This window comes from Clostridium sp. AF12-41, from assembly GCF_003461685.1.
Lineage (GTDB): Bacteria > Bacillota > Clostridia > Lachnospirales > Lachnospiraceae > Otoolea > Otoolea fessa.
This window is the reverse complement of record NZ_QTXO01000001.1, coordinates 173,015-403,700: the sequence shown is the minus strand read 5'-3', so window position 1 is coordinate 403,700 and position 230,686 is coordinate 173,015. Positions and strand designations below refer to the sequence as shown.

General features: G+C 49.3%; 191 protein-coding genes, 7 tRNA genes, 1 other RNA gene, 1 pseudogene and 1 riboswitch (1 of these 201 only partly in view). Of the genes and pseudogenes, 21 read left to right on the top strand and 179 right to left on the bottom strand.

Translation table 11 applies throughout. From position 1 onward, the window contains the following. Positions 1–25: 25 nt before the first annotated feature. From spoIVA to DWV73_RS01665, 10 genes are all read right to left on the bottom strand, one after another. On the bottom strand, positions 26–1,501 hold the full coding sequence (gene spoIVA / locus DWV73_RS01710) for a stage IV sporulation protein A (protein ID WP_106999830.1): 1,476 nt from the start codon (positions 1,499–1,501) through the stop codon (positions 26–28). A 94-nt stretch (positions 1,502–1,595) separates the two neighbouring features. After that, the gene (locus DWV73_RS01705) at positions 1,596–2,306 is read right to left on the bottom strand and encodes an ABC transporter ATP-binding protein (RefSeq protein WP_022359704.1); all 711 of its coding nucleotides are present in this window, start codon (positions 2,304–2,306) and stop codon (positions 1,596–1,598) included. A gap of 13 nt (positions 2,307–2,319) precedes the next feature. Further along, positions 2,320–3,078: an ABC transporter ATP-binding protein gene (locus tag DWV73_RS01700; protein WP_022359705.1), complete on the bottom strand. Its 759-nt coding sequence runs from the start codon at positions 3,076–3,078 to the stop codon at positions 2,320–2,322. A gap of 3 nt (positions 3,079–3,081) precedes the next feature. Then, a complete protein-coding gene (locus DWV73_RS01695) occupies positions 3,082–4,146 on the bottom strand; it encodes a branched-chain amino acid ABC transporter permease (protein WP_117795315.1) in 1,065 nt (354 codons plus the stop codon). A gap of 112 nt (positions 4,147–4,258) precedes the next feature. Then, positions 4,259–5,140, bottom strand: a complete 882-nt coding sequence (locus tag DWV73_RS01690) for a branched-chain amino acid ABC transporter permease (RefSeq protein ID WP_117795313.1) — start codon at positions 5,138–5,140, stop codon at positions 4,259–4,261. Between the two features lie 290 nt (positions 5,141–5,430). Next, a complete protein-coding gene (locus DWV73_RS01685) occupies positions 5,431–6,624 on the bottom strand; it encodes an ABC transporter substrate-binding protein (RefSeq protein ID WP_117795311.1) in 1,194 nt (397 codons plus the stop codon). Positions 6,625–6,946: 322 nt separating this feature from the next. Continuing rightward, positions 6,947–7,957 carry an NAD(P)H-dependent glycerol-3-phosphate dehydrogenase gene (locus DWV73_RS01680; RefSeq protein ID WP_106999827.1) on the bottom strand — a complete coding sequence of 337 codons (1,011 nt, stop codon included), beginning with the start codon at positions 7,955–7,957 and terminating at the stop codon, positions 6,947–6,949. A gap of 37 nt (positions 7,958–7,994) precedes the next feature. Continuing rightward, positions 7,995–8,627, bottom strand: a complete 633-nt coding sequence (gene plsY, locus DWV73_RS01675; RefSeq protein WP_117795309.1) for a glycerol-3-phosphate 1-O-acyltransferase PlsY — start codon at positions 8,625–8,627, stop codon at positions 7,995–7,997. Further along, a complete protein-coding gene (gene der, locus DWV73_RS01670) occupies positions 8,627–9,958 on the bottom strand; it encodes a ribosome biogenesis GTPase Der (RefSeq protein WP_117795307.1) in 1,332 nt (443 codons plus the stop codon). The genes plsY and der overlap by 1 nt, the downstream gene beginning before the upstream one ends. Before the next feature lie 160 nt (positions 9,959–10,118). Beyond that, positions 10,119–11,642: a DUF512 domain-containing protein gene (locus tag DWV73_RS01665; RefSeq protein ID WP_117795305.1), complete on the bottom strand. Its 1,524-nt coding sequence runs from the start codon at positions 11,640–11,642 to the stop codon at positions 10,119–10,121. Between the two features lie 279 nt (positions 11,643–11,921). Between DWV73_RS01665 and DWV73_RS01660 the strand changes: the two genes are divergently transcribed. After that, positions 11,922–13,109 (top strand): ribose-phosphate pyrophosphokinase, encoded by a 1,188-nt coding sequence (locus tag DWV73_RS01660; protein ID WP_117795303.1) that lies wholly within the window; start codon positions 11,922–11,924, stop codon positions 13,107–13,109. A gap of 136 nt (positions 13,110–13,245) precedes the next feature. Here DWV73_RS01660 and recG read toward each other — a convergent pair whose 3' ends face one another. From recG to DWV73_RS01645, 3 genes are all read right to left on the bottom strand, one after another. Next, on the bottom strand, positions 13,246–15,303 hold the full coding sequence (gene recG / locus DWV73_RS01655) for an ATP-dependent DNA helicase RecG (protein ID WP_117795301.1): 2,058 nt from the start codon (positions 15,301–15,303) through the stop codon (positions 13,246–13,248). Between the two features lie 278 nt (positions 15,304–15,581). Beyond that, positions 15,582–17,276, bottom strand: a complete 1,695-nt coding sequence (locus DWV73_RS01650) for a DAK2 domain-containing protein (protein WP_117795298.1) — start codon at positions 17,274–17,276, stop codon at positions 15,582–15,584. 15 nt (positions 17,277–17,291) lie between these two features. Continuing rightward, positions 17,292–17,648, bottom strand: coding sequence for an Asp23/Gls24 family envelope stress response protein (locus DWV73_RS01645; protein ID WP_106999821.1), 357 nt, complete (start codon positions 17,646–17,648; stop codon positions 17,292–17,294). Positions 17,649–17,839: 191 nt separating this feature from the next. On the opposite strand from DWV73_RS01645, the gene DWV73_RS12825 reads away from it, so the two are divergent. Together DWV73_RS12825 and rpmB are read left to right on the top strand one after the other, a co-directional pair. Then, positions 17,840–18,085, top strand: a complete 246-nt coding sequence (locus DWV73_RS12825; protein ID WP_147341918.1) for a hypothetical protein — start codon at positions 17,840–17,842, stop codon at positions 18,083–18,085. Between the two features lie 182 nt (positions 18,086–18,267). Then, positions 18,268–18,453 (top strand): 50S ribosomal protein L28, encoded by a 186-nt coding sequence (gene rpmB, locus DWV73_RS01640; RefSeq protein ID WP_003504147.1) that lies wholly within the window; start codon positions 18,268–18,270, stop codon positions 18,451–18,453. A 136-nt stretch (positions 18,454–18,589) separates the two neighbouring features. Here the strand turns inward: rpmB and DWV73_RS01635 are convergent, their stop codons facing one another. From DWV73_RS01635 to pyrH, 13 genes are all read right to left on the bottom strand, one after another. Then, entirely contained in the window at positions 18,590–20,041 is a 1,452-nt protein-coding gene (locus tag DWV73_RS01635; protein ID WP_117795296.1) for an AAA family ATPase, read from the bottom strand. 39 nt (positions 20,042–20,080) lie between these two features. Continuing rightward, a complete protein-coding gene (locus DWV73_RS01630; RefSeq protein ID WP_117795294.1) occupies positions 20,081–23,260 on the bottom strand; it encodes an ATP-binding protein in 3,180 nt (1,059 codons plus the stop codon). Between the two features lie 62 nt (positions 23,261–23,322). Further along, positions 23,323–23,883, bottom strand: a complete 561-nt coding sequence (locus DWV73_RS01625; protein ID WP_117795292.1) for a DNA-3-methyladenine glycosylase I — start codon at positions 23,881–23,883, stop codon at positions 23,323–23,325. 106 nt (positions 23,884–23,989) lie between these two features. Further along, positions 23,990–25,552, bottom strand: a complete 1,563-nt coding sequence (cls, locus tag DWV73_RS01620) for a cardiolipin synthase (RefSeq protein WP_117795290.1) — start codon at positions 25,550–25,552, stop codon at positions 23,990–23,992. Positions 25,553–25,793: 241 nt separating this feature from the next. After that, the gene (locus DWV73_RS01615) at positions 25,794–27,068 is read right to left on the bottom strand and encodes an aminotransferase class I/II-fold pyridoxal phosphate-dependent enzyme (RefSeq protein WP_117795288.1); all 1,275 of its coding nucleotides are present in this window, start codon (positions 27,066–27,068) and stop codon (positions 25,794–25,796) included. 72 nt (positions 27,069–27,140) lie between these two features. Continuing rightward, the gene (locus DWV73_RS01610) at positions 27,141–31,649 is read right to left on the bottom strand and encodes a PolC-type DNA polymerase III (protein WP_117795286.1); all 4,509 of its coding nucleotides are present in this window, start codon (positions 31,647–31,649) and stop codon (positions 27,141–27,143) included. Positions 31,650–31,653: 4 nt separating this feature from the next. Next, on the bottom strand, positions 31,654–32,730 hold the full coding sequence (ispG, locus tag DWV73_RS01605; RefSeq protein WP_117795284.1) for a flavodoxin-dependent (E)-4-hydroxy-3-methylbut-2-enyl-diphosphate synthase: 1,077 nt from the start codon (positions 32,728–32,730) through the stop codon (positions 31,654–31,656). 228 nt (positions 32,731–32,958) lie between these two features. Continuing rightward, complete coding sequence (gene rseP / locus DWV73_RS01600) at positions 32,959–34,086, bottom strand: RIP metalloprotease RseP (RefSeq protein WP_117795282.1); 1,128 nt, start codon at positions 34,084–34,086, stop codon at positions 32,959–32,961. A 1-nt stretch (position 34,087) separates the two neighbouring features. Continuing rightward, entirely contained in the window at positions 34,088–35,230 is a 1,143-nt protein-coding gene (locus DWV73_RS01595; RefSeq protein ID WP_117795280.1) for a 1-deoxy-D-xylulose-5-phosphate reductoisomerase, read from the bottom strand. A gap of 42 nt (positions 35,231–35,272) precedes the next feature. Continuing rightward, a complete protein-coding gene (locus DWV73_RS01590) occupies positions 35,273–36,073 on the bottom strand; it encodes a phosphatidate cytidylyltransferase (RefSeq protein WP_106999776.1) in 801 nt (266 codons plus the stop codon). Positions 36,074–36,085: 12 nt separating this feature from the next. Then, a complete protein-coding gene (locus tag DWV73_RS01585; RefSeq protein WP_117795278.1) occupies positions 36,086–36,811 on the bottom strand; it encodes an isoprenyl transferase in 726 nt (241 codons plus the stop codon). A gap of 125 nt (positions 36,812–36,936) precedes the next feature. Further along, positions 36,937–37,491, bottom strand: coding sequence for a ribosome recycling factor (gene frr, locus DWV73_RS01580; protein WP_022360460.1), 555 nt, complete (start codon positions 37,489–37,491; stop codon positions 36,937–36,939). Between the two features lie 13 nt (positions 37,492–37,504). Beyond that, positions 37,505–38,206 carry a UMP kinase gene (gene pyrH, locus DWV73_RS01575; protein WP_106999774.1) on the bottom strand — a complete coding sequence of 234 codons (702 nt, stop codon included), beginning with the start codon at positions 38,204–38,206 and terminating at the stop codon, positions 37,505–37,507. A gap of 527 nt (positions 38,207–38,733) precedes the next feature. Here pyrH and DWV73_RS01570 point away from each other — a divergent pair. Next, positions 38,734–39,027: a helix-turn-helix transcriptional regulator gene (locus DWV73_RS01570; RefSeq protein WP_022360458.1), complete on the top strand. Its 294-nt coding sequence runs from the start codon at positions 38,734–38,736 to the stop codon at positions 39,025–39,027. A gap of 128 nt (positions 39,028–39,155) precedes the next feature. Here DWV73_RS01570 and DWV73_RS01565 read toward each other — a convergent pair whose 3' ends face one another. From DWV73_RS01565 to pta, 15 genes are all read right to left on the bottom strand, one after another. Next, complete coding sequence (locus DWV73_RS01565; protein ID WP_117795276.1) at positions 39,156–40,409, bottom strand: chloride channel protein; 1,254 nt, start codon at positions 40,407–40,409, stop codon at positions 39,156–39,158. 48 nt (positions 40,410–40,457) lie between these two features. Then, positions 40,458–41,735 (bottom strand): threonine ammonia-lyase, encoded by a 1,278-nt coding sequence (ilvA, locus tag DWV73_RS01560; protein ID WP_022360456.1) that lies wholly within the window; start codon positions 41,733–41,735, stop codon positions 40,458–40,460. A gap of 166 nt (positions 41,736–41,901) precedes the next feature. Further along, a complete protein-coding gene (gene ftsY, locus DWV73_RS01555) occupies positions 41,902–42,852 on the bottom strand; it encodes a signal recognition particle-docking protein FtsY (RefSeq protein WP_117795274.1) in 951 nt (316 codons plus the stop codon). Positions 42,853–42,892: 40 nt separating this feature from the next. Then, positions 42,893–46,474, bottom strand: a complete 3,582-nt coding sequence (smc, locus tag DWV73_RS01550) for a chromosome segregation protein SMC (protein ID WP_117795272.1) — start codon at positions 46,472–46,474, stop codon at positions 42,893–42,895. A gap of 2 nt (positions 46,475–46,476) precedes the next feature. Beyond that, positions 46,477–47,169 (bottom strand): ribonuclease III, encoded by a 693-nt coding sequence (rnc, locus tag DWV73_RS01545; RefSeq protein ID WP_117795762.1) that lies wholly within the window; start codon positions 47,167–47,169, stop codon positions 46,477–46,479. A 185-nt stretch (positions 47,170–47,354) separates the two neighbouring features. Then, positions 47,355–47,585, bottom strand: coding sequence for an acyl carrier protein (acpP, locus tag DWV73_RS01540; protein ID WP_106999769.1), 231 nt, complete (start codon positions 47,583–47,585; stop codon positions 47,355–47,357). A gap of 101 nt (positions 47,586–47,686) precedes the next feature. Further along, positions 47,687–48,676, bottom strand: coding sequence for a phosphate acyltransferase PlsX (gene plsX, locus DWV73_RS01535; protein WP_117795269.1), 990 nt, complete (start codon positions 48,674–48,676; stop codon positions 47,687–47,689). 176 nt (positions 48,677–48,852) lie between these two features. Further along, positions 48,853–49,719, bottom strand: a complete 867-nt coding sequence (locus tag DWV73_RS01530; RefSeq protein WP_117795267.1) for a patatin family protein — start codon at positions 49,717–49,719, stop codon at positions 48,853–48,855. A 326-nt stretch (positions 49,720–50,045) separates the two neighbouring features. Continuing rightward, the gene (locus DWV73_RS01525; protein WP_117795265.1) at positions 50,046–50,660 is read right to left on the bottom strand and encodes a cytidylate kinase-like family protein; all 615 of its coding nucleotides are present in this window, start codon (positions 50,658–50,660) and stop codon (positions 50,046–50,048) included. A gap of 12 nt (positions 50,661–50,672) precedes the next feature. Further along, positions 50,673–52,025 (bottom strand): SLC13 family permease, encoded by a 1,353-nt coding sequence (locus tag DWV73_RS01520; RefSeq protein WP_117795263.1) that lies wholly within the window; start codon positions 52,023–52,025, stop codon positions 50,673–50,675. Between the two features lie 409 nt (positions 52,026–52,434). Continuing rightward, the gene (locus DWV73_RS01515) at positions 52,435–53,436 is read right to left on the bottom strand and encodes a hypothetical protein (protein WP_117795261.1); all 1,002 of its coding nucleotides are present in this window, start codon (positions 53,434–53,436) and stop codon (positions 52,435–52,437) included. A 775-nt stretch (positions 53,437–54,211) separates the two neighbouring features. Further along, on the bottom strand, positions 54,212–54,394 hold the full coding sequence (rpmF, locus tag DWV73_RS01510; protein WP_003499726.1) for a 50S ribosomal protein L32: 183 nt from the start codon (positions 54,392–54,394) through the stop codon (positions 54,212–54,214). A 2-nt stretch (positions 54,395–54,396) separates the two neighbouring features. Then, a complete protein-coding gene (locus DWV73_RS01505; RefSeq protein WP_022360443.1) occupies positions 54,397–54,915 on the bottom strand; it encodes a DUF177 domain-containing protein in 519 nt (172 codons plus the stop codon). 98 nt (positions 54,916–55,013) lie between these two features. After that, positions 55,014–56,204: an acetate kinase gene (locus tag DWV73_RS01500; protein ID WP_022360442.1), complete on the bottom strand. Its 1,191-nt coding sequence runs from the start codon at positions 56,202–56,204 to the stop codon at positions 55,014–55,016. A gap of 233 nt (positions 56,205–56,437) precedes the next feature. Beyond that, a complete protein-coding gene (gene pta, locus DWV73_RS01495; RefSeq protein WP_117795259.1) occupies positions 56,438–57,433 on the bottom strand; it encodes a phosphate acetyltransferase in 996 nt (331 codons plus the stop codon). Between the two features lie 297 nt (positions 57,434–57,730). Here pta and DWV73_RS01490 point away from each other — a divergent pair, with 297 nt between their 5' ends. Together DWV73_RS01490 and udk are read left to right on the top strand one after the other, a co-directional pair. Then, on the top strand, positions 57,731–59,149 hold the full coding sequence (locus DWV73_RS01490) for a nucleotidyltransferase family protein (protein WP_117795257.1): 1,419 nt from the start codon (positions 57,731–57,733) through the stop codon (positions 59,147–59,149). 218 nt (positions 59,150–59,367) lie between these two features. Beyond that, positions 59,368–59,997: a uridine kinase gene (gene udk, locus DWV73_RS01485; protein ID WP_242995694.1), complete on the top strand. Its 630-nt coding sequence runs from the start codon at positions 59,368–59,370 to the stop codon at positions 59,995–59,997. A 223-nt stretch (positions 59,998–60,220) separates the two neighbouring features. Here the strand turns inward: udk and DWV73_RS01480 are convergent, their stop codons facing one another. The 3 genes from DWV73_RS01480 to yedE are packed head-to-tail and all read right to left on the bottom strand — an operon-like array spanning position 60,221 to position 61,879. Next, the gene (locus DWV73_RS01480; RefSeq protein ID WP_242995693.1) at positions 60,221–60,460 is read right to left on the bottom strand and encodes a DUF3343 domain-containing protein; all 240 of its coding nucleotides are present in this window, start codon (positions 60,458–60,460) and stop codon (positions 60,221–60,223) included. A 29-nt stretch (positions 60,461–60,489) separates the two neighbouring features. Beyond that, complete coding sequence (locus DWV73_RS01475; protein WP_106999760.1) at positions 60,490–60,711, bottom strand: sulfurtransferase TusA family protein; 222 nt, start codon at positions 60,709–60,711, stop codon at positions 60,490–60,492. Positions 60,712–60,730: 19 nt separating this feature from the next. Continuing rightward, entirely contained in the window at positions 60,731–61,879 is a 1,149-nt protein-coding gene (gene yedE / locus DWV73_RS01470) for a YedE family putative selenium transporter (protein WP_117795250.1), read from the bottom strand. A gap of 341 nt (positions 61,880–62,220) precedes the next feature. Between yedE and DWV73_RS01465 the strand changes: the two genes are divergently transcribed. Continuing rightward, positions 62,221–63,114, top strand: a complete 894-nt coding sequence (locus DWV73_RS01465; protein WP_147341917.1) for a selenium metabolism-associated LysR family transcriptional regulator — start codon at positions 62,221–62,223, stop codon at positions 63,112–63,114. 44 nt (positions 63,115–63,158) lie between these two features. Here the strand turns inward: DWV73_RS01465 and DWV73_RS01460 are convergent, their stop codons facing one another. From DWV73_RS01460 to DWV73_RS01430, 7 genes are all read right to left on the bottom strand, one after another. Then, positions 63,159–64,571 carry an SAM-dependent methyltransferase gene (locus DWV73_RS01460; protein ID WP_242995692.1) on the bottom strand — a complete coding sequence of 471 codons (1,413 nt, stop codon included), beginning with the start codon at positions 64,569–64,571 and terminating at the stop codon, positions 63,159–63,161. Between the two features lie 12 nt (positions 64,572–64,583). Next, entirely contained in the window at positions 64,584–65,948 is a 1,365-nt protein-coding gene (locus DWV73_RS01455; RefSeq protein ID WP_106999746.1) for a PFL family protein, read from the bottom strand. A 30-nt stretch (positions 65,949–65,978) separates the two neighbouring features. Further along, positions 65,979–66,251 carry an ACT domain-containing protein gene (locus DWV73_RS01450; RefSeq protein ID WP_022360436.1) on the bottom strand — a complete coding sequence of 91 codons (273 nt, stop codon included), beginning with the start codon at positions 66,249–66,251 and terminating at the stop codon, positions 65,979–65,981. 364 nt (positions 66,252–66,615) lie between these two features. Beyond that, positions 66,616–67,413: an MBL fold metallo-hydrolase gene (locus tag DWV73_RS01445; RefSeq protein ID WP_022360435.1), complete on the bottom strand. Its 798-nt coding sequence runs from the start codon at positions 67,411–67,413 to the stop codon at positions 66,616–66,618. A gap of 7 nt (positions 67,414–67,420) precedes the next feature. Beyond that, the gene (gene coaE / locus DWV73_RS01440; protein WP_107000385.1) at positions 67,421–68,002 is read right to left on the bottom strand and encodes a dephospho-CoA kinase; all 582 of its coding nucleotides are present in this window, start codon (positions 68,000–68,002) and stop codon (positions 67,421–67,423) included. A gap of 19 nt (positions 68,003–68,021) precedes the next feature. Continuing rightward, on the bottom strand, positions 68,022–70,694 hold the full coding sequence (gene polA, locus DWV73_RS01435; RefSeq protein WP_117795246.1) for a DNA polymerase I: 2,673 nt from the start codon (positions 70,692–70,694) through the stop codon (positions 68,022–68,024). Positions 70,695–70,732: 38 nt separating this feature from the next. Continuing rightward, positions 70,733–71,071 (bottom strand): zf-HC2 domain-containing protein, encoded by a 339-nt coding sequence (locus tag DWV73_RS01430; RefSeq protein WP_022360432.1) that lies wholly within the window; start codon positions 71,069–71,071, stop codon positions 70,733–70,735. A 207-nt stretch (positions 71,072–71,278) separates the two neighbouring features. On the opposite strand from DWV73_RS01430, the gene DWV73_RS01425 reads away from it, so the two are divergent. Further along, a tRNA-Leu gene (locus tag DWV73_RS01425) sits at positions 71,279–71,361 on the top strand. 68 nt (positions 71,362–71,429) lie between these two features. Here the strand turns inward: DWV73_RS01425 and DWV73_RS01420 are convergent. From DWV73_RS01420 to DWV73_RS01355, 14 genes are all read right to left on the bottom strand, one after another. Continuing rightward, a complete protein-coding gene (locus DWV73_RS01420) occupies positions 71,430–71,627 on the bottom strand; it encodes a small, acid-soluble spore protein, alpha/beta type (RefSeq protein WP_117795244.1) in 198 nt (65 codons plus the stop codon). Between the two features lie 57 nt (positions 71,628–71,684). Then, on the bottom strand, positions 71,685–71,945 hold the full coding sequence (locus DWV73_RS01415; protein ID WP_117795242.1) for a hypothetical protein: 261 nt from the start codon (positions 71,943–71,945) through the stop codon (positions 71,685–71,687). A 12-nt stretch (positions 71,946–71,957) separates the two neighbouring features. Further along, a complete protein-coding gene (locus DWV73_RS01410; protein ID WP_117795240.1) occupies positions 71,958–72,779 on the bottom strand; it encodes a DUF1700 domain-containing protein in 822 nt (273 codons plus the stop codon). A gap of 13 nt (positions 72,780–72,792) precedes the next feature. Next, the gene (locus DWV73_RS01405) at positions 72,793–73,107 is read right to left on the bottom strand and encodes a PadR family transcriptional regulator (protein ID WP_022360428.1); all 315 of its coding nucleotides are present in this window, start codon (positions 73,105–73,107) and stop codon (positions 72,793–72,795) included. A 285-nt stretch (positions 73,108–73,392) separates the two neighbouring features. Further along, positions 73,393–73,542, bottom strand: a complete 150-nt coding sequence (locus tag DWV73_RS13115) for a hypothetical protein (RefSeq protein ID WP_333549851.1) — start codon at positions 73,540–73,542, stop codon at positions 73,393–73,395. A gap of 52 nt (positions 73,543–73,594) precedes the next feature. Continuing rightward, complete coding sequence (gene rpsA, locus DWV73_RS01395; RefSeq protein ID WP_022360427.1) at positions 73,595–74,677, bottom strand: 30S ribosomal protein S1; 1,083 nt, start codon at positions 74,675–74,677, stop codon at positions 73,595–73,597. Then, positions 74,658–75,509, bottom strand: a complete 852-nt coding sequence (gene ispH, locus DWV73_RS01390; protein WP_106999741.1) for a 4-hydroxy-3-methylbut-2-enyl diphosphate reductase — start codon at positions 75,507–75,509, stop codon at positions 74,658–74,660. The genes rpsA and ispH overlap by 20 nt, the downstream gene beginning before the upstream one ends. Before the next feature lie 300 nt (positions 75,510–75,809). Continuing rightward, a complete protein-coding gene (locus tag DWV73_RS01385; protein ID WP_106999740.1) occupies positions 75,810–76,796 on the bottom strand; it encodes a LysR family transcriptional regulator in 987 nt (328 codons plus the stop codon). A 518-nt stretch (positions 76,797–77,314) separates the two neighbouring features. Beyond that, a complete protein-coding gene (locus DWV73_RS01380; RefSeq protein ID WP_106999739.1) occupies positions 77,315–78,331 on the bottom strand; it encodes an aminopeptidase in 1,017 nt (338 codons plus the stop codon). A 250-nt stretch (positions 78,332–78,581) separates the two neighbouring features. After that, positions 78,582–79,880, bottom strand: coding sequence for a dicarboxylate/amino acid:cation symporter (locus DWV73_RS01375; protein ID WP_106999738.1), 1,299 nt, complete (start codon positions 79,878–79,880; stop codon positions 78,582–78,584). 357 nt (positions 79,881–80,237) lie between these two features. Then, complete coding sequence (locus DWV73_RS01370) at positions 80,238–81,230, bottom strand: FAD-binding protein (protein WP_117795238.1); 993 nt, start codon at positions 81,228–81,230, stop codon at positions 80,238–80,240. Between the two features lie 154 nt (positions 81,231–81,384). After that, positions 81,385–82,788, bottom strand: coding sequence for a dipeptidase PepV (pepV, locus tag DWV73_RS01365; RefSeq protein ID WP_117795236.1), 1,404 nt, complete (start codon positions 82,786–82,788; stop codon positions 81,385–81,387). A gap of 32 nt (positions 82,789–82,820) precedes the next feature. Then, complete coding sequence (locus DWV73_RS01360; RefSeq protein WP_022360228.1) at positions 82,821–83,270, bottom strand: GatB/YqeY domain-containing protein; 450 nt, start codon at positions 83,268–83,270, stop codon at positions 82,821–82,823. A gap of 247 nt (positions 83,271–83,517) precedes the next feature. Then, positions 83,518–85,107, bottom strand: a complete 1,590-nt coding sequence (locus DWV73_RS01355) for a peptide chain release factor 3 (RefSeq protein ID WP_106999734.1) — start codon at positions 85,105–85,107, stop codon at positions 83,518–83,520. Between the two features lie 309 nt (positions 85,108–85,416). Here DWV73_RS01355 and DWV73_RS01350 point away from each other — a divergent pair, with 309 nt between their 5' ends. Continuing rightward, positions 85,417–86,190 (top strand): type III pantothenate kinase, encoded by a 774-nt coding sequence (locus DWV73_RS01350; protein ID WP_106999733.1) that lies wholly within the window; start codon positions 85,417–85,419, stop codon positions 86,188–86,190. A gap of 119 nt (positions 86,191–86,309) precedes the next feature. On the opposite strand, the gene DWV73_RS01345 is transcribed toward DWV73_RS01350, so the two are convergent. Both DWV73_RS01345 and sigG read right to left on the bottom strand, forming a co-directional pair. Continuing rightward, the gene (locus tag DWV73_RS01345) at positions 86,310–87,098 is read right to left on the bottom strand and encodes an SseB family protein (protein WP_022360225.1); all 789 of its coding nucleotides are present in this window, start codon (positions 87,096–87,098) and stop codon (positions 86,310–86,312) included. 440 nt (positions 87,099–87,538) lie between these two features. Then, positions 87,539–88,315, bottom strand: coding sequence for an RNA polymerase sporulation sigma factor SigG (gene sigG, locus DWV73_RS01335; RefSeq protein ID WP_117795234.1), 777 nt, complete (start codon positions 88,313–88,315; stop codon positions 87,539–87,541). Between the two features lie 242 nt (positions 88,316–88,557). Between sigG and DWV73_RS01330 the strand changes: the two genes are divergently transcribed. Then, positions 88,558–89,625 (top strand): acyltransferase family protein, encoded by a 1,068-nt coding sequence (locus DWV73_RS01330; RefSeq protein WP_106999730.1) that lies wholly within the window; start codon positions 88,558–88,560, stop codon positions 89,623–89,625. Here the strand turns inward: DWV73_RS01330 and sigE are convergent. From sigE to DWV73_RS01200, 26 genes are all read right to left on the bottom strand, one after another. Continuing rightward, positions 89,579–90,337 (bottom strand): RNA polymerase sporulation sigma factor SigE, encoded by a 759-nt coding sequence (gene sigE, locus DWV73_RS01325; protein ID WP_106999729.1) that lies wholly within the window; start codon positions 90,335–90,337, stop codon positions 89,579–89,581. The two genes, DWV73_RS01330 and sigE, sit on opposite strands and share 47 nt — an antisense overlap. A 55-nt stretch (positions 90,338–90,392) precedes the next feature. Next, entirely contained in the window at positions 90,393–91,181 is a 789-nt protein-coding gene (locus tag DWV73_RS01320) for a sigma-E processing peptidase SpoIIGA (RefSeq protein ID WP_181986190.1), read from the bottom strand. A 337-nt stretch (positions 91,182–91,518) separates the two neighbouring features. Beyond that, positions 91,519–92,745 carry a cell division protein FtsZ gene (ftsZ, locus tag DWV73_RS01315; RefSeq protein ID WP_022360220.1) on the bottom strand — a complete coding sequence of 409 codons (1,227 nt, stop codon included), beginning with the start codon at positions 92,743–92,745 and terminating at the stop codon, positions 91,519–91,521. A 200-nt stretch (positions 92,746–92,945) separates the two neighbouring features. Next, positions 92,946–93,719, bottom strand: a complete 774-nt coding sequence (locus DWV73_RS01310; protein WP_242995691.1) for a cell division protein FtsQ — start codon at positions 93,717–93,719, stop codon at positions 92,946–92,948. Beyond that, positions 93,691–94,974 carry a UDP-N-acetylglucosamine 1-carboxyvinyltransferase gene (gene murA / locus DWV73_RS01305; protein WP_117795230.1) on the bottom strand — a complete coding sequence of 428 codons (1,284 nt, stop codon included), beginning with the start codon at positions 94,972–94,974 and terminating at the stop codon, positions 93,691–93,693. Before murA ends, DWV73_RS01310 begins: the two co-directional genes overlap by 29 nt. 106 nt (positions 94,975–95,080) lie before the next feature. Beyond that, positions 95,081–96,235 carry a putative peptidoglycan glycosyltransferase FtsW gene (locus DWV73_RS01300; protein ID WP_117795227.1) on the bottom strand — a complete coding sequence of 385 codons (1,155 nt, stop codon included), beginning with the start codon at positions 96,233–96,235 and terminating at the stop codon, positions 95,081–95,083. A gap of 277 nt (positions 96,236–96,512) precedes the next feature. Continuing rightward, positions 96,513–97,862 carry a UDP-N-acetylmuramoyl-L-alanine--D-glutamate ligase gene (gene murD / locus DWV73_RS01295; protein ID WP_106999726.1) on the bottom strand — a complete coding sequence of 450 codons (1,350 nt, stop codon included), beginning with the start codon at positions 97,860–97,862 and terminating at the stop codon, positions 96,513–96,515. A 10-nt stretch (positions 97,863–97,872) separates the two neighbouring features. After that, complete coding sequence (gene mraY, locus DWV73_RS01290; RefSeq protein ID WP_022360215.1) at positions 97,873–98,829, bottom strand: phospho-N-acetylmuramoyl-pentapeptide-transferase; 957 nt, start codon at positions 98,827–98,829, stop codon at positions 97,873–97,875. A gap of 88 nt (positions 98,830–98,917) precedes the next feature. Further along, complete coding sequence (locus DWV73_RS01285; RefSeq protein ID WP_117795225.1) at positions 98,918–100,699, bottom strand: penicillin-binding transpeptidase domain-containing protein; 1,782 nt, start codon at positions 100,697–100,699, stop codon at positions 98,918–98,920. Between the two features lie 195 nt (positions 100,700–100,894). Further along, positions 100,895–103,024, bottom strand: a complete 2,130-nt coding sequence (locus DWV73_RS01280) for a penicillin-binding protein 2 (protein ID WP_242995690.1) — start codon at positions 103,022–103,024, stop codon at positions 100,895–100,897. Then, a complete protein-coding gene (locus DWV73_RS01275) occupies positions 103,002–103,403 on the bottom strand; it encodes a cell division protein FtsL (protein ID WP_337496620.1) in 402 nt (133 codons plus the stop codon). The genes DWV73_RS01280 and DWV73_RS01275 overlap by 23 nt, the downstream gene beginning before the upstream one ends. 169 nt (positions 103,404–103,572) lie before the next feature. Continuing rightward, on the bottom strand, positions 103,573–104,511 hold the full coding sequence (rsmH, locus tag DWV73_RS01270; protein WP_022360211.1) for a 16S rRNA (cytosine(1402)-N(4))-methyltransferase RsmH: 939 nt from the start codon (positions 104,509–104,511) through the stop codon (positions 103,573–103,575). Then, complete coding sequence (gene mraZ, locus DWV73_RS01265; protein ID WP_022360210.1) at positions 104,508–104,933, bottom strand: division/cell wall cluster transcriptional repressor MraZ; 426 nt, start codon at positions 104,931–104,933, stop codon at positions 104,508–104,510. Before mraZ ends, rsmH begins: the two co-directional genes overlap by 4 nt. A gap of 230 nt (positions 104,934–105,163) precedes the next feature. Then, entirely contained in the window at positions 105,164–105,349 is a 186-nt protein-coding gene (locus DWV73_RS01260) for an aspartyl-phosphate phosphatase Spo0E family protein (protein WP_022360209.1), read from the bottom strand. Positions 105,350–105,691: 342 nt separating this feature from the next. Further along, the gene (locus DWV73_RS01255) at positions 105,692–106,843 is read right to left on the bottom strand and encodes a sodium ion-translocating decarboxylase subunit beta (RefSeq protein WP_022360208.1); all 1,152 of its coding nucleotides are present in this window, start codon (positions 106,841–106,843) and stop codon (positions 105,692–105,694) included. A gap of 63 nt (positions 106,844–106,906) precedes the next feature. Further along, positions 106,907–107,263, bottom strand: coding sequence for a biotin/lipoyl-containing protein (locus DWV73_RS01250; RefSeq protein WP_106999722.1), 357 nt, complete (start codon positions 107,261–107,263; stop codon positions 106,907–106,909). 28 nt (positions 107,264–107,291) lie between these two features. Continuing rightward, entirely contained in the window at positions 107,292–108,092 is an 801-nt protein-coding gene (locus DWV73_RS01245; protein WP_022360206.1) for an OadG family transporter subunit, read from the bottom strand. A gap of 310 nt (positions 108,093–108,402) precedes the next feature. Next, positions 108,403–108,585: a hypothetical protein gene (locus tag DWV73_RS12820; RefSeq protein WP_106999720.1), complete on the bottom strand. Its 183-nt coding sequence runs from the start codon at positions 108,583–108,585 to the stop codon at positions 108,403–108,405. A 470-nt stretch (positions 108,586–109,055) separates the two neighbouring features. Beyond that, positions 109,056–110,654 (bottom strand): GH25 family lysozyme, encoded by a 1,599-nt coding sequence (locus DWV73_RS01235; RefSeq protein WP_242995689.1) that lies wholly within the window; start codon positions 110,652–110,654, stop codon positions 109,056–109,058. Between the two features lie 415 nt (positions 110,655–111,069). Continuing rightward, a complete protein-coding gene (locus DWV73_RS01230; RefSeq protein WP_107000382.1) occupies positions 111,070–111,780 on the bottom strand; it encodes a Bax inhibitor-1/YccA family protein in 711 nt (236 codons plus the stop codon). Between the two features lie 199 nt (positions 111,781–111,979). After that, positions 111,980–113,410, bottom strand: coding sequence for an MATE family efflux transporter (locus DWV73_RS01225; protein ID WP_117795221.1), 1,431 nt, complete (start codon positions 113,408–113,410; stop codon positions 111,980–111,982). A 123-nt stretch (positions 113,411–113,533) separates the two neighbouring features. Beyond that, positions 113,534–114,811: a peptidoglycan-binding protein gene (locus tag DWV73_RS01220; RefSeq protein WP_117795219.1), complete on the bottom strand. Its 1,278-nt coding sequence runs from the start codon at positions 114,809–114,811 to the stop codon at positions 113,534–113,536. Between the two features lie 121 nt (positions 114,812–114,932). Further along, on the bottom strand, positions 114,933–116,729 hold the full coding sequence (locus tag DWV73_RS01215; protein ID WP_117795217.1) for an aminopeptidase P family N-terminal domain-containing protein: 1,797 nt from the start codon (positions 116,727–116,729) through the stop codon (positions 114,933–114,935). 25 nt (positions 116,730–116,754) lie between these two features. Continuing rightward, on the bottom strand, positions 116,755–118,176 hold the full coding sequence (gene lpdA, locus DWV73_RS01210) for a dihydrolipoyl dehydrogenase (RefSeq protein ID WP_117795214.1): 1,422 nt from the start codon (positions 118,174–118,176) through the stop codon (positions 116,755–116,757). A gap of 151 nt (positions 118,177–118,327) precedes the next feature. Continuing rightward, positions 118,328–119,338: an aspartate--ammonia ligase gene (asnA, locus tag DWV73_RS01205; RefSeq protein ID WP_022360200.1), complete on the bottom strand. Its 1,011-nt coding sequence runs from the start codon at positions 119,336–119,338 to the stop codon at positions 118,328–118,330. A gap of 242 nt (positions 119,339–119,580) precedes the next feature. After that, positions 119,581–120,357, bottom strand: a complete 777-nt coding sequence (locus DWV73_RS01200) for an HAD family hydrolase (protein ID WP_022360199.1) — start codon at positions 120,355–120,357, stop codon at positions 119,581–119,583. Positions 120,358–120,689: 332 nt separating this feature from the next. Here DWV73_RS01200 and DWV73_RS01195 point away from each other — a divergent pair. Continuing rightward, positions 120,690–120,763: transfer RNA gene (locus tag DWV73_RS01195), tRNA-Pro, on the top strand. Between the two features lie 113 nt (positions 120,764–120,876). Here the strand turns inward: DWV73_RS01195 and DWV73_RS01190 are convergent. The 4 genes from DWV73_RS01190 to trkA all read right to left on the bottom strand — a co-directional run bounded on the left by DWV73_RS01190 (position 120,877) and on the right by trkA (position 124,409). Continuing rightward, positions 120,877–121,101, bottom strand: coding sequence for a hypothetical protein (locus tag DWV73_RS01190; RefSeq protein ID WP_106999714.1), 225 nt, complete (start codon positions 121,099–121,101; stop codon positions 120,877–120,879). 194 nt (positions 121,102–121,295) lie between these two features. Further along, positions 121,296–121,586, bottom strand: a complete 291-nt coding sequence (locus DWV73_RS01185; protein WP_022359095.1) for a hypothetical protein — start codon at positions 121,584–121,586, stop codon at positions 121,296–121,298. A gap of 15 nt (positions 121,587–121,601) precedes the next feature. Continuing rightward, on the bottom strand, positions 121,602–123,041 hold the full coding sequence (locus DWV73_RS01180; protein WP_117795212.1) for a TrkH family potassium uptake protein: 1,440 nt from the start codon (positions 123,039–123,041) through the stop codon (positions 121,602–121,604). 9 nt (positions 123,042–123,050) lie between these two features. Continuing rightward, positions 123,051–124,409 (bottom strand): Trk system potassium transporter TrkA, encoded by a 1,359-nt coding sequence (trkA, locus tag DWV73_RS01175; protein ID WP_117795754.1) that lies wholly within the window; start codon positions 124,407–124,409, stop codon positions 123,051–123,053. Between the two features lie 328 nt (positions 124,410–124,737). Here trkA and DWV73_RS01170 point away from each other — a divergent pair. Beyond that, positions 124,738–124,808: transfer RNA gene (locus tag DWV73_RS01170), tRNA-Gly, on the top strand. Positions 124,809–125,036: 228 nt separating this feature from the next. Here DWV73_RS01170 and DWV73_RS01165 read toward each other — a convergent pair. The 13 genes from DWV73_RS01165 to ileS form a co-directional block, all read right to left on the bottom strand. After that, the gene (locus DWV73_RS01165; protein WP_117795210.1) at positions 125,037–125,906 is read right to left on the bottom strand and encodes a M15 family metallopeptidase; all 870 of its coding nucleotides are present in this window, start codon (positions 125,904–125,906) and stop codon (positions 125,037–125,039) included. 269 nt (positions 125,907–126,175) lie between these two features. After that, positions 126,176–126,466, bottom strand: a complete 291-nt coding sequence (locus DWV73_RS01160; RefSeq protein WP_022359091.1) for a phage holin family protein — start codon at positions 126,464–126,466, stop codon at positions 126,176–126,178. A gap of 3 nt (positions 126,467–126,469) precedes the next feature. After that, positions 126,470–127,081, bottom strand: a complete 612-nt coding sequence (locus tag DWV73_RS12685; protein WP_181986206.1) for a hypothetical protein — start codon at positions 127,079–127,081, stop codon at positions 126,470–126,472. Between the two features lie 20 nt (positions 127,082–127,101). Further along, positions 127,102–127,713, bottom strand: coding sequence for a manganese catalase family protein (locus DWV73_RS01150; protein WP_117795208.1), 612 nt, complete (start codon positions 127,711–127,713; stop codon positions 127,102–127,104). Between the two features lie 3 nt (positions 127,714–127,716). Next, positions 127,717–127,971, bottom strand: a complete 255-nt coding sequence (locus DWV73_RS01145; RefSeq protein ID WP_022360123.1) for a spore coat protein CotJB — start codon at positions 127,969–127,971, stop codon at positions 127,717–127,719. Beyond that, on the bottom strand, positions 127,971–128,369 hold the full coding sequence (locus tag DWV73_RS01140; protein ID WP_227589710.1) for a spore coat associated protein CotJA: 399 nt from the start codon (positions 128,367–128,369) through the stop codon (positions 127,971–127,973). Before DWV73_RS01140 ends, DWV73_RS01145 begins: the two co-directional genes overlap by 1 nt. Positions 128,370–128,461: 92 nt before the next feature. After that, on the bottom strand, positions 128,462–128,857 hold the full coding sequence (locus DWV73_RS01135) for a CBS domain-containing protein (protein ID WP_022360124.1): 396 nt from the start codon (positions 128,855–128,857) through the stop codon (positions 128,462–128,464). 204 nt (positions 128,858–129,061) lie between these two features. Continuing rightward, positions 129,062–129,652, bottom strand: a complete 591-nt coding sequence (locus tag DWV73_RS01130) for a lactate utilization protein (RefSeq protein ID WP_117795206.1) — start codon at positions 129,650–129,652, stop codon at positions 129,062–129,064. A 450-nt stretch (positions 129,653–130,102) separates the two neighbouring features. Then, positions 130,103–130,870: a M23 family metallopeptidase gene (locus DWV73_RS01125; RefSeq protein WP_117795203.1), complete on the bottom strand. Its 768-nt coding sequence runs from the start codon at positions 130,868–130,870 to the stop codon at positions 130,103–130,105. Between the two features lie 40 nt (positions 130,871–130,910). Next, on the bottom strand, positions 130,911–131,903 hold the full coding sequence (locus DWV73_RS01120) for a SpoIID/LytB domain-containing protein (RefSeq protein ID WP_117795201.1): 993 nt from the start codon (positions 131,901–131,903) through the stop codon (positions 130,911–130,913). A gap of 214 nt (positions 131,904–132,117) precedes the next feature. Further along, positions 132,118–132,642 (bottom strand): hypothetical protein, encoded by a 525-nt coding sequence (locus DWV73_RS01115; RefSeq protein WP_106999704.1) that lies wholly within the window; start codon positions 132,640–132,642, stop codon positions 132,118–132,120. Between the two features lie 27 nt (positions 132,643–132,669). Further along, positions 132,670–135,138: a glycogen/starch/alpha-glucan phosphorylase gene (locus DWV73_RS01110; RefSeq protein WP_117795199.1), complete on the bottom strand. Its 2,469-nt coding sequence runs from the start codon at positions 135,136–135,138 to the stop codon at positions 132,670–132,672. A 46-nt stretch (positions 135,139–135,184) separates the two neighbouring features. Further along, positions 135,185–138,373, bottom strand: a complete 3,189-nt coding sequence (gene ileS, locus DWV73_RS01105) for an isoleucine--tRNA ligase (protein WP_117795197.1) — start codon at positions 138,371–138,373, stop codon at positions 135,185–135,187. A gap of 572 nt (positions 138,374–138,945) precedes the next feature. Between ileS and DWV73_RS01100 the strand changes: the two genes are divergently transcribed. After that, the gene (locus DWV73_RS01100; RefSeq protein WP_106999701.1) at positions 138,946–140,409 is read left to right on the top strand and encodes a nicotinate phosphoribosyltransferase; all 1,464 of its coding nucleotides are present in this window, start codon (positions 138,946–138,948) and stop codon (positions 140,407–140,409) included. A 264-nt stretch (positions 140,410–140,673) separates the two neighbouring features. Here the strand turns inward: DWV73_RS01100 and DWV73_RS01095 are convergent, their stop codons facing one another. The 6 genes from DWV73_RS01095 to DWV73_RS01070 form a co-directional block, all read right to left on the bottom strand. Beyond that, positions 140,674–141,402, bottom strand: a complete 729-nt coding sequence (locus tag DWV73_RS01095; RefSeq protein ID WP_022360132.1) for a YebC/PmpR family DNA-binding transcriptional regulator — start codon at positions 141,400–141,402, stop codon at positions 140,674–140,676. 143 nt (positions 141,403–141,545) lie between these two features. Continuing rightward, entirely contained in the window at positions 141,546–141,893 is a 348-nt protein-coding gene (locus DWV73_RS01090) for a type II toxin-antitoxin system PemK/MazF family toxin (RefSeq protein WP_022360133.1), read from the bottom strand. 215 nt (positions 141,894–142,108) lie between these two features. Then, on the bottom strand, positions 142,109–143,314 hold the full coding sequence (alr, locus tag DWV73_RS01085; protein ID WP_227589711.1) for an alanine racemase: 1,206 nt from the start codon (positions 143,312–143,314) through the stop codon (positions 142,109–142,111). Between the two features lie 22 nt (positions 143,315–143,336). Beyond that, positions 143,337–144,851: an NAD(P)H-hydrate dehydratase gene (locus DWV73_RS01080; protein WP_117795195.1), complete on the bottom strand. Its 1,515-nt coding sequence runs from the start codon at positions 144,849–144,851 to the stop codon at positions 143,337–143,339. Continuing rightward, a complete protein-coding gene (gene acpS, locus DWV73_RS01075; RefSeq protein WP_117795193.1) occupies positions 144,848–145,216 on the bottom strand; it encodes a holo-ACP synthase in 369 nt (122 codons plus the stop codon). The genes DWV73_RS01080 and acpS overlap by 4 nt, the downstream gene beginning before the upstream one ends. Beyond that, positions 145,213–145,908, bottom strand: coding sequence for a redox-sensing transcriptional repressor Rex (locus DWV73_RS01070; RefSeq protein WP_117795191.1), 696 nt, complete (start codon positions 145,906–145,908; stop codon positions 145,213–145,215). Before DWV73_RS01070 ends, acpS begins: the two co-directional genes overlap by 4 nt. 272 nt (positions 145,909–146,180) lie before the next feature. Here DWV73_RS01070 and abc-f point away from each other — a divergent pair, with 272 nt between their 5' ends. Further along, positions 146,181–148,241, top strand: a complete 2,061-nt coding sequence (gene abc-f / locus DWV73_RS01065) for a ribosomal protection-like ABC-F family protein (RefSeq protein WP_117795189.1) — start codon at positions 146,181–146,183, stop codon at positions 148,239–148,241. A 90-nt stretch (positions 148,242–148,331) separates the two neighbouring features. On the opposite strand, the gene DWV73_RS01060 is transcribed toward abc-f, so the two are convergent. Then, a complete protein-coding gene (locus tag DWV73_RS01060; RefSeq protein ID WP_117795187.1) occupies positions 148,332–149,624 on the bottom strand; it encodes an N-acetylmuramoyl-L-alanine amidase family protein in 1,293 nt (430 codons plus the stop codon). Positions 149,625–149,871: 247 nt separating this feature from the next. Between DWV73_RS01060 and DWV73_RS01055 the strand changes: the two genes are divergently transcribed. Continuing rightward, positions 149,872–150,069 carry a hypothetical protein gene (locus DWV73_RS01055; protein ID WP_106999694.1) on the top strand — a complete coding sequence of 66 codons (198 nt, stop codon included), beginning with the start codon at positions 149,872–149,874 and terminating at the stop codon, positions 150,067–150,069. A gap of 104 nt (positions 150,070–150,173) precedes the next feature. Here the strand turns inward: DWV73_RS01055 and DWV73_RS12680 are convergent, their stop codons facing one another. Together DWV73_RS12680 and DWV73_RS01050 are read right to left on the bottom strand one after the other, a co-directional pair. Next, positions 150,174–150,383: a type I restriction-modification enzyme R subunit C-terminal domain-containing protein gene (locus DWV73_RS12680; protein WP_267895288.1), complete on the bottom strand. Its 210-nt coding sequence runs from the start codon at positions 150,381–150,383 to the stop codon at positions 150,174–150,176. A gap of 157 nt (positions 150,384–150,540) precedes the next feature. Continuing rightward, complete coding sequence (locus tag DWV73_RS01050; protein WP_117795185.1) at positions 150,541–151,866, bottom strand: IS200/IS605 family accessory protein TnpB-related protein; 1,326 nt, start codon at positions 151,864–151,866, stop codon at positions 150,541–150,543. A 481-nt stretch (positions 151,867–152,347) separates the two neighbouring features. Here DWV73_RS01050 and DWV73_RS01045 point away from each other — a divergent pair. Next, positions 152,348–153,161, top strand: a pseudogene (locus DWV73_RS01045) (transposase). A gap of 76 nt (positions 153,162–153,237) precedes the next feature. Here the strand turns inward: DWV73_RS01045 and DWV73_RS01040 are convergent. From DWV73_RS01040 to DWV73_RS00960, 16 genes are all read right to left on the bottom strand, one after another. After that, the gene (locus tag DWV73_RS01040; protein ID WP_333549852.1) at positions 153,238–155,787 is read right to left on the bottom strand and encodes a DEAD/DEAH box helicase family protein; all 2,550 of its coding nucleotides are present in this window, start codon (positions 155,785–155,787) and stop codon (positions 153,238–153,240) included. A gap of 252 nt (positions 155,788–156,039) precedes the next feature. Further along, positions 156,040–156,414 carry an MmcQ/YjbR family DNA-binding protein gene (locus DWV73_RS01035; protein WP_117795183.1) on the bottom strand — a complete coding sequence of 125 codons (375 nt, stop codon included), beginning with the start codon at positions 156,412–156,414 and terminating at the stop codon, positions 156,040–156,042. A 124-nt stretch (positions 156,415–156,538) separates the two neighbouring features. After that, positions 156,539–157,813, bottom strand: coding sequence for a PD-(D/E)XK nuclease family protein (locus DWV73_RS01030; RefSeq protein WP_117795181.1), 1,275 nt, complete (start codon positions 157,811–157,813; stop codon positions 156,539–156,541). A gap of 396 nt (positions 157,814–158,209) precedes the next feature. Beyond that, entirely contained in the window at positions 158,210–159,490 is a 1,281-nt protein-coding gene (locus DWV73_RS01020) for an adenylosuccinate synthase (protein ID WP_107001526.1), read from the bottom strand. A gap of 210 nt (positions 159,491–159,700) precedes the next feature. Continuing rightward, positions 159,701–160,618: a LysR family transcriptional regulator gene (locus DWV73_RS01015; protein WP_107001527.1), complete on the bottom strand. Its 918-nt coding sequence runs from the start codon at positions 160,616–160,618 to the stop codon at positions 159,701–159,703. Then, complete coding sequence (purB, locus tag DWV73_RS01010; protein WP_107001528.1) at positions 160,611–162,041, bottom strand: adenylosuccinate lyase; 1,431 nt, start codon at positions 162,039–162,041, stop codon at positions 160,611–160,613. The genes DWV73_RS01015 and purB overlap by 8 nt, the downstream gene beginning before the upstream one ends. Positions 162,042–162,319: 278 nt before the next feature. After that, the gene (locus tag DWV73_RS01005) at positions 162,320–162,754 is read right to left on the bottom strand and encodes a hypothetical protein (protein ID WP_117795179.1); all 435 of its coding nucleotides are present in this window, start codon (positions 162,752–162,754) and stop codon (positions 162,320–162,322) included. Between the two features lie 120 nt (positions 162,755–162,874). Continuing rightward, complete coding sequence (locus tag DWV73_RS01000) at positions 162,875–163,234, bottom strand: hypothetical protein (protein ID WP_107001530.1); 360 nt, start codon at positions 163,232–163,234, stop codon at positions 162,875–162,877. Then, on the bottom strand, positions 163,231–165,693 hold the full coding sequence (locus DWV73_RS00995) for a phospholipid carrier-dependent glycosyltransferase (protein WP_117795177.1): 2,463 nt from the start codon (positions 165,691–165,693) through the stop codon (positions 163,231–163,233). The genes DWV73_RS01000 and DWV73_RS00995 overlap by 4 nt, the downstream gene beginning before the upstream one ends. A 267-nt stretch (positions 165,694–165,960) precedes the next feature. Next, positions 165,961–166,662: a hypothetical protein gene (locus DWV73_RS00990; RefSeq protein WP_181986188.1), complete on the bottom strand. Its 702-nt coding sequence runs from the start codon at positions 166,660–166,662 to the stop codon at positions 165,961–165,963. 336 nt (positions 166,663–166,998) lie between these two features. Next, positions 166,999–167,754: a 4-hydroxy-tetrahydrodipicolinate reductase gene (dapB, locus tag DWV73_RS00985; protein ID WP_107001533.1), complete on the bottom strand. Its 756-nt coding sequence runs from the start codon at positions 167,752–167,754 to the stop codon at positions 166,999–167,001. Positions 167,755–167,802: 48 nt separating this feature from the next. After that, positions 167,803–168,696, bottom strand: a complete 894-nt coding sequence (gene dapA, locus DWV73_RS00980; RefSeq protein ID WP_107001534.1) for a 4-hydroxy-tetrahydrodipicolinate synthase — start codon at positions 168,694–168,696, stop codon at positions 167,803–167,805. A 152-nt stretch (positions 168,697–168,848) separates the two neighbouring features. Further along, positions 168,849–169,021, bottom strand: a riboswitch (Lysine riboswitch). 167 nt (positions 169,022–169,188) lie between these two features. After that, the gene (locus DWV73_RS00975) at positions 169,189–169,710 is read right to left on the bottom strand and encodes a cob(I)yrinic acid a,c-diamide adenosyltransferase (RefSeq protein WP_117795172.1); all 522 of its coding nucleotides are present in this window, start codon (positions 169,708–169,710) and stop codon (positions 169,189–169,191) included. A 245-nt stretch (positions 169,711–169,955) separates the two neighbouring features. After that, positions 169,956–170,585, bottom strand: coding sequence for a single-stranded DNA-binding protein (locus DWV73_RS00970; protein WP_022359532.1), 630 nt, complete (start codon positions 170,583–170,585; stop codon positions 169,956–169,958). Between the two features lie 285 nt (positions 170,586–170,870). Further along, positions 170,871–172,709, bottom strand: a complete 1,839-nt coding sequence (typA, locus tag DWV73_RS00965) for a translational GTPase TypA (protein WP_117795171.1) — start codon at positions 172,707–172,709, stop codon at positions 170,871–170,873. A gap of 165 nt (positions 172,710–172,874) precedes the next feature. After that, entirely contained in the window at positions 172,875–173,537 is a 663-nt protein-coding gene (locus tag DWV73_RS00960) for a YigZ family protein (protein ID WP_333549853.1), read from the bottom strand. Positions 173,538–173,762: 225 nt separating this feature from the next. Between DWV73_RS00960 and DWV73_RS00955 the strand changes: the two genes are divergently transcribed. After that, on the top strand, positions 173,763–176,474 hold the full coding sequence (locus DWV73_RS00955) for a transglycosylase domain-containing protein (protein WP_117795169.1): 2,712 nt from the start codon (positions 173,763–173,765) through the stop codon (positions 176,472–176,474). Positions 176,475–176,600: 126 nt separating this feature from the next. Here DWV73_RS00955 and DWV73_RS00950 read toward each other — a convergent pair whose 3' ends face one another. The 9 genes from DWV73_RS00950 to DWV73_RS00910 form a co-directional block, all read right to left on the bottom strand. Beyond that, positions 176,601–176,957 carry a SpoVA/SpoVAEb family sporulation membrane protein gene (locus tag DWV73_RS00950; RefSeq protein WP_117795167.1) on the bottom strand — a complete coding sequence of 119 codons (357 nt, stop codon included), beginning with the start codon at positions 176,955–176,957 and terminating at the stop codon, positions 176,601–176,603. Positions 176,958–176,995: 38 nt separating this feature from the next. Next, positions 176,996–178,102 carry a stage V sporulation protein AD gene (locus DWV73_RS00945; RefSeq protein ID WP_117795165.1) on the bottom strand — a complete coding sequence of 369 codons (1,107 nt, stop codon included), beginning with the start codon at positions 178,100–178,102 and terminating at the stop codon, positions 176,996–176,998. A gap of 148 nt (positions 178,103–178,250) precedes the next feature. Then, the gene (locus DWV73_RS00940; RefSeq protein ID WP_107001539.1) at positions 178,251–179,312 is read right to left on the bottom strand and encodes a type IV pilus twitching motility protein PilT; all 1,062 of its coding nucleotides are present in this window, start codon (positions 179,310–179,312) and stop codon (positions 178,251–178,253) included. Positions 179,313–179,344: 32 nt separating this feature from the next. Then, positions 179,345–181,036, bottom strand: coding sequence for a GspE/PulE family protein (locus DWV73_RS00935; RefSeq protein ID WP_117795163.1), 1,692 nt, complete (start codon positions 181,034–181,036; stop codon positions 179,345–179,347). 31 nt (positions 181,037–181,067) lie between these two features. Then, complete coding sequence (locus tag DWV73_RS00930) at positions 181,068–184,145, bottom strand: insulinase family protein (protein ID WP_181986187.1); 3,078 nt, start codon at positions 184,143–184,145, stop codon at positions 181,068–181,070. A gap of 143 nt (positions 184,146–184,288) precedes the next feature. Further along, positions 184,289–184,798 carry an SEC-C metal-binding domain-containing protein gene (locus DWV73_RS00925; RefSeq protein WP_022359524.1) on the bottom strand — a complete coding sequence of 170 codons (510 nt, stop codon included), beginning with the start codon at positions 184,796–184,798 and terminating at the stop codon, positions 184,289–184,291. Positions 184,799–184,927: 129 nt separating this feature from the next. Then, the gene (locus tag DWV73_RS00920; RefSeq protein WP_117795159.1) at positions 184,928–186,289 is read right to left on the bottom strand and encodes an ABC transporter permease; all 1,362 of its coding nucleotides are present in this window, start codon (positions 186,287–186,289) and stop codon (positions 184,928–184,930) included. Positions 186,290–186,304: 15 nt separating this feature from the next. Beyond that, the gene (locus DWV73_RS00915; RefSeq protein WP_242995688.1) at positions 186,305–188,296 is read right to left on the bottom strand and encodes a CARDB domain-containing protein; all 1,992 of its coding nucleotides are present in this window, start codon (positions 188,294–188,296) and stop codon (positions 186,305–186,307) included. 155 nt (positions 188,297–188,451) lie between these two features. Next, positions 188,452–189,219 (bottom strand): ABC transporter ATP-binding protein, encoded by a 768-nt coding sequence (locus DWV73_RS00910; RefSeq protein WP_107001543.1) that lies wholly within the window; start codon positions 189,217–189,219, stop codon positions 188,452–188,454. Between the two features lie 419 nt (positions 189,220–189,638). Here DWV73_RS00910 and pyrB point away from each other — a divergent pair, with 419 nt between their 5' ends. Both pyrB and DWV73_RS00900 read left to right on the top strand, forming a co-directional pair. Then, entirely contained in the window at positions 189,639–190,562 is a 924-nt protein-coding gene (gene pyrB / locus DWV73_RS00905) for an aspartate carbamoyltransferase (RefSeq protein WP_117795157.1), read from the top strand. After that, entirely contained in the window at positions 190,556–190,981 is a 426-nt protein-coding gene (locus DWV73_RS00900) for an aspartate carbamoyltransferase regulatory subunit (protein ID WP_022359701.1), read from the top strand. The genes pyrB and DWV73_RS00900 overlap by 7 nt, the downstream gene beginning before the upstream one ends. A gap of 136 nt (positions 190,982–191,117) precedes the next feature. Here DWV73_RS00900 and DWV73_RS00895 read toward each other — a convergent pair whose 3' ends face one another. The 14 genes from DWV73_RS00895 to DWV73_RS00830 all read right to left on the bottom strand — a co-directional run bounded on the left by DWV73_RS00895 (position 191,118) and on the right by DWV73_RS00830 (position 205,184). Then, positions 191,118–192,545: an alanine/glycine:cation symporter family protein gene (locus DWV73_RS00895; protein ID WP_117795155.1), complete on the bottom strand. Its 1,428-nt coding sequence runs from the start codon at positions 192,543–192,545 to the stop codon at positions 191,118–191,120. Between the two features lie 100 nt (positions 192,546–192,645). Next, positions 192,646–192,993: RNase P RNA component class A (rnpB, locus tag DWV73_RS00890), an RNA gene on the bottom strand. A gap of 44 nt (positions 192,994–193,037) precedes the next feature. Further along, positions 193,038–194,690, bottom strand: a complete 1,653-nt coding sequence (locus DWV73_RS00885; protein ID WP_117795153.1) for a nucleoside kinase — start codon at positions 194,688–194,690, stop codon at positions 193,038–193,040. A gap of 12 nt (positions 194,691–194,702) precedes the next feature. Next, entirely contained in the window at positions 194,703–195,503 is an 801-nt protein-coding gene (locus DWV73_RS00880; RefSeq protein ID WP_117795151.1) for a Nif3-like dinuclear metal center hexameric protein, read from the bottom strand. Further along, positions 195,490–196,257: a class I SAM-dependent methyltransferase gene (locus DWV73_RS00875; RefSeq protein ID WP_117795149.1), complete on the bottom strand. Its 768-nt coding sequence runs from the start codon at positions 196,255–196,257 to the stop codon at positions 195,490–195,492. The genes DWV73_RS00880 and DWV73_RS00875 overlap by 14 nt, the downstream gene beginning before the upstream one ends. A gap of 43 nt (positions 196,258–196,300) precedes the next feature. Then, positions 196,301–197,416, bottom strand: a complete 1,116-nt coding sequence (rpoD, locus tag DWV73_RS00870; RefSeq protein WP_022359694.1) for an RNA polymerase sigma factor RpoD — start codon at positions 197,414–197,416, stop codon at positions 196,301–196,303. A gap of 204 nt (positions 197,417–197,620) precedes the next feature. Beyond that, positions 197,621–199,534, bottom strand: coding sequence for a DNA primase (gene dnaG / locus DWV73_RS00865; protein ID WP_117795147.1), 1,914 nt, complete (start codon positions 199,532–199,534; stop codon positions 197,621–197,623). A 10-nt stretch (positions 199,535–199,544) separates the two neighbouring features. Continuing rightward, positions 199,545–200,552 carry a deoxyguanosinetriphosphate triphosphohydrolase gene (locus DWV73_RS00860; protein WP_117795145.1) on the bottom strand — a complete coding sequence of 336 codons (1,008 nt, stop codon included), beginning with the start codon at positions 200,550–200,552 and terminating at the stop codon, positions 199,545–199,547. Positions 200,553–200,876: 324 nt separating this feature from the next. Beyond that, positions 200,877–202,559: a carbon starvation protein A gene (locus DWV73_RS00855; RefSeq protein WP_022359691.1), complete on the bottom strand. Its 1,683-nt coding sequence runs from the start codon at positions 202,557–202,559 to the stop codon at positions 200,877–200,879. A 258-nt stretch (positions 202,560–202,817) separates the two neighbouring features. Next, positions 202,818–204,575, bottom strand: a complete 1,758-nt coding sequence (locus DWV73_RS00850) for a S8 family peptidase (protein ID WP_117795143.1) — start codon at positions 204,573–204,575, stop codon at positions 202,818–202,820. Between the two features lie 99 nt (positions 204,576–204,674). Next, positions 204,675–204,758 (bottom strand) — tRNA-Leu (locus DWV73_RS00845). Positions 204,759–204,762: 4 nt separating this feature from the next. After that, positions 204,763–204,846 (bottom strand) — tRNA-Leu (locus DWV73_RS00840). A gap of 166 nt (positions 204,847–205,012) precedes the next feature. Next, positions 205,013–205,096 (bottom strand) — tRNA-Leu (locus tag DWV73_RS00835). 4 nt (positions 205,097–205,100) lie between these two features. After that, positions 205,101–205,184 (bottom strand) — tRNA-Leu (locus DWV73_RS00830). A gap of 592 nt (positions 205,185–205,776) precedes the next feature. On the opposite strand from DWV73_RS00830, the gene ychF reads away from it, so the two are divergent. Then, on the top strand, positions 205,777–206,874 hold the full coding sequence (gene ychF / locus DWV73_RS00825; protein ID WP_117795141.1) for a redox-regulated ATPase YchF: 1,098 nt from the start codon (positions 205,777–205,779) through the stop codon (positions 206,872–206,874). A gap of 373 nt (positions 206,875–207,247) precedes the next feature. Here the strand turns inward: ychF and DWV73_RS00820 are convergent, their stop codons facing one another. Both DWV73_RS00820 and DWV73_RS00815 read right to left on the bottom strand, forming a co-directional pair. Then, positions 207,248–207,859: a class I SAM-dependent methyltransferase gene (locus DWV73_RS00820; protein ID WP_117795139.1), complete on the bottom strand. Its 612-nt coding sequence runs from the start codon at positions 207,857–207,859 to the stop codon at positions 207,248–207,250. Positions 207,860–207,915: 56 nt separating this feature from the next. Then, complete coding sequence (locus tag DWV73_RS00815) at positions 207,916–208,137, bottom strand: peptidase M50 (RefSeq protein ID WP_107001555.1); 222 nt, start codon at positions 208,135–208,137, stop codon at positions 207,916–207,918. Between the two features lie 293 nt (positions 208,138–208,430). Here DWV73_RS00815 and DWV73_RS00810 point away from each other — a divergent pair, with 293 nt between their 5' ends. Beyond that, the gene (locus tag DWV73_RS00810) at positions 208,431–208,874 is read left to right on the top strand and encodes a hypothetical protein (RefSeq protein WP_117795137.1); all 444 of its coding nucleotides are present in this window, start codon (positions 208,431–208,433) and stop codon (positions 208,872–208,874) included. 139 nt (positions 208,875–209,013) lie between these two features. Here DWV73_RS00810 and DWV73_RS00805 read toward each other — a convergent pair whose 3' ends face one another. The 19 genes from DWV73_RS00805 to DWV73_RS00715 form a co-directional block, all read right to left on the bottom strand. Beyond that, positions 209,014–209,805: an RnfABCDGE type electron transport complex subunit B gene (locus tag DWV73_RS00805; RefSeq protein ID WP_022359780.1), complete on the bottom strand. Its 792-nt coding sequence runs from the start codon at positions 209,803–209,805 to the stop codon at positions 209,014–209,016. Between the two features lie 15 nt (positions 209,806–209,820). Further along, positions 209,821–210,396 carry an RnfABCDGE type electron transport complex subunit A gene (locus tag DWV73_RS00800; RefSeq protein WP_107001556.1) on the bottom strand — a complete coding sequence of 192 codons (576 nt, stop codon included), beginning with the start codon at positions 210,394–210,396 and terminating at the stop codon, positions 209,821–209,823. After that, complete coding sequence (locus DWV73_RS00795; RefSeq protein WP_022359778.1) at positions 210,396–211,097, bottom strand: electron transport complex subunit E; 702 nt, start codon at positions 211,095–211,097, stop codon at positions 210,396–210,398. The genes DWV73_RS00800 and DWV73_RS00795 overlap by 1 nt, the downstream gene beginning before the upstream one ends. A 14-nt stretch (positions 211,098–211,111) precedes the next feature. Continuing rightward, positions 211,112–211,720, bottom strand: a complete 609-nt coding sequence (locus DWV73_RS00790) for an RnfABCDGE type electron transport complex subunit G (protein ID WP_022359777.1) — start codon at positions 211,718–211,720, stop codon at positions 211,112–211,114. Beyond that, the gene (locus DWV73_RS00785; protein WP_107001558.1) at positions 211,720–212,661 is read right to left on the bottom strand and encodes an RnfABCDGE type electron transport complex subunit D; all 942 of its coding nucleotides are present in this window, start codon (positions 212,659–212,661) and stop codon (positions 211,720–211,722) included. The genes DWV73_RS00790 and DWV73_RS00785 overlap by 1 nt, the downstream gene beginning before the upstream one ends. A 13-nt stretch (positions 212,662–212,674) precedes the next feature. Continuing rightward, a complete protein-coding gene (rsxC, locus tag DWV73_RS00780) occupies positions 212,675–214,000 on the bottom strand; it encodes an electron transport complex subunit RsxC (protein WP_117795135.1) in 1,326 nt (441 codons plus the stop codon). A 375-nt stretch (positions 214,001–214,375) separates the two neighbouring features. Beyond that, complete coding sequence (locus DWV73_RS00775) at positions 214,376–215,746, bottom strand: sodium-dependent transporter (protein ID WP_107001560.1); 1,371 nt, start codon at positions 215,744–215,746, stop codon at positions 214,376–214,378. Positions 215,747–215,915: 169 nt separating this feature from the next. Beyond that, positions 215,916–216,812 (bottom strand): ribokinase, encoded by an 897-nt coding sequence (locus DWV73_RS00770; protein ID WP_107001561.1) that lies wholly within the window; start codon positions 216,810–216,812, stop codon positions 215,916–215,918. Between the two features lie 60 nt (positions 216,813–216,872). Further along, positions 216,873–217,898: a LacI family DNA-binding transcriptional regulator gene (locus tag DWV73_RS00765; protein ID WP_117795132.1), complete on the bottom strand. Its 1,026-nt coding sequence runs from the start codon at positions 217,896–217,898 to the stop codon at positions 216,873–216,875. Beyond that, positions 217,895–219,040: a M20 family metallopeptidase gene (locus DWV73_RS00760; RefSeq protein ID WP_107001563.1), complete on the bottom strand. Its 1,146-nt coding sequence runs from the start codon at positions 219,038–219,040 to the stop codon at positions 217,895–217,897. Before DWV73_RS00760 ends, DWV73_RS00765 begins: the two co-directional genes overlap by 4 nt. Before the next feature lie 25 nt (positions 219,041–219,065). Beyond that, entirely contained in the window at positions 219,066–219,812 is a 747-nt protein-coding gene (locus DWV73_RS00755; RefSeq protein ID WP_107001564.1) for a glutamine amidotransferase, read from the bottom strand. Between the two features lie 17 nt (positions 219,813–219,829). Then, positions 219,830–221,104, bottom strand: coding sequence for an ArgE/DapE family deacylase (locus DWV73_RS00750; RefSeq protein WP_117795130.1), 1,275 nt, complete (start codon positions 221,102–221,104; stop codon positions 219,830–219,832). 32 nt (positions 221,105–221,136) lie between these two features. Beyond that, entirely contained in the window at positions 221,137–222,075 is a 939-nt protein-coding gene (locus DWV73_RS00745; protein WP_107001566.1) for a nucleoside hydrolase, read from the bottom strand. A gap of 41 nt (positions 222,076–222,116) precedes the next feature. Further along, positions 222,117–223,067: an ABC transporter permease gene (locus DWV73_RS00740; RefSeq protein WP_242995687.1), complete on the bottom strand. Its 951-nt coding sequence runs from the start codon at positions 223,065–223,067 to the stop codon at positions 222,117–222,119. After that, complete coding sequence (locus tag DWV73_RS00735) at positions 223,064–224,110, bottom strand: ABC transporter permease (protein WP_117795128.1); 1,047 nt, start codon at positions 224,108–224,110, stop codon at positions 223,064–223,066. Before DWV73_RS00735 ends, DWV73_RS00740 begins: the two co-directional genes overlap by 4 nt. Beyond that, on the bottom strand, positions 224,107–225,645 hold the full coding sequence (locus DWV73_RS00730; protein WP_117795126.1) for an ABC transporter ATP-binding protein: 1,539 nt from the start codon (positions 225,643–225,645) through the stop codon (positions 224,107–224,109). Before DWV73_RS00730 ends, DWV73_RS00735 begins: the two co-directional genes overlap by 4 nt. A gap of 139 nt (positions 225,646–225,784) precedes the next feature. Continuing rightward, positions 225,785–226,891 (bottom strand): BMP family ABC transporter substrate-binding protein, encoded by a 1,107-nt coding sequence (locus tag DWV73_RS00725; RefSeq protein WP_107001569.1) that lies wholly within the window; start codon positions 226,889–226,891, stop codon positions 225,785–225,787. Between the two features lie 441 nt (positions 226,892–227,332). Continuing rightward, the gene (gene eno, locus DWV73_RS00720) at positions 227,333–228,625 is read right to left on the bottom strand and encodes a phosphopyruvate hydratase (protein ID WP_117795124.1); all 1,293 of its coding nucleotides are present in this window, start codon (positions 228,623–228,625) and stop codon (positions 227,333–227,335) included. Positions 228,626–228,683: 58 nt separating this feature from the next. Further along, positions 228,684–230,686, bottom strand: partial view of an acyl-CoA dehydratase activase gene (locus DWV73_RS00715; RefSeq protein WP_117795122.1) — the 3' portion only. It continues 2,695 nt past the right edge of the window; the window shows 2,003 of its 4,698 coding nt (coding positions 2,696–4,698); its start codon lies beyond the right edge, outside the window — the gene reads right to left on this strand; it ends in the stop codon at positions 228,684–228,686.

The window sequence follows — 230,686 nt, the reverse complement described above, 5'->3', positions numbered from 1 at the left end:
CCCAACAAGAGCCAGACCTATTCTATTATATAATAATACAGATCATCCCCCCATTGCTGTCATTGATGATTTTCTGCAGCGTATCCTGCAGCTTCACCTGGCAGTCCTCAGTGAGCTGGGAGATCTTCGCCTGAATCCCATCATCGACGATCTGGGCGATTGATTTTCCAAAAATATTGGTTTCCCAGATGCCTTCCTCACCTTTTCCAGCATTCTCCCGGATGTATCGGATCAAATCCTCTGCCTGCTGTTCATTTCCCACAATCGGCGCGATCTCAGTCTCAATCTGCGCCTTGATGAGATTGATGGACGGCGCCTGCGCTTTCATTTTGACTCCATATTTATTGCCGTGGCGCACCACCTGCGGCTCATCGAGAACGATCTCCCCGCGTTCCGGCGTGACAACCCCATAGCCCTTCTTGCGTGCCTGCGTGAGCGCCACGGATGCCTTTTCATACTCGCTCTGCATCGACGCCAACCGCTTCAAGGTCTGCATCAGCTGGTACTCGCCCTCGATCGGCATTCCCACATACTCGCTGAGGATCTGATAATAATGTCCGTCGTCCAGCTCGACCACCGCCTGAACGCTGCCATCATCCATTTTCATTGATACAATCCGGATCCGGCGGATCGCTTCCCCGGTTTCCTCCGGCAGCGCCAACGCCACATCGCGCATATGTACCGTCCGATCCATCATCCCCCGAACTGCCTGTATGACCTCCGATTTAAGCCAATGGCTGTTTGGCAGAATCTCCAGCCATTTCGGAATCGAAAAATCGATCTCCGTGACCGGAAATTCCAGAAGCACCTGCCCCAGAATCTCCCGGATATCCTCGGCGCGCAGCTGCTCACAGTTGACTGGGAGCACCTGCACCTCATATTTTTCGGTCATCCGGGCTGCCAGCGCCCGCGTCTCCTCCGAATATGGTTTCTGCGAGTTTAAAAGCACCAGAAACGGCTTTCCCAGTTTTTTCAGTTCCTGCACGGTCTTCTCTTCCGCCGGAACATAATTCTCCCGTTTCAACTCCCCGAAACTGCCGTCCGCCGTAACCACAAGCCCGATCGTCGAATGATCCGTGATGACCTTGCGCGTTCCCAGCTCGGCTGCCGCTGTAAATGGGATCTCCTCCTCATACCACGGCGTCCGCACCATGCGTTCTTTCTCGTTTTCAATATGACCGGCAGCGCCCTCCACCATGAAACCGACGCAGTCGATCAGGCGGACCCGCACCTCCACACCGTCCCCAAGCGAGAGCTTTGCCGCCTCTTTAGGGATAAATTTCGGTTCCGTTGTCATGATCGTTTTCCCCGCCGAAGACTGGGGAAGTTCATCCCGGGCGCGCTCGCGGGCATGGACATCTTCCAGCCCCGGAAGGACGAGAAGTTCCATAAAGCGCTTAATAAAGGTCGATTTCCCTGTCCGAACCGGACCAACCACCCCAATATAGATCTCGCCGCCGGTTCGCGCCTGGATATCGCTGTATACATTAAAATGATCCATAAAAATACCCCCTTGGTCTGCTGATACAATGTATTCAGACCATAAGGGGGTTATGAATATTCCCATTTGGAAAGCTCCGGCTCACAGAACATTTTTATTCGCTCAGATAAGCCTTCTTCACTCTCTCATTATTCATCAGTTCTTTCGCATCACCGCTCAGAACGATATTGCCCGTCTCAAGCACATATGCTTTGTTGGAAATGGAGAGCGCTTTTTTCGCATTCTGCTCGACCAGAAGAACGGTCACTCCGTCCTTGTTGATTTCCTGGATAATATCGAAAATCTCATTAACATAGAGTGGGGACAGACCCATCGACGGCTCGTCGAGAACGATCAGGCGCGGGTGGCTCATGAGGGCGCGTCCCATCGCAAGCATCTGCTGCTCGCCGCCGGACAAAGTTCCGGCAAGCTGGTTCTTGCGCTCTTTCAGACGCGGGAAACGCTTGTAAATCATTTCGATCGTATCTTCAATTTCCTTCTTGTCATTTCTTGTATACGCACCCATTTTCAGGTTCTGGAGAACCGTCAGGGAAGCGAACACACGGCGCCCCTCCGGCACGTGGGCGATTCCCATTGATACCAGCTTATAGCCCGGTACATGGGTAATATCCGTTCCCTCAAATGTGATATTGCCTGCCTTGGACGGCAGCAGACCCGTGATCGTGTGAAGCGTCGTCGTCTTTCCGGCTCCGTTGGCACCGATCAGCGCTACCACATCGCCCTGTTCTACCTCAAAGGAAATTCCCTTGAGTGCCTGTATCACACCATAATATACCTGTAAATCTTTTACTTCCAGCATTGACATACGAAACTTCCCCCTATTCTCCCAGATATGCTTTGATAACTTCTGGATTGCTAAGTACTTCGCTGGTCGGTCCCTCTGCCAGCATATGACCGAAGTTTAAGACCGTCAGGCGCTCGCAGATACCGGAGACCAGCTTCATATCATGCTCAATGAGAAGTACGGTCATATCAAAATGATCGCGCACGAAACGGATCGTCTTCATCAGCTCTGCCGTCTCATTCGGGTTCATGCCGGCTGCCGGCTCGTCAAGAAGCAGAAGCTTCGGCTCGGTCGCCAGCGCTCTGGCGATCTCCAGCTTTCTCTGCTTGCCGTATGGGAGGTTCGATGCCTTATAATCAAACTCTTTGTCGAGGTCAAACACCTTCAAAAGCTCCATTGCGCGCTCATCCATCTCTTTCTCAACCTTGTAATAGGACGGAAGACGCAGAATGCCGCTCAGCGTAGAATATTTATGATGGTTGTGAAGACCAACCTTTACATTGTCAAGCACGCTCAGCTCCTTGAACAGACGGATATTCTGGAAGGTTCTCGCGATGCCTGCCTGATTGATCTGGATTGCCTTGTGACCGGTAATGTCCTTTCCATCCAGCAGAATCCGTCCGCCATCCGGCTTGTACACGCCCGTCAAAAGATTGAAAATAGTCGTTTTACCAGCGCCGTTCGGTCCGATCAGTCCGTAGAGCTGTCCTTTTTCTATCGTGATGCTGAAATCATCGACCGCTTTCAGACCGCCAAAAGAAATACTTAAATTTTTTACATCCAGCATTGCCATGATTTACGCCTCCCCTTCTGTCTTCTTTTTCCGGAATGATGAAAAGATGCGCTCGCGGACCTCGATCGCCTTCGGGCTGGAGGTCAAAAGCATCATTACAATCAAGACGATCGCGTAAATCAGCATACGGTAATTATTGAGGCTTCGAAGCATCTCCGGAAGCAGGGTTAAGATAACCGCCGCGATCATGGAACCACGGATATTTCCGATGCCGCCCAGAACCACAAATACAAGGATCATAATGGACATATTATAACCGAAGCTCTTCGGGGTCGCTGCCAGCGTTGCCAGGTTGTGTGCGTACAGCACGCCTGCCACACCGGCTAAGGAAGCAGAGATGGTAAATGCCATCAGTTTGTATTTCGTGATATTGATACCTACGGACTCTGCCGCAATACGGTTATCGCGGATCGCCATGATCGCACGGCCTGTCCGGGAATTGATGATATTCAATACAATAAACAGGGTCAGGAGTACCAGGATAATGCCGATCGTAAAGGTCGCCGTCTTCGGTGTACCTGTGATACCCTGTGCACCCTTGATGATCACCTGACCGTCCGCTGCCAGCTTTAAGGAAGCTACATCTTTCATGGAAACGTGGATTCCGTTTCCGTCGATGCCGACGTACAGAACATTGATAATATTTTTAACGATCTCACCGAATGCCAGCGTTACAATCGCCAGATAGTCTCCTTTCAGACGCAGAACCGGAATACCGATGAGGATACCAAATACCGCTGCTACCGCCGCACCGACAAAGAGCGCCAGAATGAAGCGTACCTGGTTGCTTGCGATCAGATTTTTCATGGCATGATTAAAAAATGCACCTGAAAACGCACCCGCACACATGAATCCGGCATGACCCAGACTCAGCTCACCGAGGATACCAACCGTGAGGTTTAAGGAAACCGCCAAAATCGTATAGGTACAAAGTGGAACCAGAATACCCTTTAAAAGACTGTTTACATGGCCGCCTGCCATCATAATCTGAATCAGAATGTAACAGCCGATTACAATCGCATATGTGATCGCATTCTGAATCCGAATTTTATTTTTATATGCATTCATTTTAAACACCTGCACTTTCTCTTGCTTATTGCAGTTCATGCACCATCTTGTTTTCACACGGCACTTTCCGTTTCAAAAGTCCCCGGCATGAACCATCGTATAATTTTCTCTATTATACTTTCTCCGTCATCTTCTTGCCGAGAATACCGGTCGGGCGGACCAGAAGCACGATAATCAGGACAGAGAATACGATCGCGTCAGAAAGCTGGGAGGAAATATACGCCTTGGCAAGGTTTTCAATGATACCAAGCAGGATACCGCCGATAAATGCGCCCGGGATCGAACCGATACCGCCAAATACCGCTGCCACGAATGCCTTGATACCCGGCATGGAACCGGTGTACGGAGACAGGGACGGGTACGCCGAGCAGAGCAGCACGCCTGCTACTGCCGCCAGAGCGGAACCAATCGCAAAGGTTACGGAGATCGTGCGGTTTACATTGATACCCATCAAGGTTGCCGCACCGCGATCCTCAGAAACCGCCAGCATCGCCTGTCCCATTTTCGTCTTATTGATAAATGCCATCAGGGCAGCCATAATCACGATACAGCTTAAAATCGTCACGATCGTGACACTGGAGATCGAAAGCTTGCCACCAGCCAGCTTTAATGCCGGTACAGTAATAACTGATGTAAACTGTCTCGCATTGGAACCAAAAATCAGAAGCGCCACGTTCTGGAGCAGATAACTGACACCGATCGCGGTGATCAGAACTGCCAGCGGGGACGCGTCACGCAACGGTCTGTATGCAACTCGCTCGATGGTAACGCCCAGCACTGTACACACAACCACCGAAGCCAGAATACCCACAACCGGAGAACCGCCCATCGTTGTGACAATCGTAAACACTGTGAAACCGCCTACCATGATGATATCGCCGTGTGCGAAGTTCAGCATACGCGCGATGCCATAAACCATGGTGTAGCCCAGTGCAATGATCGCATAGACACTTCCCAGACTGATGCCATTGATTAAATAAGAAAGAAAACTCATATGTATACACCTACCTCTTTGTTTCTACGTTTTCGCATTTCCCTGTACACGCATTTCGCTGCACATGTTTACCTGTGACCGAATTTAGCAGAACAAACATGACCGTCTCGCAGTCCGCAGAAAGCAAACACCCTGTCGTCGTCGCAGGCAAGCATGTGCAGTGAACCGTTTTAAAAAGAAAGCTGTTACTAAATGCCCGGCAGCCATCTGTGCCGCCGGACATCCAGTAACAGTCCCATCAGAGCTACATACATATAGCCGCAACGGTTCTGAAGTTTTTAAATTTTTAATTACTGCATCATCTCATATTTGCCGTCTTTGATCTCTACAGCTTTCGGCGCTTTCTGCGGCTCGCCTTCTGCCGTCCAGTGCATCTCTGTACCGGTCAGACCATCGATCTGGATCTCAGTCATAGCTGTTTTCAGTGCATCGCAGATATCGGAAGTGCTCATATCCGGTGTGATCTCTGCCTTCTCTGCAGCTGCCTTAATTGCATATACGCCGTCGTAAGCATCTGCTGCGAACTGAAGCGGGTCGATGCCGTAAGCATCACGATAAGCAGTTACGAAGTCCTGGCTGGACTCCTCGTATACGGAGAACGGAGTCAGAAGCATCAGACCTTCTGCTAAGGACTTATCAAAGCCATCAACGCTCAGGATACCGTCCATACCATCACAGCCGAAGAACTGCGGGTGGAAATCTTTATCGTTTGCCTGTTTCAGGATAACAGATGCCTCCTGATAGTAGATCGGCAGGAATACCAGATCAGCGCCGGACTCTTTTGCTTTATCAAGCTGTACGGAGAAATCGGTATTGTTATCAGATGTAAATGCCTCGCTGGCTACTACCTCCAGACCCTGATTCGGAGCCTCTGCTACGAAGGACTCGCGGATACCATCGGAGTATTCGCTGGAGCTGTCGTAGATGATAGCGATCTTAGTTGCCAGTTTGTGCTCGCCGATGTACTGAGCGGATGCACGTCCCTGATCCGGGTCAGAATAGCATACGCGGAATGCGTTGTCGCCGGAAATACTCTCAACAGCAGATCCGGACGGAGTCAGCTGGAACAGGTTATCTGCTGTTGTCTCTGCTACAACTGCGATACACGGCTTGGAAGTAACGGTGCCAAGAAGCATCTGCATGTTCCAGTCTTTTAAGGTATTATATGCGTTGATCGCCTTCTCCGGATCATTCTCATCATCCTGGAAGTTGAACGCTACCTGGTAACCATTGATACCGCCAGCCTCGTTGATCTCATTGATTGCCAGCTCAGTACCATTCTTTACAGCCTCGCCGTAAGCGCCAGCCGCGCCGGTGATCGGTCCGATGCCGCCGATTTTAAATACTTCGCCGTCAGCTCCCTCTGCGCCCTGTGCGTCTTCTGCTGCTGATTCAGAAGTGCTCGCATTTCCAGAGCCACCGCAAGCGGTCATAGACATCGCCATCATGGCTGCAAGTCCAAGACTAACTACTCTTTTTTTCATAATATTCTCCTCCAATTCTATGCTGCAATGGAATACAACAACTATTTGAATGAGGCAATTATAAATTTTACCCCTCTAATTGTCAATACAAAAACCACTTAAAAAAGAGGGAATTTAGCGGATTTTCGTTTTTTTTCGCTAAATTCTCTCTTTTCCAGATCTCGTAGTTATATTAAGTATTCTTACAGGTTATAGCAAACACTTTTATAAGCTTTTGTCCACCTGACGTGGACACCTGCATTTTCCAGAAAAACATAGTAGATCTCATTGCTATTATTCTGAATTATATCACTCAAATTCAGAATAATGACTGCCGTCTGAATTATCCCTTCCATGGAAGATCGCTCGATTCAATCCGCGGATCACGCATCATCAGATCCGCCAGCGCCTCTTTCGGAGATTTCCCGTCAAACAACACCTGGTTGACCTGGGAAACAATCGGCATATCGCAGCCGTATTTCTGTGCCAGCAGAAGGCCGGCTTTCGCAGAATAAACGCCCTCGACAACCATCTGCACTTCCTTCATCGCCTCATCCATCGTGTATCCCTTTCCAATCAGGATACCCGCCCGGCGGTTGCGGCTGTGCATGCTCGCACAGGTTACGATCAAATCACCGATGCCGGATAATCCGTAGAAGGTCTGCTGTTTTCCGCCCATTGCAATACCCAGACGGGCAATCTCCGCAATTCCGCGGGTGATCAGCGCCGCCTTCGTGTTATCGCCGCATCCCAGCCCATCCGCTGTACCGGCTGCCAGCGCAATGACATTTTTAAGAGCCGCACCAATTTCCACGCCCAGCATGTCCGGGCTGGTGTAAATGCGGAACACCGGACTCATGAACACACTCTGCATGAACTCGGCAGTCTTTTTGCGGTGCGCTGCTGCCACACAGGTAGTCGGAAGTCCCCGGCTCACCTCCTCGGCATGGCTCGGTCCGGAAAGGACGGCTACCTCCGCCAGCGGAAGTTCCTCCTCGATGACCTGTGACATCGTCATAAGACTCTGCTCCTCGATTCCCTTCGCCACATCCACGACAATCTGACCGTAACGCAGATATTCCTTCATCTTCGCCGCCGTACTGCGGACATAGACGGACGGAACCGCCATAATCAGCATATCCTTCTCCGCCATCGCAGTGCGCAGATCAGCTGTCATCTGGATCGGATCCGGAAGTACAACCTCCGGCAGATTTTTGTGCCGTCTGGTGCGGCTCATTTCCTGGATCTCTGTATCAAATGCGGACCAGATTGTCACATCCTGCCCATTATTGTTCAGAAGCACCGCCAGGGCTGTGCCCCAGGTTCCGGCTCCGATAATTCCTACTGCTGCCATCCTGATACCTCCCGACCTGCTTTTCTCTCTTCTTCTCTCATGATTTCTTCGCGCCCAGTTTATTTTCTGTGCCGGACAACAGACGCCCAATATTGCTCCGATGGCGCCAGATCGCCATGCACATCAGAATCGCGCCCAGCGTATAAAACTGGATGCGGTTCGGCATGCTTACCCGGTAGGAACCCATGCTCTCAAAGATCACAAGCTCTGCAAAAAAAGTGATCGACACCAGAATCGAACCAAGCGATACATAGCGGGTCAGGAACACCGTCACGGAGAAAATCACGAAACAGGTCAGCGTAATCCGCAGATCCATCGCAGTCATAATGCCTGCCATACAGGCAATTCCCTTGCCGCCCTTGAATTTCAGGTAAAACGGAAAATTGTGGCCGAGTGTAACTCCCAGTCCCGCATACAGTGCAAGGAGATCCACCTCCTCATTTCCCTTGAACAACAGGCGGCAGACTGCCATCGCAAGCACCGCCTTGAAAAAATCCCCTAAAAATACGATCGCGCCCGCTTTCTTTCCCATCACACGCAGGACGTTCGTAGAACCGGCATTTCCGCTGCCGTATTGGCGGATATCCATATGATTCACCCTTCCATACAGATAGCCGGACTGGATCAGACCAAAGATATAGCCGATCACAATACAGATGAGACGTTCCATTATTGATCCTTCCCCTTTCTCTCGCGGATCAGGAATTTTAAGGACGTTCCCTTGAATCCGAATGCGTCACGGATCTTGTTCTCGAGATACCGTGTATATGAAAAATGCATCAGTTCCTTATCATTGACAAACACCACGAATGTCGGCGGTTTGACCGCTACCTGTGTCATATAGTAGATCTTTAAACGCTTACCCTTGTCAGACGGCGGCTGCTGCAGTGCCACTGCCTCTGCCAGGATCTCATTGAGAACGCCGGTTGCAATACGCAGCGTCTGATTTTCGCGCACCATGTCAATCATCTCAAACAGCTTGTTCATACGCTGTCCGGTCAGTGCAGATACGAACACGAACTCCGCATACGGAATAAAGGACAGAACGGTCTTAATCTTATTGGTGTACTCGTAAATAGTCTTATCGGTCTTATCGATCGCATCCCATTTATTTACCACGATGATAATACCTTTTCCGCGCTCATGTGCGATACCGGCAATCTTTGCATCCTGCTCGGTTACTCCCTCTTTTGCGTCGATGACCATCAGAACCACATCGGCTCTCTCAACCGCCGTTACGGTACGGATGATGCTGTAGCGCTCCAGCTCCTCCTTGATCTTGCTCTTGCGGCGCAGACCTGCCGTATCGATAAAGACATACTCGGTACCGTTGCGGACAATCTCTGTATCGACTGCATCGCGGGTCGTACCGGCGATATCCGATACGATGACGCGGTTCTCGCCCAGAAGCTTATTTATAATAGAAGATTTACCTACGTTTGGTTTTCCGACAATCGCCACTCTCGGACGGTCATCCTCTTCCTCGTCGCCGCTTCCCTCCGGGAAATGTGCCACGACTGCATCCAGCAGATCGCCCAGTCCCAGACGAGAGGCTGCCGAGATCGCTACCGGATCACCGATACCGAGGTTGTAGAACTCATAGACGTCATTGCCAAATTTCGCCGGATTGTCTACTTTATTGACCGCCAGAACAACCGGTTTTCTCGATTTACGCAGCATATCCGCCACCTTGGAATCCGAATCGGTCATGCCCTGACGCACATCTACGATAAACAGGATCACATCCGCCGTCGCGATCGCGATCTCCGCCTGCTCACGCATCTGGGACAGGATAATATCCTTCGTATCCGGCTCGATACCGCCAGTATCGATCAGGGTAAAAGAATGGTCTAACCAGGTACAGTCCGCGTAAATACGGTCACGCGTTACACCTGGAGTATCTTTTACAATCGAAATCATATCGCCCGCAAGGACGTTGAAAAGGGTGGATTTTCCCACGTTTGGGCGTCCAACGACCGCCACCACCGGTTTCTTTTTCATATTTATGCCTCCATTTATTCATGCTCCGCAGCTGGTTTGTAAATCCACAGCTGCTATTTTTATTATCCAGTTACTTGTTTCATTCATTGTGATGCATTTCACATCCAGACGCATTCTTTCTGTGTGTCTGAGAGCACGTTTTCCACTGTATTTCCAGCCATCACGTTTCTTTCTCATCCTCCAGGTCTGAGTCTTCCCTTTCAAAACAAACGCCTTCGTCCGGAGCATCCTCGTCTAGGTCTTCCGGCTCATATGCGTACACCTGTACGCCATCCAGATCTTCTTCCTGCCAGTTATCATCCATCTGAGCGACAAATTCCTCCGGATCCGGCTCATACTCGCCATGCCTGGAGCTTTCCTCCTTCACAGGAGCCAGAATTGCTTCCACAAAATCACGTCCGCTTGATTTTACAATATCCACCGGAACTTGTAAAGCATTTTGTACATCCGTGCGGGTCAGATCATCCAGAAATGTCTCTTCGCCGCTTCGGAACATGGCGCTTGGAAGCAGCAGGCGGCTGCCAAGCGGCTGTTCCTTTAACTGTGCAATCAGATCCTTTGCCGTGATCAGCCCCGCCACCGTGATCCGCTCACCAAAGAAGTCATTGCGGATCGCATATACATGTACCTTTTTCCCCGGGAACTGGCGGCACACGCGCTCTACATACTGCTCAATATACGGAGCAGCCAGCCGTCCCGTTGCAATCGAAATCTCCTCCGGACACACCTCGCCAGCCTCTCCCGGATGCAGCTGCTCCAGCGCCTCGGCTATCTCCTCTTCCATCAGGCGAATCATGCCGACCCCATTTTCCAGCTGGATATAGCCATCATAGCGATCCGCTTCCGGAAGCGGGCGCCCGGCGCCCATGTAAAACTCATCGCTGGCGTGAATGAAGTGAATACCGTGTTCCGCATAGATCTTCTTCTGCCATTTCTCTATCAAATCAATGGTATCGCCCAACTGCTCCGGTGTAAACGGCTCAAGCGGATACAGACCATCGCGGTACTTCGAGAGACCGACCGGCACGACCGAAACACTCTGCATCGCCGGAATGTATTTCGTCAGATCACGGATCGAACGGTCTAACTCCGCCCCGTCATTGACGCCCCGGCATAAAACGATCTGACCATTCATCGGGATATCCGCCTCATACAGGCGGTCGATTTTCTGAAGCGCCTCACCGGCAAAGCGGTTATGAAGCATCTTGCAGCGCAGCTCCGGATTTGTCGTCTGCACTGAAATATTGATCGGCGCCAGCTTAAACCGGATAATCCGCTCAATATCCTTATCCTTCATATTCGTCAGCGTGATATAGTTGCCCTGCAGGAACGAAAGTCTGGAATCATCGTCCTTAAAATACAGTGTCTCACGCATGCCCGGCGGCATCTGGTCGATGAAACAGAAGATGCACTTATTCCTGCAGGAACGATAATCGCTCATCAGACCATTTTCAAAGGTAATCCCCAGATCCTGATACTCATTTACGATATCCAGTTCCCACTCCTCGCCGTTCTTCTTGCGGACCAGCAGCGTAATCTCCTCACTGTTTATCTTATATTCATAATCAAAAATATCCTCTATCTCATCTCCATCGATCGTCAGAAGGACGTCCCCCGGCTCCAGCTCCATTTCCTCCGCAATCGAGCCCGGATCGACCGATTTTATCAGATGACCTTTTTTCATTTATAAAATCCTCATTTCAAATATTTTTAAACCCTAAGAATCCAGTATTATATTAACAGTAATCAGCTTTTTTGTAAAGTTGTGCTTCCGATTCGCAGATGTGGATTTTTGGGGAAGCACGCCAAATATTTGATTTTTTTTGTAATTTTCTCATTTGCTATTGACGTTTCTTATCATAAAATGGTATAAAGTAGTTGTATTATGTCCTGCAAATGGCAGACAAACTTGTACGCTCTGCCCGCATGCATCGAAGGACCTACACTGTTTGGAGGTATAATCATGTCGAATGACTACGTGTTTAATGACACGCTTCCGGTTGCGCCGCTTAAAATTGCCGCACTGGAGAGCTGCCGGGATCTGGCTGAGAAAGTCAACTCCCACATTATCAATTTCCGCCGCAACGATATTGAAGTCCTGAAAAAACGTCAGGAAAATTTACAGTACCGCGGCTATGATGCTGATTCCTACATGCTTGACTGCGCGTGCCCGCGTTTCGGAAGCGGTGAAGCAAAAGGCATCGTCAATGAGTCTGTCCGTGGTACCGATATTTACGCCATGGTCGATGTAACCAACTACAGCCTGACCTACAAAATGAGCGGATTTACCAATCATATGTCCCCGGACGACCATTATCAGGATTTAAAACGTATCATCGGCGCATCCATTGCTACCGCACATCGTGTCAATGTTATCATGCCGTTCTTATATGAAGGACGCCAGCACAAGCGCAGCGGTCGTGAATCCCTTGACTGCGCGATGATGCTCGAAGAACTGATTCAGATGGGCGTAAGCAACATCATTACCTTCGATGCACATGACCCGCGTGTACAGAACTCCATTCCGTTAAGCGGTTTTGATAATTTCATGCCGACCTACCAGTTTATCAAGGCATTACTGAACCATGACAAAACCTTAAAGATCGACAAGGACAACCTGATGGTTATCAGCCCGGACGAAGGCGCTATGTCCCGCGCCGTATATCTGGCAAACAACCTGGGTGTTGACATGGGTATGTTCTACAAACGCCGCGATTACTCCCGTGTTGTCAATGGACGTAACCCGATCGTTGCCCATGAGTTCTTAGGTTCTTCCGTTGAAGGAAAGACCGTTCTCATCATCGATGACATGATCTCCTCCGGCGAGAGCATGCTGGACACCTGCCGCGCCCTCAAAGAGCGCAAGGCAAAACGCGTCGTTGTATGCGCTACCTTCGGTCTGTTCACCAACGGACTTGAGAAATTCGACGAATTTTTCGCAAAAGGTTACCTCGACTGCGTTGTAACCACCAACTTAAACTACCACACGCCGGAACTTCTTAAACGTGACTGGTATGTAGAAGCTGATATGAGCAAGTTTATCGCTGCAATTATCAACTCCCTGAACCATAACGTATCTCTGGAGAACGCACTGACACCGACGGCGAAGATCCAGAAGCTGATTAAGCGATATAACGAAGGGAAAATGTAATGAGAATTGACGGCTGATAAACGGCTGGAAATTTCAAAAAACTCCTGCATACACAGATGAATGTTCATTCTGTGTATGCAGGAGCTTTTTCTAATTAATCTACTCAAACCGCGATTTGCAATTCAATCCATCCCCATCACAAATTCACCTTCTCCCAACCTCTCTCCAAATACCCATTCATCTTCCGTTTCAGCTCCTGATTCTCCTCCGCCTCCAACAGCGGATCTTTATTCATTAATTTCTTCACTTCATCCGAAACTGCCTTCAATATATCTGCATCTGCAAATATATCTGCTAAATGGAATTCGAGATCGCCGCTCTGGCGGACGCCGAAGAGGTCGCCGGGACCGCGCAGTTTTAAGTCTTCGGAGGCGATGTAGAAGCCGTCATTTGACTTATTGAGAATACCCAACCGCTTTCCGGCGTCTTCTTCGCCGGAGGCGTTGACCATGATGCAGTAGGACTGATCTTTTCCTCGACCGACACGGCCGCGGAGCTGATGGAGCTGCGCCAGTCCGAAGCGCTCGGCATTTTCGATCATCATAACGGTGGCATTCGGGACATTGATTCCGACCTCGATGACCGTGGTGGATACCAGCACATGAATCTCATTTGCCGCAAATGCTTCCATGATCGCATTTTTTTCTTTTCCCTTCATCTTTCCGTGCAGATATTCCACCCGGATCGACGGGGACAGGGCGCGGCGCAGCTCTTCGGTATAATCGATGACGTTCTCTGCCTCCAGCATCTCGCTCGGCTCGACCATCGGGCAGATGACGTATGCCTGACGGCCGGCGCGGACTTCATTTTCGATGAAACGGTAGGCATTCGGGCGAAATTCACGGTTCACGACACAGTTCTTGATCGGCTGCCGGTTTGCCGGAAGTTCATCGATGATGGAAATATCAAGATCCCCATATAAAATAATCGCCAGCGTCCGCGGGATCGGCGTCGCACTCATGACAAGCACATGCGGCTCGCCGCCTTTTTTGCTCAGCATTTCCCGCTGCGCCACTCCAAAACGGTGCTGTTCATCCGTGATTACCAATGCCAGATTGTCGTACACCACTTTTTCCTGAATCAGCGCGTGGGTTCCAATCACGATATCTGCCTCATGATTTTCAATCGACTCTCTGGCAAGCCGTTTTTCCTTTGCTGTCATCGAACCGGTCAGAAGCACCGGACGATATGTGATTCCCAGCGACGCAAACAATTCGGTCATCGACTCGTAATGCTGGCGCGCCAGTACCTCCGTCGGCACCATCAGCGCCCCCTGATATCCATTTGCCGCCGCCTGCAGCAACGCCAGAATCGCCACAATCGTCTTACCCGAACCAACGTCGCCCTGAATCAATCGGGTCATGATATGCCCGCCGGACAAATCGGCGTACACCTCCCGGATTACCTTTTTCTGTGCCCCGGTCAGAGCATATGGGAGGCGCTCTTCCACCGACGCCATTTCCCCAGAAAACGTAAATGGATATACGCTCTTTTTATCTTCTTTTTTGTCTTTGAGCAGGCGCACTGACATCAGGAACATGAAAAATTCATCAAACACAAGACGTTTCCGGGAAAACATCAGTTCTTCCCGGTTTGCCGGAAAATGGATGTGCTCCAGCGCATAGTTGATTTCCGCCAATCCGTACTTTTCCCGCAGACCAGCCGGCAGATATTCCCGTTCCATCTGGCGCATCGTGAGGGCTTCCGTGACTGCCTTTGCGATCGTCTTATTGCCAAGTCCCTTCGTCTGTCCGTAAACCGGCTGCATAGACGACACGACTTTCGCATACTGTTCCGGGCGGTAGATCTCCGGCTGCTCCATCGTAAGTCTTCCCCGTTTTTTTACCACACGGCCACGGAAAATAAAGCGTTCCCCCGCCTTGAGCGTCCCGCGCAGATAGGGCATATTGTACCATGCCAGCGCCAGTGTGCCTCCGCTGTCCCGCAATCCAGCCGTCGTAACCTGCAGGCGCGCTCCATACCGCACCACATCCGCCGTTTTTGCCAGGATTCCGCCGACTGCCGCGATCGTATCTTCCTTCAGTTCCGCGATCGGCTGCGGTTCCTTAAACTCGTCATAAGCACGCGGATAATAATGGAGCAGTTCTTCCACCGTTTCCACGCCTATTTTTTGAAATAGCTTTGCCGTCTTTTCACCGATGCCCTTGACAGCGGTTATATTCTGCTGTTCCATTTATCTCCTCCTGCTTTTCAGAATATTCTCCGGAAAATCAGCCACGCGGACAGTTACCGGACAAAAAATCCGGGAATACATTGGAATGAAAGAGAGGCAGGACGCAGGGATCTCTCCCCTGACCTGCCTCATTTCATACTTATGAATTATTTTGTTTTATACGTCAAATGTTTTATCTGCGCTATCACATAGAAAATTCATTTTCTCGTTATCTGCATTTTCTCAGCCAATCGTGCAGATTCATTTAACGCATTTCAATCACTTTAAACGACCTAAATCTACTCTACCGAAATCATATAATAGTAAATCGGCTGCCCGCCATTCTGGCATTCAAATTCGCAGGATGTAAATTCTTTGCGGGCTTTCTCACAGAATGCCTCTGCGTCCTCTTCCGTGACATCCTCACCATAATAGATCGTCACAAGCTCAGACTCATCATCTACCATCTTACGAAGTGACTCCATCGCGGTCTCCTCGATATTCTTGCCAACTGCCAGCATGCCGCTGTCGCCGATCCCCATGATATCGCCCTCTGCGATCTCCATACCATCGATCGATGTATTGCGGACTGCGTAGGTAATCTGACCGGTCTTAACGTGGCTCATCTCCTCGGTCATCTGTTCCATATTTTCTTCCGCCGTCAGATCCGGAGCAAAATTAATCAGCGCCGTGATACCCTGCGGAACCGTCTTGGACGGAACTACATATACCTTGGTATCTTCTGACAGGCTCTTTGCCTGCTCTGCCGCCAGAATAATATTTTTATTATTCGGCAGAATGTAAACTGTCTCGGCATGGACTTTTTCGATTGCTTCCAGCATATCCTCCGTACTCGGATTCATCGTTTGTCCGCCCTCGATGATATAGTCAGCGCCGATACCCTTGAAAATCTCAGAAAGACCTTCTCCGACCGATACGGCGATAAATCCATATTTCTTGCGTGGTTCTTCCTTCTTCTCTTTGGCTTCCTCTTCTGCCTTCTGCTGTGCCGCCAGACGTTCGGAATCTTTGATCAGTTTCTCCTGATGTTCCTCACGCATATTGTCAATCTTGATGCGGGACAGGGAACCGTAGGTCAGTGCTTTCTGAATCGCCAGACCTGGATCGTTTGTATGAACGTGAATCTTGACAATATCATCATCTGCCACAACTACCAGGGAGTCGCCGATCGTGCTCAGATAATCTTTCAGTTCCTGCTCTGTCGTCTCATCCGCCGGTTTTTCTGCATTGATAATAAATTCCGTACAATAACCAAAACGGATATCCGCTGTCTGCGTGCTTCCGGCGCCTGTTGCTGTTTTTGCCGCTCCATTTCCCGATACAGACGGAGTAACTGCCGCGTCGATATCCACAACTTTTCCTTTTAAGCCCTCAATACAGCCCTTGATAACCTGAATCAGACCCTGTCCGCCAGAATCCACTACGCCTGCCTCTTTCAGGACCGGAAGCATCTCCGGTGTCTGGCTTAAAACATACTCGCCGTGCTCCAATACTTTCTCTGAAAATTCAAGTACGTCCTCGGTCTGCGGTGCCAGTTCTGCCGCTTTATCCGCCATTCCCTTGGCAACAGTCAGAATCGTACCCTCCTTCGGCTTCATAACTGCCTTATAAGCTGTCTCCGTCGCACGGTTAAATGCGTCTGAGAGAACACTCGTCGTAATGACATCTACCGTCTTAATCTCTTTCGTAAATCCGCGGAAGAGCTGTGAAAGGATAACGCCGGAATTGCCTCGTGCGCCGCGCAGGGAACCGGAGGAAATCGCTCTTGCTAACGCCTCCATCGTCGGATTTTCAACGGCTGCCACTTCTCTGGCGGCTGACAGAATCGTCATCGTCATGTTCGTACCGGTATCTCCATCTGGAACAGGAAATACGTTCAGCTCATTGATCCATTCCTTGTTGGCCTCCAGGCCTTTTGCTCCAGCCAGAAATGCATTCTTTAACATCCCGGCATCTATATAATTCATGCCCACAGGGTTTGTTCCTCCTTAATCTATCACTCTTACGCCTTCAACATAAATGCTGATTTTCTCAACCTTCATGCCAGTAAACTCTTCTACTTTATATTTTACACTCTCGATCAGGTTGTCCGCAACGGTAGAGATGCTGACCCCGTATGCCACGATTACGTGGAAATCGATGCTGAGTGCATTGTCCTTGATGGCTACGTTGATGCCGTGTGTCAGGCTTTCTTTTTTAAGCAGTCTTACCAGACCATCTTTCATACTGACAGCCGCCATGCCAACGATACCGAAGCATTCTACTGCTGTCGTTCCGGCGTACATTGCAATTACTTCCGGATCGATCTGGATCGAACCCATTTTATTGTCGATGCGTCCTTTCATATTGACAGCCTCCGTTTCTTTACTTGTTTTTGTTTGATTCGATTTTTATGCCATGATTTTTTTCGGGCTGGACATGCGGAGCCGGGGCAGCTCCTGTGTCGGCGCGTGAGATAAGATCTTGACGGGCTGGACATGCGGAGCCGGGGCGGCTCCTGTGTCGGCGCATGGGATAAGAGCTTGACGGGCTGGACATGCGGAGCCGGGACGGCTCCTGTGTCGGCGCATGGGATGAGTACTTCACGGGCTGGACATGCGGAGCCGAGGCGGCTCCTGTGTCGGCGCGTGGGATGAAATATATGCGTCTCTCTACCCCGTCATGCAGCTCGATTCCGCTTCGCTTCATCTCGCTCACGGGCTTCGCCCTATGGATAAAAAGGAGAGGAAATCTGCTTTTGTGCGAGCACAACGCGGATTTCCTCTCCTTTTTATCCGCATGACTCATGGCTTACGTGAACATTATACCTCATCCTCTCTAAAAAGGAAATAGAAAATAGACATCTGTCGAAAACTTTTTTTATTTTTTTTTGTTTTTTACTTGCATATTTTCCTATTTTCTGCTATTATACCTTTGTTATGGATTTTAATAGGAAGTCCAATGATCGGTTAAGGAGGTGCTACGATGGCTAAGTGTGCAATCTGCGAGAAAGCTGCTCATTTTGGTAATGCAGTGAGTCATTCACATAGAAGATCTAACAAAATGTGGAAAGCTAACGTTAAGTCTGTTAAGGTTAAAACTAATGGCGGAGCTCAGAAGATGTATGTATGTACTTCTTGCTTAAGATCCGGTTTAGTTGAAAGAGCCTAAATCGAGTTTAACCGGCCTCAGGTATCTGCCTGAGGCTTTTTTCTTGTCCTTAGCATAATGAACGACAAAAAATGTTGGAAATATGCTTTTTGAGCACATTCCAACATTTTATATAAAACCTTTCCTTCAAAACACCTTAAAACAAGTTCAGCAGCGCTCCATATAGCTTCTCATTTCCCATCACCACCAGCGCCAGTTCTTCTTTTGCCTCGCTGAGCTGATAAAAAAGATGTCTCACATCGCGCTCTGTCGAGCGCAGATATCCCATTTCATCATAATAATAGCGCCCATCCAGCCGATACACCATGTGATCGACTTCTCGCGTATGGCGAGATTGTATTTCTACGGCAGAATCGGATTGCTTTTCCAGTTTTTCCTGCCAATCGGATTCCTGGCACTCATATCCCTGGTGGATGTAATCATTCAGCAAATTAGCTGCTTCTGACTCATCATTGGCATAAACCACCGCGACATGGGGATAGCGCCGCATTCCGCGTCCGTGCGGCAGGTGCATCATATTTTGTATAAAATAGGAAAGTTCTGCATTCGCACGGATCCGATTCGTCAGGTGGAATGTCTGGATTCCCGGCTGCTCCCCCAAGAGCTTTATTGCACCCAGATCCAATTCTTCCGGCGAAATCATATCCTCACAGTTACTGGAAAAAATAACCGGACGCGTTTTGCCGATCTCCAGCAAAATTTCCAATGTATTGGGCGACAGAAGGTGTGCCTCATCTACTAAGATCGCGCTGTATGCTTCAAACCTGATTTCCGTTCCCGCTTGAACACTATCCTCCGCCAGGTACTCCACCCGCCGCAGCCGCTCATGCAGCACCTTCCACTCTTTTCCCGCTTCACCGCAGTGGATCATGCACACCCGCTGCCGCCCGGAGAGTTTCATCGCAATATCATATAAAAGCAGCGTTTTTCCCGTCCCCGGAAGCCCGGTAAACCAGAAATATCCCGTCCGGTCTGCCCGGATTTTCTTTAAAATCTGGCGTTCAATATCCCTCTGCTGGTATGTCAGAAAATATTCTTTCTTTAAGAACCGTCCCGGCTCTGTGAGCGGCGAAATCAGGTACAGCTCCGCCTGAAACAAGTCTTCGATATCGCCTGGATAATCAGCACTCTCCTGCTGCAAATCCCGGCAGAGCTGTTCCCAGTCCGCCTCCACAATGCGGTCATGATTCGTCAGACGCACCAGGCGGTTCTGGCTGCTAATATAAGTGTACGAACGAATCGGCTTTCCCAGCGCCGCCAGATAATACCGGTTCTGTATGAGCTGCTTGCGGATCGCCTCATCCGACACCTGTCCGCTCTTTAATTCAAGGTTTAAAATTTGTTCTTCCTTGATTTGAAGCAGATCAAACTCTTTCCCCAGTCTCGGAATCTGAAACGAATAGAAAAAACGCAGTGCGTACACCGCCTGCATATGTCTCTCCAACTCCGAAACAAGCGCTTTCATGCTGTCCAGCTCCCATTCCCGTATTTTCAGAAACATATCCCGCCCCGAAAGCTGTCGTTCCAGCTTTTGAAGGTATTCCGTATTCTGATTTCGGGTAATCGTGTAAATAGAGATTGCTTTCATACCTGTACCGCCTGCGTTCCTTTTCGCCCTTTCCAAACTTTATAGATCCCTCTTTTTGCCGCAGCACTCCATGAGCGCCGCCAGCACCTTATCCATCTGCAGTGGTTTTGCCAGATGCACATTCATCCCAGCTGCCAAGCACTGCCTGGCATCCTCTTCAAAGGCATTTGCCGTCATGGCAAGAATCGGAATCTGCCTTGCATCCGCCCGCGGAATCGCCCGGATCGCGCGTGTCGCAGCCAGACCATCCATCACTGGCATCATCACATCCATGAGAATCGCATCGAACGTCCCCGGAGGTGCCGCCTCAAAGCAGTCTACTGCTTTCTTCCCGTCCTTCACAATCGTGACACGGGCACCCGCATCGGTCAGAAGTGTTTCCGCGATCTCTGCATTCAACTCATTGTCCTCCGCCAAAAGCAGCTTCAAACCGTGAATATCTCCTGACGGCGCTGCTTCCTTAACCGGGAACTCCTCCGGCGGCGGTGCAATCTCAAATGGAATTTCCACCACAAACGTCGTTCCAATGCCGACCTCACTCGTCACCTCGATGTTTCCGTGCATCTGTTCAATCAGCCCTTTGACGATCGTCATGCCAAGCCCAGTTCCCTGGTAAACACTACGCGCATCATTTTTCTCCTGTGCAAACGGGTCAAAGATGTGATCCAGAAATTCCTGGCTCATGCCAACTCCCGTGTCCGAGATCGTCCACCTATAGACGCACCAGCCGTCCCGTACATCCTGCGCCTCCACCCTGGTACTGATTTTTCCGCCCGGACGATTGTATTTGATGCAGTTTCCATAAATATTCAGGAAAATCTGGCGCAGATGGAGCTGGCTGCCATAAATATACGGATACGGAATCTCCGCTTTTCTTTTATCATACTCCCATTGAATGCCCGCATCTACCGCGCGCTCGATGATGATGCTCACGATATCGCGCGTCATCTCTGCCAATGAAATATAATCATGTGCCAGAATGATCTTTCCCTCTTCCAGCTTGCTCATCTGCAGCACATCATTGATAAGGGACAGCAGATGCCCCGCCGCCACCTGCATTTTCCGGTGATTTTCCATCACCATCTCCTTATCATCAAAATGTGCCTCATCGATTTTTAAAAGCCCGATAATGCCATTGAGCGGTGTCCGGATATCGTGACTCATGCGGCTTAAGAAATCTGTTTTCGCCCGGTTTGCCGTCCGCATTTCATCAAATGCCGCCTGCAGGCGCGCGTGCTCCTGTTCATCCCGCGCGTGCATCTGCGACGTATCCTGCAGAAGAATGATCGCATGAACCACCGGCATCTCACAAGAAAGCTCCGTATCAAACACGATCGTCTGCGTCATCAGAACTGTTTTCTGTACCCAGCAGATCGTGCCATCTTCCTCCTGGATACAGTATTCCACGGAAATATGTTTCTCCCCTGCCTCAAACCGCTTCAACAGCTTAGCCGGATCATCTGCCAGACGATAGCTTCCCAAGGTCTCCTGGGTGACCATCTTCATATATTCACTGCAATAATCACGGTAAGAACACGGCAGCGGATAGTCCATAAATAGCTCCCGGCATTCCTCGTCTTTTCCATTCAAGACAACACTCTTCTCCAGAATATCCTTTGTCAAATTAACTGTATATATCATATCCGACAGATCCAGGAGTGCATCCACATAGCTGTCATTTTCCAGAATCGACTGTTTGAGCTGTTCATAATAAAGCGTCAGCTGTTCCTTCGCATCTGCCCGCCCTTCTGAACTTTTCCGGATCGTCTCAAATGCCAGCAGGAAATGATGCAGCTTTCCTTCCTCATCCCAATCTACCGGGATCAGCGTCAGGCGGCTGTAGAGTCCCTGACCGTTCGTGTCATACTGCAATTCGAGTAGATCTCCCTCCGCCTGCAGCTTCCCGGAAAGCTCTGAAACCTGCAGGCTCTGGCGGATGTTGGCGCGGTCAGCACGAGCCACCCGTTCCGCTGCTATCTGCTCCGCCGCACCGGAATAGCTTCCGTCTGACGCCAGAAAGAAATCAGCACTGGCACGAAGTGCCCGATAGGTATCCATGTGCGCGTCGCAGTAGAGACAATCCGAAAAGTTTCTCCCGTACCGGTTTAAAAGCTTGAGCAGGTGGAAATCCAGCCGTTTTTCCGCTGCCGCTTCCTCGCGCTTTACATGGTTTTTGTTGATATACATATTTTTATCGGCAAAACTGAAAAGCTCCCGCATCGTGCTACCCGGAAAATCACTGGCAAGTGCATACCCGGCCGCATAGCTGAGCGGCATATCCGGATATCCCTTTGACTCCTCTGTCATCGCCTCCCGCACATGGGTGAGGCATTCCCGCATGGCCTCCTCATCCAGACCATGCGTAACGGCAATAAATTCATCGCCGCCGTCCCGCCCTACGAACTGTTCCGCAGGCATGGACGCGCGCAGGCAGACGGCGAACCGCCTGATGTAGGCATCCCCCGCCTCATGCCCCATGCTGTTGTTGATTCGGCGGAGATTATTCAGGTCAAAACTGCATACTCCCACATTCTCTGCCGCCGGTTCCGGATCATCCAGCAATTCTTCGCATTTATTCTTATTGGGAAGTCCGGTCGCCTTGTCCAAATACACCTTTTTCTGCAGCGCACGGTTCATCGCCGCAAAGCGCACCGCCTTGATAAATTCATATCCAATCAGAAGCATCAGAACAATAATATCAATCGTGATATATTTTTCAATTACCGTCAGCGAGGATGCCTTCCGCTGGGAATACGCCTCCGCCAGTCCCGTCGCCTCATCACAGATTTCAAAGAACCGCTCGCTCTTATCAATGATCTCTGTATTCTCATAGCCGACTTCCCGGACACGCAGGATTTCATAGTGAAGCGTGGCAAAGTACTCCTCCAACTCCTGCATCTTACTCTGAAACGCCCCGTCATCAAGGCGCACCAGCCCCAGTTCGCCATTGCCATTCCGCAGACCATCGACGAAGGCCTCAATATCCTGAATCATACCATCCTCCGGCTGACCGGAAATTTCCAATTTAATGATACGCTGTGTCTTTCCGCGCACCAGTCCCGCATAATTGACCACACGCGCCGTTCCCTGAATACTGGAGACAATTCCCATCATCACGATAATCAGTGCCGCCAGCACAACCGCCAGCACGCCGATGCAGATCTGTATTATGTTTGAAGTCTTTTTCTTCTTACTCTTATTCGCATTCTCGGAATCCATCGCTCCGTCCTCCCGCAAAAACCCTGGCACGCCCTTTTCCCTGCACCTGCCATCTTGTTATTTTACATCTTATATCCCAGAAAGCATTCATCCTCATGCGACTCAATCCGCCCGACCGCCTGCAGATACGAATAAATAATCACCGTCCCGGCAAACTTCATCCCACGCTTTTTGAGATCTGCCGACACTGCATCTGAGAGCGGCGAGCTGACCTTGCCTGTCTCATGAATCACCGTGTCTCCTGTCCAGTGAGTCAGATACGCGTCAAAACTCCCATATTCATTCTGAATTTCCCGGAATATCCGTGCATTCGTGACAGCGGCATGAATTTTCAGCCGGTTATGTACAATTCCCGGGGCGGTCCGGAGTGCTTCCTCCTTCGCCTCGTCGTAACCACACACCTTGTCCAGGTCAAATTCATCGAACGCGGCGCGGAACGCCTCCCGCTTATTGAGGATGCACTCCCACGAAAGCCCTGCCTGAAAGCATTCAAGGATCAGCATCTCAAAGAGCTTCGCATCATCCCGAACCAGCTTTCCCCACTCCTCGTCGTGATAACGGATATACAATTCATTCTTTGGATTCGCCCAGCGGCAGCGGTGTCTTCCATCGTGCCATTCCATACGTTTATCTCTCCCTGTTCGTCATTTGCTCTCACATTTTTTTCTTATTTATCCTTGTTTTTCATTCAAGAAAACATAAATATGCCATATCTCTCGTTTTGAAGTTCTACATAAGCGGCGCCAGAATCCGCAGTGCCTTCCCCGCAAACCGCCGGATAAACGGATACTTCCGGCAGTTTTCCAGAGTGATCCGCTCGCTCTTTGCAAGTGTTTTCTGGAAATCTTCTTCCACATCCATCACAACCGCATTGCGGAAGAAATAGGACGCGCACTCAAAATGCAGATACAGGCTTCTGAAATCAAGGTTGATCGTTCCGACCACCGCCTTCTCATCGTCGCTTGTAAACATCTTCGCATGAATAAAGCCCGGCGTGTATTCATAGATCTGGACACCAGCCCGCAGAAGCTCCGCATAGTAGCTGCGCGCCAGCAGGTACGCATATAACTTATCCGGTATATGCGGCATGATAATAATGACCTCCACGCCGCGCTTTGCCGCAAACTTGAGCGCCGCCAGCGTCGTATCGTCGAGAATCAGATACGGAGTCGTAATGTGCACATACCGGCGTGAACGCCCTAAAATATCGAGGTACACCGACTCGCCGACATTTTCCCCGTCGAGCGGGCTGTCCGCATATGGCATCACAAAGCCGCCATAGTCCATGCCCTCCGGCATATGAAATGTCTCCGGACACAGAAAACGGCGATATTCTTCCGCATCCCGTTCCGTCACATCCCAGAGCTGCAAAAACATCATTGTAAAACTGTCTACAGCTTTTCCCTTGAGCATGACCGCCGTGTCCTTCCAATGTCCGAAGCGCACCCGCTGGTTAATATATTCATCTGCCAGGTTCACGCCCCCGGTAAACGCGGTATGACCATCGATCACACAGATTTTCCGGTGATCGCGGTTATTCTGGTAACTCGAGAGAGCCGGACGCACCGGCGCAAAAATCTTGCACTGGATACCTTTCTCCTGCATCGCTTTCTCATAGCCGTGCGGCAACGTGAAGAGATTTCCCATGCCGTCATACATAAACCGGACTTCCACGCCCTCACTAGCCTTCGTCTCTAACACCTGTAAAATCGCATCCCACATCACTCCGTGTTCTACGATAAAATATTCCATAAATATAAAATGTTCCGCTTTTTTGAGTTCTTCCAATAATACTGGAAACATATCATCTCCCAGTGGGAAATAGCGTACCCCCGTATTTTCATACGCCGGGAAACGTCCGTACTGGTTCATATAGCGGACGAGATTGCCGCCGCTGGCGCTGATGCTCTCATAGTGTGCCAGCACCTCCGGATCCTGTAAAAGGTACGGACGAAGTTTTGTCCCAACCTCCTCGATCCGCCGGTTAATGCGGCGCGTGCCCGGCTGCAGCGTCAAAAACAGATAAAACAGCGTTCCAAACACCGGAAATATCAATATCGGCACTACCCAGGACAACTTGATCGTGCTGTTTCCCTCATCGCTGATAATATAGATCAAAACCAGCGCACTGAGCATCGCAGATCCACCGTACATATAGATCAGGTACTCTCTAAACCAGTCAAACCCGGCAAAGAGCACAAGAATCTGTATCAGCAGAAACAGCGTTCCCAGCGTGGTACGCCCGAAAATCAGACGCAGCAGTTTTTTCAATTTTTTAAGTATTTTCTCCATTTTCTACCAGTCCATTTCTTTGCCTCATTCATCAGGCACCTGCTGTATCATTGAAAACTACAGTGCCATCTCTCATAGTATGGCAGATTTTTGCAAATAAAACAAGAGGTCAGCCGGAGACTGACACAGATTTATGTGTCATCCCGACTGACCTGTCGTTGTAAGCGCTCATTTTAACAACCGCATTGAAACATCTCACGGATACCCGGCATAAAGCTGTTATATCGCCATTCTTGGCATTTTAGTCCTCCAGCGCCTGACGGATATCCTCGATGATATCATCCACATTCTCAATTCCGACACTCAAACGGATCAGGCTTGGATCAACGCCTGCCTCCCTGAGCTGCTCATCGGAGAGCTGACGGTGAGTATGGCTTGCCGGATGCAGAACGCAGGTTCTCGCATCGGCAACATGGGTTACGATGGCTGCCAGTTTCAGCTTATCCATGAACTCGCCAGCTGCCTGACGACCGCCCTTTAAGCCGAAAGAAATAACGCCGCATGTACCGTTCGGCATATATTTCTGCGCCAGTGCATGGTATTTATCATTTTCAAGTCCCGGATAATTCACCCAGGCCACATCTTCACGGCTCTGTAAATACTCGGCGACCTTCTGTGCATTCTCACAGTGGCGCGGCACACGCAGATGCAGTGTCTCCAGACCGATATTCAATAAGAAGGAATTCTGCGGGGACGGGATGGAACCGAGATCACGCATTACCTGTGCGGTTGCCTTGGTGATATAAGCCGCCTTACCGAATTTCTTCGTGTAAATAATGCCGTGGTAAGACTCATCCGGCGTCGTCAGACCCGGGAATTTATCTGCATGTGCCTCCCAGTCAAAGTTGCCACTGTCCACGATGCAGCCGCCGACGGTCATCGCATGTCCATCCATATATTTTGTAGTAGAATGCGTTACAATATCTGCGCCCCACTCGAACGGACGGCAGTTGATCGGAGTTGCAAACGTATTATCTACAATAAATGGAATACCATTTCTGTGTGCAATCCGGGCAAATTTTTCCAGATCCAGCACTACCAGAGCCGGGTTTGCAATCGACTCACCGAAGATACACTTTGTGTTCGGGCGGATCGCCTTCTCGATCTCCTCTTCCGGCGCATCCGGGTCAACTAACGTAACATCGACGCCCATTTTTTTCATCGTAACGACAAACAGGTTTGATGTGCCGCCGTATACGGTTGCCGAGCAGACCAGATGATCGCCCGCGCCGCAGATATTAAATACCGCATAAAAGTTTGCCGCCTGTCCGGAGGATGTCAGCATTGCTGCCGCGCCGCCCTCCAGCTCACGGATCTTATCTGCGACTGCATCATTGGTCGGGTTTGCCAGACGGGTATAAAAATATCCGTTTTCCTCCAGATCGAAGAGTCTTCCCATCTGCTCACTGGTTGAATACTTAAAGGTCGTGCTCTGGTAGATCGGCAGAATTCTCGGCTCGCCATTTTTCGGCTGCCATCCGCCCTGGATGCACGTTGTTTCCATTGAACGTTTCATTTTTCTTCTCCTTCATATGTTTATTTTTAAATAATTATATAGTAATTGAGCCTATTTTTTAGTACAGCTCTTTTACATCACCATATCAAACAGCGAAAGCTGATTGCTCTCCGGCAACCCCGTCAGAATTCCCAGCTCTGCCATCAGATCGCACACCGTTTTCGTAACCTTGGTACGGTTGATAAAGTCCTCTTTCGACAAGAACTTTCCATCCTCCGCCGCAAAAACAATCGCGTCTGCCGCTTTCTCGCCGAGTCCGTCGATACTGCTTAACGACGGCATCAGCTTTCCGTCTATGATCTGGAAATTGCGGGCTTTTGCCCGGTAAATATCGATGGGCATGAATTCAAATCCGCGCGCATACATTTCCTGTACGATACGCATATCGCGCAGCGTGTCCTGCTCTTTCTTGGAAAGAGAATCCGACCGGCTCTTGTACTCCGCCAGATGGTACTCCAGCTTATCGCGCCCCTGGCACATCAGCTTGTAGGTAAATCCACTCGCCCGGATGCTGAAATATGCCGCATAGTATGCCAGCGGGTAAAATACCTTACAGTACGCCACACGCCACGCCATCATAACGTAAGCCGCCGCGTGCGCCTTCGGGAACATATACTTGATTTTCAGGCAGGAATCGATATACCACTGCGGCACATCGTGAGCTTTCATCTCCTCGATCCACTCCGGTTTCAGTCCTTTTCCTTTTCGGACAGACTCCATGATAGTGAAGGAGAGTCCCTCTTCAAGTCCTTTCTGAATCAGATAAATCATAATATCGTCTCGACAACAGATCGCCGTCTGAATCGTCGCCTGTCCGCTCAGGATAAGGTCTTTCGCATTGCCTAACCATACATCCGTACCGTGGGACAGACCGGAAATCCGCACCAAATCCGAAAAATATTTCGGTTTGGCGTCGATCAACATCTGCATCGCGAAGTCTGTACCAAACTCCGGAATGCCAAGCGCCCCAAGCTTACAGCCGCCGAGATCCTCCGGCGTGACACCGAGCGCTTCCGTGTTCTGGAAGAGACTCATGACCTCCTTCGAATCCAGTGGAATATCCTTAACCGGATCGAGTCCCGTCAAATCCTGCAGCATACGAATCATGGTCGGATCATCGTGTCCGAGAATATCGAGTTTTAACAAGTTGTGGTCGATGGAGTGGTAATCGAAATGCGTCGTAACGGTACGCGTCGTCATATCGTCCGCCGGGTGCTGCACCGGCGTAAACGTGTCAATCTCCTCTCCGAGGGGCAATACGATGATACCGCCCGGATGCTGTCCAGTGGTACGCCGCACACCGACGCAGCCGGACACGATGCGCTCAATCTCGCACCGGCGCTTACGAATTCCTTTATCCTCATAATAATGCGCCACAAAACCATACGCTGTCTTATCTGCCAGCGTACCGATCGTCCCCGCACGGAAGGTTTGTCCTTTTCCAAAGATGACCTCCGTGTAGCTGTGCGCCCGGCTCTGATATTCACCGGAAAAGTTTAAGTCGATATCCGGCTCCTTATCGCCCTTGAATCCCAGGAACGTCTCAAACGGAATGTCGAACCCGTCTTTTTTCAGCGGTTTGCCGCACTTTGGACATATCTTATCCGGCATATCACAGCCCGCCATACCCGAAAACTTTTTTACATCTTCTGAATCAAAATCGTAATAATGGCAACTCGGACAATAGTAGTGCGGACTCAGCGGATTTACCTCCGTGATACCAGACATCGTCGCCGCCAGTGAGGAACCAACAGATCCTCGCGAACCAACCAGATATCCATCCTCATTCGACTTCCAAACCAGTTTCTGCGCGATGATATACATAACGGCAAATCCATTGGAAATGATCGAGTGAAGTTCCCGCTCCAACCGATCGACTACCATCTTCGGCAGCTTATCGCCGTACATATCATGTGCACGGTTGTAGCAGATGGTACGCAGCGTATCATCCGAATTCGGAATAACCGGCGGACACTTGTCCGGGCGTACCGGGGAAATGCGCTCACACATCGCCGCGATCTTGCGCGTGTTTGTGATAACGATCTCCTCCGCCTTATCGCTGCCTAAATATTCAAATTCCCTCAGCATTTCCTCGGTAGTCCGCAAATACAGCGGTGCCTGATCGTCTGCATCCTTAAAGCCCTTGCTCGCCATGATGATACGGCGGTAGACCTCATCCTCCGGGTCGAGGAAATGGACATCGCAGGTCGCGCAGACCGGCTTGTTCCACTGTTCGCCAAGTTCAATCACTTTGCGGTTCAGATCCTGCAGATCCTCCCAGGTGTTGACCGAACTTTTCTCATCCCGCAGCATAAATGCGTTGTTTCCAAGCGGCTGCACTTCCAGATAATCGTAGAAATTTGCAATTTTTCCCAGTTCTTCCTCCGGAATCCCGCGCAGGATCGCCTGAAACAGCTCTCCCGCCTCGCACGCCGACCCAAGAATCAGCCCCTCGCGGTGGCTCGCCAGCAGACTCTTCGGAATCCGCGGACGTTTTGCAAAATATGTCAGGTTCGACTGGGAAATCAACCGGTACAGGTTGATTCGCCCGACATCATTCTTCGCCAGAATAATAATATGGTAGGTCGGCATCTTCCGGATCATTTCCGGTGTCATTTTGCTGAGTTCGTTGAGCTGCGTCAGGTTTTCGATATCACGAGCCTTTAACATCTCGATGAACTTGACAAAAATCTCTGCCGTCGCCCCCGCATCATCGACCGCCCGGTGATGGTTTTCAAGGGAAATTTTAAGCTCTTTCGCTACCGTGTCAAGCTTGAAGCGGTTCAGGTTCGGCAGCAGGACACGCGCCAGCGAAACCGTATCGAGAACGGTCGGCTGGAATGTGAGTCCCTGCCGTCTCGCATTTTCTTTGATGAAACTGATATCAAACGACGCGTTGTGCGCGACCATGACCGCACCCTCGCAGAATGCCAGAAACTCCGGCAGAACCTCTTCGATCGTCGGCGCGCTGATTACCATGCCGTCGTTGATGCTTGTCAGCTGTTCAATGTCATAGGGGATTGGCACTTCTGGGTTGACAAATGTGCTGAATTTGTCCACAATCTTTCCATCCGTCACACGCACCGCGCCGATCTCAATGATGCGGTTCTTGATCGGGCTGAAACCGGTCGTCTCGATATCGAATACAACGCAGGTGTGGTCTAACGTCTGTCCTTTCTCATTCTCCGCCAGCTCCTTCATATCATCGACGAGATAGCCCTCAACACCATAGAGGATCTTGAAGTTTTCGCCCTTATCGACCGCATGGTTCGCATCCGGAAACGCCTGCACACAGCCGTGGTCGGTGACAGCGATGGCGTCCATGCCCCACTGTTTGGCACGTTTGATGATATCCTTGACCTCGGAAACACCGTCCATATCGCTCATCTTTGTGTGACAGTGAAGCTCCACGCGCTTGACCGGACTGTTGTCCATCCGCTTGCTGGTGAAATCTTCGCATTTCTTGATGCCGGAAACCGAACCGATCGTCAGCTCGCCGTCAAATTTATCAATGTTGGCAACACCCTTGATGCGGACAAACTGTCCCGCCTTGGTCGCCGTCTTCAAATCATCCAGCGTATCCTCCCGTGCAAAGATCTTGACGCCGATTGTATCTGTAAAATCCGTTACCGAAAACATAAACAGTGTGTTGCCGCTGCGAAGCTCCCTTAGCTCGCAGGTCAGGATCTTTCCGCGGATGACAACCTGCCCAACCTCGCCTTCCAACTCCTCGATCGGGCTCGCCTCCTCATCGAAATCGCGCCCAAACAGCACATCCGGATTGTCGGATTTCTTCATATAGCCCGAACGGCGGTACTCGCCGCCCTTGCCAGATCCAGCATTTGCGCTGCCTGCCTGGTTTCTGCCTCCTGCCGGATTCCCCCCGGCTTTCAGCTTACCAACCGGTTTTAAAACAGTCTTTCCCTCGTCAAATGGCAGATCGACACCGCCAGAGGCAGGTTCTGCCCCCGATGGTTCCATATATGCCTCATTGGCACCTGCTGCTCCGGCAGCCGCGCCGCTTCCGCCTGCCGCCTGCGGCTTCATGTAGATGATCTCCGGCTCAGTATTCTTCTTCTCAACCGGACGGTAGGAAGTCTTCACAACCACCGGCACATTGCAGCGCTCGGTGAAGATTTTCTCCAGAATCCGCACCAGCTCCGGTGCCTTATCGCGCACGATCATCGTGTCCTCCAGCGACAGCTTCAGGTATCCTTCTTCTTCAAAATTCATCTCCGCCTTACGGAACATATTATAAAGAAGGATACTGTAATTTTTCAGCTCCATCAAAATGCTGTCCCGGTATACATTCATGAGTTTTTCCGGCGTGTACTGGCTGGACAGATGGTATTTCTCCAAAATCTTGATCGTCACCCGTTTGCCCGGAAACAACTGCTCCTTGATGCCTTTTTCCAGATCGTAGATACTCTGCTTGTGCATCAGGCGCGGGCTGTCGATGTATACGCGGATCACGCTCCGGTCACGGTTCGTCGAGATCTTCTCGATCCCGACCATTTCAAGCAGTCCCCGCACATTTTCCGCAATATGTAAATCTGGAAATACCTCCAGAAATGTTTTCATTCTATCATTCCTTTGCTTTTTTCTCTTCCACCATCCGGTCAAGCTCCGCTTTGAGCGCCGGTAAAAGTTCACTCTCCGGCAGTTTTTTCACAATCTCGCCCTTGCGTATCAGAAGTCCTTCGCCGATACCGCCGGCTACACCGAGATCGGCTTCCTTCGCCTCGCCCGGTCCGTTGACCACGCAGCCCATGACGGCAACCTTGATATCCAGCGGATATCCCTGTACCAGCGTCTCCACCTGGTTTGCCAGACCGATGAGGTCGATCTGCGTGCGTCCGCAGGTCGGACATGAAACAACTTCCACGCCTCCCCGACGAAGGCCCAGCGTCTTCAAAATCAGCTTTGCCGACTTGATCTCCTCCAGCGGGCTGCCTGTCAGGGACACGCGGATCGTATCACCGATTCCCTGACTCAAAATCAGTCCCAGACCGACCGCTGACTTGATATTGCCCGCAATCACAGTTCCCGCCTCTGTGATACCGACATGCAGCGGATAATGAGTCTTTTTTGCAATTAGTTCATGTGCTTTTACACACATCATAACATCCGAAGATTTGATGCTGATAACCAGATTGTCATAACCCATCTGCTCAATCAGGGCAACCTTATCCAGCGCACTCTCAACGAGTCCTTCCGCTGTCACGCCGCCATATTTCTCTACCAATGGCTTTTCCAAAGAACCGCTGTTGACGCCGACACGAATCGGCACGCCATACTCTTTTGCCTTGTCAACCACCGCCTGGATCCGCTCTCTGGAACCGATATTTCCCGGATTGATACGGATTTTGTCCGCGCCGCACTCGATCGCCGCGATCGCGAGACGATAGTCAAAATGAATATCCGCCACCAATGGAATATGTATCTGGCGTTTAATCTCCGTCAGGGCAGCAGCCGCCTCCATTGTCGGCACTGCCACACGGATAATATCGCAGCCCGCGTGCTCCAGCGCCAGAATCTGCTCGACGGTCGCCTTCACATCCTCTGTTTTCGTATTACACATCGACTGGATCAGAATCGGATTGCCGCCGCCGATCTGACGTTTTCCAATCTGCACCACTTTCGTCTCGTCCCGGTATCCCATATCGTTCCTCCCAAACCTTTCTTCTCCGACATGAAATTTCCGGTCTTTTTCGAGCGAATCTTTCATGCCTTTGAATTAAATGAATTAGTAACTGTTCAGTACCTTCACAGTCACGCGCAAAAATCCATCAAAAATTGCCTACGGCAATGGGATTTTTGCCTGCTGACCCATGTTTTCGTACGGTCAGCGCAGTAAATGCGCAGACCTACTGAACAGTTACATGAATTATTACAATAAATTTCTAATATCATTAAACAATACAAATAACATCAGCGTCATCAATGCCGCCATGCCCGCCATATGAACCATGCCCTCTTTTTCCGGATCAACCGGCTTGCCGCGCAGCATCTCCAGAATGATAAAGACGAGCCGTCCGCCGTCCAGCGCCGGGATTGGAAGCAGGTTCATGACACCCAGATTGGCGCTGAGCAGAATACACATATTTGCCAGATTGACAAGCACAATCATAAGTCCGTAGCTCTGGCTTTCCTTGACCGTCGTGCCGATCATTGACACAATCCGCACCGGACCTGCGATATCGTTCGAGCTGACCTGCCGCTTCAGAATCATGCCAAGGCTGCTGAATGTCACACGGATCCAGTAGCGCACTTCGCAGAAGCTATACTGCGCTGTCTGAATCACGGACGCCGGTTTCTGGTAAACGCCGCCGCTGATTCCAATAAGATAGCGTCCCGCCTCCTCGGAATAACGCGGAACCATCTGCGTCGTGTGGGATTTCCCATCCCGCACATACTCCACCGTGACACTCTTTCCCGGATGGAACTGCAGATACGTCTGCACGTCGCGGTACAGATAGGTGCGTGTGCCATTTAAGCGCTCGATCGTATCGCCCGCCTGCAGCCCCGCCTCCTGTGCCGGATAGCCGTCCTCGACACTGACAACCGATGCCGGGTCAAAGCCCACACAGCTGATTACGAAAAAGGCGCAAAACCACGCCAGAATGAAGTTGAATACAGGTCCTGCCACCACGACTTTAAAACGTGTCCAGGCAGAAACTGCATTAAAATAAGTCCCGGAGGCGCCCGGAGGCAGCAGGATCCGTTCCGTTTTTCCATCTGTCAGACTCTGGTTCTGATCGCAGGAACTTCCTTTTTCCGCCTCATCCGGCGCATCATACCCTTCATCTTCCCCCAGCATCATACAAGAACCGCCAAACGGAAGCAGTTTCAGCGAGTACCGCGTCCCGCCTTTCACAAAACTGAAGAGTCTCGGTCCCATGCCGAGTGAAAACTCAACGACGCAGATTCCGCCCCGTTTTGCCAATAAAAAATGTCCAAATTCATGAAACAGCACGATCAGGCTGAATACAATCAGCGCCGCCAGCAAACTTACCAATCTACCACCTGCTCTCTATAAAATCATAGGTTTCCTGTTCTGCTGCCAGAATCTCTTCAACCGTCGGATTCTCTTTCACGGTATGGTGTTCCATCGCCGCCTCAATCATATCAGTGATGGTCAGATATCCGATCTCGCGATCGAGGAATTTCTGGACTGCCCGCTCATTTGCCGCGTTGAAGACGGTCGGAAGCGTGCCACCGCGCCGTCCGGCTTTGTATGCCAGGGAAAGCCCGTGGAAATTTTCAAAATCCGGCGCTTCAAAGGTAATCTGTGCCAGCTTTGCAAAATCCAGCCGGTCGCCCGCCAGGAAGCGGCGTTCCGGATAATACAGCGCATATTGGATCGGAAGCTTCATATCCGGCGTGCCAAGCTGCGCTATTACCGCGCCGTCCTCGTATTCTACCATTGAATGAATCACACTCTGCGGCTGCACAACCACCTGCACCTGATCCATCTCCACGCCAAAAAGCCATCTCGCCTCCATAACTTCCAGACCTTTGTTTACCATCGTGGAACTGTCGATCGTGATCTTGCGTCCCATCGTCCAGTTCGGATGTTTCAGCGCATCTTCAACCTGCACACCCTTCATCTGCTCTCTCGTCCATCCGCGGAATGGTCCGCCGGACGCTGTCAGGAGAATCTTGTGGATCTTATTTCCCGTCTCGCCGTTCAAGCTCTGGAAAATCGCGCTGTGCTCGCTGTCCACCGGCAAAATGCGGACATGTTTCTCTTTTGCCAACGGCATAATGATATGCCCCGCCGTCACCAGAGTTTCTTTGTTTGCAAGTGCAATATCCTTTCCGGCATTCATCGCCGCGATTGTCGGGCGGATGCCGATCATGCCGACCACCGCTGTCACCACAATCTCCGCACTCAGTTCTGTCGCCACTGCGAGAAGTCCATCCATGCCGCTCTCAACACGGATATCCAGATCCCGCACACGGTCTTTCAGTTCTTTTGCTTTTTCCTCGTTCCAGACCGCCGCGATCTTCGGAGAAAACTCCCGGATCTGTTTCTCCAGAAGATCAATATTGCTTCCAGCCGCCAGAGCCGTTACTTCTATATCTTTATTCGCCCGGACCACTTCCAATGTCTGTGTTCCGATCGATCCGGTTGATCCAAGTATCGCAATTTTTTTCATTTCTTATTCTCCTGTTTCTGTATTTTCATACATACTTTCGTTTTATCGTAAAAACGTCAGTGCAAAATAAATCGCCGGTGCCGTAAAAATCATGCTGTCGAACCGATCCAGCACGCCGCCGTGTCCCGGAATCAGGTTTCCGTAATCCTTGACATTGTGGTTCCGCTTGATCGCCGACGCCGCCAGATCCCCGATCTGGGAAATGACCGCCGCAATCGCACACGCCACCGCGCATGCCACCATCGGATTGCTGACCTCGTCCATCTTCGCACCGAAGAAATATGCATAAATGCAGCCTAACAGAGCCGATCCGACCACACCGCCGACGGCGCCCTCGATCGATTTTTTCGGGCTTAAAACCGGTGCCAGACGGTGTTTTCCAAGGAGCATTCCCGCGCAGTATGCGCAGGTGTCACAGCCCCAGGAGCTTAAAAAGATCAGCCAGACAAGGTATTTTCCGTCCGCCATTGCCCGCACCTGATACAGGTAGGAAAGCATAATTCCCAGATAAAAAATGCCGAAAAATGCTACTGTAATCTGCTCGGTCCCATATTTCGGAAACGTGAACACGTAAATGCTCATCAGCACCATCAGGGCTGCAATCGCAAGCAGCGTCACATAATGCTGCCCTTCAAACCACACCAGCCCATAATATCCCAGACACGCCAGATACCCGGCGATGCCCGGCGCTTTTTTCTCAATCCCCATAACCCGGTAAAGCTCAAACATACCGATCAGGGAGATCGCGGCGGTCACACAGTACAGAAGGACACCGCCCTTTGTAACCAGTAAAATCGCGAGTGCTACAAGCACAATCCCGCTTATCAGCCTCGTTCTGAACATGGCAACTCCTCCTTATGCCTTGACTCCGCCAAAGCGTCTGTCTCTTTGATTGAACTGCTCAATTGCCTTTATAAGCTCGTCGCGGTTGAAATCCGGCCACAGGCAGTCCGTGATATAAATCTCACTGTAGGCAAGCTGCCACAGCAGATAATTGGACAGGCGGATCTCGCCGCTGGTGCGGATCAGAAGATCCGGGTCCGGGATGCCCGCCGTATCTAAATAGGACGCAACGGTCTGCTCTGTCACGTTCTCCGGCACCAGCTTTCCGTCCTGACAGTCCATCATCATATGGCGCACCGCGCGCGTGATCTCATCTCTGCCGCCGTAGTTGACTGCGATCACAAAGGTCATGCCCGTGTTTGCCGCCGTCTCGTCTTCCAGGCGGTTGATGCCCTCGATGATATCGCTGTCAAAGCGCGTGCGGTCGCCGATCATTTTGACTCTTACATTATTTTTCTTGGCAATCTTTAAAAGCCGTTTCAGATAAAAACGGAAGAGCTGCATCAGCGCCCCTACTTCTTCAGCAGAACGCTTCCAGTTTTCCGTTGAAAAACCATATACCGTCAGATAACGGATTCCCAGTCTCGCTGCATCCTCAACCGTCTGTTCAACCGTCACACACCCCTGTTTATGACCTACGGTTCTCGGAAGACCTCTCTTCTTCGCCCATCTGCCGTTGCCATCCAGAATGAGGGCGACATGCTGCGGAATTACCAGGTTTTCGATGTCCCTTTCCATCCAGTTTTCCTCCATAATATTCCCTTAATAGCCAGAAAACAGGACCAGCCGGCCATCCGCATCTGCAATGCCGGCCAGCCCTGCTTGAGGCAGCCTGATTTTTACATTTAAACTCTATTGTATTTTTATACAGTCATGATCTCAGCTGTTTTTTCTTCTACTGCTTTATCAACCTTTGCGATCATCTTGTCAGTCAGCTTCTGGATCTGATCCTCGCCATCTGCCAGCTCATCCTCGGTGATCTCGCCGCCTTTTTCCAGCTTCTTTAACAGGTCGTTTGCATCACGGCGGATATTGCGGACTGCAACCTTCGCGCCCTCGCCCTTTTTCTTAACATCCTTTGCCAGATCTTTACGGCGTTCCTCAGTAAGCTCCGGGAAAATCAGGCGTACTGCACTTCCATCGTTGTTCGGGTTGATACCCAGATCGGAAGTCAGGATCGCTTTCTCGATGTCCTTAATGAGCTTCTTCTCCCACGGCTGGATCAGAATCATACGCGGCTCCGGTACAGAGATATTTGCCACCTGCTGTAACGGGGTCGGTGCGCCGTAGTAATCTACTTTGATTTTGTCCAGTACATGCGGGTTCGCACGTCCAGCACGAATGGATGTATACTCATTCAGCAGTGCGTCATAGGACTTATTCATCTTCTCTTCGTAAACTTTTAATCTCTCCTGCATAAAATCCTCCTAGTTATGCGGTAACCACTGTACCGTTAATTTTTCCGCGCATTGCATTTACAATTCCGTCTTTTTCATTCAGGCTGAATACTGCCATCGGAACGTGATTTTCCATACACATGATGGAAGCTGTGAGGTCTACGACCGCCAGCTGCTTATCGATCACCTCCTGAATCGTGATCGTATCATACTTCTTTGCATCCGGGTTGATCTTCGGATCGCTGTCATAGACGCCGTCGATCGCCTTGGCCAGAAGAATGCAGTCTGCATCCATCTCAATCGCACGCAGCGCTACGCCGGTATCAGTTGAGAAATACGGATGGCCTGTACCGCCTGCAAAAAATACGACCATACCCTTTGAGAAATATTTATTGGCTCTGTCCTTTGAAAACAGCTTCGTCATGGAACCGCACTCAAATGGTGTCAGAATCTGTGTCATCATACCCTCGCTCCGGAAGATCTCCGACACGTAAATACAGTTCATGACCGTTGCCAGCATTCCGATCTGATCCGCCTTGGTCCGATCGATTGCATTGCTCTGGCGGCCTCTCCAGAAGTTTCCGCCGCCGATCACGATACCTACTTCGATTCCGTCATCGACCGCCGTCTTAACCTGTCTGGCTACTTCCTTGACCGTCGCCTCATCAAACCCGGTTTTCTTGTCGCCTGCCAGCGCTTCTCCGCTCAGCTTCAGTAATACCCGCTTTAATTCCATAATTCGGTTCTCCCTGTCTATATGTACGTTCTGATGTACATTTTATCTGTGATGACCGTAAAAAGCTGCGTCACCTTATCAAAGATATTCTACCACAAAAAATCCGAATGTGCGATAGAATTTTCGTAAATCCTGTGCATCCTTTCATCATTTTCCCCAAACGCCTTTCTGTATACGGATTCTTCGCCCTATTTTTCATTTTTTCTCAAATTTTAGCGCCCGTTTTACTTTTTTTCTATTTCACCTTTTCCCGCCGCTCTCATTCTGCCCCCAGTTTCTCATTATTTATCTGCACTTATCCTCTGCAATCTTTTTCTGTGCATTATTTAACAGCCTTCCTGGGTGCAATCCATGTATGTGCATTATTTTATTGGATATGCATTTTATAACATTGCAAATTTGAACCATTATATTGTTTGATAAAAATCAATTTCCAGCTACAATAGTTATATCAGTTGTAATTATTTATTATCTCTGAAATAACAATAACGCATGATTCTTTCGGATCGGGGAGGCACTTGAAAAATATGACAGCAATCGATCAAAAACAAATTAACAAGCAGCAGACAAACCGTTATGAAAAATATTACCGTCAGATAGGTCTCAACATCGCTTATTACCGCAAACTCCGTGGCATGAGCCAGATGGCTTTAGCAGAGGCGACCGATTTAAGCCGGACTCATATATCCAACATCGAGGCACCGAACATGAAAACGAGTCTTTCCTTAGAGAGTCTCTTTGATATTGCAGGTGTTCTGCAGGTTGCACCGCGCGCCCTGCTCGATTTCCGTGATGAGAAACCGCAGGATTTTCATGAATAAATCATGATAGAGCACGTAGATTCATGAATTTCTTTAAAGCATGACATTTTAGGGTTCCAAAGATAAATTGGAACCCTTTTTGTGGTATTCAAAAGTAAAAAATCAAAATTATGGTGAGCATTTTCCACCTATTTATTCGTCTTCCGGTTAATAAACTCCGTCCTCGTCTTCGAGTAGATAAATTTCTGACTCGCATACAGGCTGTAATAACCAGAGAAACTAAAGCTGACTGCAATCACCAGCACGAAAAACGGCATCGCCTCATAGCCAAAAAGCTCAAAGCCCAGCAGAAGCGTTGAGATCGGGCAGTTTGTGACTCCCACGAAGAGTCCCAGCATACCGCAGGCGGTCATAAGACCGACTGGCTGTCCAAAGAGAAATGCAAAGAAACTGCCAAACGCCGCGCCGATCGTCAGGGTCGGCACGATCTCGCCTCCCTTGAAGCCTGCCTCCAGCGTAACCGTCGTAAAGAGAATTTTCATCAGGAAATCCCATGGAAGTCCCTCGCCCTCGAAACATTTTTCAATCAGGGAGACGCCGCTTCCGTTGTAGCGGGTCGAACCGGTCAGAAGCGTCAAAACAATCACAATCGCCGCGCCGGATAGAATCCGCCAGACCGGCGATGGAAGATATTTTTTGTAGAGATGTTCCGTTGTGTGAAGCGTGATGCAGAAAAGCTCCGACACCAGCGCGCAGCCAGCCGCCAGACCGACAGCCACGATCGCTGTTTCAATACTCCACGTTGGAACCGCACCAATCGCAAACCGCTCCGGCATCAGTCCCCAGAACCTCGCGAGCGCCGCCGCCGTAAAGGCAGAAAAGACACACGGAACCAGCGCTGCATAGTACATAACGCCGATGCTGATAACCTCCATTGAAAAGATCGCCGCCGCCATCGGTGTGCCAAACAAGGCGGCAAATACACCGCTCATGCCGCACATGACCGCAATCTTCTTATCTTTCTCATCAAATTTCAGCCATTTTCCGATCTGGGTTCCGATGCTTCCTCCCATCTGCAGCGCCGCGCCCTCGCGTCCGGCAGAACCGCCGCCCAAGTGCGTCAGAAGCGTTCCTGCAAAGACTGCCGGGGCAGTCGCAAAACTGATCTCTGTGTTCGAATAGATCGATTCGATCACCATATTTGTGCCCCGGTTATTATCCTCTCCCAGCACATGGTAAACACCCAGAACCAGAAGACCGGTGAGCGGCAGCAGAAAGACCATCCACGGGTGGCTCTGAAAGAATGCCGACACCCATAGGACGCATTTTCCAAATGCCGTGCCGATGCAGCCGCTCACAATTCCAATCACAATCGCGCCTTCCGCCCATTTTATAAAATAGGAAATATTTTTTAACACCGGCTCATATTTCTCCCGCTTCATTTCAATTCTCCCCTGTCTGCTCTATCTACACTGTTTTTCATTTCCACCTTAGACATCATAGATATTTTTGGATTTTACCAGCTTCGGACGGTAGCCTGCTTCCTTGAGCGCTTCCACTATCTTATTCTTGTGATCCGTACCAAACGCCTCAACGGTGATCCGCAGCTCCACTGCTGCGTTGCGGTTGATGCTGACAAACTGGTTATGCTCCAATTTGATGACATTGCCCTGTTCTTCTGCCATCAGGGTTGCGACTTTTGCAAGTTCGCCTGGCTTATCCGGCAGCAGTACCGATACGGTAAATACGCGGTCTCTCTGGATCAGACCATGCTGTACGATGGATGCCATTGTGATCACGTCCATATTGCCGCCGCTCAGGATGGATACGACTTTTTTCTTCTTCACATTCAGGTGTTTCAGAGCAGCCACAGTCAGAAGACCGGAGTTCTCAACGATCATCTTGTGGTTTTCTACCATATCAAGGAATGCCACGATCAGCTCGGAATCCTCGATGGTGATGATATCATCCACATTGATCTGTATGTACGGGAACAGCAGATCGCCCGGGCGTTTAACGGCAGTACCATCCGCGATTGTGTTGACGCTCGGGAGAGTCACTACTTTTCCTTCTTTCAGGGATTCCTGCATACAATTTGCACCTGCCGGTTCTACACCAATCACTTTGATCTTCGGATTCAGCAGTTTTGCCAGCGTTGCAACACCGGTACAGAGTCCGCCGCCGCCAATCGGAACCAGAATATAATCAACGGTCGGAAGCTCTTTGATGATCTCCATCGCGATGGTTCCCTGACCGGTGGCTACGTCCAGATCGTTGAACGGATGGATAAAGGTATATCCGTGCTCCGCTGCCAGCTCATTTGCATATGCCAGCGCCTCATCGAATACATCGCCGTGAAGAACCACCTCTGCGCCATAGCTTCTGGTACGGTTTACCTTCATGAGCGGCGTGGTCGTCGGCATAACAACCGTTGCCTTGCAGCCAGCCAGTTTTGCCGCGTATGCAACGCCCTGTGCATGGTTTCCAGCCGATGCGGTGATCAGACCGCGCTGTTTCTCCTCATCGCTCAGGGTGCTGATCTTATAAAATGCACCTCTTACCTTGTAAGCACCTGTATACTGCATATTTTCCGGTTTTAAATATACTTTATTGCCAGTCAAATTCGAAAAATATTCACTGTAAACCAGTTTTGTTTCGGAAATAACCTTGCTGACAACCTCCGTTGCTTCTTCGAATTTCTCCAGCGTCAGTCCCTGCGGCTCAGCCTGTACTGCCTCCGCTGTCTCTTCCTTTATTGTCTCACTCATTGTCTTTCCTCCATTTATCCGTATTTCTCAGAATGCGCCCTGCTTTTGCCGGTTCTCTGACCAGACAGTCTGCCGGGTGTGTCCTGTTTATCTGAATCTACGGCTTAAGCAGATTTGTTCTCCGCCAAACCAGTTTCAGCCGTGGCATGCTCAGCTATTTTTAGCTTTATTCATTCTCTGTCAATGCTTCATTTCTCTTAAACAGTGCATTGACGAAATCATTCGCATCGAATTTCTGTAAATCGTCGATCTTTTCGCCGATTCCGACGTATTTAACCGGAATACCAAGCTCGGACTGGATCGCAACCGCGATACCGCCCTTTGCCGTGCCGTCCAGCTTCGTCAGGATGATGCCGGTGATATCCGCCACCTCCATAAACTGTTTTGCCTGTGCAAGCGCGTTCTGACCGGTCGTTCCGTCAAGGACAACCAATGTCTCACGGTAGGCGTCCGGATATTCTTTGTCGATGATCCGGTTGATTTTCTTTAACTCTTCCATCAGGTTTTTCTTGTTGTGCAGACGACCTGCCGTGTCGCAGATCAGCACATCGGCATTTCTTGATTTTGCCGCCGCGATCGCATCGTAGATAACAGCTGCCGGATCAGAACCTTCCTGCTGGGCGATCAGCTCAACGCCCGCGCGTCCTGCCCACTCCGTCAGCTGCTCAATCGCTGCCGCACGGAATGTATCCGCCGCCGCCAGAATGACCTTCTTGCCCTGATCCTTTAACTGACCCGCCAGCTTGCCGACCGAGGTCGTCTTCCCGACGCCGTTGACGCCGATCACCAGCACAACCGACTTGCGGTTTTCAAATTCGTAGGCATTTTCGCCCAGATCCATCTGTTCCTTGATGCTGGCAATCAGAAGATCCTTGCACTCTGCCGGATCCTTGATGTGGTTTTCTTTTACCTTTTTCCGGAGATCCTCGACGATCGCCATCGTCGTCTGGATACCTAGATCGCCCATGATAAGCGTCTCTTCGATCTCCTCATAAAAATCATCATCGATCGCGGAAAAACCGCTGAATACGGAATCAATTCCGCCTACAATGGAATCTCTCGTCTTCGTCAGCCCTTCTACCAGACGGCTGAAAAAACCCTTTTTCTTATCTCCCATGGCTGCGCCTCCTTTTCTATTTCTGAACTCTTTTTTGCAATTATAATTCTGCTTTTTCCTCTTCCCGCTCCATCTGCGCCTCGATCAGGCTGACCGATACCAGCGTGGACACACCTTTTTCCTGCATCGTGATACCGTACAGGCGGTCTGCCGACACCATCGTACCTCTTCGGTGGGTGATGACGATAAACTGCGTGTAGCGCGTCAGCTTATGCAGGTACCCGGCAAACCGGTCTACGTTGGAATCGTCGAGTGCCGCCTCAATCTCATCAAGCAGGCAGAATGGCGACGGTTTTAAGTTCTGAATTGCAAAAAGCAGTGCGATCGCCGTCAATGCTTTCTCCCCACCGGAGAGCTGCATCATATTCTGCAGTTTTTTGCCCGGCGGCTGTGAAATAATCTGGATGCCTGCCTCCAGAATATCTTCTTCCTGCGACAGCTCCAGCGTACCCGTTCCGCCTCCAAATAATTCCTTAAATACTTTATCAAACTCGCGGCGGATCTCACCAAATTTTTCCCGGAACTGACGCCGCATTCCTTCATCGAGCTCCTCGATAATTTTTTCCAGCGCTGCCTGTGCCGCTACCAGATCTTCATGCTGGTTTTTCATAAATTCGTAGCGGCCGGATATCTCCTTGTAGTCCTCGATCGCGTTGACATTGACATTCCCAAGAGCGCGGATCTCCATCTTTTTCTCATTGATCGACCGCTTCATTTCCGGAATCGAGGTCAACTCTTCCTTCCGCAGCTCTTCCGCGCGCGAATACGTAAGCTCATACTCACTCCACATATAATCGACCTGCGACTCCAGGCGCTCATTCAGGCGTTCTCTCTGATTCTGGAGACGGAAGTTCTCGCGATCTAAAAGCTGGAGACGTTCGTTCAGCTCTTCCTTTTTATCAAAGAAAGTTTTCTGCCGCCCCGCCTTTTCTTCCTTCTCACGCTGCTTGTTCTGGATTACCAGTTCCATCTGCGTCCGCTTGTCCCCGGACGCCTGTATCTCGGCTTCCAGCGCTGCAATCTCGCGCTCTCTGGCAGCGATCGTCTCGCTGCTGTCCGCGTGACCGCCGGAAAGTTTCTCTTTCTCTGCCCGGAGACGTTCCTGCTCCTGCAATACACGGCGCAGATTTTCCTTGATAAACGCGCCTTTCTGCTCCGCCTGGGAATGCCCAAGCTGTATCTCCGAAAGGGCTGCCGCCGCTTCCCCACGCTGCTTTTTCGCCGTCTCAAGACCTGTCTGCTGCTCTTCCACGTACTGGTTCTTCTCATTGCTTAGCGTTTCAAGCTTCATCTCTTCGGTCTGCAGCTCCCGCAGCGCCCCGCGCAGATCGCCTACCTGCAGTTCGAGTTCCTGATTTTCTGAAGACAGATCCTGCGAGGAATCTGCAATCTCCTGCCGTCTCGCCTCTAGCTGGCAGATCGTCAGTTCCAACGTATTCTGCTGGATCTGCATCTGCTGGCGCCTCTCCTGGACGGATGCCAGTGTTCTCTTCGCTTCCGTCAGCCTGCGCCCCGTCTCTGCCAGCTCCTTCTGTACCGCTTCCACCTGTTCCAATGCCTTTTTGCAGGCAGCTTCCAGTTCTTCGATCTCACGGCGTCGTCCCAGCAGATTGCTGCTGTTCTTGAATGCACCACCGGTCATCGAACCGCCAGGGCTTAAAAGCTCGCCGTCCAGCGTCACGATCCGGAGAGAATAGCGGTATTTCTTTGCCAGCGCAATCGCATGATCGATCTGATCCACCACGACCACGCGTCCCAGCAGATAGGACACCAGCCCGCTGTATTTCTCATCCGCAGAGACCAGTTCGCTTGCCAGTCCAAGAACCCCCATTTCTTTCAGCGCCCCCGGCTGTCCAAAACTCTGGCGGCGTTCCATGCTGGTCAGCGGCAGAAACGTCGCACGGCCATACCGGTTCTTTTTCAGATGTTCAATCAGGCGTTTCGCCGTCTCCTCGGAATCCGTCACAATGTTCTGGATGCTGCCGCCAAGCGCCGTCTCGATCGCCGTCTCATATTTCTTCGTCGTGCTGATCAAATCCGCCACAACGCCATGAATGCCCGGAACACGGTCCCTGACTTCCATCACGCGGCGGATACTACCGCCGTAGCCCTCGTAGCGCTCCGCCAGATTCCGCATCGATTCCAGCCTCGTCCGGTTCGTGTGGTAATCCTGCTGAAGGCTCGAAAGTTTCTGGTTCAGGCGGCGTTCCTGTTCTTCCTCCGTGCGCGTCTGCTCCTGCAGCTCTTTTTCCTGCGCCGAAAACGCTTCCAGACATTCCCGCACCTTCCCTAATTTGGCTTCTTCTTCTTTTTTCTGCTCTTCCTGAACCGACTCATCGCTCTTGAATTTCAAAAGCTTCTGCGTCACTTCCGCCCGGCGCACATCCGCCTGCTCCAGCATCGTCTCATAGCGCTGACGGCGGGCGGCAAGTTCCGCTTTCTGGTTCAGAGCGTCCATGATCTCGGCTTTTGCCTTCTCGATCAAGGTTTCCGTCCGGCTGACCGCCTCGTCCATCGAACGGACTGCTGCCTCCGCTTCCTGCTGTTTTGCCTCGATTGTCTGCACCGATGCATTTAGTGCCTGTTTTTCAGACTCATATTCCGCCTGTTCTTCCTCTTTCTGATGCATTTCGCCGTCGATCGACGCCATCCGGCTGCGGATATGTTCTTCGTTCATCTGCTCCGTCCGGATCTGCTCTCTGAGAACTCCGATCCGTCCGGTCTTCTCCTGGCGTTCCAAGTCTTCCCGGCTGCACGCCTCACGATCCGCGGCAATCGCCGCATCCAGCGCATCCAGCTCGGTTCCGAGCAATTCGTACTCCGATTTCAGTGTCTCCGATTCCGCCCGCACACTCTCCTGATCGCCGGTCAGAATCATCTCCTTCTGCTCCACTTCCCGGATCTGGCGCTTCAATTCCTCCGATTCTGCCAAAAACAGGTTGGCGTCCAGGCAGCGCAGCTCTTCCCGCAGACGCAGATACTCCTTCGCCTCCTCCGACTGCCGTTCCAACGGTCCTACCTGTTTTTCCAGCTCGGACAAAATATCCGTCACGCGGATCAGGTTCTGTTTTTCATCTTCCAGCTTCTTCTGTGCGATCGCCTTGCGCCGCTTGAATTTCACGATTCCAGCCGCCTCATCAAACAGCTCGCGCCGTTCCTCCGGCCGCCCGCTTAAAATCTGATCAATCTGTCCCTGTCCGATGATGGAATATCCCTCTTTACCGATACCCGTATCATAAAAGAGCTCGTTGATATCTTTTAGACGGCAGCTCGTTCCATTAATCTTATATTCACTCTCACCAGAACGGTAAAGACGTCTTGAAACCGTGACTTCGTCGTACTCAATCGGAAGTTTGTGATCGGCATTATCCAGTGTGATCGCCACGTAGGCAAATCCCTGCGGTTTTCGAAGCTCCGTACCAGCAAAAATAACGTCCTGCATCGTGCCGCCGCGCAGCTGCCTGCTTCTCTGCTCACCGAGCACCCAGCGCACTGCATCGGCGACATTGCTCTTGCCGCTGCCGTTTGGCCCGACGATGCCCGTGATTCCGTTGTGGAACTCAAACAGAATTTTATTGGCAAATGACTTAAAACCCTGTATCTCAATACTCTTTAAATACATACCTACTCCTGCAGTTTTCTGATAGTGAGGATCCCACGGTACGCCGCACGCTGTTCCGCTGATTTTTTCGTCCGTCCGATGCCGCGCCCGATCTCCTGATCACCCAGCATTGCAGACACTTCAAAACTCTTGTTGTGGTCCGGTCCTTCTTCTTTCAGAAGAACATATGTAAGTGTCTCGTCCGTGTGTCCCTGCACAATCTCCTGCAAGATAGTCTTGCTATCATAAAAGAGCTTTTTGTGTTCCATATCGTTGAGAATAAATCGATGAATAAACTCTTTTGCATTAGCAAAACCACCGTCCAGATAAATCGCACCGATCAGTGCCTCCATCGCATCCGACACCACCGAATCGCGCCCCCGTCCGCCGGTCGCATCCTCGCCTTTTCCAAGCAGCAAAAATCCACCCAGATCGATCTCCTGTGCGCAGAATGCAAGCGTCGGCTCGCAGACCAGACTCGCACGTGTCTTTGTCATATCGCCCTCCGGCATCTCCGGAAACGTGCGGAACAGGAAATCACTCGATACCACTTCCAGCACCGCGTCGCCTAAAAATTCAAGACGCTCGTTGCATCCCAGTTTTCCAAGATGGTGCTCATTGGCATACGAACTGTGTATCATCGCGTGTTCCAGAAGCTTCTTGTCCTGAAACGAATAGCCAATCCGTTTTTCCAATTTATTTAATGTATACTCCATATATTTCTCTCTTTCCAGCCTGTCCTGCTGCTGACTGATTCCGGCAATCATTGCTATTTGTGTCTGTGAGCCAGAGTCAAACATCCGTTCTTTTTGGAAAGGAGCTGTCGCGATCCTGCCCTTCGGCAGCCCGCCCAGCCCCTTTGCCTGACAGACTTCTCTATAACTTTTTAACAAACATTGAATTAGTTCAGTGCGTTCTTGATCTGCTCTACTGCATCGCCCACAGATACAATCTTTTCTGCCTCCTCAGTCGGAATTTCGATATCAAACGCCTCCTCGATTCCCATGATAATCTGAAAAATATCCAGCGAATCAGCGCCCAGATCATCCACAAACGTCGTATTTAACGTAATTTCATCTGCTTCAACATTCAGTACCTCCGCGATAATGTTCTGTAATTTTTCAAATTCCATAATTTTCTTCCTTTCTATGAACTTATTTTAAAATATTTAGAATTCTAGATTGATTAAAAACATATCGTTTTTTCGCTACATTTTATAATTTCACGAAAGCTTCACAGACTTTCCTTGATCTTTTCATTAATCGCCTGCTCTTTAAAGGTCACACACTGAAGAATCGAATTGCACACCTCGATGCGCTTGGAATTTCCGTGCGTCTTGACAACCAGCCCCTTCAATCCCAGAAGCGGTGCGCCGCCGTACTGGCTCGCATCGAATGCTTTGAGCGTCGTCTTCAACGCCGGTTTTACAAGCAATGCGCCGATCTTTGAGCGCAGGCTCGTCATCATGCCCTGTTTTACCATGGAAATCAGGGTTGCACCAACACCTTCATAGAGTTTCAGGATGACATTTCCGACAAATGCCTCAGAAACGATGACATCCGCGCCGCCGTGCGGAATCTCGCGTGCCTCGATGCTGCCGATGAAATTGATGTCCTTACATTCTTTTAAGAGCGGGAATGTCTCTTTCACCAGCGCATTGCCCTTCTCTTCCTCCGCACCGATGTTGACGATCGCCACACGCGGATTCTTGATGCCAACCACGTGTTCCATGTAGATGGAGCCCATCTTTGCAAACTGTACCAGATGGGACGGTCTTGCATCGACATTGGCGCCGCAGTCGATCAGCAGGGATACACCCTTTTCTGTCGGAATCAATGGAGCCAGTGGCGGACGTTCAACGCCCTTGATTCTGCCGACGATCACCTGTCCGCCGACCAGAATCGCGCCGGAGCTGCCCGCGGAACAGAATGCATCCGCCTCACCCCTGCGGACCATATTCATGCCGACCACGATGGACGAATCTTTCTTCATGCGGATCGCATTGACCGGCGGTTCCTCCGTCTCGATGACCTCAGTTGCATTGACAACCTCGATCTGTTCTTTCTTATATGTATGCTTTTTTAATTCTTCTGATACGACTTCTTCCTTGCCGATCAGGAAAATCTGAATATCTTCCCTCGACTGGGCTGCCATCACGGCACCTGCCACGATCTCACCCGGTGCGTTGTCGCCCCCCATGGCATCTACTGCTATCTTAACCATTGCGTGTTCTCCTTCTATAATTTATAGCGATACACATACCAAACCTGTCTTCCGCCACTGCGGCATATGTGGTCCGAACGAATCGCTCTTTCATCGTCACGCTGCAGCTGTCCCGCTTTTTATTGTCCACAGCCACATTACATCAATCTTTACTATACTAGAGATCAATCTATAAATCAATAAGATTTGAACCAATTTTCCATTGCATGCATCTGATTGGCAGCATCCTTCCTGCCGATATCATACGTCTCCTGCAATTTTTCAACACTATGTTCGGTTCTGCCGATTGGAAGCGCCACGCTCGGACGGATAACAAAAATTTTTCCCTCTTGTTCGAGGCGATCGATCCATTCCACCGTCTTATTATAGAAATAATAGCGGCTGCGAAGCGCCCTCACGAACGCCGGATATTTGTGATATGCCGCCTCCGGCAGCCAGAAATTGCCCGGTTTCTTGCGGTAGCCCGCCGGACGGGTCAGCACAACGACGCATTTTTTATACCCCATCTTAGCGAAGGCACGCAACGGAATGCTGTCCGTGCAGCCGCCGTCCAGAAGCTTCATTCCACCAACCTCGACCATATGGGACACATACGGAAGGGATGCCGTCGCACGGAAATATTCGACATCTTTGAACATATCTTTGATCTCCAGATACTCTGCTTTCCCTGTCTCCACATTGCTGCATGCCACATAAAACCGTGTATTTCCCCGGTCAAATGCCTCGTAATCATACGGATCCAGCCGTTCCGGTATATCATGGAAGCAGAACTGCTCGTCCACCAGATTTCCCGTCCGCAGCCAGTTTTCAAAGCTCATAAAACGCTTGTCATTGCAGTATTTTTTATAATAGCGGATGCTCCGCTCCTTCTGCCCCGACACAAACGAAGCCCCATGCACTGCCCCCGCCGAGACGCCGATCACGCCGTCAAATGAAATATCATGATCCAAAAACACATCCAGGACGCCCGCTGTGTAAATACCGCGCATCCCGCCGCCCTCCAGAACGAGACCGGTCTTTTTTTCTTTTTTTAACTCTGTCATATATCATCAAACTCCTATTAAATATCTTATATACTATAAAACAAGATCGAACAGATAGCAAATACGATTTTTCTATCTAATTCCATATTTTTTAGTATAACGTTACTGTTCACGCATACGTGCCCAGTAACGGAATTTGTTGTGGCTTCGCATTTAAATACGGCAAATTCCTGCTGCCACCACGTTTTCTTACGGCACTTTCGGTTCCAAAAGTGCCCACCCGGGAACAGTAACAGTATAACACCTCGGCAGAAAAAGGGAAAGGGGGACGTGCGCCGCCTATGCACACGTTCCCCTTTCTCTTTTCCTTCGATATCTCTATTATTTTATTTCTGCATCGTGTCCATCCGCGCCTGCACATACTCCTCCAGCATCTTCGTCGTTCCCTCAATTCCCAGCCGGCTGCTGTTGATCGAAAGGTCATAATTTCTGGAATCTCCCCAGCGTCCGCGGCTGTAACAGTTGTGGTAGGATTTCCGCCGCCAGTCCTTCGTCTTTACCAGACGTTTCGCCTCGTCCTCTGAAAGTCCGTGCAGCTGCTCGATTCTCTTCACCCGTGTTTCCTCATCGCCCAGCACAAAGATCGTGATCAGTCCGTCATATTCCTTTAAAACCGTCTCCGCACACCGTCCAACTACCACAAACGATTCCCCCGAATCAGCCTTGTCTTTCAGGTAACTGAACTGCATCTGCGCCAGATTGTTCTCCAGAGAGCTTGAAAATCCGCTGACATTGCGCGCCAGAAAACGGTTTAGCGGCTTCTCGTCGTATTTTTCCAGCACACGCGGATCCACACCCTTTTCCTTGGCAATACTATCCAGCATCCTATGATCATAAATCGGAAGTTCAAAATGCTCTGCCAGCGCTTCCGCTATCTTGTGTCCGCCGCTGCCAAACTGTCTGCTGACCGAGATGATCACTCTGTTTTTCCTCTCCTCCATATAAAAGCCCCCTTAAAAGTATCTCACATATATACAAACCATGGAAATCAGGATTACCAGCACCGTCGCCGGAGCTGCATACCGGCAATATTTCCCCCAGCCGATAAAATGTCCGTTTTTCGCTGCCACTGAGATACCAACTACGTTTGCCGAGGCTCCGATCGGAGTTCCGCAGCCGCCAATATCCGTACCCATCGAAAGCGCCCACGCCAGAACCGAGAGATCCATGCCGCCTGCCTGCGCCAGACTCCGGATAACCGGGATCATCGTCGCCGCAAATGGGATATTGTCCACAAATGCACTCGCAAGCGCCGACAGCCACAGCACAATCGCTACTACCCATTTTACATTATTTCCACTGACTGCGTCAATGATCCCTGCTAAAGAATTTAGGACGCCCGTCTGCTCCATGCCGCCGACCACGACAAAAAGACCAATGAAGAATAGCAGCGTCTTATAGTCAAGCTTCTTAATCATGCTGAGCGCCTCACCGCCGGATGCCAGCAGCGAAAAAGCACCGATAAATAAGCCGATCGTCGCAACTGTCAGTCCCGTCTGTGCATGCGTCACCAGCATCACGATCGCCGCCGCAAAGATCACCACGCTGACCGCAAACCGTTTCCGATCCGCGATCGCCTCCTGTGGGGATGGATATGTAACCGCTTCGTCATGCTTTTCACTCGCCTTTAATTCTTTCCTAAAGGAAAAATAGAAAAACAGCACGATAAAAATCAGCGAAACACCCGCCATCATACCTGTATTTAAAATAAAATCTTTAAATGAATATCCGAGCGAGGTTCCGATGATGATATTCGGCGGATCGCCGCACATCGTCGCAGAGCCGCCCAGATTCGAACAGAAGATCTCTGAAATGATCATCGGAATCGGATCAAAATGCAGAAGATGCGCCAGCTCTACCGTGACCGCTGCCAAAAAAAGAATAACGGTAATACTGTCGATAAACATCGCCAGAAACGCCGACATCAGCATAAATGAAATAAAAATCGGGATCGTCTTATAATGTACCGCCTTGGCGATTGTCAGGCACAGCCACCGGAAAAATCCCGCGCGCTCCATGCCCTCCACCATCAGCATCATACCGGCAATAAAAAGAATCGTCGCCCAGTTGATGCCGCTCGAGGACTCTGCCGCCGCCTCGGTCTGAAACCAGAAGTTCGGAACCATGAAGCTGTGCAGGCTCAGTGTCTCCGCCGCTGCCGCCTCACTGTGCATACAGACGCCAAACACCAGCACCAGCGTCAGAAGCCCGCATCCGAGCGATACGATATGCCTCTCAATGTGATCCCAGATGATAAGTCCAAACATTACAATAAAAATAATCACAGCCAAAATTTGTGCTGCCATCTTTGTGCCCCTCCTTTGTCAGTCCTTTTTCTGCCATCCTCCATACTGGCTTAGAACCCCTTGCAGTCTCTTCTCAGACCGCCCCTTCCCCTAGATTGTTAAAAAATAGGCAGTCATGAGATACCATCTCTATCTTACTACTTATTTCACAATATGCAAGTATACTTTTTGTTATTTTTTTCATTCCATCAGAAATAACTGTCACCTTATCTTTCAGCACTCTTTTCATGTATGTGTTTTCATTCTGCCCATCGTTCTGTTTGCAAATATTCTCTTAATTTTTCTCTGTTTTTAAATGCAAAAGAGACAGACCGCATATTCCGTGCAATCTGCCTCTTCTCACATCTATTTTACAATTCTGTCTTCATCTTCCCTGACGGATTTTCATCAAAATTGTTTCTTAAAAATTTTACAGAAGCGCCCCGTCGTCCCCGACCTGCTTGCCGTCCGGCGCCGTCGTATTAACTAACATCGCGCCATTTACATCCAGATAATACCATTTTCCATTCCAGAACACCCAGGTATTCGTCTTGCAATATGCATTTTCATCGAAGAAATACCACACACCGCCGATCTGCTGCCAGTTATTGGTCACATAGCTTCCATCGGAATTGCGGTACTTATAGCCAAGCGCATCCTGTTCCCACGCACCGGCTGCCGGACCGCTGCCTGCTTCCTTGAAGACAAGCGTCTTCTGAATTTCCTGCGCCCGCTCCGCCGTGATTGTGAAGGAATCCGATGTCTGCCATTCGCCGTGCCGTGAATCGCTGTAAACCGCGCGCACATCAAACGTGTAGGTTCCCGCCTGCGTAAGATAACGTCCAAGATTGTATTTCGTTTCTTTTCCCGGTTTTACCGTACTTAAAAATTTCTCATCCCGGTAAACGCGCAGCTCATAGTATTTCGCATCCTCACTGCCGTTCCACTCTGCAACGCCATCCATCTGATCCCACTCTGCCTCATCTACATCCAGGCTGTAATCACTGGAGGTTCCTTTTAAAGCTTTCAGGGTGATCACGACCCGGAGTTCCTCATCGCCCTTGCGCTTGATGGAAGTAACCGTCGCACTGTCACCGCTCAGAGTTACATTCTTTTTCGCATAACCGGATTTAAAATAATAATCATCGTCCGCCTCCAGAGTAACCTCCAGCTTTGGCTTATCCTTGTCCACCCATTTACCGGACGGCTCGTTGATCACATCAACATTGGAAATATCGCAATCACCGAAATCGAGCGAAACATCCACATCTGAACTCTCATCACCGACATGGATCGAGGACGAAACATTTAAGCCGATCGAGCCAACCGGGCTGCGGTTCTCCGTATCCTTCGATGCAAATGCCTGAAATGGGATCGCCGCCAGAAGCGCGGCGGCTGTGACGGTCAAAAGTAAATATTTTCCCTTTTTCATATGTAAAACCTCCTAACGTGATATTTATAAAACATTATCCCTCTTTTTTTCTTCTCTATATTAACAAAAAATAGCGGCATTGTACACCTTTTTGCATACAACACCGCCATCTACATAGTATCTCAGTTACTGTACACACATACGTGTCCAGTAACTGAATTTGCCGTGGCTTCGCATTTAAATACGGCAAATTCCTGCTGCCACCACGTTTTCTTACGGCACTTTCGGTTCCAAAAGTGCCTACCCATGAACCAATGTCAGTAAGTTAAGCTTTAGCGTTAAATCCCCTATAGGAGTCTAACATATTTTTAAATTGATACTTGACAAAAATGTCAAAATATGCGACCGCTCTCGCTATTGATCTTTTTCAGAAGTAGCGAGAGCGGCCCCTGTAATTAGAAATATATTTTCATTTACAGGAGGCACATATATGACTTTTGCTAGTAAAAGTTAAATAACAAATAACAGTACATAAAATACTTTGTTAAATAACATTCTTATAGGGATAGTTGAGCTTAATGCTCTTCTATCCCCATTTTTTACATTTTTACTAATAAAAATCACAGATTTGATAATATTCACGAAATATAAAAAATGGAGAGATTATTGCAAATTAATAATCTCTCCTGTTTTTGACCACATTTTATAAGCCATAAGTTATAGTTGCTAAAATCTACCCAAAAACACCTGTTAAACACCCTCTTGAAATGGGCTAAAATGCGAAAAAAGGGTTAAGCAAAAATCGCTTAACCCCTTATTTTTCAATACTTGTAGCTTAGTCTTCTACTTTAACGATTTCTTTCTTGTTGTAGCTTCCGCAAGCTTTGCACACTCTGTGAGGCATCATCAGAGCACCGCACTTGCTGCACTTTACTAAGTTCGGAGCACTCATTTTCCAGTTAGCTCTGCGGCTGTCTCTTCTTGCTTTGGAAGATTTGTTCTTAGGACAGATAGACATGGTTACACCTCCTTAAATTCATTGAATATCTCCTGGATAACCGACATCCTTGGATCGAGCGACCTAGTGTCACAGGTACAAGTCCGAAGATTAAGATTTGTACCACATCTATTGCAAATCCCCTTGCAGTCTTCTCTGCACAGGACTTTCATAGGCAAGCTCAGTAGCAGTTCGTTGCAAACCAACTGGTCTACATCCAGATTGTACCCCTTCATAAAGGGTTCATCATCTAAACTCTCCTCCTGACCGTCCTGCACCTCAAACTCTCGTCCAAAATCCAGTTCGCAGTCGAAAGATACTGGCTCCAGACAACGCGCACAGTGACCTCCCACCGTCAGCGTCGCATGACCACTCATCGTATACTTATGCCGTGTCTTAGCCGTCAATTCCAGTTCAAAAGGCTCAGCCTTCTCAATCTGAAACGTCTCTCCGTCAAAATCAACAGAGTCCAGCGCAGTCTCGACTGTATAGACTTTCTTTCTACCCTCGCAGTTAAAAAGTTCCGATAAATGAATCAGCATACTAATCTCCTAATACGCACTTTGATATTATACAAAGGTCGAGCGCGTTTGTCAATGATTAATTTTACATATTTTTGCAAATTTTAATTCATATTTAATTATTTTACCAGTGCAAGAGTCTCGCGGGCGATAGCCAGCTCTTCGTTGGTCGGAACCAGGAGAACCTGAACCTTGGAGTCGTCAGCAGAGATGATTCTCTCCTCACCTCTTACGTTGTTCTTCTCCTCATCCAGTTTAACGCCTAAGTAGGTCAGGCTGCTGCAAACATCTTTTCTCATCTTGATGTTGTTCTCGCCGATACCAGCGGTAAATGCGATTGCATCTACACCGTTCATAGCTGCTGCGTATGCACCGATATATTTGATTACGCGGTAATCGAATACGTCCAGGGCCAGCTGTGCTCTCTTGTTGCCAGTCTCAGCTGCTGCTTCCAGATCACGACCATCGCTGGATACGCCAGAGATACCGAGCATACCGGATTTCTTATTCAGGACTTCGTTCATCTCATCCAGGGACAGACCTTCTTTTTTACCTACGAAATCGATGATAGCCGGATCGAGGTCACCAGAACGTGTACCCATAACCAGACCTTCCAGTGGAGTCAGACCCATGCTGGTGTCTACAGATTTGCCGCAGTTTACAGCGGAGATGCTGGCGCCATTACCCAGGTGGCAAACGATGATCTTCATCTGATCATACGGTTTTCCAACGATCTCAGCGGTTCTCTTAGATACGTAGCTGTGGGAAGTACCATGGAAGCCGTAACGTCTAACTTTGTATTTCTCATAGTATTCATACGGAATACCGTAGGTGTAAGCAACATCCGGCATGGTCTGATGAAAAGCGGTATCAAATACAGCTACCATCGGTACGCCTGGCATAAGTTCCTGGCAGGCACGGATACCAATCAGGTTTGCCGGGTTGTGAAGCGGTGCCAGATCGTTGCACTCTTCGATCGCTTTCATGGACTCGTCGTTGATTAAGCAGGAAGAAGTAAATTTCTCGCCGCCGTGTACGACACGATGTCCAACTGCACCTACCTCAGACAGGCTCTTGATAACGCCGCTCTTCTCGTTAGTCAGGGCTGCCAGAACTGCGTTGATAGCCTCTGTATGGGTCGGCATAGCGATCTCAGATTTCTCTTTTTCGCCGCCCTCCGGCTGGTAAGTCAGCATACCGTCGATGCCGATTCTCTCGCAAAGACCCTTAGCCAGAACGCCCTCTGTCTCAGAGTTGATTAACTGATACTTTAAGGAAGAACTTCCGCAGTTAATAACTAAAATATTCATGGTAATAGATTCCTTTCTTTATAACATCACAATTCAGCCGCAGGTATTCTCTCTATATGCGGTTCACACGGAAGCATCTGCAAAAACGTCTGCACTGCCCTGTTGTGAACTGCAGGATTATGTATGAATACCGGGCTGAACTGTAATTATCACTTTTAATTCTTAATTAAACGGATTTAGGATTCTCTGACGCGGTGCCAGTTCTCCATCCATTTGATTCCAATTGGTATTAATTATGCCTGCTGAGCCTGTACAGCTGTGATAGCTACTACGCCTACGATATCGTCTGCGAAGCATCCTCTGGACAGATCGTTTACCGGCATGGACAGACCCTGAAGAACCGGACCATAAGCGCCAGCTTTTGCAAGTCTCTGAACCAGTTTGTAACCAATGTTGCCTGCTTCCAGGGACGGGAATACTAAGGTGTTAGCATGTCCAGCTACGGTGCTGCCCGGTGCCTTAGCCTCGCCTACAGACGGAACCAGTGCTGCATCAAGCTGAAGCTCGCCATCCAGTTTCAGTTCCGGGAACTTCTCATGGGCAATCTTAACTGCATCTGCTACCTTGGTAACATCATCATGTTTAGCGGAACCCATAGAAGAATAGGACAGCATAGCTACCTTCGGCTCTGCGCCAACCAGCATCTTGAAGCTCTCTGCGGACAGACCAGCGATCTCAGCCAGCTTGTTGGAATCGAAGTCAGTGTTTACTGCACAGTCAGCGAATACGAACAGACCGTTCTCACCGAACTCGCAATCCGGAACTTCCATCAGGAAGAAGCCAGATACAGAGCTGATACCCGGTTTGGTCTTCAGAAGCTGCAGAGCCGGACGAATGGTGTTGCCGGTAGAATGGCATGCACCAGATACAGCGCCGTCAGCATCGCCGCACTTGCACATCAGGCAAGCATAGTACATATAGTCTTTCTCCATCTGCTCTTTTGCGACTTCCGGAGTAACACCTTTTTTGCCTCTTAATTCAACGAACTTGTCGATGTATTTCTGCTTATTCGGATCATTGTACGGGTCAACGATGGTGGCACCGGAAATGTCGAAGCCTTTGCCGTTTTTCTCAATCTCTTCCGGAGTACCGATGATGATCAGATTTGCGATACCCTCTTTCAGAATTTTCTCAGCTGCCTCGTATGTTCTCTTGTCCATTGACTCTGGAAGAACGATGGTTTTCTTGTCTGCTTTTGCTCTTTCCTTAATCTTGTCAATAAATGCCATGGTTATAAAACCCCTTTCATAAGTGTGTGTCTATTACTGCTAACATTATATACCAGTTGTTTATTGTATACAAGAGCGATTTTCAAATTTTTGATTAATTAAATTTTTAACAAGATGCACTATAATTTTCCCTTTACGCTCCCACACTTCCACTATATAATGTAAATGAAGCAGAAAATGGCTGCTATTTTTTATAGATTTTCTGCCGCAACAGCAACAGTCTTTTATTTTTATTTCTATTATAAATAGGCTGCTACAAAATTCCTCGCAAAAATGCAAAAAACAGGATTGAAATTTATGAAAATCGTTGGTTTAATTACCGAATATAACCCGTTCCATGCCGGACATCTGTATCATATGCAGCAGGCAAGGGAACTGACCGGCGCGAACTACTGTGTCGTCCTGATGAGCGGCAGCTTCGTCCAGCGCGGCGAACCCGCCATCTTTGATAAATATCTCCGCACGAAAACCGCCCTTCTCGCCGGTGCTGACCTGGTACTTGAGATACCGGCCGCCTTCTCCACCGCCTCGGCGCATGAATTTGCCGCCTATGGGGTTGCGCTTCTGTCGGCGATCGGTGTGGATGCCGTTGTGTTCGGCAGTGAATGCGGGCAGATTGAAATCCTTAAGCAGGCTGCTTATGCGCTGAATCATGAATCGGCGGAATTTCAGGAACGGCTGCGGAAAGGGTTGAAGGCGGGACTGACTTATCCGCAGGCACGGGCGAAGGCGCTGGGAGAAACACAGGCGGGCGGGACAAGAGTTGAAAATGTAGAAGATTTTCACGCAAATACAGATGTGTCGAACTCTCATATATGGTCTTCCATTTTAAACTCCCCTAATAATATCCTTGGGATTGAATATCTGCGGGCGGCGGAAGATCTGCACAGCCCGATGGAATTTTATACGATTTCGCGGGAGGGAAGCGGATATCATGAGGATGCACTGTCTGAAGCAAAGTTTCCATCCGCTTCGGCAATTCGCGGGATAGTTCGGAAGAGCTATGAAAATCTGTCAGCAGATAGTCCAGCTTCACTAAAACAGGAACCGGGTTCTGATTCAAAAAGTGAGATTTTATTTAATATTTTAATACCTCATCTGCCAGCCGTGACGCATCCCGCATACGCAGGTGCACTTCCCGTTTTTACGGATGACTTTTCAGAACTTTTAAATATGGCTGTTTTACAGATGCAGAAATCTTCAGCGAAAGGTTCCATTGCTGCCACAAACGCCGTTATGCCTTCCAGCACTTTGTCTGTTGATACCAATACGCAGGCTATATCCCGCATCGCAGATCTCTCCCCGGAGCTTGCCGCCCGCCTTGCAAAACCACCTTACTTTCCTCTCTCTTTTGAAGAACGGATTCAGGCATTAAAGACGCGCCAGCTTACCTACACGCGTGTCAGCCGGGCGCTTCTGCATCTGGTACTCGGTATGCGCGAGGAAGATATTTCCCGGTGGAAGGACGAGGGCTATGCACTCTATGCACGAATTCTCGGTTTTCGCAGGCAGAGCAGCCCTCTGCTCTCCTGTCTGCATAAAAAAAGCAGCATCCCCCTCATCACTAAAATGGCAGATGCCGCCCAGAACCTCTCCCCGTCGGCGCTCGCGCTGCTGGAGCAGGAGGTGTACGCCTCGCATTTATACCAGACGGTGCGGATGAAGCGCAGCGGCGTATTTCAAAATGAATATACAGAAGGACTGGTTTTTGTATAAAAATGAACCAATTTTCAAGTCGAACGTCCGTGAGACTTGGCGCGTGATTCTGGTCAGCAAAGCTGACATATTCCATACAGAATCACTGCGCATCCCCGCGGAGCGTTTATCTCAGTCGGAGACCCACCTCCCACTGAGACAAATTTGCTATTACTCGCCACCTAAAGAGGTGGGACTCTTCTCGACTGAGATAAAACTTACAAATGGAGGAAAACATAGTGAATAGAAAATCACCTATTATCATCGGAATTGCCGGAGGAACCGGTTCAGGAAAATCCACTTTTACAAACCGTCTGAAAGACGCATTTGGTGATCAGGTAACCGTGCTTTACCACGACAACTACTACCGCGCCCACGATGACATGCCATTTGAACAGCGCAAAAAGCTGAACTACGACCACCCGGATGCATTTGAAACAGAGCTGCTTCTTGAGCACCTTAATAAACTGAAAAACTGGGAGGCGATCGACTGTCCAACCTACAACTACGCCAACCACAACCGCGCCGAAGCAACCATTCACATCGAGCCGCGCCCGGTTATCCTGTTGGAGGGCATTCTCGTTCTCTATGACGAAGCACTCCGCAATCTGCTCGACATCCGCATTTTCGTCGATGCCGATGAGCGAATTCTCCGCCGAATCTTACGTGACACGAAAGAGCGCGGACGCGATATCGAAAACATCATCGATCAGTACCTGACCACCGTCAAACCGATGCATGCCCTCTTTGTAGAACCGACCCGCGCCTATGCGGATGTGGTTACCAACAGCGGGCGGAATGAGGTTGCATTCTCGCTGGTGCGCGGGGAGATTGCACGGCTGCTGAATGAGGCGAAGGCGGGAGAATAATATTTCAAAATATTGGGATCATCGAGGTCACAAATGAGGTCATCGAGGTCATGATTTGATTTCTGACCTCAATGACCTCATTCTGACCTCGATTTACACACCAAAAAGCAGCGGTATCACACTGTCAGCGCTCCATTCTTTTTTGAATGTCTCGCTGCTGCCGATACCGCCGCTTTTTCCTATATACTTTTTCTATGATATCTGCTCTAACATAACATTTTGTTTAATTCATCATCACACAGCTCTGCTCGATCTCAATCTGGCTCTCCGCAATCACTCCCTGAAACCGTTCATATTCCGCCGGTTCCATCCGCCAGGCAATTCCACAGCCTGCTGAGAGTTCGCGTGGGACAGGCACCAGGCGCCCTCTGATTCCCTGTTCCCGGCAGAATGCCTCCATCTCCATCGCCGCAGCCGTCGTGTGAAAGGTAAAAATCCGATATTCCCGTTTCTGCCTCATCATTTCCACCTATTTAATATTCCAGAGCAGCATCACGCTTCAAAGGTAATGGTGAAACAGCCGTTTTCCAGCACCTCGGTGTGCCCCTCTTTTCCATGATACTCCAACGTGCGCTCAATATTCGTCCGGGTGTGTGCCTCATCGCCAAGCACACGGATCTGTTTTCCCGGATGTTCATCCATCGCATCCATCACCATCAAAACCGGTTCCGGACAGGAGAGTCCCCGCACATCTACCTCAACAAAATCTGACATTTTCCGTTTCCTCTTTTCTTTATTTCTTTCTACGTTTCATATTTGCCGCTGCAATCACGAATAACAGGGCAATACATACAATTACGGCAATTTTGCCCGGCATCGCCGGACCACCCAAAACGGCTGCCTCTGTCTCGGTTGCCGCTTTTGCTGCCGCACCAACCAGGTTAAAATTGTGTGCAAGTGCCGCCCCTAACAGCATTCCCAGAAAGGTTACCGCACTGTCCGAGGAGCCCTGCCCTGCCAGAATGATCTGACGCAGCGGGCATCCGCCAGCCAGAACGGCTGCAAATCCAACGGCATACATACCCAGAATATTCCAGAGATGCTGGGAGTGCGCGATCGGCTGACCGGAAAAGCTCAAATGGAAATTGTCAGTTGCAAGGTTAAAAATCAGCATGACTGCAAACAGTGCGCCGATAATGCTGAGCAGATCAAAGTTTTTCATCAGAATCACATCACGGATGCTACCTGCAAAACACATACGGCTCTTCTGTGCCAATGCACCAATCAGGAGAGCCGCAACCAGGGAAATCAGAACCGGTGCGTGCTTGCTTCCCGGTCCTTCCGTGCTGGCTGCGTATACGCCTGTTACTGCTCCAATGATAAAAAGCGCCAAAAGGAGCACCGGAAGCACATATCCGCTTGATTTCTGCGTCTCATACGCTCTGCCCAGTGAAAATCCCTTTTTCAGGAAGAACGAACCAGTTGCAATACCGCCTGCAAATCCAACCAGCGCTACATACGCATTCAGGTCACCGGCTGCCATACGCAGAACCATACGCAGCGGACACCCTAAGAATACCAGCGCGCCGATTACCATGATCGCACCCAGAACAAAGCGGATCATCGGTGAAGAACCTGCTGTCGCCTTATACTCGTTCGTCACCAGTGAGATCGCAAATGCTCCCACTGCAAATCCTACAATCTCCGGACGGAAATACTGAACCGGTGCTGCTGAGTGAAGTTTCAGCGCGCCCGCCGTATCACGTACGAAGCACGCAATACAGATCGCCATATTGGCCGGATTTCCAAAATACGCCAGCAATGCTGCCAGCACACCCACAAGCGCGCCTGCCACTGCCAGCTTCCATGTCTTGTCAAATACTTTCATACCTGCCTCCTTTTTTATTTCATGTACTCTTAAAGTTTTTCTCACCCTCGTCATTGTGGGTGATTTCACGCACCACACTAGCATTTCATCAATACATATCAGAAATTTGAGTGCATCTGGCAAAAAAATCATCTCACAAAATCAAACAAGAAAAATTTCAAGCGCGTACATTTCATGGATCTATCCATACTTTCCGCAGACAAGTATAACATCCTGTATTTTTATGGTAAAATCGTTTATATTGATATTTGCTATAAACTTATTGATATTTTCAATAAATAAAGCTACACTCTTCTTTAGAGATTGTTTTCACCTGTCTACTATTCATTTTAATTTTGGATTTTATCACAGAATCATTAAAAATTGATTTTATCTATAGAAAGGATTTTAAATATATGGACATCCGCCAATTAGAAGCTTTCGTGTACACCGTCAAATATCAGAGTTTTTCGCTTGCCGCCCAGAAGCTGTACATCTCACAGCCGACTGTCAGCGCCCACATCCGCAGTCTGGAGGAGGAATTTCACACCCAGCTTTTAAAGCGCACCACCAAATCGCTCTCCCTGACTCCTGCCGGGACAAAATTATATTCCTATGCCACGGAGATTCTGACCCTGCAGCAGAAAGCAATCGTGGAACTCGCCAACGAGACGAAACCGCAGCTTCGGATCGGCGCATCCTCCGTTCCGTCCCTTTATTTTCTGCCGGAACTTTTAAGCGCTTATCACGCAGTTCATCCTGATATCCGTGTCTATGCCTCCTGCTCAGACAGCCTGGACGTTGTACATAAGGTGGATGACGGCATCTGCGACATCGGTCTGGTCGGAACTACTACCTCGGACACCTCCTGCGAATTTCTCCCATTTGCCTCCGATGAGCTTGTGATCGCTGCCCCCGCCACACCGCATTATCAGGCTTACCAGTCTATTCCATCACCGCTGGATGCCCTTTTAAAAGAACCGTTTCTGCTCCGGGAAGATAATTCCGGCACAAAACAGGAAACCCTTTATTTCCTGAAAAATAAAGGGCTTTCACTCGATGATTTAAATGTTATTGCCGTGATGGACGATGCCGCCGCCCTCAAGCAGTGTATCATGCTGGGAATGGGCATCTCCATTCTCTCAAAAGCAACTATACAGGCAGATGCACGGCAGGGGAAACTGCTTCTCTTTCCGCTTGGGGAAGCTGCCTTTCTCCGGAAACTCTATCTGGTGTATTCACCGGTTAAGTATATGGCGGAGGAAGGCGGGGTGTTTTTGGAATTTGCGAAGAGGTTTTATCAGCTATAACTGTCCAGCATTATCAACCCCCATAAAAGTGCTTTCTAAATTTCCTACGCCTCTTCCCCCACCAACAATCCATACAATGTCGGCTTCACATGCAATTCCTTCATCATTGTCTCTAATGCCGCCCCGTCTGCTTTCTTGCCCTGGCGGATCGCACGGATCATGATGTTTTTCGGTGTATGTTCCATGTCGATGAATTCGAGAATCTGCGTCCGGTAGCCGGACATTTCGAGGAGCTGCCCACGGATTCCGTCGGTCAGAAGCGCCGACATACGTTCTTTCAGAAGACCGTACTGTAAAACCGGCGACAGAAGGTCGTTCTGAATCTGCTTGTTAATCTCATGCTGACAGCATGGAACGGAAAGAATGACTTTTGCGCCCCATTTGACCGCTTTTGCCAGCGCATAATCGGTCGCTGTATCACAGGCGTGCAGCGTCACGACCATATCGACCTGATCGACGCCCTCATATCCGGCGATGTCGCCGTGCAGGAAGGTCAGGTTCTCAAATCCAAACTTCTTGCTCAGGCGGTTGCAGAGCGCAATGACATCTTTTTTCAGATCCAGACCGATGACACGGATCGAATATTTTTTCAGCACATGCAGATAGTAATACATCGCAAACGTCAGATATGATTTCCCGCATCCGAAATCAATGATCGTATTCGTCCGGTTCGGATCGAGATTCGGAAGTACATCCTCAATAAATTCCAGGAAACGGTTGATCTGGCGAAATTTGTCGTAGCGGGATTTCACAACTTTGCCTTCTGCCGTCATGACACCGAGATCTACCAGAAATGGGACTGGGACGCCTTCCTGAAGGACGTATTTTTTAGTACGGTTATGGGATAACGAAGCCAGACGTTCTGAAAACGCTGCGGCATCCATGCCAGCCGACAGTCCTGTTCCTGCATTTTTCTGCTGTTTCGCATTGCTCTGCAGTTTACCATTTCCCTGTATTTTAGCACTTCTCTGCATCTTTCCGTTTTCGTGACTTGACTGACTCTGACCCGATTTTTCGAGCGAATTTTCTTTCACATCTGCATGACTCTTCGCCGGCATCTGCTTTCCAGCTTTCTGCACATCACCTGCTGCCACCGATACCGTCCGATTCTCTGCCCTTTTAACCCCTACCTTCTTCTCTTTGATCGTCACTGTCCCCTTCTTACTGATCAGAATATTGACAATCCCGTGAAGCGACGCGATCTCCGCATTGCGGTAACGGTTTTCCAGTTCTCCGAGCAGGTACTCGACGGTCTTTTCTGCGTTCTGATTTTTCTGAAATGCCTGTTTTTCCGTAAATTCTTCCGTCTGAAAAGCAAGCGCCCCCCGCAAAAGCAGAGGACGCACGGTTAATTTCAGATAGGATTCACGGGTTCTCGGGTTGCTGAAAATGATTCGCTCCAGATCGGCATCGAGATACCGCAGAAGCACCTCTCTCAGTTCCTGTGATTTTTCCATATGAAACTCCTATTAGTTCTTAAAGCTGTGTACTGGTGCCGGGATACGTCCGGTACGTTTGACAAAGTTGTCGCAGGAGAAACGGTTGACCGGAATGATCGGCGCATAGCCAAGCAGACCGCCGAACTCTGCCGTATCGCCCACTGTTTTTCCGATGACCGGAATCAGGCGGACTGCCGTTGTCTTCTGGTTGATCATGCCGATTGCCGCCTCGTCCGCGATGATACCGGCGATCGTGGTCGCTTTCGTATCGCCTGGGATCGCAATCATATCAAGACCTACAGAGCAGACACAGGTCATTGCTTCCAGCTTCTCAATCGTAAGCGCACCCTCAGAAACTGCATCGATCATGCCCTGATCCTCGCTGACCGGAATAAACGCACCGCTGAGTCCGCCAACATAGGAGGACGCCATGATGCCGCCCTTCTTAACCTGATCATTTAACATTGCCAGCGCTGCTGTTGTACCCGGTGCACCACTGCGCTCTAAGCCGATCTCTTCCAGAATCTCCGCCACACTGTCTCCGACTGCCGGAGTCGGTGCCAGCGACAGATCAATGATGCCAAACGGAACGCCCAGACGTTTGGATGCCTCCTGTGCTACCAGCTGTCCAACACGGGTGATCTTGAACGCCGTCTTCTTGATCGTCTCACACAGCACCTCAAAGTTCTCGCCACGTACCTTTTCCAGAGCCGTCTTTACAACTCCCGGACCGCTGACGCCGACGTTGATGATCGCATCCGCCTCAGTCACGCCATGGAATGCACCTGCCATGAACGGGTTATCATCCGGCGCGTTGCAGAATACAACCAGCTTCGCACAGCCGAGAGAATCATTGTCCTTCGTTGCCTCTGCGGTTGCCACAACCATCTCGCCCATCAGACGGACCGCATCCATGTTAAGACCTGTCTTGGTAGAACCGACATTGATGGAGCTGCACACACGGTCGGTGCAGGCAAGTGCCTGCGGGATCGAGCGGATCAGAAGCTCTTCCGCCGGTGTCATTCCCTTGGAAACCAATGCGGAATAGCCGCCGATAAAGTTGACGCCCACTTCTTTCGCTGCCTTATCAAGTGTTTTCGCAATCTCTACAAAATCCTCGCTCTTCTTGCAGGCACTTCCACCTACCAGCGCGATCGGAGTAACCGAGATACGTTTATTGACGATCGGAACCCCAAATTCACGTCCGATGGCATCGCCGGTCGATACAAGATCTTTCGCATAAGTTGTAATCTTATTGTAGATCTTCTCATTCATCTTCGCCAGATCACTGTCCACACAGTCTAAGAGGCTGATACCCATCGTGATCGTCCGCACATCCAGTTTTTCATGCGCGATCATGTTATTAGTTTCCAGAACTTCCTGCATGTTAATCATTGGTTTTACGTCCTTTCTGAAAATATTTGCTTAGATTCTGTGCATACTGGTAAAAATCTCTTCTCTCTGACAGAGAATCTTTACGCCGATCTCCTGTCCCAGCTTGTCCAGCTCATGCGCCATATCATCAAAGGATGTCTTGGAACCGGAAATATCCACGATCATCATCATGTTGAAATATTCCTGCAGGATCGTCTGCGTGATGTCAAGAATGTTCATGTTGTGGTCAGCCAGATAATTACACGTTTTTGCAACGATACCGACGCGGTCCTGTCCAACGATAGTAATAATAATCTTACTCATAGCTTTCATCCTCCTGTGTGCTCTCCGTCCTATGGCGGAAATGTTTTTATGACTTACTAATTTCTATAAAAATTCAACTGCCATCCGGCTGCTGACTTTTACACCTAAAATGATATTTCGTTGCTGTACACGGGTAGGCACTTTTGGAACCGAAAGTGCCGTAAGAAAACGTGGTGCCAGCAGGAATTTGCCGTATTTAAATGCGAAGCCACGGCAAATTCCGTTACTGGACACGTATGCGTGTACAGTAACGATATTTCTGTCAACCCCACACGTTTGTCCATGCCTCCAAGCCATAACCCCAAATATATCTTCTGGCTTGTTTTCAGACTTTGTATAACCAATTTTAATACTTTTACGTCTTCTACACCGTCACAATCTGCGACACTGCATCGCGTTTTGCCACTGTGATCGGGAAATCATTCGCCTTATACGGCGTATCTCCCTCTGTGATCTCCAGACGCACCGTCTCATATGCCAGCTCTTCGTAATTATTTTCCTTACTCAGATGCCCCAGGAAAATATGCTTCAAATTGTCATGCAAAATGGAACTTAAAAGCCGTCCCGCATTTTCATTGGAAAGGTGTCCGTAATCGCCTAAGATACGACGCTTCAGGTAATACGGATACGGTCCTGCCTCCAGCATTTTGACATCGTGGTTGGCTTCCAGCAAAATCGCATCCAGCCCCTGCAGATGGTCAATGATATACTGGGAATAATGCCCCATATCCGTCGCCACCGCCACCGATCTTTTTTCATTCTGAACCCGGTAGGCAACAGGATTCGCTGCATCATGGTCGATCCGGAACGGTTTGACTTCCAGATCTCCTACCATAAAATCAACATCCGGCGTAATCGGGTGCATCAGATCTTCCGGAATCTCGCCAAGACTCTTGGAATCCTGAATTTCCTCTAATGTCTCTTTTGTACTGTAAATAGGTGTGCCATATTTGCGCGCCAGCACGCCGAGCCCTTTGATGTGGTCGGAATGTTCATGCGTGATGAGAATTCCATCCAGTTCCCGCGCATTCAGCCCCAGGTCATTTAACCCCATCTCAATACGCTTGTTGCTGATCCCCGCATCCACCAGAACGTGGGTGTTGTCGCTTCCTATATAAATACAATTCCCGCTGCTGCCGCTGGCAATACTAACCATCCGCATATGTATCCTAATCCTCTTTTCCTAAAAATGACGCTATCTGCTTCCGAATATCCTCAATCCCGCCGTTGTTGTCCAACACACGCGTCGCAAAACTCCGGTAATCGTCCTCGGATGCCTGATTTGCCATGATGCCCCGGCATTTTTCCTCGCTGTAGCCGCGGCTTGCCATCAGACGCTTGATGCGGTTTTCCACCGATGTGTATACATACCAGATTTCATCAAACATCGCATTATGGTCGTCATCATAGAGAGCTGCCTCCACAACGATGATCTCCTTGTCGGAATGGTTGATCGCATAGCGGATCTCCTCCCACGCCATCGGGTGGATGATGGCGTTCATCGTCTCCACCGCCTCTTTATTCTGGAAAATAAGCGCCGCCAGCTTTTTGCGGTCAATGCTGCCGTCCTTATTTAAAAAGGAATCACCCAACGCCTCTACCACATGCTGATAGCCTTTCTTACCCGGCTCCATGAGCTGGTGAGCCACTTCATCTGCCTTAATAATTTCCGCGTCAAATTCCTCCTGCAGCACACGCAGGACCTCACTCTTACCGGAACCAACGCCTCCGGTAATACTGATTATCTTCATGTTTATCTGTACCTTTCCATTATTTCGTTTCAAACCACGAATTTCCCGTCTTCATATCGATTTCCAGCTCCACCTGCAGCTGCGCCGCACGTTTCATCTCCGTCGCCAGAATCGACTGCACCTGTTCCAGCTCTTCTTTCCAGGTTTCAACCAGGAGTTCATCGTGCACTTGGAGGACAATGCGGGAACGCAGTCCTTCGCGGCGCAGGCGTTGATCGACGCGGATCATCGCAATCTTGATAATGTCGGCTGCAGTTCCCTGAATCGGGGAATTCATCGCCACACGCTCACCGAACGAACGCTGCATAAAATTGCCGGATTTCAGCTCCGGAATCGGTCTCACACGCCCATACATAGTCTTGACCTCGCCGTATTTCCTGCCCGTTTTTACCAGACCATCGAGAAAACGTTTGACATCCGGGTAGGTTTCAAAGTAGCGCTCAATGTACTCGGTTGCTTCCTTGCGGGAAATACCGAGATCTTCGCCCAGCCCAAACGCGCTGATACCATATACGATACCGAAATTGACTGCTTTTGCATTGCGGCGAAGCTGCGGTGTCACTTCCTCAAGCGGCACATGGAATACCTGCGACGCCGTGATCGCGTGGATGTCCTCCGCCTGTCGGTATGCCTGGATGAGGTTCTTGTCATTCGACATATGCGCCAGCACACGCAGCTCAATCTGGGAATAATCAGCGTCAACCAGCACACAGCCCTCGCGCGGTACAAACAGCTTCCGGATCTCGCGTCCCAGCTCCATACGCACCGGAATGTTCTGCAGGTTCGGCTCTGTACTGCTGATACGTCCTGTCGCTGTGATCGTCTGGTTAAAGGTTCCGTGGATTCGTCCGTCCTCCCGGATAAATGCACCCAGCCCATCCGCATAGGTCGATTTGAGTTTCGCCACCTGGCGATAGTCTAATACTTTCCGCACAACCGGATACTCCGGCGCCAGTTTTTCCAGCACATCCGCCGCCGTCGAATAGCCGGTCTTCGTCTTTTTGCCGCCCGGCAGGGACATTTTTTCAAATAAAACCTCACCCAGCTGCTTCGGGGAATTAATATTAAATTCACAGCCCGTCTCGGCGTAAATCTCCTGCTCCAGTTTCTCTACCTGCGTCTGGAGGCGTTCGCCGTAGGCTTTCAATTCCTCCCTGCGCACCTGAATACCTTCCTCTTCCATATGGTAGAGGCTGTAAATAACCGGCATCTCTATCTCATAAAAGAGATGCAGCATTCCATGTCTTCGAAGCTGCCCCAGCAGGATTTCCCGCGATTTCCACGCCGTATATGCCATGTAGCAGACACAATTCAACGCTTTCTCCGGCATTGTCTCAAATGCATCCGACAGCGCCGTTTTTCCAAGCAAATCGACCTGTGACGGCACGGTCATATCCAGGTAATCGCGCGCCAGGTCATCATATCCATAGGTATCCTTGAGCGGATTTAACAGATACGCCGCCACGCCTGCGTCCATAACCGCACGGTTTCCTTCTGCATTCCGGATGCCGTCCACGATCCGGCGGCTATGATTTTTAAGAAATGGAAGCTGGATCTTGAGATCCAGAACCGTCACAGACGGAACCACCTCCATCAGGCGTTCCAGCTCCTCCGCCAGATACTGTCCGGTCAGAAATCCAACTGCCGGGATCGCATAGATCGATGTCCCGTCCAGGCAGAGTGCCAGTGCCACAACCTCTTCTTTTTCAATCACCAGCTGCGCGCCGATCTCCTCCGCCCGCTGTGCACGGTCAAAAATCACCTGTGCCTCGCCAAAATCATTTACCAAACGGAAAGATTTTTCCATTTCTGATGACGCAAAGGCGTCCTCACCAAATTTCTGCAGAATGGACTTAAATTCCAGCTGCTTCATATACTGATATGCCTCCGGCGTGTAAAGCGAATCCAGCTTCGCCTCCTCCAGCGAAAAACCAATCTCGCAATTGATACGGATCGTTGCCAGATCCTTGCTCATCTGCGCCATGTCATAATGCTCCCGAAGCGCTTTCTGTGCACGCGGCGGCTTTACCTCATCAATGTGTGCATACGCATTCTCAATGCTTCCGTAGGTGGTAATCAGGCTGGTTGCCGTCTTTTCACCGATCGATGGCACGCCCGGAATATTATCCGAAGTATCGCCCATCAGCGCCTTTACATCAATAAATTCGATCGGCGTCACCTGATACTCCGCCTTCACATCCTCCGGGTAATAGTCGCGTATCTCCGTCGTACCTTTCGAAGTACGTGGCATCCGAATCTTAATGTGCGTATCTGCAAGCTGCAGCAGGTCACGATCTCCTGATACGATAGAAACCTCCACGCCCTCCGCCGCACAGCGTTTCGCGATCGTTCCCAGAATATCGTCTGCCTCATACCCCGCCTTGGTAAGAATCGGCACGCCCATCGCTGTCAGCACTTCCTTCATCACCGGAACCTGCTCATGCAGCTCCTGCGGCATCGGTTTTCTCGTTCCCTTGTATGCCGCATACATTTTGTGACGGAATGTTGGCTCTTTCAAGTCAAATGCCACTGCCAGATAGTCTGCCCCCTCATCTTCGATCACCCGGAACATGATATTTAAAAATCCGTACACTGCATTGGTGTGGAGTCCCTTCGAATTTGTCAACTCCGGCACCCCGTAAAATGCCCGGTTGAGTATACTATGACCATCTATCAGCACTAATTTGCCCATCTGTTTCCGTCTCCTGTTCTATCACTTGTTGCTTTTTTCTATGGTGCCAGCCAAATCCTGACCTGCAGCATCACCGTCACCAATACCGCCATCACGCCCAGCGTATTGACCGCATACTCCATTTTCCGGAAGCGCCACATCCGGCGCACACGGGCATATGACTCAGCGATCCGCTTCTGCAGTGCGCCCATGATATCAAAAGTACCCGATCCGGTGTCCAGCTGTTTCAGTCCGACATCCACCATAAAATAAATTTCCAATTCTTCCTGACAGTTGCGGCAATGTTCCAGATGCTCCAGAAACGCTTCCAGCTCATCCCCGCTCAGTTTATCCTGGATATACGGCGTCACAAGACGCTCCGCTTCCCGACAGGTCACAGACGCCACCTCCTTTTCCAGTCTGTCATTCCATATGAATTATCATTCACGCATGACGCGTTCATAAACCCATTTGAACCTAATCATACCTTATTTTAATGAAACACGCAAGCCCCTGCGAATGCTTCGCTTCTTAATTTCAAAACAAACAAAAAAACAGTTGCAATCTGTCTCCAATTTTGGTAAGATAAAAAGCGTCGATAGACAGCCGGCTTGTCGGAATGGCAGACGAGGTGGACTCAAAATCCATTGGTGGCAACACCGTGCGGGTTCAAGTCCCGCAGCCGGCAGATTTGAAACCCCTTGAAAATATTGGATTTTTCCTTTATTTTCAAGGGGTTTCGGTGTTTTAAGGGAATTATCCGTCTTTCTTATCCTGCTTCATTTCCCGCCTTTTCTTCGTCATCAGACCGCCAATCCGCCCGCTCTCCTTGGCAGTCAGGCTTCTCCAGCCATACTGTCGTACCTTGTCCGCCAATCCAACTTCTTCCGCCACCTCATATTTCAGCCGCTCTGCCGGGGTCATTTTCTCAAAATCCACCTTATTTTCATCCATAAAAAAACATACTCCTTTCCATCTTGTGTACTCAGAGTATGTCCATTTTCTGGAAATCTATTCGTATTGTCTTTCTCCGTTCAGCTGCTCTTTTACCTCATCCGACTCATCAAGCTCTTCCGGCAGCTGCTCCGTATCATCCCATATTTCCTCAGAATCACCCCAATTATATTTATCCTGAAAATTTTTTTCCTGATCGATCAGAAAATCCAGTCCGGCAGCTGCGCCTCCGATGGCAGCGCCAATCGATGTCACGCCGATTCCACCCACAAAGAGGACAGCGCCTATGATTGCCATTTTTTTCATCCATTTTTTCATTTTCCTATCCTCCTACGCCCTGGCTGACAGATAACCTGCCGCCTGACGGCAAAGCTGAATGATTCCCTTGACTGCCCACGGCAGAAATACACCGTAAAACAGGATACAGCCGCATATCAGAAGCAGACAGCTGCCCTCTGCCGCGATACCCAATCCGATGAACATCAGTCCCATCGCAAAATGTTCAAACAGACTCGCCGTACCCAGAACAAACAGCATAATTCCGCCAACAAACACCAGCACCGTCATCAGTCCCAGCACCACCAGTATCGCTGCCAGTGCGACTGCCAGCCCAAAAACACTTCCCACAGTTCCCGTTACCAGCGAAAAGATAAATGGAAGAACTGCAAGCACTACCAGAACTGCCACAACCATTCCAATCTTGGAACCGGTTATTTTTTCTTTTAAGCAATGCAGCATCTCGCTCAGACGGCTTCTTTGATTCTCATTGGATGCCGCATTTTCTCCCGTTTCCTCATCCCGAAATTCCCGGAATGGGGCATCCTCGGTTCCAGCCTGAAATCCTGCTTCTTTTTCTCGTTCTCCCTGTCCTGCCCCACCGCTTCTGGATAAAGTCGTCCGCTTTTCTTCAAACCGGCTGTCATTGTACCCCCGGTCTGTAAATTCGCCGCCACTCCATTCACTCTGCAGCTCCATCCGGATTACCTCGGCAATATGCTCCGGACTCTGAAATTCTGCAAGTACCTCTTCTTCCTTCTCCGGTCCCGCTTCCTCCAGATAATCGCGGTAATAGTCAATCGCATCCCGTTTTTCTTCTTCCGGAATATCCTGCAAGAGCGCTTCCAGCCTCTCTAAAAATGCTTCTTTTTTCATGATCTGCCTCTCCTTATCCCTCTTTCAGTATCTCTGAAATTTTTCCTGCATACACGTTCCACTCACCCCGGTAAAGATTCAGCTGAATCCGTCCCGCCTCCGTTATTTTGTAATACCGTCGGTTTCTGCCGTCGATCGCCCGGTCATATGTTTCCAGGCAGTCATCCTTCTGAAGCCGCCGCAACACCGGATAAAGCGTGGACTCCGATATTTCGATTGCCTGACGGACATCCTGCGTGATCTTATATCCATAGGTTCCTTCTGCAGATTTTGATACAACTGAAAGGACGATCGCATCCAGAAGCGCAGCTCCTGTATTAAAAACCATCTTATCCCTCCTAAGATTCACTGATTTAAAATATAATATTTTTTCTTGTTTAATATTATACGTTATATAATATTGTATCTGAATTATATATCAGTGTGCCTTCTTTGTCAATATTTTTCCAAATATCCTTATGACTCACTCCAATCCATCTTTCTGCTTCCCCCCTTCACCACGCCGTATTCCGCTCCTCACCACGCAAAAAACAGACCGTACAACCTATGTTCCATCACATACGCCATACTGCCTGTTTTCATTTTTATCTTAATAAAATCACCAAATAGCTTTCTACAGCGCCAGAAACAGCCAGCTCTTTCTTCCAATCCCAGAAATACCCAACTGCGTTCCGGTCAAGAATACCATGTCCCACGCCATCACAAAAACGGCTGCCACCTCCACATTCTTCCTGTGGAAGTGACAGCCTGATGATTCTTTCATCCTCCGTCTGACGCACTATCTGTCCGATGAGAAACTAGCGTCAACCGTTTGATTAGTTTTCTTCTGCTTCCTGATTCTCAAGAGCTTTCATGCTCAGGCTGATCTTGCGGTCTGCCTCGTTGAAATCAACTACCTTAGCAGTGATAACCTGTCCTACGCTCAGTACGTCGGATGGTTTGTCAACATGCTCTCTGGAAATCTGGGATACGTGAAGAAGTGCATCTACACCTGGCTCCAGCTCAACGAATGCGCCGAAATCAGTCATACGTGCTACCTTGCCTTCTACTACGTTGCCTACAGCATATTTCTCAGCTGCGTTTGCCCACGGATTGCTCTCCGGGAACTTTAAGCTCAGAGCAATCTTCTCGCCGTTGATATCTTTGATCAGAGCTTTTACTTTATCGCCTACTTTGAAAACCTTCTTCGGGTTCTCAACTCTGCCCCAGGACATCTCAGAGATGTGAAGCAGACCGTCAGCGCCGCCAAGGTCGATAAATGCACCGAAATCAGTTACATTCTTAACAACACCTTCTACGGTCTGACCAACAGCGATCTTCTCGAATAATTCTTTCTGCATAGCAGCTTTCTTCTCAAGCAGGATCTGCTTGCGGTCGCCGATGATACGGCTTCTTCTTCCGCTCGGATTGAACTCGGTAACTACGAACTCAATCTCCTGACCTGCGTACTTGGATAAGTCTTTATCATAAGTATCAGAAACCATGCTTGCCGGAATGAATACACGGGTTCCCTCAACCTCTACTACGAGGCCTTTCTCCATAACCTGTGTAACTTTCTCTTTCAGAACTTCCTTGTTCTCGAAAGCTTCTTTCAGACGTTTCAGACCCTTATCAGCAGCCAGTCTCTTGTAAGATAAAGCAGCCATGCCCTCTCCGTCGTTTACTTTCAGAACTTTTGCTTCCAGTTCGTCGCCGACCTGAACTTTGGTTCTAAGATCTACGCCCGGCTCATTGGTGAATTCGCTTCTTGTGATGATGCCTTCGGATTTGCTTCCAGCGATGCTGAGAATGATTTCGTCTTCCTTGACACCGATAACCTGACCGGTAACAGCCTCTCCTGTACGTAATCTCTTGAATGATGATTCTTCAAACATTTGTTCAAAACTTAATTCTGACATTAGTATGAACCTCCTCGATAATTTGATTTGGGGTCGATGCCCCGGCTGTAATACCTACGCTGCGCACAGTACCTGTTATCTCAGGCTTGAAATCTTCCAGTGTCTGAATGTAGTAAGTGTGTTTACATTCCCTGCGGCAAATCTCATACAACTTTTGTGTGTTAGAACTGTTCTTGCCTCCAATCACAATCATAACATCAACCTGTGAAGCTATCTGCCTCGCCTCAACCTGTCTCTCCTGTGTTGCATTGCAAATCGTATTTAAAACAAGTATATCATAATACGTTTTTGAAATTTTTTCAACTAAATCTTGAAATTTATTGTAGTTAAATGTCGTCTGCGCCACGATACAGAGCTTTTCATCCGGTCTGAGTGCCAGATTTTCAAATTCCTCCAGTGACTCGACTGCCAGAGTATACTCATTTCCCCAGCCTTTAATACCCTCGACCTCCGGGTGGTGCTCATTTCCCACGATAATCACGCGGCGTCCGGCTTCGCACTGTTCCCGGACAATCTTGTGGATCTTTTTGACAAATGGACAGGTCGCGTCCACAAGCTCCAGTCCCTGGCGTTCCAGGAGTTCATAGATCTCCCTGCCTACGCCGTGGGAACGGATGACGACCACGCCTTCTTTCAGGGCTTCCAGTTCCTCCTTCGAATGGATGACCTGTACGCCCTTCTCTTCCAGATCCCGCACCACCTCTTCATTGTGGATGATGGGACCGTAGGTATAGATCGGCTTCTTCCCCGTCGCTATCTGATCATATACCTTCTCGACTGCCCGCTTCACGCCAAAGCAGAAGCCAGCCGTCTTCGCAACTGTAATTTCCATGTTCCTGCCCGCTATTCCTCCTATTCCTCATCGTCTTGGATAAATAAATCCCCTCTGTCTCCTTCATAAAATCCACCTTTGCTCCTGTCTCTCATAGCATCCCGCGAATTCTCCAGAATAGAAATTCTTCCGCCTTTAATCGGCAACTCATTTACCCTCATTGTTATAGTCTATCATACTTTAGACTGCTGGTAAAGTCTAAATCGACGTAAAATTATATAAAATTTACACGATTAACTGATTTTGCAACCACATTCCGGAATTTACGCCGCATTCAGTCCCTGTCTTCGGAAATTGCCGTTACTCCTTTTGCCTCCCGGCAGCCGGATCGGCGTCCGGATCATCCGACCGGATGCCTGCCAGACGCATAAACTCACGCATCGCCGCCGTCACATAACGCCCCCGCTTGACCGAAAATGTGATCTCCCGCTCAGACAACGGGTCGTCTATCTTATAATAGACCAGCCTCGGGTCCTCCGGACGCCACTGTACAATATCAGAACGCACAAACATCGCTCCAACCCCATTGGAGACGATATTTAAAGAAGTCAGCACCTGATCCACCATCATCACAGTTTTCATCGTAAAACCGCTGTTGCGGCACATTTTCGCGCCTCGTTTATACATATCATTGCCCGGTTTCATCGTGATAAACGGCACATCCTTAAATTCCTTTAACGGAACTGCCTCCACCTCCGGTTTTAAAAAGGACTTGGACAGAATCTCCTGCCTGGACAGTCGGTATGGCTGCAGCTTCCGGTTAACCGGAAAACTTTCCGGAACTGCCAGAATCAGATTTTCCTTCCGGAATAAATACCGTTTGATCGAAGTATCGTCCTTCTCCATCGCCGTCTCCAACACCAGATCCAGCGACTCATTTTCCAACCCCGCTTTCAGCTCCCGCGTATTTCCTTCTGTTAGGTCAATCGTAACCTGCGGATATTTTGTCTGAAAACGGGCAATCAGATCCGGATACACAAACGAGCAGAAATAAGATGCACCGCCGAGCGCCAGCGTGCCGCCCTGAAGCCCCGCAATATCTTGAAAATACCGTTCCAAATTCCGTTCCAGAAAAAGAATCTTTTCAACGGTACGGATGTAATACGCGCCCTCCTTCGTCACCGTCAGCGGAATCGTACTGCGATCAAAAATCGGCGCTCCCATCTCTTTCTCTGCCTTCCGCACCATGTTGCTGAGTGCTGGCTGGCTGATAAAAAGCTTCTTCGCCGCTTTGGAAAAACTCTTTTCTTTGTAAACCTCATACACGTACTTCATTTCATTCAGCATTTGTCAATTCCCCCTGTCCATTTTCCATCCTGCTTTGCTTAAATGATGTTACGGTTCTTGCACACATGACCCATAACGAATTTTGCCATGGCTCTACACTTAAATATGGCTGATCCGCTTTCCCATATCTCTATGCTAAAATCTGCTATAAACGAATATAACCGCCATATCTAACAGTTATTTTTTATTGTTATTATTTTATCATAAGATTTCTATATCTGTAAACAAATAAACTGTATTTTCCGTCCGTTTTCAGGCAGAATCCAACTTATTTTACAAAACTTCCAGGTGCGTGAATCAGCACTCAAAAGAAGCTGCGAACACCTGCGCTCTGCACATCTAAGGCAGCTAACCTGCGTCCACAGCTTCCATTTTTAATATGGAGGTTTATTCAATTCCTAAGCTTTTACAAATTCCTGATGTTTTATATTGCGGCTGCTCAAGGGGAAATCACAGCCGCAATTCATGCAGTCTTTCATTGACAATTCGTTCTTGATATTTCTTAATATATAGCCATATTATTTGTCGCCCAAACAAACAACCTTGCCGTCTTTTACGATCAGAACTTCTTCTGGTGTTCCCTCGTCGAAGATAACGGTCGGATTGTACTGTACCATGTCGATATGTACGGTCGAACGTGCAGGCTGTCCATAGTAGAATCCGTTGCCCATTGCGATGTGGCAGGTTCCTCTTGCCTTCTTCTCTTCCTCGAAGTCTCCGTTAAACATACAAGCCGGATTAAGTCCAAGTCCGATCTCTGCGATGTTGTCGGAATCTTTAACTTCTGCGATCTGACGGCGGATTTCTTTACAAATCTTCGGATCGCCGCCAACTACCTCTACGATACGCCCTTGTTCGATTCTTAACTCAACCGGTGTGGTCGGGCATCCATAGTAGCAGATAGGTCCATCAATTACCAGTTTGCCATGGGTTGTGTCGATCACCGGTCCTAAGGAAACCTCGCCGTCAGACCAAGCCATTGCATCGCCCGGATTTCTCGCGATACCACATTCGATGATCGGCTCCATCTGATTCATTTCCATGTACAGGTCGGTACCAGCCGGTGTGGTGATGTGAGCCATCTTATGACCTCTCCAGATAGCCTGCAGCTTCTCGCCATCTGCGTAAACTGCTTCGTAGTCTGCCAGAGCGCCGCCTCGTGTGAAGTTATCGATACTTCTTAAGCAGATGGAAACCTCACGGAGTTTCTTCTGGTTGATGAGCTCTTTCAGATGGTTATTGTATATAGCTGCACCGGATGCAGTTGTCATGCCGACAAATACATCGCAGGCATCCATGCCAAGTTCCAGAGATTTCGGGAAAATGGTTGCTTTATCTTTTCCACGAATCGGCATCATGTATACGCCGTACTCAGCGCCGCAGTTTAAAGCGGCTGCTGCCATCGCCTGGGTCATTCTCTCGTCGGTCTGAGGGTCAACGACAATCAAAACTTCCTCGCCCGGTTTAACAGCCATCAGGTTGCCAAGAAGATACTGTGCACGTTCCATACATTCGATAATTCTGTTATCACTCATAGTTTTAATCTCCTTTTCTTGTTTTGTCTGGTTCCCTTAAATTTTTTCACCTTTGCAAGTGGGAATTATTTCTGTTTTTTTCCTTTTTATCCGGAAAACGTGGACTTTTCAGAACCGGGGGTTCCATATTCCATCTTTGATTCACGTTCTGCACAAATTTGTCGTTTCCCCGCTTTCCGGGTTCCATACATAACTACTGCCCAGATATATTTCACATTTCATACGAATCCGGGATGTCTCTTTCTAAAACTCAAGCTGCCTTTTTGGCTTCTTCCTGATTGAAAATCTCGTGATCCAGTTCGCCCTCCATCTGAGAAATGCAGACAGATGCTACCAGGTCGCCTACGGAGTTAGTAGATGTGTGAATCTGGTCGATGATACGATAGATTCCAGCTACCAGTGCATATGCATCCAGCGGAAGTCCCATCTGGGTCATCAGGGTTAAGCTGATAACCAGACCAATCTGCGGAGTTGCTGCACAGCCAACGCTTAAGAAGGTTGCCTGTACAACCAGCATAATCTGCTGCTGAATACTTAACTCTACGCCGTACAGCTGTGCGGCAAAGAGAACAACGATACCAAAGTATGCACACGTTCCGTTCATCTGAGCGGTACATCCAAGCGGAAGTACGAAACTCGCAATATCTCTCGGAACGCCCATCTTCTTCGGTGCTACTTCCATCGATACCGGAAGAGCTGCTGAAGAAGTACAGGTACTAAATGCAATCATCCAAGGTTCAAACGCTTTGCGCCAGAACTTCATCGGATTTACCTTTCCAATCACGCTAAGGAAAATGCTGTATCCAACAATACTCATGGTGATGCAGGCAAGATAGTCAGTTAAGATGAATTTCAGAACCGGTCCGAAGATGGCAACGCCATATTTTGCAAGTGCTACAGTCATCAAACTGAATACGCCGTAAGGGATGATTCCAAGAATCATGTCGATAACCTTAAACATCGTCCGTGAACAAAGGCTGATGATGTCACATAACTGCTGTGCTTCCTTGCCAATGCTGATGATGGCAAATCCAAGAAACAGGGAAAAGACGATAATCTGCATCATCTCGCCGCTTGTCAGTGCCTGGAATGGGTTGGACGGAATTAAGTCGAGCAGTGTCTGGTAGATACCCGGAAGTTCTTTCACCTCCATTGCTGTCTCTGCCGTTCCCAGCTGCAAGCCACGTCCCGGTTTGATGATATTGGCAAGTATCAGACCGATGGTTGCCGAAATACCGCCAGTTGCTAAAAACCAGATGATGGTTTTAACGCCGATGCTTCGAAGTTTCTTGATATCGCCCAGCGAAAGTGCCGCGTCGATGATACAGAAGAACACCAGCGGAACGACAATCATCTTGATCAACTTGATAAACAAATCTCCAATGAACTGGAAGAACGGAAGGACATATCCGTTAATGATCTCATTCTCCACGCCGCCCATAAAATTTAAAACATAACCAAACGCGATACCTGCAAACAATGCAATGAATATTTTCACGTACAACGGAGTTTCTTTTTTCTCCGCCCCATTTTTAGTTTTCTCCACCATGTGATACCCCCTTATGTAATGGTTTTTTATTTCTCGTGTTCCTCATGAGGTTTGACTACATAGTATCAAAAAGCCGGATTATTATAAACAAATATATCGAATCGCGAATAAGTTATAATAATTCAGTGATACAGAGTTAGTTCTGACTTACTTTTTAGGTATTGTCTCCATAATAAAAACAATTTTATTTTTGCAAATCAATTCCGTACTGTTTTCTGTAAAATACTAAAAGCGGGTAAAAGTTTTTTCGCTTTTACCCGCTTCTTGCTTGAACCTTCTTCTTAAAGGTTTCTATTTTATTTCGTCTGTATCATCTACTTTTTTAGAAATGGCATTATATGTGAACCATTTTAGCTTTTACTGGTTATCCGAAACATAAACCGCTGCTTCTGTTCCTGCAGTCGAACCAAACATAACCGCCTCGGTCAACTCATTGCCGGAGAGCACACCTTCACCGTCTACTGCCGCTGACAGGATTGGACCTGCTGCATAAAGACCATTGATCAGCTCGCCGCTATCTTTGTTTAGCTGTTCCGCATTGTTGCTGACAACCAAGGCAGCTGCCTTTCCATCTGCCTCATATACCTGAGATTCCTCAAAAACCGGAATCAGGGAGACATCGGTCGCTACCAGTGCCAGGCAGTCAATCTCCTGATCCTTGCCGTCCACCGTCACAGTGATGCGGTCAAGGGCACCTTCTTCATTGTAAGCGACGCTCTTTAATTCTGCCTTATATTCAACCGGAATCTTCAGCTCTTCGACTTTTTTAAGCAGCGCTTCCTGTGCAAGCTCGTTCAGATTTCCCTCTTTTGCCGGGAAACTGCGGGCCACCGAGGAACCTGCCTCCTGTGCCAGATCGCCATACTCCATTCCCAGTGTGTCGGCAAGCCAGTCTTTCGCCTCTTCGCTGTTCTCCGATACATATGCCGCCATATCCGAATTGTTCGTATTATTTCCTGCCGTCATAATATCGGACAGATAAATCTCAAAATCATCCGTAAGATTCGCCTGGAACTGCTCATCCGTATCGGCTGCATTGACATACGGTGCCATCTCCGTCATATCTGCCGCCAGCTCTTCGCCCGGTGCCAGAATCAGGATCTTCGACGGATCCATGCCCTCGGCTGCCGCCTGAACCGCCGCGATCAGTCCGGCGCTGTCTCCACCTGCGATGACAAGCTGTGCATCCGATGCTTCTGCCTCTCCGGTCGCTTCGGTTGCTTCCTCGCTTGCCGCTGCACTCTCTGTTGTATCTGCCTTACTGCCGCATCCCGCCAGTGCCGCTGTTCCCAGAACCGCTGCCGCCGTCAGAATCCCTGCCTTTTTAACTGTATGGAATGATTTTTTCATAATCGTTCTCTCCTTTCCCTCTCGCCGGAGTTCCTGCAGCTGTCTTCAAACATGCACAGTACCTCTCGGTTGTGGATTTCAGTCTAACATAGAACCTGCGGCGAATCAATTAAGGTTTCTTTAATTCTTACGGCGGAAAAAACGAAATTTTCTGTTACTTACACAAATCCGCAATCACCTGTGCAAAAATCTTCGCGCTTGCCACCAGATCACTCACATAGGCAAATTCATCCGCCCCATGCATACGGTTGTCCACGCCCGGCATCGACGCGCCAAATGCAACGCCGTTTTTCAGGTCATGCACATATGTGCCGCCGCCGGTGTAGTTGCACTCGCCCTTGTTGCCGGTATAAAGCTCATAAGCATTCAGAAGTGTTCTGACAAACTCGGAATTGCCATCTACAAAATGCGGCTCTCGCAGCTGCGGGGACTCCAACTTCATGCCGTGGGACGCAAGTTTTGCCTCCACCGGTTTCAACAGGTTGTCATCATTGCCGCCGATCGGGAAACGTCCATCAAAGTACGCTTCCATCCGTGTCTCCGTCATCGTAAGCATCGTGAATGCCAGAGACAGCGCTCCGGATCCTTCTGCCTGCATCGCCACGCCAAGCGCCTTTCCCTCGGTATCATTCCACGGGAAGCACTCAGTCAGGCTGTGAATCAGCTTCGTCTGTCCGCAGGATGCAAATGGCAGGCGATCCAGAAGCAGAAGCAGGGATGCCAGCGCATTTTTGCCTTCCTCTGGTGTCGAGGCGTGTGCGCCCTCACCGACTGCGGTGATCACGATCACATCTTCCTCTGCCTGAAGCTCAAACTGTACGCCAGTCTCCTTCGTCACGCCCTCTGCCATCGGACGTACCTCTTCCTCGGTCAGTCCTGTAATTGTCGCATGCGCCTTGCCCGGAACAACATTGATCTTGATGCCAGCCTCGATGGACAGGATCCGCGCATTCTCCGTCGATACCTCAAAAGAAGCTGTCACATGCCCCGGGAAACGTCCTTTTTCGATATTGATAACCGGGAACGAAGCATCCGGGGAAAATGTCATCGGCGCTTCCTTCTCCACTTTATAATAATGTTCAATATCGCTGCTGCCGCACTCCTCATCCGTTCCCAGAATCAGGCGGACATTTTTTGTCACCGGGATTCCCAGTTCTTTGACCGCACGCATCGCATACAGAGCTGCTACCGCCGGTCCCTTGTCATCCGCCGTGCCGCGTCCGTACAACTTTCCGTCTTTTACAATCGGTTCAAACGGCTGTGTCACAGTCCAGCCCTCGCCTGCCGGGACAACATCCAAGTGTGCCAGAATATCTAGCTGGTGCTCACCGTCGTTTAAATCGGCGGTTCCTACATAATTATCGTAATTGTTGATGGAAAATCCATACTCTTCCGCCATTTTGAGTGCCTGTGCCAGTGCGCGGCTCGGACCTTCGCCGAACGGATCGCCCTCCTGGTATGCCGAACGCTCGCTGTTGATGCTGCACAGCGCGCATATGTCATCTAACATCTCCTGCTTGTGCGCCTCGATATACTGCTCGATTTTCTTTTTATACATAAATCTTCCGCCTCGTTCTTTTCCTTTGGTTATTATTTGGACAGAATTCCAGCCAGTACCTGGTTCACTACCTTTCCGTCTGCCTTGCCCTTTACCTTCGGCATCAGGGTTTTCATGATTTTGCCCTTGTCAGACGGTGCCGGATTTTCAATGCCAAGCTCTGCCAGAACACTTTTGATCACCTCTGCGATCTGCTCTTCGGTCAGATCCTCCGGTGCAAATTCCTGATAAACTGCCAGACGTGCCTGTGCCTCCTCGCGGATATCCGCACGATCTGCCGGAGCCAGTTCCAGAGTCTCCTTCGTCTGCTTGATCTCTTTCTTTACAACTGCGTCCGCCTCTTCCTCAGTCAGCGGAGAACGCTTGTCGATCTCCGCATTTTTCAGTGCGGATAACAGCATGGATAAGGAATCTTTTCTTGCTTTGTCCTTTGCTTTCATGGCTTCTACCATGGCTGCACGTACTACATCTACTCTGCTCATATGAAATGTCTCCTTTTCTGATTTTTTCTATATTTTCACCATGCCCAGGGGGGGCGATGGGGACTCTCTCTTATTTCGCCATGCCCAGGGGTGCGATAGGGACTCTCTCTTGTTTTACCATGCCCAGAGGTGCAAAACCTGCGGTTTCACACCCCTGTCCGGCTGCGCCGTATAGCAGAAATCCCCCTTTCAGCGCCTGAAAAATAAATTTTCCATTCGCTGAAACGGTGCTTTCCGCTGCATGGCTTTAGTTACGCCCAAACTCGCTTAATTTAAGCTTCGGATTCCGCTCTTCTACCATTCCCACACTCCAGCTGTTGACAAACAGAAGCAGCGGATTGTCTTTGAGGTCTTTGATCCGCTTCATATCCGAAGTTCCCTGGATCTTGGCTACGTCGATCTCGTCAGCGTTTTCTACCCAGCGGATGTACTCGTATGGAAGTTTTTCCAGCTTGACTTCTACATTGTACTCATTTTCCAGACGGTAGGTCAGTACCTCGAACTGGAGGACGCCGACTACGCCGACGATGATCTCTTCCATACCTGTGTTGAACTCCTGGAAGATCTGGATCGCACCTTCCTGGGCGATCTGGCTGATGCCCTTGATGAACTGCTTGCGCTTCATCGTGTCCATCTGGCGCACGCGTGCAAAATGTTCCGGTGCGAACGTAGGAATGCCTTCAAATTCTACCTTTTCACCTGTACAGAGTGTATCACCGATCGAGAAAATCCCCGGATCGAATACACCGATGATATCGCCCGCATATGCCTCCTCGACGATCTTTCGATCCTGCGCCATCATCTGCTGTGGCTGGGAGAGACGGATCTTGCGTCCGCCCTGCACATGCGTTACTTCCATGCCTGCCTCAAATTTGCCGGAACAGATACGCATAAATGCGATACGGTCGCGGTGCGCCTTGTTCATATTTGCCTGAATCTTGAAGACAAACGCGCTGAAATTCGGAGAGAACGGATCCACCATGCCGGTTGTCGTATTTCTCGGCAGCGGCGAGGTTGTCATTTTCAGGAAATGCTCCAGGAATGTCTCTACACCAAAGTTTGTCAGCGCCGAACCAAAGAATACCGGGGATAAATTTCCGCGGCTGACACGCTCCATATCCAGCTCATCGCATGCGCCGTCCAGAAGCTCGATATCATCCATCAGCTGCCGATGGTAGTCTGGACCGATGATGGAGTTAACCTCATCGCCCTCTAACGAGAACTCCTGAGATGCGACCTCCTTCTGTCCGCCCATTGCTGCTGTGAAAGTTGTGATCTTCTTTGTAGCACGGTCATACACGCCCTTAAAATTCTTACCGCAGCCGATCGGCCAGTTGACCGGGCAGGTACGGATGCCGAGCACGCTCTCGATCTCATCCATCAACTCAAACGGATCGCGCGCCTCGCGGTCCATCTTGTTGATAAAGGTAAAAATCGGGATGTGGCGCATAACGCAAACCTTGAAAAGCTTGATCGTCTGCGCCTCGACACCCTTAGAACCATCGATGACCATGACCGCCGAATCGGCTGCCATCAGAGTACGGTAGGTATCCTCCGAGAAATCCTGATGTCCTGGTGTATCCAAGATATTGATGCAGAATCCCTCATAATTAAACTGTAATACGGAAGAGGTAACCGAAATACCTCTCTCCTTCTCTATCTCCATCCAGTCAGAAACCGCGTGCTTGGCCGCTTTTCTTCCCTTGACCGTACCAGCCAGGTTGATCGCGCCTCCGTAGAGAAGAAACTTCTCCGTCAGGGTTGTCTTACCAGCATCCGGGTGGGAAATAATGGCGAATGTACGCCGTTTTTTGATCTGCTCCGCTATATTTTCCAAAAAAATCTTCCTCCAAACTTACTACCATTCTTTAACTTTGTCTAAACGTATTTATTCTATATTATTTTAAACGAATACGCAAGTCCAAGTTACGGTTCACTCACGCGCGATCGGTAACAGATCTTAAAAACATTTTTCATCTTCTTCTTGATCCTTTTCTTTAAAAAACATATAATCATACTATTAACGTGGATATATAATAAATAGTAACAGTTGAACATATGAAACCGTTGCGATAACTATACAATCAACATTTTATAAGAGATGTTGATTATTGTAGAGATGCAGGAGATATAAAGGAGTTATTTTATGATTCTAGCTATCGACGTTGGAAACACCAACATTATTATCGGCGTGATCGACGCAAAAAAAACGTATTTTGTAGAACGCATCACGACCACCATCGGAAAACCGAATCTGGAATATGCCGTGGCGCTGAAAAGTATTCTTGAAATTTACCATATCGCCCCAGATCAGCTTGATGGTGCAATCGTCTCCTCGGTCGTTCCGCCGCTTAACCGGACGATTCTTGCCGCCATCCGTAAAATAACGGGACTAAACGCAATGCTGGTCGGTTCCGGCATGAAAACCGGCTTAAACATCCTGATGGACAACCCGAAATCCGTCGGCAGCGATATGATCGTAAACGCAGTCGGTGCCCTTGCAGAGCATGAACCGCCAATCATCATCATCGAAATGGGAACCGCTACGACCATGTCTGTCATCGACAAAAACGGACGCTATGTCGGCGGCGCGATCCTGCCGGGACTTCGCGTTTCCCTCGACAGCATGAGCGCCAGCACTGCCCAGCTGCCGCGCATCAGCCTCGATACGCCGCGCCGTGTCATTGGCAAAAATACCATAGACTGCATGAGAAGCGGCGTCATATTTGGCAATGCCGCGATGATCGACGGTATGCTGGATCGCATCGAGGAAGAACTCGGAGAGAAAACTTCCATCATCGCCACCGGCGGCATCTCCAAGATTGTCCTGCCGCTCTGTTCGCATACGATCACGTATGATGGGGCGCTGTTGATGAAGGGATTACTACATTTATATGAAAAAAACAGGAGAACCGAATAATCAAAAAGGCTGTCTCTCGGCAGATGTATCTATATGATACATTCTGATGGGAGACAGCCTTTTCACCACAGTTTATTATGCTGACATCTATTCATTACCGGTCACGGTCACAGCAGCATTTATTTTACAACCTTCAGCTTCATATTCTCTTTCTCAATCCGATCCAGCTTCTCGCCGTCCAGACGGAGTGCAAATCCAAACGGATTTACCACGATTCCATTCACGTAATCCAGATATTTTTTCAGATCGCGGAAGCGGACTTCCATTGCTCCAAACTGATGTTTACGGTCAAATTTTCCAAATTCTACTAAATCCGTAAATGCCGGATAATAGCGTACACCCTTTCCGGTGGTCAGAACCGGCACTGCCGTCGTCTTCTGCGGGTCAGCAACCGGAACCAGCAGACGCGCACCGTAAAGCTCTTTGCACATCAGATCCTGCATCTGTGGGAATGCCTGGTGCTGTACCAGTGCCTGATAGAACTGATTTGCAGAACGGACCAGGGACGGGTTCATCACGATCTCGGATGTATCCTTTGGTTTCTCGATGATGCTGAACAGCGACATGGACATATGATTTTCCTGTCCCTTGTCGATCACAACTGCCTCAAAACCGCTGCGGTAGAGGTCGTTGAAAAAGGAAATACGCTGTAATGGGCGGATCTCCAGTACCTTCGTCTCTACGCCGACCATCTCCAGCCCTTTCACGAACTCATCTGCATACTCGCGGCTGGTGTAAAGGAAAGCAGCCGCCTTGCCGTTCTCTGCACCCAGGAAGAAGTTTTTCGTCGCATGGACAGTCACAACAAACAATCCCGGCTCTCTCTGAAGCAGCTCCAGAACCTCTCCCATCACTTTTTTATCTGCTTTATCCTGATGTTCTTTCATCAGCTCACGTAATTTCTCCATTTGAATTCCTCCGGCTCTTTTTAATGTACTCTCGGAATCTTTCTGTGCTTGATTTTGTGAGATGATTTTTTGTCAGCTGTGCCCAAATTTCTGAGGCGTACGCGGTGCGTACGTTGATGAAATTCGGGTACGGCTGGCGGAAAATCAGCCACAAAAGCGAGTGCAGAAAAGACTCCGAGAGTACATTTTATCATGCGCGAGGCTCAATCCGCCTGCGCCTGTCTTTTCTACTCTGTCTGCTGTCCATGACTGCCTGAGTGTCGCATCGCCAAGCTGCCTTTATCACTAATACTCCGCTCAACCCCAGTTCAGATAACAGTCATCTGCTTGATTTTCAGATTCTTTTTGCAGACTATATCTTCTATATTTTAACACAGAGCCGCCAAACAATCAATCAGAAGAATCTCACACAATCCCTATAACACAATCCCTATCAACATTCAGCTCAAATAATGCTTCATGCTTTTTAACGCACTCTTCTCCAGCCGTGACACCTGCGCCTGCGAAATATGGATTTCTTCGGCAACCTCCGTCTGTGTCTTTCCCTCAAAAAAGCGCATATCAATAATGCGGCGTTCCCGGTCCGGCAGGTGCTGCATCGCCTCCCCCAGCGACAGATCCTCGACCCAATGTTCCTCTGAATTTTTCTTGTCACTGAGCTGATCCATCACGTAGAGCGGATCGCCGCCGTCCGTATAGACCGGTTCGTACAGGCTGACCGGGCTCTGGATAGCATCGAGCGCATACGCTATCTCCTCTTTGCTGACTCCCAATTCTTTGGCAATCTCGCAGAGTGTCGGCTCCTTTGACTGCTTTTTCAGCAGATTTTCACGGGTATAGATCGCTTTGTATGCCGTATCGCGGAGCGACCGGCTGACCCGGATTGAATTGTTATCCCTCAAATACCGTTTCACCTCCCCCAGAATCATCGGAACCGCATACGTCGAAAAACGGACATTCTGGGTAATATCAAAATTATCAATCGCCTTGATGAGGCCGATACAGCCAATCTGGAACAGATCGTCCACATTTTCCCGGCTACCCGAAAAGCGCTGTATTACACTGAGCACCAGCCGCAGATTCCCCTTGATATACTGTTCTCTTGCCTCCCGATCGCCCTTTAGAATCCGGCGAAACAGTTCTTCTTTCTCCTCATTACTTAAAAGAGGCAGCTTGGATGTATTGACCCCGCAGATTTCCACTTTATAGACCGGCATTTCCATTCCCTCCGTATGATGGACGATCAACGCAAACGGTTGAATCGTTTTGATTTTTGTTTTGTCACCTATACATTAGAATGGACAATTCAAAGCTCATTTATACCCGGACAAATGAGAACCGTTTTCACTCATTCCAATTTCTTGCCTTTTCTGCCGTTCCATAGTAAAATATATTTTCAGGGGTTTTACGATCAATATTATTTATAGAAAATAGAATTCAACCACAAGGAGATCCATTCATGAACACACAAAAAAAAGCCCGTTCCCTCTACTGGGATATCGTAAAGGGATGGGGCATTATTGCGATCGTGCTGGGGCATACCGGATATTTCGCCGGTGCGTTCGTCTATCTGTTCCACCTGGCACTGTTCTTCTTTATCACAGGCTATTTTTATAATGAAACGAAATACGGGGATACGCCGTTTCTCTACTTCGGCTCCCGTCTCGCCGGTGCATGGCCCAGGTATATGTTCTACACGCTGTTTTTTGTCCTGCTTCACAACTTTTTTGTAACGCACAGGCTCTATGCGGGACAGGAACTTTACAACCATACCAGAATGCTTACGGCATGGATGAGCAGTCTTTCCTTCAACTCCCCGGAACAGGTTCAGGGTGCCCTCTGGTTTCTGCCGGTCTGGCTGGTGTCCTCCGGACTCTTTGCCGGATGCGTCTGGTTTGGACGCGCAGCTGCCCGCTTCGCCCGGAAAGATAATGTCAAGCTTCCTGTATGTGCATTTGCATGCATCCTGATTGGCCTTGCCGGTGTCTTCTTAAATATGAGAAGCTGCCCGCTCCCTTACAATCTGCAGGCGGCGCTGCTCGTTGTTCCGGTCTATCTCATCGCCTGGCTGATGCAGCAGTTTTTCTCCAATTTCCGCCACTATACGGTCTGGTACGGCTGCCTGATAAGCGCCCTGCTTCTGCACCTGACGAACACAAAGCTTCACATTTTCATCGATCTGGCAAGCATGCACATTCCGGGCGTCTTATTTTATCCGATCTCCATCATTGGAATTTACTTCGTCCTTTCGCTCTCTGACCTGTCCGAGCGCATCAGACCGCTGGCAAAGGTCCTTGCCTTTTTAGGACGCCATTCCTTTGACATTATGGCGATTCATTTCACGCTGTTCAAGCTGATCGATTTTGCCTATGCCCGCTTCATTTTGAAGGAAATACCGGAAACGCTTTCCAACTTCCCGGTCTCCTTCCGCTATGAAATGGGTCCGTTTTACATCCTGATCGGTCTGTTTCTTCCAGCACTTATCGGCTGGTATATAGACCGCATTGCTGCGAAATTTCTTTTTTGAGGCGTTTCATAATCTTCTTTTCCAGCCTCGATATGTATGACTGCGAGATACCCAGAAGGTCGGCAACCTCCTTCTGGGTCATTTCATCTTCCTGCTCTCTCCCCAGACCAAAGCGCAGCTTCACGATTTTCTGTTCCCGCGGATTCAGGCGGTCGATCGCCGCATTCAACAGTTTCCGCTCTGTCTCATCCTCCAGATCCCGGTAAATAATATCCTCATCCGTTCCCAAAATATCCGACAGAAGCAATTCATTTCCATCCCAGTCCACATTCAACGGTTCATCGATCGAAACCTCGAGCTTCGTCTTATTATTTCTCCGGAGATACATCAGAATCTCATTTTCAATACAACGGGATGCATAGGTCGCCAGCTTAATATTTTTATCTACGTCAAACGTGTTGATCGCCTTGATAAGACCGATCGTCCCGATCGAAATCAGATCTTCCACGCCCACGCTGGTGTTGTCAAACTTTCTTGCTATGTAGACCACCAGGCGCAGGTTGTGTTCGATCAGCGCCGAACGCGCCTCTTTATCCTCACTGGTTCCAAATTTTCTTAAAACCTCCGCCTCCCGCACACTGTCAAACGGTGCCGGAAGGATATCGGTTCCCCCGATATAATGAACTTCCCCGTCCCGGTGCATCAGAAATGACCGGAACGACGGCATCATTTTTAAACGAAACTGACCTGGAACTGAAACTTTTATAAACATACGCTTTCCCCCTTATGTTGTTCGCTATGGTTCAGACCATAACGGCTGTTTTTCTTCACAACCAATATTTTTCATTGAGCAGCATCTGATACTCGCCCTTCTGCGACAGCGCCTCCTGTGAAATGGCAATCCACGGCTTCTCAATCACCCGCATACCGCTCTGACCGGACACTTCCATCCGCTCCGCCTGATATGCCGGAATCACGCCGCCGCCCTTTCCGACACTCCGAAATGGGATGTATTGGACACCGTCCTCCCAGGAAAAAAATCTCTCTGCCACACACGCATCCAGCACCTGCACCGGACGCCCCGAAAGCGGCATCGTCAGATGGTTGCCTGTGTCGAGAATCGCCTGCACATGCCGCTCCCTGCCTTTGTTAAAAAGCGTTACCGCGTACTGGTGTTCCAGCTTCATACACCGCTGCATACCAAACCGCCACACCGCAGATGGAATCAGAAAACTCCCCCCCGCGGTAAACAGCCAGAACAGAAGATTCACCCGTATTCCAAGCGGCTGAACCAGTTCCATGCAGCCAGCCGCCAGCATAGATGCTATGTAAAGCCCGATCGCGGCTTCTGCCGCCTCCGACTTCCTACGGATGGAAAATGCCGTCCATGCCATCAGCACGCTCATCGTGGCGCTTAGGAGCATCCGCCCGGCATATCCCAGCGGAACCGGAGCTAACACCATTCCTAACGCATACACGGCTCCCAGAAGACTCCCTGCCAACCGCCCATACCGGCGTTCCGGCAGACGCAGGCAATTCTTCACCACCGACAGAAGCAGGAAATCCGCTGCCAGATTTTGCAGCAGGATGACATCCGCATACACACGATAGGTCACTGTCTCTTCCCACCTTTCTGTCCGACACGGGATATTATAAGAAAAAAGTTCCGCAAAATTTGTCAAACCGAGGGTGCAAAACGCCTGTTTTGATCGCCAAAAATCGGGGGAAAAACGTAAAATTTGAATAGATTCGACATAAGTCGAAGGTCTGAATCGACGATAAAAAAGAATGTGCCTTTTTGTGTAATAGGGGATTCCAAGGAATTTCCTATTACACAAAAAAACACGCATCAGAAATTTTCACTTCTAATGCGTGTCTCTTCCAAAAACAACTGCTTCTGTATATATTTTGTATTTTTGCTAAAGCAAGAGCAGTTCATCTCTCACTCTTATATTATTTCTTATTTCTCAGAAAATCCGGAATATTGATCTGTGTTTCCTGGCGCATCGGGCGGAACGGCTGTGCCGGTGCCGACTGCGGTGCTTCCTTCGGAGCGACTGGCTGTGCCGGTGCTGCTGCAGATGGTGCACGGAAGGTCGGTGCCTTGTAGGTCGGCTGCGCTGCCGCTGCAGTCTGTGCTGCCGGCTGAGCGTATGTATTGCCAGTCGTCTTTGCCTTGAACGGAGTCTTGAACTCAGTCATCGCTTTTGCGACCGGTGTGTTCACACCGTGGGAATCCAGTCCAGTCGCAATAACAGTGATCGTCGCCTCATCCTGTGCATTCTCATCGTACATCGCACCGAAGATGATATTGGCATCGTCGCCTGCAAGCTCCTGTACATAGCTGGCTGCGTCATTTGCCTCGATCAGGCTGATATCGCCGGAAATATTGATGATAACGTGGCTTGCACCCTCGATGGTTGTCTCAAGCAGCGGGCTGGATACAGCCTGCTTAACAGCCTCAAGTGCTTTGTCATCACCCTTCGCATGACCGATACCGATATGAGCGATACCCTTGTCCACCATAACGGTCTGAACATCTGCAAAGTCAAGATTGATAAGACCCGGAACATTGATCAGGTCGGTAATACCCTGTACCGCCTGCTGAAGAACCTCATCTGCTTTCTTCAGTGCATCCGGCATCGTGGTACGGCGGTCTACGATCTCAAGAAGTTTATCATTCGGGATAACGATCAGAGTATCGACAGCTGCTTTCAGTTTTTCGATACCATTGAGCGCATTGCTCATACGGGTCTTTGCCTCGAAACGGAACGGCTTTGTGACAACGCCGACCGTCAGGATGCCCATATCTTTTGCGATACGTGCAATAACCGGAGCTGCACCTGTACCGGTACCGCCGCCCATACCTGCGGTAACGAATACCATATCTGCACCCTTGAGAGCCTGTGCCAGCTCTTCCTGGCTTTCCTCAGCTGCTTTCTCACCGATCTCCGGCTTTGCGCCTGCACCAAGTCCCTTGGTCAGCTTCTCACCAATCTGCATAGCTGTGGACGCCTTGCAGAACTGCAGTGCCTGCTTATCTGTATTGATACCGATAAATTCTACACCGGCAATATCTTCATCGATCATACGGTTGACAGCGTTGTTACCGGCTCCGCCGACACCTACTACTATAATTCTGGCAGAGTTCTCTGCTTCATTTATCTTTATCTCTAACAAGATACTTCCTCCTTCATTTTCCCATCTGTTCCGGTTTTATCATCTTTATACTAAAATTAGGGTCTTTTAAATCTAGCCTACCTAATACTATATTTGATTTTCAGCAAAAAATCAATCGTTTCTTTTATAAATTTTCAATAAACCAGTCACAATGTTACTGTTCACACATACGTGCCAGTAACGGATTATGCCGATTCTTCCTAGTTTTTATCAAACCGGTACATCGGATTTGCATTCGATTCATCGTAGCTATCCAGATAGAGGGTTCCGGACAGATCCGGATAATCCCGCAGAATATCCGTCAGCTCCGAAAGTTTCCCGTTCATCTCACTGTTGCTTCCCAGCTCAACCTTCAAGCTCCTGATTTGAAGCGTCGCTTCCTTTTCCTTATTAAAACGGATCTCGTCCACCGCAACCTCGTTGACCGACAGTACCTGCGTCAGGTTCAGAATCTCGTTGAAAACGCTGATATCCTCGACCGGCAGCGGCTGATGCAGCACGATATGTCCAAAGGAAAGTCCGGCAATCTTCGGCACACCCGGCAATGTCTCGCTTGTGCTCTCCACAATGATGCCGTCCTTGTCAAAATACATCCGGCTGTTCATGTAGGAAACGTAACCAACCACACTCTTCTCGTAGACGATCACCTCCACGTCCGACGGGCTGCGGAACACCAGCTTGTAATCCTGCACGAACGGAATTGACTTGTGCGGCCGGAAGCGGTACTGCATATAGCAGAACACCGGATTCCGGCTCAGCCGCGAATCGAAAATAGACGCCTCTATCTGCTCTGCCGTATATTGCCGGTTTCCACTGACATGGATTGTATTAATCTGAAGCAGCGACAGACCGACAAAAAACGCGGCTGCCACAAGAAGTGCTGCCGCCGTGATCCAGATATGTTTTTTTCCACGGCGGCGCCATACCTTTTCCTCTGTCTTTTTTTCAATCTGTATCTTCTCTATCTCCATCATCCTCCCGGCGCCGGATCTCTGCTCCTAATGCCCGCAAGTCCCGGCAAATATCTTCATATCCCCGCTCAATATGTTCACATTCTGATACTCTGGTCCATCCGTCCGCCCCCAGGGCTGCCACCGTCAGGGCTGCGCCGCCCCGCAGATCGCGGGCACGCACCAAAGCTCCCCGCAAGGTTTCCACTCCGTCAATCCGGGCAATGTTCCCGCTACATTCGATGTTCGCCCCCATTTTTTGAAGCTCCGCCGCTGTGCCAAACCGGTTTTCAAATACCGTCTCCCGCAGCATACTGGTTCCATCTGCCCGTGACAGCGCCGCCATCAAAAACGGCTGCAGATCGGTCGGAAACGCCGGATACGGTCCGGTTTTCACCGATACCGCCCGCAGGCGCTGTCCGCTGTGTACATATATAAGTTCCGGTTCCTGATAAAGCGAAACGCCCATATGCTCCAGCACCCCGGTCAATGCACGCAGCTCCTGTGTCTGCACGCCGTCCACGATCACCTCACCGCTGCAGGACGTAGCGGCAAGAAGATAGGTCCCGGCTACGATCCGGTCGCCGCCGATCACAAACCGGCTGTCATGAAGCGGCAATCCGCCTTCTATGATCAGCGCATCCGTCCCGATCCCCCGGATCGATGCCCCCATACCATTTAGGAAATGGCACAGCTGTCCAATCTCCGGTTCCCGCGCGCATCCCCGCAGAACCGTCCGCCCCACCGCTGCCACAGCGGCAAACAGGGCATTTTCCACCGCGCCGACACTCGGGAACGGAAAAATAATCTCTGCCCCGCGAAGTCCCGTTGTCTGTGCATGCAGGAAGCCGTCCGACTCCGGTTCCTGTATTTCCGCGCCCAGCGCACGGAGTGCCCGCAAATGCCAGTCGATTGGACGTTTTCCGATCATACATCCGCCGGGGCTGTAGACACCCGCCTCGCAAAAGCGTCCCAGGAGCGCTCCCAAAAGCATAATGGACGAGCGCATTTTCCCCATCGCTTTCTGCTCGATCCGCCAGCCATTCATCTTCGAAGTATCGATTTCCAGACGGTTTCCGTGCAACGCACACCGGCATCCCAGAGAATCAAGAATCCCCATCATACAGAACACATCCTGTATTCTGGGGACATTTTCAAGCACGGTAATTCCGCGGTTTAACACTGACGCCGCCATCATCGGCAAAACTGCATTTTTCGACCCCTGCACCGTGAGTCCGCCCTGAATCCGGCACGGTCCGTGAATCTCGATGAAAGCCAAACAATCCCCTCCCACCGGCATCTATGTATTATTATATGCCAACGAGAGAAAATGGTTCTCATTTTCTATATTTCCCGAAGTAAATATGTAACTCCGCCAAATATTCCTACTGCTCCAGCTTAATCTGGTTCGAGACGCTTAACACCATCCCCATCTCCAGCATCAGGAACATGACGGACGTACCTCCGTAACTGATAAACGGCAGCGTAACACCCGTGTTCGGGATCGTATTCGTAACAACCGCGATATTTAAGATAACCTGAATCGCGATGTGTGCCATCACGCCGATCACGATCATCGCACCCATCAGATCCGGTGCATTTCCAGCAATTACCATGAAGCGGTAAATCATAAACATGAAAATCAGAATGACCGAAATCGCGCCAAACAGACCTAATTCCTCACAGATAATCGAAAAAATCATATCATTCTGCGCCTCCGGCACGAAACCGAGCTTCTGGAGACTCTCGCCCAGTCCCTTTCCAAACAGACCGCCGGAACCGATCGCGTACAGACCCTGGAGCACCTGATAACCGCCGGAACGTGCATACTGCACCGGGTTGACCCAGACATTGATTCGTCCCAGCTGATAATCCTTCAGGATATGGAGCTTTACCAGCAAATGCCCTATATAGGGGGCGACCGCCAGAAGTCCAACGCCGCCTCCGATGCAGAGAAAAAACGGCCATTTGATCTTGCACGCCACAAACAGCATCACAAACACGATGCCGCAGATGATGATACCAGAACTTAAGTTGTTCGCCGTAACTAAAAGTGCCAGCGGCGCCGACAGCGCCACGATAAATCCGACTGCCCGCAGCTGGTTGATCCGCACGCCCAGATTGGCAATCAGAACCGCCAGAAGCAGAATCAGGGAAATCTTGACAATCTCGGTCGGCTGGAACTGGAGCGGTCCCAGGCGCAGCCAGCGCTTCTTACCATGCGATGCCACGCCCAGAGGTGTAAAACGCGTCAGAAGCAGCGTCACATATGAAACGATATATCCCAGCATCGCAAACCGCGCAAACCAGTGATAATCTATCTTGGAGACGATATACATCGCAACAAAGCTGACACCCGCGATGCCCGCCTGACGAAGCATAAAATATCCCGGATTGCCGTAATCAAGCTGCGCCTTATAGGAGCTCGCGCTGTAAATCATGATCAGTCCGAATACCGTCAGGAAAATGATGGTAAACAGCAGACTGTAATCATAAAACCGATGTGGTTTTTTCTTTTTAATTTTTCCCGGTTCCGGCATACTTCCACTCCCCTGCTTTTTGTTGTTACAGTTTCGAAATTCTGCCTGTAAACGGCAGTTTTTCCTTCAAATCAGGGCTGCCGCAGACAAATGCCGGCTGCGACAGCCCCCTTAAATACATTAAGCCTTTATTCGTTACTGTTCACGCATACGTGCCCAGTAACCTTTATTCTTCCAATACCGAATTGCTGCGTGCTTTGCACTCCGCAATTCTCAAAAGTCACAATTCCTCCTGCAAGCAATCTTGCGTCGGATTTCCGACCTTTGAACCTTGGTATTACAAATTTCTCACAAACTCTTTGAATTTGCGTCCGCGCTCTTCAAAGTTCTTGAACTGCCCCCAGCTTGCACATGCCGGTGAAAGCAGGACGTTATCGCCCGGATTTGCGTAGGATGCACATACCTGTACAGCCTCCTGCAGATCTTCCGCGTACATGATATCATTGAAGCCGTGGCGTTTTGCACACTCGGCAATCTTGTCGCGGGTCTGGCCGATCAGCACCAGATAGCGTACCTTTCCGCCAAAGCTCTCGATCCACTCGTCAAACTCGGAATGCTTATCATATCCGCCTGCAATTAATAAGGTCGGTCCCGGCATCGCCTTGATCGCCTGCATCGCTGCATCCGGGTTGGTTCCCTTGGAATCGTTGTAGTATTTGACGCCGAAACGCTCGGTTACGAACTCAATGCGGTGTTCAACTGCCTTGAATTCCTTGATCACCTTCTGGATCTTCTCCAGCGGAACGCCCATGTTCATACTGATAGCAACCGCTGCCATAACATTTTCATGGTTATGACGGCCAAGTAGCTTCAGATCGTGGATATTGACAATCACGGTCTCTTTCTCGCCGTCGTTGTATACAATCTCATCCTCTTTCAGGTAGAAACCTTGTTTCAGGGTACGCAGACTGGAAAAATATACCACCTTGATGTCTTTTAAAGTCTCACCAAATTCACGCAGTACCGGATCCTCATAGTTCAGGACACAGACATCGCCCTCTTTCTGGTTCTTGGTAATGCTCTCTTTCGTCTCGATGTAGCATTCCATCGTCTTATGACGATCCAGATGATCCGGGGTAATATTTAAAATAGCGCTTACATTCGGGTGGAAATCAGTCATGGTCTCCAGCATGAAGCTCGATACCTCTGCGACGGTTACGGTCTCATCCGTTGTCTCCAATGCGTGGAATGCAAACGGCTCACCGATATTTCCAACTACAAATACGCTGTCATAGAATGACTTCATGATCTCGCCGGTCAGGGAAGTCGTCGTTGTCTTTCCGTTCGTGCCGGTAATGGCTGCCATACGTCCTTTTGCACAGTGATATGCAAGCTGCATCTCGCCCCAGATCGGAATACCGGTTTCACGGATCATCTCTACAAACGGTGCATCGGTCGGGATGCCTGGGCTTAAAATTGCCAGCTCCACGCCTAACAAATCCGTCTTTTTCAGCTCTCCGAGGACGAACGTGATCGTCGCGCCTTCGTCAAATTTCTTTTTCAGCTCCTCTGGATCCAGTTTTTCATTGCCATCGTAAAGCACTACCTCCCCGCCTTTTGAGAGAAGGAGCTTTGCAGCTGCAATACCGCTGATACCTGTTCCTGCTACTAATACTTTCTGACTCATAATCTTCCTCCTATAATCCTAAGTATGCTATAAGGCAAAGGATTGCCGTAATAATCGAAAATACGCCTACGACCCTGGTCTCAGACCATCCGCAGAGCTCGAAATGATGATGGATCGGCGCCATCTTGAAAAAGCGCTTTCCGCCCGTCTTCTTAAAATAGGTTACCTGAATAATAACAGATAATACTTCCACCAGATAAATCAGACCCACGATCGCGATAAAGATCGGCATCTGCATCATAAAGGCACTGGAAGCAACAAAACCGCCAAGTGCCAGTGAACCGGTATCGCCCATAAACACACGCGCCGGATAGACATTGAACAGAAGAAAGCCCAGAAGACTTCCAACTACTGCGCCGGTAATCGGGCTAATGCCGCTGTTCTCCCCGATCGCCACGATCGTAAAGAACGTTGCTACCAGAATCGTCACACTGGTGCACAGACCGTCCAGACCATCTGTGAAGTTCACGCCATTGTCAGTTCCCAGAATGATGAAGAACAGTGCCGGTACAAACAGCCAGACCGGAAGCTGTAAATACTTGCCGGTAAATGGAATCAGCATCCCTGTTCCGATGTCCGGTGAGGTTACAATATAATAGGCAAAAATACCTGTGATCACAAACTGTCCGATCAGCTTCTGGATCGGATTTAAGCCCTCCGAACGTTTCATCACGATCTTGATGTAATCGTCCAGAAATCCAACCACGCCGAATCCGACGGTCATAAACAGCACCGGAATGATCTTCGGATAATCCCGGATATAGAGCAGAGACGTAATGATGATGCTGGAAAGAATTACCAGACCGCCCATCGTTGGGGTTCCCTGCTTTTTCAGATGCGTCTGCGGCCCGTCATCGCGCACCTGCTGTCCGAATTTCAACCTGTGGAGAAACGGTATCACGATCGGGCACAGCACTGCGCTGACCACAAATGCGATGATAACCGCCAGTATTGTTTCATTTACCATGTCACACCTCTAACTTATCTTCCTATGTATACAGAGATAGTTCCTCAAATTATACACTTCAATAGTATACGTCTTTTTAGGGGAATAATCAACCTCTTTTCTCCACCCCCAGATACGGCAAAATGACCTCAAACAGATCGCGGATCACCGGGGCGGCAATCGTCCCGCCATAGTAGATTCCTTCCGGTTCATCGATGGTGATAAGCGCGATCACCTGCGGATCGTCCGCCGGTGCAAACCCTAAAAACGAGGAAATATATTTTTTCCGGCTCCTTGGAAGTTTCTCCGAGGTTGCCGTCTTTCCGCCGATCCGGTAGCCCTCGATCCGGGCGTTTTTTCCACTCCCCTCCGCCACCACCTGTTCCAGAATATAACGCAGCGTCTCACTCGTCTGCTCCGATAAGATTCTCTCCCCTTTTGGATAGGTAAACACGTGGACTGCCTGACCATCTGCCCGCACGGCACGGATCCCGATGTGCGGTGTGATGCGCGTGCCTCCGTTGATCAGGGAGGATGCCGTTGTAATGAGCTGGATCGGCGTGATCTGAAACGACTGCCCAAAAGAGACGGTCGCCAGCTCCACCGGTCCGATCTGATCCGGCTGGTGCATGATCGTCCCCGCCTCACCCGGCAGATCAATCCCAGTCTTTCCCAGCAGACCAAACTGCTTAAAATACTGATAGTACCGCTCCGGTCCCAGCCGCTGTCCGACATCGATCAGAACAGGATTGCAGGAATTCATCATTCCCTGTAAAAACGTCTCCCCGCCGTGTCCGCCCACCTTGTGACACCGAATCTTCCGATCTTCCACGATCCGGAATCCTGGGCAGGAAAACTGATCAGTCAGGTTGACCACGCCCGCCTCCAGTCCCGCAGCGGCAGTCACGATTTTGAATGTAGACCCCGGTTCGTATGTATCATTTAAACAGGGATTGCGCCACATCTGATTGAGGAGAGCTTGTTTATTTTGCGCTGATGCTGCGTGTGACTGCACTTCATTCTTCCAGGATATGTCTTCTTCTGTTTCTGAATCTTCGTTTTTTCCATCTGTCACCAGCTCAAACGGCTCATTCAATGAAAACTCCGGTGCATTTACCATTGCATAGATTTCCCCGTTCTTCGGGTTCATCACGATGATCGAGACGCGGTTCGCATTCTTTTTCTGCATCGTCTGGTACGCCGCCTGTTCCGCGTACATCTGGATATTGACATCCAGACTCGCCTGCAGATCCCGCCCTGCCTCCGGCTCGATGCGATCCTCCGCCTCATTTTCCAGCTCGATCCCCGCCGCGTCCGTGAGCGTCAGGATCTTGCCATCCGTGCCCTTTAAATACTTCTCATACTGTACTTCCAGACCGATGATCCCCTGATTATCTCCCCCGGTGAACCCCAGCACTTTCGATGCCAGACGTCCATATGGATAATATCGTTTATAGTCCTCATCCACCTTGACCCCCTCCAGGCGCATTGCCCGGATCACATCGCCCCGCGTTTTCTCTACATTGGACTTGATCACCTCTCTGGAAGATCGTTTTTCCGTCTTTTTCCGCACCTCCGCCTCCGGAAGTCCCAGTTCTTCGCTTAAAACCCGGATAACTGTCTCCGGATCTTTTACCTGATTATGAATCACTGAGATAGTACACACAGTCCGGTTATCAGCGATCACCGTTCCGTTCCGGTCAAGGATCCGCCCGCGCGGCGCTTTGATACTGCGCTCCCGCCGATGCAGCTCCTCCGCCATCTGGCTGTAATAATCCGCTTTATACAGCATGAGGAAGAACAGTCTCCCCGCCAATCCTGCCATGCACAGGCAGATGGCGGCGCACAAAAAGACAGTTCTTCCTCTGTGATGCGTCCGGTTCCGATTCATACTGCTTCCTGTCTGATCTCATTGCTACAGTATATCATAAGAACCGTTTCTTTATTCTGTATTTTCGTTACTGTTCACACACGTGTGCCCAGCAACGGGATTTTGCCGATGCTACGCATTCCAAATCGGCAAAATCTGCTGCCAGAACTGTATCGTACGGATTTTTCAGTTCAGAAAATTCCTACCTGTGAACAGTTACTCATTATCCGCTGTTCCGGTGTCTCTGCCCGTTTCCGCCGTTTCACCGTTTCCAATCGCCGCCGATTCATCCTGCACATTTCCCATCGTATCCGGATAGCTATACTCGTCTCCGGAATCGATAAATTCCTCATCGTAGTTCGCCCAGCCGCCCTCCGGAGCCGGAGTCGTCTCTGCCGGTGTTTCAGCTGCATTCGGATCCTCGGTTGCTGTGCCGCTTATAATGCCTTCTTCCTGGCTGGAAAGATTGGTCTCGAGATCCTGTGCCGCGCCTCCTGCCGGGAATACATTCTTATATGGAAGGACTTCCGCCATGATCTTGCTGAAAATCTCGCTGGCAAAAGTCGAATGTGCCTGCTGCTCGCCCGGCAGATGCGGGGTATCTACTACCACATAGCAGAGCACCTGCGGATTGTATGCCGGTGCATATCCGATAAAGGAAACCAGATAATTCTTCTCCGCACGCGGCTGCTTCTGCGCCGTACCTGTCTTACCAGCCACTTCGTAACCAGCAACTGCCGCCGCGCCCGCAGTACCGCCATCACCTGATACTGTCTGGTAAAGCGCATTATTAATGAAGTTCGAGGTCGATTCCGAAACCGTCTCTCGCACCAGATTTGGGGAAACGGATTTGACAACGGATCCTTCGTCGTTCAGAATCTCTTTTACCACATGCGGCTCATAATAGGAACCGCCGTTGATTAAGGACGCATATCCGGCTGCCATCTGCACCATCGTACAGTTATAGTTCTGTCCAAATGCGTTGGTCGCCAGAGATGCCGGATCCATATTGGATGCCTGATAAATCAGACCGGACGCCTCGCCCGGAAGGTCGATGCCCGTCTTCTCGCCAAATCCGAAAATCTTCTGATACTGGACAAACTTCTCTTTTCCCTCCAGTGATACAATACGCATCATAACGACGTTGCAGGATTTCATCAATCCCTGTGTGATCGTCAGCGGTCCGTGACCGGCTCGGGCAACACACCGGATATCCCAGTCTCCGAAATGCAGTTTTCCGCCGCACTCAAAGACCTCGTTTCCGGAAATCGCGCCTTCCTCGATCGCCCCGGCTACCGTAAATGCTTTCTGTGGAGAACCCGGCTCATAGGAGTCGCTCACGCAGAAGTTTCTCCACATTTTATACCACGCCTCGGACTTCGTCTTTTCATCCATCGCCTGGATTTCCTCATCCGTATAGTAGGTGCTTAAATTGTACGGATCATTCAGATTGTAACGGGTCGTCGTATCCATCGCCAGGATCTCACCGCTGTTCGGATCCATGACGATCGCCGCCGCCAGATTACTTCCAATGCCCGCCTGCCACTCATCCAGATATTTCTGGACAATCTTCTGGATGTTGACGTCGATCGTCAACTCCAGCGTCCTTCCGTTCTGCGCCGGTTTTACCGTTCGCTCGACGTTCGAATCGCCGTTTAAATAACCATACTCACGACCGCTCACACCGTTCAGGATATCATTATAATACTGTTCAACACCGCCGGATGCATTGCCATCCTTGAGGGCAAAACCAACCACATTGCATGCCAGCTCATTGTACGGATACGTTCTCTTATATTCTTCCTCGAACCATACGCCCGTGATACGCTGGTTGCCGCCTTCCTCCGTCGGCAGCGCCCGGTATTCCTTGTTCTTGTCCTTCTCATAAGTCTCAAACTTCTCTTTGTCTTCCGCTGGAAGCTGTTTCGCATAGATCACATACTGGCTGTCTTTTTTCTCCTCGATCATCGCCTGCAGCTCGTCCCGCTTGTAACCGAAGCACTCCACCAGCGCGTCCAGCGTGGCATCGAGATACTGGTAGTTCTCCTCCGTATCCAGAATCTGCTTCGGATCGATGACCAGATTGTAAACTTTCTCGCTAATCGCCAGATACGTCCCGTTCCGGTCGATAATATTGCCGCGCTTGTAGGGAATCGTGCGGCTCTCATAGTCCTGATGGCTCAGGACTATCTGATTGTACGACTCGCCCTTACTTTTTACCAGATTATAAAGCACCAGCACCAATGCAAACAAAGCCAGCATAATTACCAGGACGGTAATTGCCAGCTTTTCCTGCATATATTTCCGAAAGGTCTGTCTGCCGTTAGTGTTTTGGGATGTCCTCATACTGTCTTACATACTCGCTTTCCGTCTTGTCATATAAAAGAATCTGATCCTTATTTGCATATACCATGCCGAGCTCTTCGGTCGCCACTTTATATACATGATCCAGATCCACATACGTGTCAATCCGGGTCTGAAGTGCATCATTCTCGGACTTCAGGTTCTCCAGTTTCAGCTCCAGATCCTCAATGTGGTTGATACGGGTCGTGATCGACGCCTGCTTATGCAGATAATTCATACATAAAACCAGCGTGATCAGCGCAGCGATGGTCAGCGCCAGCACATACGGTCCGTTCATGTAAAGCGCCTTTTCCTGGTTGCGGCGCACGGCGTGTTTATGCCGGTACTCCTCTCTCTCATCTCTTTCTGGTCTTATCTCCACGGTTCTCTGAACTTTTCGCACGGTATTACCGTCCACATACGTGGAGGCCGATACATGTTGTCTCCTTCTGACAGACATAACGTTCCCTCCCTGCTCTTTCGCTTTTTCTCTCTTTTATCTCCCCCGCACCTGAAACGATCTCTGTTCTGAGGTGCAGTTATGCTTTTGTTTATGATTTTTCAAATACCCGGAGCTTTGCGCTCTTGGAACGCGGGTTTTCTTCCATCTCCTGATCGGTCGGAAGAATCGGTTTTCTTGTAATCACCCTGCCGCGGCTTTTGCGTCCACAGACACAGACCGGAAAATCCGGCGGGCAGATGCATGGATTTTCATTCGTCCGGAAACGGTTCTTTACGATTCTATCTTCCAGGGAATGGAACGTAATGATCGAAAGCCGTCCGCCCGGTGCCAGGCGTTCAATCATCGTATCGATCGAATCTTCCAGCACATCCAGTTCCCGGTTTAACTCGATCCGGATCGCCTGAAACGTACGCTTTGCCGGATGACCGCCGGTCGCCCGGACCTTTGCCGGAATCGATGCCCGGATAATCTCCGTCAGCTCGCCTGTCGTCTCAATCTCTTTTTTCTGTCGTGCCTGTACGATGTGTTTTGCAATATTCTTCGCAAACCGATCCTCACCGTAGTCCCGGATGATCCGGTACAGTTCCATCTCACTGTAGGTATTGACGATGTCCTTCGCGGTCTGCTCATTTCTCTGATCCATCCGCATATCCAGCGGCGCATCGTCCTCGCGATAGGTAAATCCCCGTTCCGCTGTGTCAAGCTGGAAGGAAGAAACACCCAGATCCAGATAAATTCCATCCACCTGCGGAATCTCCAGCTCATCTAACACCTGTGCAATCCGCTCATAATTGCTCCGCACAACGGTTATCTTATCTCCAAAGGGAGCCAGACGTTCTGACGCAGCCGCAATCGCGTCAGCATCCTGATCAATCCCGATCAGGCGTCCGCCGTCTCCCAGCCGTGCCGCCACCTCGCTCGCGTGACCGCCGCCTCCCAGTGTCCCATCCACATAGATACCCTGGGGCTTTACACAGAGACTGTCAACCGTCTCATTTAATAATACTGATTTGTGATTAAATATCATATGCCAAGGCCTTCCATATTTTCTGCAATCTCTTCCATGTCATCATAGACATTCTTCTCCGCCCAGGTCGCCTTGTTCCAGATCTCGATCCGGCTTCCGACGCCGACCAGAACAACCTCCTTCTCGAGTCCTGCAAAATCCCGCAGAACCGAAGGAAGCAGGATTCGTCCCTGACGATCCACCTCACACGCCGAGGCACCTGCCAGAAAGAAACGGGAGAATTTTCTGGCATTCTGATTGGTAAGTGGGAGTGCCTGTAACTTCTCTTCGAACTTTTTCCACTCGGTGTTATCGTACACAAAAAGACAGCCATCCAACCCCTTTGTCACCACAAATTCGTCTCCAAGCTGTTCCCTGAACTTCGACGGAACGATCAAACGTCCCTTCGCATCGATTGTATGATTGTATTCTCCCATGAACATATCAATCACCCGTCATCCGATGTGTACCACTTTTGCGTCCCGAAAATCCATTTCGTTCCACTTTTCACCACTTTCTACCACTTGTTATGTTTATTTTAGTACATGCCCATCAAAATGGCAAGGTCTAAATCGAAAAAAAATCAGAAAACTCAGGCACCGGTTCTTTTTCCGAACACATGTACCTGAGTTTTCTGTACTTATCTATATTTGTTTCTATTTCCACTCTTATTTTATAGCGCCGTCTCCAGCCCTCTTTCAGTCTCCGTCTCCAGCCCGATATACTGATTTAAGAGTTTGTCAAGCTCCACACTGTAGTGATAAATTATGTCATATGCTGCCTTTGTGTCAATATTTTGATTCAGCTGCTGTCTTGCCCGTTCAATCTTTTGAACTAATTCTTCTCTCATATCCGCCATCCTATGCATTCTCCTTTTCTATTCTCTAGTGCCATTCCTCCTTACTTCACTGTCATTTTACGTCTTCCACCAGCAAAAAGCAAACTATTTCGACCGATTAAATTCGACAAAAAACGACGTTTGTTACTGTTCACACACGTGTGCCCAGCAACGGGATTTTGCCGATGCTACGCATTCCAAATCGGCAAAATCTGCTGCCGGAACTGTATCGTACGGAATTTTCAGTTCAGAAAATTCCTACCTGTGAACAGCAACCGGCGTTTGCATATAACAATAGGGCAGGATCCCGAAGAATCCCACCCTACTATATAAATACATTATTCAGAATAAATTTGCTCTATCCTATTTCACGCCAAAGATAGCCATGAATGTACCTGCTGCTACGGCAGTACCGATAACACCAGCTACGTTCGGTCCCATTGCGTGCATCAGAAGGAAGTTGCTCGGATCTGCCTCAGAACCAACCTTCTGGGATACACGTGCTGCCATCGGAACTGCAGATACACCTGCGGAACCGATCAGCGGGTTTACCTTACCATGAGTTACCTTGCACATAATCTTACCGAAGATAACACCTGCTGCAGTACCCAGAGCGAATGCAATCAGACCCAGAACTACGATCTTGATGGTATCCAGGTTTAAGAAAGCCTCTGCACTGGTAGTAGCACCTACGGAAGTACCCAGGAAGATAACGACGATGTACATCAGGGCGTTGGAAGCAGTCTCTGTCAGCTGCTTAACAACACCAGACTCACGGAACAGGTTACCAAGCATAAGCATACCAACCAGCGGAGCAGTTGTCGGCAGAATCATGCAGACAACGATTGTAACAACAACCGGGAACAGAATCTTCTCCAGTTTGGATACCGGACGAAGCTGCTCCATACGGATCTCTCTCTCCTCTTTGGTGGTAAGGAGTTTCATGATCGGCGGCTGGATAATCGGAACCAGAGCCATGTAGGAGTAAGCTGCTACGGCAATCGGTCCCATCAGACCTGTCTGACCAAGTTTACCAGCCAGGAAGATAGAGGTCGGGCCGTCTGCACCACCGATGATGGAGATAGCAGCCGCAGCCTTATCGTTGAATCCCATGAAGATAGCCATGAAGTAAGCGCCGTAGATACCGAACTGAGCAGCTGCACCGAGCAGGAAGCTCTTCGGGTTAGCGATCAGCGGACCGAAGTCTGTCATCGCACCGACACCCATGAAGATGAGGGATGGTAAGATACTCCACTCATCCAGTAAATAAAAGTAATGTAAAAGTCCACCAACTCCGTTCGATGAGTCTTCAATCGATCTCATAATATCCGGATAGATATTTACAAGCAGCATACCAAAGGAAATCGGAAGAAGCAGTAACGGCTCGAATCCTTTTCCGATTGCCAGATACAGGAAAATCAGCGCTACGAAAATCATAACGATGTTTCCAAATGTCAGGTTTAAGAATGCTGTCTGCTGAAGAAGATTGGACAATGTAGTTGTTATATATTCCATATTAATTCCTCCAAACGGAATAACATATCCCGTATTTTTTCAGCCAGTTTTATAAAAATTAGATTAGTTTAATGTAGCAAGAACTGCGCCCGGTTCTACCATATCGCCTACTGCAACATTAACACTGGCAACGGTACCGTCCTGAGGAGCTACGATCTCGTTCTCCATCTTCATAGCTTCCAGAAGCAGGATAACCTGACCACGTTTTACAGCTGTGCCAGCTGCTGCCTTAATACCAAGGATCTTACCTGGCATCGGGGATGTGATGGTTACGCCGCCTGCTGCCGGTGCTGCTGCTGGAGCCGGAGCTGCTGCCGGTGCTGGAGCTGCTGCTGGAGCCGGTGCTGCTGCGCCTGCAAATCCTTCTTCTACGGTTACCTGATATGCTGTACCATTTACGGTGATAGTATAATTCTTCATTTTAAATTCCTCCAGATTTTATCGATGATTATTTACGTGTAATGGAGCGGATATTTACGCTGTCTGCCGGTACGCCGGTTGCTGCTGCGATCGCTGCAGTGATAACTGCTACCAGTTCTCCATCGTTTGCCGCATTGCCTGCTGCTGGTGCTGCGGTACGTGCCGGCGCTGCTGCCGGTGCTGCAGTCTGTACAGGTGCCGGTGCTGCTGCCGGTGCCTCTGCTCCTGCTTTTTTAGCCTTTACATTTGCCTCAATCTCGTTAACCTTCTTGAAGCTGCTGATAATTAAACTGATGAAGATCAGTACCAGGAATACGGTACCCATACCCATCAGGGTATTTAATGCTGCCTTCTCCATCTTCTCACCGAAGCTGTAGTTTACAACAAAGGATAACTCAGTCGGTACCAGAGAAGTACCGCCGTAGCTGCTTACGCTCTCCTCAGCGGTCAGGGAGAAAGTCAAGTTTCTCTTCTCAAAGGAAGCCTGAACAACTGCTGTGTAGCTGTCATCATCGGCGCGCTCTACGGTCACGCTCTGAATCTCACCCATCTTGCCTAAATCGTCCTTAGAACTGGTCCAGGAAGAAATTGCAGACTCAATGACTGTGTTTTTCTGCTTCTCAGCCTGTTTCAGCTGTGCTGCCAGATCTTCGTCACTGTAGCTGGCGAACTGCTCCAGATAGCTCTTAGCGCCATCGCTCATGGTCTGCTCGATCTCCGGAGAAATCGGCTCTACCGCTTCTTCAGAAGCGCTACCACAGGCGGACAGAGCGAAAAAGCAGACTGCCATGCAAAGTACAAGCAGCATTCTTTTCATATTCTGTTTCATAAATGTGTCACCTCGTAATTAGATCGTTCCATGCTTTGATGGACGTCCCTCTTTCTTCGTGAATCATATCCTGACAGCATCCATGTTTCTTTCATGGCGCCATCCGTGATACTTCCCACCTATCTGTGTTTGCAGGTGTTTTTGCAAAATTTCCAGAGCTTGTCATCCACTCCGGGAATTCTCCATCTGACACGCTGCGGCAGCAGAGGATTGTACACTCTCCTCTGCATACATAAATGGCATGCACTTCCGTCTATGCGAATCCGACTTTAATAGCCATGCATACATAAACATCTGTACCACTGACTTGTTATTCGATTCTCACATAAGCGCTGTCCGGTGCCTGACTGATGACAAACACTGCCCTCATCCCTGTTTCCGGAAATGATTCCGGCAGCCAGCCGCACTGACATCCCTTTTTTAGCACTACAACTCCGCCGACGGTTCTGATTATATAATCATTATACAATATGTAAAAACACGCTGCTTCCATGCAGTACTAAATCCGGAATCTGCATTCTCCGACCTTTCCCTGCCTGCGTCTTAGCGCAGCTGTCTGCCTGCGAACCACTGCTTTCACAGTTTCCTGCTGACAAACGCCCCGCTTTCGCACTACTTCTGTGCCCGCCATCCCGATTCTGCGCTTTTGCCGATATAACGCATACCGAGGCTCTTCCTAATTTGCAGCCAGAAGAGCCTCGCATCTTTCGTCAAATCCGCACCGGAACAGCCGCAGCTTATCTTGCACATACAGTTGATATAGCAGTTTGAAACGTCATGTTATGCCAGATTACTTATGCTGGTTTCCTCCATCCCATAAGCAAGTCCATTTTTTTGCCTGTTTAACATTGTATAATGAGGTCGGCAAAAAAGCAAGTTATTTCCGTTCGAATTTGTTTACTTTTTCATTTTTTTAACTGAATCAGCTCCAATATCTGGGTACTGGTTCAAATCATATTTATATTATACCCCTGCCGGACCGGACGGCTGCACCGGTGACTGGCTTCCGGTTATCGGAGTCTGTCCATCCGTCGAACCGCCATTTCCCGCCGCATTCTCCTCCGGCAGAACTACCGTGCAGCTTCCGTCTGCCGCTGCCTGCCAGGTATTTCCATCCATCTCGAACGTAATACCTGCGTACATCGCGCCGCTGGCATCCAGGTAATATTTCTTACCGCCAAGATCCAGCCAGCCGGTCCGCATCACGCCGGACTCATTCATGTAATACCACTTTCCGCCGACTGCCTGCCAGCCCGTCGTCATGGCGCCGGAGCCGTCAAAGTAATACCAGCTTCCGCCCAGGTTCTGCCAGCCCGCCTGCATCGCGCCGGATGCGTTCAGATAATATTTCTTGCCGCCCGTCTCCAGCCAGCCGGTCTGCATCAGACCATTGTCCGCCATGAAATACCAGTTTCCATCGACCGCACGCCAGCCCGTCGCCTGTTCGCCGGATGCGTCAAAGTAACGCCAGCCGCCGTCCAGCGTCTTCCAGCCGGTAATCATATGACCGTCCGCCTCCAAATAATACTTTTTGCCCGAAAGCTCCAGCCATCCTTTAGACGGATTGCCCGCCGCATTCATATAGTACCAATTCTGACCATCGTTGATCCACGCCGCTTTCTGCATCACATGGTTCTGATAATAGTAACGGTTCCCCGCGATCGTCCGCCAGGTATTGCCCGGAATGATCTGCGTATAATCTTTATACAGATAATCAATATCCACATTGCCGTTCACGCCCTTGACCGAACCGGTGTTGGACGCCTGCCACATCGAGGTCTTTGAATATGTATACTTCTGCTGGTATTTTGCCACCCATATATCATACGAAATCTTCGACATATCGATCTTATTGGCAATCCAGTATTCATTTGCATAGACCATCGGATAATATCCTGCATCCTGAATCCGCTTACAGAACGCGTTGATCACATCGCTGACCTGAGACTGCGTCAGGGTTCCCAGCGTATTAGCATCCTCGGCATCAAAGACAACCGGGAAGGAGATAGGATAATCCTTGATAAGATTCAGGACAAAATCCGCCTCCTGCTGCGCCATTTCGACCGAAGTCGCATACGAATAAATGTACGCGCCCAGCCGCAGCCCTGCCTGGCTCGCATTTGCCGCGTTCATAGCGAAAAACGGATCCACATTACCGCGGAACCGGGTTGCCAGCATCGCAAACTGTACATTATCCGATGCCACCTGGCTCCAATTTACATTCTGCTGCCAGTAGGACACATCCACGCCGCGCGCAATCGCACCGATCCCCTCATTCTCCGTCACCCGGTACACGCCAAGCCCCGATGTGACCGCGCTCACACCCCCATTGGAAACAGAAGTCGAACCGCCAGAGCTGCCTGTACTTCCCGAATTGGAGCTGCCCGAACCGCCGCCCGGCCCCGCATTCGAGGATGACGATGTAAGAGAAGAATCTCCCGCCGGTCCTGCCAGCGCTGTCATCGGCTGAAAACACAGCGCTGCTGCCAGCATGCCAGCCGCTGCCCGTGAAAGCACACGCGCGCGCCCCATCCTTTTTTTGTTCATTCTATTCCGATTCATGCCAAAAAACCTCCTTGATTATCCTTTTATACCTGTTGTCTGTTCACCATTTATATACATTTCCCCGCCTGATCCGGCGGGGGCATATGCGAAACAAATATGGTTCATCCACACACTGTGTAACCAACAGCAGAACATTTCCTATTATAACCTAGTTTAACAGATACTCCCCATCCACTTCAATAGAGAAACTTTAAATAAAATCTGTCAAATTTATTACAGAATGCTTCCCTTTCTGCTAAAAGAATGAAGCCGTCCATGCCAAAAACAGGATTTTCAAGCAGAAAAACACAATAATGCCGGAACAAAGCTTTCCCCCGTTCCGGCATTTCATTTTTGCATATTCAGTTTTCCGCAAAATTCCACTTTTCTTTATTCCTCCAAAGGAACTTCTGTTCTCCTGAAAGATTTTTTCCTATTTCCGATTCCGGTTCATCAGGCGGATAATGTACAGAAACAGGTTGATAAAATCGAGATACAGCTGCAGCGCTGAGAATACCGATGCTTTCTGAAGCAGCTCCGGATCCGCGGAGAAAATCTGGTAATTATCCCGGATCTTGGTTGTATCATAAGCGGTAAAGCCTAAGAATACCACGATACCGGCATAGCAGAGCACTGTCTCAAAGCTGCCTAGATTTAAAAACATTGAAAGCAGACCAAAGAGAATCAGAAACAGCAGTCCGCCAACGAGCAATGGACGGATTCCGCTCAAGTCCAGCTTGAAGATCAGGCTGACGCCCGCCATCATTCCGAAGAACAGCGCGGTCGCCGCAAATACAAACACCATCTCCACAACACCGAAGATCAGGAAATACATCGAGAAAACAACGCCGTTTAAAGCTGCATAGAATAGAAACAGCCCTCTCGCCGCTCCCACCGATAACTTGTGAATCCGGGCACTCAGCCAGATCACCGTCAAAAGCTCCAGTCCCGTCAATGCGAGGGTCGCATACGGAACCTGAAATACATACAAAATCGCTCCCGTCACGTATCCGGCTAATGCGATGCCAAATGTCACAAGAAGCCCTGCAAACATCCATAAATATGTCTTCGCCACATACTGTCCCAGTGTCTCATGGCGTTCCCCCGCCATCTGCCAGGACTCATTCATTGGTTCATAGCCCATAATTCTGCCTCTCTTTCTGACCAGCGGCAAGTGCCTCTGCCCTCTGTTTCGAATCTCCGTTTTATCTGCCGCTTGCGCGGCATCCATCCAGGAAGAAACACTGTCACCTATCTTTTGTAACATAAGAATATCACACTTTCTGAAAAAAATCCAGTACCACCCCGTTTTGTCAATCATTTTCGAAACCATGCATAACTGTTTACAGGTTATGAAGCTCCCGCCTCTTTTTCTTCCACGGAAGCGGCACATTCCATTTTTTCAGCGCACTGAAAAAATAATAATAAATATTAAAGAGAACCGTTGTGATCGTCCAGGTCAGCGGATAGCTGAATACCACTGTCAGGATATCCGGGCGGATCGGAACAGCGATCAGGATCCAGACAACCCGCAGGACGCACACGCCCAGCGCCGTCATAATCATCGGAATCCAGCAGTCTCCCACACCGCGCAGTGCGCCGGAATAAATCTCAATACAGAGGTATGTCACAAATGCCGGCACCAGGAAGTGAAGAATCTTCATGCCGATCGCGATTACCTCTGCATCCGTTGTGAACAACAGATAAATATAGCCGCCCGTCAGATACAGGATCGTGCTCAGCCCCACCGTGATAATACAGGAAATTCCCAGGCAGACGTACACGCTGCGTTTCACACGGTCCAGCCGCCCCGCGCCGTAATTTTGTCCGACAAAGGTCGTGATGGAGATCCCCAGCGCATTAATGATCATCCAGTAAGTGCTGTCGATCTTTCCATATGCAGCCCACGCCGCCACCGTGTCTGTTCCCAGTGCATTGACGCTGCTCTGGATCACGAGGTTGGAAAAGGAATACATAACCGACTGGAGTCCAGCTGGAAATCCAATCCGTATGATCCGCACCAGAATCACCGGTGTGATCCGCGTTTTCCGGATCTCAAACCGGTACGAGCCATCCGCACGCATCAGCGTTCCCAATACCAGACACGCGCTGACCACCTGGGAAAGGATCGTCGCCACCGCCGCACCACGCACGCCCATCCGAAGTCCTACTACAAACAACAGATCGAGCGCAATGTTTGTAAAACAGCTGATCACAAGGAAATAGAACGGTCTTTTAGAATCACCGATTGCCCGCAGGATTCCGGCACCCATATTATATAAGAGGTTCGCCGTGATTCCGACAAAATAAATGTGCAGATACCCGCTTGCATTGTCCATGATATCCTCCGGCGTCCCCATCAGGCGAAGCGCCGTGTCGGAAAAAAGGAGTCCGCCAACCGTCATAAGGATACCGCACAACAGCGAAAAGGCAATCGCCGTGTGGACTGCCTCGCTGACCCGCTGACCGCGTCCCGCCCCGTAAAACTGGGCGATGATAACTGTCGCACCCGAAGAAAGTCCTACAAAAAAGCCAACCAGCAGGTTCGTAAGCATCGATGTGCTTCCGCCGACCGCCGCCAGCGCTTCCTTTCCGACAAAACGGCCTACTACCACCGCATCTGCCGTATTATAGAGCTGCTGAAAAAAAGTTCCAAATAAAATCGGGAAGAAAAATAGCAGAAGCTGTTTCCAGATCACTCCCTCTGTGATCGCATTTGCCCGGCCAGTCTCCCCGGTTTGTCTGACTCCCTCTTCCCGTCTGGTATCTTTCATCCAATCCACCCCCTCTTATGTTCTTTGTCTCTGTTTCCTGTATGCATCCTGCTCACAGATATTTCACCTATAGGAATTCATATGTCTTTTCGTTATTCTTCTCCCGCAAATCCCATTTCCAACTCAATTCAGCTCCGCAATCCGCGAGATCCCCACATAGATATGAGAAATCTTGTACCAGGTAGCAAAATCGACCACGCCCGTCTGCGGAAGTCCAAACACCGACTGGAACGCCCGTACGGATGCCTCCGTTCCGGGTCCGTAGATCCCGTCCGGCGTAACCCGCGGGATCGCTGTATACACAGTCGCCACCGCGTCAAGCTGCTGCTGCAGCTGCCGCACCTTATCGCCGCTGGACCCCACTTTAAGCGGTTCCCCCGGATAAGAGATCGGGATTCCTGATATCTGTTCCGCAGTGTTGATGTAAATACTATTTCCATAGAAGCGCCGCAATATCTCGATCGCGCTGTATCCCTGTTCTCCCAGACTGCACGAACCCCACTGGGTCATCCAGCCCGGGCAGGACACCCGCCGCCCATCGCAGTACTGTGTCAGAATCGGCTGCCGCACACCGGGGCGGGACAGATAGTTGTCAAAAATGTCGTCCACCACCTCTGAGATCGGCTCGAAAATATCACGCCCGTAAATCCACTTGTGATCGAATGCCGTTGAGGAAGTGATTGTAAAATCGTAGCCCTGGTTCCGATACCACTCCGTATACACCCGGTTCAGTGTAAATGACATGATCGCAAGCACATTGGCGACGATCGTGCTGCGCGGCCAGGTCGCGTAGATCTCGCTCGACGCCACGTTTTTGATATAATCCCGGTATGACACATAGTAATCTTTTGCGGAGGCATTGGTCGGTACGCCGTCATGCACGACGATCGTCTGCGGTACCACCACGCGGCTCAGCACGATCTCGCCGCTCTCCTGCACCGGTTTTACCTCATCTTCGGCAATCTTGGGCGGATAGGAACCATATAAGGTATGGTCCGGAATCTGGATATTCTCCTCCGCTCCGGTCTGAGCCGGAAGCGGAATCATCCGGATCGGCTGGACTGCCAGCACGCCCGCCAGCACCTCCGTTCCTTTTACCTTCACCGGCTCATAGCCCTCTGCCCTCACTTCCACCGTATAATCCGCATACGGCTTTTCCCGGTTCTGTTCTTCCAGTGAAAGCAACGCAGGAGGCGCCGCTACCGCAATCTCCTCCGTCTGCCCGGATAAATTGGTTCTAAGCACTTCCTGCGTCTGTCCTGAATTGCCATAGCTGACCGAAACCTCTGCTCCCTCAATCGGGAAATTGTTTTCACGGTTTACCACATCGATCCTCAGATAGCCGTCCTGCATTCCAGTTGTCTCACAGATTCGAACACGGTCGAACAAATGATAGCGCATACACGCAGCCTCACATTTATTTTACATGGTCATTTACAGTTTATATCCGGCATCTTTTATCTATGCCGGTTTTTAACCGCTTTTTAATGTTTTACTGCCGTATCTTTCTTATTTTTCTCCTCTAAATCGCTCGCGTCGCCTCTGTCAGCCATGCTTTCTCTTCCTCCGTCATATACGGAGACAGCTTCTTAAACACGCCCTTGTGGTACGCGTTCAAAAGCTCGCGGTCACGCCCTTCCATCAGCGATACATCGATCGTGTCCAGATCAATCGGAACCCAGGTCAGATTTTCAAATTTCATGAACTGACCAAATTCATTCTTCACATCTTTCACACAGAGCATCAGATTCTCCGTCCGGATGCCAAATTTTCCTTCCAGATAAAGACCCGGCTCATCAGAGGTAACCATGCCTTCCTCCAGAACCGCATTTTCAGCGGGCGATGTGAGCAGCCTCCATCGGATGGAATTCGGGCGCTCATGCACACAGCCCAGATAGCCGACACCATGCCCTGTTCCATGGTTGAAATCCAGGCCGTTTTTCCACAGGAGTTCGCGCGCAATATAGTCCAGATTGATACCGCGGCAGCCATACATAAACTTCGCATCCAGCAGACGCAGCATCGAGCACGCCACCAGCGTACAGCAGCGTTTTTCTTCCTGCGTGATCGGTCCGACCGCGATGGTACGCGTCACATCCGTCGTTCCCTCATAATACTGTCCGCCGGAATCGACCAGATACAGCCCCTTCTTCGGTACACTACTCTTCTCTGTCTCAGACGCCGTATAATGGCACATCGCCGCATTCGGTCCCCACGCAGAGATCGTCGTAAAGCTCATATCCAGGCAGTTTTTTTGTTCCAGGCGCAGCTTATCCAGATATTCCCCTGCGGTCCACTCGTCCAGTCCTTTTTCGCCTGCATGTTCCTTCACCCAGCGCAGGAAACGGGTCAATACCAGACCGTCCTGCACATGCACACGGCGCATATTTTCCTGTTCCACTGGATTTTTGACTGCTTTTGCCGCTGCCGTCGGATTCATCGCCTCGATCACTTTCACGCTCGCATCCAGGCACCGGAACAGACGGTAATTGATCTTCGACTTTTCCAATAAAACGCGCTCATAGCGGAATGCGGATGCAATCTGGTATACCGCCTCATATGGCATGATCCGAACGCCCAGTCCATGCAGATAGGCACGTACTTCTTCGTTCAGCGTCTTCTCATGAATAAAGAGGAATAATTCCTGTTTTGTCACAATCAAGTAGGACAATACAACCGGCGTATGTACAATGTCATCACCCCGGATATTTAAAAGCCACGCGATATCATCAAGACTCGTCAGCAGATGCACCGTCGCCTGACGCTTTTTCATCTCCCCGCGCAGATCTGCAATCTTCTCCTCCGCCGGTTTTCCCGCATAGTTCTCTTCCAGAATCCAAACCGGGTTCATCGGAAGCGCCGGGCGGTCGTCCCAGATGCTTCCAACCAGATCCTCACCCTCCGAAATGCGTACCTTTTTCCCGGACAGTGCTTTCGCGATGCGCTCGCCCTCTGCCGTATCGACCACTCTGCCGTCAAAACCCAGAACACCCTGTTCCGGCATATGTTTTTTCAAAAATTCCAGCGTCGTCGGCACGCCCTCCTGACCGGAACGGTAAAGTTCCACCCCGCTGCCGGAAAGCTCTGCTGCCGCCTGCACAAAGTATCTGCCATCCGTCCAGAGACCTGCGTCCTCCATCGTAATGACCGCCGTTCCCGCCGAACCGGTAAAGCCTGTCATATATTTCCGGCATTTGAAATACCCGCTCACGTATTCCGATCCGTGGAAATCCGATGTCGGAATCAGATATGCGTCCATTCCACGCTCCGCCATCTTCTCGCGAAGCTGTTCAATTTTCGCCCGAACCTCACGTCCCATTTTTCTGCCTCCTGTTGTTTCTCTATTATCCATTTTTCAACGCATCTTTGATCGCCTCCGTGATCGCCTCACTGTACGTCGGATGCGCGCGCATCGCCGTCGAGAGCTGATATGCCGTAAGACCATTGGCGATCGCCGTTGCCATCTCTCCGATCATGTCCGTCGCACGCGCACACATGATCTGCGCCCCGATCAGCGTGTTGGTATACGCCTCAAAAATCAGGCGCACAAAACCGCGGCTGTTTCTCGCTAAAAGCGCTTTTCCATTTTCCGTCATATATGCCACACCGCACTTGATCTTCATATTATAAAGGCGGGCGTCATTTTCCGTAAATCCAACCGCCGCAATCTCCGGCTCCGTATAAATACAGGTCGGCACAACCGGAAGCACGACATACATACCGTTCGGCACGACCGAAAGCTGCATCCGGTGTCCGCGTCCCGCCAGGTTTTCGACCAGATAAGCCGCATGGGACGCTGCCACATGGGCAAGACGTTTCCGCGCCACGGTATCGCCGATCGCATAGACATTTTCCTGCGTCGTGCGGTAAGTTCCCTTGATGAGCGGACGCCCATTTTCCAGCTGTACCTGACAATCGTCCGCCAGAACCTTCGACATATTCGGGCGTCTGCCGACTGCCACCAGCACGCGGTCCGCCGGGCTTTCCTTCCAGCCACGCTCACAACGGTAATTGACCGACACCGTGTCGTTGCCGCGATCCTTGATCTCCATGACCTGTACATTGCAGTGGACTTCAATACCCTTAGAACGCAGATTTGCTTCCATCTGCTCGGAAATCATCGGATCCATCGACTCCAGCAGACGGTTTGCCTGCTCCAAAAGCGTTACGCGGGAACCGAGCGCCGCGAAGATCGTCGCGATCTCCACACCGATGACACCGCCGCCGATGACCGTCAGACAGTCAAAATTCCAGTCATCCATCCGCAGAATATCACGGCTTGTCATAACCTGCGGCAGATCAATTCCCGGGATATCCGGAATCACAGGGCTGGAACCGGTTGCCAGAATCACATTTTTTCCTTTCAGCGTCAATGCGCCTTTGGAGGTCGTCACACGCACCACATTATCCGCATGCAGGCGCGCATCGCCGTGAATCATCTCCACCTCCGCTTTTTCTAACATTCCCTGAATCATTGAGCGGAATGATTCCACGGACTCATTTTTATAAATCTGCATCTGCCGCCAGTCAAAGCTGACCTTCTCCGCCACGATGCCAAACCGGAATGCTTTCAGCATATCCCGGTAGACTGCCGTCGCCTGCAGAAGCGCCTTGGCAGGAATACAGCCGGTATTGACGCATGAGCCGCCCAGCGCTTTTTTCTCGATCAGGACTGCATCCATCCCCATCGCTGCCGCACGCAGCGCTGCCGTATATCCCGCCGGTCCCGCACCGATAATAATTAAATCATAGATATGATCCGCCATATAAATATCCTATCCTCTCATTCTATGGGCTTCCCATTACATAAAAAGAATGTGCCTTTTTGTGTAATAGGGAATTCTAATGAATTTCTTATTACACAAAAAACTGCCGCAGAAAATCACTTTCCCGGGCAGCTTTTCATCAATTTTATTTTTACAGCAGATGAATGTTGTGAGCCTCTGCCTCTGCGCGCACACCGTCCGGCCAGATCGACGCCTGCACCTCTCCGATATGTGCTTTCCGCAGGAAGAACATACAGATACGGGACTGACCGATACCGCCGCCGACTGTATACGGAAGCTCTCCCTCCAGAACTGCTTTCTGGAATGGCAGCTCCGCGCGTTCCTCACATCCCGCCTTTACCAGCTGCTCTTTCAGGGAATCCTCATCAACGCGGATACCCATGGAAGAAAGCTCCAGTCCGATATCCAGAACTGGATAATATACCAGAATATCGCCGTTTAATTTCCAGTCATCATAGTCCGGAGCACGACCATCGTGCTTCTCACCGGATTTCATCTTGTCACCAATCTGCTCAATAAATACCGCACCATGCAGCTTCGCAATCTTGTACTCGCGCTCCTTCGGTGTGCAATCCGGATACATATCTTCCAGCTCCTGGGTCGTCACAAATGTGATATTTTCCGGAAGATAACGTCCAATGTACTCATACTCATATGCCATATAGTCCTCGGTCACTTTCAGTGCCTTGTAAACCGAACGGACAATGGATTCCAGTGTCTCACGGGTACGATCTTTTTTACTGATGATCTTCTCCCAGTCCCACTGATCCACATAAATGGAATGGATGTTGTCTGTATCCTCATCACGACGGATCGCGCTCATGTCGGTGTAAAGGCCTTCACCTTCCTGAAATCCGTACTCTTTTAATGCCTGACGTTTCCATTTGGCGAGAGAATGTACAATCTCAGCCTTCCGATCTTTCTGCTCCAGAATTCCAAAGGACACCGGGCGCTCTACGCCGTTTAAGTTATCGTTCAGACCAGATTCCGGCAGTACAAAAAGCGGTGCGGACACACGGGTCAGATTGAGCTGTTTTGCCAGTTCTCTCTGAAAAAAGTCCTTGATTTCCTTGATAGCAACCTGTGTTTCTCTCAAATCCAATACCGGTTTATAACCAGCCGGAGTAATTAAATGTTCCATCTGTTACATCCTCTCTTTTTTCCCGGTGCGTGTCCGGTTCCCTGCCGCACTGCCGATTTCTGCAGCCGCAGTTCATCCTTTTAGTCAAAGCTTGCAGGCACGCGCCTTTTAAGTCATTTCTTGTTATTGTACTGCATGGAATTTCTACTCAAAGAAACTCACCTGTGGACAATAACCGTTTGGTAGCTATTATATCATTTATATAGGAAAATGGGAACAGGTAAAATAGGAAAATAACTTCTTTAAAATAAATGAAGGTGTTCGCACGCTTTATAAATTCCATCTTCCCCGATCGGTGCCGTCACGTAATCGGCTACTTTTTTAAGCGCATCCACTGCATTTCCCATCGCCACGCCGATGCCGGCTTCCTGCACAACCTCAATATCATTCATGCTGTCGCCAAATGCCACTGTATCGGAGAGATCTTCTTTTTCTCCAAAATACACCGCCAGCCTGCGGAGTCCGTCCGCCTTGGAATTGCCTTTCTCGACCACATCCGCGCCATGTCCGCTCGCAAACATCGGCAATTTCAGGGTCGGAAATTCCCGTTCCATCTCCTTCACCTGTTCACGGCTGCCGACAAACGCCAGTGTCCGGACCGGCATCGTGAGCATCTTCCACGGATCCTGGAACTGCCGCCCGCAGCTTCCCCAGAAGCGGATATCATTAGCCGCAATGATCTCCGGATGGATATAGTAATCTTCATCCCCCACCGTCATGCCGATTCCGAATCCCTTTTCATCGCAGAAACTCAGCACCCGGCGCAGGAGTTCCGGATCAAAGATGTGCTCAAACAGCAGCTTATCTCCCACTGTGATCTTCGTCCCGTTCATATGTACAATCGCATCCGGACGGACGATGTCCCGGTACGATGTACTGTAATAATTATCCATATCGCGCCCCGTTGCCAGCACAATCTTGTACTTCGGGCGCAGCTTTTCAATCGCCTCCAGCGCACTCGGTGTGATCTGATCCGTCCGGTGGTCTAAAAGGGTCATGTCGAGGTCAAAACTTATCATGATGTTCTCCTTGGGGTTGGTTACTACAAAAGGTCACAGCCGAAGACTCTGCTATGACCTTTTCTTTTAATTATCCACGTTTTCATCATACCATTTTTCAAATTTGGAGTCAATATTGGGAAAATATTCATTCTATTGATCCATTCCATTGATTCGTAAAATTCCACTCAACCATCAAAATTACATCAAAAAACAAACATCCGGCAGCGAAAATTTAGAAGTCATAGTTGATTTTTGATGTAATTTTGATATAATGATACGCATATAATACTTCAACAAATGGCAGTATATGTCAGCTGAAAATTTGGCAAAGTGCAGCTATGATTTATTTTCGGGGTATGGCGTAGCTTGGTAGCGCGCTCGGCTGGGGGCCGAGAGGTCGCAGGTTCAAATCCTGTTGCCCCGATTTTTAGCGTATTCTTAGAGTTCTTAATAACTGAAGGGAAGAAAGCCGGGCAGCTCTCACCGCCCGGCTTTCTTTCCCTCAGTTCACACCTCGTGCAAATTGAATCGCCCTCTCTAGTTTCCGCAGCCACAGCCGCCATTATTGCCGCAGCCGCAGCCAGACTGGCTGTCTCTTCCGGCATCATAGCCATCCCGATAGCCGATTGCATAACCATCGTTGAAACCTCTCCGATAGGAATTTCTTCCGTTATTTCCACAGCTATTCCAGCCCCATCCATTATTTCCACAGCCGCCGCATCCTCCGCAGTGTCCACAACCATTACCCCAAGACCAACACATATGATAATCTCCTTTTCATTTTTCATTGATACTATATCATATGCCTGTCAACGCAAAGTGTGTCCCACTTCCCCGGAAGCCACACTGTCAGCCGTTTCAAGCATCTGTCCCAAAACAAGCCACCAGCCATTTTCTCTGCATCATGGCAGCAAAAATGGGCGCATGCCAGACACATCACGCCCACTTTTATCTACTTACACCCGGAAGTTCCGGCTCTTAAACACATACACATGTGCGAACAGTGTCACCAGCACAACTGCCGCCAGCACCAGATCGCCCGTACCGCCGCCCAGATGAAACGCCATGCCAAACAGCGACAGCGTATCAATCGCAAACAGCCATTTTTCAACCGCATACACCTTTTTCAGGTTATATTTCTTCGGATCGATCGAATCCGATATAAAAATCAGGAAATCTTTGCCGCAGAACAAATCAATTGTCTCTGCCAGTCCCAGACACCCCGTTAAAAAGAACAGTATATCCATCCGCATTCTCCTTCCCTAGAACCGCTTCCAGGTTTCCCTTGAAAACAGCAGAAGTACCGGGAAAATCTCCAGACGTCCTGCCAGCATATCAAAAATCAGAACCACTTTTGAGAAATTACTGAAAAATCCAAAGTTTCCGGTCGGTCCGACCAGCGCCAGACCCGGTCCGATATTATTAAACGTAGCCGTAACCGCCGTAAAATTCGTCACCAGATCGTATTCATCCAGAGAAATCAGCAGAACAGATACCGTAAAAATGAGCACATACGCAACCATAAACACATTCGTCGAGCGCACAACCTCATGCTCCACGATCTTTCCATCCATTTTGATCTTCTCCACTGCACTCGGGTGCAGGTACTGTTTCAGTTCCTTTTTTACCGATTTAAGCAGAATCAAAACACGCGACACCTTGATACCGCCGCCTGTACTGCCCGCGCAGGCGCCGATAAACATCAAAAGTACCATAATCGTTCTTGAAAGCTGCGGCCATTTATCAAAATCCACCGTGGCATAACCGGTCGTCGTGATAATCGAACCGACCTGGAATGCCGCATCCTGGAATGCCTGCAGTGCATTGCCGCAGAGTGCTACCGTATTGACTGTAATGATGCCAATCGCCGATGCAATGATTAGAAAATATGCCCGGACCTCCTGCATTTTAAAGGCCTGTCCCATCTTCCGCATCAGCAGAAAGAAGTAAAAGTTAAAGTTCACTCCGAACAGAATCATAAACACCGTCACGACATTTTTCTGAAATGCCGTGTAGCTCGCCAGACTATCATTCCGGATTGCAAAACCACCCGTACCTGCTGTTCCGACCGTGATCGTGATCGCGTCGAAAATCGGCATTTTCCCAAGAATCAGAATCACAGCCTCAAGAATCGTCATTCCCAGATAAATCTGGTATAACAGCTTCGCCGTCATCTGAACCTTCGGAACGAGACGGCTCACGATCGGTCCTGGGCTTTCCGCCTTCATCAAATTCATATGGGAACCGCCCACCATCGGCAGGACACTCAGAAGGAATACCAGAACGCCCATACCGCCGATCCAGTGCGTAAAACTCCGCCAGAATAATAAGCATTTCGGCAGCTGCTCCACATTGCTCAGAATACTTGCACCGGTCGTCGTAAAGCCCGATACCGTCTCAAACAAGGCATCGATCGGATTTGGAATATAGCCGCTTAATACAAACGGCACTGCTCCCATCACACTGAGTAAAACCCAGCTTAGAGAAACCGCCACAAAGCTCTCCGCCACATAAAAGATCTGATTTTTCGGTTTCCGGCGTACCAGAAGCATACCAACCATCAGGCATACTGCCATCGTTGCCAGAAAACACCATACCTCTGACTCACGGTAAATCAGTGCCACTACCGTCGGAAGCACCATAAAAGCCGCCTCAAAATTCAGGATCCAGCCTATGATATAAAATACAATCGAATAATTCATCTATGCCGCCTACTTTCTCAGGATGTCGCGGATATCCCGCAGACCTTTCTGACTCGTCAGGACGATCACTGTATCGCCCTGCTGGATGCAGTCCTGTCCACGCGCGATCTTGATATTGCCGCCGCGGTTGATGCATCCGATCAGCAGGTTGTTCTTGAGATTCAGATTCATCAGCGGAATGCCCGTCACTTCCGACTCCTCGCGGATCACAAACTCCAGCGCTTCCGCCCGGCTGTCGAGAATATGGTACAACGTCTCCACATTGCTGCCGATGGTATTCTGCATCGCGCGCACATACTGTAAAATGTAGTCCGCCGTGATGTATTTCGGATAAATCAGACTTCCCAGATCCAGCTTGCTGATCAGCTCGTCAAAGGCGATCCGATTAACCTTTGTCACCAGCTTCGCGCTGGAATTTTCCTTCGCATACAGCGCAAGGAATACATTTTCCTCATCCATATTCGTCAGAGTGACAAATGCCTCCGCCGTCATCAGCCCCTCTTCCAGAAGAAGCTGCCGGTCCGTTCCGTCACCGTTGAGGATCAACGCATCGTCCAGAAGCTCTGTCAGAACCTCGCAGCGCGCTTTATCTTTCTCCACAATTTTAACCCGGATCTTCATCGCAGCCAAAAGTTTCGCCAGATAATAAGCAATCGTACCGCCTCCGACAATCATCGTATTTCTGACCTGGTTTGTCTGGATGCCGATCTTGCGGAAAAATTCTGCCGAATTTGCCGGGGAAGCGATAATCGACACCATATCCCCGTTTTTAATCACAAATTTACCATCCGGGATCGCCACCTCATCGCCGCGCTCAACACCGCCGATCAGGACATCGCAGCGGAATTGGCTGTCAATATCCATGACCGAAAGCCCGTCCAGCTTAAACTCCGGTTTTACCTTAAATTTCAAAAGCTCTACCTTTCCCTTGGCAAATGGATCGATCTTGATCGCTGACGGGAAGCGCAGAATTCTCGAAATCTCCGTCGCCGCCGCATATTCCGGGTTGATAATCATGGAAATTCCCAGCTGCTGCTTGATAAAGGTAAGCTCGTTGCTGTAAATCGGATTCCGCACACGCGCAATCGTGTGGCAATGTCCCACTTTTCTCGCAATCAGGCAGCAGAGAAGGTTCATCTCATCCGACCCTGTCACGGCAATCAGCATGTCCGCCGTCTGCACACCTGCCTCGATCTGCATGGAAATGCTGGCACCATTTCCCACCAGCTTGATCGCATCAATATCATCTGACACCCGCTGCATTCGCTCCGCAGACGTATCGATCATCACCACATTGTGATCCTCCCGGACAAGCTGCTCCGCCAGCGTCGTACCAACCTTGCCGCATCCGATAATGATTATATCCATAGTTTCCTCCGTTATTTTCTGCTTATCCGCCATACCGATACAGAAAATCTCTATTTTATATACAAAATAAAAAATGTGCCTTAACACTTTCCTATGACGGAAAAAGGGTGCCTGAAAACCGCGCCCTGATCCATACCGAATTATTATAACACCTTCTGCGAGTTTTTGAAATATAAATTGTGTTAAGAGGGCATTTTGTGGGCGTTTTGAATATATTTGTCTCTTTCGATCCCAAAAGTGCCTACCCGTGTACAGTAACTTTCCTCCCTTTTTGGCAAGATAAATTTCTTGACTTTTTCAGAAAAAACAGTATACTTAATATATATTTGCAGATATGGTTCATCGGTAGAACGCTAGCTTCCCAAGCTGGAAAGGCGGGTTCGATTCCCGTTATCTGCTTTTTTTGATGGATGCGGAAACCCTTGTAAATGCTGGATTTTTCCTTTATTTACAAGGGTTTCTGGTGTTTTTGGAGCATCTACCACGAAAGCATATTTCAGTATAAAGAACCCCTTTTTCTGGGGAAATATCACACGAAATATCACACGAAAAAAGGGCTGTTTTCCCTTTATTTTCAAGGAATGACAGCCCCTTATTATGCGCTTATATTGTGTTTTTCATCATATTTTATCGTATATGTCCGTCCTCTGCTATCCGATCTGCGGTAATCATCCAGCCATCCGAATCAAACGCATACGCCTGCCCGTCAATCTGGCAGACTGCATCGTGCCGGTAGGTGTACCCACTCAGCAGATACCACCAGCGCCCGTCCTGGCACACCCAGCCAGTAAGATACTTGCCAGACACCCAGCCGTCCGCGGTCTGGATCCACGGTGCTCCGCTGACAAAACACTTCCGGATCGGCTGCACCTGCTGATCCTTACTGTATCGCTTGCCAGAGCCAGCACCTGCCGGAGCTGTCCGGATGATGAGCGAGGATGCAGTGACGCTCAAGCCGTGTGCGCCGCTCTTGATGTCCTTGAGATCCGCCGCTCCGGCATCGCTGTCGGCTTTGACTGGCGCTACATCCATTTTAGGCCAGGTCTTTTTAAACGCCTCAAAGGTGCCGTAACGCTGTTTAAGAATGTTGGTGGCGCTGCCCCAGTCCGGCAGATAAAGATGTGGCTTGTCTACGATGCTACGCCAGTCTCCGCCCCAGGCAAGTCCTAAAGCTTTTGCCAGCTCTGCGGCCTTTTTAAACATACCTGTGCTGTCATTGTAGGCATCGTCTGACATGCTGCCATCGCCGTCCACATCCATCTTAAGATAAAAATCAAAGGCAATCCCCCACTGATGCTGACTGCTATAGCTACTGCCTTTGGCATTGGTTACAATGTTGCCAGGCTTGGTACGTCCTTGCGCGTACAGAGCGTCCTGCTCCGCCACCGTCCGCAGTGTCTCTCCGATGGCTACTGTGATACCCTCGGTCGCACAGGCTTTGATCCAGGCGGACGCAATGCGCTGGAGACGTGGATGACATAATGTGATATCTCTCATAGATTTGTCCTCTTTTCTTTATGATATGAAAAATATGACATTTTGTTTTCCGGGGGTATCTTGCAAAGAATTTTCGCATATACTATAATGCCGATAGGCTAAGAGATAGTAGTTGTCCATCACAGGCAACGACAAAACCCCCAAGGATCGCGACTCCTTGGGGGTTTTTATTCCTACTATCGGCTTTCGTCGATTTTCCCCTATTGTTGCGATGTCGCAACGGCAGCCATGCCCCGAACTGCCGCGGGAGATAGTCGGATCGCCTCCTTCTACTCTTCTTTTCCTGACTGCTTAAAAATCTGGTTTACATACGTAGACAATCCCGCCACAAGGACGCCCTGTGTAAGTGCCGTGAAAACCGCCAGCGCGATATCCTGACCACTACCGCAGGCACAGGTGGCGAACACATAGATGGCACAAATCGCAACGCCAATCAGCCCATTAATGAGTGGGATGTATTTGTCTTTCACTGTCTCGCTCTGCTTCAGCCACATCCCAATAAAGTACAGCACTACTGCTACCACAAGTAATTCCGGCTTTACATAATCTTTAATCTGCATACCTTATCCCTCCATCTGCTTTTCCAAATCTGCGATCCGATGGTTTGCCACCCGGATCTGTTTCTGCATCACTGCCTCGGTCTCCTCTAATTTATATGTACGCTCAATTACTGTATGAAAGCAATTATGAATGATGAAGTCATGGAACGACTGATTGATACGCTGATGGAGTTGCAGAAGAAAGAAAGCACCGATCTGCCTCTTTTGAAAAAGTAGCTTGCAGAAACGGAAAAAGGTATTAACAATATGCTCAACTCCATTCAAGCAGGGATTTTTACTCCGTCCACCAAGCAAAGACTGGACGAGTTGGAGGAAACCAAAAGGCAGCTTGAAGTCAGCATTTTGCAGGAGGAAATGCACAAGCCCCTGCTTACAAGAGAACAGATAGCATTTTTCATTTACCGCTTCCGTAAATTTGATGTGACAAAGCGGGAACAGCGGCAAAGACTGATTGACAGTTTTGTAAATGCGGTGTATCTTTATGAGGACAAGATAATTCCTTACTTTTAACTGTAAGAACAGTTCTAAGACCATCACACTGGCGGAGGTTGAGGGTTCGGATTTATCCGCACTCGGTGCTGGTTTGAAAACCTCCGTAAAGAATGAATTTGACATTGTTTACGGAGGTTTTTGTTTTATCCCTTCGCTTTCACTTTATCAAACTCTGGGTTAAACGTATAGAAATTACGACTGCTCAGGTGATCCTGTACATTTCTTAAAGCTTCACCAAACCGCTGAAAATGTACAATCTCCCGCTCGCGCAGAAAACGGATCGGATCGCATACTTCCGGATCTTTGACCACGCGGAGAATATTGTCGTAGGTTGTGCGGGCTTTCTGCTCTGCTGCCATATCCTCATATAAATCCGTGATCGCATCGCCCTTCGACTGGAACTCGCACGCATTGAACGGGATTCCGCCTGCTGCCTGCGGCCAGATTGCCGTGGTGTGGTCGATATAGTATGGTCCGAACCCGGATGACTCGATCTGTGCCGGAGTAAGGTTGCGCGTGAGCTGCTGGACAATGGCGGCAATCATCTCCATATGGGCGAGTTCCTCGGTTCCGATGTCGGTCAGAAGTCCTTTCTGCATCTTATAAGGCATCGTATACCGCTGGGACAGGTAGCGCATAGAGGCTCCGATTTCGCCGTCAGGACCGCCATACTGGCTCATTATATATTGCGCGATCTTCGGATTCGGCGTCTTGATATTGACTGGATATTGTAATCTTTTTTCATATCTCCACATACGCTACACCTCCCCTTCCCACGGCCAGCGCTCTGTAAGCCAGGACCATGTGCATGCATCGTCCGCATCCTCGATCGTGAGCGGTCCAAACGATGCCTCATACGCTTTAACAGCTTCTTTCCGAAGTGCCACCACATACCGGTAATAATTCAGCGCATTCCTGTCATCCGGGTGGGTGTCCAGATAGAGAATCACATCATCCATTGCAAAGCTGGCATCATCAATCCGTTTCATCAATTTTCTGGCAGTCTCATTCATCAGCAGGCACCTCCCATCATAAACGGCAGATCCAGATCCGGAAAAATAGTTCCCCGCCTGAATGCGGTTTCCAGCGCATACGGCTGCTGCCAGGACTGAACCGGTACATATCCCATGCCGACCGGATAATTTCCGCCTCCCAGAAATGTCTGCGGCGGCCTGTTTCCTCCTGTCTGCGGATACGGGCGGGCAGGTCGGATTTCTGGCCCCTGCGGGCAAAATGCCCCATTTTCCAAAACAGGATGCACCGAACCAGCACAAGGTATTTCCGGCGGACAGGTTGGCGGTGCAGTATTTATGCAGCGATTGCCAGAAATGCCTGCCACCGGGCATGACATAAGAGGCATTCCCGAACGGCAGGCATTTTTCCGGCTGGAGTTATCCTGATAACCATTCATATTTCATTCTCCTACAAAAGCAGTTATACTTTATCTTATGCAGGAAATATATAAATGCGATCGCCGCTGAAAAACAGAGCGATCATTATGTACTATTTTTTACAAAGGTAACTGATAACATCTTTTCTGGTAATAATACCGATAAAATTTTTCTGATCATCCAGCACCGGCACGAAATTCTGGTTCATGATCTTTCCCAGAAGATCTTCCATATCCGCATTGACAAGTACCGGCTGATTATCGGAACGGCGTGGAATCTCAGTGATCCGCACTTTTTCCAGTCCTTTCTGCACCAGATCTGTCTTATTTTTGAGTCCCCACAGCAGATCGCCCTCGGTTAATGTTCCTGCGTAACGCCCTGCCTTCGTGATGATCGGCACCGCAGAATACTTGTACTTTTCCATCGTATCCATTGCCTGCCCAACCGTGTCCTCCTCATTCACATAAATGACTTCACTTTTCGGTGTCAGAAAAAATAATATATTCATGGTTTACCTGTTCTCCTTTCATCTTTCCCCATACGTACCCCATACGTATCTGTAGATTTTGTATATTTTCGTTCAAATCTGCCTTCGTTCTTCTTGATTATACCAAATCCGTCCAAAAAAGATATAAAGAAATCCTTATTTTTCCATCAAATTTTTCTATAATCGGTACTGTTCATACCCGTGACCAGTAACTATATTCCGCTCCTAATAACCCATCTCCTCATCCACAAACACAACCTCTACTTCCATCCCATTGCTCGGACGCTCCAGGATCACGATCGAATGGCAAATCCGTGCCGGGCTGTTGCAGTCTACGCAAACGCCCGTTTTCGCACACGGGGTCTGGACCTGCAGACGGGCTGCGTTCTTCGGTGCTGCGATCTGTTTTACACGTTCCATCGCAGATGTCAAATCCGGACAGACTTTATTGTTTCCAATGACAAAATATACTTTTTCCGGTCCGAATAAGGTCTGCGACACGCGGTTTCCGGTTCCATCGATATTGACCAGTTCTCCGGTTTTGGAAACACCATTGGCGCTGGTTATGTACACCTCGGCACTTCTCGCTTCCATAAGCGTCTCGCGCCCTGCCTTTTTCCAGTGCCAGATCACCTCATTTTTCTCGGAAAGTGCCTCATAAAGTCCCATCTCCTGTGCCGTCACACTTCCGCCTATCGCAACTTTTTTCCCGGAAATCTGATCTTTCAGATAGTCCGACGCAGCCTTCTTTGTATCAAAGAAACTCGTTTTAAATCCGTGACGTTCAAAATTATTCTTCAACAATTCCTGTTCCATCTTTGTCCTCCTTATTAAATCGTTCAATTTATAGTAACTTTTATTTATAACCTACATTGACAGCCTTTGATCTTTGAAAATATTCGTACTTTACCTATAGTATATCAAATATTGGCAGAAAAACAAGGCAGAGCAAATTAGCTGCCCGCCTTGCTTCAAGTCAAGTTACTGTTCACACATGCGTGCCCAGTAACGGAATTTGCCGTGGCTTCGCATTCAAATACGGCAAATTCCTGCTGCCACCACGTTTTCTTACGGCACTTTCGGTTCCAAAAGTGCCTACCCGTAAACAGTATCAAGTCAACAAAATTCCCTGTCTTCATGTTTTCATACAGCAGCTTTCTGTTTCAAAACCACCTGTCACAAAACACAAACTTATCCCTTCATTTCCAATTTCTGCCACAGCCAGAACCAGACTGCAAGGCGTATCATAAACAGCATTTCAGCCTGTCATTCCAGATAGTCCAGCGCATCCACCGGTTCTCCGTCGTGCATCAGCTCGAAATATACGTTATTTCCCTCAATCGAATAGTATTTGGTCGGCTCTGCCACATATCCGAGTATCGTATCTTTTGCCACATACTGCTTCTGCGCCACCTGAACGTCTTTGAGCTGTCCACAGACCGCCGTGTAGCCGCTTCCCAGATCCAGCACAACATAATTGCCGATCTCCTCATTAGAACCGACTTCGGTTACCTGCGCCTCGGCGGGTGCGGCGACCGGCTCACTCACATCGCCCTGGATAATGAGTGCCGGATTGCATTTGTATTGATCGAGCGTCGGAAAATAGATGGTCGAATCCATGCTGTAATCGAGAATTACATTGCCCTGGACCGGCCAGCTTAAGCGATCGGTTCCATTGTAGGAAAGTGCGCGTGCGGCAGCTGCTCCGGCTCCCAGACTGCTCTCTTTTTCCTCCTCCATCGGCTTCTGATCGGCTTCATTCCGGTTATTGACCGAATACGAGGCGTCCGAACTTCCTGCCACCTGTGCGCGTGTTTCTGCCTGTCCGTCGTTTTCTTCTAAACGGTTCTGCGGCATCTCTTCCGCCAGGATTCCCTCCGTCTGCGGCACATCCAGATACGGATTTCTTCCATCCTGTGCATTATCTTTTCGAATTTTTACGGTTCCTGCTGCGGCTACGATTGTCAGCAGACCAAGCACTGTCATTACCAGAACAAGTTTGTCCCTGAATAACTGTCTTACTTTATTTTTCACGTTTATCACCTCGGTATTAGTCTTGCCGAAGTGAATCGTTTTATTCAGAAACGATTTGAATATTTTTAAAATAATGCTTTAAAATTTCTTCCGCGCTGCTCCCATTCTCCGCCATGAGTCCCGCCCCGTACTGCGACAACCCGTAACCATGCCCGCGCCCATAAGTAACACAGCGGATTTCGTCCCCGTCTTCCTCGAGGGAAAAAGCTGGCGACGGCACGCCTAACGCATAGCGCACCGCGTCCCCGCTGTATGTCTCCGCCCCAATCTGCACGGTTTCCACATAACCGGCGCTGTCCCGTTTCACGATCTGAATCTCCTCCAGAATCCGATCTTCTTCCAGATTTTCCAGATCCGGGTGTTCTCCCAATGCATTCAGTCCTTCTTCCAGACGTTTTTTCAGTTCTTCCCGTGTCATGCCCTGCCGCGTCAGGTAGCCACCAGCGCCCTCATCCTCCTTTGCCGCAACCGATGCCAGATACGGATGCGCTTCATCCCCTTCGCGCGTCCGCCCCGCGCTCACTGCATGAAACAGCGGCTCAATATAATCCCCATCCCAGATCGCCGTCTGTCCTGCGCTCTCCCGCACTGCCCCACAGATCGTCTGGTAATATTCCGGCATTCCAGCCGCCTCAAACTTGCTCTCGATCTGCTCCGGCTCCAGATAATCCATATCTAGCGCCGATTCCTCGATCGAATCTGCCCCGTCCATCTCCCGGTACAGCGCTGTCCGCGCCAGAATTGCCTGTGCCTTGACTGCCTCCTTCGGATAGCCGTCCGGAATCTGCACTGCAGTCAGACCGATCAGATATTCTTCCAGCGGGACAGCATATCCGGTTCCGTTGTTGCGGCCGCCATCCTCCCGATCCAGAAGGATGTGCCGATCATCCGTCTGACTTCCCCCTCCAGATGTTCTATCTGAATTTCCTCCGATTTTTCCTCCATCCGCCCCCTGCACACGCCCGGAAACTGCCAGTGTTGTGATATATGGGATCAAAAAAGCCGCCAGTACGGCGGCAGTTCTCTTCTTCATTTCGGTTCTCCTGTTTTGACTGTTCCAGTACGGTTTCACGCATTTTCTGTTTTGCCATACCAGTAAACTTATGGTTTCAATGCCTTACAAACCTGCTTCTTTTCTCTGCCTTCCTTATCTTATGACAGGCACTCAAAAAATATCACAAGTCTACGCTCCGGCTTTTCCTCCGCCGCCCTTTGCAGTCTCTTCCAGTTTCCCCTCTATCATTCTTTTACTCCCCCAGCGTCACACCATCCAGCAGCCAGCGGAACCATCCCTTTTTCTTCATCACCACAGTTCCATGAAAGTCCATCGTCTTCTCCGGTGCCAGCACCTCATCGCCTTTTTCCAGGCAGAAACGCACCGAAACCGTGTAGTCATACGTCCGCGCCTTCTTATCCCGCCCCGTCTCGCTCAGCTGACAGTTCGTCACATACACGCGTTCCACCGGAGCGGAAAACTGCGATAATAAAAGGACATATGGAAGCCCCGTCTGCTCCAGCGCCTCGCATCCAGCCTCGGTTGCCGTCTTTCCATACTCTTTCGCATAGATCGCCGTCAGACCGTCCTGATACACCTCATCCAGATCAAACGCCCGGTTCGCCGTATAAAGCGAATAGATTTCCTTTTTCGCCTGCTGATAGGCGCTGTTTTTATAAGAAGCAAACAAAAACAGCGAAATGATAAAAAAGAGGGAAGCACCCACAAGAGGAACCGAAAATCCTTGTGTCCCCGGTCTTTTTCTGTATCCTCTCATAGTGTGTCCTCCCTCTTTTTACTCCTTTTACAGTGCCTTTACATCATCATCGTCCACATGGATCTTCTCCAGATGCCAGATGTCGCGCACATACTCCTCGATGGTACGGTCAGAGGAGAATTTACCAGCGCTTGCTGTGTTGAGCATGGCTGCTCTCGCCCACCAGTTCTCGTCACGGTAAGCTGCCTCGACGCGTTTCTGTGCTTCCGCATAGGAACGGAAATCTTTCAGGATGAAGTAGGTATCTGCCTTGGCACTGTTCTTTGTATTTAACAGAGAATTGTAAATATCGCGGAACAGCTCCGGATCCTGCGGTGAATAGTAGCCGTTGATGAGCTGCATCAGCACGCGGCGGATATCCTGGTCGGTGTTGAAGATCTCCTCCGGGTTGTAACCGCCGTTGTTCTCATAATTGATAACCTCGTCAGCGCTCAGACCGAAGATAAATGCGTTCTCCTTGCCTACCTCCTCGACGATCTCCACGTTCGCACCATCCATCGTGCCCAGCGTCAGCGCACCGTTTAGCATGAACTTCATGTTGCCGGTACCGGACGCCTCCTTGCTGGCGGTGGAAATCTGCTCGCTGACATCCGCTGCCGCAAAAATCAATTCTGCGTTGGAAACGCGGTAATCTTCGATAAACACAACTTTCAGCTTACCATTGATGGATTTATCATTGTTGATAACATCTGCTACGGAGTTAATCAGTTTGATCGTCTTCTTGGCAATCTGGTAACCTGCCGCTGCTTTCGCACCAAAGATAAAGGTTCTCGGAACCATATCCATGTTTGGATTGTCTTTGAGCTGGTTATACAGGTACATTACATGAAGGATATTTAAAAGCTGTCTCTTGTACTCATGGAGACGTTTTACCTGTACATCGAAAATGGAACGCGGATCAATGTCGATGCCGTTGTGCTCCTTGATGTATTTTGCCAGGCGCAGTTTATTCTGGTACTTGATGTTCATAAATTCCTGCTGGAATTTCGGATCATCGACGTATACTTTTAATTTTGCCAGGTGCGGAAGATCGGTAATCCACTCGTCGCCAATCTGCTCCGTGATCCAGTCTGCCAGAAGCGGGTTGCCATGCAGCAGGAAACGACGCTGGGTGATACCGTTTGTCTTATTGTTAAATTTCTCCGGCATCATCTCGTAGAAATCTTTCAGCTCCTGATTTTTCAGAATCTCGGTGTGAAGTTTTGCCACACCGTTGACGGAATATCCGGCTACGATGGCCAGATGCGCCATCTTGACCTGACCGTCAAAGATGATCGCCATCTTTTTAACTTTCTCATAGTTATCCGGGTACTTATTCTGTACCTCGATCAGGAAACGACGGTTGATCTCTTCCACAATCTGGTATACACGCGGAAGCAGGCGGGAGAACAGCTCGATCGGCCATTTTTCCAGCGCCTCTGCCATGATAGTGTGGTTGGTGTATGCACAACATTTTGTTGTGATACCCCACGCCTCATCCCAATTTAAGCCTTCCTGATCCAGGAGCAGGCGCATCAGCTCAGCAACTGCCACGGTCGGATGCGTATCGTTCATCTGGAATACGATCTTCTCCGGCAGTTTGTGAATATCATCGTTTGTCTCTTTGAATTTCTTCAGAGCAACCTGTAAGCTGGCAGAAATGAAGAAATACTGCTGTTTAAGACGCAGCTCTTTACCCGCATAGTGGTTGTCGTTCGGATAAAGGACCTCAACCAGGTTCTTCGCCAGATTCTCCTGCTCGACCGCCTTCTGGTAATCACCCTTGTCAAATGCAGAAAGGCTGAACGTGTCGATCGGCTGTGCATCCCAGATACGCAGGGTGTTGACTACGTTGTTGCCGTAGCCGACAATCGGCATATCATACGGAACTGCCAGAACAGACTGATAACCTTCCTGTACAAAATGGTTGCGCCCACCGTCCCACTCGGTCTTGACATAACCGCCAAATTTAACCTCGGTCGCATACTCCGGGCGGCGAAGCTCGAACGGATAACCGTTTTTCAGCCACTCATCCGGCACCTCCACCTGGTAGCCGTCTTTAATTTTCTGCTTGAACATACCATAATGGTAACGGATGCCGCAGCCGTAAGCCGGATAACCAAGCGTTGCCAGGGAATCCAGAAAACATGCTGCCAGACGCCCCAGACCGCCGTTTCCAAGTGCCGGATCCGGCTCCTGATCCTCAATCGCATTGAGGTCAAAACCCAGCTCTTCCAGTGCTTCCTTCACTGCTTTTTTCGCACCCAGGTTGATGATATTGTTACCAAGCGCACGTCCCATCAGAAACTCCATAGAAAGGTAATATACCTTCTTTGCGCCTGTCTCGTCAAACTGCTTCTGAGTTGCAATCCAGTCGTCGATAATCACATCCTTGATCGCATAGGACACAGCCTGGAATATCTGCTGCGGTGTCGCCTCGTCGATCGTTCTGCGGTACTGGTTCTTTACATTTTCGATAATACTCTTTTTAAACTCTTCTTTGCTGATCTCGCGCATCCTGTCCTCCTAATATTCGTAGTATCACGGTTTCCCGCCAGGCACATCAGTCAGTCGTTTTCTCAACACCAAACATACCTTTTTCGCCATTGATATCCCACTCTTTTGTGTGTCCGCCCATGGTGCCAATCAGGATATTATCAGCCAGAACCTCTTTCTTGATTTCCTCTGTATGGTTCTTTAAAATTTCTGCAAGTTTATCATTTCCGTCCTGGAAGACGTTGATATGGTTCATTACCTCAAAACCGGCTTCCTTACGCATCGTCTGAATCTTACTGATGATCTCACGGACAAAGCCCTCTTCGATGAGTTCCGGTGTCAGATTAGTATCCAGAACAACGGTAACGAAATTGTCACCCTCAGATACAAAGCCCGGTACCTGTGCCATGTCAATCAGAAGATCTTCTTTTGCCAGCTCTACCTTTGTACCGTCCTGCGTCTCAAAGCTTAAAAGGTCGGTTTCATTTAAGGTATCCATCGCCTGATTTCCGTCCAGACCTGCAAGAATCTCTTTGATCTCGTTTACATACTTGCCATACTTGCGTCCAACGGTACGAAGCTGCGGCTTGAAGCTGTAGGAGGTAAATGCGCGGACATCATCCGTGAACTCTACCTTCTTCACATTCAGCTCATCCTGGATGATTTCCTGATAGAACGCCGGCAGAGCGGTCTCTGCCTTCACGAACATACGTCCGATCGGCTGACGGTTCTTGATGTTAGCAGTATTTCTTGCTGCACGACCCAGAACGACAACCTTCAGGACTTCTTCCATTTTCGCTTCCAGATCCTTGTCGATGTGCGCCTCATTTGCAACCGGGAAGTCGCACAGATGGATGCTCTCCGGTGCCTCTTTATCCAGACTGCGAACCAGATTCTGGTAAATGTCTTCGGTCATGAACGGAATCATCGGAGCCGCTACCTTCGCTACAGTTACCAGTGCGGTGTAGAGTGTCATGTACGCATTGATCTTATCCTGCTCCATGCCCTTCGCCCAGAAACGCTCACGGCTTCTTCTGACATACCAGTTACTCATATCATCGACGAAATCCTGGAGCGCTCTTGCAGCCTCCGGAATGCGGTAGTTGCCCAGATCGTCGTCCACCTCTTTGATGAGGCTGTTTAACTTAGACAGCAGCCATTTGTCCATAACCGGAAGTTTATCGTATTCCAGCGTATATTTGGTTGCGTCAAAATTATCAATATTCGCATAGAGTACAAAGAATGCATAGGTATTCCAGAGAGTACCCATGAAACGTCTCTGTCCCTCGATAACGGCTTTTCCGTGGAAACGGTTCGGCAGCCACGGTGCACTGTTAATGTAGAAATACCAGCGGATCGCGTCAGCGCCGTAAGTCTGCAGTGCATCGAACGGGTCAACCGCGTTGCCCTTGGACTTACTCATCTTCTGTCCGTTCTCATCCTGGACATGCCCCAGAACGATAACATTCTTGTACGGCGCCTTGTTAAAGATCAGGGTCGAGATAGCTAACAGGGAGTAGAACCATCCACGCGTCTGATCAACCGCCTCGGAGATGAAATCTGCCGGGAACTGCTGCTCAAACAGTTCTTTATTTTCAAATGGATAATGATGCTGTGCAAATGGCATGGAACCGGAATCAAACCAGCAGTCGATAACCTCCGGTACACGGTGCATCTGTTTGCCGCACTTCGGGCAGGTGATCGTCACATCATCGATGAATGGGCGGTGAAGCTCAACCTCTCCATTTGCCTCCTGATCCATCTCTTTTGCATATTTTTTCACAACGTCCGTGTAGTTCGGACTCATGGATTTTAATTCTGCCTGGCTTCCGATCGCGTGCTGGCAGCCGCACTCGCACTCCCAGATATTTAATGGAGTACCCCAGTAACGGTTACGGCTCACGCCCCAGTCCTGGACATTCTCCAGCCAGTCGCCAAAACGCCCTTTACCAATGCTCTCCGGAATCCAGTTGATCGTATTGTTGTTGCGGATCAGGTCATCCTTAACTGCGGTCATCTTGATGAACCAGGATTCACGTGCATAGTAGATAAGCGGTGTATCGCAGCGCCAGCAGTGCGGGTAGCTATGCTCAAATACCGGTGCGGAGAACAAAAGTCCGCTTTCTCTTAATGCTTTCAGAACCTCCGGATCGGCTTTCTTGCAGAACATACCGGACCACGGAGTCTCCTTCGTCATCTCGCCCTTTCCGTCTACTAACTGTACAAACGGAAGATCATATTTTCTGCCGACCTTGGAGTCGTCCTCACCAAATGCCGGTGCGATGTGTACGACACCTGTACCATCGGTCAGGGTTACATAATTATCGCAGACAACGTAGAATGCTTTCTTATGCTGTTTTTCACAGGTTGCTACGGCATAGTCAAATAACGGCTCATACTCTTTGTATTCCAGATCTTTTCCGACAAAGGTTTCCAGAACATCGTAAGTACCCTCGCCCAGAACAGTATCACACAGCGCCTGCGCCATATAATAAACCGTGCCATCCTCTTTCATTTTTACCTTTACATATGTCTCGTCCGGGTTTACACAGAGCGCAACGTTGGACGGAAGTGTCCACGGGGTGGTCGTCCATGCAAGAATGTATGCATCTTCGCCCTTTACCGGGAACTTAGCGATCGCAGAACGCTCTTTGACATCCTTATATCCCTGTGCCACCTCATGGCTGGACAGCGGGGTGCCGCAGCGCGGGCAGTACGGTACGATCTTGAAGCCCTTATAAAGAAGTCCCTTGTTCCAGATTTCTTTTAATGCCCACCACTCAGACTCAATGAAGCTGTTGTGGTAGGTAACATACGGATGCTCCATGTCTGCCCAGAAACCAACGGTGTTGGAGAATTTTTCCCACATTCCTTTGTATTTCCAGACACTCTCTTTACAGTGCTCGATGAACGGCTCCAGACCATACTGCTCAATCTGCTCCTTGCCGTCCAGTCCCAGCATCTTCTCTACTTCCAGCTCAACCGGAAGACCGTGGGTATCCCATCCAGCCTTTCTCGGAACCATGTAGCCCTTCATCGCGCGGTATCTCGGAATCATATCCTTGATAACACGGGTCAGCACGTGTCCGATGTGCGGCTTGCCGTTTGCGGTAGGCGGTCCGTCATAGAATGTATAGGTCGGTCCCTGCTTACGGCTGTCGATACTCTTCTTAAAAATCTGCTCATCTTCCCAGAACTTCTCAATGTTCTTTTCACGTTCCACGAAATTCATGTTTGCCGGAACTTTGTTGTACATGATAAATTCCTCCTAAAAATATGAAATAAAAATGGACCCATCCTGTAACAGGACAAGGGCCCACTTGCTTTTAACCACCTATTACTGCATACCTTTATATGCGCTCCCTATAACGGAGGAAACCGTCGGTACTTACTGAATTTTCCTTCCGGGCGCTGTCAGAAACGGCGCTCAGACTTCCAAAAATGGTTCAGCCCGAAGCTCCGGAGTGATCTTCGCATCCGCTTTACTCACAGCAGGCTCTCACCGTCCCTGCCTCGCTCCCGCTTTCCGTGCGGCGCTACTGTCTCCATCATTGCTTTTCCTATCATAATTAGTAATCAAATCACTAACATGGACATTGTATCTTTTTTCCAGATGGTTGTCAAGGAATGTTTCGGATATGATTCACATGTTATAAAATTATCATTATTTTGCCATTCCCCTGATTTTATGGTATAGTATATAAAATATGTCTGTATTTACTTTAAAAAACAGACACAGACATTCATTGCAAATATAAACAATGAAGTATACTATATATAAAAAGAAGGGCGTGCCCGCAGCCGTCTTTCGCAACAAAGGAGAATATTATGGAGCCAAGAAACCTTACCCTATTGACCGACCTGTATGAACTGACGATGATGCAGGGCTATTTCCGGGAGAAAGATGCCAACGAAACCGTCATTTTTGATGCGTTCTACCGCACAAACCCGGATGGAAATGCGTTTTCCATCTGCGCCGGCTTAGAGCAGGTCATTGACTATGTGAAAAATCTTCACTTCGATGATGCCGACATCGAATACTTACGCGGACTCGGCATTTTTGATGAAGATTTCCTCGAATATCTTCACAATTTCAAATTTTCGGGTGACATTTACGCAATCCCAGAAGGCACCGTTGTCTTCCCGCGTGAGCCTCTCGTCAAGGTCATCGCGCCGATCATGGAAGCACAGCTGGTTGAGACTGCCATCTTAAATATCATCAACCACCAGAGTCTGATCGCGACCAAAACATCCCGTATCGTCTTCGCCGCACGCGGGGACGGAATCATGGAGTTTGGGCTTCGCCGCGCGCAGGGTGCTGACGCCGGTACCTATGGCGCCCGCGCTGCCATGATCGCCGGCTGTATCGGCACTTCCAATGTACTGGCCGGAAAACTATTTGACGTTCCGGTCAAGGGAACCCACGCACACAGCTGGATCATGAGTTTCCCGGATGAGCTGACTGCGTTCCGCGCTTATGCAAAGCTCTATCCGAGTGCCTGCATCCTGTTAGCCGATACCTATGATACCCTGGGTTCCGGTGTTCCGAACGCGATCCGCGTCTTCCAGGAGATGCGCGACGCCGGTATCCCGCTGACTTTCTACGGCATCCGCCTCGACAGCGGCGACCTTGCATATATTTCCAAGAAAGCCCGCAAGATGCTGGATGACGCCGGATTCCCGGATGCAGTCATCTCAGCCTCCAACGATCTGGATGAATACCTGATCGACAGCCTGAAGATTCAGGGCGCTGCCATCACGTCCTGGGGTGTCGGCACAAACCTCATCACCTCCAAGGACTGCCCTTCCTTCGGCGGCGTTTATAAGCTGGCTGCCATCATGGACCGTCACACAGGCAAATTTATCCCGAAGATCAAGCTTTCGGAAAATACAGAAAAGGTTACCAATCCGGGCAACAAGACCATCCAGCGAATCTATGACAAGGAGACTGGCAAGATTATCGCAGATCTGATCTGTCTCGTGGATGAAGAGTTCGATGAGAAGAATTCCCTTCTGCTCTTCGATCCGATCGAGACATGGAAAAAGACACACCTCGCGCCGGGCACCTACACCATGCGCGAACTTCTCGTTCCAATCTTCAAAAACGGCGAATGCGTTTACGAGTCTCCAAAGGTTATGGACATCCGCGAATACTGCAAGAAAGAACAGGAGACGCTGTGGGATGAGTCCCGCCGTCTGGTAAACCCGCATGAGATTCATGTGGATCTCTCCAACGAGCTGTGGCATATGAAGGCACAGCTGTTAGACAGCTATCATTATACAAGCAACTAGTAGATAAAATACGAGTAAATACCATGTTCAGGCAAGTTTATTGCTGCCGGACATGGTATTTTTTTCTTTAATGCTTCCATAAAATTTGCAATATAAAAACGAATGTGTCTCCAAGGAAATTCCTATTACACAAAAACTGCCGCCAAATACATCCGGCTGCCAGCCCTCTTCTTTGAAAAGTCCAGCCCGCCATTGTATTCCAGCGACAGTTTTTATATGAATCGTATCTTTATTTTTTTAAATCTATATCAAATATGATATCAATTACTCATCCCAGTTATGGTAAGTAGCCTGTACGTCATCATCCTCATCCAGAAGATCCAGGATTCTCTGCATCTTTTTGATGGATTCCTCATCGGTAAGCTCTACCCAGTTCTGCGGAATCATGGTAACGTCTGCTTCCATCATCGGAACGCCAGCCTTCTCCAGCGCCTCGCGGACTGCAGAGAAATCTTCCGGTGCGGTGATCACTTCGTAGCTGTCCTCCTCCTCGGAGAAATCCTCAGCTCCTGCATCCAGTGCAAGCATCATCAGCTCATCCGGATCCATCTCGCACTCTTCTTTGTCGATGATGATCTGACCTTTTTTATCAAACATGAAGGACACGCTGCCCGGAGTACCTACGTTTCCGCCGCCCTTGGTAAATGCGCTGCGGACATTCGCTGCGGTACGGTTCTTGTTGTCGGTCAGGGTATCTACGATGATAGCGACGCCATTCGGACCATATCCCTCGTATGTAAGATTCTCGTAATTGACAGAGTTTGCATCTCCGGCTGCTTTCTTGATACCACGATCGATGGTATCGTTCGGCATATTGTTCGCTTTTGCTTTTGCAATCACATCACGCAGACGGCTGTTGTTTGCCGGATCCGAACCACCTTCCTTAACAGCTACGGCAATCTCACGGCCGATAACGGTAAAGATTTTTCCCTTTGCTGCGTCGTTTCTCTCTTTTTTGTGCTTAATATTGGCGAACTTTGAATGTCCTGACATAAAATAACACTCCTCTTTCTATCTTCTTTGTTGTATCTTTTCGCTCATCAGCTTTTATATCACGCCGATTTCGGCACTAAAAAGCTGCATCTTAACTATTTTAACACCATTCTGTATGCTTGACAAGGGGTTCGCGGCTGATTTTATGTATCCAGTTCCAGACTGACCTTCAGCGCACGGTCCACTTCCTGTAAAAGCGCCCCGTCGATATGACAGATTTTCTCTTTCAGCCGCTGCTTATCGATCGTGCGGAGTTGTTCCAGTAAAATGACCGAATCCCTCACCATCGCACAGCGGCGCGTGTTTAATTCCACATGCGTCGGCAGCTTGGCTTTGTTCATCTTTGATGTGATCGCCGCGCAGATCACGGTCGGGCTGTGCTTGTTGCCGATATCATTCTGGATGACCAGCACCGGGCGGACGCCGCCCTGCTCTGAGCCGATGACCGGTCTTAAATCTGCGTAATAAATATCTCCTCGTCTGATAACCACTCGATTCACACTCCGTCCAAACTATTTTAAGATATAAATAACTGCTTTGTACTTTCACAGCTCCACAGTCCGTTTATACCGTTAGTATGGACAGATTTACACCGCCTATACGCGGGTCGTCCCATAAATGCATCCGGCAGTCCAGGTTCCCGGCTTTGCCGAAGCTATCTACTTTATCTTATGAATCCTTTTTCTAAATGGTTCAAACGCCGGCTTTACTCCATAAAATCCTCATACCGATCATCATTATAATCCTTTTTCCCGACGATCTTTCCACCTCTCACGTACACGCGCGGCACACGTTTTCCAAGCACGCACGGGATCTCATAGTGGAAACCGCCACTCCATTCCGCCAGCTCTTCCATCGTGATCTCGTCGTCCCCGTCGCGTCCGACCAGCGTTACCCGCGTGTCCTCAGCAGCCTCCGGGATATCGGTCACATCGATCATGCACTGATCCATGCAGACGCGTCCCAGAATCGGTGCGCGGTGTCCATGAATCAGGACATAACCCTTTCCAGAGAGATTTCTCGGATAGCCATCGCCGTATCCGGCGCCAATCGTCGCGATCCGCATCGGACGATCCGTCACAAAGGTTCCGCCGTAGCTGATCGGCGTGCCCGGCTCCACTTCCTTAACATAGGTAATAAAGCTGCGGATCTCCATCGCCGGGTAAATCTTCATGTTCCGCTCTACCTCATCCGACGGATACAGACCGTATACCGTGATACCGGCTCTCGCCGCATCCAGTCCCATCCGCGGCAGTTCCATGATCGCCGCGCTGTTCGCACAGTGGCACATCGGAATATGAACGCCTGCATTTTCCAGACCTTCATGGAATTTCTGGTACCGCTCATACTGTAAATGGGTAAATGCCTTATCCGCCTCGTCAGCACGCGCAAAATGTGTAAACATTCCCTCGATCTCAATGCCCGGAAGCTTTGCAATCCGCTCTATCTCTTTCAGGCTATTTTCATCCGGGTGAAATCCGATTCGTCCCATGCCGGTATCGAGCGCAATATGCATTTTCGCCGTCTTTCCCATCGAAACCGCAAGTTTTGAGAGCAGCTCTGCCTTATCTTCCTCAAAGATCGCTGGACGGATATCGTCCTCAATCAATTCCGCAAAATGGCGCGGGTGCGTGCTGCCAAGCACCAGAATCGGTTTGTCAATGCCGTGGCGGCGCAGGTTCTGTCCTTCCTCCAAGGTTGCCACCGCATAGCCCCAGACAAACGGCGCAATCGTCTTCGCCACCGGAACAGCCCCGTGACCGTAACCATCCGTCTTAACCACGCCGATCATCTTCGTTTTTGCCGGAAGATTTTCGCGCATCGCCTCCATATTTTTCACAATCGCATCCAGGTCAATCCGCGCATAAATCCGAGTATATGGTTCTTCTGCCATTGTATATGCTTTTTCCATCTTTTTGTCTTCCTTTTTATTTTCAATCTATCTTTTCAAGCAGACAGTCCGCGATATCTCTTGCCAGCACGGAATGCTCTCCCTTTTTACAGGCAGCTGCCGCCCCAGCTCTTCCGTGCAGGAACACGCCGAGCGCCGCCGCTTCATCCTCTGAAAATCCCAGCGCCAGAAGCCCGGCAATCACACCGGTCAGCACATCGCCGGAACCGCCCTTTGCCATCGCGGCGCAGCCGCTGTCGCCGATATACACATTGCCATCGCGCCCCGCCGTCACCGTCACGGCATCCTTGAGCACGCAGGTCACGCCTTTTTCTTCGCCATACCGCACCGCTGACTCGACCAGATCCCGTTTCAGATCCTCAATCGAGCGTCCCGTCAGACGCGCCATCTCGCCCAGATGTGGAGTAACGATCACATTTTCCGTAAAATACCCGGACAAATGCGGATGCTGTGCGACAGCATTTAATCCATCCGCATCCACAATGATCGGCACATAGGCGGAAAGCAGCACGTTCTGCACCAGACTTGCGACATGGGCTTCCTTTCCCAGTCCCGGTCCCAGCACGATCGCGCTCGCCCAGCCGCACTCCTGTTCCACCAGGCTCTTAAAACCTGCCGGATCTGTCTGTGCCTGTTCCGGATCATACGGCGTCAGGATCGCCTCCGGAAGGAGATTTTGCAGAATCGGCACATTTGCCCGGACGGTCAGGATCTTCACAAGTCCCGCGCCCATCCGGTACGCAGCCAGGGCGCTCAAATACGCTGCGCCGCACATCCCCTCCGAACCGGCTGCGATCAGGATTTTTCCATACGTTCCCTTGTTGGCGTCTGCCCGCCGTTTCGGGATCTGGTTCTGATCCTCCGGATCATAGGCAAAATAGGTATGCCCTTCATATTTTGTATACGCCGGAAACCCGATGTCGGCAATCACAATCTCGCCGCACAGCTTCCGTCCCGGATAGAACACCATTCCCAGCTTCTCATAGCCGAAAGTAACGGTCAGATCCGCCTCAACTGCCTCGCCAAGCGCCTCCCCCGTCTCTGAGCTGACGCCGGACGGAATATCAACCGCAACTACCGCCTTTGGCTCCTGCTCCCGCATAAAACGGATCGCCTCGGCAAATTCACCGCCGACCTCTCTGGAAAGACCCACACCAAAGATCGCATCCACCATGATCTCCACATGCCCCGGCACATAATTTTCAAACGCCTCCACCGGGATCCCCAGATTCCGGTCAATCGCCACCTGACAGGTCATCTCCCCCGTCCAGTGCGCCTTGTCACCGACCGTGAGCACCGTCGGAAGCGCGCCGCGCAGAAAGAGAATCCTAGCCAGCGCCGCGCCGTCCGCACCGTTATTGCCCGTTCCGCAAAATACCAGAAGCCTCTGCCCTGAAAGCTTTCCATACCGTTTTTCCATCTCGTCTGCAACCGCCAGCGCCGCTCGCTCCATCAGTACCAGAGAGGGTATCCCCACTTTCCGGATTGCATATCCATCTATCTCTTTCATCTGTTTTCCTGTCACCAGACGTCTCATTTCCATTCCCCCTCTCCGACTGCGTAAGCGGATGCAAGACTGCCTGTATTCGTGATCGACACGTGAATCCGGGTGATTTTTAGGCTGTCCGCAAGTTTCTTTGCTCCCCCGTGAAGCCGCACCCACGGTTTTCCAAGCTCGTCCCGGAGCACTTCTATATCCAGCAGTCCAAAGCCCCGAAAGCCTGTTCCAAACACCTTCGAGACTGCCTCTTTTACCGCAAAATCGCCGGCGAGCCGGGACACCTTCCCCCCAGCCTGCCGACGCTCTTCTTCTGTATATACACGCACCAAAAAAGCCTCTTTTTCACAGGCTTTTTTGATTCGCTCTATCTCTATCAGATCCGTACCAATTCCGACGATCATTTTGTTTCTCCGGCACCAGCTGCCTCTTCCTGCTTTCTCTGCGCTTCTTCTCTCGCTTTCTGATCCTGCATGCTGCATACGCGGTAAGAAAGGCGCATCAGGCTCTCCGACAGATGGACATTTTCCACCACAACGTCATCTGGAACCTGTAAATCTGTATGGGCAAAATTCCAGATCGCCTTGATTCCGGCTTTGACAAGCCGATCCGCAATCTCCGGCGCTTTCGACTTCGGAATCGTCAGTGCTGCGATCTGCACTTCATTGTCCTTGATAAACTGCTCCAGATCCTCAATACCGCGGATCTCCACTCCACGGACTACCAGGCCGACCAGACGCGGATTCACATCAAACATGCCTTTGATTAAAAAACCACGCCGCTCAAAATTCGTATAATTCGCGATCGCCTGACCCAGATTTCCCGCACCGATAATAATTAGGTTATGCTGACGGTCAATTCCCAGAATCCGGGCAATCTCCGAATATAAATACTTTACATTATAACCATATCCCTGCTGACCAAATCCGCCGAAATTATTCAGATCCTGACGAATCTGGGACGCTGTCACCTTCATGCGGATACTCAAATCATTCGATGAGATTCTCTCTACTCCCTCCTCGAGCAATTCGCCCAAGTAACGATAGTATCTGGGTAGCCTAGAAATGACCGCTTTAGATATCTCTTTCTGTTCCACGGCTTTCTTCCACCTTTCTTTCCTCTGACGTTGTCCATATGGTTTACGCAAACCTTCGGACAATCTGATAAATTTATTATAGTCATATGATAAATAATTGTCAATTTTTTTATTTCATATGAGGGATTTTACATTGTATTTCGTAAAATTTTCTGACCAGAAACAGCCATTAACCGTTCTCATTCTTGCATTGCTTCTTTATTTATATTATAATTTGAGATTGACGGTATATTTTTAACCGAAATACATGGATACAACCACAGGAGGAATCTATGATTTTATCTTGCAGCAATATTTCAAAAGCATTCGGTACAGAGGAAATCCTCAAACACGTATCGTTTCATGTAGAAGATCACGAAAAAGCCGCCATCGTCGGCATCAACGGAGCCGGTAAATCGACTCTTTTAAAAATAATTGTCGGAGAACTCGCAGCAGACGAGGGCTCCGTGACCATCGCCAAGGGCAAAACCCTCGGTTACCTGGCACAGCACCAGGATCTGCATAGCCAGACCACCATTTATGACTCTCTTCTGGAGGTCAAACGTCCGATTCTGGAAATGGAACAGCAGATCCGCACGCTGGAACTCCAGATGAAGCACGCCGAGGGCGAAAAGCTCGAAACGATGCTCAACACTTACAGCCGCTTAAACCATGAATTTGAACTTTTAAACGGCTACGCATGGCAGAGTGAAATTACCGGTGTCTTAAAGGGACTCGGCTTTGTCGAGGAAGAATTTTCCAAACCGGTTTCCGAACTTTCAGGCGGTCAGAAAACGCGCGTCTCCCTCGGTAAGCTCCTGCTCTCCAAACCGGACATCATCCTTTTGGACGAGCCGACCAACCACCTCGACATGGAATCCATCGCGTGGCTGGAAACCTATCTGATGAACTACGCCGGGACGGTCATCATCGTCGCCCACGACCGCTATTTTCTGGACCGCGTCGTGACCAAGATCGTCGAGCTGGACGGCGGCATCGCCACCTCTTTCCAGGGCAATTACACCGCCTACAGCGAGAAAAAAGCGATCATCCGCGCCGGTGTGCTCAAGGCTTACTTAAACCAGCAGCAGGAGATCCGCCATCAGGAGGAGGTTATCACCAAACTCAAATCCTTTAACCGTGAGAAATCCATCAAGCGCGCCGAGAGCCGTGAAAAAATGCTTTCCAAGATGGATCTTCTGGAAAAACCAACCGAAATCAACGACGCGATGCACATTACGCTGGAACCGTGCGTCACCAGCGGAAATGACGTTCTCTCCGTCCGTGAGCTTGCCAAGAGTTTCGACGGCATGACACTCTTCACGGATCTGAACTTTGAGATAAAACGCGGCGAGCGCATCGCCATCATCGGCAACAACGGAACCGGCAAGACCACAATTCTCAAGATGATCAACGGTCTTCTGACCCCGGACAACGGCGAGATCCGGTTAGGTTCCAAGGTGCATATCGGTTACTACGATCAGGAACACCAGGTTCTGCACATGGACAAGACGCTCTTTGACGAGCTGCAGGACACCTACCCGGATATGAACAACACGCAGATCCGAAATGTGCTGGCGGCATTTCTCTTCACCGGCGACGATGTCTTTAAGCGCATCCGCGATCTGAGCGGCGGCGAACGCGGACGTGTTTCCCTGGCGAAGCTGATGCTCTCGGAGGCGAACTTCCTGATCCTCGATGAGCCGACCAACCATCTGGATATCGCCTCAAAGGAGATTCTGGAAAACGCGCTGGTTCATTATACCGGAACCGTTCTCTACGTCTCCCATGACCGATATTTCATCAACAAAACTGCGACCCGGATTCTCGATCTGACGATGGGAACACTGATTAATTATATTGGAAACTACGATTATTATCTGGAAAAGAAGGAGACGCAGGAGAAAGCCTATCTGGCTTCCGCCGCACAGGCAGCCAGCCACTCTGCAAAATCTTCCGGAGCCGGAAACACAGGGACTTCCAGCCATCCGACCGCTGCGGCAGGCTCAAATCCGACTGCTCTTTCTGGAAATGGCACTGGTACCTCTGCTGCTTCGTCCGCTTCTGCCGTGACCGCTGCAGTTCAGGCGGCAGCCAGCGCTTCCTCCGGCAAATTGGACTGGAAGCAGCAGAAGGAAGAACAGACGCGGCTTCGTAAGAAACAGAATGAATTGAAACGCGTCGAGGAAGAAATCCACACCCTTGAAACCCGCGATCAGGAGATCGATGCGCTTCTCTGCGATGAGACTGTCTTTTCCGATGTTCCGCGTTTGATGGAACTGAATAAAGAGAAGGAAGAACTGAATGCAAAGTTAGAGGGATTGTATGAGAAGTGGGAGGAATTGGCGGAGTAGAGGTTACTGTTCACGCATACGCGCCCAGTAACGGAATTTGCCGCGGCTTTGCATTTACATACGGCAAATTCCTGCTGCCACCACGTTTTCTTACGGCACTTCCGATGCCGGACCACTCTTAGCCTTTAAAGATTCATCCCCAGCCGGTCCGGCTCCGCTTCCGGCAAATTCCGGATCAGAGTTCATCTCGACCCCTTCGGCTTCGTCCGGTTTTTGTCCTTCCTGCCAGAATCCTAACTTTACGACATATTTGTATAATTCCGGACTGTTTTTTCGGATGTCAGCTCGGACATCTTCGTCACAGCAGGCGGCGAAAAAGCTGCCGAACTGCATCTCCGACTTATCGTCAAAGTAGGATGGAAGCGGCTGCACCAGTCCACTGCCAGCCAGATATCGCTCGAAATCCGTCAGGGCACGTGAGGTTTCTTCGTCGCTTAGTTCCGACGCAGCGAACTCGCCGAATGCCATCGCAAGTCCCTGCGGTTTAGAAAATTTGATTTTCTTGTAATGCACATCTGTATCATAATTGACAAAATAGATACCCTGCTCTGTTTTCGGCGCTGAGAAGTATGCCTTGTCTGTGTAGTACATCAGCTCCCAGCCTGATTCTGCAAATCGTTTGATCCACTCTCTTGGCACGCCTGCCAGTTCTTTCGTAATCTGTTCTTTTTCACTGTCCGACGGACGCCGTTTTCCCATCAAACGCACATCATGCGTCCGGTCGCGCAGTCCATTTGCATCGTAGTAGTTGAGTTCCACGTACTGATCCGCCGCCATCTGACCATTGTCAAAGAAATAATATTTATGCCCGTTTACCATCCGGTTTCCGCCGCTGAACATAACACATTTGGAATCAAACCAATACCAGGCATTTCCTGCCTGATACCAGCCGGTCGTCAGTGCCCCATCCTCGTTTGCATGATACCACTGATCCGTCTCTTCCTCATAAATCCAGCCAGTCATCATCGCGCCGCTCTCGGCGAAATAATAACGGTTTGTGCCGATTTTCCGGAGTCCCCGCTGCATATAGCTGCTTTTTCCCAGATAATACCAGTGACCATTCGATTTCAGCCAGGACGCTTTCAAAAAGCTGCCATCCGTCAGGCGGTACTGCCAGTCCTCGCCGTCTCCGACCCACTCGCCCTCATACAGATACATTTCTTTATTTTCAAAACCAGCCGCGCCACTTTCTGTCGCCGATGCCTCTGTCTCTGTTATATCATTGGCATTATTTTCGGTGCCGAACCTGTAAACTTGATTTTCTTCCTTGCCCTGCGCCGGGGTGTCCGCAAACGCATCGTTACCTGCCGCCAGCGCTGTCCCACAAACAAACAGGGATACTAAAAAGGATGCTGCCCACATAAATTTTTTCTTCCAATTCATCGTGTGCCTCCCCTTTCTTGTTCATAATTAAGCAAAAAACTGTGAACAGTTGCCACATCTCTTCTTATTTTACCGCACCGCAAATGAAAAGTATAGAAAAAAATTCTTACATCCTTTATAATAATAAAATAAAAGACAGTTCATCAAAGACAGCAATATCCAATCTGCCTTTGAAACAATATAAAAATGATTACAAATTCCAATCACTCTTTTTTATAGAGTTATAAAATTAGAAAGGATACCATATATGAAATCAAAACGCATTTTGGCGCTGACGGGTGCTGTTATCCTAATCACCCTCTACGTCTCTTCCATCATCTTCGCCCTGATGGACAGTCCACTGGCAGAAAATCTGCTGCTGGCATCGCTGTTCTGCACGATCGTTATACCGGCGGTGCTCTATGGGTATGCGGTGGCACTGCGATATTTTAAAAAGAAAAAATAACGTTCAAAAAGCAAACGACTGTCTATTTCTAACACAATACGCAGTCGTTCGCTTCTTTCATTCTTCTATACTGACTGCCTCCGCAGTCTCCTGTCATTTTTTCATCATCCCGCCACTGTAACCGCATTCTCCCGGACATCATTAATCGCTTTCATAAGCGCTGTTCTCGTTCTCACATCAAACAACTTTAAAAAACTAATTGGCTTATCAAACGGAGGCTTCTGCAAAACAGCCACATTCTCCATATACCCATTCTGCTCCATATGATTAATAATCTTATGAACAAAATTGATCTGCCGTTGGGTGAACCTCACATGGCTAAAGTCACATGCTTCTCGGCCGTTTTAAACGGCAAGACTAAATATCGGCGGATACGCCAGTAACTTAGAATTCGTGCGGATACGCACTTTTTCCACGCCGGATACGGCTGGTTTCCACATTACAGGTAGTCCGCTGTATATCTGCCTGTATTTATGCCGCTTTTAAGTTATTTACTTCTACATAAAGCTTTCTCAAATCTGCATAAACGCAGGAGGTTCTACGCTTCACTGCAGGTACTTTTGCCTCCAGTGAAGACCTTTCCGTTTCCGGCAAGGGTTTTAAAAGTTCCCGTATAAAATATCTCGCCCCGATATTATAAGTTGCTGACAAATCACAGTTATACTGCTTTCCTGTCTGGAAGATACATAGGCTATGGTTCTCCGGATTTCTTACTACCGCTCCACTTCCGTCACAGGCCAGCCTGCTGGTGTTCCGGGCACTAACTCTGGACACACGAATCCTGTTCCGATGTGCCTGATGTTCACATAGCTTCTGAATATCCCGCTTTCTCCATAAATGAAGTTTTTGCTTCTTTTTTCCGGATATTTTTCCCTGCATTTCCAGATACTCAAAAACAATTACATCTGCCTGATATTCTACGGCATATTTCGTGATCTCCGTAGCTATTTTGCGGGACAGTTCCATATTCAGCCTTTTTGCATAACCCCATCGGCTTTGAACCTGTCTGGAGGAATGTTCTCTCTGAAAACGGCGGATTCTGCCAAGTACATGATACAAATGGTCTTTATCACTGGGGAAATTTATAAATTTACGTCCCAGGATAGTGCCATCTGCCCGCATGATGCTGCAGACTGCATCCGTATTGATTCCCAAATCAACACTGCATATCACCTGCTCTTTTACAGCTGTTTTCGATAAGGTTACTTCCTCTGTGTATGAAAACCGAAGGAAATATTTATGATGTTTCCTTTCCAAAGTTGGGGCAGATGCCTCTTTCCCGCTCCACTTTTTTCGAAGATATTCCATATCGGTATGAAGTAATTTCACCTGAAACCACTTCCACTCACGCCCATCAAATAGCTTTAAATAAGCCGTATCTTCTCCCGGTTCTGCTTCCCTATACATGACATCCCGATAGAATACCGGCATCGCATGATTCTCACAGACCAGCTTCGGTTTCCCCCTCAGTTCTCCCTTTTCCCACAAACTAAGGCGTGATTGATAGGAGGACACGGCTCCAAGTGCGTGTTGAATCGCCGCTCTTCTCAGATAAGATGGCATCTTAGGAAAATGACGGTCAAACGGAAATCTGGCATGATTCTTTTTTGTCTCATGTACCAGATGTTCCGCCTCATTAAAGCGTTTTTGTAGATTTTTGATTTCTGAAAGTTCTTCCCAGATCTCTGCATACACCGGAATCAGATAGGAAACTGCTTTCCGAAAAATATCCAGCGTAGAGCGGAGCGGTATATTCTTTTTTTTAATTTCTACTCCATAGCTGGATACAATCTGCATAAAGGTCCCTGCTTTCTGTTTTCGATATTTCGCACACTGTGCAAAATGATACTGTAAAAAATACGCATTTCTTCTTCCTGCGAAAGTAATTTTTCTTTCGTAGGTAATACACTATATTTACATTTATATTATACCATGCATCTCTTTGCAAGGCAAACACTTGTTCTGTATCTATTAAAATAATTGGCACACCTAACTCATCACTACTACAATATACTTATGGGTAATCCCCTTACATCCAGTAAGGATTTATCCATCTCATTACTTAAACTGTTAGAATGTAGGATGCAATGGTATATCGACTTCATCACTAGGACTTAGCGTCCGTACTTTAGACTGATAACCAGCTCCTCATTCACAGTGTTCGTTTTATGCAGGTTGAATCACATTAAGTGCATTCGTGTCACACACAGTAGTTTGAGCAGGTAATGAGTAAATCTGGTATTTATCCATTGTAATATTTTTAAGGAGTGACAAATTTATGAACGCAGTAGGTATTGATGTTTCAAAAGGTAAAAGCATGGTTACAATTCTAAGACCATTTGGTGAGATTGTATCCTCTCCTTTTGAGATCAAGCACACATCCAGTGATATCCTTTCACTAATTAAACTTATTCACTCTATCGAAGGTGAATCACGAATTGTAATGGAGCACACCGGACACTATTACGAAGTACTTGCTCAGCAATTTTCAGCAGCTGGTCTGTTTGTCAGTGCTGTTAATCCTAAGCTAGTCAAAAACTTTAATAATGACTCTCTTCGCAAAGTTAAATCTGACAAAGCTGATTCCATCAAGATCGCCCGCTATGCTCTTGACAAATGGCAAAATCTTAAACCATATAGTATTGTGGATGAATTGCGCACACAACTAAAGGCCATGAATCGTCAGTTTCATTTCTATGTGAAACAAAAAACGGCTATGAAAAATAATCTTATTAATCTCATTGACCAGACATATGGCTGAGATCGGTGATATAACCAGATTTACACATAAAGGAGCCCTTACTGCTTTCGCCGGGGTAGATCCTGGCGTAAACGAGTCTGGCTCCTATGCACAAAAAAGTGTTCCAACATCCAAACGTGGGTCTTCAAATTTAAGAAAGACTCTTTTTCAAGTAATGGATGTTCTTATTAAAACAATGCCGCAAGATGATCCTGTATATCAATTCATGGACAGAAAACGTGCCCAGGGTAAACCGTACTATGTTTACATGACTGCAGGCGCTAATAAATTTCTCAGAATTTATTATGGACGAGTGAAGGAATATCTCTGTATTCTTTCTGAGTCAAGCTAATTCAAAACTTTTATTTGCAGACCAGCACTGCTTGTGGTGGTCTTATTTTAGTGCCTAATTTTAACCATGTAAAATTTTATATTTTTTTTCCCATTAAGTCTTGACTTTTTATTTGCAGGCTAAAGTAACGAGAATGCGGTGTGCCGTTTTTCAATGACTGATCGTTAATAAACTCTGAAAATGCCTGCATCGCCGCCTCATGATCCAGTTTGGCAATTTTGTGTACCATCAGACCAAATGGTGTATCTCCAAACTCCCTCTGGTAGTCTTCCTTACCGCCAAGTTCCGTCGTGAGAATCCGCTCTAACTCCTGATAATCTCCCTGTGTCAGCTTAATATTGTGCGTTAATTTATGAATCGCCAGTGTGTTTCCATGTTCCCCGATATATCGATTAACCTTTTCCCGATAATCCTCAAAATCATATGCCGCATCTAACTGGACACCCTCCTGCTGATCGATAATGGAATCTGTCAAATGAGTCGTGATCGTCCTGCCCCCCTGATCTTGATCCAAAAACCTCATCAGTTCCCGCAATTTCTGCCGGACGCGTTCAAATTGAAGAACATCATTTACCTTCCAAAATTCATCCGTCTGAATTTCTTGTATAAAATCAAGTTTTTCTTTTACCTGAGGAATACTGATCTTGCGCGACAGCAAACCAGCAATCTCACAAAGCACCTTTTTCGCTCTCTTAAAAGACGGCATCTGTTCCATAGAAGCCAGCATCAGACCATACATAAAATTGTCAAACCGTTTAGCCAGCTCATCTTCATCATTCAAATGCACCAGCGGCGCAATATGCTGTAAAAGTTCTCCCTTATCCCCTTCACTGATCACGTCAAAATCCGTCTCTTGTTTAAATTTCTCCACATATTGTAATTTAAGCTTTACAGAAATCAGCTTCGGATCCAACTCCACAAGCTGATTATGGCATCCCGATATCAGTTCCTTCCGCCACTCTTCATAAGTACCTTCCGCATAGCAAGCTTCCTGCGGCAGAGAAATGAGCCGGATTTGTTTTCCAAAAATATTTTCACTTAAGGATTTCGTCTCCTTCGACACAAAACCTTCTATATGTTCACGAAAATATTCAAAATTCCCACAATAATCAAAAATCAGGAAACGTCTTTTATCTGTATACTCCCCGTCTATCGGATCCATGCAGGTAAGTCCCTTGCACAAACGAGTGCCGCGTCCAATCATCTGCCAGAATTTTGCCTTAGAACGTACCTTCTTAAAAAATACAAGATTTACACATTGCGGCACATCAATCCCCGTATCCATCATATCCACCGATACCGCAATAAAAGGAGGCTTATTTTCAACCTTGAAGTCATCAATTACAGTCTGGGCGTATGCATCATCACAAATTACCCTCTGTGCAAATATCCCCTTCTTTTCCGGATAAATATTGGGATATAGCTTGTTGAAGCGTTCCAGAATAAACTCCGCATGCTTTTTATTCTGTGCAAAGATGATTGTCTTTCCAATCCGATCGCCGCCAGCCACATGAATACCACGTTCCATCAGATCCTGAAGCACCATATCTACCGTCACTTCATTAAAGATAAACTTATTCATCGCCGCAGAAGGAATAAATTCTGGCATCTGACCATCTTCCACAAAATCGTCCTCATACCGTTCCTTATCCTTATCGAATAAATCATCATACGTAATTCCTTCATCCAGAAACTTCGTCTTTACCTCATAATTATAATATGGAACCAGCACATGATCCTGATAAACAGCCGTCTCATAATCGTATGCATACGTCGGCACACCATGTTCCATTTCAAAGAAATCATACGTATTCCGATCCACATCCGTTTTCGGCGTAGCCGTCAGACCAACCATGATTGCATCAAAATACTCGAAAATCGCCCGGTATTTCTTAAAAATACTGCGGTGGCTTTCGTCAATAATAATCAAATCAAAATGTGCCGGTGTAAACAAGCGGATGCCATCCTTATTTTTCGTATCATCAATCGCATTTAACATCGTCGGATAGGTTGAAAATACGATACGTGCATTCCGATCATCTTTATTGGTACACAGATTGCAAAGTGACATATCCGGCAGATAATTCTTAAAATCATCCTTTGCCTGTTTTACCAAGGCAGTCCGATCCGCCAAAAAAAGCACATTCGTCACATATTTTCCACGACTCAAAACATCCGTCAAGCTGGAAGCCGTTCTTGTTTTACCAGTTCCGGTTGCCATCACAAGCAAATGTTTCCGATAACCGCGCTGTATCTGTTCGCACACCGCCCGGATCGCTTCTTTTTGATAATAACGATCCGTGATTTTATCATCAATCGGAATCTGCATTAAATCCTTATGTTCCGAACGTCGGTTCATCATCTTCTGCAAATCATCTTTACTGAAAATGCCACTGACCGGACGCTGTGGAGAAGTCTTGTCATCCCAGAAATACGTTTCAAATCCATTCGTCGTAAACATCATCGGTCTGCGGCCAAACTTCCGCTCTAAACAATCCGCATACAGCATAACCTGTTTCCGACCAACATTCGGATCCTTGCTGGTGCGCTTCGCTTCCACCACCGCCAGAGGGCTGCCATCCTTTCCAAACAGGACATAATCACAATAAACGGCAACTTCCCCCATGTATTATAATCAACCGAGAAACGGAAACTCGGCTCATGAATCAGGGACTGCAAATTGTCCTTGTACGGCATTTGCATCGTATTATCCGCAGAATAGACCCATTTTACCGCCAATTCCAATGCCTTTCTGCATCCTACCGCGCACATTGCAGGGGCGGATGCATATACCCGTTCCGCTTCCATCACCGCTGGCGCAAATAATGCATATTCTTTTGTATTCTTTAAAAATTCAAAGTTTGACATAAGATCCCCCCTATTTGGAAGTATTCTTCTTTTTCTTTGGCGCTGTCAGCTCATAGCTTAACGCAAGTAAATTTTTAATCGGCTCATCCAGCCCCGCATCCCCCAGCAAAACACTGATCCACTTCTCCTTGTTCATATGGTATGTCGGAAAATATCCTTTCTGCCCCCGCAAAGAACCTATCAGCATCGGATCACTCTTTAGATTTATAACATATATGATATTATCATCCTCCAACCCCAGCTTACTCCCTGCAACACTCAAAATCACGCCATACCATTTATCATTATCCGCCCGACGCAGCACTGCGTTCGAATCCTTCCACGGATATTCCGCTTCCGTGCCATATTCTTGTTTTACCCATTGAAATAATTCTTCTCTTGTCATTTTGGTGAAACGCCTCGCTTTCGGTTTAAAGGTAGAATATATTTGTTATTTGCAATGTTTGTGTTTGTGTAAATATGCTTTTATAGTGTAGTGTGATATTCTGTTTCAGCGACAATTTATCCTTTTACAAAAGCCACCCCAAAAGCTCTCTCTCGAACACCGCCAACGCCCGCTTCACATACTCCCTCCGCGCCGTTTCATCCACAAGTGAAACCGCACACGGATTCATCTGCTTAAAATCCGGCACTTCTGTCTCTTCGCAGTGGCGTTTTCCGTTCGGATAACACCAGCCAAACCACCAGTCCTCCGGCAGAATTATTTCCTTTTTGAGATATCTGGATGCCTCCTGCTTAAGCTCGTCGGTTATATCATCTACCTGATAGCCTTTCGAAAAGCCATCCTTGGATCTGGCTTCTTTATCAAACAGGCAGAATCCCGCAAACAAATTATGTTCTACCTCAATCCGAAACCAGAGTTCCATACCCGCTTTTTGAAATTTTGCCTTTTTTACCACATAATTCAATCCAGGATAGGTGCTGTAACAATCATAAAATTTATCATGCTGTGAATCCTGATAGGAATAATATCCACTATCCTTTTCTAATTTCAAACCATATTTTTCTAAAATTGGCTGCATCTGCTGCTGAAATTCTTCAAACACCTGGCGAATCAGCCGCACCTTTGCCTTTTTCATTGATTTTTCAATCTCAATTCCGGCAAGAAATTTTTCCGGCGATTCGTACAATGCCTCCATCACTTTATCTGCCACTTTCTTCTCTCTTTCATCCGCTATGCTATGTACCGCATCCAAATATTGCTCCATCACTGCCCGAAATGGCTCTTTTAAATTTTGCAATTCACCTTCCAGCCACCGATAGATATCTTCTGCCCATGAAATACACTGGATTTGCCCTAATGGTAATAAATTTCCTCCGCCTTTCTTCTTCCGGCTGTACTCAGATGGCGGAGTTCCAAAACGGGTTAGATATATCAATCGGGAATTTTGTGCCATCTCAAAGTAATCCGAACACTGTCCTTCCTGTTCCCCCGCATAGATTTTTACCTCGATCGGAATCTGATACTCCGCATTCCGTATGAAAATATCAATTCTTCTCTCTTTATCAATCGGGTACTCTTTGACTACCTTCGTATGCAATAGCAATGTATCGCTTACTGGATCCATTTTCAACACATCTCGGATAAACGATTTCAGAAACCGGATTCCGCAGCCATGTATTCCCTCTGGATTCAGCAGATCGGTCAAAAAACGGCACATGATCACTTCACGGCTCTGTATCTCTAATACATCAAAAATGTTGTAGGCTGATAATTTCTTATGAAATGGTATGTTTTTACAGTTTGTATGAATTTGCGATAGTAAATCTCTATATGCTTCCATTTTTCATTCTCTGGCGATTCCCGTTTGTCTCATTTTTCATTTACAAAACAATTCCTTTTTACCTATCATACCATAAAAAACACGGTTCTCACAGACTCTATCCAAGGCATCCCTCCAACTTTCTTCACACCAAATCATACCTTATCCTGAATTATTCCCTCTTCAAAAAATCAATGACAATTACGAAAAAATCGTCCTTTCCCTGAATCCCGGAATGGACTCTTCCTATGATGGCATAAAATCTTAGAATTTAATTGACTGGCTGATTTCAGAATAAACTTGAAAAAGAATGTGCCTTTTGTGTAATGGAGAATTCCAAGGAATTTCCTATTACACAAAAATAGCGGCGGTCTGCACTCATCATGCAGGACCGCCGCTGAAATTGATTCTATAAAGTTACTTTCTCATAATGATCTCATCACGTCCCGGACCATTGGATACCATGGTTACCGGTACGCCAAGCTCTGCCTCGATCGTCTCGATGTAGTTGCGGCACTCTGCCGGGAGATCTTCGTATTTCTTGATTCCGCGGATATCACATTTCCAGCCCGGAAGTGTCTTCAGAACCGGTTTTGCTTTCTCCAGCTTGTAGGTTACCGGGAAGTCTTTGACAACTTCGCCGTCGATCTCGTAGCCAACGCAGATCGGGATCTCGTCCAGATATCCCAAAACATCCAGAACGGTCAGAGCCACTTCGGTCGCACCCTGGATGCGGCAGCCGTAACGGCTTGCTACTGCGTCGAACCAGCCTACACGTCTCGGACGTCCGGTGGTTGCGCCGAACTCGCCCTTATCACCACCGCGGCGGCGGAGTTCGTCTGCCTCATCACCAAAGATCTCGCTGACAAATGCGCCTGCGCCGACTGCACTGGAGTATGCCTTTACAACGGTTGTGATCTCTTTGATCTCATACGGCGGGATACCTGCGCCGATAGCGCCGTAAGCTGCCAGAGTCGAAGAAGAAGTAACCATCGGGTAAATACCGTGATCCGGGTCTTTCAGGGAACCTAACTGACCCTCAAGAAGGATGTTTTTGCCCTCTTTGATCGCGTCATGCAGATATGCAGATACATCACATACATACGGCTCTACCATCTTCTTGTATTCCATCAGCTCTGCCAGAACCTCATCCGGGTTCAGCAGCGGTTTGTGGTACAGATGCTCTAACAGGACATTCTTTGTCTCGCAGACACGCTGTACTTTATCTTTCAGAGCCGCCTCGTCCTCGAACAGTTCGCTGACCTGGAAACCGATCTTCGCGTATTTGTCAGAGTAGAACGGCGCGATACCGGACTTGGTGGAACCGAAGGACTTGCCGCCCAGACGCTCTTCCTCATACGTATCAAACAGAACATGGTACGGCATCAGGATCTGTGCACGGTCCGATACCAGAATATGCGGCATCGGAACACCCTGAGATACCAGACTTTCCAGCTCTTTTACCAGGAATGGAATGTTTAATGCCACACCATTGCCAATGATGCTGGTTGTGTGTCCGTAAAATACACCGGACGGCAGAAGGTGAAGTGCGAAACGGCCATAATTGTTGATAATCGTATGACCTGCGTTGCTTCCTCCCTGAAAACGGATAATGATGTCGGATTCCTTAGCAAGCATATCGGTAATCTTACCCTTGCCTTCGTCTCCCCAGTTAGCTCCTACTATTGCTCGTACCATGAATTTTCCTCCCTCAGAAGAATATAAATACTTTTCGGCATGATCGAAAAACGATCATGCCCTCTTACTGTATAATCATACACAACTTTTCTATATAAGTAAAATCAATATTATTTATAAGCTACATAATTAACACTTATACTATTGATGCTCACACATATGCCAGGCAATGTGATTTGAAAAACCGCTACTTTGCAGCTCCTATTTTTCTCATGTGGTTACCTTCGCCAGCTGCTTAAAAAGCTTCGCAGCCGCTGGGGACATCCAGGCTTTTTCAGCTGCCACCAGACAAAACTCACGGGATGGCATCTCTTCGTCAAATTCCAACGCAAAAACATCCCCATTTCCAAGAGCCTCCGATGCAAAATCCGACATAAGACAGCCGATTCCCAGATTCCGCTTAACAAACTGGACAATCATCTCACTGGTGGCCAGTTCAAACTCCGGCTCCAGCCGAACCCCGCGCTTTGCCAGAAACTCATCCATAAAGCGGCGCGTACTGGTATTGCGCTCTAGGAAGATGCAGGGGCAGTTCAACAGCTCTTTATATGAAAGTTTTCTGCCCTTTAACTGGGCTGCATATTTGGGTCCGGCTATAAATACATTGCGGATCTCCTGAACCGGAAGACTCTTTACCGCCTGCTTGGTCTCAAAAGGTGTGCTGACAATACCGAAATCAATGTGTCCCTGATAGAGTGCTTCAAGGGTCTCGGGCGTCGGACCGTTTGAAACCGTCACCTTGATATTCGGATACTGCTCATGAAATTGTTCCAGATATGGAAGCAGATAAAACTGGAGTGTCATATCGCTCGCGCCAATGCGGATCTCGCCCGTTTCCAGGTCCTTCATGCGCCGCAGCATCGTCTCCCCGTCCTGTATCGCATCAATTCCCCGTCTGACATACGACAGAAGCAATTCTCCCTCGCTCGTCAGCTTCACGCCGCGCGATGTCCGCAAAAAAAGGCGGCAGCCAAGCGCGGTCTCCAGTTGTCGGACCGCCTGGCTGACCGCCGGCTGGGAAATGCAGAGTGCCTCTGCGGCCGCCGTGATGCCGCCGCATTCGCACACGCTGCAGAATACCCGGTAATACTCCAGATTCACACTTCCATGTAAATCCTGTTTAGACATTGATCTCTGCTTTCACTCCCAGATCTTCTTTATTTGCATCCAGAATCGGCTGGATTACCTCTGCCAAGAACTCATCTACCTGCTCTTTTGCACGGCCGGTGTAGCGCTCCGGTTTCATCGCTGCTTTCAGGTCATCTAAGGACAGATTGAACGCCGGATCCGCTGCAATCAGCTCGAGAAGGTTGTTATCCAGACCTTTCTCTTTCACATTCTTTCCAGCTTCCATCGACAGAGTACGGATCTTCTCATGCAGTTCCTGACGGTCACCGCCTGCCTTTACTGCATCCATCATGATATTCTCGGTTGCCATGAACGGAAGCTCTGCCATCATGTGTTTCTCGATAACCTTCGGATATACAACCAGACCGTCAACGACATTCAGGTACAGATCCAGAATACCATCAATTGCAAGGAAGCCTTCCGGAACACTCAGACGCTTGTTCGCAGAATCATCCAATGTACGCTCAAACCACTGGGTAGATGCAACCAGCATCGGGTTCATCACGTCTGCCATCACGTAGTTAGCCAGGGAAGCCATACGCTCGCTTCTCATAGGATTTCTCTTATATGCCATAGCGGAGGAACCGATCTGATTCTTCTCGAAAGGCTCTTCTACTTCTTTCAGATGCTGAAGAAGACGGATATCGTTGGAGAATTTATGGGCACTCTGTGCAATACCGGCAAGAACATTTAATACACGTGTATCCTGCTTACGGGAATAGGTCTGTCCGGATACCGGATAGCAGCCATCAAAGCCCATCTTCTCCGCGATCATCTGATCTACCTTGCGGCACTTTGCATGATCCCCATCAAAGAGCTCCAGGAAGCTTGCCTGTGTACCGGTTGTTCCCTTGGAGCCAAGGAGACGTAAGGATCCAAGCACATAATCCAGATCATCCAGATCCTGCTTGAGCTCCATCATCCACAGAGTTGCACGCTTGCCGACGGTGGTCGGCTGTGCCGGCTGGAAATGGGTAAATGCCAGGGTCGGCTGTGCTTTATATTTATCAGCAAATTTAGCCAGCTCATCCAGAACACTGATCAGTTTCTTACGTACCAGCTTCAGGGCTTCTGTCATAATGATGATATCGGTGTTGTCTCCTACGTAGCAGGAAGTTGCACCCAGATGGATGATTCCTTTTGCTGTCGGGCACTGTACACCGTACGCATACACATGGGACATAACATCGTGGCGCACCAGTTTCTCACGCTCTTTAGCAACATCAAAATTGATTTCATCCTTATGTGCTTTCAATTCATCGATCTGCTCCTGCGTGATCGGAAGGCCAAGCTCCTTCTCCGTCTCTGCCAGCGCAATCCAGAGTCTTCTCCAGGTGCGGAACTTCTTGTCCGGAGAAAAAATATACTGCATCTCCTTGCTTGCATAGCGCTCGGAAAGAGGGCTTACATATCTGTCGTACATGGCTAATTTACCTCGCTTTCTTTTTTCAGGGTATGGAAAATAGTCTCTTTCGCAGCCATTTGAAGGCGTCACCGACACATTTTCTCAATATCCTACCTGCAAATTATAATACAGGCACTTTTCAAAATCAATCACTTTTCGCTGTTCCGGCTGCAGCTCTTTCGTTCTTGGTTACTGTTCACACATACATGCCCAGTGACGGAATTTGCCACAGTAACCGTTCCTGCTCTTCCATTCATCATTCATGCCCGGCCAAACGTTTTTCCTGCCGCAAACAGTCACTCTCCTTCTGATTCCACCCGTTCGTGCACGATTTCCAGCTCTCCGGTCTTCAGATGCAGACGGATTTTCGTGGAAGTTCCCGTTTTTTCTGTCGCTCCGTATGTTTCCCCGGCATTTTCCCGTTCAACTGTTCTCTTCTCCTGCCAGTCTGCAGGCGCTTCCTCCGCCCCATTCTCTGCTCTTTCCCCCTCCGGCAGTTCATACTCGATCACATCCATCTCTCGGATCGACCAGATCCGTTCCCGCATCTTCCATATACTCGCCAGGTACATGGATACAGCCAGTGCAAGTCCATACAGAAAATACCTCTGCCTCCGCTTCCTCCGCCAGCGGACGCGTTTCAGATAGCGGCGAATCTTCCGTTTTTGATATTTAAACAGCTTTCTGCTTTGCGGCATTGATTTTTGTGCATTTCTATGTTTCTCTGACATCTGCATTCCTCCCGCAGGTGCCTCTCCATTTTTACTATAACAAATAGAAAAAAATCTGTAAAGATGATGCGGCTCACAGGCAGGGCTTTTCCGAACTGAAAGTTGTGGTTTTTAGGCAGTTTATTTTTTCTCATGATACGCTTTTTCTGTATTCACACTCCAGATATGCTCCTTATCCGCACTTCCCGCCAGAAGGAGATCCACTGCACAAAATGCTGTCATCATCGAATGATCCATGTTATTGTAGCGATGCTGTCCATTCCGTCCGATACAGAACAGATTTTCGATTTTATTCAACCATGCAGTCAATTCACCCATCCGGTCATAGGTGCCAAAATAAGCTGGGTATGCTTTCTTTACTTTCTCGATATGAAAATCAAGAATTTCCAGAAAACCAAATCTATAATTTATCACATAAGCCGTCAAAAGCACCCCCAGAAAGCCAGCGCTGATCGCCCAGTCTCTCTTTTTTTCTTTCATGACAACACCCAACCTTCCAGCCATTCCAGCCACTGCTCGGCAAATTCCTGTTTTACCGGATATCCAGACAGCACCGGATAGAAAAGAAGGAACGCGCCGATCACTGCTGCAAGATACAGCAACGCTGCTTTCCTGGTTCGTTTCGGATCTCTTTCCCAGAAAAAATGCAGACAATTTCCCAGCATTAAAATCTGTATCATACTGCACGCAAAATACTGATAGATAAACACGGTTCTGTGGATAAATAACCACGGAAACAGCATAGAAGCATAGGAAATGCACAGATATCCCGCTATTTTATCCTGTCGAATCTGCCACAGGTATATAGTATAAAATAGCGCCGGAATTGCCGACCACCAGATTACCGGGTTTCCAAAAGTTGAAACCACACTGATTTTACCAGACTTAAGCGACGTGTATGCATCCAGAAGCGGTCGTTTAATCCAGGCCCACTCATACCATTCAGAGGCATATGGATGTTCAAACACCGTTTTCTCATGGTAATGAAGCATAAGCTGCTGATTTTCCCACATAGTCTGGAAAACATTTCCATTTCCCATACCATTTCCATAAGAAAGATAGGATGCAACGTAAATCACTGCCGGAATCAAAATGTATGCAGCGATACAGATGACAGACAGCCCCGCCAGGTAACTTATCGCCGCCTGTCCAGACATTCCCTTTCTGGTCCGTGCCGCAGCTGTCCCATATTCCTGGAACAAAAATGTAAAAAAGAGGACTGCAATCCCCGCGCAGGCATATACCCCTGTCCACTTCGATGCCATCGCCGCTCCAGCTGCCATGCCATTTAAAATCATCAGACACACCGTTTTCCAGCTGCATCCCATTTTCAGGTCATCCAGCACCAGATACATCAGATAAAAGGTAAGCAGGATAAAAAATCCCACTATCACATCAATGGTTCCGATTCTTGACAATGTAAAGTGCATGAAATCAAAGACTATCAACAGTGCTGCAAATGAGGCAATCCATGTACTCCGGCTGATTTTCCGCATAAACGCATAGCTGACCGGCACCATCAGGATGCCAAACAGAGCGCATACACACCGCCATCCAAACGGCGTCATTCCAAATACGCGGATTCCCAGACTCATCCACCATTTTCCAAGCGGTGGGTGCGTTGTCTCATAAATTGTACGCCCTTCTACTATCTCATTTGCCGTTCTGGCATGGTAAACCTCATCAAACATACTTTGGTATTCATAGGTTGTATCCGCCGGAAACAATTCTTGCTCATCAAATGCCTCTGGATAATCATCTGCATTGGATGGAAGGATCGGATTTCCATCCGGATCCAGAAGAACGATTTCCAGAACCTCTGCACTCTCATCCATCGACACGATCCCTAGTTCGTAAGTGCGGTAATGAATTTCCACTGGATTCCAGCAGTATACAGATAACAATTCTGTCTCTTCCCCGATGGCATCCCAGCCATCTCCCTCGGCATTCGGAACCGAGCATACAAAATGTCTCTTCTCCTTTCCACCCAGATAAACCTGCGCTTCTGAGATAGTCACACTTCCATCAAACCGAAGCACCATCTCATTTCCGTGTCTATCATTTTTTTCAAATTCATACGCAGTCTGCGGCGCCTTCATGCTTCCAAGATTCACAAATGCCATCACAGCAAAGAGAACTGTCAATCCTGCTGCCATACACCAGTCACGGCCGGACCAGGGCGCGCCAGTCTTTTCCGACTCTGTGTTCTTTTCACAGGATTTTATTCCCAAGCTCTTCCCGGCATCTATTTTTTCACTCCCCGTCATTCGTTTTGATACGCAGCGTGCCGCTTTTGCTTTATCCAGCTCGACTTTCGATTCAGGAATTTGACATTTTTCATGTATTATTCCAACATAAGAAGCGATTCCATATACACAGGTTCCCACACCCAGTACCGCAAAAAACATCAGCATCAGCGGATAAAATTCATCTCCCGGACTGCACTGTCCGAAGCGCTCTCCGGTGATATCCCGCGCCCAGAGTATGCCAGTTCCCGCAACCGTGAGAAGAATTCCAATTTTTTTGAATCTTTCTATTCCAAGGCGCGCTTTGAAGCGCTCTATCCACGAACTGCCCATGAAAAGAATCAATACCGCCAGCCAGATAAAAAGCATCCGCTTTTTGCCCTGTGAAAGAACAGATAATACCGGGATCGGATTCCAGATATAAAGATACAGGCATTCCCACGCTGATTCCCGGCTTCCGTTTTTCCCGGACAAAATATATAAAAGTCCGGCTGTCACCAGATCCATTGCCATGACTTCCAGGAAGCCATGAACCTCCTGATTAGAAATGGCAAAGAATACAAAGCGCGTAATCAGATACCCGGCCGCTGCTTTCCAGCAAAGCTTTCCCGCCATCCCCCGCTTTTTCTTTTCCTCATACAGCCAGATGACAGTCAGGCACGCCGTAATGGCGATACAGTAAGCTGATTTCATTCTGGCACCTCCTTTAACGACTTTTTTAAGCGCTCCATTTCGGTGGCACTCCCCTCAGACACGCCGTTTCTTTCTCATCGCTATAATTTATATACTCCCGGGATCCTCCCTGCACATACGCAGGAAAGAGCTCGGGAGTATATGAATCTGTTTCCATCATCCTATATGCAGGAGAGCAAAAACAAGGTTAAATTATAGATGATTGTAATCGCCCCAAATCTGAACTTGGCCGATTATTTTCACTTCATACTCTTAGTTTCAGATTGATCACGGATCTGTTGGCTGCGACGGCTCCGTTGTTGACTGCGGCGGCTCCGTTGTTGTATCCCCTTCCGTCTCTCCCGGCTGGGTCGGTTTCACGCTCGGCGTCGGATTTTCGGTCGGTTCTTTCGTCGCCGGTGCATCACTCGGTACCACACTCGGCGTTTCACTTCCACCGCCGCCTCCAGAATGTCTGCGTTCTTTGGATGTTCTGGAATTCAGCTTCGGTGTATCGGCATTGGTCGTCTCTAAGATGGTCATCGTTCCGTCTTCTGCCACTTTTACCTCAAAGCTTCTCGCCGGTCTCGGCTTGCGGCCGCCGAACGATGTGCCATCGTTTTCAAACGTATAAGGAATTCCGTTGATACTGACAACGCCCGTTGCCATCTCTCCACTGTCCGGTGTGCCAAAATAATAGGTTTTTCCATTGATCCAGACAACACCGCTGACCATTTCCCCCGACGCCGTACAGAAATACTGTTTGTCCCCGTCTTTTACCCAGCCGATCTGCGGTGCTCCCTGTTCATTCAGGTAATACCATTTTCCATCGATCTGCTGCCAGCCTGTCTGCACCTGTCCATTTAGGATGTAGGCTCTTGCACCTCCTGTACCTACCCATTCGGCAAAAGCCGGTCCGGCATACAGGCCCATGATCAAAACGGCACTGAGTGCGCAGGCACCCACCTTCATCCATTTGCGTTTTCTCATCCTCATACCTCCTCGTATTTTTATTAATCGAAAAGCTATCTTTCATGTGTTTTTTATTTTTAATTCTGGAGTTTTTCTTCTTTTTCACGATTTCAAGCTTTTCTTGTTGTATTCATCTTATCATTTGTTTTATTTTTCTACAATTCACACTGCACAAGATGTCATTTTTTTACACAAGATGTAAAAAAATGATACTCTAACCTTGACAAATTGATTTTCGGAAGCTTTCATCCACAAACACAAGGGCAGAAAAAATTCCAGAAATGAAAACCCCGGCTGTGAGTGGATAAACTTACTCACAGCCGGGGTTTCATTTTCACATCTGTATAAAATCTCTTAGCCGATCACATCCGCCATATCATACCGTCCTTCCGGCTTTCCTGCCAGGAATTTGGCTGCCTGTACCGCACCCTTTGCGAAAATCGCCTTGGAATAAGCTGTATGATTAAAGGTAATCACCTCATCCTGACCAGCGAAAATGACATCGTGTTCGCCTACGATTGTGCCGCCGCGGATCGCCTGAATACCAATCTCCTTCGCATCACGTTTCTCACGTGTAGCGGAACGATCGTATTTGTAATGGTATGTATTGCCCATCGCCTCGTTGATCGAATCTGCCAGCGCAATCGCCGTACCGCTCGGAGCATCCACCTTCTGATTGTGGTGTTTCTCCAGAATCTCAATATCAAATCCAGCCGGAGCCAGAATCTGCGCTGCTTCTTTCAGAAGCTTTAAGAGCATATTGATACCAAGAGACATATTTGCAGAGCGAAGAACAGCTGTCTTCTCTGCCGTCTCTTCTACCTTTGCCAGCTGTACCTCGGAAAGTCCTGTCGTACACAGAACAACCGGCATTTTCTTCTCTGCACACCAGTCGAGAAGTTCATCGACAGCTGCTGCATTGGAAAAATCAATCACAACATCCGCTTCTACCTTGCATTCGTTCAGAGACGCAAAAACCGGATAATCATTTTTCTGCTCGGTTCTCATATCAATACCCGCAACGATAGAGATCTCCTCGTCCTTCGCTGCAATTCCGGAAATAACCTGTCCCATGGCGCCGTTGCAGCCATGCATAATTGCTCGTACCATCTGTTAAAACCTCATTTCCCTATCTCATCCTAATTTTAACGGTTCTTATCACTCTTTCAGGCTGATTCCGTAATTTACCAGTTCTCTTCTCAGACGATCGCGGTTTGCCGGTTCCATATCCACTAACGGTTTACGGAACGGACCCACTTCCTCGCCCATCATGTTCATCGCTTCCTTAACCGGAATCGGGTTTACCTCGCAGAACAGCGCCTCAATCAGTGGAATTGCATCTATCTGCATCTGTCTTGCCTTCGCTACATCGCCAGCCTTGAATGCCGCGCACATATCATGTACCTGACGCGGTGCCACGTTGGATAATACGGAGATAACGCCCTTTGCGCCCAGTGCCATCATCGGAACCGTCTGGTCGTCGTTGCCGGAGTAAATATCTACTGTTCCGCCTGACAGGCTTGCAATCTGTGCGATCGCGGAGAAATTGCCGCTTGCTTCTTTGACACCGACGATGTTCTCATATTCCTTGCACAGTGCCACGATCGTCTCCGGGGTGATATTGACGCCGGTACGGCTCGGTACATTGTACAGAAGGATCGGAAGATCAACTGCCTTTGCGACCTCTGAGAAATGAACCTTTAAACCCTTCTGGGTTGATTTATTGTAATACGGGGATACGAGCAGAAGTCCGTCTGCGCCTGCCTTTTTCGCTTCGGTAGACAGATATACCGCTGTCTCTGTGCAGTTGGAACCGGTTCCTGCTACAACCGGGATTCTCTTATTTACGACCTGACATACGAAACGGATCACCTCGATGTGCTCCTCATGGCTTAATGTAGCCGCCTCGCCGGTCGTACCGCAGGCGATAATACAGTCTGTACCGCCAGCGATCTGTTCTTCTACGATCTGCTCCAGTTTCTCATAATTTACGCTTCCATCCTCATGAAATGGCGTTACCAGCGCTACGCCTGCTCCTTCAAAAATAGACATTTTGTTTCCTCCTTATTCTTTTGCACGATGGCTGAGTTTCTATTCCAGAGTCCGTTTCTGTCCCCGCTTCAAACGAATGTTTGTTTGCAGCCTGTCGGTCCTGAGCGTACAAAAAGCTGGCACAATGGCCAGCTCTATGAATTCAAATCCAAACTCCCAGTAGCTCCCCATCTGTCGATGACAGTTACAGAATTCTTCATCCTGCACCCAGGAACTGCAGATACAGGCGCCGCAGCCCTTCGGCGTATCATCCTTTCAGCTGTCTTCTCCTGCACCTGCCGCATCCGACCGCTTACTGATAATCAACGCAACCTCTACTTGTTTTTTCTATCTTAGCATTACTTTGAATACTTGTCAACCGTTCATGCACGCATGATGTTACTGTTCACGCATACGTGCCCAGTAACGGAATTTGCCGTGGCTTCGCATTCAAATACGGCAAATTCCTGCTGCCACCATGTTTTCTTACGGCACTTTCGGTTCCAAAAGTGCCTACCCGTGAACAGTAACGGCATGATCGTTTGACGGCTTCAGGCATTCCAGGCGCGTCACCTCGTCTGCATGCTCCTCTGCCCCAGCCGGGCATACTTTTCCGGTCAGAATCAGATCGACATTCTCCTCGCGCGCTGCCAGCAGTGTTTCCAGAGCATCGTCTCCGACCAGTTTCTGATCTAACACCCCAAGAAATTCATCCAGAATCAGCATATCGCATTCGCCGGTACAGAGTACTTTTTTTGCAAAATTATACCCGTTCTGAATATTGCAGAGCTCTTCCTTTTTGCCTTCTTCAGAGAGATTTTCATAATACTCATTCTGTTTTTCAAATCGGAATACTTTAAATGCCGGCTCCAGCTGTTTTAATCCATCTGCTGTCTCATGGCTCAGCACTCCCTTTAAGAATTGTATCATAATTACCTTCCGGCCGTGCATGGCTGCACTGACACCACGTCCCAGTGCCATCGCTGTTTTTCCCATCCCGGTGCCGAAGATGATATGAACTTTCCCCTTTTTCATTTCCCTCTCCTCTTTCTGTGCCTCCCGCTGCGCTGGCGCACAGACTGTCTTTCCTGATGTCTTTTTACACACAGGCCTGTGTGTTTTATTTCTATCCATCCAATGATCGTTTTACGAATTCTGTAAACTGCCTTATTCTAGCATATTTTATCTGTTTTGGCAAGCTATGGCAAAACCAGCCATTTATCATGTCCTATAGATTGCATAACCGGCTTCAAAATTTGCTGTAACATCCTAAACCTATCCTATTCTTCCACGCACTCCAGCTTGCTGACCGACACCTCGTATGCCACACGTTTCTCGCACTCTGTCTCGCTCAGCTTCTTCGTATATTCACGGCTCTGCACGCGCCCCCACACGCACACGTGGCTTCCCACGCCAAATCCGGACGCATAGCGGGCATTTCTGCCCCACGCAATACACGGTATGTAATCGGATTTTCCATACGGACGGTTGACCGCCAGCAGCATATCGGCAATCTCGCGTCCCAGCGGTGTTTTCCGGTAGATTGGCTCCTTGCAGATATAGCCTTCCAGAAAAATCTGGTTGGTTTTGGTGTAATCCGTAAATTCTTCCAGGAAATGAATCTCACGGACAAACACAGACAGCACCAGACGGTTTTTCGCGCCCTCATGACGGTTGTAGGAACGGAACTGACCGATCGCCTCCATCGTCATTCCGCGGTAGTCTTTCGATACATCCAGAAGCCGTTCTGAAATCATGAGTGGAATCACGTCCACCTGATCGCTCAGACGGCTGACTGCCAGGTCTGCGATATAAAATCCTTCCCCGAATACTTCGTGGCTGAATGTAAATTCCGATACGACCTCACCAATCACGCTAACCTTGTTGTTTTCAATCATTTTTTCCGACATAGTATCTCTCTCCTCTTCTTTTTTGCAGTTTTTCACGGCAGGTTCTTGGAGTCCTGCTTCTTACTGTATATATGTATGAGGGGAATGACCGTTTTAGAAGAAGAAGTGAGGGGGAAATTTCGACAGGGTGGGGGACATGAATCGACAGAGGGAATGGGAGCGGCAGAGGGAATGGGAGCGGCAGAGGGACGGAAACGGCGGGGCACGTCGTTTCCTGGATATCTCTCGCTTGAATATACGAAAAGGAGCAGCTGGCTTGCGCGGCTGCTCCCACTTTACGATTATTTAGCTATTTTTACGGCTGATCATCGCTCTCTTTCTCAGAGTCGGATCAAGAATCTTTTTACGGATTCGTAAGCTGGTCGGGGTGATCTCGAGAAGTTCATCGGTATCGATGTAGTCGAGGCACTGCTCCAGGCTCATGATTTTCGGCGGAACAAGGCGGAGGGCTTCATCGGCGCTGGAAGAACGGGTGTTTGTCAGCTTTTTGGTTTTGCAGACGTTTAACTCGATGTCTTCCGGTTTTGCGCTCTGTCCGACAATCATGCCGGAGTAAACTTTAACGCCCGGTCCGATGAACAGGGTTCCGCGCTCCTGGGCATTGAACAGACCGTAGGTGATGGACTCGCCTGCCTCAAATGCAATCAGGGATCCCTGTTTGCGGTAACTTAATTCGCCCTTGAACGGTGCATAGCCGTCAAAGCTGGTGTTTAAGATACCATTTCCCTTTGTATCGGTCATGAACTCGCCGCGGTAGCCGATGAGACCTCTGGACGGAATCGAGAACTCCAGTCTTGTGTATCCGCCGCCGATCGGGCTCATGCCCTGCAGCTCGCCTTTACGGCTGGTCAGCTTCTGGATAACAGCACCGGTAAAGTCATCCGGTACGTCGACGTAAGCGATCTCCATCGGCTCTAATTTGCGGTTTCTCTCGTCATATTTGTAGAGTACCTCCGCCTTGCTGACTGCGAACTCAAAGCCCTCGCGGCGCATATTCTCAATCAGGACGGACAGATGCAGCTCGCCACGGCCAGATACCTTGAAGCAGTCAGCGGAGTCTGTCTCCTCTACACGCAGGCTGACATCGGTATTCAGCTCCCGCATCAGACGCTCGCGGATGTGGCGGGAAGTGATGAATTTACCTTCCTGACCTGCCAGCGGGCTATCGTTTACCATGAAATCCATGGAAATGGTCGGCTCAGAAATCTTCTGGAACGGAATTGCCTCCGGTTTCTCCGGTGAACACAGGGTATCACCGATGTGGATATCTGCGATACCGGAAATCGCTACGATCGAACCGATCTTTGCTTCCTGTACTTCTACTTTATTCAGACCTTCAAACTCATAGAGCTTACCGATCTTAACTTTGCGGAACTTGTCCGGCTCATGATGGTTGACGATGACGCAGTCCTGATTTACTTTCAGGTAGCCGTTGTCGATCTTACCAACGCCGATACGTCCTACATACTCGTTGTAATCAATCGTGCTGATCAGAACCTGTGTTTCTGCATCCGGATCTCCCTCCGGCGCCGGGATGTAATCCAGAATGGTCTGGAACAGCGGCTTCATATCCACATTCGGATCGTCCAGGTTCTTCTTTGCATATCCAGAACGCGCAGATGCATATAAGAATGGACAGTCAAGCTGCTCGTCGGATGCATCCAGATCCATCAGAAGTTCGAGAACCTCGTCCACAACCTCCTCCGGACGTGCTTCCGGACGGTCAATCTTATTGATACATACGATAACCGGCAGATCCAGTTCCAGTGCTTTACGCAGAACGAATTTGGTCTGCGGCATCGCGCCCTCGTATGCGTCCACCAGAAGGATAACGCCGTTTACCATCTTAAGAACACGCTCTACCTCGCCGCCGAAGTCCGCATGTCCTGGTGTATCGATAATGTTGATCTTGGTGCCGTTGTAATTAACAGCCGTATTCTTGGACAGAATCGTGATACCTCTCTCACGCTCAATATCGTTAGAGTCCATGACACGATCGACTACTTCCTGATTGGCACGGAATACACCGCTCTGGCGGAGCAGCTGGTCTACCAGCGTCGTTTTACCGTGGTCAACGTGAGCGATAATTGCAACGTTTCTGACATCTTCCCGTTTCATTTTCATATCTGCTTACTCTCTTTTCTTATGATGATTCATTACATGTACTAATTAATAATTATTTTCTGTCACAGACAGGCATCCTGCCGTTTCGTCTTTGGCAAAGGATCCGCCCACAAAATAATACAGCTTGTTATTTTAGCATTTTTTTATCCATTATTCAATCTTTTTTTACAATAAAATGATTTTTCCGTCATCCATGCCAAAATAAACTTCATCCAGTTTTTCGATCCGGCATCTTCCATTTGTGCCCTCTATGAGCTTCTTCTCCGCTGCTCCCGCCTGGTCAAACGGCACCAGGATCGTCAGATCCACGCCCTCGCCGTACTCGCTGTCCAGAATCGGCAGCTCTGCTTCTGCCAAAATGTACTGCACCTTTCCAAGCCCGCTGTAGTCTGTCCCGATCTTCCATTTGCGAGCCAGGCATTTTTCCAGAACCACACAGTATTTAAGACCTTCCTGGACCGCGCCGCCGTATGCCCGCACCAGTCCGCCGGTTCCTAAAAGTGTCCCGCCAAAGTACCGGGTCACGACCGCACAGACGTTGTGAAGCTCACGTCCCAGCAGCACATCCAGCATCGGGCGTCCCGCCGTCTGCGCCGGTTCGCCATCGTCGCTGCAACGCGCCACCTCGTTATTTTCTCCGATTGTAAATGCCGAACAATGATGTCTCGCATCCCAATATTTCTTCTTGACTTCCGCAATAAATGCCGTCGCCTCTTCTTCCGATTCCACCGGGCGGATCTCCGCGATAAAGCGGGACTTCTTCTCCACAATCTCGCCCTCGCCGCCCTGATAGACGATTTTATAGCGCTCTTTCATCTTTTCCTCCATCTATGAACTACGCATCCTTAAAACGGATGTTTTTTCACTTCTTTAACCGCTTGTAAACCTTAGTTACTGTTCACGCATACGTGCCCAGTAACAAACCTTATCTTTTATGATACCGTAAAAAAAACTTCATGACAATAGTATTTATTTATCCCATGAATTTTGATATAATTGGAAATACTGTATTTATTAATAGAATGAACCACTACGAACCCAAAGGAGGTTCTCATGAATTACGGTGTAAAAGCAACCAAGAAACGGATCCGGGCAGCCAATTCCCGGAAGAAGAAATACGCCAACCGGCTGTTTCTGACCTTCTTCAAGACTGCCTTTGTTCTTGTTCTGTTTCTCTGCGTGACGGGTGCCAGCACCTTTATCGGCATGTTTAAAGGCATTCTGGACAGTTCGCCAGACTTCAACCCGGACAGCTTCACCCCAAGCGGATATTTTTCTACTATATATAATAGCGCCGGGGAAGTGACTGACACGCTGGTCGGTTCCAACTCGAACCGAATCGAAGCATCCTACGAGGATTTTCCTCAGGATCTAATTGACGCGTTCGTCTCCATCGAAGACTCGCGTTTCTGGCAGCACAGCGGTATCGATCTGCGCTCCATTTCACGCGCCGTGGTCGGCGTCCTGACAAATAATTATAAGGGCGGCGCCAGCACCCTGACCCAGCAGCTCATCAAAAATACCGTTTTCAACGGCGGTATGGAGACAAGCAAGGGTTCCAAAATCGAGCGAAAAATCCAGGAACAATATCTGGCGCTGCAGCTGACAAAAAACGTCGATCGGAAGGTCATTTTAACGAACTATTTAAATACGATCAACCTCGGCAGCAATACGCTGGGCGTCAAAGCAGCAGCGCTGCGCTATTTTAATAAGAACGTCTCCGATCTGACTCTTTCTGAGTGCGCGGTCATCGCCGGTATCACACAGAATCCGTCAAAGCTGAATCCGATCAGCGGCGCGGAGGCAAATGCCGCCCGGCGCAAGGTCATTTTGCAGGCAATGTATGAGCAGGGCTATATCACAAAAGAAGAACAGGAGGAAGCGCTGGCAGACGACGTCTACGCCCGTATCCAGAATGTCGACACGGCGCTCAAGGAAAATGAGACACCGTACTCCTATTACACGGACGAGCTGATCAGCCAGGTCACCGAAGCACTCAAAGAGCAGCTCGGCTATACTGACACGCAGGCGTCCAATCTTCTGTTCAGCGGCGGACTGCAGATTTACACCCCGCAGGATCCGCAGATTCAGGCGATCGTCGATGAGGAAGTCAACAATCCTGCCAACTATGACGCGGCTCGCTATTCGGTTGAATACCGCCTTTCCCTGACCCATCCAGACGGGGAAACGCAGCATTATTCACAGGAAACTCTGAAAACATGGATCCAGCAGGTCAAGGGACAAAGCGGTTTTGACGGGCTGTTTAATTCCGAGGAAGAGGCGCAGACGGCGATCGATGAATACCGCACCGCCCTCACGCAGGACGGAAGCACCGTTCTCGGTGAATCAGTTACCATGATTTTAGAGCCGCAGACCTCGTTCGTCCTGATCGAACAGTCCACCGGCTATGTCAAGGCAATCAACGGCGGACGCGGACAGAAGACAGCAAACCGCACCTTAAACCGTGCGACCGACTCCCTGCGGCAGCCAGGATCGACCTTCAAGGTCATTTCCTCCTTTGCCCCGGCATTGGATGCCTGCGGCGCGACCCTATCAACTGTTTACTATGACGGGCCATACTCTTCCGGTGAAAAAGAGTTCCGAAACTGGTGGGGCAGCGATTACAAGGGCTATCACACGATCCGCGACGGCATTACCTATTCCATGAACATCGTCGCCCTGCGCTGCATGGCGGACACGGTAACGCCGCAGCTCGGTGTCGAATATGCCGAACGGCTGGGAATCACTTCCCTCGTAAGCCAGGATCAGACTCTCTCGACAGCACTCGGCGGTCTGACAAAGGGCGTCAGCAACCTGGAACTGACAAATGCATTTGCGGCGATCGCCAACGGCGGCACCTACACGAAGCCTGTCTTCTTTACTAAGATCCTGGATCGCAACGGAAAGATACTGATCGACAATGAACCGGAGACGCGGCAGGCGCTCAAAGACTCTACCGCCTATCTTTTAACCAGCGCGATGCAGGATGTTATGCAGAGCAATACAATGTATACGCGTTCCGGTTCCGGGGTTAAATCGACCGGTACGACAGCGGCGATTCCCAATATGAGCTGCGCCGGAAAGAGCGGTACGACCACCAGCAACGTCGACGTCTGGTTTGTAGGCTTTACGCCGTACTACACTGCCGGTATCTGGGGCGGGTGCGACAATAACCAGCCATTAAAAGGCGGCACCGTTTCAAACGGCGGTACCAGTTACCACAAGCGCATCTGGCGAAATATCATGACACGTGTCCATGAGAGCTTAAGCGACCCCGGATTTACGGTTCCGGACAGCATTGAAACTGCTGACGTATGCCGCAAATCCGGCAAGCTTCCGGTTTCCGGCGTCTGCAGCAGTGACCCGCGCGGAACGGCCGTCTACACTGAATATTTCGCGAAGGGCACGGTTCCGGCCGAGACCTGCGATCACCACACCCGCGTGACGATCTGCTCCGCCTCCGGCGGCATCTCGACTGCCTTCTGCCCGACGAACCAGCAGATTTCCAAGACAGTTATGGTCGTTCCGGAAGACGGCGGAGAAACGGACGATTCCCGCTTCTCCATGCCGGGCGAGTGCAAGATTCACAATGGTTCGTCCACGATCATCCATCCTTCTGAGAGCGCCGATTTCTCAGCTCCGGGCTACAGCCCCGATTCAGATAATCTATCGGCTCCGATCCACTCTGCGGTTCCACGCCCGATGGCGGGAAGTGGACGGAATGGAAATAATATTCCGATTGTCCCGGCGAATCCGGAGCATTAACAGCAAAATAATATATCTGCAAAAAGCTGCTGTAAAAAGTGACATTCATATGCCTCTTTTACAGCAGCTTTTAATTTTCTCAACTGATTTTCTTTTGCTTTCTTTTACTTTTCTTTCGTCTTCTCTCTAATCCTTCATCTTGGGTTTGCAAATCAGCGACGACAGATAGCCGAAGATCAACGCCCCGGAAATCCCCGCCGCACCCGCCGTGAATCCACCGGTGAACAGCCCCAGAACCCCATCCTTGTCAATTCCATCCCGCACGCCCTTCCAGAGCGTGTTTCCAAACCCCAGCAGCGGCACCGTTGCCCCGGAACCCGCCCATTTGGCATACGGTTCGTACAAACCGATCGCACCAAGAATCGAGCCACATACCACCAAAAGCACCATAATCCGCCCCGGCATGAGTTTCGTTTTATCCATCAGAATCTGCACGGCGGCACAGAGAAGTCCGCCGCTCACAAATGCTTTGATATAGTCCATTTTTCTGCTCCCTCTCTAAAGTTTCTTGCAAATACCTATCATTCACCGAACGATTCTTTTCCCTCAAGCACCACTCCATGGGCAATCCCCGGCACATTCTGCCCCTCATTAAAGCTGATCTGGGACAGCAGCGCCCCGGTCGGCACAAACAGGACGCGTTTCCACTCACCCGCCTGTATTTTCGGAAGAATATAGCCGCACAGCACCGCCGCCGAGCAACCGCAGCCGCTCCCGCCCGAATGGGTATCCTGCGTCTTCGGGTCAAACATTTCGATCCCGCAGTCCATATGGATGCCGGAAATATCCTGTCCTGCCTCGCGCATAAAATCAAGCAGGATTTCCTTCCCCACCATTCCCAGATCGCCAGTGATGATCCGATCATAGTCAGATGGTTTCCGGTTAAAATCACGGAAATTCTGCAAGATTGTGTCTACCGCCGCCACCGCCATTGCCGCCCCCATGTTCATGGAATCGCGCATCTGCATATCGACGATCTTTCCGGGGGTGGCAGCTGGGATACAAGGTTGAAATTTGGGATGCAATTTTTCCTGTCCGGCATTTTTCAGTGATTCTGACGCATTTTCTTTCGCTCTGCGCCCATCTTTCCCTTCATTTTTCTCATTTTCCTCGATCATCACACACCCGCACCCGGTCACCGTCCAGGTTGTGGACTGCGGTCTCTGATTCCCATACGCCAGCGGAAACCGGAACTGCCGTTCTGCCGATGCAAAATGGCTCGACGCCAGCGCCAGAACCCGATCCGCATAGCCAGCCCCTGCTGCCATCGCCCCCAGAATCATCGCCTCCCCCATCGTCGAGCAGGCACCGTAAAGCCCGAAAAACGGGATATCAAACGACTCCACACCAAACGAGGTCGCCACAATCTGTCCCAACAGGTCTCCCGCAAACAGGCAATTCACATCCGCTGCCTGTCTGCCCGCCTTATCCAGACATTTCTGCACCGTCTGGCGCTGCAATTCACTCTCCGCCTCCTCCCACGACTTTTTCCCAAACATCGGATCCGGCTCCACCCGGTCAAAAAAACTTGCCAGCGGTCCCTCTCCTTCCGTCTGCCCCACGATCGATGCCGCCGATGTGATGATGGGCGGATGCTCAAACTGGATGCTTGATTTACCTGCCTGCATAAAATTCCTCCTGAAACATAAAAACATTGTCAAAAATATACTGTTCAAACTTTCGCTACAATCTCAGTATTTACACAAACATACATTTTTATGTTTTCTAGTAATCTGCATTCCTCGCAGGATTCATTCACCCGTTTTTACCATATTATTAATACTGCACCGCCGCCAGTTTCTCTCTCAGTTCCTGCGGGTTCTGGGACGCATCGACTGCCGTCTGCGGTGTGATCACGCCCTCTTTCGCCATACGAATCAGAAAATTATCCATCGTAATAGAGCCCTCTTTTGCACTAGAAAGCAGATAGCTCTGCATCTGCGGTGTTTTTCCATCGCGGATCAGATTCCGGATCGCCGGCGTGAGCATCATAAGCTCACAAGCTGCCGCCCTGCCCTGGCCACCCGCCCTCGGCACCAGCTGCTGTGACAGCACCGCCCGCAGCGTCATCGAGAGCTGCATCCGGATCTGCGGCTGTTTATCCTCTGGAAAAACACCCACAATCCGGTCAATGCTGTCGATTGCCGAATTGGTATGAATAGTGGAAAAAACAAGATGTCCCGTCTCCGCCGCCATCAGCGCCGTTTCGATCGTCGCCGGATCACGCATTTCTCCAATCAGAATGACATCCGGGTCCTCACGGAGCGCCGCATAAAGCCCCTTATCATAGCTCTCTACGTCCACGCCCACCTCGCGCTGGTTGATGATCGCCTGCGCCGGTTCATAGACATACTCGATCGGGTCTTCCAGCGTAATCATATGGAGCGGACGATTCTGGTTGATCTCATTTAAAATTGCCGCCAGCGTCGTTGACTTGCCGCTTCCCGTCTCGCCGGTTACCAGAATAATGCCTTTATTCCAGCTTGAAAACTGATTCACTGCTTCCGGAAGCCCCAGCTCCGACAGGTTCGGAATCGTACTGCCCAGAAGACGGATCGCCGCAGAGAGCGCGCCCTGCTGCCGGAACAGATTCACACGGAGACGCCGTCCCGCAAACGAAGCACTAAAATCCAGCTGTCCGATCGCCTCGATCTGATCTGCCGCATTGCCTGCCAGCTGGCGTCCATATTCCTCACAATCCTCACGCGTCAGCCCGCCATCCGTCAGCGTCTCGATTCTGCCGTCAATTCTGCATTTTGGCGGCAGCCCTGCAATCAGATGCACATCCGATGCCCTTTTTTCAGCTGCCAGCGCGATTAATTCCTCGATTCCATACATACCATCTGTCTCCTCTTCTCTTTCTGCACCATTTACAGCGCCAGCAGCGTCCGGATCACCTCGTCCACCGTCGAAACACCCTCTTCTACCAGCTTCTGCGCGTGTTCCAGCATCGGAACATACTGGCTCGCTCTTCTGGCTGCCTCTAAGAAACGTGTCCGGTCAGCTCCTTCCAGAATGCACCGGCGCAGCTCCTCCTGAATCAGCATTACCTCAAACACACCGATTCTGCCCCGGTATCCCGAATGGAAGCACTGATCGCATCCGGCTCCCTGCCAGTATAATTTTCCAGGGTTCTCCGGGATTCCTGCCATCTCAAGCGCTTTTTTCGGCGGCTGAATCTGGGTTTTGCAGTTCGGACAGATTTTCCTCAGCAGCCGCTGGGAAATAACGCCTCGCAGTCCCGCCGCAATCAGGTATGGCGCCACGCCCATATCTCGCAGACGGTCAATCGCCGAGATCGCATCTTCCGTATGAATCGTGGTGATAACGAGATGTCCCGTCATTGCCGCACGCATCGCGATCTCTGCCGTCTCACCGTCACGGATCTCGCCGACGCAGATGATATCCGGATCCTGACGCAGAACTGAGCGCAGACCCGATGCAAAAGTCAGCCCCACTTTTTCATTGATCTGCACCTGTGTCGCGCCTTTGATATGGTATTCCACCGGATCCTCCAATGTAATCAGGTTGGTCCGATCCGAAAGAAGTTCGCGGATCAGCGTATACATCGTCGAAGATTTACCTGAACCAGTCGGTCCTACAATCATGATAACTCCGGAAGTAAGCCCTAAAAGTGTATCAATCTTTGCATCCTCCACTGCCGGAATACCGATACCGCGGCGGTTCAGCGTCTCCTCATTTCGTTTCAGAATACGGATAACCACTTTTTCTCCATACAGGGTCGGAAGGGTGGATATACGCATATCAATATCTTTTCCTCTTAAATGCATCACCGCACGACCATCCTGCGGAATTCTTTTTTCGACGATATCGAGCTGGGACATGATTTTAAGCCTCGAAATGACCGAATCCTTGAGTTCCGACGGGATCGTCATGATCCGATGAAGCTGCCCGTCGATACGCATCCTGACGACCATCTCCTCCTCCGTCGGCTCAAAATGGATATCCGAAGCATTTTCCGAAATGGCACGCTCAATAATCGAATTGACCAGGCGGATCATCGGTGTCACATTTTCCTGTCTTTCTCTTTCCGCCATCTGCCCCTGCCCCTGACGCACCTCTTGTGCCGCTGCCGTCTCTGCCTGCATCTGCGCCATCGCTTCTGCCGCTCCCTCGTTGCCATACAAAATATTGATCGCACGCTTCACTGCCGGTTCAGAGGCGATCATCGGCACAATTCTCTTTTTGGAAGTATGCTGTGCTTCCTCAATCGCCATGAAGTTCAGCGGATCCGCCATTGCCAGATAAAGCTGGTCTTTGGAAATACGCACCGGTACGATCGTCATTTTCTTTGCCAGGTTTTTCGGCACAAAACGCGACAGTTCCGGGCTGATATCGACCCGCGTCAAATCAATATAGTCAATGCCCAGCTGCATGCGAAGCGCATCGATCAGCTGACCTTCCGTGATATAATGATGCTTGACCAGCGTTGTTCCCAGACGTTCTTTCTCCTTCGCCTGATAGTCAAGCGCCTCTTTAAGCTGCCCTTCTGTGATCAGTCCCAGCTCCAAAAGCATGTCTCCCAATCGCTTTGTACGCATTCTCTCTACCTCCCTATAAATATGGATCTGGTTATTCAGCCATTTTACTGCGGAAATCCCGGATCCGGTCAAAGCAGTCCCGATCCATCTCGATCGCCGTCTGATTTCCAGTCGTCACAATCCACGCTTCTTCCAGAAGCCGCCGGATGATCCGCGCCGCCTCTTTCTGATCCTCTGCGGTCGTCTCACGGATCTCCTCTGTCCAACGACGGATCTGTACAATATCCAGGCCATTGTACGCATACTGCATCGCTGCCATCCGCCGTCCTAGGCATCCGCACGGCGCCGTCGCATTGCCGTAACTGCTTAAAATATAGCCATTCCGATCTGCCTCCGAAAGCTGCAGTTTTTCCAATACACCCGCTGCCGCCCGGATCGCCTCGATCGTCTCACTGACCTTCGGATCCCGGTATGTACTCGCCACGATCCGGTCCATCGTCGGCGTAAATGCAAACGACGCGCTGTATGCGCCGCCTTGAAAACGGAGCTGCGGCACAAAATACCGGTCATCCAGCGCATTTACATACGGAAGAATCCGCCCGGAAAATCCATCTACAGCGCTCAGCTCTGCCGAAAAGACGGTATACTGGCTGGAGCTCTCCACAATTACCGCCTCCCTGCGCGCCGGAACCGGGAAAGTATACCCAGCATTTTCCCCTCTGTTTTCCGTTTTATTCTCATGGTCTGGCATCTGTTCTCCCCGCAGATTTCCCAGAATCCGCCCTGCACAGTTCCGCATCCATTCCAGATTTTCCCTCGGTGCAACATGAAGGATCGTCACCGCTGTTCCATGCAGGATGCGGTCGCGCACCTCCTCCATCTTCTCTGCCAGCTGGAAGATCGCTGCATCCTCCTGTTCCAGTCGCCCGCGCAGTTTTTTCAAAAACTCATAAAACGCCTGTCCGCCGACATATTCCTGATACCGCGTATTGATGCTATAGCCAGATGCCGCCAGACGCACCGCCAGCGAATACGCATCACTGCGCGACTCATCACAGGACGGAATCGTCTCATCCAGTGCCTGAAGAACCGCATTCTTATCTCTCCAGAGTGGATGTGATAATAGTTCCAACAGGACATACAGGCTCTCTTCATAATCCTCCGCCATCCCATACCAGCTGACCGCCAGCGTCGGATGGCTGTTTCGTCCCGCCCGAACCTCCGGATGTCCCTCATTCATGGAAAAATCATGCAGATAGCGCTCAATCTGATTTTCCTTTTCCATTCTGCCATACCGGGCATTTTCAAGCTCTGAAACAAACATTGTATATAAAGGAATGTAAAAACGGTCCTCTTCCGGCACGCCGCTCAAATCCAGGTATAAACGGTTATAGCTGATCGCTTCCAGATCCGACGGCGATTCATAGACCGAAATCCCATTTATCTCATATATCTGATATTCCGGCGTCTCTTCCGGCGGCGGAAGCTCATCGACCCGGATCATAAAATCCGCATTCGAACACTCCGACGCATTCCACGCATCAAAATCCAGGGTCTTCGCAATCAGCGCATCCAGCTCTGCCTCGCTCATCTCCGCCTTCATCTGCGCCAGATACGCGTCGCGCTCCTGCTCCATCGCCTCTGCCATCCCCGGCGTCGGAATCGTCGTGACAAGAACCCGCCGCTTCGCCGCGCCAAGCTCTGCCGCAAACCGGCGAATCTCCGCCTGTGCCGTCCCTGCATCCAGAGAATCATAGGCTGCCGCCTCATCCGCATACACATCCGCATCGCCCGTCAATGCCCATTTCAGGCTGACTTCCGGCACGATCGAATCCGCAAATACATCCGTATCTTCGCCTGCCGTATAATCATGTATCGCCCGCGCCTTGAGCGCCGTCTCCACCACTGACGGGTCGATCCCGCGCTCCTGCATCTCGCATAATGTCTCATCCGACACCTGCCGGAACCGTTCTGCATCCTTCGGACTGCTGTCTGTCATTTCGAAAACAAAAAATGGCTTTTCTGCCTCCATCATCACCGATGCACTCGCATCACAATGGATGCCCGCCGTCCGCAGCTTTTCCCTGAAAACCGATCCATCCACATTCATCATTCCCGCAATGATGCTGTACTGGATCAGCTTTTCCCATGAAATGCCGCTCAGATCCATCGCATACGATACCACCGCCGCATTCTCCGATGCGTCTCCCCGGTAAGCAGGACTGGGAACGGTTGCCTGACGGAAGAATGATTCTCCCCCATTTTCCAAACCATCTGGCTCGGGGCTGTAAAACGCACTCATCCCTATATTCTGCATTTCCTGTTTTTCCTGTCGCCCGCTGCCTGACTGGAAACTCCATCCGTCTTCTTTTCCATAGCTTTTCTCTGCATCACACAGATACTCTTTATCCAGGAATGCCAGAAACCGTTTCCAGTCCAGATCCCCATACAACAAAATCAGAGCATTATCGAACCGATAAAATCGATCATACATCTCCATCGTATGTTCATACGTCAGATCCTTATAAAAACGGTGCGCCTGTCCATTCGCATTTGCCGCCGTCTCCCCCGGATACAGCGCCCGCAAAACATTCCGCAGTGCCTCATTATCTGTATCATTCAGCATGCCGAAATCCTCGCTGTACACCGTTCCTGCCAGCGTAATCGGGCTTTCGCGGTCGCGCAGCTCATAGCGGACCGCTTCACGGTCAAAAAAGCGGCGTTCCCGCCGGATTCCCGGCGCTTTCATGCAGCTTAAATACACATCTGCCATCTTAAGCAGCTGTTCCTCGCTCTGGCTGCACACCGGATATGCCGTAAATGGTATATAGGTAAATGCATTTACAAATGTGTGGTATGTCTTGCTGCAAAGATCAAAAAAAATATCCTTACTCGGATATTTATCAGAGGAAGCAAGTACCGAATGCTCAAACACATGATTCGTGTCCGTCTCATCCAGATGCGGTGTCCGATAGGAAATCGAGAATCCCCGGTTTGTATCTTTATTTCTGATATAAAACAGGGACGCCCCGCTTTTCTCATGTTCAAAATACAGTGTCTGCGCTCCCAGCGCCTGCAGTTTTCCCACCTGTTTCAATGTAAAACCTGCTGTCTGAAATCCCGGCTGCAGTCTCCCATCTGCCGCCCTCCACTGCTTTGTACCTGCCATTCTTTTATCATGCCTCCTGCCATCATTCGTCTGCTGTCTTTTCTCTATATCTATTATACAAGAGCACGTCCTATATTTCCATAAAAAAAAGCACATCCGGTTCTCTCTGTGTTCCGGATGTGCTTCTCTGATTCATAAATCTATTATTTATTCTTTCCGCAGCACTTCTTATATTTCTTACCGCTTCCGCATGGACACGGATCGTTCGGGTAAATCTTATGTGTATTGCGGACTGTGCCAGATGCCTTCTGCTCGCGGTACAGCTCTGTTCTTCTCTCCTCAGTCAGGATTGCATCCCACTGCGGAAGCTCATACAGCCAGGTAGCCTTTGCCTCTACCATGTTGTAATATAACTTCTCCGGGTCGATCTCAATCTTAACCTTGGTATCCTCATCCATGGTCTCGATCGGGTTCTCATAGCCCTTTAAGCTCTCATTGATTCCATCCAGGAAACCGGTCATGATCATAACTTCGGTATCATACTTCTCAGCCAGTTCCTTAACGGTACCTTCTACAACCTCAGTCGGGTTTGCAAGAATCTGCTCGTAAATGCCTTTCTCAATCGTAAAATATCCAGACCAGAGTTCCTCTTTCTTTTTATCATCCAGCCCGTCACCATATGCCAGATTGCGCCAATTTTCTAACAGTGTCATCGGTAATTCCTTCCTTTTTTCGTTCTTTCATTACTATAATAACATAGTATATTTAAGTATATAACAAGTTGGGGGGATTTGCAAGGAGGAAAACTGGCATCTGCCTATTTTATCGCATGAGCAAAAGTATCACTCATTCCGTATCGCCGCCAACGGACTCAGCTTCATCGCGCGCATCGCCGGGAAGAATCCGGCTGCCATGCCGATGATGATGGCAAATCCTACCGATGGAACTGCCAGCCAGATCGGGATCACGGACAGTTTTCCATCCATTCCATATAAAAAAGTCGCTGCCAGAAACTGGTTGATCAGCACGGAAACCATAAAACTCAGCGTCAGTCCGATAAGTCCTCCCATGAAACCGATAAAACCTGCCTCAATCAGAAACATATTTCGGATGGTCGCAAGGGAACATCCCAGCACTTTCAGCACGCCAATCTCCTTCGTCCGCTCATAGATGGACATCATCATCGTGTTGGCAATGCCGATCGCAGCTACCAGCAGAGAAACGGCGCCGATGCCGCCGAGAGCTGCCTGGATCATGTTGGACTGCTGTTTGGACTGTTCCAGCCATTCCATCTGGCTGTTTGCCTCATAGCCCATGTTGCTGATGGCTTTCTGTACCTCTATTACATGATCCATGTCGTCCACATTTACCGTCGCTTCTTCATAGACAAAATAATTGTAAGGTTTTCCTTTTTTGTTGGTCGGCTGTCCCGGAATCGGCTTTTTCTTAAATATCTGTTTCAGCTGTGTCTTGAGCTTATTCAGATCCACGTAGACGCCGTAGCTGTAATCACTCCAGTCTTCCGGTCCACCCGCTACCATTCCAGCCGTTTTCATCATATATTTCTTTGGCGCCGCTACTTTCTGGCTGCCATCCTCGCCGCTGGAATTTCCCTTGGACTGATAGTACGCATCCGTGTCAAAGATCGTAAACATCGGTTTGTTGATAAAATCGATGTCCGGCATCTCCCCGGTGTCCCAGTAACCTTTTCCTGTCTTGGCATTGCTAAAATTCTGTGCGACCATATTTCCGACTACCATCTCCATGTCCTTCGTTTCAGTTGTCGGCAGGCTTCCTTCTCCCAGCTTGATATTCTTCATCGCTCCCAAAGGGATCCCATGCAGCTGCACGTTTCCCTCGTAGGCACCCTGACGCATAATCACATTCAGGTTCAGATCCGGATAAGCACTTGTCACATGCGGAATCTTTTCAAATGTCTTCATCGTCTCATCCGTCATGAAGCTGTCTTCCGGATTTTTCTTGTCACTGGAATTTCCATTGTTATAATTATATACCTGAATCGCGGTCAGGCTTCCATAGGAAGAATACTGTTTGATGGTAAATTCTTTCAGTCCTATTCCGATGGAAACCATGACAACGATCGATGCCGTACCAATCACGACTCCCAGAACCGTCAGAAAGGTACGAAGCTTTCTGCGAAACAGGTTGTTGACGCTCATCGTCAGCAGATCACTGAATCTCATTTTCACCGGTCCTTTCTATTTTTTCTTTCTTTTCAGATGATCGTTTTGTTCTTTTTCAACGTCCTTTGTTTCGTCTTCCGATACATCTGCTGTCGTCATTTCCGGCTCGCCCAGCTCATTATCCAGTTCCTCTTCTAATTCGTCTTCAAGCGCCTTTTCTCCTGCTATTTTCTTCTTTTTCCTCTTCCAGACAACTACACCGACACCTGCGCCCACCAGCGCAGCGATCACAAGCATCGGAGCGATCCGCCCAGCGCCGCCCGCTTGCGCCGCATCGGCATCTGCATCCATGCCGTTGTCCATTCCATCCATGCCGTCCATCCCGTCATCGGAAAACGCCTCACTCACGTTCAGAAGCATTTCTTTTTCAGTCTCTGAAACGACTCCATTTTCATCCTCATAGGAAATGATAATCTTCACTTTTCCATCATCGGTTGTCGGCGCAATCGCGGTCAGCATCGTATCGACATTGCCGGTTTCGCCCGGCTTGATATTTCCCACATAAGCGTCAGCTGGTTGGATAGAATCTGCCTCAAAACGCGCCATAACATTGTAAAGAATTACTTTTCCGGTGTTGTTGATGCCAAACATGACATTCGTCTCAGAACCAACCTCAACCGCATCCGGCATCACATCGATCGTACTGGTGTTCAGACGCGGCTCCTGCTTGACCGGAAGTGCAATCTTGACCTCTTCCTTGGCATTTTTAAATTCCGGGCTGTCGTACTGCTCCTGAATCGTCATGCGGTATGATTTCTGCTCCGCCGTCGGCGCCGCCTTGAACACCATCGAGAGATCCGCCGTCGCCCCCGGCGCCATGTTATTGACAACTACGGAGGTGGAACCGCTCTCGGATGTAAAGATCGGCGTATTTTCAACTTCTTCCGAAGCAAATGTAAACATAATATTGGAAGCTGCCACATCCGAAGACGCATTCTTCATCCGCACACGCAGTTCAAATGGCTGTCCGGCATAGATCTCTGCCGGGATCGTCTCGAAGCTGTCCACGATGATACGCGCCTTGGTTCGATCCTGCTCGCCCGCATCCGCCGACAGCTCATCGTCATCTTTTCCCTTGACGCGCACGTAAAACACCTTGTCCACCGGCTCCGAAAACTCGCCGCCCTCTTCTTCGCGGTATGTAACCAGATAGTGAATCGGGAAAAAGCCCGATTTTACGTCCTCACGCACCATCATGCTGTACGGAACCGTCACCATCTGCCCTGATTCCATATCCCCCATTTTACGGTTATAGTTGCCCTCATTGATATCAAACGGGAATTTCGTAATATCTGCGTCAAGCTGCATATCCACGCGGACATCGTAAACCTTTTTAAGTCCCGTATTGGTCAGGTTCACGCCAAAATCCATGACCTGATTGTACCCCGCATACGGCGTCTGCTGGTTATCGCCGATGGAAAAATCGTAATCCAGCTTCGTGTTGTCGTCTTCCTCGGTGGAGGAACCATCGTAGGCGGATACCCAGATGTTGACACCAACCGCGGTCTTATCCTTTCCCTTTTGTCCAATAAAAAAGAATGCCTGATAATAGCCGGCCGGTAAATCTCTGCGTAGTTTATAACTTAAACTAACAGTTTTTGAAGTACCTGCTTTTACATTTATAGCTTTTGGCTTAAATGAATTTGAATCCGTTTCAAACGGAAATGATTTTGAATACCATCTGATAGCATCGCTATCATCACTCTCATCCGCATCATCGGATTCTCCAAAATTTTCTGTCATTAAATCATCAAATTCTTCCGCATTTGCCAGCCAAATTTCCTTTAATTCCTGATCCCTTTTCTCATGTATATTATGAACCGTCATCTTAATCGAAATTTTATTTCCGGCCTTTCCGTGCGGCACTTTACTGACGGTAATTAAATCATCGTTATATTTTGTCATATCCAACATTTCCGCCTGCGCCGTCCGGCTTCCTCCCACCGCCAGCACCGCAAAAAGTAGCAAAAACACCGCCCATCTCTTCCACTTTCTCATACCTCTCATTTTTCATACCTCCATATCCGCTCACATTAAATGCTGCTTTTATCAATTTCTCATTCTATCGTCAGCATTCCTGTGTTTTAGCCTTCTAAATTCCAGACACAGCCAACACTCTATTTTCATCTGTCTATTCCATATCTGCTCCGTCTTTCGCTCTCTTAAATTTCCTCTATTTTCCCATCTTCCTTACCCATTTGCCGATTCTCCTCTATCTTCACAATCTTACCATCGATAATATGGAAGATCCGGTCCGCATACGCCGCCAGATGGTTATCATGCGTGACCATAACCAGCGTCTGGTTCTGTTCCCGGACGATCCGCTGCATCAGTTTCAGCACATCCATCGTCGTGTGCGAATCCAGATTTCCAGTCGGCTCGTCTGCAAAAATGATCTCTGGATGTACCACCAGCGCCCGTGCGATGCCGACACGCTGCTGCTGCCCGCCGGACATCTGGTTCGGCATATGATCGCCGACTTTTTCCAGTCCGACCATTTTCAGATATTTTTCCGCCATCTCCCGGCGCCTGACGCGCGGCACACCGCGGAAGGACAGCGGAAGCGCTACATTTTCAACCGCATTCATCGTACCGAGCAGGTTATATGACTGGAAGATAAATCCGACCCGCTCCCGGCGGAATGCCACCAGCTGGTTCTCGTTTAATTTTTCTATGTGCTGTCCGGCTATGACAATCTCGCCCTTCGTCGGCTTCTCCAGCCCCGCCAGCATATTCAATAAGGTAGATTTACCCGAACCGGAGGTACCTACAATCGCACAGAATTCGCCACGGTACATCGTAAAATCAACGCCGTTCAGCGCGTATACCTTCGTCTCGCCGACGCGGTAGACTTTATATAGATTTTTTACCTGTATGACAGGTTCCCGTTTCCGGAGTTCATTCTTCCCCGGCACTTTCCGCTCTTCCATCAGCCTTCTCCATTTTCTAACTTATTTCATGCTCCTGAATATTCCATCGAAATCCATTCCTGACAACCTGGATTTATACAAGTTTCAACCATTGCAATTCCAGTTCTTCTTTCTACATTATACCGGATTTGTTTCAATTCTCCTACCTTATTTTTCTTAATGTTCCTTACGCTTTTCTTACCAGATTTTTCACCCTGTCTGACCGTTCCTTACGCTAATCCATTTTGCCCTGGAAAGTCATTTTTATTTCCTATTTCATCGCAGGTAATCTTCCAGCCGTCATCACATTGTCCATATTTTCTATCCCCCCTATTCATATTTTTTATATCACAGATCATTAAAAGCTATAGCAATCCATCTGGAAATGTTTTATAATAGTTGGGAAAAATATGCTAATACGAATAGAGAAGGAGAATCAAATGAGACATTTGCTGAATCCACTGGATTTTTCCGTTGAGGAGATCGACCAGCTTCTGGATCTCGCTTCCGATATCGAAGCCAATCCAGCCAAATATGCACACGTCTGCGACGGAAAGAAAATCGCGACTCTGTTTTATGAGCCAAGCACCCGTACACGCTTAAGTTTTGAGGCTGCTATGCTGAACTTAGGGGGACGGGTTCTTGGCTTTGCTTCTGCCGATTCAAGCTCTGCTTCCAAGGGCGAGAGTGTGGCAGATACCATCCGCGTTATCTCCTGCTTCACAGATATCTGCGCGATGCGCCATCCGAAGGAAGGTGCGCCGATGGTTGCTTCCCTGCACTCTTCCATCCCGGTTATCAATGCCGGCGACGGCGGTCACCAGCATCCGACGCAGACCTTGACCGATCTGATGACGATCCGTTCTTTAAAAGGACGCCTGAACAATTTAACAGTCGGTCTGTGCGGCGATTTGAAATTCGGACGCACGGTTCACTCCTTAATCAATGCGCTGTCCCGCTACACAGGCATCCGTTTCGTCCTCATTTCCCCGCCGGAACTGCGCGTCCCGGATTATATCATTGAGGATACACTGAATGCAAAGGGAATCGAGTACAAAGAGGTTGAAAACCTGGATGAGGCGATGCCGGAGCTTGATATTCTCTACATGACACGTGTCCAGAGAGAGCGTTTCTTCAACGAGGAAGATTACATCCGTATGAAAGACTGCTACATTCTCGACAAAAAGAAGATGGAGCTTGCCCGTGATGATATGTTTGTGCTCCATCCGCTTCCGCGTGTCAATGAGATTTCCGTTGAGGTGGACAACGACCCGCGTGCCGCTTACTTCAAACAGGTTCAGTACGGCGTATACGTCCGTATGGCTCTGATCATGACTTTACTGGAGGTGGAAAAACCATGTTAAATATCAGCGGATTAAAAGAAGGTTTTGTTCTGGACCACATCCAGGCAGGACGCAGTATGGATATTTACTTTAAACTGGGGCTGGACAAGCTGGACTGCCAGGTGGCTATCATCAAAAATGCGCGCAGCAGCAAGATGGGACGCAAGGACATCATCAAGATCGACGGCAGCCTTGATCTGGTAAATGTTGATGTGCTCGGCTACATCGATCACCGTATCACGATCAACATCATCAAGGATGGAAAAATCGTAGAGAAAAAAGATGTCAAGATGCCGAAAAAAATCACAAATGTCATCCACTGCAAGAACCCGCGCTGCATTACCTCGATCGAGCAGGAGCTTCCGCATATCTTCTATCTCGCGGATGAGGAAAAAGAGGTATACCGCTGCCAGTACTGTGATGAGAAGTATTCGCTGTAAATTCTCCTGAATATATCAAATGAATATCAAAAAAGCCATGAACGACTTTTCTGTAGATTTACAGATCATAAGCGATTTCATGGCTTTTTATTATTTTCCAGATTATAGATTCCAAAAGTGCCTACCCTTGAACATCTTAATTCCAGAACTCTGTCTTACCTTCCAGCCCGATACTCTCAGCCTTGAAGCACGGATTCTTGCCTTCCTTTTTCTGCACCAGGTAATCATCCAGACATTTGAGCGCTGTATTTCCCAGAATCACGATAACCGGCAGGTTGATGATCGCCATGATACCCATGAGGACATCCGCGAGATCCCATACCAGACCGAACTGGAGCTGTGCGCCAATGAAAACAACTACCACCGCAAACAGGCGGAACACATTCATTTCTTTATTTTTCAGCGTGCGGCCTGCGATGTAGTTGAGACATCCTTCACAGTAGAACAGGTTGCCGAGCAGCGTCGTGAATGCAAAGAGAAGAAGTGCAAATGTGATGAAGTACGGTCCAATCACACCAAATATTGTTCCCAGCGATTCCTGTACAAACGGAGCGCCTTTCAGCTCTTCCGACGGAACGATGCCGGTGCAGAGACACATCATCGCAGTTGCCGTACAGATGAGGATCGTATCGATGAAAACAGAAAGCATCTGTACCAGTCCCTGCTTAACCGGATGGCTGACATCGGCTGCTGCCGCCGCGTTCGGTGCAGAACCGACACCCGCCTCGTTGGAATACAGACCTCTCTTAATTCCCTGCATCATGGCAGAACCTGCAAATCCGCCGAAGATCGCCTTGAAATCAAAGGCATTGGAGAAGATATTGACAAATACCTCCGGGAGTCTTCCGATGTTTAAGATCATGACCGCAATCGCCATCAGGATGTAGAAAACGCCCATAAACGGAACCAGCACGCCGGTAATGCGGACAATCTGTTTTCCGCCGCCTATGATACAGATGCCGACCAGAATCGCCAGAATGGCGCCGCCGATCATCGGAACCAGGCTCCTGTCCCCCATCATAAATTGATGGTAAAAGCCGTAATTCGACATGCTGTCAATTAGGTTAAAGGACGCCAGCATATTAAAACCGCCAGCATAAGTAGCAATCAGGGCAATCGCGAAGACAACGCCCAGCGCACGGCTCTTCAGCGCCGCCTCGATATAATAAGACGGACCTCCGTAGCTTCCGCCGGATGCGTCGCGCTTCTTATAAATCTGTGCCAGCGTGCTCTCAACAAAAGCCGATGCGCCGCCCACAATCGCGATCAGCCACATCCAGAACACCGCGCCGTAACCGCCGATGGCGATCGCATTGGCTACACCTACGATATTGCCTGTGCCGACGCGGCTCGCCGTCGATACCATCAGCGCCTGAAATGCGGATACGGAGTTGCTGTCTGTCTTTTCTCCGACTACCCGGATTGATTCCGGAAGCAGACGGAGCTGTACGAAACGGCTTCGGAGTGTGAAATACAGTCCGACCGCCAGCAGCATGATAATCAACAGATAGCTGTACATAACATTGCTGATCACACCAACGAGTGATGCAAATCCTTCTAACATAAAATTTCCCCCTTTTCTTTTGTATGCAATATAGAAAAAAGAGCCGCTGCCGGATAAAGATGCTCTTTGGTATCTGCATTCGGCAACAGCCCTCTTAAATGATTTGAGCAAAACGGTAAGCCGGGTTATGTCGTTGAATGGTCATCTATCTAGTCCTGCTGTCGCCAGCAGGCTCAAGCAACCTACCCGAGAGCAGACGGGCCGCCTTGCGCTCTCTGTTCGGTCTTGCTTCGGATGGGGTTTACATGTGCCCCGGCTGTTACCAGCCGGGCGGTAGTCTCTTACACTGCCCTTCCACCCTTACCCGGTAAACCGGGCGGTACATTTCTGTTGCACTGTCCTTGGAGTCGCCTCCACCAGACGTTATCTGGCATCCTGCCCTGTGAAGCCCGGACTTTCCTCACCTGCAGCCTTTCGGTTCTGCAGCCGCGACCATCTGTCTTACTCAAAACATCCTAACTCTACCATATTTTCAGGCATTTGTCCAGTCAATCATACTTTAAAACAGCTTCCGCCGATAAATTCGCGCACAATCGAATTGTGCGGCACCTGTTCGCTGCTGACACCCAGAAAATAATCGAGAAATTTGAGCAGCCGCTTCGCCTCGTTGTACTCCGCCGAATCACGCGGAACACTATATAAGATCGGCTCCGCATACTGTTTGAGCACCGAAAGCTCATATAAAAACGCAGAGTTGAACATCGCATCCGCCTCTTCCTGATACGGGAAAATATTCCGCTCCTCGCCCCGGCGTACGGAATCCCACATCCGGATCGTGTCCTGTGCCGACGCACCGCGCGTTCTCGCATCGCGGACCATCCGCCGGATCAGACGTCCGTCCGTCGTCGGAACTCGGTTGTGATCGTCGATATTTAACTGGGTCAGCGCACTGATATAGATCTTAAATTTCTTATCACGCGGCAGTGAATACGACAAATCATCATTCAGGCAGTGGATTCCCTCGATGACCAGAATATCCTCCGCCCCAAGCTGCAAAAAATCGCCCTTATATTCGCGCTCGCCCTTGACAAAGTTGTAAACCGGCAGTTCCACGCGTTTTCCCGCCAGAAGTTCTTCCATATCTTCATTAAACTGTTTCACATCGATGCAGTTTAATGCCTCATAATCGTAATTTCCATTTTCATCCCGCGGGCTGTCCACACGGTTGACAAAATAATTGTCCACCGCGATCGGATGCGGTTTCATTCCCAGCGCGCCGAGCTGAATCGACAAACGGTGTGAAAAGGTCGTTTTTCCCGAAGAGGACGGTCCTGCAATCATGATCAGTTTGCGTCCGCTCTCATAAATCTGCTCCGCAATATCTCCGATCTTCTTTTCCTGCAGCGCCTCCTGCATCAGGATCAGGTCGTTCATGCGCCCCCGCGCGATCGTATCGTTGAGTGTTCCCACGTCAAACACACCGAGCTTGTGACCGAGCTTTTCCGCCTCCTGCTGGACATCAAACAGTTTTTTCTGCGGATGGAACGGCTGAATCGCCTTCGGCTGCTTCTTGTTCGGCAGACGCAGGATAAATCCTTCCTCGTACATCTGTAAATCAAAATATTTGAGATACCGGGTGCTCATGACCATATATCCGTAGAAATAGTCGTCATAATCGCCAAGCCGGTAAACATTGACCCGCGACGCCCGCCGGTAATTGAACAAACGCGCCTTGTCATACATGCCCTGCTCCTGGAAATGATCCATCGCCTCATCCGTATTTTCACTCCGTTTCTGCAGCGGCAGATCCTGCTCAGACAGGCGCTTCATCTCCGCTTTCACACGGTCTAAGAGCTCCTGGCTGAGTGTTACCCTGCCTTCCACCTCCACATACAGGCCATTTTCAACAGAAAAGCAGACCGTGATATTTTTCACATTTTCCCTGCCTGCCACATTCTGAAAGGCTTTCATCATCAGAAAGACGGCACTTCTCTGATATGCCAGATAGCCAGCCGTATCTTCCGCTGTGATAAATTCCATCTGGCAGTCCTTCTGCAGTGTTTTATGCAGCTCCCGCAGCCGTCCATTTACCGAGACCAGAAGAATATCATTCTCGTAATTCTTCTGATATTCCTCCGCAATCTCCGCATAGGCGGTTCCCTGCGGATATGTTTTTATCTCACTCTCAATCCGTACTTCCGGCATGTAATCCCCTCCCTAAACAATCTGGATTGGAAACGCCGGTTTCTCCCGCACAACCTTCACGGCGTCTCCCAGCTTCCCCATCAGATATTTCTCCATAAACTCAGTAAAAATGTGTTCAATTCCATAATGTCCAGCGTCGATGACCGCCATGCCCTGTGCAACCGCGTCGATTCCTTCATGGTGGCTGATATCTCCTGTGATATAAACCTGCGCCCCGGCTGCCAGTGCCTCTCCCATCGTGCTTCCTCCTGCGCCCGGGCAGACCGCCGCTTTCTGAATCACTGCCTCACCGTCCAGCTCACCGAAGACCGCCGCATACGGCAGGCCAAATGCCTCCTTGACCTGCTCGGCAGCTGCCCGCAGCGTCATCGGCTGTTCGAAGCGTCCAGTGCATCCGATTCCGTAGGAAGTGCCGTCTCCGGTCTCTCCCATTTTCTCTAAAACTTCACAATCCGTCAGTCCCAGCTTCTTTGCCGCCAGATCTGCCATGCAGCCCGGCGCCGCGTCGAAATTCGTGTGCATCGCATAGTAGGAAATATCATCCTGAATCATCCGCAGGACTCTTCTGCCGATGAAATTCTGATCGGACACCTGCTTGATTCCTTTGAAAATAAGCGGATGGTGCGTCAAAATCATATCCGCCCCCGCCTGCTCTGCCTGCTCAATCACAGAATCGGTGGCGTCCACCGCCAGAAAGATCGTCTTCACTTCCTTCCCGCTGCGCCCCGCTAAAAGCCCCGGATTGTCCCAGTCACATGCCATGCTGCGCGGCGAAAGTGTTTCCAGGATCTTGATAATCTCACTGCATTTCATGTCTCGTCTCCTCTATCAGCGCCAGATAGGCGGTCAGTTCGTTGATGCGCGCTGCTCGGCGGCTGATCGCCGTCTCTCCCGCTTCACTGGCTTCTAAAGTTTCCTTCTTGTTCTGGGCATCATTTTCTGTCAGCCCTGCCAGCACCTGCCGCGTCATCTTCTCTTCTTTCTCCAGATACGCAAGCAGCACCGGATCTTTCTTCCGGATCAAATCGGCTCCAAAACGGTAATCCTGCTCTCTCCCCGGCCGCATCGTGCCTCGCGCCGCTTCTATCACTATGTAATATTTTCCCTCGTCTGTCAGCATCGCTTCCCGGAGAATCGAAAATCCCTGTTCTTCCAGAAAATGACGCACTTCGTCCTGCTCCGACTGTGGCGACAGAATCAGGCGTTCTTTTCCCTCGCTCCAATTCTCCCACACATGGCGTCCCTGTTCCAGAATCCGGCAGGTCAGTTTTCCGCCCATTCCGGCGATCACAACTGTATCTGCCTCGCCTGCTTTCAATTTTGCCAGTCCGTCTGACAGTCGCAGTTCAATTTTCCCGGAAAGCCCCACCTCTTCCACGTGTTCTTCCGCCCGCTCCAGCGGGCCTTTCCGCACATCCATCGCCAATGCCGACGGGCACACGCCCTTCTGCACCAGCCAGATCGGCACATAACCGTGATCGGTGCCGATATCTGCTACCCGGCTGCCCGGCTGTACAAAAGAAGCGATCCGTTCCAGACGCTTCGAGAGTTTTACTTCTGTCCGCATGATTTATTCTCCTGTGTTCTACTTTTTATTTCTTCTTTCCAGATCATTCATCCAGATAATCCTTCAATTTCTTGCTCCGGCTCGGATGGCGCAGCTTCCGCAGCGCTTTCGCCTCGATCTGGCGGATCCGCTCGCGGGTGACATTGAACTGCCGTCCTACCTCTTCGAGCGTGCGCGGTCTGCCGTCGTCCAGGCCAAAGCGCAGACGCAGCACCTTCTGCTCCCGCTCGGTCAGCGTATCGAGCACTTCCATGAGCTGTTCATGCAGCAATGTATAGGTTGCCGCATCGACCGGAACCTGCACATGATCGTCCTGAATGAAATCGCCCAGATGACTGTCTTCCTCCTCGCCGATCGGTGTCTCCAAGGAAACCGGATCCTGTGAAATCTTCATGATCTCCCGCACACGCTCAACCGGCATCTCCATCTTTTCCGCGATCTCCTCCGGGGTAGGTTCCCGTCCAAGTTCCTGTAAAAGCTGTCTGGAAGTCCGGATCAGACGGTTGATCGTCTCCACCATGTGAACCGGAATCCGGATCGTCCGCGCCTGATCCGCGATCGCGCGCGTGATCGCCTGACGGATCCACCAGGTTGCATAGGTGCTGAACTTAAATCCTTTTGAATAATCATATTTTTCAACCGCCTTGATAAGACCCAGATTTCCTTCCTGAATCAGGTCAAGGAACTGCATACCTCTGCCGACATAGCGCTTCGCAATGCTGACAACCAGGCGCAGATTCGCCTCCGCCAGACGTTTTCTGGCATTTTCATCTCCCAGCTCCATCCGCTTCGCCAGCTCAATTTCCTCTTCCGGGGAAAGCAGCGGCACTTTTCCGATCTCTTTCAGATACATCCGGACTGGATCATCGAGGCTGACGCCATCCGGGATGCTGAGATCCAGGTTGTCCACGTCGATCGGCTCCTCCTCCTCGCCGTCTTCAAAAAGTTCTGGCTCCATGTCCTCATCGTCATCCATCCGGAGAACGTCTACATGATGATTTTCCAGAAAATCATAGATCTGATCGAGCTGTTCCGGGCTCAGTATCTCACCATGGAAATAATTCAATATTTCTTTATTGTCCAGTACATTTTTCTTTGTTTTTGCCAATTCCAGAAGCTGTGTGAGTTTTTCTTCAAATGTAACTTTTTTCTCTTCCATAGTTCGTCCTTCCTTCCATCCTCAGAACCTGCCCGACCATTTCCAATTTTGTTACTGAACACGCATACGTGTCCAGTAACGGAATTTGCCGTGGCTTCGCATTTCAATACGGCAAATTCCTGCTGCCACCACGTTTTCTTACGGCACTTTCGGTTCCAAAAGTGCCTACCCGTGTACAGTAACCCAATTTTTCCCAATCCGCAATCACTCCAACGTAATTACGAGCGAAGGCAATCCCGCCTGTTCCCGTATGAGCCGCTGCAGCTCATTCAAATCCGACGCCCGCCGGATCTGATCGTCGAGGCTGTTCTTCTTGATCCGGCGCACCGTCTCCGCAAATGCCTTTTTCTCCTCCTCATTGTTTAAGGATTCTTCCAGACTTGCATTGAAAAGCGCCGCGACTTCTTTATAATTGCCCTCGTCGTCGATAAAGCGGTTCAAAATCGCCGCCGGATTGACATTTCCAGCTTCCAGACCCTCAAATACAGCTTTTGCTGCTTCTTTATAAAGTGGTTTTACAAAATCCTCCGGTCCGATGATGTCCTTGATCCGGGCATACAGCGATGGTTCTTCAATCAGCCATGTAAGAAGCAGGCGTTCTGAACGGCGGATGCCCTCGTCCTTCTCCTTCTTCCTGCCCACCGGTCTCACCGCCGGTCCCGTATTTCCCGGAAACTCTGCATTTCCAGCACCGCGGTTTTCCGCCATTGCCCCGGCACTGCCGACGCTTCCGCCTACCTCCCTGTTTTGTACCGCACCAGTCGTATTTCCGGTTCTATATGAATCACCATAGCGACCCGCATATCCGCCTGCTGCCGTCTCCCCGACGCCATACCGGCTTCCGAGCTGGTTGACCAGCCGCCGCAGATCTTCATAATTGATAAAGTATTCCCGCGAAACCGCCTGTATATAATTATCCCGCTCCAGCGCCTCGCCAAATTCAAGCAGCTTGCGCGCCGTCTGATTGTAAAATGCCGTCTTCTGCTCCGGATCTTCCATATCAAAGCCGGCTTTCAGCACATCGATCTCATAGAGAAAGCTGTTTCTAGCCGTCTCGATCCGCTTTTCAAACTCCTCTGCTCCCAGGTTTTTCATAAATTCATCTGGATCCTTATACGGACGCATATTCAATACCTTGGTTGAAATTCCTGCCCGCTTGAGGATCGGAATCGCCCGCAGCGCCGCTTTGACGCCCGCGCCATCGCTGTCGTAGGTCAGAATGACCTGATCCGTATACCGCTTCAGAAGCGCCGCATGCTGCTCGGTCAGCGCCGTTCCCAGCGATGCGACCGCGTTCGTATAACCCGCCTGGTGCATGGAAATCACATCCATGTAGCCCTCGCAGAGCATCATATATTTCTTTCTCGAAGTACGCGCGTAATTAAGTCCGTATAGATTCCGGCTTTTGTCAAACAGCATCGTCTCCGGTGAATTTAAGTATTTCGGTTCTCCATCCCCGAGGACACGACCGCCAAACCCGATCACCCGGCTGTTGACATCCATGATCGGAAACATGACACGGTTCCAGAACTTGTCCCTGGCGCCGCGCTCCTCAATCGTTACCAGCCCCGTATCCTTTAAAAGCTCGTCCTCATAGCCCTTGCTTTTCAGATACCGATACAGATCGTCGCTGATTTTATTGGAAAATCCCAGTCCGAACCGCCGGATCGTCTCATCCGTCAGCTTCCGCTTTACCAGATAATCATATCCTATCTTTCCCTGCGGCTGCTTGAGCTGGTAATAAAAATAATTGGCTGCCAGCTTATTGATCTCCAGAAGCGCCGCCTTGCGGTCCGCCTTCGCCTTTGCCTCTTTAGAATATTCCATCTTCGGCAGTTTCACGCCCGAACGGTCCGCCAGCATCTCAACCGCCTCGCGGAATGAATAATTTTCATATTCCATCACAAACGTAATCACATTGCCGCTGACACCGCAGCCAAAGCAGTGGTACATCTGCTTGGACGGCGACACCGAAAAGGATGGCGATTTCTCATGATGAAACGGGCAGAGTCCAAACAGGTTGCTTCCCTTCTTCTGCAGCTTCACGTATCCGGAAATCACATCCACAATGTCGCTACGCATTCTGACTTCCTCGATTACCTCTTCCGGATAATACATTTCTTCCTCCTTATACGCTCCAGGCTTTCGGAATAAACAATTCCTTAAACCGGTCAATCGCGTAAATATCTGTCATACCCGCGATATAATCGCATACCGCGCGCTCTTTCGTCTCATTTCTTATCTCCATAATCCGGTGGGATTCTTCCGGAAGTTCCTCCGGATGCGCCATATAATATCCATACAGCATCTCGATCATCTGCTGTGCGCGCCCTTCCTCCGCTTTCGCAATCCCGTCATGGTAGACATGGTCAAACATCCAGCGGCGCAACCCGTGCATCGCCTCCTCGCGTTCCGGTGACATCGCCACCTCCGGCTTGTCCTGGCTGTGCTCGATGATGTCGTGGATCATGATATTCAGCCGCTCATGCACACTGTTTCCCAGAATGTCCGTGTACTCCCGCGGCAAATCCTCTTCCTTCATGATCTTTCCCCGGATCGCATCATCTATATCATGGTTTATGTAGGCAATTTTATCTGAAAGCCGCACAACATTCCCTTCCAGCGTCGCCGGATGACCGCTCGTCCGGTGGTTCAGGATCCCGTTGCGAACCTCCCAGGTCAGGTTCAGCCCCTGCCCCTTCTGCTCCAGCACCTCCACAATGCGGACACTCTGCTGATAATGCGCGAACCCCTCGCTGCAGAGCCGGTTGAGCACCGCCTCCCCCGAATGACCAAACGGCGTATGTCCCAGATCGTGCCCCAGCGCGATCGCCTCCGCCAGAGACTCATTCAGCCGCAGCGCTTTCGCGATCGTGCGCGCTATCTGCGATACTTCCAGCGTGTGCGTCAGGCGCGTCCGGTAATGGTCGCCCTCCGGCGCCAGAAAAACCTGCGTTTTCTGTTTCAGACGCCGGAACGATTTGCTGTGCAGAATACGGTCGCGATCGCGCTGATACTCTGGCCGGATGTCGCAGAGCGGTTCTTTCCGCTCCCGTCCCCGTGTATTCGCACTCAGCGACGCATACGGACTCAGGGTTTCCTGTTCCCATTTTTCGATCGTTTCTCTGATATTCATCCAGATCCCACCTTTATTCAGAATAATTTACGGAATAAATTCGAAAGTTCGCCCATTATCTTATAATAATATCATATTTTTGTAATTTGGGACAGAGGTTTTCCATGGATTTTTGATCTTTTTCTATTTTCTTTTTTTATTTTATGTGGAAAGAAGGGGAATTATGACTACTTATTTCCATCTATTGAACAAAGGGGCTTAGAATGAAAAAGAGAAGACATCTGTTCTTTTGAATACAGACATCCTCTCTTTACTATCACACATACAAAACGTAACGGCTGTCCCCGATGGACCTCATCTACATTTTATTTTCACTTATTATTTTTACTTATCCGCTTTTTCAAGCAGTTTCTTGATACCCTGAATTGCTACTAATACACCCAGGATTAACAGCAGCACTGCAAATACAAGCTGCAGTGTATTTCCCAGATCCAGACCGGTCGTCATAAATGCGTTTGTGAGCTTTATGATGGTCATGCTCAGTGCAGTAAAGGTAACTGCCATCATGAACAGCATCGGCACCCAGAGCATCCAGCCCTGACGCTTGGTTTTCTTTAAGAATACTGCACAAGCTACAAGAGCAAGTACCGATAACAACTGGTTTGCAGAACCGAATAACGGCCAGATCTCTGCATAGCCGACCTTGGTAAGCAGGTATGCGAGTACCAGTGTGATGATGGTTGCAAAATATTTATTGGTTACTACTTTTACAAACGGGCTCATATTTTCCTCGTCTGTGTCCGAATCCATGAAAAATTCCTGGAACGACAAACGTCCTACCCGGGCAACCGAATCCAGGGAAGTCAGTGCAAATGCAGATACCGCCAGGTTGATTAATGTAAACACAAGCGAATGCGGCAGACCAACTACGGAAAGAAAGTTTGCGATCGCGCCTGCAAAAATCTGCGGCTGGGTGGTAAGTCCCTGTGCTGCTGCCTCGCCATCTGCAAAGGAAGCAACTGCAATCAGTGCGATGATAGCAAGCATACTCTCCATCAGCATTGCGCCAAACGAAACCGGAAGCATGTTCTTTTCATTTTTGATCTGTTTAGATGCAGTACCGGAAGATACCAGAGAATGGAAACCGGAAACTGCGCCACAGGCAATCGTTACAAATAAAATCGGGAACATATACTGTCCATTTACATTAAAGCTTGTAAACGGTTTCAAATTACATGCCGGATTAGCCACAAATACACCGATAACTGCACCGACGATCATAAAGATCAGCAGATAGCTGTTCAGATAATCACGCGGCTGAAGCAGCGCCCATACCGGAGCGACACTGGCAATCAGAATGTACACAAAGATAATAATATGCCAGGTTCCAAGATCGACATAGACCGGGAAATTCAGTCCCAGTGCGATCGCTGCCACCAGTAATAAAATAGCGACGGCTGTGTTGATCCATTTGTTGAATTTGGTATATTTGAGGAAATATCCAAGTGCAACTGCCTCGATGATAAATAACATAGAAGTAGTTGCAACGGCTCCATTTGCCGCTATCTTTGTGACAGCACCTGCCTCATCGACCGTAAATCCCTTAAATGTTCCCGCTACAACGTCTGCAAACGCTGCAACAACCAGAATACAGAACAGCCAGCAGAATAAAAGGAATAATTTCTTTCCTAATTTTCCAATGTACTCTTCGATGATGTATCCGATTGTTCGTCCCTTATTTTTGACAGACGCATACATGGATGCAAAATCCTGAACGGCGCCGAAAAATACGCCGCCGATTAAAATCCAAAGCAGGACCGGAAGCCAGCCAAAAATTGCCGCCTGGATCGGACCATTGATCGGACCCGCACCGGCGATCGACGCGAATTGATGACCAAACACAACGTTTGTATCAGCCGGTACATAATCGACACCGTCCTCCATCTCATATGCCGGAGTTTTGGCATTCGGATCGATGCCCCACTTATTCTGGAGATAACGCCCGTACAGGAGGTATGCTCCTCCCAGAACAACGATGGCGATTATCATCATCATTACTCCACTCATAGTTAAACCTCTTTCCTTTGTTTATTTATAAAAAAACGCCTCTGCTATCCAGTCGGATAACAAAGGCGGATTTTCTATCCAAACAGTTTTCCTGCTCCATCCAGTAACTCTCTGTATTCCCGTTCTTTTATTGCCATACTCATTGCATTTTATACCATATAAATTATACTCTTTTGAGCAGAAAATTCAATTAACACTTTAAATATAATTTACAATTTCATTTGTTGTTTTTTGTGCACCTTGCACTTCCTATTGTTTTTACAACGGGAAACTTCGCTCCAGACACAATGCCCCATACCCCACCCGCTCATTCGGATATACCGTCTCCCCCGGCAGACTCCGCGCCCCGCGGATGAGATATGCTTTCAGCTTCTCCCCATACAGATAGGGATCGTTCCCATTTACAATCCCCCATTGCATCATCAGAGCCGCCGATCCGGTCACAAATGGAGCGGCAAAGGAAGTTCCTGTCACCGCCTCATATCCGCCGCCTGCGCGGGCGGTGATGATATTTACACCAGGTGCCGCCAGCTCTGGTTTGATCGGATGCCCCAATCTTGCAAATCCACGACCAGAAAAATCTGCATACGCCTGCGTGGCGTCATCGTACGCCCCCACCGAGATCGCCCGGCTGGCGGTCGATGGGATTGTCAGCGTCGTGTCCGGTGATGCCGCCAAAAAACGTGTTTCCCTGTTCAGTGCCATGCCCGCTGGCAGCCACAGATCATACTGACCATCCCGTATTTCTTCTGGAATCAGACGGATTTTCCAGAGCCCGTCTTGAATGTAGCTTCTTTTTGGAATCAAATCCAGATAAATCTCCTGCGCCTGACTGTATGGACTCGGCATCCCATAATATAGAAGAATCTCTTCCGTCTCATAGGAAAGCCGCTGTGCTCCCAATGATTCCCGGATCAGCCCGGCGCTGCTGCCGCCCGGGCTGAAAATTTCTACTGAAAACCGGTCCTGATACAATTTCCATAGCTGCACACCGAAGCCCGTCTGATATTCCCCCACTGCAAGCTCTATCTCCACCGGACGTCCCATCTGCAGAAATCCCGCCCGGTGTCCCATGCTGTATCCTTCATTTCCGGTTCCCACGATGATGGAAGTCCGCCCCCGCTCTGCCATCGAATTTAGATACGTCTCCAGCAGGCTGGTTCCGTCATGCGAACCATATGTATTTCCAAAGCTCAGATTCACCGCCACCGGCATCCGCCATTCCTGTGCGATTCCCACCACATAGTCCAACGCCCGCATCAGCTCTGTTGTCCTGGGAAATGAATCCGCAAGCGGCGTTCCAAGCTTCACGACCAGAAGTTCACTCTCCCAGGCTACTCCCCGGTAGTGTCCGCCGCCCTCCCAGCCATTTCCGGCTGCAATCGCCGCAACTGCCGTCCCGTGCCCACTCACATCCCGCGACTGGACGATCTCGTAAGCGCGTTCCCGGCTGCCCGCCTCCAATGCCCGGTTGAGCTCCTCCCGCGTATAAATCCGGTTCTGCTCCTGATCCCAAAGTGCGGCGATGCGCGTCGTTCCATCTGCGTTTCGAAAGTCCGGATGGAAATAATCGATTCCGGAGTCGATGATGGCAGTCAATGTGCCTCGACCACTTAAATCAGCATCTCTGCCATACACGTTTTGAGAGACTTGATTTCCGCTCTGCACCGGCGCAATACAGGTATCCCGAATCGCCCGGTTCACCTCAAAATAAAGACGCTTCGGCTTTTCTATATACTCAACCTGTGATAATCCTGCCAGATCATCCACCTGCGATTCAGGGAGCCGCACAATCGCGTAGCCGCCGGAAAGTGGATAAATTTCCGCCTGCGGCAGCTGTTCCTGCAACTTTTCCACAGTTCCATTATATTGAATGATTAATTCCCAGCGTTTCGTATTCTGGTCGTATCCCATCTGAAGTGCCGGGGACTTTTCCCGTTCCGCTTCTGTCGCATCCAAAGATAAGTTTAAAAGGTTTTCTTTTTTCTGGCTCTTGCCATTCACTAATTCACTCATTTTACAGTTTATGCTTATATGGCAAATCCCAGCATCATATTCTATCTATTTTTTTAACAAAACAAAACCCGGTACATCTCTGTACCGGGCTATCGATCATGCAGAAGAAGGGACTTGAACCCTCATGATGTTGCCATCACACGGACCTGAACCGTGCGCGTCTGCCAATTCCGCCACTTCTGCTTACTGCGGGAGATGGGACTTGAACCCACACGAGCATACACCCACAAGATCCTTAGTCTTGCCTGTCTGCCAATTCCAGCACTCCCGCTTACTGTTTTTCAATTTTCTCTGTCCGATGATTTTCTCACCGACAAAGAGTAGTATAGCACAATTTCATTTGAATTGCAAGCCTGTTTTCCGCAAATTTATATCTGAATTTATTGAATCAGAGTATAGCAAAAACCCGGCACATCTCTGTACCGGGCTATCAGTCATGCAGAAGAAGGGACTTGAACCCTCATGATGTTGCCATCACACGGACCTGAACCGTGCGCGTCTGCCAATTCCGCCACTTCTGCTTACTGCGGGAGATGGGACTTGAACCCACACGAGCATACACCCACAAGATCCTTAGTCTTGCCTGTCTGCCAATTCCAGCACTCCCGCTTACTGCTTTTTATTTTTGCCTGTCGAGTGAGTCACTCACTGACGAAGCTTAGTATAGCACAGGCGCTCCGCGAATGCAAGCATTTTTTTGTTTTTTTTATTTTTTTTTATTTGTTCTAATTATTCCTATATTTTTATAGTTTCTTTCTACTGCAAAATCATGTATTTCAGCCCTATCCTACCACTCCGCAGCTCCCTTAAAAAATCCTTTCTTACTTCTTAAACAGGAAAATAGACAACCATTACACATTTCTGCAGTTACTGCTCACGCATACGTGTCCAGTAACGGAATTTGCCGTGGCTTCGCATTTAAATACGGCAAATTCCTGCTACCACCACGTTTTCTTACGGCACTTTCGGTTCCAAAAGTGCCTACCTGTGAACAGTAACCATTTCTGCATTCCTATAGCCACAAAATGTCTCCTTTGAGATTGAAAAAGCGCTGTCTTTCTGCTATAATACATAGTTGCATTGATTTCTTTCATTAAAATTAAGAAAGATTACAAAAAGGGCGTAAAAAGGCGCAATAAGAAACCGAAAGAAAGGCGGAAATCCTGATAAGCAAAGGGTTTTCGGATAGGTAAATCATAAAATGAAATTAGGAATCGTAGGTCTGCCAAACGTAGGCAAAAGTACACTGTTTAATTCTCTGACCAAGGCTGGCGCTGAGTCTGCCAATTACCCGTTCTGTACCATCGATCCGAACGTCGGTGTCGTACCGGTTCCGGATCCGCGTCTGGGTCAGTTAGCAGCTCTTTATAATTCTGCCAAAATCACTCCGGCTGTAATCGAGTTCGTTGATATCGCTGGTCTGGTAAAGGGCGCTTCCAAGGGCGAAGGTCTTGGAAACCAGTTCCTTGCCAATATCCGTGAGGTAGACGCGATCGTACACGTTGTCCGTTGCTTTGAGGATCCAAATGTTATCCATGTAGACGGCAGCGTCAATCCGCTCCGCGATATCGAAACCATCAACCTGGAGCTTATCTTCTCCGATATGGAGGTTCTGGAACGCCGTATCGCCAAGACGACCAAGAGTGCCATGGGAAATAAGGCTCTGGCCAAAGAACTGGAAACTTTAAAGAAACTGTATGCTCACCTGGAAGATGGCAAACTGGCAAAAAGCTTTGAGCCGGAGGATGAGGATGAACTCGCGTTCATCAATACGCTGGATCTCTTAACCTGGAAACCGGTTATCTTCGCTGCCAACGTATCCGAGGATGATCTGGCAGATGACGGTGCTTCCAATGAATATGTAAAACAGGTTCGCGAATTTGCAGCTGAGAACGACAGCGAGGTATTTGTTATCTGCGCCCAGATTGAGCAGGAGATCGCTGAGTTAGATGAAGATGAGAAGAAAATGTTCCTCGAAGATCTCGGTCTGACTGAATCCGGTCTTGAAAAACTGATTGCAGCCAGCTACCGCATTCTTGGTCTTATCAGCTACCTGACTGCCGGTGAAACCGAGACCCGTGCATGGACCATCAAAGTCGGCACCAAAGCACCGCAGGCAGCTGGAAAAATCCACTCCGATTTTGAGCGCGGCTTCATCAAAGCTGAGGTAGTCAACTATCAGGATCTCTTAGACTGCGGTTCCTACAATGCAGCCAGAGAAAAAGGGTTGGTACGCATGGAGGGCAAGGACTACGTGGTGAAGGACGGCGATGTCGTACTCTTCCGCTTCAATGTTTAATATCGTGTCATAAAATCTCAGAAGCTGCCATCCGCTGATCAGATTCCCTTTTCGTAGATTTGGGGTAACTGTTTGGGTCTGCACATTTACTGCGCTGACCGTACGAAAACATGGGGGATCCTATCAAAGCATATCAACGGATGGCAGCTCTTTTTATTTCTCCCTTTTTACAAAAGTGTGTCTGATGCATACTAACTCATAATTATACGAAACACCACTCTTTTATTCATTTTCTATTCATTTCTGGCTAATGGGTATTCATTTTTACTCTAAGTTGTCGTGCAATTTATTAGATTTGAATTTTTGAAAGAGCCAGCACCTTGAATGGGCTGACTCTTTCAATGTCACCTGTAATTGACAAACTGGAATTTGGCTATTTCGTTGCAACAATACTTATCCAATGATTTTTTGCATTTGAATACGTTTTGATCTCTGTAAAACCCGCTTCTTTCAAAGCGGCAACAAGTTGTTTAGATGTGTAAATCTTCATACCATTGATCATCTTTGTCCATTTTTCATCTGCGGCATTCGTTCCGTCACTCTCGTTACAAATCAGGAATATGCCTTCGCTTTTCAGCACACGGTTGATCTCGGAAAAGCATTTTACTAATCCTGGCCAAAAGTAAACTGTTTCGAAGGCAGAAACATAATCAAAAGTCGCGTCAGAAAAGGGTATAGCAGATACATCTCCTTGAACTACATTACATTTCCCTTGTTTAATGGCGAGGGCGTTCAATTTTTGAGATTCTGCCACACTAACCTCAGAATAATCCATTCCTGTCACGTGGCCATTTCCACATCTATCAAGCCAGACCGCAATATTTGCTCCGCCGCCACAGCCGACGTCCAGAACTTCAGCATCAGACTTCGCGGAGATATTTGAGAATCCCCATTGCGATAATTTGGCGTGACCGCTGTTCATCATCTTCGTCATCAATTTTCCGCCGAAGCCTTGTGGCTTACGGGTATTTTCAAAAAATTTCATTACAGAATTCCTCCTCCACAAATACCGGTTTTCTTAATTCGACAAACCGGTATTGCTCAATCGTTTTTCTCCGTTAGGAGAATATACAATCCATAAATAAAAAGAACAAGGAATAAAACCGTAGGAATCAATAATCCATTTTCTAAAATACTTACAATCATTCTTCCAGGTGGCGTTACCCATTCAGTTGCTGGATTTTGCATTGCCACTATTATCATTCCCACAATACCAACAACACCACTTAATGTTAAAAAACCACCTTTTATATTTCTACTCATAATCATTACCTCCTCGTTAAATACCGATTAGTATAACAGTAGTCTAACACATGTTGTTTAAAAATACTACAGCCAAGCTAATGTCTGTAATTTGCCCTAAAATTTCATTTTATGGAATTTGGACTACTTGATTTTCTAATTGCATACGCAATTCGTGAAATGTATCATTATACTGTTGATACATCAGACACACAAATGTAAATAGGGACTTTTATTTTTATAACAAATCATATTCTTTCATTTTCCCTCAAACCGTCTCATACACTGTACTAAACGAATTCCGGAGCTTTCTTATGAGTTCAAAAACAAAAATTGTCGTACTCCGCATGAAAGAGATTATTTATACTGCTATCTTTATCGGGCTGGGGCTTCTTCTCATCGCGCTTCTCCTCATCATGTTCCGTCCTGGAAGGAAGACACAGAGTGCTTCTGCCCCTGCTGCGGCTGGTATCCACTATCTGCCAGGCATGTACAGTTCTACCCTGACACTTGGCAGCCAGGCAGTCAATGTCGAAGTCACGGTTGATTCCACCCAAATCACCTCTGTTACCTGCCGTCCTTTAAGTGATTCCATCGAAACTATGTACCCGCTGCTCTCTCCTTCCGCTTCGCATCTCTCGGAGCAGATCGTGAGCACGCAGTCGCTTGAAAATCTCTCCTTTGAAAGCGGCAGCCAGTATACCTCACAGGCACTCTTAAATGTGATACATACCGCACTGGCGAAAGCGATCCTTTAAGTTTCATATCACTCCATATAGCTTCTTCTAATCAAAACGTCCGGCTGAACCGTCTTTCCAAACGGTTCAACCGGACGTTTTACTTCCGTATTCGTGACTGTTCAGTACCTTCACAGTCACGCGTATTCATTTACGTTATTTACTGAATAACCTTAACCGGGCACTTCGCTGCACAAGCTCCGCAGTTTACGCACTTCTCATAATCGATAACAGCTACGTTGTTATCCATATGGATTGCGTCAAACTTACACTGCTTGGTACACAGCGTACAGCCGATACAGCCAACCTGGCAGGCTGCCTTGACAGCCGGTCCACGATCGTGGGAGCTGCACTGTACCAGATGTTTTGCCTTGTACGGTACCAGGTCGATCAGGTGTTTCGGGCAGGCTGCCACGCAGGCACCACACGCTACACACTTCTCTTTGTCTACAACCGCTACGCCGTCTACCACGTGGATTGCATCGAATTTACATGCCTTCACACAGGTTCCGAAACCGGTACAGCCGTAAGAACATGCCTTTGCACCGCCACCCGGTACAACGGATGCCTTCGCACAGTCCTCGATACCATGGTACTCGTATTGTACTTTTGTCTTGTCGCAGGTACCTTTACATTTAACGAAAGCTACCTTCTTCTCAGAGGAACCAGCCTCTACGCCCATGATAGCAGCGATCTTCTCGCCAACCGGAGCACCGCCGACCGGGCAGGCATTAACCGGAGCTTTGCCCTCTGCGATGGCCTTTGCAAGACCATCACAGCCCGGGTAACCACAGCCACCGCAGTTGTTGCCTGGCAGCTCTTCACGAACAGCTGCCTCTTTTTCATCTACTTCAACTTTAAATTTCGCGCCGAACAGACCCAGACCGACACCAACGATGATGCCGACTGCCGCGATCACGACAGCAGCGATAATGATTGAATTCATATCCATTTTCGTCTCCTCCTTCTACAGTAATCCGGAAAATCCGAGAAATGCAATCGCCATCAGACCAGCCGTTACAAGTACGATAGGAGATCCCTGGAAGTTATACGGGATATCATTTCCCTCGATGTGCTCACGGATACCTGCCAGAAGCACGATGGAGATGGTATAACCAACGGCTGTACCAACACCATTTACCACGCTCTGTAAAAATCCATATCCGTTCTGGACGTTTGTCAGGGCAACACCAAGAACGGCACAGTTTGTTGTAATCAGCGGAAGGAATACACCCAGCGCGTTATACAGGGAAACCATGCACTTCTTTAAGAACATCTCAACGATCTGAACCAGTGCTGCGATAACGAGAATGAAAACGATGGTTTTCAGGTAATCGATACCAAGCGGTGCCAGAACGAACTGATAAATCAGGTTTGCAACGATGGATGCGATGGTAATAACGAAAATAACCGCACCACCCATACCAGCTGCTGTTTCAACTTTTTTGGATACGCCGACGAAGGAGCAGATACCGAGGAACTGGCTCAGTACGACGTTGCTGACCAGCGCCGAGCTTATCGCAATAATAAGTAATTCTTTCATCACTTCTCCTCCTGTTCCTTCTTAACTTCTGCATCATGACCAGCACAGCTTAAGCAGTCGCCGCTGCAGCAGCCACCCTTCTTCTTCTCTTTTACGGAACCGTTTGTTGCACACGGCATCTTCAGACGATTCTGAAGAGCAGTCAGGCAAGCCAGTACGAAGAATGCACCCGGCGCCAGGATGAAGATTGAGATCGGCTGATAGGAAGCCGGCATAATCTGGATACCAAAGATAGTACCTGCACCCAGAAGCTCACGGAAAGAACCGATGAGTGCCAGAGCAACTGTAAATCCAAGTCCCATACCGATACCGTCAAATGCAGACAGGATCGGACCGTTCTTCATAGCATATGCCTCGGCACGGCCAAGGATGATACAGTTAACTACGATCAGCGGAATGTAAAGTCCCAGGGAAGCATATAAGCTTGGAACGAAACCTTCCATCAACATATCTACGATGGTTACGAAGGATGCTACGACTACGATCTCTGCCGGCAGACGTACGCCGTCCGGAATGATCTTACGAAGCAATGCAATCAGAAAGTTCGCCGCAATCAGTACGGCGGTTGTCGAAAGTCCCATGCCGACACCGTTGATGGCGGAAGTGGTTACCGCCAGGGTCGGACACAGACCCAGCATCTGAACGAAAATCGGGTTTTCTTTCCAGATACCGTTATATAAGCGCTCTACATATTTATTCATAATCTTTCCACCTCCTACTGTGCCAGGCAGTTAGCCACGAAATAGATAGCTGCATCTGTCGCGTTGGTGACTGCCTTGGAAGTGATCGTTGCACCACTGATGGCTTCAATCTGATTATCTGCAGACGCGCCTGTCTTTGTAACTTCCAGGTTCTCAGCTTTCTTGCCGATAAACTGATCCTTGAAATCCGGTTCTTTGGCTCTCATACCAAGACCTGGCGTATCGCTGATGCTTAAGAAACCGATACCGGTCAGCTCGCCCTCGTTGGTGATACCAACTGCGATCTGCACGTTGCCGCCGTAGCTCTCTGCGGAGGTAGAGGTAATCAGGTAACCGATCTGGTTGCCGCTTGCATCCAGCGCTTCTTTTGCATCATTGATGGTAACTTTTCCAAATCCCCACTCAGAGATGCTGTCCGCTGCAGCAGTTACTGCGTCAGCCAGCTCCTGCGGTTCATCAAAGCTTGCCGCATCCGGGTAAACTTCCTGATAAGTTTTAGTAGCTGCTGCCTCCTGTGCCTGTGCAATCGGATCCAGCGTAATATCATGTACTGTTCCCAGACAGATACCAGCTACCAGAGTAATAACGAAAAGGATGATTGTATTTTTGATAATCTGGTTCATTATTTCTTCTGACCTCCTTTTCCAAATGCTGTCGGAAGCGTATAGCGCTCAATCAGCGGAACCAGCAGGTTGCTGAAGATGATCGCATAGGAAACGCCCTCCGGAGAAGCACCCCAGAGACGGAAGATTCCGGTTACGATTCCGAGGATCAGTCCGTATACGATCTGTCCCTTCGGAGTCAGAGGACTCGTTACATAATCGGTTGCCATAAAGAATGCACCGAAGATAAGACCACCTGCACAGATCTCACTGAGAGAATAGGTCAGGTTGAATCCGCCAAACAGGAATGTAAATACAAATACGGTTCCAATGTAAATCAGCGGAATAACCGGGCTGATAACTTTGCGGACTACCATGTAAATCGCACCAATCAGCAGGGCAATTACAGATACCTCACCGATAGTTCCCGGGATACGTCCGATTACCAGGGATGCCAGATCCACTGTCTCACCGGCTCTTAACTGTGCCAGCGGAGTTGCACCTGTCAGACTGTCAAATCCAAGCTTTGCGGATGAGAAGTTATTCATAAACAGAGCGAAGGAAGTCAGAAGGAAACATCTGGCTGCCAGTGCCGGGTTCATGAAGTTCTGTCCCAGACCACCGTAAAGCTGTTTTACAACGATGATTGCAAAGAATGCACCAAGAACCGGGATCCAAACCGGGATTTCCGGCGGCATATTCAGTGCAAGAATCATGCCGGTAACAACTGCACTGCCGTCCGAAATCGTAATCGGCTTGTGCATTAATTTCTCATAAAGATACTCGGCTGCCACACTGGCGATCACGGTAGCGATCAGAACCAGAAGTGCATTCATGCCGAACTGCCATACACCATAAACACTGGCAGGAATCATGGCGATCACAACGTCAAACATCAGGCGCTGTGTCGTAACTCCGTCACGAACGTGAGGTGATGACGATACTTTTAATAATTTTTCCATTTCTTCCCACCTCCTACTTTCTGCGGCTGGCTGCTACTGCCTTACGCATCTCTTTGAATGCCTGGGTCAGCGGCCGTCTTGCCGGACAAGCATATGCACAGCATCCGCACTCAACGCATTCCATGCCGTTTAAGCTCTGGAATTTCTCAAGGTCGTGAGCCGTAGATGCCTTCATCATCAGCGGAGGTACAAGATGCTCCGGACAAACGCCTACGCAGCGTCCGCAGCGGATACATGCTGACGGCTCCATCGCTGCTACCTGATCCTTGGTAAAGGTGGTCAGAGCAGATGAAGTCTTCGCTACCGGGAAGTCAAGGCTGAAAAGAGCCTGTCCCATCATAGGACCACCGGAAATCATCTTCTCCGGTTCCTGTTTAAAGCCGCCTGCTGCCTCTACCAGTCTCTGATAGTTGGTACCAAGGCGTACCTCAAAGTTCTGCGGCTCTGCAATGGCATCACCGGTTACCGTAATGATCTTGCGGATCAGCGGAGTTGTCTTGCATACTGCATTATAAATAGAAGCAACGGTATCAATATTGTCTACGATACAGCCTGCATCTGCCGGCAGCATCGTGGAGTTGATCTCACGTCCGGTCACCGCATAGATAAGTGTACGCTCACCACCCTGCGGGTACTTGGTAAGCAGCGGACATACTTCGATTCTCGGCTCGTCCTTTACCATCTCCGTCAGCTTCTTGATAGCCTCCGGCTTGTTGTTCTCGATACCGATAACACCCTTCGCATTGTCAAACAGCTGAAGCATAACCTTCAGGCCGCCGATAATCTGCTCCGGACGCTCCATCATGGTACGATAGTCACTGGTTAAGTACGGCTCGCACTCTGCACCGTTGACGATAACGTAATCAATTGCGTTCTCATCTTTCGGAGTAAGCTTTACATGTGTCGGGAAACCAGCGCCGCCCAGGCCGACGATACCGGCATCCTTAACGATCTTACGGATCTCTTCTTTCGACAGCTTTGTTGCATCTCTGTCTGTTCCGAAGCCCTCAATCGCCTCTTCTTCACCGTCATTCTCCACCAGGATTGACTGAACCATTGCACCATTGGCAACCAGCTTGGACTCGATTCCCTTTACCGTACCGGAAACAGAACTGAGTACGTTTGCGGAAATAAATCCGCCTGCCTCTGCAATGATCTGGCCTTTCAGCACGTGATCGCCCTTCGCTACCAGTGGTTTCGCAGGTGCGCCAATGTGCTGGGACAGCGGATAAACCATGATCTCGCCCTGTAACGGTTCGAGAACCTTGATCGGCTTATCCTCAGACAGTTCTTTACCCTCATATGGATGAATGCCGCCTATAAATGTAGCCAAACCCATCAATTAAACCCTCTTTCTCTTACTAAATTTTCCTTCATCCTCCACCCATTCACCTCCCGTCAGATGCCTTTTCTGCCGAAATTGTGAAAATATTATCGGGCGTAGGAGCTAGAATCTACCGCGTATAGTATAACACAGGTAAAAAAAATTCACAATTGAAAAATGAATCTTCTGCCCCCTTCACTCTGTATAAAAATTAATACAAATGGTTATAATATAGCTTTTGTTTATACAGAATCAACAAAACTGTGTAAAAATCCCGTAAAACTTTCCCTTAAATACTATGTCAATAGCCTTGGCGAAAAAAGGAAAGTCCGGCGGAGTTTGCCTCTGCCGGACTTTCCTTTTTTCTCGTTACCTAAAGAGCTGCACAGTCTACTGGAAAAACTTACTCCAGTACCCCTGCACAAAAATAAACAGCACAATCAGTGGAATGACATATGTCACATACGCTCGCACCTGGCGCGGGAACTTCACGCCTTTTCCCTCATTTGCCTCCTTGAGAAAATTCTCAAATCCCCATCCATACCGGCTGGTACAGAACATCAGGTAAACGAGACTTCCGAGTGGAAGCAGGTTGTTGCTGACGATGAAATCCTCGAGATCCAACACGTTGCTGCCCTCTCCGAACGGCATGAAACCACTCCAGAGATTGAAACCCAGCACGCACGGAAGCGACAGGACCGCAATCACCACCAGATTGACGCAGACTGCCTTTTTGATCGAACAGCCAGTCAGATCCGTTGCAAAGGATACGATATTCTGGAATACCGCTGTGACCGTTGATGCCGCCGCAAAGGTCATAAAGACAAAGAACAGCGTGCCCCAGAAACGTCCGCCTGCCATGTGGTTAAATACATTCGGCAGCGTGATGAAGATCAGGCTTGGTCCCTGTCCTGCCTCGATACCGTAAGCCGCACACGCCGGGAAAATGATAAGTCCCGCCATAAACGCTACCAGCGTGTCAAGGACCAGTACATTGATCGCCTCGCCGGTCAGGCTGCGCTCTTTATCGATATAACTTCCAAAAATCGCCATCGCACCGATACCGATACTCAACGTGAAGAACGACTGTCCCAGCGCCGCAAATACGACCTTGCCGACACCAACCTCCTGAATCTTGCCAAAATCCGGCTTTAAGTAAAATTCAAGTCCCGGACGTCCGCCTTCCATCCGCACCGAATTGATTGCCAGCACAACCATCAGGAATAACAGGCAGACCATCATCATCTTTGTGATCTTCTCAACGCCGTTCTGGAGTCCCATCGCACAGATGGAAAAACAGAATACGACACAGAGCAGCATAAATACCGTCATCAGTCCCGGATTTGCCAGTACAGAGCCAAATTCCCCGGCTACACCGTCCGCATCCAGACCCACGAAATCGCCTTTCGCCATCTTGAACACATACAGCAGAAGCCATCCGGCTACCGTCGTATAAAACATCATCAGGACATAGTTGCCCGCCATCGCGAACCATTTTTCAAAATGCCACTTAGTACCCTTTGGCTCCAGCACATCAAATGAAAGCGCCGCACTCTTCTGGCTCGCTCTGCCGACCGAGTATTCCATAACGATGATCGGAAGACCTAAAAGCACCAGAAATGCCGCATAAATCAGTACAAACGCCGCGCCGCCATACTGACCGACGATGTACGGGAATCTCCACACATTTCCCAGACCGATCGCACAGCCCGCGGAAATCAGGATAAATCCCAGCCGAGAGGAAAAACGTTCTCTTCCCATTTCTACTTACCTTCTCCTTTTTTATTTCTACAGGCCCACACTGACAAGAGTCAGACGGGCGCAAAAAAGAGGCGCCTCCGCAAATCCCGGTACCAGCCCGAATTTCGGAAACGCCACCAAATGGTATTTTACTATATTCTGTTTTAAAAGACAAGTTTTCAGGTGCTTTTTATCCTTCAAACGTCTCGACTTCCTCCCGGTTCGGCACCGACGGAGCTGCTCCTGGGCGGGAAACGGCGATCGCTGCCGCTTTTGCCGCATGTTCCAGCGCCGTCTTCGGGTCTTCACCGAGCTGTAAACCGCCGATAAAATAACCGGTAAATGTATCGCCTGCCGCCGTCGTGTCCACAACCGGCACTTTATAGATTCCCTGACGAAGGACTGTGTCACCATCGCGGTACACGGAACCATCGCCGCCGAGTGTCAGGACAATCTTCGCCTCCGGGAACTGTTTTACCAGTCCGTTCATCAGCGCCTGCGGATCTTTGGTTGCCTCAATGCCGCAGATATCCGACGCCTCCACCTCATTTAATAAGAAGTAATCCACATATTCCAGCGGATAGGACAGGATCTTCGCATTCATCGGGGACGGATTCAGAACGATCTTCATGCCTTTTTCATGGGCTTTCTCCATGATATAGCCGATCTCGCTGATCTCATTCTGTAAAATCAGGAAATCGTCCGCCTCAAACTGTGTCAGGACGCGATCCACCATTTCCCTCGTGATCCGCTGGTTGGCACCGCCATACAGCAGAATGCAGTTCTGCCCTGCCGGATCTTTCTGGATGATCGCGTGTCCTGTCTGCCCGTCGAGATGCTCGATCAACTCCGTGTGGACGCCCGCCTTCTTCATCTGCTCGATAAGGAAATCTCCATCCCCGGCTCCGACAGCTCCGGCGTGCCATACGTCTGCGCCCGCCTTGCTCAGCGCGATCGACTGATTCAGCCCTTTGCCGCCGCTGAATACCTGCAGCGACTCGGAGGACATCGTCTCTCCCGCTCTTACAAAATGATCCACCTGATACGTATAATCAATATTCAGTGAACCAAAATTCAATACCTTCACTCTGCTCCCCTCCTTGACCAATTCCTTCAAAATCTGCCGCCGGCATCTTTGATGTATCGCTTAAGACGGCTGTATTCGCGCCGTACTCTCCCGTACTACCAGTTCCGGCGCAAAGATCACCTTGCTCTCCGGTCTTTTATGTTCCCGTATCTGTTTCAGAAGCAGCCTTACCGCCTCTCTTCCCATCTCCCGTACCTGCTGCCGTATCGTTGTCAGCGGCACCTCCAGCATCCGGGCATAGAAAACGTCATCGTATCCGACGACCGAAACATCTTCCGGCACTTTCTTTCTATATTCCTTGAGTTTTCTGCATACGCCATACGCTGAAGCATCGTTGCAGGCGAAAATCGCCGTAAAATCCTGTGAAATGAGCTGTTCGACTGCCGCCGCGCCGCCCTCCTGCGTATACTCGCCGACACAGACGAGACGTTCATCCACCGGAATTCCCGCCTCCTCCATCGCCCGGCAGTAGCCATGGTAACGCGCCTCCGAATCCATCTGGGTCGCATGCGGTCCCACGACGCAGGCAATCCGCCGGTGTCCAAGACTTAACAGATGGCGCGCCGCCAGATAACCGCCGATCTCATGGTCGGTACCGACCGCCGGACAATTCCGAAGCTCCGGGATCCGGTCAACTACCACATAGGGTATGTGGATCGATTCCAGATAATCAATCTCCTCCGCCGCCATCTCCCGCGTATTATCTTTAGCCATGATAAACACAATGCCGTCCGCGCCTTTATCCGCCAGAAGATCGATATACTCGCGATCCCGGTCATAATTATCATTCGTGTTGCAGAGAATCACACTCCAACCATTTTCGCGGCACGCCTCATCGATCGCGCGCGCCATATTGGCAAAATATACATTGGAAATATCCGGGACGATAAATCCTATGGTCTTGCTCTGCCGCTTTACCAGACTGACCGCGAGCTGGTTCGGACGATAATTCAGTTCCCGCGCCTTCGCTAGGATCTGATTCTTTGTCTCATCCGAGATCTTATATCCTTTTCCATTGAGAACCAGTGAGATTGTCGTCACGGAAAAACCAGTCTCAGCGGCAATATCCTTGATGGTTGCCCTCACTCATCCACCTCCGATGCGATCAGATCCATGAGAACCTGAATGGATTTCTGATATTTTTCTATCTCGACCCGCTCATTTGGCTTATGCGCCATACCTGCCTCGCCCGGACCAAATAAGAGAACGGCTGCATCCAGCTTGTGTTCCACCAGGATCGAAGCATCTGTAAAGAAATTAATCCCAGTCGTCTCCACCGGAAGCCCTTTTTTCTCCAGTTCCTTCGAGAGCTGTTTCACAAGCGGATGGGATTCTCCAATCTCGATCGCCCGCCGGTCATTGACAATCCGGCAGCTGACGCGGAATTTTTCTTCCGATGTAACGGAACGCGCCGCCGCAAACGCCTCCGCCTGACCGACTACCATCTGGCTTGTCAGTCCTGGTGTCATACGGATATCCATGAGAATCCGGCAGGTGTCCGGCGTCATATTTGGCGCCACGCCGCCGGAAATCTGCGTTACCTGCGCGGTCGATGCGCCGAGAACCGGGTGTGTGAAGCTTTTCACATATGTTTCAATCTCACCTGTCAGCGCCATCGCCTGTTCCACGGCATTGCAGCCCTCATGCGGATATGCCCCGTGGCTCGTCTTTCCGTGTGCTTCTATCTCCAGCCACAGGCAGCCTTTCTGCGCCACGCCCAGCCTGCATCCCGTCGGTTCTCCTATCAGAAGCGTTCCAATCGACGTCTCCGGGACTTCCTTTAAGATCTCCCTGGCGCCGATGCCGCCCTTTTCCTCATCACAGGTTCCGAGGAAATGGATCGTACGCGGCACCGGACGACCGGATTTTTTATATTCACAGAGCGCGTACACCATCGCGGCAAGCCCACTCTTCATATCGCTGGCACCGCGGCCATAGAGAAAACCGTCCCGTTCCACCGGAACCGCCGGGTCAGTCTTCCATTCTCCGGTATCTCCGTAAGGAACCGTGTCCAGATGCCCGTTCCAGAAGATCGGAGCGTCATCCGACTCCCCCTCAAGCTCCGCCAGCACATTGGCATGTGTCGCGTCAATCCGCTGTATATGTGCAGAAATTCCCGATTGTTCGAAATACTTGCACAAATATTCTGCCACTGCTCCCTCGTCATCCCGTCCATTGACACTCCGAATGGTCAGAAGCTCTTTTAAAAGTTTCACCGCTCCGTCCATACGCGCTCTCCTTTTTCCTGCTATCTTATTTCTGAATCAGCCAGTCTGCGATATTCTGCCACAATTTATTGTAGTATTCCCACTCGCAGAATTCCGGCGGTGCCCAGTGCGGTGCACAGTCGGTTGTGACAACACCGCTGCGCCCTTTTCCATAAGAAGCAAACGCGATAAACGGATCGCCCTCTACAGTAACCGGAACCTCTGCCTCCGGTTTTGCGATTACCTTATTGTAACCGAGAACCTCCGGCCAGTCGGTCGGAATGCCCTTTAAAGCTTCATGCTCGCCCACGGTTACCGGTTTTACACCCTCGCAGTGTTCCATACGATCATCGACCGTCAGAACCTCAACTGGAAGAACCTCCTGTACGGCTGTGTCATGCCATTTGCCCTTTGCATCCACGCCGGAGAAGGTCAGATAGCCGCCGACCATCAGAAGAGCGCCGCCATCGTTGACATAGTCGCGGATCAGATTGCAGCGGTTCGGCATTTTCTCACTGCGGTTAAACGTAGCACCCGGCAGAAGCAGGGTGTTCGCTCCGATATCGGACAGAATTACCAGATCATACTGTTTCAGTTCTTCCATTGTAAATGGAAATTCTTCATTTGCCAGATGGTTTGGAAGGAAGGTTACTTCGTAGCCGCCTGCCTCCAATGCAGCTTTCAGCCATTTCTCTCCTGTCTCATAGGTAGAGGTATAAAACGCGTCAAAGCCCTTTACATGGGTGGTATAGCTCATCCAGGACTCGCCTGCCAGTAATACTTTCTTGCTCATGATCATATCTCCTTTTCTCATTTATTTTTTCCCCACGCCAAAATCAGTTTCGCATACACCAGAATCGCTTCCAGATAGGAATCGAGCTTCAGCCACTCATCCACGGTATGGCACTGTGCGCCCTCACCCGGTCCGTACTGGATCGTCGGGCATCCGGCAATGTTGCGCCACAGGCGGGAATCACAGCCAAAATGGGATCCTTCCACCTTCACGTTGCGCGAAAGTGCCTCACTGTACGCCTCCTTAAAGGTGTCTACCAGCGGATGATCCTCCTCCATCTCAAACCCGTGTCCGGTCTGGTAAATGGAAATCTTCGGCGGATGTGCCTCCATCCACGCGTCGGAACGGCTGATCCGCTCAACGACCTCTGTAAATTCCTTTACAACCATATCCTGATTCATCAGGGTAGGAACATAGTGGACGCAGGTAGAAAAACTGCACTCGCCCGGCACGGTAGAACCGGCGGTTCCACCCTCGATCACGCCGATATTTAAGCTCGGCGGCGGAAGCAGGCGGTGGCGGATCGTCAGAAGCCAGCGGTGCTCCATCTCATTTAACCCCTGAATTACTTTGATCGCCTTCTCGATCGCGCTGACGCCCTCGGCTTTTGCACCGGAATGGCACGCTTTTCCTTCAAAATCAACCTTAAAGAATACCCAGCCCATATGCGCCAGAATCAGGGTATCGTCGGTCGGCTCGCAGTTGACAACGCCGTCGGCTTTCAGACCGCGCATTACCGCCTGGATCGAGCCATTGCCTCCGCCTTCCTCGTCACACACGGAGGTAATTGTCACATCGCCCGGCAGCTCATACCCGGCATCCTGCAAAAGCTTTACCGCCATCACCGATGCCATCAGACCGCCCTTCATATCCGTGCAGCCGCGTCCGTACATCTTGCCATCCCGAATTACCGGCTCAAACGGCGGGTTCGTCCAGCCGTCTTCCATCTCCGCCGGCATAACGTCAATATGACCGTTAAATAACAGGCTTTTTCCGCCCTGTTTTCCTTTAAATGTCGCATAGACATTGGCACGGTCGGTCTGGTTGTGCCCCAGGTTTCCTTCCTGGTGCTTTTTGTAGCTTTCCTGAATCACAGCCTCATCCATCGGATCCACCGTGATCTCGTCGGCTCCCATCGATTCAAACAGGTTTACCATATACTCCTGTCCCTGTTTCTCCAGACCACCATCGATTCCGTGCCCTAAGTCATGGGTATCAATTCCCACCAGATTCTTGAGTTCTTCGATATATTTCTCTTTGTTCTGCTCTAAAACTTCTTTCAGGTCTCTCATCTATATCTGCCTCCGAACACAAGTATTATAAACTATGCCTCGCTGTATCTTCTCAGCCCTGCCTCAACGATATCCCAGAACTTCGCCGCATCGATATCGATCGCTACGTTTGCAGTCGGCTCCTGTCCGCCGTAACCGAAGAAATCGCAGTTAGTACGTCCGTAGGACTGGACGCTGCGGATGTCAATGTCCACATGCATCGGTTTCAGGGTCACAACGCTCGGATCAATCAGCCATGCGATCGTAACCGGATCGTGCAGAGGTCCGCCTTCCCAGCCAAATACCTCTTTCTGGGTCTTGCAGAAGAAGCGCATCAGATCCGCAAAGAGCTTGGATGCCTTATTGCCGATCTTCTCCATCCGGTCAACGATCTCCGGATAGCACAGTACCTTGCGGGTAACATCCAGACCCATCATCGTGATTGGGCGTCCGCTGGTAAAGCATACATACGCTGCATCCGCATCGGCGATGATATTGAACTCTGCCGCTGGAGTTACGTTACCATTGGTATACGCGCCTCCCATCAGGACGATCTGTTTGATCTTCGGAATAATCGCCGGTTCCATCCGCATCGCCATCGCCAGATTGGTCATCGGACCGGTTGTCACCATCGTGATATCGCCGTCGGACTCCATCAGGGTTTTAACGATGAAATCGACTGCATGCTCTTTCTCTAATTCTTTTGTCAGAGGCGGGAAAACCGGACCATCCAGCCCTGTTTCACCGTGGATATCGCCCGCTATCATTTTTTCACGCACCATCGGCTGTCCGCAGCCCGCATACACTGGCACATCCACACCAAGCCACTGGCACACATTTCTCGCATTAATCTGCGTTTTCTCCAGCGTCTGGTTGCCTGCTACGACTGTAATACCTAACAGATCGATCTTGTCACTGTTCGCCGCCAGCGTGATCGCGACCGCGTCATCATGTCCCGGATCGCAGTCAAGAATAATTTTTGTCTTTTCCATCTGATTATGTCCTCCTTATAGTGTTTTATCTTTCTTCATCATCAGCTTCCCACATGCAGGGAAGATTCTCTCTTCTTGTTGGTTGAAATCTTCGCAATCATGGAAATTGCCAGTACCGCGATGGTCACGATATACGGCATCATCAGAACGAACTGGGATGGAATGCCATATGCCTGGAGGCGGGCACCGACGGAATCTGAAAATCCAAACAGCAGACAGCCCAGTGTGGTCAGAACCGGGTTCGCACCACCGAAATACATGGCTGCAACGCCCATGAAACCACGGTTATTGGTCATGTTCTCGATAAACTGGGTACTGTAACCCAGGGAAAGATGAGCACCTGCCAGACCTCCGATGAGACCGGAAAGCAGCATTGCCTGATATTTCACAGCATTTACTTTGATACCTGCCGTCTTCGCCGCTTCCGGAAACTGACCTACTGCACGCAGACGCAGTCCCCATACAGTTTTATAGAAGAAAAACTGAAGCAGGATAATCAGAACAATGGCAAACCACTCGGTCACGCACCAGTTGTTAAACAGATCCCCCACCACCGGAAGATTGTCTAAAAATGCAACGTTCACACGGGGAATCGCTTTAATATCCGGGCTTGAAAAACTTCCGGTACTGTGGAAAATCGCATTTACCATGAATTTAGTAATAGCCAGTGCCAGCATATTAATACCCATACCGATGGCGCAGATCTCCGAATTGTACCGGATATGTCCCACTGCCATGATCATAGCAATGACAGCCCCGGCGATCATCGCTGCCAGAATGCCTAATAACCAGCTTCCGGTAAAGAAGCTGACTGCTACTGCAGTAAAAGCACCTACCAGCATGATACCCTCTGTACCGATATTTAAGATATTGGCCTGCTGGGTGATTGCCGCACAAAGAGCGGCAAAGATGATCGGAGTCGCTGAACGAAACGTTGCATAAATCAGCGACGCATTAAAGATTTTATCAAAATTCTGCATTATCGCATTCATGCCTTATCCTCCTTCTTCTCCTCCGTTTTCTTTTTACGTTTCTTTGCAAACTGGAACGCAGTCTCCATGGTCGCTATGATAATGAACACAGCTGTAATGGTATCAACCAGTGATTTCGGCACACCGGTTGACTGCTGCATTCCCATAGCGCCCGATTTTAAAACTGCCAGGAAAAATGCCATAAATGGAGTCGAAACCATGTTGTTCTTTACAATCAGAGCTGCCAGCATACCATTGCTTCCAAGTCCGGTTGCAAAGTTGTTCAGGAAATATCCATGAACACCCAGAACCTCGATGCATCCTGCCATGCCGCCCAACATACCAGAAAGCATCATGGCACCGATAAACACCTTCTTAGAATCAATTCCCACATAATCCGCATGGGTCGGATTCAGGCCAACGGTACGAATCTTATAGCCCCAGCTGCTCTTCTGAAGCATAAAAATAATCACAATCACGGTGATGGCCGCGATGAAAATACCTACGTTAACACTGCTGGGTTTCATAAACTGATACAGCCTTACCGTAACCGGCAGGGACTGAGCGTTAGCAGTACCCGCACTCATAGGTCCGCTGACCAGATAAGATGTAATATAAAGGGCTACCGTGTTCATCAAAATGGTGGTACATACTTCATTTACATTATAATAGGCACGCAGAACCGCCGGAATAAAGGCCCAGGCAGCTGCTACCGCCATAGCGCCTACAAAACAGGCCACATACAGAGCCGGCTTCGGAAGGAAGGTCCAGTTAATGCCAATATAAGCAGCTGTGATACCGCCCAAGAAAACCTCGCCCTCAACACCTACGTTAAAAGCACCTGCTTTTGCTGCAACTGCAAAGGCAATGGATGTCAGCAGCAGCGGAGTAAATCCTGCCAAGGTTGTGCCCAGACGGAGCTTTCCGTCAAAAGCACCGCGGAACAGCGCCGCATATGCATCAATGGGATTTTCCCCGATGGCTATGATAAACAGCGCACCGACACCCATCGCAACGAGTATCGTAATAAGAATCCTTCGAATACCATTTAATGTCTGATTCATACTGCTGTTTCACCGTCCTTCCCTGTGTCTGTACCGCCCATCATAAGCAGACCCAGATTGTTTTCATTGGCCTCGTCGGCCCTCATCTCGCCGGTAATTTTACCTTCATGGATAACTACGATACGATCCGAAAGGGAGATAATCTCTTCCAATTCTGCCGAAACCAGCAGAACACCGGCGCCTGCCTTTTTCGCCTTTTCCAGGGTATTTCGAATCAGTTCGATGGCACCGATATCTACACCTCTGGTAGGCTGGGATGCTACCAGAAGCTTATTGCCAAGAGATACCTCCCGGGCTACTACAACCTTCTGTGCATTGCCGCCGGATAAGGAGGATGTAGGAAGACTATAATCCGCCGGGCGTATATCAAACTGTTCTACCATTTCTTTTGCATAGGTATCCTGTCCTGATTTATTCATCATAATGCCCTTGGTAAATGGAGGCTGATCCAGGCGGACTGCGATCAGATTTTCCTCGATGGTCATGGCACGGTTCAGACCTCTTGTATTTCGATCCTCCGGAATATGGGAAAGACCGCTCTCTCTCACTTTTCTTGGACTCTGATTCGTAATATCCTTGCCGCAAAGAAGGATCTTGCCCTTCTCTACCTTGCGGAGTCCGGTGATCGCCTCAACCAGCTCACTCTGTCCATTTCCATCGATACCTGCCACGCCGACAATCTCACCGGCCTTGACATGCAGGGACATGCCCCGGATCTTCGATGTCTCCTTCTGGCTGGGAATCCACACATCCTGAACCTCCAGAATCGTATCTCCCGCCTCAGAATAAGCCTTATCAATGTTTAAGAATACTTCACGTCCGATCATTCGTTTGGTCAGATCCAGCGGAGAAGTTTCCTCTTTATTAACAGTGCCCATATATTGTCCCTGACGCATCACAGAGATGCGGTCTGATATTGCCATAACTTCATTCAGCTTATGAGAAATAAAGACAAGGGATTTTCCATCCTGTTTCAGATTGTTCAGGATTTCAAACAGACGTTCTGCCTCCTGAGGGGTCAGAACCGCTGTCGGCTCATCCAGAATGATGATATCAGCACCTCGCATCAATGTCTTGATAATCTCGACACGCTGCGCTTCACCAACGGATATCTGGCTTACCTTCTTATCCAGCTGCACGTCCATATGATACTGTTCAATATACTTTTTAACTTCTTTTCTTGCCTTGTCAAAGTCAATTGTCAATCCCTTTTTCGGTTCAAATCCCAGAATAATATTCTCCAGAACCGTCAGCTCATTCACCAGCATAAATTCCTGATGGACCATGCCGACACCGTGCTCAATTGCAAGCTTCGGTGTGATGGTTCCCATCGGTTCACCTTTGACGATAATCTCGCCCTCGTCAATGGGATACATGCCGTACAGAAGCTTCATCATGGTGGATTTACCAGCTCCATTTTCACCAATCAGAGAATGAATCTCGCCCTTTTTCAGAGTAAATTCACCATGCTTTACCGCCTGAACCTGCCCGAAATTTTTGACAATTCCTTTCATCTCCACTACGTATTCGTTCATTCGATCACCCTCTCGTCCGGAAATGCCTGACGGCTCTTTCCAAGAAAAAACATTTTGTTGAAAATGAAGGGGAACCTGAAAGAATTCAGATCCCCCTTCGCCGCCAGGTTTCACTCGCTCCCGGCCTTGTCTTTATCAATTATGCCTGTGGGCCAAATCCTTCATAGTTTTCAACTACGATCTCGCCGGATTTGATCTTCTCGGCAAGCTCATCACACTTATCAACGATATCCTGCGGGAATTTGTCGCCCAGAGATTCTTTGATAACAGAGAAATCGGTCAGGCTGACACCGCCGTCCTTCAATGCCAGATATTTGGTTGTGCCGCCCTCAAAAGTTCCCTCTACTGCAGACTGGATAACCAGATAGCAAGCATTATCAACTCTCTTAACCATGGAAGTAAGAACATGTCCAGGCTGATCGGAATCCTGGTTTAAGTCAACGCCGATTGCGTATTTGTCAGCTTCTTTTGCACCTTCCAGAATACCAACACCGGTACCGGATGCTACGTTCATGACAATATCAGCACCCTGCTCATACTGTGCTAACGTCAGCTCTTTACCCTTTAACGGATCCGTCCAGCTTCCTGCAAAAGCCTGAAGAATCTTGATATCCGGATCGATATACTTCGCGCCCTGCTCATAACCTGTATAGAAGTCATGAAGTACCGGAATATCCATACCGCCTACCCAGCCGATGATATGATCTTCATTGACATTCGGGATATCGGTCTTGGTGGTGAACATAGCTGCTGCCGCACCTGCCAGGAAGGAGCCCTCATTCTGAGCAAAGCTGATGGACTCAACGTTCGGCAGATCAACGGTTGTATCGATAACTGCAAACTTGGTATCCGGATAACTGGATGCATTCTCAGTGATATAATCTGCGATGTTGGAAGAAGCACCGATGATTAAATCGTAGCCGTCATCACAAGCCTGAAGTAGGTTTGCTTTCCACTCTTCAGCAGTGGTACCCTCAAGGCTCTTAAGCTCGATGCCGAAATCCTCAACTGCTTTCTGTGCACCCATGTTGCAGGAGTCATTGTAGCTCTTATCACCTAAGTTGCCGGTGTAGACAACACACACACGAAGCGGTTTGTCAGATTTCTCTGAAGCGTCGGCTGCCTTTGTCTCGGTATTGCTGCTGTCAGCTGCCGTTGTCTCAGCAGTACTTCCGCCACCGCCGCAGGCTGTTAAGCTGGCACACATTGCTGCTGCAAGTACAATGCTTAATGTTCTCTTTCTCATTCTTTCATCCTCCTTTTTATGTGAAATACGTTATCCGCCGGACCATTCCTTTGGTAAAACGTTTTTCCATTCGTTCAAAAAAAATAAATCCTTTTTTCATATTTGCTTTACAGTTATTTTACAATCATTCCCACTGTTTTGTCAATAAATTTCGTATAAAAACGATTATTTTTTAAAATATTGTCAAACTTTTAGCAATATTCCTTTTTTCGGTCTTATGCAAAACAAAAAGGAATACGTTTCTCTCCGTCCTGGTTGTACGGTAAAACGCATTCCTTTTCAAAGTTGTATTCTATTTTCCTTTGTTTCGACGCCATCCGGCATTTCCCCAGATGATTTTTGTCTGTTTCTGAGGAAATGCATTCGTTTTCGGAACAATTCACACATTTCATGCAATGTAACAGATTGCTTGTCTGCACGATATCTCGCAAAAAAGACAACTTAATTTTTATTAAATGCCGCCTTCCCCGGATACTGTGCGCCGGTTCCCAGCTCTTCCTCAATCCGCAGAAGCTGGTTGTATTTTGCCACGCGCTCACTCCGGCTCGGTGCGCCCGTCTTGATCTGGCAGGTATTCAATGCGACCGCCAGATCTGCGATCGTCGTATCCTCGGTCTCGCCGGAACGGTGGGATACAATCGCCGTGTAACCTGCCTTATGTGCCATCTTGATTGCCTCCAGTGTCTCGGAGACGGATCCAATCTGGTTCAGCTTAATCAGGATCGAATTGCCGCAGCCGAGACGGATACCTTTTTCCAGGCGTTCGGTATTTGTTACAAACAGATCGTCGCCGACCAGCTGCACCTGTCCGCCGAGTTCTGCGGTCATCTTCTGCCAGCCTTCCCAATCCTCCTCGTCCAGACCATCCTCGATCGAGGCGATCGGGTATTTCCCGCAGAGCTGTTTCCAGTGTGCGATCAGCTCCTCGGAGGTGAAGTGTTTGCCACTCTTCGGAAGCAGATATTCGCCCTTCCTGCCGCTCTTCCACTCGCTGGATGCCGCATCCATCGCCAGGACAAAGTCCTCGCCCGGCTTATATCCGGCTCTCTCCACTGCCTCTAAGATGCACTGGATTGCTTCTTCGTCACTTCCCAGATCCGGTGCAAAACCGCCCTCATCACCGACAGAGGTTGCCAGTCCGCGCTCTTTAAGCAATGCTGCCAGTGCATGGAACACCTCGGTACACCAGCGGAGTCCCTCGCAAAAGCTCTCTGCTCCAATCGGCATAATCATGAACTCCTGTACATCGATGGTGTTTGCCGCATGCGCGCCGCCGTTTAAAATGTTCATCATCGGAACCGGAAGACGGTTTCCAGACACACCGCCGAGGAAACGGTACAGCGGGAGACCATACGCATTGGCTGCTGCCCGTGCGTTCGCGATCGAAACCGCCAGGATCGCATTCGCGCCCAGCTTGGATTTATCCTTGGTTCCGTCCGCCTCGATCATCGCTTTATCAACCGCATAGACGTCCGCCGGATCCATGCCCTTTAATACTTCTGCAATCACGGTATTCACATTCTGGACTGCTTTTTGTACGCCCTTTCCGCCAAAACGCGACTTGTCGCCGTCGCGCAGCTCCAGAGCCTCAAATTCACCTGTCGATGCACCGCTCGGTGCCGCGCCGCGTCCTATGCTTCCGTCTGATAGATAAACTTCCGCCTCCACTGTTGGATTTCCTCTCGAATCAACAATCTCCCGTCCAATCACCTTTTCAATTTCCAGATGTTTCATAGCCTGTCCCTTTCCGCCGCGTGGGCTTATGTGATTTCTATTTTTGTCTAACCCGAAATCAGGAAACTTTCTGCTTTTTATTATCGGCGTTTTTCTGTTTTCTATTCATAGTCTCCACGGGGCTTCTCTGCCCCACGTCCGGCAGGGCAACCGTGTCCACGCTTCTTTCTTTCACATTCATAATCAGCATCTGCAGGCGGTTTTCCAGATTGGCAAAGCTCACATCCGGATCGTAGTCAAGCGGCAGAATCTGGGCGTCCGGGTACATTTCCCGCATTTTTTTTACGATGCCGCGTCCTACCACATGGTTTGGCAGACAGCCAAATGGCTGTAAAATCACAAATGCCCGGCAGCCATGCGCCGCATGGTGCAGGATCTCGCCCGGAATCAGCACGCCCTCGCCCGCATCAAAGGTGTGCGGGATGATCGGGTCACTTTCCTTTACCAGTTCCGGCAGGCGGCAGACAGGCGTATAGAGCGGATGCTGTTTCGCTATCCGATCCGCTGCCGCGTGCGCAGCGTCAAATACCCGGTTCGCCACATGATACCAGTTTTTCTTGACAAACGGCTTTTTCAGATGATACGTCCGAATCTGCTCATCCTGGCAGAAATACGTTTTCCGGATAACATCCGTCATCCGCGCCTCGATAATCTCAAATCCATTTTTCTCCAGGTAGCGCTCAATCTCATGATTCGCGCCCGGATGAAAATTGAGGAGATACTCGCCGATGATCAGAACGCGCGGGCGCGGCTGGCTCCGGTCATATTCGATCGCATTCATCCGCTGGATCGCCTTTTTAAAGCCTCGCAGAGCGCCTGAAAGCCCATGCTGCTCCAGACCATCCACGACGAAATCCATCGCCTCGTCAAATGCCTGATCGCTGCTTCCGGAAACCTTCTCATACGGGCGGATCTTGCGAAGCAGCTCTTCCAGAATATCGATCATCGGAAGCGCTCCCGCCAGACGGATCGCCGACATAAGGTTCATCCGGAAGCCCGGATGCAGATCATGATAATCGACGTCATCGTTCGTCAGAATCGCCACCTCCGGGTAGCCGGCGTCGTTAAGCGCCTTGCGAAGCAGCGCACTGTAATGGGTCAGGCGGCAGTCACCGATGTATTTTCCCATACCGATCGCCGTCTCAGATGGCACATACTGACCACTCCGAAGTGCTGCCAGCGCCTCGCCGATGACAATCTGCGCCGGGAAACAGATATCGTTGTGGACATACTGCTTTCCGAGGCGGATCGCCTCTTCCCTGCCGACCGCCAGCGGAACTGCCCGGATTCCCTGTGTCTTCAACGCCGCCGACATAATCCGGCAGAACGCGTGGGAGGTGTTCGGGACCAGAACCGTGCGCTTCTTGCGGTCTTCCACCTCAAATTTAACCGGATATGGATCCGAAAGTTCGTGAACCTGCCAGGATTTTTGAATGTCTGGTCCCAGCGCAACCGTCCCGCATTCATTTCCGCCGCCCGCATTCTCCTGTCGGCTTGTTCCAGGCTGGTTTTGCAGCCTCTCCGCCATCTCCCGCTTCTTCCGCCGCATGTTGATCGTCTCCAGGAAGGAACGCACCCTGATCCGCAGCGGTCCCTGTACCTCGCTCTCGTCAAGTTTCAGGATCAGCGGTGATTTTCCGGAGATTTCCCGCATCATACGCTGGATCTCATCCGACAAATATGCGTCATGCCCGCATCCAAAGCTTACAAACTGGACATATTCCAGATTCTGGCTCTGTGCCGCCAGAACCGCGGACGCCAGCATCCGCGCGTGGTAATTGTTTACGACATCCAGACGGCTGTGGCTTAAATCCACATTTTCAATGCCCGGAACAGAATCTGCCGTCAGAACCGGAACGCCGAACTCGGTCAAAAGCTCCGGCAGGCTGTGGTTGACAAGCGCATCATTCTGATACGGTCTTGACGCCAGCACCACCGCATAGCGCCCCTCTTTTTCCACCTCTTCCAGAACCTTCGCTCCCGCCTCTTTCAGGCGGCTCCCAAACTGCCGCATCGCATCATTTCCTGCAAGAACCGCCTTTTTCGTTTCCGACGGCTGGA

Bases quoted from the DNA above. Each gene is read 5' to 3' on its own strand.
- DWV73_RS01595 (WP_117795280.1), bottom strand. From the start codon at position 35,230: ATGAAAAAAATTGCGATACTTGGATCAACCGGATCGATCGGAACACAG.
- DWV73_RS01120 (WP_117795201.1), bottom strand. From the start codon at position 131,903: ATGAAGAAGAGAACTGCCGCCGTACTGGCGGCTTTTTTGATCCCATAT.
- DWV73_RS00930 (WP_181986187.1), bottom strand. From the start codon at position 184,145: ATGGCAGGTACAAAGCAGTGGAGGGCGGCAGATGGGAGACTGCAGCCG.
- DWV73_RS01590 (WP_106999776.1), bottom strand. From the start codon at position 36,073: ATGTTCAGAACGAGGCTGATAAGCGGGATTGTGCTTGTAGCACTCGCG.
- DWV73_RS01185 (WP_022359095.1), bottom strand. From the start codon at position 121,586: ATGGATATACTGTTCTTTTTAACGGGGTGTCTGGGACTGGCAGAGACA.
- DWV73_RS01370 (WP_117795238.1), bottom strand. From the start codon at position 81,230: ATGAAAAAATCATTCCATACAGTTAAAAAGGCAGGGATTCTGACGGCG.
- DWV73_RS01345 (WP_022360225.1), bottom strand. From the start codon at position 87,098: ATGGAGAAATTACGTGAGCTGATGAAAGAACATCAGGATAAAGCAGAT.
- DWV73_RS00735 (WP_117795128.1), bottom strand. From the start codon at position 224,110: ATGAATCAGACATTAAATGGTATTCGAAGGATTCTTATTACGATACTC.
- rpmF (WP_003499726.1), bottom strand. From the start codon at position 54,394: ATGTCTATCTGTCCTAAGAACAAATCTTCCAAAGCAAGAAGAGACAGC.
- DWV73_RS00960 (WP_333549853.1), bottom strand. From the start codon at position 173,537: ATGGAGGAAAAGATGAAAGAGCGCTATAAAATCGTCTATCAGGGCGGC.
- ispH (WP_106999741.1), bottom strand. From the start codon at position 75,509: ATGGAAATTACAGTTGCGAAGACGGCTGGCTTCTGCTTTGGCGTGAAG.
- ispG (WP_117795284.1), bottom strand. From the start codon at position 32,730: ATGGGATACCGGGACGAGACGAAAGTGGTGCAGATTGGAAAACGTCAG.
- DWV73_RS00950 (WP_117795167.1), bottom strand. From the start codon at position 176,957: ATGGACTATATCAAAGCATTTGTGAGCGGCGGACTTCTCTGTGCCGCC.
- rpoD (WP_022359694.1), bottom strand. From the start codon at position 197,416: ATGGAAGAGAAAAAAGTTACATTTGAAGAAAAACTCACACAGCTTCTG.
- DWV73_RS01280 (WP_242995690.1), bottom strand. From the start codon at position 103,024: ATGAGGACATCCCAAAACACTAACGGCAGACAGACCTTTCGGAAATAT.
- DWV73_RS01520 (WP_117795263.1), bottom strand. From the start codon at position 52,025: ATGGCAGCACAAATTTTGGCTGTGATTATTTTTATTGTAATGTTTGGA.
- typA (WP_117795171.1), bottom strand. From the start codon at position 172,709: ATGAAAATGAAACGGGAAGATGTCAGAAACGTTGCAATTATCGCTCAC.
- DWV73_RS01255 (WP_022360208.1), bottom strand. From the start codon at position 106,843: ATGGAATATATAACAACTACATTGTCCAATCTTCTTCAGCAGACAGCA.
- DWV73_RS01615 (WP_117795288.1), bottom strand. From the start codon at position 27,068: ATGAAACGTTCAATGGAAACAACGTGCATCCAGGGCGGATGGCAGCCG.
- DWV73_RS00725 (WP_107001569.1), bottom strand. From the start codon at position 226,891: ATGAGAAAGAGAACATTAAGCATTGTACTTGCAGCAGCAATGTGTGCC.
- DWV73_RS01215 (WP_117795217.1), bottom strand. From the start codon at position 116,729: ATGGGACGTGAGGTTCGGGCGAAAATTGAACAGCTTCGCGAGAAGATG.
- DWV73_RS12685 (WP_181986206.1), bottom strand. From the start codon at position 127,081: ATGTCAAATTCATTCTTTACGGAGGTTTTCAAACCAGCACCGAGTGCG.
- DWV73_RS01135 (WP_022360124.1), bottom strand. From the start codon at position 128,857: ATGAATATATTATTTTTTCTGACACCGAAAAGTGAAGTCATTTATGTG.
- DWV73_RS01200 (WP_022360199.1), bottom strand. From the start codon at position 120,357: ATGATAAGTTTTGACCTCGACATGACCCTTTTAGACCACCGGACGGAT.
- DWV73_RS01695 (WP_117795315.1), bottom strand. From the start codon at position 4,146: ATGAATGCATATAAAAATAAAATTCGGATTCAGAATGCGATCACATAT.
- rpsA (WP_022360427.1), bottom strand. From the start codon at position 74,677: ATGTCAGAATTAAGTTTTGAACAAATGTTTGAAGAATCATCATTCAAG.
- DWV73_RS01665 (WP_117795305.1), bottom strand. From the start codon at position 11,642: ATGAAAAAAGGTCATCTGATAAAATCGGTCGATCCGGGCTCGATTGCG.
- DWV73_RS00730 (WP_117795126.1), bottom strand. From the start codon at position 225,645: ATGAACGAATACGTAGTGGAGATGAAAGGAATTGTCAAAAATTTCGGG.
- DWV73_RS01460 (WP_242995692.1), bottom strand. From the start codon at position 64,571: ATGGAAAAATCACAGGAACTGAGAGAGGTGCTTCTGCGGTATCTCGAT.
- DWV73_RS00955 (WP_117795169.1), top strand. From the start codon at position 173,763: ATGAATTACGGTGTAAAAGCAACCAAGAAACGGATCCGGGCAGCCAAT.
- DWV73_RS01660 (WP_117795303.1), top strand. From the start codon at position 11,922: ATGTCGAATGACTACGTGTTTAATGACACGCTTCCGGTTGCGCCGCTT.
- rsxC (WP_117795135.1), bottom strand. From the start codon at position 214,000: ATGGGTTTGGCTACATTTATAGGCGGCATTCATCCATATGAGGGTAAA.
- pyrH (WP_106999774.1), bottom strand. From the start codon at position 38,206: ATGGAATTAAAGCGGGTATTACTGAAGCTGAGCGGAGAAGCGCTGGCA.
- DWV73_RS01645 (WP_106999821.1), bottom strand. From the start codon at position 17,648: ATGAAAGGACGCATCGACAATAAAATGGGTTCGATCCAGATCGATCCG.
- rnc (WP_117795762.1), bottom strand. From the start codon at position 47,169: ATGGAGTATACATTAAATAAATTGGAAAAACGGATTGGCTATTCGTTT.
- DWV73_RS01080 (WP_117795195.1), bottom strand. From the start codon at position 144,851: ATGAGACGTCTGGTGACAGGAAAACAGATGAAAGAGATAGATGGATAT.
- DWV73_RS01330 (WP_106999730.1), top strand. From the start codon at position 88,558: ATGAACACACAAAAAAAAGCCCGTTCCCTCTACTGGGATATCGTAAAG.
- yedE (WP_117795250.1), bottom strand. From the start codon at position 61,879: ATGACGAGGGTGAGAAAAACTTTAAGAGTACATGAAATAAAAAAGGAG.
- DWV73_RS00900 (WP_022359701.1), top strand. From the start codon at position 190,556: ATGTTAAATATCAGCGGATTAAAAGAAGGTTTTGTTCTGGACCACATC.
- DWV73_RS01055 (WP_106999694.1), top strand. From the start codon at position 149,872: ATGAAATCAAAACGCATTTTGGCGCTGACGGGTGCTGTTATCCTAATC.
- DWV73_RS01190 (WP_106999714.1), bottom strand. From the start codon at position 121,101: ATGTGTTGGTCTTGGGGTAATGGTTGTGGACACTGCGGAGGATGCGGC.
- abc-f (WP_117795189.1), top strand. From the start codon at position 146,181: ATGATTTTATCTTGCAGCAATATTTCAAAAGCATTCGGTACAGAGGAA.
- DWV73_RS01585 (WP_117795278.1), bottom strand. From the start codon at position 36,811: ATGGAAAGGGACATCGAAAACCTGGTAATTCCGCAGCATGTCGCCCTC.
- DWV73_RS00785 (WP_107001558.1), bottom strand. From the start codon at position 212,661: ATGGAAAAATTATTAAAAGTATCGTCATCACCTCACGTTCGTGACGGA.
- DWV73_RS01525 (WP_117795265.1), bottom strand. From the start codon at position 50,660: ATGGAGGAGAGGAAAAACAGAGTGATCATCTCGGTCAGCAGACAGTTT.
- DWV73_RS01630 (WP_117795294.1), bottom strand. From the start codon at position 23,260: ATGGATTCCGAGAATGCGAATAAGAGTAAGAAGAAAAAGACTTCAAAC.
- DWV73_RS01515 (WP_117795261.1), bottom strand. From the start codon at position 53,436: ATGAAAAAGGGAAAATATTTACTTTTGACCGTCACAGCCGCCGCGCTT.
- spoIVA (WP_106999830.1), bottom strand. From the start codon at position 1,501: ATGGATCATTTTAATGTATACAGCGATATCCAGGCGCGAACCGGCGGC.
- DWV73_RS01625 (WP_117795292.1), bottom strand. From the start codon at position 23,883: ATGGAATGGCACGATGGAAGACACCGCTGCCGCTGGGCGAATCCAAAG.
- DWV73_RS01145 (WP_022360123.1), bottom strand. From the start codon at position 127,971: ATGAATGAGACTGCCAGAAAATTGATGAAACGGATTGATGATGCCAGC.
- DWV73_RS01250 (WP_106999722.1), bottom strand. From the start codon at position 107,263: ATGAAGAATTATACTATCACCGTAAATGGTACAGCATATCAGGTAACC.
- DWV73_RS01095 (WP_022360132.1), bottom strand. From the start codon at position 141,402: ATGTCAGGACATTCAAAGTTCGCCAATATTAAGCACAAAAAAGAGAGA.
- DWV73_RS01465 (WP_147341917.1), top strand. From the start codon at position 62,221: ATGGACATCCGCCAATTAGAAGCTTTCGTGTACACCGTCAAATATCAG.
- DWV73_RS01690 (WP_117795313.1), bottom strand. From the start codon at position 5,140: ATGAGTTTTCTTTCTTATTTAATCAATGGCATCAGTCTGGGAAGTGTC.
- DWV73_RS01110 (WP_117795199.1), bottom strand. From the start codon at position 135,138: ATGCGCGAGATCAGCAAAGAAGAGTTTAAAAAGAGTATTATCGAAAAT.
- DWV73_RS01000 (WP_107001530.1), bottom strand. From the start codon at position 163,234: ATGAAAGAAAAAAAGAGAGACTGGGCGATCAGCGCTGGCTTTCTGGGG.
- DWV73_RS01060 (WP_117795187.1), bottom strand. From the start codon at position 149,624: ATGAATTGGAAGAAAAAATTTATGTGGGCAGCATCCTTTTTAGTATCC.
- dapB (WP_107001533.1), bottom strand. From the start codon at position 167,754: ATGGTACGAGCAATTATGCATGGCTGCAACGGCGCCATGGGACAGGTT.
- DWV73_RS01385 (WP_106999740.1), bottom strand. From the start codon at position 76,796: ATGCTGAATGAAATGAAGTACGTGTATGAGGTTTACAAAGAAAAGAGT.
- dapA (WP_107001534.1), bottom strand. From the start codon at position 168,696: ATGTCTATTTTTGAAGGAGCAGGCGTAGCGCTGGTAACGCCATTTCAT.
- DWV73_RS01020 (WP_107001526.1), bottom strand. From the start codon at position 159,490: ATGGTACGAGCAATAGTAGGAGCTAACTGGGGAGACGAAGGCAAGGGT.
- DWV73_RS00775 (WP_107001560.1), bottom strand. From the start codon at position 215,746: ATGGGAAGAGAACGTTTTTCCTCTCGGCTGGGATTTATCCTGATTTCC.
- acpP (WP_106999769.1), bottom strand. From the start codon at position 47,585: ATGGAATTTGAAAAATTACAGAACATTATCGCGGAGGTACTGAATGTT.
- DWV73_RS01015 (WP_107001527.1), bottom strand. From the start codon at position 160,618: ATGTCTAAACAGGATTTACATGGAAGTGTGAATCTGGAGTATTACCGG.
- smc (WP_117795272.1), bottom strand. From the start codon at position 46,474: ATGTATTTAAAGAGTATTGAGATACAGGGTTTTAAGTCATTTGCCAAT.
- der (WP_117795307.1), bottom strand. From the start codon at position 9,958: ATGAAAAAGAAACCGGTGGTGGCGGTCGTTGGACGCCCAAACGTGGGA.
- DWV73_RS00995 (WP_117795177.1), bottom strand. From the start codon at position 165,693: ATGAAATCAGCTTACTGTATCGCCATTACGGCGTGCCTGACTGTCATC.
- DWV73_RS01475 (WP_106999760.1), bottom strand. From the start codon at position 60,711: ATGTCAGATTTTGTTGAGGTAGATGTGCGGGGACTCTCCTGTCCGGAA.
- DWV73_RS00975 (WP_117795172.1), bottom strand. From the start codon at position 169,710: ATGAAAAAGGGGAAAGTTCATATCATCTTCGGCACCGGGATGGGAAAA.
- murD (WP_106999726.1), bottom strand. From the start codon at position 97,862: ATGAGTCAGAAAGTATTAGTAGCAGGAACAGGTATCAGCGGTATTGCA.
- DWV73_RS01235 (WP_242995689.1), bottom strand. From the start codon at position 110,654: ATGAATCGGAATAGAATGAACAAAAAAAGGATGGGGCGCGCGCGTGTG.
- pta (WP_117795259.1), bottom strand. From the start codon at position 57,433: ATGGCATTTATTGACAAGATTAAGGAAAGAGCAAAAGCAGACAAGAAA.
- DWV73_RS01705 (WP_022359704.1), bottom strand. From the start codon at position 2,306: ATGTCAATGCTGGAAGTAAAAGATTTACAGGTATATTATGGTGTGATA.
- recG (WP_117795301.1), bottom strand. From the start codon at position 15,303: ATGGAACAGCAGAATATAACCGCTGTCAAGGGCATCGGTGAAAAGACG.
- DWV73_RS01480 (WP_242995693.1), bottom strand. From the start codon at position 60,460: ATGATGAGGCAGAAACGGGAATATCGGATTTTTACCTTTCACACGACG.
- DWV73_RS01035 (WP_117795183.1), bottom strand. From the start codon at position 156,414: ATGACAAGAGAAGAATTATTTCAATGGGTAAAACAAGAATATGGCACG.
- DWV73_RS01680 (WP_106999827.1), bottom strand. From the start codon at position 7,957: ATGGCAGCAGTAGGAATTATCGGAGCCGGAACCTGGGGCACAGCCCTG.
- trkA (WP_117795754.1), bottom strand. From the start codon at position 124,409: ATGGATATAATCATTATCGGATGCGGCAAGGTTGGTACGACGCTGGCG.
- DWV73_RS00925 (WP_022359524.1), bottom strand. From the start codon at position 184,798: ATGACACTGTTAGAAAATTGGCGCAATCTGGCATATGGTGACGGGCTG.
- DWV73_RS12820 (WP_106999720.1), bottom strand. From the start codon at position 108,585: ATGGAAGCAGCGTGTTTTTACATATTGTATAATGATTATATAATCAGA.
- DWV73_RS01450 (WP_022360436.1), bottom strand. From the start codon at position 66,251: ATGAGTAAGATTATTATTACTATCGTTGGACAGGACCGCGTCGGTATC.
- DWV73_RS00805 (WP_022359780.1), bottom strand. From the start codon at position 209,805: ATGGATATGAATTCAATCATTATCGCTGCTGTCGTGATCGCGGCAGTC.
- DWV73_RS01115 (WP_106999704.1), bottom strand. From the start codon at position 132,642: ATGAGAGGATACAGAAAAAGACCGGGGACACAAGGATTTTCGGTTCCT.
- alr (WP_227589711.1), bottom strand. From the start codon at position 143,314: ATGGAAAAAGCATATACAATGGCAGAAGAACCATATACTCGGATTTAT.
- DWV73_RS01700 (WP_022359705.1), bottom strand. From the start codon at position 3,078: ATGGCAATGCTGGATGTAAAAAATTTAAGTATTTCTTTTGGCGGTCTG.
- DWV73_RS01565 (WP_117795276.1), bottom strand. From the start codon at position 40,409: ATGAAGCGGGAGAAATATGAGCCGGTGTTAAAAAATATTTCCTATTTT.
- DWV73_RS01500 (WP_022360442.1), bottom strand. From the start codon at position 56,204: ATGAATATTTTAGTTATTAACTGCGGAAGTTCTTCCTTAAAGTATCAG.
- DWV73_RS01375 (WP_106999738.1), bottom strand. From the start codon at position 79,880: ATGGTGGAGAAAACTAAAAATGGGGCGGAGAAAAAAGAAACTCCGTTG.
- sigE (WP_106999729.1), bottom strand. From the start codon at position 90,337: ATGTTTATAAAAGTTTCAGTTCCAGGTCAGTTTCGTTTAAAAATGATG.
- DWV73_RS01100 (WP_106999701.1), top strand. From the start codon at position 138,946: ATGGAGCCAAGAAACCTTACCCTATTGACCGACCTGTATGAACTGACG.
- pepV (WP_117795236.1), bottom strand. From the start codon at position 82,788: ATGTATAAAAAGAAAATCGAGCAGTATATCGAGGCGCACAAGCAGGAG.
- DWV73_RS01410 (WP_117795240.1), bottom strand. From the start codon at position 72,779: ATGAAAAAAGAAGCATTTTTAGAGAGGCTGGAAGCGCTCTTGCAGGAT.
- DWV73_RS00810 (WP_117795137.1), top strand. From the start codon at position 208,431: ATGAGTTCAAAAACAAAAATTGTCGTACTCCGCATGAAAGAGATTATT.
- DWV73_RS00935 (WP_117795163.1), bottom strand. From the start codon at position 181,036: ATGCGTACAAAGCGATTGGGAGACATGCTTTTGGAGCTGGGACTGATC.
- DWV73_RS01530 (WP_117795267.1), bottom strand. From the start codon at position 49,719: ATGACAGAGTTAAAAAAAGAAAAAAAGACCGGTCTCGTTCTGGAGGGC.
- DWV73_RS00795 (WP_022359778.1), bottom strand. From the start codon at position 211,097: ATGAATAAATATGTAGAGCGCTTATATAACGGTATCTGGAAAGAAAAC.
- DWV73_RS13115 (WP_333549851.1), bottom strand. From the start codon at position 73,542: ATGAAAGAATCATCAGGCTGTCACTTCCACAGGAAGAATGTGGAGGTG.
- asnA (WP_022360200.1), bottom strand. From the start codon at position 119,338: ATGGAACATTTAATTACTCCGGCTGGTTATAAACCGGTATTGGATTTG.
- DWV73_RS00815 (WP_107001555.1), bottom strand. From the start codon at position 208,137: ATGAGTAGAAATATAAAAGGTGGTTTTTTAACATTAAGTGGTGTTGTT.
- DWV73_RS00820 (WP_117795139.1), bottom strand. From the start codon at position 207,859: ATGAAATTTTTTGAAAATACCCGTAAGCCACAAGGCTTCGGCGGAAAA.
- DWV73_RS01455 (WP_106999746.1), bottom strand. From the start codon at position 65,948: ATGATTAACATGCAGGAAGTTCTGGAAACTAATAACATGATCGCGCAT.
- DWV73_RS01350 (WP_106999733.1), top strand. From the start codon at position 85,417: ATGATTCTAGCTATCGACGTTGGAAACACCAACATTATTATCGGCGTG.
- DWV73_RS01570 (WP_022360458.1), top strand. From the start codon at position 38,734: ATGACAGCAATCGATCAAAAACAAATTAACAAGCAGCAGACAAACCGT.
- DWV73_RS00740 (WP_242995687.1), bottom strand. From the start codon at position 223,067: ATGAATGCGATAATGCAGAATTTTGATAAAATCTTTAATGCGTCGCTG.
- eno (WP_117795124.1), bottom strand. From the start codon at position 228,625: ATGAAACATCTGGAAATTGAAAAGGTGATTGGACGGGAGATTGTTGAT.
- DWV73_RS01225 (WP_117795221.1), bottom strand. From the start codon at position 113,410: ATGAAAGATACCAGACGGGAAGAGGGAGTCAGACAAACCGGGGAGACT.
- mraZ (WP_022360210.1), bottom strand. From the start codon at position 104,933: ATGTTCATGGGAGAATACAATCATACAATCGATGCGAAGGGACGTTTG.
- DWV73_RS01150 (WP_117795208.1), bottom strand. From the start codon at position 127,713: ATGTGGAGATATGAAAAAAGATTACAATATCCAGTCAATATCAAGACG.
- DWV73_RS01380 (WP_106999739.1), bottom strand. From the start codon at position 78,331: ATGAGTGATAACAGAATTATCGAATGTATGGAACGTGCACAGTATCTT.
- DWV73_RS01050 (WP_117795185.1), bottom strand. From the start codon at position 151,866: ATGCAGATTGTATCCAGCTATGGAGTAGAAATTAAAAAAAAGAATATA.
- DWV73_RS01420 (WP_117795244.1), bottom strand. From the start codon at position 71,627: ATGGATGAAAATAAGGTGGATTTTGAGAAAATGACCCCGGCAGAGCGG.
- DWV73_RS01030 (WP_117795181.1), bottom strand. From the start codon at position 157,813: ATGGAAGCATATAGAGATTTACTATCGCAAATTCATACAAACTGTAAA.
- DWV73_RS00970 (WP_022359532.1), bottom strand. From the start codon at position 170,585: ATGTCGGAAAAAATGATTGAAAACAACAAGGTTAGCGTGATTGGTGAG.
- DWV73_RS01180 (WP_117795212.1), bottom strand. From the start codon at position 123,041: ATGAATTATTCGATTGTATTTTATATCATAGGCTGGATCCTGAATTTT.
- DWV73_RS00915 (WP_242995688.1), bottom strand. From the start codon at position 188,296: ATGAGAGGTATGAGAAAGTGGAAGAGATGGGCGGTGTTTTTGCTACTT.
- rsmH (WP_022360211.1), bottom strand. From the start codon at position 104,511: ATGATATTTAATCACAAATCAGTATTATTAAATGAGACGGTTGACAGT.
- DWV73_RS01285 (WP_117795225.1), bottom strand. From the start codon at position 100,699: ATGAATCGGAACCGGACGCATCACAGAGGAAGAACTGTCTTTTTGTGC.
- polA (WP_117795246.1), bottom strand. From the start codon at position 70,694: ATGGGCAAATTAGTGCTGATAGATGGTCATAGTATACTCAACCGGGCA.
- plsY (WP_117795309.1), bottom strand. From the start codon at position 8,627: ATGGAACGTCTCATCTGTATTGTGATCGGCTATATCTTTGGTCTGATC.
- DWV73_RS00990 (WP_181986188.1), bottom strand. From the start codon at position 166,662: ATGAGAAAACGCAAATGGATGAAGGTGGGTGCCTGCGCACTCAGTGCC.
- DWV73_RS00880 (WP_117795151.1), bottom strand. From the start codon at position 195,503: ATGAAATGCAGTGAGATTATCAAGATCCTGGAAACACTTTCGCCGCGC.
- DWV73_RS00920 (WP_117795159.1), bottom strand. From the start codon at position 186,289: ATGAGATTCAGTGATCTGCTGACGATGAGCGTCAACAACCTGTTTCGC.
- coaE (WP_107000385.1), bottom strand. From the start codon at position 68,002: ATGAAGATAATCAGTATTACCGGAGGCGTTGGTTCCGGTAAGAGTGAG.
- DWV73_RS00790 (WP_022359777.1), bottom strand. From the start codon at position 211,720: ATGAACCAGATTATCAAAAATACAATCATCCTTTTCGTTATTACTCTG.
- DWV73_RS01300 (WP_117795227.1), bottom strand. From the start codon at position 96,235: ATGCCGGAACCGGGAAAAATTAAAAAGAAAAAACCACATCGGTTTTAT.
- DWV73_RS01490 (WP_117795257.1), top strand. From the start codon at position 57,731: ATGAAAATCGTTGGTTTAATTACCGAATATAACCCGTTCCATGCCGGA.
- sigG (WP_117795234.1), bottom strand. From the start codon at position 88,315: ATGCCGGTCTATAAAGTGGAAATCTGCGGGGTCAATACATCCAAGCTG.
- DWV73_RS00895 (WP_117795155.1), bottom strand. From the start codon at position 192,545: ATGTTAGAAGGATTTGCATCACTCGTTGGTGTGATCAGCAATGTTATG.
- DWV73_RS00750 (WP_117795130.1), bottom strand. From the start codon at position 221,104: ATGAGAGACCTGAAAGAAGTTTTAGAGCAGAACAAAGAGAAATATATC.
- DWV73_RS01445 (WP_022360435.1), bottom strand. From the start codon at position 67,413: ATGCGGATGGTTAGTATTGCCAGCGGCAGCAGCGGGAATTGTATTTAT.
- ilvA (WP_022360456.1), bottom strand. From the start codon at position 41,735: ATGAGTGAGACAATAAAGGAAGAGACAGCGGAGGCAGTACAGGCTGAG.
- DWV73_RS00800 (WP_107001556.1), bottom strand. From the start codon at position 210,396: ATGAAAGAATTACTTATTATTGCGATAAGCTCGGCGCTGGTCAGCAAC.
- ileS (WP_117795197.1), bottom strand. From the start codon at position 138,373: ATGTACAACAAAGTTCCGGCAAACATGAATTTCGTGGAACGTGAAAAG.
- frr (WP_022360460.1), bottom strand. From the start codon at position 37,491: ATGCAGGAGAGATTAAAAGTTTACGAAGAGAAGATGAATAAGTCCTAT.
- lpdA (WP_117795214.1), bottom strand. From the start codon at position 118,176: ATGGCGGATCATATCTATGATTTAATTATTATCGGTGCGGGACCGGCG.
- DWV73_RS00755 (WP_107001564.1), bottom strand. From the start codon at position 219,812: ATGAGCAAGAAAGTATTACTGGCAGGCGAGTCCTGGATGAGCTATACC.
- DWV73_RS12825 (WP_147341918.1), top strand. From the start codon at position 17,840: ATGCGGAGCCGGGACGGCTCCTGTGTCGGCGCATGGGATGAGTACTTC.
- cls (WP_117795290.1), bottom strand. From the start codon at position 25,552: ATGGAGAAAATACTTAAAAAATTGAAAAAACTGCTGCGTCTGATTTTC.
- DWV73_RS01415 (WP_117795242.1), bottom strand. From the start codon at position 71,945: ATGAAAAAATGGATGAAAAAAATGGCAATCATAGGCGCTGTCCTCTTT.
- DWV73_RS01685 (WP_117795311.1), bottom strand. From the start codon at position 6,624: ATGAAAAAAAGAGTAGTTAGTCTTGGACTTGCAGCCATGATGGCGATG.
- pyrB (WP_117795157.1), top strand. From the start codon at position 189,639: ATGAGACATTTGCTGAATCCACTGGATTTTTCCGTTGAGGAGATCGAC.
- ychF (WP_117795141.1), top strand. From the start codon at position 205,777: ATGAAATTAGGAATCGTAGGTCTGCCAAACGTAGGCAAAAGTACACTG.
- DWV73_RS00940 (WP_107001539.1), bottom strand. From the start codon at position 179,312: ATGTATGGAATCGAGGAATTAATCGCGCTGGCAGCTGAAAAAAGGGCA.
- purB (WP_107001528.1), bottom strand. From the start codon at position 162,041: ATGTACGACAGATATGTAAGCCCTCTTTCCGAGCGCTATGCAAGCAAG.
- mraY (WP_022360215.1), bottom strand. From the start codon at position 98,829: ATGGTAAATGAAACAATACTGGCGGTTATCATCGCATTTGTGGTCAGC.
- dnaG (WP_117795147.1), bottom strand. From the start codon at position 199,534: ATGTATTATCCGGAAGAGGTAATCGAGGAAGTCAGAATGCGTAGCGAC.
- DWV73_RS00855 (WP_022359691.1), bottom strand. From the start codon at position 202,559: ATGAGTGGAGTAATGATGATGATAATCGCCATCGTTGTTCTGGGAGGA.
- DWV73_RS01130 (WP_117795206.1), bottom strand. From the start codon at position 129,652: ATGGAACAGGAATTGTTGAAGAATAATTTTGAACGTCACGGATTTAAA.
- DWV73_RS00875 (WP_117795149.1), bottom strand. From the start codon at position 196,257: ATGCGGACAGAAGTAAAACTCTCGAAGCGTCTGGAACGGATCGCTTCT.
- DWV73_RS01160 (WP_022359091.1), bottom strand. From the start codon at position 126,466: ATGCAGATTAAAGATTATGTAAAGCCGGAATTACTTGTGGTAGCAGTA.
- DWV73_RS01220 (WP_117795219.1), bottom strand. From the start codon at position 114,811: ATGCGCTATCATTTGTTCGACCGTGTTCGAATCTGTGAGACAACTGGA.
- DWV73_RS01405 (WP_022360428.1), bottom strand. From the start codon at position 73,107: ATGGTTTTTAATACAGGAGCTGCGCTTCTGGATGCGATCGTCCTTTCA.
- DWV73_RS01260 (WP_022360209.1), bottom strand. From the start codon at position 105,349: ATGGCGGATATGAGAGAAGAATTAGTTCAAAAGATTGAACGGGCAAGA.
- DWV73_RS00760 (WP_107001563.1), bottom strand. From the start codon at position 219,040: ATGGACGGAGCGGTGAAACTTTTAAAAGAGCTTCTGACCATTCGGAGT.
- DWV73_RS01230 (WP_107000382.1), bottom strand. From the start codon at position 111,780: ATGGGCTATGAACCAATGAATGAGTCCTGGCAGATGGCGGGGGAACGC.
- DWV73_RS01505 (WP_022360443.1), bottom strand. From the start codon at position 54,915: ATGCTGATTCATTTATCGGAACTTTTTAACTGCGAGGGTAGAAAGAAA.
- DWV73_RS01140 (WP_227589710.1), bottom strand. From the start codon at position 128,369: ATGAATGGTTATCAGGATAACTCCAGCCGGAAAAATGCCTGCCGTTCG.
- acpS (WP_117795193.1), bottom strand. From the start codon at position 145,216: ATGATCGTCGGAATTGGTACGGATCTGATAGAGATAGAGCGAATCAAA.
- DWV73_RS01360 (WP_022360228.1), bottom strand. From the start codon at position 83,270: ATGAGCAGAGTAGATGTAGTACGTGCAGCCATGGTAGAAGCCATGAAA.
- DWV73_RS01310 (WP_242995691.1), bottom strand. From the start codon at position 93,719: ATGATGGAGATAGAGAAGATACAGATTGAAAAAAAGACAGAGGAAAAG.
- DWV73_RS00860 (WP_117795145.1), bottom strand. From the start codon at position 200,552: ATGAATATCAGAGAAACGATCGAAAAATGGGAACAGGAAACCCTGAGT.
- DWV73_RS01635 (WP_117795296.1), bottom strand. From the start codon at position 20,041: ATGAAAGCAATCTCTATTTACACGATTACCCGAAATCAGAATACGGAA.
- ftsY (WP_117795274.1), bottom strand. From the start codon at position 42,852: ATGGGAGATAAGAAAAAGGGTTTTTTCAGCCGTCTGGTAGAAGGGCTG.
- DWV73_RS00945 (WP_117795165.1), bottom strand. From the start codon at position 178,102: ATGCAGGCAGGTAAATCAAGCATCCAGTTTGAGCATCCGCCCATCATC.
- DWV73_RS01610 (WP_117795286.1), bottom strand. From the start codon at position 31,649: ATGAAAACATTTCTGGAGGTATTTCCAGATTTACATATTGCGGAAAAT.
- plsX (WP_117795269.1), bottom strand. From the start codon at position 48,676: ATGGTTAAGATAGCAGTAGATGCCATGGGGGGCGACAACGCACCGGGT.
- DWV73_RS00885 (WP_117795153.1), bottom strand. From the start codon at position 194,690: ATGCCGGAAGTACGGATTGAGAGTGAGATAAAAACATATCCGCAGGGA.
- DWV73_RS00745 (WP_107001566.1), bottom strand. From the start codon at position 222,075: ATGGAAAAGACAAAAATTATTCTTGACTGCGATCCGGGACATGATGAC.
- DWV73_RS00910 (WP_107001543.1), bottom strand. From the start codon at position 189,219: ATGGAAGAGCGGAAAGTGCCGGGGAAGAATGAACTCCGGAAACGGGAA.
- DWV73_RS01005 (WP_117795179.1), bottom strand. From the start codon at position 162,754: ATGTCAGAGAAACATAGAAATGCACAAAAATCAATGCCGCAAAGCAGA.
- DWV73_RS01040 (WP_333549852.1), bottom strand. From the start codon at position 155,787: ATGGGGGAAGTTGCCGTTTATTGTGATTATGTCCTGTTTGGAAAGGAT.
- DWV73_RS01245 (WP_022360206.1), bottom strand. From the start codon at position 108,092: ATGAAACAGAATATGAAAAGAATGCTGCTTGTACTTTGCATGGCAGTC.
- DWV73_RS01165 (WP_117795210.1), bottom strand. From the start codon at position 125,906: ATGAGAGATATCACATTATGTCATCCACGTCTCCAGCGCATTGCGTCC.
- rpmB (WP_003504147.1), top strand. From the start codon at position 18,268: ATGGCTAAGTGTGCAATCTGCGAGAAAGCTGCTCATTTTGGTAATGCA.
- DWV73_RS00850 (WP_117795143.1), bottom strand. From the start codon at position 204,575: ATGAGTGAATTAGTGAATGGCAAGAGCCAGAAAAAAGAAAACCTTTTA.